This is a genomic window from Candidatus Pantoea deserta (genome assembly GCF_003813865.1).
GTDB lineage: Bacteria > Pseudomonadota > Gammaproteobacteria > Enterobacterales > Enterobacteriaceae > Pantoea > Pantoea deserta.
Map to the genome: position 1 here is coordinate 169,745 of NZ_RMVG01000003.1, position 223,189 is coordinate 392,933.

Sequence of the window (223,189 nt, forward strand, 5' to 3'; positions counted from 1 at the left end):
TAGTTGGCAGCGTAATCATTCGCCTTTCCTCAATGCAGCCCGTTGGGCGTATTCATCCATCCGTTTCTGATCGAGACGGTTTTCTATGCGTAGTGCGTTGTCTGCCGCGCGGCTTATCAGCGTCTGATATGCGTTAAGACGCTGCTGTTTGTCGCGCCAGCTGGCCAGCGCCTGCTCAAGACGCTGATTCCAGTGGTTAAGCTGAGCGCGGTGCTGCTCAATCGCTTTTTCCAGCGTCTGAATAAACTGGTGATAATTGGTCCAGCGCGTCGTGGCGATGCCGCCTGACATATCGCTGTTCAGCTTGTTGCGATACTCATCCTGATAGTCGAGCAGCATCGTGAGCTGCTCGTCGGCCTGACGCACGCCGCGGCGCATATCGCCGAGGTGAATCACGGCTTTTTCCAGATCCTGCTCGGCTAAATCGCGCAGGGTGTCAATGGCACTGGCGCTTTTCATCGATTACTCCTTTGCCGTTAGCCGAACAGCGCATGCAGATGCAGGCAGGCGTCGTCGTAGTGGCTGCGTTCAAAGATGCCCTGTTGCAGAAAGGCCTCCATCTGCGGATAGAGGCGAATGGCCTTATCCAGCATCGGATCGCTGCCTGCGGCATAGGCGCCGACGCTGACCAGGTCACGGTTGCGCTGGTAGCTGGACAGCAGCTGTTTAAACTGCCGCACTCGCGCGTAGTGGTCGTCATTGATCAGCGCGGTCATGGCGCGACTGATAGAGGCTTCAATATCGATCGCCGGATAGTGACCCGCTTCGGCCAGACGACGCGACAGCACGATATGGCCGTCGAGAATGGCGCGCGCTGAGTCGGCAATCGGATCCTGCTGATCGTCGCCCTCGGTCAGTACGGTATAGAAGGCGGTGATCGAACCGCCGCCGTGCGTGCCGTTACCGGCGCGCTCCACCAGCGCAGGCAGCTTTGCGAATACCGAAGGCGGGTAGCCTTTGGTGGCAGGCGGTTCGCCGATGGCCAGCGCGATTTCACGCTGCGCCATGGCATAGCGCGTCAGGGAGTCCATGATCAGCAGCACATGCTGGCCGCGATCGCGAAAGTCTTCGGCGATGCGCGTGGCGTAGGCCGCGCCCTGCATACGCAGCAGCGGCGAGACGTCCGCCGGGGCGGCAATCACCACCGAACGCGCGCGGCCTTCTGCGCCAAGAATGTTTTCAATAAAGTCTTTCACCTCACGGCCACGCTCGCCGATTAGCCCGACCACGATCACATCGGCCTGGGTATAGCGCGCCATCATGCCGAGCAGCACGCTCTTGCCGACGCCGGAACCGGCGAACAGACCCATACGCTGGCCGCGCCCAACGGTGAGCAGGGCGTTAATGGCGCGCACGCCGGTGTCCAGCACGTCAGTAATAGGGGTGCGCTGAAGCGGGTTGAACGGCGGGGTGATCAGCGGCGCGCGGTAGCCGGTGTCGGGCGAGGGCAGGCCGTCGAGCGGTTTGCCGCTGCCGTCGAGGACGCGGCCCAGCAGTTCAGGGCCGAGCAATAGCTGTTTACCGCTGTGGCCGCTGTCACGCGCATAGACGCGAGCGCCGGGCAGAATGCCGTCAACCTCTTCCAGCGGCATCAGAAAGAGTTTCTGGCCGTTAAAACCGACGACTTCGCTTTCGACTTCGGTCAGGGTTTTGCCGTCGTTGCGTTCAATCACGCAGGTAGCGCCAAGCGGCAGTTGCAGGCCGGTCGCCTCCAGCACCAGGCCGGTGGCGCGCGTCAGGCGACCGTAGCGGCGCACGGGCTGCACCTGGGCGATGCGGGTCTCAAAGGCGTCGAGCGCGCCCAGCCAGCGGGAGAGTCGGGAGGTCATTAGAATTCTCCCGGCGCGGCAAGGCGGCACAGTTCCTGCCAGCGCGTGGCGACGCTGGCGTCGAGATCGCCATCCTCAGCGCTTAGCTTACAGCCGCCAGGATGCAGCGTGCCGTCGGCCAGCAGACGCCAGCCGTGTAGATCCAGCGTCGGTCCCAGCGTCTGCTCAACGCGTTGCAGATCGTCAGGATGCACGCGCAGCTGCGGTTTGCCGCTGAACATCGGCTCCTGTTGCAGCAGCTGCTGGATTTGTCGCAGCAGGGCGCTGCCGTCTACCGTGGTCGCCTGGCCGATGACCTGGCGCGCGGCTTCCAGCGCCAGCTGCATCAGACGCGAGGCAATCACGCTGTCCAGCGCCTCCAGCGAGTGCTGGAATTCGGTCACCAGCTGCTGCATACGCGCCTGCAACGGGGCCTGCTGCTGCTGCGCATCGGCCAGCCCCTGCTGGAAACCTGCGTCATAGCCGGCTTTCTGACCTTCCGCGAAACCCTGCTGATGGCCTTCGCTAAAGCCCTGCGCCTGTGACTCTTTGCGCGCCTGCTGTTGCAGACGCTCAAACTGAAGCTGCTGCTCGTCTGTTTCCGATTCAAACTGCTCTGGTTCCGGCAGCGTTTCTGCTTCCGGTTCGTCGCTGCGGCCTAAATCCTCAGGCTGCCAGAGCTGCCACGGACGGGCGGAAAAGGCATCAGACATAGGTTTCCTCGCCGCCGCCAATTACCATCTCGCCCGATTCCGCCAGACGACGGACAATAAGCAGGATGGCTTTCTGTTCGTTTTCCACCGCCGACATACGCACCGGGCCGCGGTTGGCGAGGTCGTCGCGCAGAATGTCGGCCGCACGCGCTGACATATTCTTGAGGAACTTCTCGCGCAGCGGTTGCTCGGCACCTTTCAGCGCGACCAGCAGCTGCTCGGACTCCACTTCCTGCAACAGGCGCTGGATGCTGCGGTCGTCCACTTCCACCAGATTTTCGAACAGGAACATCTCGTCGATGATTTTCTGCGCCAGCTCGCCGTCGAAATCGCGTACCGCTTCGATAACCGCTTCTTCCTGCTGCGTTTTCATCAGGTTGATGATTTCGGCTGCGGTTCTCACGCCGCCCATCTTCGCGCGCTTGAGGTTGGTGCCGTCCAGCAGGTTGTTGAGCACTTCGGTCAGCTCCGCCAGCGCCGCTGGCTGTACGCCGCCAAAGGTCGCGATACGCAGCATGACATCGTGACGCAGACGCTCGTCGAACAGCGCCAGTATATCGGCCGCCTGGCCACGTTTGAGGTGCACCAGGATGGTGGCGATGATCTGCGGATGCTCGTCGCGGATAAGGTCGGCCGCCGCCTGCGGCTCCATAAAGTTGAGCGTTTCCATGCCGCTGGTGGTTTCGCGAGATTCGAGAATATCCTCCAGCAGGCTGGCGGCGCGCTCTTCGCCCAGCGCTTTGGTCAACACCGAACGCAGGTACTCGTTAGAGTTGAGGCTGAGCGCGGCAAACTGCTCGGCGTCGGTCTCGAACTCGCGCAGGATTTCGGTGAGCTGCTTGTGCGACACCTGGCGCATATTCGCCATCGCGCCGCTCAGATGCTGCACTTCACGCTGGTTGAGGTGCTTAAACACCTCGGCGGCGCGCTCTTCGCCGATGGTCATCATCAGGATGGCGCTTTTTTCAGTTCCGGTCAGACTCATAGTTCTTTACTCATCCATTCGCGGATAACCAGCGCGACGACGCGCGGATCGTTCTCAGACATATCGCGGATACGCTGGCTCATCACCTCGGCGCTCATGCGGTTGTTAGACTTGCGCTCCACGTCCAGCTCATCTTTGCTGAGCTGCACGCTGTAGGCTTCTTCCTCTTTCGCGGCGGCGGCGCGCTGTTCAGCGGCTTCCAGAGCGGCTTTTTCCGCTTCGCGTTTGCGCATCAGCTGCGGACGCACCATTTTGCGGTAGAGGATGAAGGCAACCAGCGCGATCAGCAGCCATTTACCGATCTCCATCATCTGATCAAAGAAGGACTGCTGCTGCCAGAAGGGCAGGTCGCCGCTGCTCGGATCGGTGACGGTGAACGCTGAGTTGACGACGTTGACGCTGTCGCCGCGCGGCTGCGAATAGCCCATCGCTTCGCGCGTCAGATCTTCCACCTGCTTCAGCTGCTGTTCGTTAAGCGCGATGGCCTTGCCTTTATCGTCGCTGCGATAGTTGACGACAACGGCGACAGAGAGGCGCTGCACGTCGCCAACGTTCATTTTGGTGTGGCGAATGGTACGGTCCAGCTCGTAGTTCACCGTGTCGTCGCGGCGCGAGTTAGTCGGCACGCTGCTGCTCGCGGTGCTGGTCGTGCTGCCGTTATTCGCGCTGTTCTGCTGGGCATTCTGTCCGTTTTGGGCGTTCTGTCCGTTTGGCGCGTTAACCTGCGCGGTGTTGGCCGGCGCAGGCTGATTTGACAGCGCGCCCGGTACGCCGCCCGGATAAGGGCTGCCGGTCTGATCGCTGGTGCTGGTCTGGCGCGAGCGCATCGCGGCATTGTTCGGGTTGCCGTTGGGCTGATACTTCTCGTCAGTCTGCTCGCTCTTGTCGAAGTTAATCTGCGCGGTGACCTGTGCATGCACGTTGCCCTGGCCCAGAATCGGGTTCAGGATCGCTTCAATGCGCTGCTGGTAGCGCGCTTCGACTTCGGCGGTGTATTTCAGCTGAGCGTCATTAAGATCGCGACCTTCGCTGTCGGAACGCGTCAGCAGACGACCGCTTTGATCGACCACGGTAACGTTGCCCGGCGGCAGGCCCGCCACGCTGCTGGAGACCATATGCACGATGGCCTGGATTTGCCCCTCGTCCAGCGCGCGGCCAGGTTGCAGGTTTAAGGTTACTGAGGCCGATGGGGATTTCTGCTCGCGAACAAACAGCGTCGGCTTCGGCATCGCCAGATGCACGCGCGCCGTTTTTACCGGCCCTAAGGTTTCGATAGTGCGCGCCAGCTCGCCTTCCAGCGCGCGCTGGTAGTTGACCTGTTCGCTGAACTGGCTGATGCCGAACTTCTCTTTATCAAGCAGCTCAAAACCTACCGAACCGCCTTTCGGCAGTCCCTGCTGCGCCAGGCGCAGGCGCAGTTCATGCACCTTCTCAGCGGGCACCATCAGCGCGCCGCCGTTGTCGGCAAAGCGGTAGGGGATATTCATCTGGGTGAGCTGAGTAACAATCGCGCCGCCGTCTTCATCAGAGAGATTGTTGTACAGCACACGGTAATCCGGCGCTTTTGCCCAGAGCACCAGCGCCATCACGACGGCGATAGCGGCAGCGGCGGCAATAATAAGAGGGATACGCGGATTAGCGCGCAGGCGAGCGATAAGGTCACTGAAGCCTTTTTTTGCTGAATCCTGTGTAGCGGCTGCACTCGCATTCATGACCGATTCCTGCCTGACATAATTGACCGGGTTGGTTGTGGTGACAAAACAGACTCCCTGACACTGCGTAAAAAAAAGAAACTCCACTCCAATGCATGGCATTATTTTCTTAAACGGAAAATTCGATGGGCGAAAAAGCCGGGTTTTTTGCAGTTATTTAGCGCCTTTGTCTCATTGACAATGTGTTAACTTTTTGAGCGTAGAAAATTGTTCTTTGACTCTCAATGAGGTAACGGCATGTCCATTCAGGCAATCGACGGCGTTTTACAGCAGCTCCAGCTGACGTCTCTACAGGCCAGTAACAGAAGCAGCGAGACGACCCAGCCGGTCGATTTCGCCGCCACCATGAAAGCAGCGCTGGATAAGATCAGCGACACGCAAAACACCGCGCGCGCGCAGGCGCAGGATTTTGAGATGGGCAAGCCGGGCATCGCCCTGAACGATGTGATGGTGGATATGCAGAAGTCGTCTATTTCAATGCAGATGGGGATTCAGGTCAGGAACAAGCTGGTATCGGCGTATACTGATATTATGAATATGCAGGTCTAGGTAAGCTAACTAACTAATAAATATAATATTAAAGGTTAGATCGCTTTAGTGTGGGGCATGGATGGGACAAACTCGTTCAGTTTTTCGTTGAGCAGGCTCCTCTGTGCTTCGTCGTTTTCCTTCATCCACGATCCGTATACCTGATATACCATCTGCGCGTTTGCATGCCCCATCTGACTGGCGATGAAGTTGGGATTTGCTCCGGCAGAGAGTGACCAGCATGCATAAGTATGCCTGGACTGGTACGGCTTGCGATAGGTTATTCCGGCGCGCTTTATCGCTGAGCGCCATGTCTGAGGTATAGACGCAACGGTATAATAGTCATCACTTGCTTTGTTAACGGCGGTAATTTTCGGGTTAAAAACGAAAGTAATTTCCTCCTTGCTGCTTTTCCCGTACTCCCGGGAAAGCATGATGATGGATGCAGGCGGCCTCATGCGCGTCAGTTCTAACTGGTCTTTCAGCACCCTGACCGCTGAATCAACCAGGAAAATAGTGCGCGTGCCGGATGCTGTCTTTGGTGGAGTAAAGTCATCCTGGTTAGTCAGGTTGCGCTTCACCGTAATCGTGCCTTTGATCAGGTCGATGTCCTCCCATCCCAGAGCACACAGTTCGCCGTGACGCATCCCGCTGTAGACAGCCAGCGACCAGAAATTTTTCAACTGGCGCGAATGACAGGCATCTATCAGACGCATGAATTCATCACGCGTTAGCGGGTCAGGCTGAGGCTTATCCTTCTTGAGCGGTGAAAGGGTAGAAACCACGTTGCGATCGGTATATCCGTTTTCGTGCGCAAACCTGAACAGTGAGTGCAGGTCAGACATACATGTATTGACGTAAGCCACTGACCGGCCCTTGCCGTGCATATTCTTGCCCCGGCCATAAACGTAGCTGCCTTTGAGAAGCTCCATGCGCATGCGCTGAATATCTTCCGTTCTGATGGCTCGTATCATCCTGTCTGCGCCAATAATGCCAATAGTGGTTGTCAGCCTCGTTTTGTATGAAGCCAGAGTATTGCGGCTTATCTCTGACTCCTTTATAACGAGCCAGCGCTCTGCCATCTCTCTAACGCTCAACTCTTCCTTTATTGCACAGAAGCGAGAAAGGTTGGCTGACTCCGGGAACGCCTTCTGATAGTCGAATGCTCCGGTCTTTATTTCGTAGACGATGTTAGCCCGCAACTCGCCGGCCGATTTCCTGTTTTTAGCAGTATCGGGAATGCCGAGCGACTCCCTCACTCGCACCCCCTGATACTGAAAGCTGATGCGCAAGAACCCTCCATGGTTCTCTACGCCTTTTGGGTATGCTGCCATTGTTTATCCTCTGGGTGAAAAGGGCGATCAGGTTATGCTTTTTTTCGCTCTCTGGCATCAGGCTGCTTCTTCAGCTGCGACTCGATCCACTTGTCTATAGCCTCGCGGTTATACATGCACTGGCTGTTCAGCCCCGGCTCTCCCTCTGGCGAGAAGAGCAGATATTCCCTTCCCTGCATCCACGCCTTTTCGCGCGCCCGCTTAATCGTGCCGGGGCGCATTCCTGTTACAGCCATTAGAACAGACTCCGTCACCCACTTATTGGGGGCCAGCTGAATTATGTTTTCCACATCTACTCCTTTGGCGGCCATAGCCAGGCCAGCACGATACAAATAAAAAGGGCCAGATTAGTGATAATCCAGCCCGTGTCGGCTTCTTTCTTGTGGCTGTCATGCGGCGCGCTCGTCTGCTGGCTCCCGGTCGGACAATAACTTCCTGCCGATCGCCATCAGCGTATCGCGTGAGACATACCCGGTAATTCCAAAATCAGAGGCGAACGGATTCCAGATGAGCAGCATCGATCCCTTGTTGTTGCCATTGACCGGCTTGCCGGTATCAGCCCTTATAAATGAGAGTCGTCCGTCGACAATGAAACGCGCCTCGGTGCATGACCTCCGCGCCAGGCTAAACCATCCGACCGAGGTGTCAGCGGGAACTAGCATCACGGTACCGATCCCCTTGCGGCATTCTTCTGTGGCTTTCTGCACCCAGGGTGTAATGGCGCTATAAGGCGAATTGCACCAGGCAAACCCGATTGGCAGCCGCCCGGCCCAGTCCTGCGCCAGCGCGTCATCGTGTTCGGTGAAGTAAACCGGCAGCAGGTGGTTATGCGCGCTGGCGGCCACATCGGCAATAAAGCGAAACTCCTGCTTCAGCGCCGCGAATATTTCCGGCGGCGTCTGCCAGCTGTCGCGGTGCTCAGGCGGGGTGGTGCTGCCGCCATAGTCATTAACGATATTCACTGACGAGTCTCCTTATCTACCTGCCGCACATAGAAGGACAGCCAGCGCTTTGCTGGAAAAGTGTTGGGCGACAGGGCGATGATTGATTTGGCGTGTTTGTCGAGAAGGGCGGTTATGATGCGGTCGTGTTCCGATCGCGGCTTACCCTCAGTCGCGGCCAGAATGTCGGTGCGGCATTTTCGCGCCACCGAGCGAAGGGCGTTTTCTGCTTCAGGGCTCATGTGAACTCCCAAATTTTGGCAATAAAAAACCGCCTCGGTGGGCGGTCATAATTTCGCGTAAATCCGTTGGGTTATGGTTTTTCATCTTCTTCCGTTAGGAAGTTGAAAAACCTTAGATTATCTAACCATATGGTAATTATTTCTCTTGACTCTTTAAAGCCCTTGTGGGATTCCAGAAATCCATCAGGCATGTTATGCGCTTCATTCATTTCCGAAGTTATTTCATAGCAAAGTTGGTCCAAGAAAAATATTTTAAAGCGCTCAAGGTCATCCGGCGCAATTTCATTATTAATATCTTTCAGGAGTTGCTTAGCTGAATCAATGGCATAAGTTGCATTTGCTGCTTGGAAAAAAGTCCAATCCATACCCTTGGTGTTTTTTACGCTCTCATTGGCCTTAATTGCTTCGGCTTTCAGAAGATCATGGAGGTGCCTTTCTTTTTCAAACCTGAATAATTCCTTTTGCTGCCTATATGTATCATTAGCACTTTTCCGACTCTGGAACGCTGCATATGCGGCTGCTCCCGCAGAAACAATCCCGCCAATGGCAGCGAAAAAGTCAACATAATCACCATGGTGCCAACTCAATCCTTAATCTCCTTCTGATAAACCGGATCGCTACCCTTCGGGAACTTCATCGACTCTTCCCGGTAAAATTTTAACCGCTCCTGAAAGTAGGCGCGTAACGGTTCCGGCTGCTGCATCTCTACCTCATACGCGATAACCGGCCTATTCATACGCTTTTTATAAGCAACGCCTTACGCCGCTAAATGACGTTCATGCAGTCGCGCTCTTCTTTGTAATGCGATCCAAATTATGTGACATAAGTATCTCATTAGAATGCTAACTTTGCTATTTGTGAAGCAAAAGCTCATCAAAATCTACATCTAGTATGTCTGAATACTCACTAACAATCTGCGTCATCCCATGATAATGATCAGCATAGGCTTCCATCGATATTAATAATAGCTCGAGGGATTTTTGGGGAGTTATTTCATTTTCTGGTAATCTGAGATGACTTTCATCTCTTGAAAAATAAATCGCGCTTTCACGGGAATTGCTTGCTACTCCAGATGTGAAGTCGTTGAAAATTTCGTGTAAGCGACTCTCACCAATTGCTTTTTTTAGTCTGTCTCCAATAAGAAGAACATCTGAAAAAGCAATAGCGTGTTTACTACGATGATCAAAAAGAGGATCTTTCGAGCGCTTTACTTCGGCAAGATTGATGTTGGGACTTACAATGCCACGAATAGTAACTTTTGCGATCTCTTCCATCGCAACTAGACTCATGAAATAGCTTGGAGAATAAAAATCATTTTTGTATAAAAGCAGCGATGATTTTATAGTCTTAAAAATATGCTGAGCAACAGATTCATATTCCTCTTGGCTGAGTAATCCTATAAAACCTTTGCTTTTTATATCTTGGCTTTTTATAAATGCTTTTAAGTGATCTTTATTTATTTCCATGCTCTTAAACTCGCTGAAGATAAGATGAGCCTGATAGATTACTTTAGCTATTGTTTACAAGCTAGATCATGTTGTCATTTTAAAGGGTTGGGCGCTCACGCATCTTCTTCATCCTCTTCAGTTGGCTCAGCTTCCGTGCCATCGTAGGCCGCTTTGACGATATTGGCCGCCGCGATGATGGCGTTGAACTGCTCAGGATTAACTGTCACACCGGGGAATTGGCGCGAAACTTCAAAGCTAATGGCAGCAACGAGTTTCATCTGGTCGATGCAGATAGAGGTTTTCATCACTCACCATCCTTACCGCCGGTGGCGCGTAGCTGCCCGGCTAACTCTTCTGCATCGAGCATCAAACGCTCCAAGGTAGTAGTGCTTTCCAGATTGCTGGCGGCGGCCAGTTGCTTACTGGCGAACATGATGACGCCTTCGGCGCGGAGGGAGTTGAGGCATGCGTCGGTGGCTGGGGTCTCTGGTATCGCGTCAGAGACAAGCTCAATCTTGCAATCGTACTGACTAACCTCAGACACTCGGTAGGTTCGGTTAGGCATCTTTGCAGCTACCTGAACCTCAAATTTCGTGTTGAAATCCATCCCACAATTGTTGGCAATGTCTTCAGGGCTGTCGTAAGGATTTTCAGGGTCTTCCGCATCCCAAAACATCAGGTTCGACTTCAGAGCCGCATTCTCCGCCGCCAGCGCATCCAGCTTTTGCTGTGCTGCCAGCAATGTCGTTGCCAAGTAGGTAACAACCTCTTCGTGATCTTTACCGATGGATGACGGCGGGAAGCCCTGCGCCATATGTTCAATATCGCTGTGATTCATCTTCATCTCCTGCGCCTTTGGCGGCGAAATTATTCCAGACAGCCCGGATACCAGCCGCGGCTTATGAGCCGGGCGCGCTTCTCAGCTGCGATGATGTTTTGTTGGCGCTTGTCATCGCCGCGTGCTGCGAATGAGCGGTGGCTGACGATCATGGTTTCGGGATGGGAACGGGTAATGCGCTGGGTGCGGATCAGCGTGTAGGTGTAGTCGATGCAACCATCGACCGGCACCGGCGCACTGGCTTCGATAACGACCGTTTTGCCGCGCAGGCACCCGCGCATCAGCCCGTTAAACTCGCCAAGCGTCATATGAAAAAAGGCGCTTAATTCGCGCCCTGTACGTGGTCCTTTTGATAGTTGCCAGGCAACCTTTTCTTTAAAGCCGCTATTGGGGTGGGTATTCCGGCGATATTGGGCGAGCTTACGCATTGCTGGCCCCTTTTTCGTCCAGCTCCGCTTTGCGCAGCAGGTAAACATCGGTGGCTTTTTCGAGAGTTTCAGCCTCGCTCGCCAGCATGCGTGCCGCGTATTTGTAGCAGCGGTCCAGACCGGCAACGTTTTCCGCTTCAGCAGCGGCGGTGGTGAAATCGGCAAGCAGCTCGTCCGGCGTGCGCGCTGGTGCACTGGTGTTCGTCGCCGGGTTAATTTCGCGCTCTGGCTGCTGCGTCTCAGGCTTGCTGTTGATCAGGTTGTTCAGGTCCGCGCGGCTGCGCGCGGGGGTAACGTCACGTTCCGCGCGCTGCGCTGGCTCAAACTCATCCGGGGTGTAAACGCCGAGAATGACGTCGGGGCAGTAGAGGCGCGCCCAGTATTTGACGGCCAGATAAGCCAACTGTTGCTTCGGTGCTGTTTTCCACAGCGGAGAGTTACGTGTGGTGACGTACTCCATAAATAGCGGTTCGCCCCAGGTGATTTCCGTCTCGCCGCGCAGCACTGCGCCGACGCGAACAAACAGACCGCGCTCGTTGGCTGCATTCGCTGCACCAGGCTTGAATTTCCCCCAGTCGCCGCCGTATTCGTATTTAAAGCGCCCCTGAACGGCTGTTGAGCTGGTGATAACCGCGTTAACAAGCTGCGCCTCATAACCCAGCGTTCCATTAACAAGGTGCGTTTTCTGCGCCACGGCGTAAGGATTCATGCCCCACTGTGCGGCCTGCAAGGCGATGGCGAGGCAGTCAGCAGGCTTGCCTGCCAGGTGAGCGGGAACGGTAGCTTTACCCAGCGCCATTACTTCAGCGAATGCCTGGAGTTTCTGTAAGCCAGTAGGGCTGAAAATGGCCGCTTTGGTATCGGCCTCGTTGACCGGCGCGTGCATAATTTTGTTGCTCATGCGTTATCCTTCCTTTTGGCCCAGTCCGGGCGCGTAATTTCTTCAATGCCGCCCCAGTTACCGGTCAGCATGCATTCGTGATAGGTGGTCAGGTCGCGGCGAAACAGGTTGTAGCCCACGGCAACATCGTCCTCTTGCAGCTGGAAGGTGCGCACCGGATACCGGCCACAGTCGATCGACTCGCTGACGGCGATGAAGACGAAAAGCGGGTACTCGCCAAAGTGCTTGCTGAAGCCCTCGCGGTAGTAGGCGTCCTGGACGTGGTAGCGGAACTCTTCGACGTGGCGGGCGAAGCGGGACATATCAGCCACTTTCTTCACGTCGACGATGACGGGCTGGCCGGAAAGAAACTTGTCTGGCCGGATCCGGCAAAGTTCACCGGTCTGCTCATCGTTCCAGTAGATTGATGCTTCCTGATGGCCTTCAGCCTCAAGCAGCCAGCGTGCGGCTGGATGGGCGAGGGCGCTGGCACGCATAAGCTTCAGCTTGCGACCTTCCTCGGCGTCCATGACCGTCATACCCAGCCCGGCGCAGTCCTTCAGAAAGGCTTTCTCGTTCGCCTTACCTTCATTGGTCCGGCGATTAAATTCAGGCGCAACGATGAAGCGGTGATCAAACTCTTCAGGCTCCAGCAGCAGGCAGTGCAGGGCGGTTCCCATATCCAGCGCGGCTTTCTTCTCCTCGTCCTCTGGCGCTTCTTTGCGCCACTGGAAGATAGCCGGGTTGATAGCAATGTCGTCCAGCTGGGATTTGCTGATGCCAGGGCCGCCGTGGTACGACTCGTTGCTGATGTCGTAATAGATGCCCGGCTCCATCACGCCACCTCATCAAAGCTGTTTTTGTTTTTCCAGATGGCGATCGCCATATCCCGCTTAGCCACCTTCACCAGCGCATCACGCAGGAAGTTTTCGGCGGCCTCGTACTGCTCGTCGTCTTCGTCGACCAGCTCGACAGCGGGGTAATCGAAATGCTTCGGCAGGAACGCGCACAGCGCGGTCATCAGCGGGTTAATCTTGTGCTGGTCCATCATCGCGTCGACTTCATTGCCGACGCGCTCTAAATCCGCATCAGAGAGGTTTTTCATGATCTCCTCGACTGCCTGCTTAGCACGCCATGAAAGTTTCACAGTTGCGCCCTCCGTAACAGCAGCATTGCCATAGCCCACTTAGCACTGTCGCCGAACAGATGGGCCTCTCGTGAAAGCTCCTGCGCTTTCAGAAAATAGCGATTCTTCATCATGGTTTTCCTGGCTGTTTCATGGTGTCAGTAAGCCAGCGGCAGATAGTGCGCAGGCGTTCGGTTAAGCGAGTTAATTGGGAAGGGTAAAGCTGAGCGGCATCCACGATGGTGCCGCCCGCGATCGCAAGATTCATCGTGGACATCCTTAAATGGGTTGGTTTGGTTAAAAAAATGGCCCCCGCATTCCTGCAGGAGCCAAAGGCGGAAAACTCTCGTACCGCATAGCGGCTCATTACGCGTCTGGTGCAAATGCACCGTCATGACCTGTCGTAACAGGCCATTGCGGTGTCACTCAAGGCCGCGCGCGGCGATCATTGCGTCGGCTACGCTGTATGCACGCCGAGCATGTCGCGCAGCGTCCCAAGTGGAATATGCCGGGTCGGGTAACGATGCCTGCATAGCCTTGGCTGCGAAGTAGTCGCGCAGCGTCATGCCCGCATCGAAGGTTTCGTTCCAGCTACCATCTTGCTTTTCATGTTGCTCACATGGAAAAGCGGCGCCTCCTGTATCTTTGCTCATCTCACTCTCCTGAATTTGGGCGTAAAAAAAGCCGCTTATGCGGCCTATTCTTCGGTGTATTCCCAGTTTTCGTTGTAACCATATTCTTTAGGATCAACGCATGGTCGGGTTAGCTTGAAGGCGAACTCGGTCCATTTGCGCTTTTCTTCCGCTGATTGATCTCCCCAGCTTGGCGCAATATCGCTTGTGTGAATGATGTCTCCCTTGATGTGATACTGTCCGCAATTAGAGCCGGTATCTTCATCTGCGTAGCGGATGTGAAATTCAAGATGAGGGAAACGCCTCGCCATTTCCTCAAAAATTGGGTCAGGGCTAGACCATGCAGTATCAAAGCGGATCAGCAGCTCAGCACCTGATTCAGCGTGGCGATTCAGGCGTTTTTTGAATGTTCGTTTTGCGTAAGCGGTAACGTGAGTCTTGCGATAACGATGGCCGCGTTTGACTCTTTCTTTTACCTCGGGAACAGGCATCTCAACGTCATATGCGTTCCACTTAGTTCCCCACTTCACGCGCGACCAATCGTACCAGGAATAAAATCCGTAACGTTTTTTGTTATCCACGCGAAGGTGAGCCTGATGAGTTACTTTTTTGATGTGGCTTGCTTTCGATCCGCGCTGGCGAAGCTTTTCGGTCGCTTCGGCCACCGTCAAAACATCGCCAAAATAGAAGTCAGCCATAGGTTTGCCAGCAATTGCTGAGGCCATCATCTCAACATCACTGCTCTCGTCGATATGCATGCTCTTTGGCATGCGAGTGATGTTATTGAAATCAATGCGGCCATATTTATTGGTGATGGCGCGAATGAATGCTAGGCGCTCTTTGTTGGTGCCGCCGATGACGGTCAATTCGTTAGTCACGTGATTTGGCATTTTTTCCTCACTTAATGATGTGCGTTGCGTCTTTGCGAACCTTGCGATGCCCGGCGCTGTAAATCGCTACGGCGGGCAGGCACATGGCGCCATCTTCATGCTTTTCGCGAAGGCTCGGCGCTGATACAGCGCGCGAAATGCGCTCGGCACTGACGTCAACGCGGGCTTTACCTTCTGCCGCTTCTGCACGGCGTTTTGCGATCAGTTCGCCACGCTTGAGGTAGCGACGGCTGACGCTGTTGGTAGCTGCAAACATATTTACCTCCGGTAATTGGCTTAGGTTGGGAAGACCCTCTATGGGTGACCTCCACGATCGCATTGTGGTGCTCTAAGCTTCACCGACTTCCCGCTCCTCATCGTGCGCACTCCGAGAAACTTTCAGTCAGTTCTTGCAACCGTCACCGCCATCTAGAATGGCCGACTACCGGTTAACACTGAGCTACTGCCCACCAAAGCCAACTGCTCTTTGGTCTCCCACAAGGGCGGGAGAAATTAACCCCATCAATGTTAAAGAGCGATCCAACGTCCTGTTGGGTACTGCTTCCTGCTGATGGGAATGATATTCACATATTGTGATTTAACTATCAATCACAATTTGTGTATAAAGAGGGTGTAACACGTTATGTGTATGATTTTGGTGTGAATTTATTTTTAGCAGTGATCTTGCGGCACAAAAAAGCCCGCTCAGTGGCGGGCGAAGTGTTTCATGGCAGGGTTAACCTGCAAATCTCGTACAGCTAACGCGCAGCATCCTGTATGCGTGTAGCCATTACAGGTTAGGGGTGTGCGAGGTCTAGCGATGTGGGAATGGTCCTACAAGTCATGAGGTTAGGATTGTTCTGTGCATCAGAAGTAGGCACAAAAAAGCCCGCTCAGTGGCGGGCTAGTAGTGCAGTGGCTCGACTTTAAGATAGATATAGGTAAGACTGCGGAGGCTTTATTCCCGCCCCTAGACTAGAAATCGGTTGTGGCGCCGAGAACCTCTCAACATGTCCGATTTTAATAGCGAATGCCTTATCTCTACCCTGGTAGTAAGAATCATAAAAAGTCTTCGATATGCCAGCATAACGCTTGGTTTTACTCCAAAGCGACTCAGGGTTATCACTTAATACGTCATCGATCTGAAATTGACCAACTACCTTGCCTACGGGCATGGTTGCATAGATAACAACAGTTGTGATTTTACTGTTTTTAAAAATACCCTTTCTGAATTCGAATTTTTTGCTGCCATCCAATATCTTTTCAGCAAATTCGGGTTTAATTGACAATAAAACTTTCATCTATTTTACCTAGCTCTAGTATTTTTGCGAATTGATCATTGCTCAATTCAAAGTGACTCCAGCGGAAGCCCTGAGTACCATTTAGACCAACCTGATCTATTAGGCTAGCACGATTTGGTCGCTTTGGTAAAGCTAAGTTGTAGGTAAATCTGACTACATAAGGGTATGTTCTTTCTTTATAGTATTTACGTAACTCTTCTTCAGAAAAAACACTAAATTTGGAGCAATATTTAATGAAAGATTCAACATCTGGAAAATCATCCATGTGCCTGACATTTTCAACAACACAAACAGAACTTGCGACGGCACGATAATAAGCGGGGCCTTTGCCATCACCTGTCCTGTATATGACGATTATGTCTCCACGCTTCATAGTCGCAACGCTTCTCATACCACATATGTAGATTTTATGAATGCTGTTCGCGTGTGATACGTCCTGAAGCATGTCGGGTGAGTCTGTTATCAACTTAGAGTCAGGGAAAAGTCGGGTATGAAATTCAGGGTAGATAGCTAGTAGAAACTTTCTCGCTTGTGCTGGGAGGACAAGAGGGTAATCGAGTAAAACGTCTCCGTTAACCTCTGTCATTGAACGTGCGTATACAAACTCCTTTCCATTTACAGTTTCTTTCTCTCCATGCTTGTAAAAACCATAAGCCTGGAAAAGCTTGATCAGGTGTTCATGCTTTTCGAAAACCGTAACGTAAATATCATCTGAATGAGATGCTATTGCGTGGTCAAAGGCTTTCTTTAGGAATCTCTGCCCCCTTAAAGTCCCTTTAGATTCAAATTTAAATGTGCCTATTTTTAAATGATTGCCTGGAGGAAGATTGGGAGAAATGTCTGAAGCATCATCGTTTTCTTTCAAATACATAAATCCTTCGATATTATGAGCCTCATCATACAAAACGTATGCAAACTCACCTGCATCAGATTTCTTATCTAACCATGCGGGAAATTCTTGGTAGTCGGCTTTTAACGAATCGAAAAATTTATCTTCATGTGAAAACTCGCTGAATCTTTGATGCTTTAAACTATCCATCCTTGACCTCCATCATATTATATTATCTATCGCAGTAGCCTTAATTTATTCTCAATAACTACGTCAATTATCTCGCAGTTATCGTTGCATCTCATGCAAACGTCTCTTCCGGCCACTGAGCCTTAACTACCTTGCCAATGATGCGGATGCTGTGGTCACAGTCCAAAATCCTGTAAGCAGGGTTCAGCGGTACAAGGTAACTAACGCCACCATCCAGCTCGTACTTCTTGAAGGTTGCTTCCGAGTCGCCATTCGCAGAAGCGACGCAGAAGTCTCCTGTCTCAACTGGTTCGGCCGGATCAATCAGAATCAGCATGCCTTCCGGGAAGCTCGGACGCACGCCTTGCGGCGCGGTCATAGAGTGACCTTTTACCTCAAGCCAGAAAGCTTTCTCACTTGCCTTCTTAGTAGTTGCCACCCATGCCTTTGCATCACTCGCGGTATAGCTGCCTACTTCTGAGAAGGGACCAGCCTGGACATAAGCGAATAGTGGGTATTCGTATTGTTTGAAAACAGAATCGGCCTCATCACCAAACATGATTTTGGCAGGTGATACCCCAAGAGCTGAACCTAGGACTACCGCGTCGTCAGCACTCACCTTACGTGTGCCTAACTCATAATTTCCCAAACGAGACGGAGCCGCCCAACCGCAAAGTTTGGCTAGCTGTACTTGGCTAAGTCCTTTTGCTTCACGCAGGGATTTGATCCTTTCCCCAATTAACTCATGCATTGTTTTCATCCAGTAAATTTACCACGGTTCGTGATTGCACTCTGTACACGAATTGAGGTTGACTGTTAATCACATTTTGTGTGTAATGGTTGTGCAATTTAATGTTATGGAGGCTGCAATGAACAACATTGCTCAGCAGCGAAAAAAAATCGGAGTTTCGCAAGCTGTCCTGGCTTCAGCCATTGGTTGGGGTCAATCCCGTATCGCCAACTATGAGCTGAACATCCGTACTCCGAGCCTAAATGACTGTCGAGCAATCATTGAAGGCTTAAAAAAACTGGGCTGCAAATGCTCGCTGGATGAAGTCTTCCCACCGTCCAAAGACAAAGCAGCTTAAGCAACACCGCTCTTTAACACTCTGAAATCCAGCCCCGCCCGTGTGGGGAAACCTCAAGTGACTTGCTCACCGCAATGTCACGCAACCAACTTACCAACAAGGGAATTATCCAAGATGGAACATGCAACTCAAAGCAAGAACGCGCGCCGCATTGAATCGGCATTGCTGAACAAGCTGGCGTCTATCAGCCAGAAAACATTCGCAGAAAAGCTGGGGATCGCTGAGTACCAGGTCAGCCGCATGAAGAAGAACTTTTTCCGCCAGATGAGCATGGCTATCGACATCCTGGAATACGGGATTGCTGATGACGATGCGACGCAGCTGGCTAAAGCGGTGGCGAAAGAAGTGGCCCTGATTTTGGGCAAAGAAAAGGCCCCGAACTGCGGGAACAGTTTCGAGGCCTGATGCGAAATGACTGGATCAATTCACAGGAGTAATTATGAGTAGTTTATCACTGCATTACAAGGCCAAGGATAAAAACGGCACCGAGACAACGGTCAAGAAAACGTTTCTGGTCCCACTGGCCGAGCTGTACATCGAACCGGGCTACAACGTCCGTGAAATCGACCAGGCGCACGTCGAAGAGTTTCGCGATGCGTTTATCGCCGGTGAGTTTGTCCCGCCTCTGGCCGTTCAGGTCACAGAGCAGGGCATCAAGGTTATCGACGGTCACCACCGCTATCATGGCGCGCTGCTGGCGACAGAAGCAGGCCACGAAGTTGCTCGTCTGGAATGCAAAGATTTCTCGGGTACCGAAGCTGATCGAATCGCCTTCATGGTTACCAGTAGCCAGGGTAAACCGCTTACCTCGTTGGAGCGCGCTGCTGCTTATCAACGCCTGGCTAATCAGGGTTGGTCTACCTCTGAAATAGCCAGCAAGGTGAAGCGCTCTGTTGGCGATGTTGATCATCACCTGCAACTGCTTGTCTGCGGCGATGAGCTGATAGCGATGGTGAAGGCTGGTGAGGTTGCTCCGACGACCGCGGTTGCTCTTTCTCGTGAGCACGGGCCTAAAGCTGACAGCGTAGCCCGTGAGCAGATGGAGAAGGTTAAGGCAGCAGGGAAAAAGAAACTGTCCCGAAGCGCAGCAATCCCTCAGTTCAGCGCGTCGAAAGCGCGGCGCCTGGTGGAGTTGCTGGTTGATGCTGTATTCGATCGCGATGGTGGCTTCGATAACCTGATTCTTTCGCACGGAACGGCTGAAGAGATAAAGCGGATCATCGCTGATTATCGCGCTGGCATACCGGCGGGTGGGGGCGGCGATGAATCTTGCGTATGACAATGTATCACCAATCAGGCCCGAACTCCGGGCCGTGGAGCGTCGCGTGGCAGATCTGGAGGACGGATACACGCGCATCGCCAATGAACTGCTTGAGGCCGTCATGCTGGCTGGAATGACACAGCATCAGCTTCTGGTTTTCATGGCCGTTATGCGCAAAACATACGGCTTCAACAAGAAAGTTGACTGGGTGAGCAACGAGCAGCTTTCCCAGCTTACAGGTATGTTGCCGCACAAATGCTCAGCAGCAAAAAGCGCTCTGGTGAAGCGAAATATTCTCACTCAGGAAGGTCGGCTGACGGGCATAAACAAGGAGCTAAATGAGTGGGAAAACGAGCCTTACCCGAAAAAGGTAAATTTACCCGAATCAGGTAAGAAATGTTTACCCGAATCAGGTAACAGGTCTTACCCGAATCGGGTAACCACAAAAGACAATATTACAAAAGACAAAAAAGACATTAAACATACGTCCGAGAATTCTGGCGAATCCTCTGACGAGCGTCTGAAAAGTCTTCCGGTTGTTCGGCCTGAAGCAGCAGTTCATTCACAGAAGGGTGACAAGTGGGGAACCGCCGACGACCTTCTGGCTGCTCAGTGGATTTTCAGCCGGGTTCAGGTGATCACCCCTACAGCACAGCAACCCAACTGGCCCGCCTGGGCAAATGACATTCGCCTGATGCGCGATTCGCTGAAAACCAGCCACAGGGAAATCTGCGAAGTATTCACCTGGGCGAACGGCAATCAGTTCTGGCAAACCAATATCCTCAGCCCGTCGAAGCTGCGTAAGCAGTGGGCGACCCTTAAAGCGCAGATGAGCCAGCCGGTTCGCAACGCGCCATCCAGTTCACAGCAGCAGGTTCCACACTGGAACGACCGCAGAGAGTGGGAGGAAAATTTCATATGAGAAACCTCGTAGCCGCAATAAACAACCGCGACAGCATCGCGCTGGCCCGCATGGCTGGTGACGGCCCGCAGCCGGTAGCCCGTGGCGTGAACGAAACCGTTGAGCGTCTGGTCGACATGCTGTTCATGAGCCTCAAGCAGGTGTTTCCGGCATCGGTCAGCACGGTGCTGAAAGACCCGCGGGACGAAGCCGCGGCAAAACGTCAGTGGATCGCCGCCTTCGCCGAAAACGACATCAGCACGAAGCAGCAGCTGTCGGCCGGCATGAAGCACGCTCGCGCCAGTGGTTCGCCGTTCTGGCCGTCGCCGGGCCAGTTTATCCAGTGGTGTAAGCAGGGAGAACTCCGCTCCGCTGGACTGCCGGACGAAGACGGCTTGTATGACATGGTGATGAAATATTCTTCACGCCGTGGGCTCATCGACAGCCCCGAAGCTTACCCGTGGGAAAGCAACGCCGCTTACTGGATGGTTACCGGCCTGTACAGCACCATGCGCGCCAACAACCTCACCGAGCCTGAGCTGCGCGCAAAATGCCGCGCCGAGCTTCGCAAAATGGCGTCGCGTATTGAGTCTGGCGAAGAAATTCCGCCACCGCGCGCGCAGCTGGAAAAACTCTACATGCCGACAGCCAGCGAAAAGGCCCTGGACAACGTCGCCCGGCTGAAAGCTCTCGTCAGGAAAGGGAGATGATCATGAGCGAAAGCATCAGAAGCAGCTTCGAGCGTTTTTATCACAGCGTTCACGGCGACAAGCACAGCGTGACCCGCTCGCACCTCGGCTATCGGGATGAGGTCGTAGATCGCGCCTTTTTCTGCTGGCTGGCCGGACGGGAAGGGGCAAGAGCATGACGCAGGTAACTCAGCTGATTATCCAACCTTCGCAGGATCAAACGCGCAACCTTGTGCTGGCAATCATCGATGTAGCCAAGAAGAAACCGGCATCGCAGGACACGCTGACGCATATCCGCACGCTGGCCACAGAAGCTGTTGACCTGATGGGCAGCCAGTCACCTGATGATGCGGCGCCAGCCAGGAGCAGCAAGCAAGTCACCATCTCAAAGCGGGACTACCGGCAGATCTGCAACGCCTACATCAACGCCGTGAACGCACAGCAGCAGCTCCTCATGGTTCATCAGGGTGACAATCCCTTTTCAGATGCAGCCGTAGGGCGCCTGGAAGATGCGTTTCACGTAATTATTCAGCAACTGAAGGAGGTTGTTGATGGAGATACCGAAGGGCGGCATACGGCTTCATAGGTCGAACTTCAACGCCATCGGGCAGCAAATCCTCCCCATGCTCGACTCTGGCGAAACCTACCGGCTGATCATCAAGCCATGGCGCGAGAAGCGCAGCCTAAACCAGAACGCCTTATCCCACATGTGGTACAGCGAAATCAGCGACTGGCTCATCCGACGCGGCAAAGATTTTGCCTCCCCTGAATGGGTGAAAGACGCGATGAAGCACACCTATCTCGGCTACGTAGAGCGAGAAATGGTCGATGTGGTGACAGGGGAATCAACAGTGATCCGCTCGCTACGGCATACCTCAGACCTCGATACCGGCGACATGCATTTCTACCTCACGCAGGTGGAAGGCTGGGCGCTTAATCTCGGCTGCAAACTGACGGTACCGGCTGACAGCGAATACATGAAACTGAAGGAAAAACAAAATGGGTAGACGAAGCACCTGGACACAGCAGGAACTTGAATACGTAGAGCGCGTGGCCGGAAAGGTCCCGGCGCCAGTGATCGCCAGGGCGATCAACAAACCGCTCAGCACGCTGAAAACCAAAGCTAACGTCATGGGTCTCGGGTTACATGTACCGAAGCGGATCCTCGAAAAGCACTGGCCGGAGTATCTGAGAAAGAACGGAGGCAGCCATGCGGCAAACCTGGTTCACCCATGACCCCGTAGATACAGACACCGCCAACGAACTCCTTTCACGCTATGCCGCCCGTAACATCCAGACCCAAAAGACACTCGCTACCGATCCACGCCTCTGGCTGGTCAGCGCGCTGCTGCCTGAGGGAAACCGCGAACCACGGAGAGACACGACCTATGAGCACAAATGCTGGGTGTAAGCGCTGCTGCAAATGCCTTACCGTTCTCACCAGTGAGGATAAACACCGGTTCGGGAACAACTGTGAAATCTGTGAAGGAGACGCCTGGTATTACGAGCACTTCGACTACGTCCCGTTCCACACCATCTGGCGATACGCCTGCTATCAGCTGCGCTGGCTGCGGTTCAGCATTGCCGCCGGACTAGGTGTATGCCTGCGCCCGCTGCTGCGCCGGCTGGATGCAAGACGACAACTTCAGAATGCACGGAGGGGGCGATGAGGAAGATCAGACGCCGCTGTAAAAACCCTGACTGTCGCGAATGGTTTAATCCTGCCTTTCAAAATCAGCAGTGGTGCAGCGCAGAGTGTGGGACGGTAATCGCGCTGGCCAAGAGGGAGAAAGACCGGCAGAAAGCGAAACAGGAAGCAGAACGACGACGAAGAGAAGAAACCCAGCAGGAAAAACGCCACACCAAAATCCGCAAGTTAGCCCTCAAGCCCGACAGTTACTTCAAGAAGCAAGCCCAGCAAGCCTTCAATCAGTTCATTCGCCTTCGAGACCATGACCAGCCCTGTATCAGCTGCGGCGAAACCAATCCGCCCGATTTGCATGGCGGCCAGTGGGACTGCGGCCACTTCAAAACGGTCGGCGGATTCCCTGAGCTGCGCTTCGAAGAGCGCAACGCTTATCGTCAGTGCAAATCATGCAACGCCGGATCGGCAAAGCATGGTGCGAAGGCGGCGACGGTGGCGCAGCAGTATGAAGCGAACCTGGTTGAGCGATACGGGCAGGCGCTGGTCGACTGGCTGAATGGGCCGCATGAGATGCCGCATTACCGGCGCGATGACTTTATCCGGATTCGTGATGAATACCGGGCTAAGTGCCGCAAACTAACAAAATTGATGGAGGCAGCATGAGCCTTGAAGCGACAGTGAAGTACCATTTTCCGAAGGGCCAGAACTTCAGCGGCACAGCGCCCCAAACATCGCCCGACGCGATGACCGGGACCGACTACGTAGCTGCCATGGGCATGACGCAAAGCCGTGCTCCGCTCGGTTATGCAGCCTTCATGGGGAAAGTGGGAGTAAGCGAGAACGACGCCCGACGCGCCGTATCCCTGTTAACTGAATTTGCACTACACACCTGCGACCGGGTTGCCGCCCTTCGCAAGCTTGAAACAGATGTTAAACCAGCTGTGATGCAAGTGCTCGCAACTTACGCCTATCTCGATTATTGCCGCAGCGCCGCCAGCTTAAAGCCGTGCGAGTGCTGCAACACTACCGGGTTTATCGATGCTGAAGTCGTGACAATGAAGTCGATGCTGTCGGGCGCCGGCCGACGCGAAGTGCGTGAGCAGGTCAGGGTGCGCTGCAAAACCTGCGCAGGCAAAGGCGTCGTGTCGTCGGCGTGCCGGGACTGTAACGGGCGAGGGCGCGCGGTAATGCGCAAAGAGTCAGAGCGGCAGGGCGTGCCGGTAATGGGCGACTGTAAGCAGTGCAGCGGAAGAGGGTTTGAACGCATTCCTTCAACCGCAGCTTATCGAGCGATCAGCAGCATCACTGATTCAATCAGCCTGGTTACGTGGGAGAAGAGCGGTAAGCAGTTTTATGAAACGCTGATTGGCAAGCTTGAGATGGAAGAGTCGTGGGCAAATGCGGCGCTAAACAAGGTGACTGCATAGCGCATTAGAAAATAGCTCGTTATTTTATCGCGGGCTGTTTACTTTTCCGGAACTCAGGGATATAGTTCCAAACAGTGAAAGCTACGTCTTGTTGTTGAGCGGCAACAAAACAGTCCGCTGTTTCTGAGTGGACACTAAAAGCCCTGCGGTTTAATGCCGTGGGGCTTTTTTTGCCTGAATTTGGGTCAGAAGCACAGCGGTTGTGCGTTCGGCTGTTAACTGATTGGTTGCAGGTTCGAATCCTGCCTTATCCGCCATACATTCTGGCCCCTTGGCTCAGCGGTAAGAGCGTCCAATACATAATTGGCAGGTCGCTGGTTCAAATCCAGCGGGGCCACCAGATTTTCCCCGGTCATGACTATGACTGTAATTACTGCTAAAGCGTCGGAGATAATATCTGGAGCTTTTAGGTTTAAAGATTCCATAAATAAAATTGATTAAGATTAGAGTTTTTCTCATTGCATCTTTATTTTTTTTCCTGGTTCGTTAACTTGTATAAGGGTTTAACTAACGAATAGGGCTGTTCAATGTTATCAACTTATGAAAGATGGGTTTCTTTCTTCGATTTCGCGTTTCAGCCAACTCATGCGGCTGCGCCTGATATACCTGTATCCGATATCCTGAGGAATCTGAAAAACCTAGTGGATGCAGGCAACGCTGTTAGGCTATACAATCAAGGCACGCGTGCAGTGCGAATTTCTGAGATGACTTACAAAGTTGGTGATTCAGAAGCAATCTTACTTATCCAGCTTTGTGACAAGAATGGGTCAGATCCAGTTTTTGGCGAACTCACGACAGGGCAACTTCGCGTTGAGCCCAAGCTTGCGGGAGAAGGAATTGCCGTTTCGAGCCATGTAATGATCTCAACCTCAATAGTTCAGCATACCGCAGATCATTTCAAAACCTTAGTTGAGACTGTTCCGGGCATAAGCAAATCAATCCTACAGCCTTTTCTCAATGCAATGCTTCGTGAAGCATTTACAGGTCAAGAGTTCAAAAATCCAGCAACAAAAGCAATGTGCCAACTTAAGCCAAAACTTGAAATTTTTTCTCATGGCTCGCAAACTTTGCTAGACACTCTAAAGGGTGCAAAATTGCATAATGTAAAACTGGTCAGCACTCGTAAGCAAGGCGGCATGGACAAAACAGCTTACACTGAACTAGCAGAACGGTCAGTGAGGTATAAGATTATAAAGCAACCACCACTGGCAGATAAAAAAAGGTTATTGGAAATTTTAAGAAAGAAAGGCCAACAGTCGGGCTTCAGCAAAGTATCTATCAGCTATTCGAAAGATGGTCGTCAAGCTAGCCTTGATTTAGATAGAAATGAGGATGCAGCAACCAAGCTCTTTACAAAAAGTGAAAAAATCATTCTCGGTTCCGGCATTAATCAGTGTGAGAGCACGATACACCAGGAGCTGGAGACGAAGATGAAAGGGCTATTATAATCGAGGTTTCGACATGAAACTTTTTTCACCATTAAATTATCTGCGTATCAGGCACAGCGAAAAGAAATGGTACGACTTTATTATACCGTCGCTAGGGGCTGTACTTGCTATGGCAATTTATTTTTTTTGCCACGACCAAATTCCTTTAGTGGGTAGTAGTGGTCTGATAGTACAAGTTAATGGGTTGCTGCAAGTCCTGATAGGATTTTATATTGCTGCTTTAGCCGCCGTTTCGACTTTCAGTAACTCGTCTATCGACGAGGTAATGGCTGGAGATCCTCCAACTATCGTAGAAAAGTTTCGTGCAACCAAAGTTAAAGTTGAGCTAACCCGAAGAAGATTTGTTTGCTATCTTTTTGGATATCTTGCGCTCATGAGTTTTATATTGTTTAGCGTTGGGCTAGTGGCAATTCTTTTGGGTAAAATGATTTCTGCATGGATCATTGGGCTAAGCTCTCTAGAGGTTCTTTGGTTGATAAAAACGGTATTTGTTGGTTTTTACTCTTTAATACTAATAAACCTAATTGCCACGACTTTATTGGGGTTATATTACCTTTCAGTTAGATTTCATCAGTCCTCGCTATGAAATTATGAAATGCAGAATATAAAGGCTCGCTTCGGCGGGCCTTTTCTGTTTTCGCCCCTGCCCATCACTGCACACTTCGGTTTAGCGACCTGTGGCAGAGTGCGATTTTTATCCATAAAAAAATCCGCATTCAGGCAGATTCTTCAACATTGACTACGCAACGGCAGGACGGTGCTTTTTTCTCTCGACAAGATTAAAGCTAATCGGGCTTGCTCAGTTCAGAAAGTAGACAATTCCTAATTGAGCCAGCTCCCTCACCGAGGGGGGCAAATGAGTATCGATATGAGCAAACTGGCTTCAGGCGCAGCGTATGGCGCGTCAGCCGGGACGATTGCCAACGGTCTTCTGACCCGGCTTAGTCCCGATGAGTGGAGCGCTGTAGGCGTCCTGGCCGGTATTCTGGTCGCCCTGCTAACGCTCGGCATCAACTGGTATTACAAACGCAAAGCCACACTGGCGCAGATTAAAGCGCTTCAGCGCTGGCCCACCGCACCCGGCCTCACCGAGGAATAGCCCATGGCAATGTCAAACTCACTGCGGAACAAGCTGATAGCTGCCGCAGGTGGCGGAGCCATGCTTATCGCTACGGTATTCCTCGGCGGCAAGGATGGTGTGGAAGGCCGCGTGTATGAACCATATAAAGATGTGGCTGGTGTCTGGACGGTCTGTGATGGCATTACCGGTGCTGGAGTGGTTCAGGGTAAGCATTACACAGACCGAGAGTGTGACTCGTTGTTATGGCAGCGTGTTCGCCAGGTTAAGGCGCAGGTTGACCCTCTGGTAAAAGTTCCTCTTGATGAGTATCAGCGCGCCGCACTCTACAGCTTCACCTATAACGTTGGCACAAGCGCGTTTTCTAAGTCGACGCTTCTGAAACGCCTGAATGCCGGTGATGTCGATGGCGCCTGTGAAGAATTGCGCCGATGGATATATGCAGGCGGGCAGAAGTGGCGCGGGTTAATGAACCGCCGGGATATGGAGCGGACAATGTGCCTGGCGGAGAGCGCTGATGATCTGGCTGGCAAATAACTGGCGTTCTCTAGTTGCCGTACTGCTGAGCATATGCCTTTGTCTGTTTGCCTTACTGGCTGACAGCTACAGGGATAAATACAAGGCAGCAAAGAGCCTGGCAGAAACCCAGCAGGAAACCATCAACGACATGCAGCGCCGGCAGCAAAGCGTTGCAGCTCTCGACGCGAAATACACAAAGGAGTTAGCCGATGCTCAGGCGACTATTGATCAGCTGCATGATGACGTTGCTTCTGGCAAGCGCCGGTTGCAGCTCAACGCAACCTGCACGAAGCAATCCACCTCCGGAACCGCCAGCATGGATGATGCAGCCAGCCCCGGACTTACTGACTCCGCTGAACGGGATTATTTCACCCTTAGAAGCCGAATCGAACTCGCTGGAAAGCAAATAGCTGGTTTGCAGCAGTACATCAGAGAGCAGTGTTTGAATTGATTATTGAAGCGGGCAAGGAAGTGCGCTAAATTTCCCAAAGATGAAGAGCTGCGCCTACCGGTGCGGCTTTTTTTATGCTCGAAACATCAAGCCCTGACAGGAAATTCCTGCCGGGGCTTTTTTATTACCACAACAAAGAGAACTACAAATGCTGACTATCAAGACGATCAACAAAGACAAAGACATTTCAGTTTTGCAGGCAACCGGTGATGTGAGCTTCGTTCGTGAATCACGAATGATTTTCTTCCGTGGCTGGTCAGGCGGCGATGATGAAATGATTCTGGATGAGGGAGAGATTGCTTACGTCTGCAATGAGAAAGGCGTGACAGTTGCCACCTTCCAGTAATCGTTACCAAAACCTACGTTACAAAGAGCACCATCAGCCTGACTTCGGTCGGGCTTTTTTATGTCCGCAATAAACTCATGCGCATTCGCGTGCGCTTATCCGAGAGCTTTCCGTAGTGTGAGTCTGAGGTAGGGCGGTGGATTTCATCGTTCCACTCTCGGGCTGCCTATACCTACGCGAACAGGCTCGCACCACAGAGAGATTTTACGATGAAAGAACTTAAGCTATTCGACCAACCAGTTCGAGTTAACGATGAAGGAATGATTTGCCTGACTGACATGTGGCAGATCGCAAAGTTGAGAGCTGAATCAGGTGACGATAAATTTCTGGGAGGCCGCGACATCAACAGCATCAGGCCATCTCAGTTTGCAAGGTTGGATTCAACCAAGCTGTTTATCAATGAGTTAGCTAAATGTGATTTGAACACACATTTGAAAACCGTGCGAGGTAAGCATGGCGGCACATTTGGCAGTCGTTATGTAGCATACGAATTCGCTGGTCACATTGACCCGGCTTTCAAAGTTGGCGTGTACACCGTAGTGGATAAATTCTTATCTGGTGAGATGGTAACCATGGCTAGCTATATGGCTGAAGCTAATATGGCGGATCACATTTATCACGAGGAGGCATCAGTAGTTAGCGATGCCGCGAGAACAATGCACTACTGGGGTGTTGGTGGAAGGAAGCGTCATCTGACGGTGAAGCGTCAGGAAGCATATGAAAAGCTTCAGGTGAAAATACCCGGATTGCCGCAGTGACCATCACAGGGCGCATTCAAGCAGTGCGCCCGATCATCATTGTTACGGCAAGAGAAAAGTGGGAATGCCAGCAATTTGGCCTGGCATTCCCTCAAGTGCATATTTAGATATTGACTATGAAATAATCGATGAAACGCCCTCCAGAGATAGTAATTTGATTCGTTTCTGCGAGGAACAGCATTGAATTGAAAGTTTCTTCACTATCATCATCTTCAGGAAACCAACATGGTTGAAATGATTGCTTTCCTTTCTCGTTCATAACTTTTTTGGCGTAAACCAAAACTTCGGTTGGGGACATTCTTAGATACTCCATGTTAAGGCCTGAATGGCCTATCGGTTGTGATTTTATGGAATGTTGCTTTTGGCCGGGTAAATCTTTTTTTCGATTAGTATCAAAGTGGAGCATACATGGGCAAACAAGACGTAAACCTTAATCGCCCATACCCTCCAGTCGAATTTATTGAAGAGTTCGCCCCATACATCAAACTCACCCCAGCATCCGGCGTACATGAGTGGGTCATAGAGCAAATCATCAGTGAAGATGGTGTGCTGCATAACCCGGATCACATGCACCTGCTTCAGGCAGACATTGCTTTCCTCTGGGCAGCTACAGCGTTCACGAAGCAGGGCCGTACCGTATTAGGCCAGGCAGAAGAAGTGATGATGCGTGCAGGAGGATGGCAAAAGGCCAGAATGGAGCAACAGCTCTATGAATGGTTCGGCCACAAACCTGACTACATCATCACGCTGGCCGGTGACTTCTGCTCACAGTGTAGTGACCTAGAATTCTGCGCGCTGGTCGAACACGAGCTTTATCACATTGCCCAGCAGACCGATGAATTCGGCGCGCCTAAGTTCACACGAGAAGGTGATCCGAAACTCTGCATGCGTGGACATGACGTGGAAGAGTTCACCGGAGTGGTTCGCCGCTATGGTGCAAGCGCCGATGTGCAAACCCTTATCGACGCCGCCAGCCGACCGGCTGAAGTGGCAAACATCGACATAGCCAGAGCATGCGGAACGTGCCTCATGAAACTGGCTTAATTTCTGACTGATTATGACGAGCAGGTAACCTATGGCGACACTCAATGGTGAGGTCAAAGCCTTCATCGTCCAGTCGCTTGCCTGCTTTGACACTCCATCAATGGTTGTAGAGTCCGTCAAGAAAGAATACGGACTCGCTATCTCGCGCCAGCAGGTCGAATCACACGACCCAACCAAAGCAAACGGCAAGGGGCTGGCTGAAAAGTGGAAAGAGCTTTTCAAAGTAACGCGCGAACGCTTCCAGACCGAAATATCTGACATACCGATCGCCAACAAGGCGTATCGGCTGCGTACGCTCGACCGCATGGCTGCTAACACTGAGAAGATGCGCAACTTTGCGCTGACCGCTCAGCTTATTGAACAGGCCGCGAAAGAGTGTGGCGACGCGTATACCAATAAGCAGAAGGTGGAGCACACCGGGAAAGATGGCGGCCCTATCGAGTCGGCCACACTGACCAAAGACGAATACAAAGCTGCCCGGCGGGAGATGTTGGAGGATGACGACTGCTGAGCAAAAGAATTATGCGCGCCGCTTAGAGTGTGAGGAGGACGGGCTTTACTTCTCCCGCTATTTCTTTAAGCAGCGTACCGGCGGCAAGATGATTGTCGCACCTCATCACAGGGTAATTCAGCAGACGCTGGACCGGGTGATTGACGGCGAGATCAAACGGCTGATCATCAACGTTCCGCCTGGCTACACCAAAACCGAACTGGCAACCATCAACATGATGGGCCGGGGGCTGGCACTGAATAGCCGCGCCCGCTTTATGCACCTGTCCTACTCGCACAACCTCGCGCTGCTGAACTCCTCTACCGCCCGCACAATGATCAAGTCGAAGGCTTATCAGACGATGTGGCCCATGGAGCTGCGCGACGATGCTGACAGCAAGGCGATGTGGTGGAACGAGCACGGCGGTGGCGTTTACGCGTCGTCAGCTGCGGGGCAGGTAACCGGCTTCCGTGCCGGGCATATGGAGCCAGGCTGGCAGGGTGCGCTGCTGATTGATGACCCGGTTAAACCTGACGATGCCTACAGCGAAACTGTTCGCGGCGGGGTAAACAACCGGTTTAACGAAACCATCAAATCACGTCTGGCCGTTGAAACAACGCCGATGATTGTGATTATGCAGCGTATCCACTATCACGACCTGAGCGGCTACCTGCTGCGCGGTGGCAGCGGGGAGATGTGGCATCATCTGAATCTGCCGGTCATCATCGACAACAGCCAGTCTTACGCTGAGCAGTACCCGGACAACACCCACGCCATACCGATTGAACACGGCCTGCCTGATGGCTGGCTGTGGCCGTTCAAGCACAACGAATCGCACCGCGTTTCTCTGTTCTCACACCGGCGCACTGCTGAAGCTCAGTACATGCAGAACCCCAAGCGTTTCAACGCTGAGGGCGCGCTGTGGGACGAGGAGATGATCAGCGCTGCGCATGAGATGCGTATCACCAAAGAGCTGACGCGCACTGTTGTTGCGGTCGACCCGCAGGCTACGAACAGTGAAGAGAGCGACGAGTCAGGCATTGTGGTTGCCAGCGTATACGGGAACGGCGATGAGAGGCTGTACAGCACTGACGCTGACTACAGCGGCAAATACTCCCCTAATGGTTGGGCAACTCGCGCAATACAGGCTTATCACGATCATAAGGCTGACGCGATCGTGATTGAAACCAACCAGGGCGGTGATATGGCTGAAGATACGCTGGTGAATGCCGGGTTTACCGGCAGAGTCATCCGTGTGCACGCCAGTAAGGGAAAATACGCCAGAGCTGAGCCTATATCAGCCCTCTATGCGCAGGGCCGCGTAGCGCATCGCGGCAGCCTCTACACGCTGGAAAATCAGCTGATGGAATATGTGCCGACCACTGCAAAGAAATCACCCGACAGGCTGGACGCAATGGTCTATGCCCTGACCGAATTAAGAGAGCCGCAGATCACTGGCATGTTGGTGCGTAAGCGCTGACGGAGGACAACGTGACACCAGATAAATTGAATGCGCTGTCCGTGGCAATTAACAGCCTGGCGGAGGGGCGCGCTCGTGCATTGTACGGGCAGTATGTTGGCAAATCGGGCAATACCAAGCGCCAGCGCATCTATCAGGAATTTGGATACCCAAATCACCTGACCTTTGACGACTTCTACAACGCCTATGAGCGCAACGCTATCGCCGGTGCCGCAATTAAACGCATGGCTGATGGCTGCTGGGAAGATTACCCGGAGGTGTTTGAGGGGGAAAAATCGAAAGATGCTGAGGCCGAGTCTGAGTGGGATAAAAACCTGAAGCGCCTGCTCAAGCGATGCTGGAAGCAAATCAAGGATGCCGATCGTCGTAACATGGTTGGCCGGTATTCAGCGCTGCTTATTCAGTTACGAGACAGTGGAAAATGGTGGGAGCCAGCCAATAAAACAGTAATCGGCAGAACGGCAGATAAGGCGCTGGTAAAGCTTATCCCGGTATGGGAATCGCAGCTTGATGTCAGCGAGTGGGATAACGACCCCGATAGCGAAAGCTTCGGGCAGCCGAAGATGTACAGCTTTACCGAACTTCCGGTTGAGGTCCAGCAGGGCGGCGCACCTGCACGACAGATCAGTATTCACCCTGACCGCGTGATCATCCTTGCCGAAGGTGCTGATGATGGTCTGCTGACCTCTGGCGTTCCTCTTCTGCGGCCAGGCTACAACAAGCTGCTGGATATTGAGAAAGTATCAGGCGGCAGCTCTGAGGGATTCCTGAAGAATGCCAGCCGTCAGCTTAACTTCGCCTTCAGCGAGAAAACTGATTTCCGCGCACTCGCAGCAGCCCTTGGCGTTGCTGATGGCGATTTGGCTGACGCGCTGAATGAGCAGGTAGTCCGTCTTAATCAGAGTACTGACGCCGCGACGTTCATGCAGGCTGGAACGGCTGAAGTTCTGTCAGTAGCCGCTGCCGATCCGGAACCTACTTGGCGCACTTCGCTCAGCGAATTCTGCGCAACGATACCGATGCCGGTGAAGATACTTATTGGGCAGGTAACGGGTGAGCGTGCATCCTCTGAGGATATGAAGGACTGGGCGCGAACCCGCATGTCTCGCCGGAACGGCTTCCTGTCTGACGTGATTGAAACGCTAGTGCGCCGCTTCTGGACTATCGGCCTTATCGCCCCGGCGGCCAATGAAGAAATTACCGTCTCATGGTCTGATCTGCTGGCTCCTTCTCAGGCGGACCGGATCGACAACATGGCGAAGATGGCCGAAGTAGCTCAGAAAACACAGCAAGCGTTTGGCCGTGCCGCTGTGAAAGAAAACGAAATTCGCGCAGTGGGCGAGCTGCAAACGCTCCATGAATATGAGCCGGAGCAACCGCCCGATCCGAATAAAAAACCATCCGGTAAGGATCCGCTAACAGATGACAAACCAACAGCCGATCCGAACCCCGGTAATTCCTCGCAATAAAGCAGACCCGACACAGTCAGCCCGTCCGGTTAACAGGATGTTCCGTGACATTGAAGACCGTTATTACGGTATCAAGGTTGCCATGAAGCAGTTATTCAATGAGCGGCTTACCGGACGCGAACGTGCATCCAACCATAAGTCGCATGCGGTGCATGGCAACGTCATCTATCAGGTGAACGCCGGGACGTATATCTATGACATGACGGCTATGCAACTGGCAGACCTGCTGCAGCATATGCAGATCATTCTGGATGATGCACTGCTTGAGGGGGGCAGCAAAAACCTTTGGGCGCTGAGCTACGTGGCTGATGAATATGAGCGCGGCACACATCAGGCATTCACAAACCTGTCTGTTCAGTCGCCAATATATGAGCAGCAAACCACATTGGCGCAGCTGCTGAGTAGCCCGGCTTATCAGAATCAGGTCGCGGCTGCTTATGTTTCCACTTACAGCGACTGGCGGCTGGAGTCGGACAGGGCGCGCGGCGATCTGGCAAACGTGATTTCTGACGCGGTAGGGAGAGGGATTAACCCGCGCGAGACAGCACGGATTATCAGTCAGCGGCTTGATGTCTCGATGGTCAGAGCCAAAAACATGGCGCAGACAGAGCAGGTGGGCGCGCTACGTGAGGCGCAATGGAATGAAACAGAATGGTCAAAAGAGCGGCTTGGTCTGAACACATCCCTGTTGCATCTTTCTGCACTAAAGCCAACCACACGGACCAGCCACGCTTTCTGGCACGGGAAGACGCGGACGGTTGATGAAGTTCGTGAATGGTATAGCGTGGACGGTAATAAGTTTCACTGCTATTGCAGCCAGATACCGGTCATCCTTGACGATGAAGGCGAGGTAGTCAACAAAGGGCTGATTGAAAGGCTGGATAAGGAAAGAAAACACTGGCAGCATTAATGCACTTTAATTCGTGTTTTATCTTGCTATGGATAGGATGATGAGATTTAAGAGCATGTGCTGTGGGCTATTACTCGGTGCGTTACCCTTCACTTCACAAGTTGTACATGCAGACGAAGCGAAGGTAATGCAAGCCAAATTTGCTATGGGTGAGGCTTTCAAGAAAATGGCCCTTCTAACGAATTCTTTTACTGAAAAAGGTAAGGCAAATTCTGATGTTGTGGGAATGCAAATGGCTCAGCAGATATCAGTAAGTTTGGACGATATGGTTTCACAGGGATTGCAGCACGATGGAACTTGCGAGCAAATTTTACAGTATTCAGATAGACGAACAGCAGAATTATTTAATCCAGATAAAGATCCGAGCATAACTAGTGCTGCTGCAAAAAGGTCAATCGAAAACGCTAAAACATCCATACACGATTATGTCGCAGCGCAATGTGAAAACTTGCAAGGTTGAACTGCAAATCTTCATTAAATTATAACCCGCCTCGGCGGGTTTTTTTACGTCATTAGTCTGTTAGTGAGGAAACGGCATGAAACGCAATCGCGTTAACGTGCTGTCCGTCGTCAACTCCGCGTCAAACATCACTACCGAAATCATCAACGGCAGGCCACACATTGTGGTCCGTGGCGTCACGCCTATCGTTGACGACATCGTAATGAACGGCAAGTTGTATACGGCAGCAGAAATCGCCAAGGGCTACAAAACCCTCGAACGCACACCAATGCCATTAGGGCATCCAAAAGTTGATGGCAAGCACGTCTCAGCTCGCGATGTCCAGGCGGTTAATGAATATCATGTAGGTGCATGGCTTCAGGATGTTGAACATAAGGACGGAAAAGTCTCTGGCGACATGTACGTTGATCGCCGCTATGCCGAGTCAACTGAGAAGGGCCAGCGGCTGGTCAATCGACTTGATGACATGGCAGCGCGTAAAAATGTTGAGCCAATCCACATTTCCACAGGGCTTCTTTACTCCGGCATCGCCGCTAATGGCGAGTCGAAGGGCAAGAAGTACCGCGAAATCGTCACCAACATGATGTTTGACCACGTAGCAAACCTGCTTGACGAGCCGGGCGCTGGCACACCAGATGAGGGCGTGGGCATCTTCGTCAACTCCGATGGCTCCGAGCAAGAACTGGAGGTGGTGAACTTGGCTGAAGCCGAGACGCCAGATCCAGTTTTACCGCAGGACCCCGCACTTAAAACCCTATTCAACCAGCTAAAGGCGTTCTTCAGCGCCAACAGCAATTCCGTCAAAGAGGAAGCAAACCCGATGAAAGAACTCATCACCAATGCGTTGAAAGCGAAAGGCATCGACGTTGAAGGTAAGTCCGATGCTGAGCTGATGGACGCTTACAACCAGATGGCAGTTGATGACGCTAAAGCGAAAGCCGAAGCCGAAGAAAAGGCCAAGAAAGAGAAAGAAGAGGCTGACAAGAAAGCCAAAGAGACGGCAACAAACAGCGAGCAGGCCCCGGCGTGGTTCAAGCCCTTTGCCGACAAACTGACCACCATTGAAAGCGGCCTTGCGGTTAACGCCGACAAAGAAAAGGGCGAAAAGCGCAATGCCGTGAAAGCCAAGTTTGGCCTGGACGATCTGGCCGTAAACGCCCTCGATGGTGCAGCACTGGATGGCCTGTATGCCCAGTGCCAGACCACTACCGGCCTGAATGGTTCTTTCCGTCAGGTCAACTCTAACCAGTCCCTCAGCGAAATGCCGGAGTAAAAAATGGCGAAAGATGGAAAGCATGTAATTCACGCTGGCGGCGTTTTCCCTAACCCGCTTCTCAACCGTGAAGGTGCAGCGGCTTCGGCTACTGCGCCGGGCACAATCGGGTTCTTTGATGCAGCCAAATTCACTGCTTCAGTAACAGGCGCTGAATCGGCAATCCTGTATGTAGCGAATATGGACTATCTCCGCTGCATGGGTGTGGATGACAACATTGCTGAAGGCGAAAACGTAGTGGCTATCCAGCCATTACCGGGTTTGTTCCTGAACGTCCGTGCCGCTGCCGGTACCTATCGAAAAGGCCAGCCCGTAGCCGTTGCCAATGGCCGTATCACCGTAGTTGCTGATGACGCCGCTGTATTTGCTTACGTCGAAGAAGATAAACCTGTCACTGCGGTGGCGGGCGATCTGATTCGCGTTGTGTTTAAGTAAGGAGCACCTGAATGTTTGTATTTTCCCGTTCCATTGGCGAGCGCACTGGCAACCTTGAGGTTAACCAGGCGCAGTTTGCCGAATTGCAGATGGCGCGCAATGAAGGCGCTCAGGCTGCCGCCGACTTCCTCGGTCGTGTCCGCGGTATCCGTGAAGATGCTAGTCGTCTGGATGCCGTAAACGCAGTGGATGACATCCGCCGCCTTTACCGTGCGTTTGATACCACCGTACTTGCGCAGTTCGAGCCCAACACGCAGTTCACTCTACTGAACGACCTGATGCCGCTGTCGCGCTCTGTGCGCATCGAACAGTCGCGCTACGACTATGCACGCACCGGCGGCCGTGGCTGGGCGCACACATCCATGAGCGGCCAGATTGGCGCGGCTCTCGATGCGAAGTCTTACACCTTCGACGGCACCATGGTCCCGATCCACGATTCAGGCTTTAAGTTCACCTGGCGTGACCCAATCTTCAATAGCCCGTCAGCGCTTCAGTCTCAGGCCGATGCGCAGCGCGGTTCTGTTGAAGACGTGCAGCGTCAGTACGTTGACTATATGTTCAACGGTTTCCGCGATTCAGAAGGCAACTACGTTAAGTTTGACGGCCTGACCTGGAAAGGCCTGAAGGCTGACGAGCGCGTTGCTCAGGTAACTCTGACCTTTAATTTCGCCACCAGCACCGATCCGGTAGCACTGCGCACCAATGCGATCGCCCTGCGTGATGTGGTCCGCGTGACCAATAGCCAGTACGCGCCTCAGACGTGGTACGTGTCTGCAGAAATTATGTCGAACCTCGAACGTTATTTCGACGTGAACGCCACCCGTACCGTGCTGGAAGAGCTGCTGAAGCTGTCCGGTATTGCTGCCATCAAAGAAGATGCTCAGTTGTCTGGCAACGAAATCCTGATCGTCCCGCTGACCGCAGGAGTGATCGCGCCGGTTGTTGGTCAGGCGATTGGCACCGTTGCAGACCCGCGCCAGTTCTACAACAGCGATTACGTGTGGCGCACCTGGGGTGCAATGGGCCTGATGGTTAAGCAGGACATCAACAACAAGTTCTCTCTCATCCACGCCTCTTAAGGAGCAACCAATGGCACTAGTGAAAATCCTGAGTTCTAACCTTTTCGCCGGTGCCGGTTTCCAGAAGCTGGAGGCCGGTAAGGTTTATGACGTTGACAAAGCGATCGCTGAAAAGTGGATTGCTGGCGGCAAGGCTGAGGCATCAAAAGAAAAGGGCGAAGCGCTTCAGTTCGAAGTGGCAACTCCTTCTACGCCAGTCTCTGCTGATACCTCTGCGCTGCAGACGCAGCTTAATGATGCGCTGGAGCAGCTGAAGCAGGCTCAGTCCGACGCCGACACCAAAGACAAAGAGCACGCCGACGCGCTGGAGCAGCTGAAGCAGGCTCACGCTGAAGAGCTGGTAACGGCAACCAAACGCGCTGAAGACGCTGAAGCGGCGCTGACTGAAGCAACCAAGAAGGCGAAATAACCATGGCAGCCCAAATCACGCTTGATGACGTAAAGCCCCTGATAGCTGAGCTGGGCTTCACGGTTCCTGATGCAGTGCTGCAGCTGCTGATTGAGCAAGTCAGTGCAGCGTCTTCCTGTATGGACGGGGCGGGCTACTCCGAAAGCCTGCAAAAGCTGTTGCTCATCTATGCAGCCGCGCGACTGGCCGCCCTGTCCGGTGCCCGAAAAATCGCCTCACAGTCTGCGCCATCTGGTGCGTCGCGGTCGTTTACCTATGATTCAGCGGGGACGGATTACCTGTACACCCAAATCCTCGACTGGGATAAAAACGGCTGCCTGTCCGGTTTGCCGCTTTCTGGGGCGAAGGTCGGACTGTTCATGGTCGTTGGAGGCAGCTGATGTCGTTTATTCCAGTGACACAACGACTGCCGAAGCCCTTCAACCGCGTCTGGCTGAAAACCTCATGCGGGCGACAGACCACCGGTTACGTGAAAAGCAGTGGTGAGTGGGTGATTAGCTGCCCGCGCATCGCTGCGGAGAAACCCGCTGTAATCAGCTGGAGGGAATAACCCATGTCAGAGTTAGCGCGCTGGTCTTACACCGGCAAAGCGACGTTCTGGAAGCTCCGGGCTGGTCAGAATGAGATGGGCGATCCGATGGGTTTCGCCGCGCCAGTAGTGATTGACTGCGGGTATCAGGGTGGGCTGAGTAAGCATCTGGGCAGTCTCGGAGCGGAGCGTGTCGTAAAAAACACGGTCTGGACCGAGTTTGCAGAGGCAGATACCGGCGATTACATCCTGATCGGCGTATCCACTGAAGCTGACCCGTTGAAGGCTGGCGCAGATGAGGTGATGCAGGCTGTACGGTTTGAAGACACTTTCGACCGCATCGCGGATGATTTCGCGATCGTTACAGGGGCATAGCATGGGCGTGAAGGTTAAAGGCATCCAGCAAGCTCAGCGGAACATGAATGCGCTGATCAATGATATTGAGGGAAGAAAGATTGTCAGAGCCCTCAAATCCGCAACGATAATTATTGGCAGCGAGGCGGCAATACTAACCCCGCGGGATACTTCAACCCTCATCAACTCGCAGTACACCGAATTGCTGCCGCAGGGCAGTAAAATCATCGGGAGAATTGGTTATACAGCCAGTTACGCAGCGGCCGTTCATAACGCCTCGGGCAAGTTGAAAGGCCAGCCAAGGGCTCATTTCGGCAGGACAGCAAATCATTCTGAGTTTGGACCCAAGCGTTCAGTTGAGTTCGGTGGGGGCACAGGTGTCGGTAATTACTGGGACCCTAACGCCGAGCCCCAGTTTTTGCTGAAGGGTGCCGTGAAAGCTAAGGATACCGTTGATGCTGTCATGAAGAAGGAGCTTAAACTGTGACACCTCCCATGCATACGCGGGTGCGCAATTACTTCGCCAATGCCGGGTTGGCTGACGGTTTCACAATTCATCAACTGGTCTGGTCGGACAGTGAGAACCTTGCTGAAGCGTTCATCGTCTTCCGCCCTAACGGCGGATCAGCAGTACGCAATGGCCTTGGCGCTGATTATTACGTGATGGTTGACGTGATCGGCGCAAAGGGCGGTAACGGAGCAGCTGATACCGCAGTACAGAACATCATTGACTACGTGCAACAGCATCCTATGGATGATGAGTGCGTTGGCTACCTCGAAAACCTCGGCGGCATTCCCGCTCCCGTTCTAACTACCGAAGGCCGCCTGGTCTATCGGCTCCAGTTTGTCGCCACATTCGGCGCTTAACTAAACGTCCAAGAGGATAGAAATATGGCAGATTGCCAGAACAGCAACGAACGTTTGTTCGGTGGCGCCGTTGTGCTTGAAGTAGCCGACGGTTGTAGTGATGTAGTGCCGCAGGAATCCGAATGGAAAGCTCTGGCGGCTGGCACCTCAAAGGGCTTCGACTTTAGCCCTAACACAGTAACCAGCGACGCCGATGATGGTGGCGGTTATGTCGAAAGCATCATCACTAACGCTGATTTCACTATCAGCTTTGAAGGTGAGGTGCGCAAGAAAGACAAGCTCGACCAGTACGGAATCGGGCGCTACATCAAGTACTTTGCCGGTGAGCTTTCCGCCCGTCGCCAGCCGGGTATCTGGGTGCGCATGGAATATGGCCCGGTGACGTTTCAAGGCTATATGGTCGTGACGGCTCTCAGCTCCGACGGCGGTACAAATGACATCGTGTCGCTGACCACTGAGTTCAAAGTGGGTGATGCCAGCACCATTCAGGTTATCGATACCGATGAGACCGTACCTGCTACCGGCGTGACCGTGACCCCGGCGACAGCAAGCCTGGCCGTTGGTGCTACTCGTCAGCTGACCGGCGCAGTTCAGCCGACCGACGCAACCGATCGCACCGGCACCTGGACCACTTCAGACGCATCGAAGGCGACCGTCAGCAGCACCGGCCTCGTTACTGCTGTAGCGGCGGGTACAGCGACAATCACGTTCAAATCCAACGACGGCAACTTCACCGGCACCTGTGCGGTTACTGTCACCGCTTCGTAACCATTCCAAAGGGCTGGTATCAGCCCTTGATAATGATTATGGAGAGTTTATGACCCCCTATAAAGAGATTGGCGAGTGCGTTATCTCGCTGGGTGATAGTGATTACTTCTTCCGTCCGTCATTCGCAAACATGATGCGTATTGGCGAACCAGCCGCGATCGTTCAGGCATTTTACGATCTGCACAATGATGAATATGCTTCGTTGATTCAGCGCTCACTAGCAGCTTACGGAGGCGTCCCGCAGTGGCTGATGAGTTACATTGCTCGGCCGCAGTTCAATAAGAATGTGGTCTACTCAGCCATGAATGTACTGTCAGCTTGCTGCGATGAAAACATCACTGATCTGGTCGGAGAGTTGCGCCCCGGCAAGTTTGGAAAGTGGCTGTTTGTGTACCGCAAAGGCGCAATGCCGGTAAGTGACATGGTTTTGATTGCGCAGTCTCTTATCCAGCACGGCATCATCGGGAAGGCAAAAGTAAGGCGGTTGCAAAAGCATGAAGGGACCAGCACTTCATCTGAGTTTAATGCTTTCGAGTACATCAGCGCTGCCCGAACCCACCTCGGAGTAAGCCGCGAGGAAGCGGAGCAGTTGACGATGACGGAGTTTCAGATGCTGCTGGCAGCGAAATTCCCGGAGCAGAAAGGCTTTACGAAAGAAGAGTACGACGCTGTAGCTGATGATTATCTTGCGCGGAAAGCACGCAAGATAGCCCAATCAGCTTAATCATCGCGTTTTTTCAATAAAGCTGATCCTTTTTACCTTTTTTAAAAGGGTCTTAACATCTTTTTCAGAATATCCTTCAATGTTAACTATTTCACCATCTTTAGTTTTAACTATAAATTTTTTCTTATCGTTTCTTTTTAGATAGGCTCTGATGGCGAGTGAAAGAGACGGGATGAAATATGGCGACTCAACAAGATCAATTACGATGTCGTAAAGCGCGGAGTCAAAAGCAACTCCTTTTTTATATTTCTCGGATAGACTTGCTTCAATATGATTTTCTTTCATTATCTCAATGAATTGAGAGATGTCTGTAATGGATACTGCAAATGTCAATTTGTCAGATTCTTTCATATGTTCCTCATTATAATTTTAGCAATTTATTAGGGATTTCTAGGTGCGAGGCAAAGATGGATAGACTTCTACTAGGAAATGACGAACGTGGTTTACCAGCCACTCGCAGCCGCCAACCTCTTGATGCCGATACCAAAGCCCAACTTTGTCAAAGGTTCCCTGATATTCCAGCGGGGAATGACTCCACTGAAGCATTGCGCGTGCAAATGCTAATGGGTGCAGTTCCGAAGTATCATCCGAGTATAGGTCACTGATCCATTCGTAGAAATCTTCATCTAACTTTCTCAGGGAATCTACAGACGAAGGTCTCTTACTTGGGCGAAATGAAAAATCACAATATCCAGCATAATAATTTTCATATGGTCCAAAATCACAGCCAAATGTCATAAAGAACCCATTGGGCCCATTAACTTCGCTAAGAAACTTTTTTAACCATGGATAGTTCTGGGCCTCCTGAATTTCATCAATACGTTCTGGCTCTAAAGTAAGATCAATACCGCCATTGTTAATTCTCCCATCGTCATGAATCTGTTTACGGTAGGGAAACCTCAAAAAATTGTCGTTAACCTTGTCTCTTTCCATGATGCACCCTCTGCTGTGTATGGCGGCAGATTATCCTGGCCTTACCATTTCGCCCATCCTGATAGATGATCAGTGCTTATGCTTTGCATTGTCTCACTCTTTGACCATGCTATGATTTCTGCCGTTAAAGAGGGAGAAAGTGTCCATGACAAAGAGGAAGCTATTCGCACTGCTGGCGGCAGTATTCGTAGCCGGCGCCATCATCCAGCAAGTGTTCTGGAAGATCGGTTTCTCTGTAGGATTGATAGTTATGGCTGCACTTTGTGCCTGGTGTAGCTGGAAAGCCAAAGATTAAAACGCATTTGAAATCGCGACCTGTTGCACCACCTTGCACCCATGCCATGCTAGGATTTATCCCACAACATGCTTTTGGGATAGGGATATGAAATTAGCTTTAGCTATGATGGGATTGCTAGTGTGCTCTGTGGCGCATGCTGATTTAGAGAGTGCTGCAAAAAATCTAAGCGACTGCGTAACTCAATATGCAGACAGCCAAGTCAAAACAACCAAATCAGCTGGTGTAATCACTGATGAAGCTTTTGATAAATGTAGCGCTGAACTCTCTGAGTACCATGACTCAATTGGCCCAGATAAAGCGCAATGGTCTGGTTTAAGTGCTCAACAGAAAGAAGCTATTACAAAAATTAGGGACCAGACAACTTCAAAGGTTCGCGAGAGTATATCTTCACGGATCGACACCTTCATTTCTGAATCGCGCAAGAGCTCTTAGCCCGCTCCGGCGGGTTTCTTGGCTATAGCCTTTGCAATACCGTAAATGATTGTAATAACGATGAAGCTCATTTCTTTTTTGACGATATCGACACTAGTGTCAGTCTATGAAAGGAGTGAGTGATGGTCAGCAAAGCAAAATTAGTCCTAGTCGCAGTGAGCATGATTTTTGGCATTCCGCTAACTATGTCTGGTCTGCAACTAAAGGAAGGAATGTTTCTAAAGCAGATGGTGAATTGCCAAGAGGATGCTTCTAACAGCGTCATGTCACTTTTAGATCGTGACATCAACACCATCAGAGGGGGAGAGTTTGAAAACATATCAAGTAATCTCAAAACCTGCACTAAAGACATCAACCCAAGAATTGGCGTTGTGACCTTCTTGCGCAATGAGCACGAAAGGAACGCCAAAGAGACCGCGGCTATCAAATAGTTGTATTGCTTCCCATTGCACTTCATCCCGGCTAGGATTTATCCCGCTGTTACTTATGGGGATAGGGATATGAAGAAACTGATTTTGGGTGCGGTTGTCGCAGTGCTACTGTCAGGATGTTCTCAGGTCAAGCCTGAGCAAGATCTAATGTCGGCAATCGATTTCAGTAAGGCTGACTACGGAACGCCTCCCCCTGATTACAAATTAAAAATTAAGGCGTGGCTGGAAAGTAACCTCAAAGATCCAGATTCCGCAAAAGTGAGTGAACCTACCGTTCTACGAAAAGAAGTCGCGTTTGAGAATAAGCAGCCAATATTTGGCTATACCACTTGTATGGGTGTAAACGCCAAAAATTCATATGGCGGTTATACCGGAATTAAAGGGTATTGGTTCTTCTTTCATCACGGCGAGATCGTCAGGGCTCAGCAAACGGATGTGTACCCCGGAATGATGATCTTTCGAGGACATAATGTGACCTGCTCATAATTCACCAAACAACATCAACCTCGCTCCGGCGAGGTTTTTTTATGCCTGGAGAAAGTGATGTCTGAAAAGGTTGGGGAAATTTATTACGAGGTGGGAGCGGATATTGCTCCACTTCTTTCAGGCGCAAAAGCCGCAGAGACAGCGCTATCGGATATGGCAGGCAATGCCAAAAACACAGGCAAGGCAGTGGATAGCTTGGGCCGCGAAGCGAAATCAACAGCTTCTAATCTCGACCAGATTACATCGCACGCCAAATCTATGGACAGCTCAATGCAGACGCTGAGTACGTCCGTAACAGCTGTAGCTGCTGCAATTGCTCAATCGAGTACGAATAGCACTGCTGCCAGCATGACGCTTACGCAAATGAATGCGGCTATGCAGACTCTGATTTCTTCTGTTAATTCTATGGCAACAGCCATCCAGTCTGCTGGTACCAGTACGAAGGGAGCTTCGAATGAGTTTTCTCGCGCTGAAACCATCATTGAAGGGCTCGGCAATCAGATCGCCATTCTAGATGAGGCGCAAGAGAACGGTGCGCGGAGCGCTGCCGTTCTGGCCGCTCAGTTACGTGCCGGATCATCAGCTACCGATGAAGAAAAAAAGAAAATAGGTGAGCTTACCGGTCAGTTGTTTGATATGCGAAATAGCACTGAGCAAGGTACCAAAAGTCATGGTGCCTGGCGTCAACAAATGCAACAGGCTGGTTATCAGGTTCAAGACTTCATTGTTCAGGTCCAAGGTGGGCAGTCAGCGCTTGTTGCTTTCAGCCAGCAGGGTTCGCAACTTGCGGGTGCGTTTGGTCCTAGCGGGGCAGTGGTTGGAGCCGTAATTGCTCTTAGCACAGTTGTTGCAGGTACACTGATCGCCTCACTTAATGGCGGCAAAAACGCTATGGATTCGCTGGCGGATGCCGCTGATGCCATGGATAAAGTGATCACCATTTCTCAAAATGGCGTGGCTGCCCTGTCCAACAAGTATGCAAACCTTGCGCGGGTAAATGCTGAAGTGGCCACCCTGATGCGCAATCAGGCACTGCTTGAATACAACCAGGCTATAGCCAAAATACCAAAAGCAATCAGCGATGCGTCAGCATCGTTTATATCCTTTGGTGACACTCTCAAAACATCGTTTGGTGGCGGCGGAGCCAGTATTCAGGGATTTAATGATGCAATGTCATCTCTGAATATCAAAACCAATGATGTTGATGAGGCCATGGAGCAAGCCTATGGTTCTGGTCAGGCTTTCTATGCAACGGCAAGCACTCTCAGCAATACGGTCGGCGTACTGGCTGATAAGCTTGGGTTAAGTCGACAGCAAGCTTTTGACTTGGCTAAGCAGTTGTCTGACATTAGTAAAAACCCTTCACCTGAAGCAATACAGTCTCTAGCCTTACGCCTGCAAAGCATGACCTCGTCAAGCAAAGATGGTCAGACGCAGATTACAGCCCTAGTCGGTAAGTTGGTAGATCTTGCCAGGGAGGCTGCTAACGCAAAGGTAAACGTAGACGGCCTTAAATCATCTACAGACAACCTTACTGACGGACAGAAAAGCCTAATCCGTCAGTCTGAGCGAAACCTTGCGCTTTCGAAGCTTCAGGGCGCGGCAAGGGCACGCCTGCAAGCACAATATGCAGCGGAGGATGCAGGGTTCTCCAAAGACGATCCGCATACCAAACGTATGCAGGACGACGCATCCGCTACTTATACCAATACAGAAGCGCAGAAAAAGCTTCAGGCAGCACAGAAAAAGAGCACCACGCAAACTGAAAGCGTTGCGCAGAAGCTTGCAAACCTGAAGCAACAATCTGAGCTTGCCGGTGAAAGCACCAAGGAGTTGAGTAGAGAACAGGCCATACTGACCGCGCAGCAGTCGCTGGGCAAAGGCGCTACGCAGGAACAAGTTGCACTGGCAGGCCAGTACGCTGCTCAGAAATGGGACGTTACCAACGCTCTCAAGGCGCAGGCAGCAGCCGAAAAACTTATGCCTGAATCGCGTGAAAACGCCAGCTATAAGCAGGATGTTGCTGATCTGAATACTGCCCTGAGCGCCAAAAAGATAACGCAGGGACAGTACAACGTAACTGCAGAAAAGTTAGAGCAGGAGCACCAGACAAAGCTCGCGCAAATTCGCGCTGAGCAGGCTGTGACACCACAGCAGCAGGCAGCTGGTTCAGTTGACCCGGTTCAGGCACTGGCGAACGAGAACGCCCAGAAGCTGGCCCTTATCCAGCAGTTCACTCAGCAGCGCATTCTGACTGAACAGCAGGGCCTTGAACTGATGAACGCGGCCAACACCCAGTACGAGCAGCAGCGTATCGCGGCACAATGGGAGATATATAAAAACCAGAGCGCCGCTAACAGCCTTCTGGCTGACGCAGTGGACTCTCTTCAGGGTGGTGCGGCTAATGCCATTACTGGCCTTCTAAATGGCACCCAAAGCCTGAGTGAGGCGTTTGCTAACATAGGCACAACCATTCTGGGCAGCGTCGTTAGTGGGCTCGTTGAGATGGGCCTTCAGTATGTGAAGAATATGCTGATGGGCCAGGCGGCGGCCGCGGCATCTTTGGCCGCTACAGCTGCTCAGGCAACAGCGGCTGCCTCAGCATGGGCGCCGGCAGCAATCAGTGCTTCAATCGCAACGATGGGCACAGCATCATCAGTCGGTACCGCTGCTTATTCGACAGCGCTACTGTCCTCAAAGGGCTTAGCTATCGCTGGCGCACGAGAGCACGGCGGCCCCGTTAACGCCAGCAGCATGTACCGTGTGGGCGAAGGCGGTAAGCCTGAAATCTTCAAAGCCAGCAATGGCAGCCAGTACATGATTCCAGGTGATAGCGGCAAGGTAATCAGCAACAGCGATCTGGGCGGTGAGGGCAGCGGTAGTTCATTCAACCCAACCATGAATCTGACCATAAACACCACCAACGGTGTTGATGAAGGGACTATAAAACAGCTTCGTCAGGCCTGGTCAGCTGACATGATGAGAATGATGAAAGATCAGCAGCGCCCCGGCGGCGTTCTTTGCAAATACAGGTAAACCCCATGCCAGAAACTTTTACCTGGAGCCCTCAAAAGGGCTTCACGGCTTCGCGCACGCCAAATGTGGCGGCTGTAAAGCTTGGCGACGGATACGAGCAGCGCCAGGCCAAAGGCATAAACCCGTTGATGGACAGCTACTCACTGACGTTTGTCGGCTATGACGATGCGAAGTGTTCCCGGACCAACGCCGCGAAAGCTGCTGAAGCATTTCTAAAAGCGCGCATGGCCGTCGAATCGTTCTACTGGACGCCGTCAGATACGGGCGTGCAGAAGCTCTTCGTTTGCCGATCATGGTCGCTACAGAAGACAGGAAGCATTTATCAGTTAACCGCAACATTTGAGCAGGTGCCGCGATGAGAGACATCCCTGCAGAACTCATAATCGAGAGCGTAGACGCCGGTGTCGGCGCGATGCTCGACCTGTTTGAAGTAGACCTTCAGTCGTTCGGCGGTGATGTGATCCGCTTTCATGCAGGCACCAACGGCTATTACGGGGATGTTATCTGGCAGGGGCGAGCTTATTCGGCATACCCGATCGCCGTCGAAGGGTTCGATACTAAGTCTGAAGGAACGTATTCGCGCCCGACGATGAAGGTAGCGAACATCTCAGGCCTGATCACTGGCATCAACCATGACTTTGATGACGCGCTCGGCGCAGTGGTAACGCGCCGTCAGGTTCTGGTGAAGCATCTCGACGCGGTAAACTTCCCGAACGGCAACGCAGATGCAGACAGCACGATGGAAGCTGTGTCGCGCTACGTTATTGAAGAGATGGCCGAGGAGACCTTCGAGACAGTCACGTATAACCTGGCGACACCTGTCGACTGCGACAACGCCATAATCCCAGCACGCACTATCCTGGCTGACGTCTGCCAGTGGGTTTACCGTGGCGATGGTTGCTTCTATGACGGGCCAGCGGTAGCCGACGAAAAGGATAATCCGACCTCGGATATTTCGAAAGACAAGTGCTCGAAGCATTTGAACGGCTGCGAGTTTCGCTATCCCAAACCTAAAGCCAAACCGTTCGGCGGCTTCCCTGGCTCTTCGAAGGTGTCCTGATGATCGAAGAAGAGTGCCTTGCTTACGCTGCGCTGTCGCGCAATGAAGTCTGCGGACTGATTATCAATGACCAGCAGCTGATACGATGCGATAACGCTCATCCGAAACCAGAGCAGCATTTCCGAATAAGCGATACTGACTGGACACAAGCAGAAGCGGCGGGAGAAATCACCGCCGTTTTTCATTCTCACCCTATGGCAAAGCTGGTTCTGTCCGGCGCTGACCGTCAGGCGCAGATCGCTTCCGGCGTTGAATGGTGGCTCGCCAGCGGCGGCAGGCTTCGCAAATTCAGGCCGGTCCCGCATCTTCTTGGCCGTCATTTTGAACACGGCATTATGGACTGCTACACCCTCTTTCGCGATGCGTATCACCTTTGCGGTCTCGATCTGCCTGATTTCGAAAGGACAAACGGATGGTGGGTCCGGGGTGAAAACCTCTATCTCAAAAACATGGCGGCCAACGGATTTTATGAGGTTTCACTGGCAGACGTTCAGCCGGGCGATGTGATCATCCGTCGCGCGTTTCCTGAGTCCGATCCCTGTCATGCCATGATTTGGCTTGGGGATAATACAGTGCTTCACCACGAAGTGGCAGGCCGCCTGAGCCGCCGCGAACAATTCCGCCAGGCATACGTAAAACTGACTCATTCCGTCTGGAGGCATGAACAATGCTCATCTTTAGATTTGCGGGGAATCTCCGACGACATTTCCGCCAGATCGCTTTAAACGTTGATACGCCAGCGCAGGGACTTCGTCTTTTGCTTGCTCAGTCTCCGGCTTTCAAGCGCGACTTTTACAGGACCAAAATCCGGGTACGCATTGCGGGTGAAGACGTCACCGAAGAAAGCAAAAACCTTCACATGAACCGGCATCTTAAGGATGGCTCCACTGTGCTGTTTGCGCCGGTTATCGAAGGGGCCGGTCTGGAAACAGGCGCAATTGTTGCCATAGTGGCAGTAACGCTGTCTGTTGCTTCCGTCGCCTATTCCCTCTACATGACGTCGAGCATGAAAAATAAATCCTCTGCCGACCAGAACACAGAATCCATCACGAACAACTCGTTTACCAGCGTCGACAACCGTATCGGTCAGGGCAGGCCCGTTCCGCTGCTCTTAGGTGAAATGGTCGTGGGTTCAAACGTAATTTCACTCGGCATCGACACGTCGAACAATCAGGACTGGGACATTTCCATCAGTTAAGGTGAAAACATGAGTTCAGGCGGCGGCAGCGGCAGCACTCCCAAACTTTTAGACGACAACCTCAAATCGAAGCAGTTTCTCCGCGCCCTTGACCTCATCTCTGAAGGGCCAATTTATGGTCCGGTGGATCAGCAGCATCTGTCATCTTTCATGGTGAACAAAACTCCCGTCACGGATGCGCAGGGCAACGTCACAATAAACGGTGTCAGTGTTGCTTGGCGTCCCGGTTCGGCCTCACAGGAACCGATTAGCGGGTTTTCCGCTATTGAGGCTACCACTATCGTTAACACGGACGTTACGCAAAGCACTCCACTTGTGCGCACCGTTAGCGATACAGACGTGACGCGGGTCAGAATGAATATTGGTGTTTCCGGGTTGCTCCAGCAGGACACGAAAGGGAACCAGAAAAATACATCCGTAGTGATGGTGATAGAAACCCGTACTGGTAACACCGCGTGGCAGACAGTAAAAACGGTCACGATCACCGGTAAAATATCTGGTGAATACCTTGAGGCGCACTTAATCGATGCGCCGCAGACAAAGCCTTTCGATATTCGTTTACGCCGTATCACAGAAGACAGCTCAAGCGATCTGCTGAGCAATGGAACTGTCTGGAACAGCTACACCGAAATTACGGATGACAACCTTTCATATCCCTATGCAGCTATTGCGGGCGCCGTGATTGACCGCGACCAGTATACCGATACGCCAACGCGTACCTACCATCTGCGCGGGTTGATTGTCGATGTGCCAGATAACTACGATCCGATTGCTCGCACATATAGCGGCATCTGGACGGGCGGATTTAAATCTGCCTGGACCAACAACCCCGCCTGGCTGTTTCGTGCGCTGGTGAAAAATACCCGTTACGGACTGGCTAAGCGCGCTGGTTACATTGACATTGATGATGGCAGCCTTTACGTGCTGTCTCAGTTTTGCGATCAGCTGGTTGATGATGGTTATGGCGGAAAGGAACCGCGCTTTACCCTGAATGCTTACATTACTGAGCAAAAGAGCGCCCGCGATATTCTGGATGATATTGCCGGGATGTTCCGGGGGATCGCTCTATGGGATGGCATGCGGTTTACCATCATGCTGGACAACCCACAGGACCCGGTGGCGGCGGTCACAAATGCTAACGTGGTCGACGGCCTATTCACATACAGCTCTATGAAGCGCTCCGATCGCTATAACGCAGTCGTGGTTTCCTGGACGGATCCTGATAACGGCTGGGAACAGGTAAAAGAATACGTCTCGGATGACGAGATGATCGACCGCTACGGCTACAACGAAACGACTCTGGAGGCGTTCGGGTGCACGTCTCGAGGTCAGGCTTTTCGCGCCGGAAAATGGCTGATTGAAAGTGCCAAGCGTGAGACTAAAAAAGTCACGTTCCGTATGGCGCGTGATGCAATCGGCTTCATGCCGGGCGATATTATCGAAGTGATGGACAACAACTACGCCGCAACGCGGCTTGGCGGGCGTATCATTTCGCATAGCGGCGCGAAAATCACGGTTGATGCAGACGTGTCAGAGCTTGTATCTGGCGGCGATACCATGTCGCTGATGGGCGCTGACGGGAAGTTTTCAAAATACACTATTTCCGGCGTGGTCGGCAGAGTGATAACCCTGCGCACCGCTCCAGCCTGGGTAAAAGATGGCACCATCTTCGTGATTTCAACGGGCAAGGTGGCAACTCGCATGTTCCGCGTAATGGGCGTCTCTGAGGATACGAACAATTCGGTCTATAGCATTTCAGCAACCCTGTATGATCCGAACAAACAGGCGATCGTAGATGATGGGGCAGTTTTCGATACCCCGAATGACACACTGAACGGGTATCGTGTCCCGAACATCGAAAACCTGCGCATCATTAACACCAACAGCGAAACCGTTCAGGTTACCGCAACGTGGGAAACAGCCACGACAACACGCAAGCTGATGTTTGAGTTGTATGTGTATAACCTCGATGGCGCGGTGGTGGCTCAGTACGAGACTGACCAGTTCCGGTATGAGTTTTACGGGCTGGATGCAGGGAATTACACCCTGGGCGTGCGCGGCCGCAACGAAAACGGGATGAAAGGGGCGGAGACGCAGGTTAGCCTGGTTATCGGCGCACCGTCGGCACCTACTTTTATTCAGTGGAACCCGGGTATCTTCTCGGCTGATATTGTTCCGGTAATGAGCGTCAGCGCGACAATTGATACGACCTTCGAATTCTGGTACACCGGTGAGGTGCCAGCCAGTTCAATCGGCGCGGTAGAGACAGAAGCGCAATTCCTCGGCAGAGCCTCACAGTGGACCCTGCATGGATTGAAGGCGGACCACACTTACTACATGTACGTCCGTACCAAGAATGCGTTTGGCGTGTCGGCTTTTGTTCAGGTATCAGGACAGGCTTCGTCAGATATACCGGGAATGATTGACTATATCGATGAGCAGATCCGTAAGTCTGAGGCGTTTGAGCGGCTTTCCTCTAATATCGACACTAACATTGATGGGCTACTCCAGAACGCATTAAACCTTGATGCTTCGATAGATCACCAATTTGAGGCCTACGGGCGTAACCGGGCGGACATCCTCACTGTTAAGCAAACTGTGGCTGATAATGACCACGCCTATGCTGAAAAATTCGAACAATTGCAGGCAACATCCGATCAGAACTCTGCGGCGGTACAGCAGGTATCAAGCGCTTACGCAGATCTGAGTGGGAAGCTTTCAGCTCAATGGGGTGTTAAAGTCCAGGTGGACAGCAACGGTAACAAATATGTCGCTGGCATGCAGTTGGGTGTTGAAGGAAATAATGGTTCTGTACAGTCATATGCGTTATTTAGCGCCGATAATTTCGGCATATACAACACCACCAACGGGACTTATCAACTCGCATTCACCGCTGTAAATGGTCAGGTATTTATCAGAGATGCTTTCATCAACTATGCGTCAATTACTCTGGCAAAAGTAGGTTCTTGGTACTCATCTAATTACGTGGCAGGGCAGACGAGAACGATAATGCGTTCAGACGGCTCTTTCGAACTCAACGGTCCAGTATCAGGTCAGGGAAGATTTTTATTGGATAACAAAGGGGCGGCCTGGTACAACGCGAGCGGTCAGTTGGTTTGTGTAATGGGGGCTCAAAGGTAATGGCAGGATTTCAGACATTCATCAACGGAACGTCTTACGATGCTGTTAACTCGATGTCTTACAATTTTATCGCGGATGTGGCTACTGTATCCGGATCGGGCAGTCAGACTTATAGCCTGCCCGGCTTTAACCTTAGCGCGGTAATAATTGGCGGGAGAACGTCGGCAGGTGCCAGCCAGATAAATTATGCTGTATCCGTCTCTGGTCAGACTGTGTCATGGAGCGGGGTAGACATTGCATCCAAGTTAATTGTGACGGCTACGGCAGCAACGACGTTGAATTACGCAGGCTTCGTGTATAACGATTATTCGGTTAACCCTCCTGTATTTAAACTGGCGCCAAACTTCACGCCTTTCAATCTGGTCCAGGTAATAGATTTAACGCCTGCGTTCGACCAGATAGTGCAAACTAACGTACCGGTCAGTATGTCCCTGGTTGCTTTTCACAGGAGTACGGCAGGATCAGGGTTTAACCATGTGTGGTGGACTGAAGTTAACCAGAATGGATATTGGGCGCTGAAATTTAGGCCTAATTTCGGCCTTGCGATGGGGCCAACGCGCATTTACGTGTTTGCAAAAATGATGGTAAACGCCCCGCCTGGTGGGTTCTTTATGTATAACAATGGCGTGATGGTGTGGCACAGCAACTGCCTTCCCCTTCAGATGCAGACGGGGTCCACAACCAACGCGGGACAGTCAGTAGCTATTACCTCAGGCGTATCGGTGGTTGTCGCATATCCGAGTGATCCGGCTTATCCGAACATTGGTACACGTCGTTATAACTGCTACAGCGCAGGCTTAAATTCTTCAGGTAACTGGGAGGCGTCCGGTGGAGACCTTTACGCCTCAGCTGAATACAGCAACCCAGCAAACTCAGGCGCCCCTCCTTCTTATTCATGCGGGCCACCCGGCTTTATTTATACAAATGCTTATGACAGCTATTACAGACAGGCGTTAGGGGTTTAACTTGTCGCAAGATGAGGTGTCGATAAACTGGGGCTTGTCTGTCCATGTATAAAAAGGATTTCCAGCGAGATAGCGTCCGTTTTCAACTTTAAATATAGCTACATTGTAAACCTCTTTATAAATGGTCGCTTTGTTGTAGCAAACGGGCGGAGAGTTAGAGACGCAGCCAGATGCCAGCAAAGATAACAAAGTGATAGTGATAATCTTTTTCATTTAAACTTCCTTCTTGCGTTATATGTGAACTCTAAAAGAATGACCAGTGGATTAATTGAGAGAGTAAAAAACATTGGTGAGTCTTAATAACTTGATTGAGCGTAATTGATAATCAATTACATGAAAGCCCAGCCTTAGCGCTGGGTTTTTTATTATCCGGAGAAAACCATGCCAGCAGGCACTATTACCCTAACAAATAATTCCGCCACCGTTACCGGCTCTGGAACGAGCTTTACATCCGAGCTAAAGGCGAATGACTTCATCGTCGCGGTAGTCGGCGGGGTAACTTACACGCTCGGAGTCAAGTCGGTTGATTCTGCAACCGGCGTAACGCTCATTACAGCTTATAGCGGACCAACTACTTCAGGTCTGGCATGGACTGCTGTGCCAAATGCTGCGCTAGTGGGAATTACTGCTCAAGTTGCGGCAGATGTTGCAAAAGCTATTCGAGGCTTAAACCTTGATAAAGCGAATTGGCAGCAGGTGTACAGTGCATCAGGAAATATAACCGTAACTTTGCCAGACGGAACTCAATATAGCGGGCCAGCCTGGAATAGCATCACCAACACACTCGGCACTAAATTAGATAAAAGCGGCGGTACGCTTACTGGGCCTCTTAACGGAACAACACTGGTCCTTAGCTCTTCTGGAACAATGAGCAGTATGGAACTGGTAAATGACACACCATTTATTGATTTCCATTACGGAAGCAATGCATCAGTAGATTACACGACGCGAATTATTGAATCCGCATCAGGTACACTGACTTTGCGAGCTTCAAGTAGCTCTTATGCAGGGCTGGCAGTTGGTGCGCTTGGGCTTAACGGGCAGTTGACGGCAAACGGAAACACACTGGCAGGCATCGGAGCATTATCATTCAATTCTGTAGCTAATCTCAGGACAACGCTTGGTAACATGGGTTTCTCACAAGGAGCTAATAACAGCTTCGACATCCCAGGTCCATCCAGAACGATGCGTATAATGTGTTCAACAGCAGTTGTCACGACTAATACGTCAGGAGAAACAACCGTCACCTATCCACAAGCGTTCTCTACTGCTCTTGTGGGGTTAGTAATTTGTGCCGGAGATAATGTCGGAAACCCATTTGCGATCATCAACTATTCATCATCCAGAACAAGTAGCTTTGATTTTCACTGCGCTAACGCTTCCAGTTCGGTTCGCGTCAATTACATAGCGATAGGATATTAAAATGAAATACAGTCCAACAACGCTGGGTTTTTACCCGTCTGACGCTGAATCGCTACAGGCGTATATCGATGCAGGCAATCTTCCAGACGATCTTGTTGACATTTCTGATGATGACTACAAGGAATGGTTTAACCCTCCAGAAGGGAAATACGGCGCATGGGTCGATGGAGCACCAGTCTTGCTGAATATTCCTGAGCCTGATTATATCGGGCAGGCTGAAGCAAAAAAGGCTCAACTGCTGTCAGATGCCACCAGTGCAACATACTCTCTTAATCTTAAGTTGATGATGGGCAGGACTTTAACGGAAGATGAGACAGCCACAGTAAATGCGTGGCTTGATTATGTTGATGTTTTAAACGATACCGATTTAAGCGATGCCCCAGATGTTCAATGGCCCACTAAGCCAGCATAAAAAAGCCCCGGCGACGGGGCAGAGGTAGACCGCGCCGATCTGAGCAGGCTACGGGGCCATTGGTTTATGGTAAGGGGGCGCATAAAGGAGCGACAGGGAGCAGAAAAGGAAAAGCCCGCCAGGAGCGGGCAATCATGAGGCATGTGTCGTTATGGCTAATTATGCTGCTGTGTGCGGGCAAATCATATGATGTTGCAGTACGTATTTTAAGCGCCCGATTCGAATATAGAATAACCTCACTGCTGTAGAGCCATTGACAGATGATAGCCTGCCGCCGCCGATCTGGACCCGTGTGAGACAGATTTGGGACACGCAAAGGTTCGCTGAGATTCATGGGGCATCTGTGGGACAAAAAATTGCCGCAATCTTTGCCATCTCTCTGCTACAGGGTTGGCAAGTCATTGCGGCAATGCTCTGTTGGCGCGGGCTTTCGATGTGATCTTCGCTCGATCTGTTTTTCCTACCACTGCATTATGAATATGCAGGTTTAAGCGGGTAAGTAGCTGAAAATAATAAAAATACTATACGGACACTTTAGCGAAACACGTATGTAGCACAAGATCGTTCATTTTCGTGTTGATAAGGGAAAGCTGATCCGTATTGTTCTCTGACATCCAGGCGCCATATACCCGGTACACCATCTGCGTATCTGAGTGACCCATTTGCGCGGCGACATAGTTCGGGTTTGCGCCTGCCGACAGCGCCCAGCATGGGAAGGTATGCCTGGACTGATATGCTTTTCGGTGACGAAGGCCGGCACGCCTTAATGCACTGTTTCATATATGACCAAGCGACTCTGTTAAATAGTAAGCGCCTGACCTGCCGTTTACTGAATCCAGACTGGCGTTAAAGACGAATATTTTCTGATCCTCGCTCCACTCACCGTACTCCCTGGTATGAAAGGCGAAAGAGGTCGGCGGATACATTCTTGTCAGTTCGCGCTGGTCACGGAGAACTTCAACCGCTGCATCTATCATGCATATGACCCTGTTGCCCGCCTCTGTCTTCGGGGGGGGAGCCTGCGGCGTCAGATTGCGTGACACGGTTATTGTCTTCGCTTCAAGGTCTATATCCTCCCAGGCCAGCACGCAGATTTCTCCGTGGCGTAATCCTGTCAGAATAGCCAGCGACCACATATTCGCGTTCTGCCGGTTAGCGCATCCTGCGATGAGGCGCGGAAATTCCTCTCGCGTCATCGGGTCCGGCCGCTTGTTGGATTTTTTAAGAGGCTTGATGCCCGTCATCGGGTTTGCCTCTATATATCCGTTCCCGTTCCCGTTCCTGTGCGCGAAGGCGAAGATGGCTTTCAGATCGGACATGCTGGAATTCACCGTTGCGGCCGTTCTTCCTTTCTTCTCTATATTCATCTTCCTGCCGGTGAAGTAACTTCCGTTCAGCAGCTCGATGCGCAGGTTAAGCAGATCCTTCTGCATGATGGACTTTATGTCCCGGCTGTTGCCAATGTTGTCGAGCGTAACGCGCACGCGCCGCTCTGTTGTCACATACGAGCTGTTTGCCCAGTCAGGCTTTTTGAGCTTCATCCATAAATCCGCCACGTCCCGTATAGCGACCGGCTTCGATGACTCCACCTCATTTTTGAACAGCGGCGATTCGGGAAACGGGCTACGGTAATCAAACCTCCCTGTCTTTATGCGGTACACGATGTTGCTGCGCAGCTCGCCAGCCATCTTCCTGTTCTTCGGGGTGTCGGGTACACCGAGCGCCTCCCACCGTCTTCGCCTCTCATACATGAACCAGATTCGAAGGTGGTTCTTGTTCGGGGCCACGCCTGTTGGGTATCCAGACATTTTCCATTCTCCTGTTGAAAGGGATCTGCATTTAAGCAGATTTGCGTCGCGGAATCGCCGCTGGCAGGCTGTCTATCCATTTCTCAACGAGCTTCCAGTCATAGAAACACTGGCTGTTGTCGAAGGGGACACCATCAGCTGAGACGTGCTTATATACCCTTCCTTCCATCCAGCATTCACTTCGCGCTGTCTTAATGGTATTGCTTTTCAGACCAGTAATGGCGACAACACTCAGATAAATGGCAACCCGTTTTACGGGAACATGCTTAGCACAGGGACAAGCATGCAGGCATCATTGTAACTTCAGGGATTGAAGGGATGGTGATAGGAAATAATGCTAGGAGATCCGATTTATTCCTTAAAGGTTCTGGCACCACGATGTCATATTGGGTGTTCACAGGGAATACCTTAAAGGATATGATCACTGGTTTTAGTGATTTAAGCTATTTTCCGCTGTCTCTCTACTAAGGGAATACTCATTGCGGATCTGCAACTGACTCATCTTATACTACACCGTCTGGCGCATTCGTAGAACGAGGAAAATTCAGGACTGCTGTAACTGTTTCGGCGGTCGCGGCAACGACTGGATCGTTTACAGTCACGATACCCTCAGGCGTGTTCGCAGAAGCTCTCAATGGGAACAGGCGACGCCAATTAATGTGAATGCTGGCTACCTGCTTTCCTACGCTCCTGGTGAGAGCACGGCGACCACTGCCAAGTTCTATATCAGAAACGCATCAGGATCAACTATTTCCGCATTTTCATTCCAGTTTGAATTGTCAGGTGAGTAACAATAAGGCCACTAAACGTGGCCTTCATTTTATTTCTTTATCAACTGCATCGTCCATCCTGGCGGATTTATTCTTATGTCCATTTTGCTACCGCTATCCATATCATTAAATTTCTCTATATCTTCTTTAAATCCAGACTCAGGCATTGGTGCTATACTAAAGCTGGGCAACAGAATAGCGATGGTAACTAAAGAAAACACTGAGACGATCAGCTTACTTTTACAATTTATTCTTGAAAATAGGAATAGAACGAAGCAGTAGAATGCGAAGTTAGTTACGAAAAAGTAACGCTGACCATTAATTGGTCCGAAGAATACAGGCCATTGAGGATCGGTGACGCTCATCATTGGCTTAGCCAGCGCAAATCCTATCATAAGAACTGGGAATATCAACGCCACCTTGAATCGCCATCCTGATTTAACGAAGAAATAAAGTGCGGGAACGATAAATGCGATAAATAAAGCAAGGCATACCCACTTTTCATATGGCATGAAAGCTATTAGTTCATTATTAAAGAAAGAGCCAGCAACAATTCTGTAAGCGACGATTTTAACCAAAATGCCAACAGAAGCCCCGAGCGGCGCAGATGACCTTGCTGTGTCTGGTGATAGTAATATTGCAGCCACCTGTATGACGCAACAAATCGCCATGACAGCATCAAAGGTATTAACTCCTTTGATTGCATTTGCAATTCCTCCGCGCTCACAAACTCTTTTCAGTAAAAGACATGGCGCTATAAATACAACGAATGGTCCACTTAGGGCGCTGATAACAAGCAATGCATAATCATGTGTCTTCCATGCAATACCATGACTGTCTTCTGACATTACCACCGCTACCAGATACATTGATAAATACCAGTGAATATTAGTAATATTTACAAATCCCTCTTCTTGGTTTGGCATCAGAATAAAATAAATAACCGCAGCGAGCCTGTATGACAGTGGCGCAAATTTCATTCTCGAAGACAATATGAAGCCAATAAAGAAGCACCTGATAAGTATGGCTATGACGTTAGCGCCAAGTGCTGCATTGGAAATCCCAAGAATCATCGAAATTCCATATGTCAGCCTTGATATAGTCTGGTAGTATCCATTTTGAGGAAGAAATAAAGAAGACAGGAATCCGTTATTATATATGCCCGCCATCCATATCTTACCGTCCTCTGCCCACGGCTGTGCATGCGTGACTATATCAGGGCGCCTGAGCACGAAAACAATAAATGAGAAAGCCATTACTCCTAATATAACTGCTGTGTTGAGAGGCTTTTTTTCATTCCACATGGTTCTGTTCATTCAATTTCCATTTTTTGATTATATATCTTGGTCTTTTTTTGGTTTCAACATAAATCCTGCCAATATACTCACCAAGCACACCTATCCCTATCAACTGAACCCCGCCAAGAAACAGAATTGATACCAGTATCGAAGGATAACCAGCGACGGGATTCCCCCAAATCAGCTTTTCTGCGATCATCCATACGCCGTAAAGGAAAGACAGCCCGGCAACGAAAAACCCCATGTATGTCCACATGCGAAGTGGGAGTGTAGAGAAAGAAGTAATGCCCTCTAATGCCAGATTCCATAACTTCCAGCCATTAAACTTTGTGGTGCCTGCGATGCGTTCCGCACGGGTGTATTCGACCACCTCCGTGCGTCCACCTACCCATGACAGAATGCCCTTCATGAAAAGGTTTCGCTCTTGAAGAAGCTTTATATTGTCAACGACTTCGCGTGACATCAGCCTGAAGTCACCCACGTTTTCTTCAATCCTTGGTTTACTGATCAGGTTATGCAGCTTGTAAAACCACTCGGCACTTTTGCGCTTAATATGGCTATCTGATGAACGGTCAGTGCGTTTTGCCAGGACAACATCAGCACCATCTTCCCATTTAGCAATAAGCTGCGGAATTACATCAATCGGGTCTTGCAGGTCAACGTCTATTGGTATAACCACATCGCCAGTTGATTCCTCAAGTCCGGCAAACAGGGCAGGCTCTTTGCCGAAATTACGGGTAAAACAAACGTGCCTGACCAGACTGTCATTTAACTCAATCTGCCTGAGAATTGACTCGGTTGCGTCAGTGCTTCCGTCATTGACGAAGACAATTTCTACATCATGTTCTGCAAAAGCGGGGCACCCACGGACCTCCTGATAAAAAAGAAGTATTGCTTCCTCTTCATTAAAAACAGGCACGACAAGAGATATTTTCATTTCCGATCCTTGAAGACAACAAACCTGGAATATAAGAAGCCGCAGACCAGGCTAATAGCTGAGAAAACGATAAGTGTTACAACGGGGTTAGCATGCGTCTTGTCTGCATACAAACCGACAGCAGAGGCCATGCCACCCATGAAGAAGAGGTAGAGCATATAGCGAATCGTGGTTATCTCGGCGCTGAAGGTCCATTTCGCGTTCGCAAAAAAAGAGAACGTAACCGCAAAGCAAAAGGCGACGAAGTTTGACAGGGACTGCGTCTGGCCTTGGGTGTAGAGGACTGTAAATACTATCCAGTGAATCAGCGTGTTTACGACGCCCACAGAGGCATACCGAGCAAAAGTCTTTACCATTATGATTGACCCTTTTAGCAGAAGGTGCGGATCTTGGCATCAGATTAGCCCTATGGCAAGAATTCGTAAGGATGTGTAAGGAATAAAAAAGCCCCGGCGATGGGGCAGAGATAGTCCGAGCCGATCTGAGCAGGCTGCGGGTGGGAGGCTAAAGCACAGCGAAAGTGCGCTACAGACATCAGTAGCACACATGCAGCACAAAAAAATACTGCAAAGCGCCTTGTATTCACCTGATTGATGAAGTGCGCCTTGCGGTATGCTTCTGAAAAACCACGAATCAACCTGAATACACGTACACCTGCAAAACTGCTAACTGAAATTATGAATATGCAGGGGTAGGTTATCTGACTGATAAGTATATAATTAAAGGTTAGACCGCTTTAGTGTGGGGCATGGATGGGACAAACTCGTTCAGTTTTACGTTGAGCAGGCTCCTCTGTGCTTCATTAGTTCCCTTCAGCCAGGACCCGTATACCTGATACACCATCTGCGCCTCTGAATGGCCCATTTGCGCCGCAACGTAGTTCGGATTTGCACCAGCCAACAACGCCCAGCATGCGAATGTATACCTAAACTGATATGCCTTACGGTGGCGAAGGCCTGCACGCTCAAAGGTATTGTTCCACATCTGACCGAGCGCCTCCCGCCGTCTTTTCTTCTCGTACATGAACCAGGTCCAGTTACTTTGGACCCGCCATGATGAGATCCGTGTATGCAAGCAAATCTGTATTTATAACGCGCATATTTTATTCGGGGGTTGAAACGGGATGCGGGTAAAACTTTTCCACCACTCTTTGCTTTTATCTTATACACGGCGTATCCATTACATACCTTTAGCGCAGCGTGTACACCCTAAACGATTGCACCTAAGTCAGAGTAGTTATGTGTATAGCTTTATCGCTAAATGCTATTAAAAATCGTCAGATTTTATTTTCTAAGGTTCATTCATTTTCAACAGTGAACAGAATTCAGTAAAAAGCTAACTCAGTGAGCAATTCCTCTTCTGTATAACTGCTTAAATCAAAAAAACGATGGCAAGGCAGGGGCAGTCCGCGCCGATCTAACCAGACTACATGGTGGCTAAAATTTGACGCCTGTGTGCTACTGCTGCCTGCCACCCCCATGAATCACAAAAAAATACTGTCCCAGATACCCTGTATTCTCCTGATAGGTGAAATAAGCCTTAGGGTATGCTTCTGATGGATCTTGATCCATTTACATCAACGTACCCTGCCATATTGCCAGAGAAACTGGAATGCAGGTGTAGAAACGAAGCCCTGACGACGCTAATCCCTGATGAAAAAAAACAGCCTCATTGCAGCCGTACTACTCCTCACCGCCTGTGCCACCAAACAGTATCCCCAGGCCCCCGCCGTTACGGACGAAGAAGCGGTGTCGTTAAACTGTCAGGCGCTTAAGCAAGAGATCGCCAAAACGCATGGTATCCAGCAGGAGATCAAGCAGACCAGCAGCTTCGACTACCGGACGGTAATGGGATTTGTCGGTGACTTCGGTATTGGCAATGGACTTGCCCGCCGTACCGCCAGCGAAAAAGCAAAATCGCGTCTTTCGCAGCTTGAAGCACTACGTGATGTTAAATGCGCGTCTGCCTTCACAGTAAAAACCTGACGAAGCGGCGAGACCAAAGTCGTTTGCAGTTAAAACTGGTTTTGCTTGTTATTTCTAATGTTATAACATAACATTTCGTGCTCTTGTTTAAAGGGAGAGTCACAATGTTAATGAAAAAAAGTGCGTTGCTGGCATTGTCTTTGCTGTTGAGTACCGGCTTTGCGCAGGCGCACGGCCATCATTCGCATGGTCCTGCCATGACGGCAAAGGAACAAAGCGCGTCCGAAGGCCTGTTTGCTGATAGTGATGTAAAGGACCGCGCGCTAACGGACTGGGATGGCGTCTGGGAGTCAGTCTATCCGCTGCTGCAACAGGGAAAGCTCGATCCGGTATTCAGCAAAAAAGCAGAGAAGGGTGGTCATCAGAGTGCGGAACAGATTAAAGAGTATTACCGCAAAGGCTACGCGACAGATGTTGAGCGACTGGGAATTGAAAATGGCGTGATTGAGTTTCATCGCGGCGATAGCGTGGCGGCCTGTGCTTATCATTATGTCGGGCACCAGATTCTGACTTACTCATCAGGGAAAAAGGGGGTACGCTACCTGTTTGAATGCCGTGATCCTGGCAGCAAAGCCCCTAAATATGTCCAGTTCAGCGATCATATTATCGCGCCGCGCAAATCGAGCCATTTTCATGTTTTCTTTGGCAATACTTCTCAGGAAGCCCTGCTGAAAGAGATGGATAACTGGCCAACCTATTATCCTTACCAGCTCACCGAAGATCAGGTCGTTGATGAGATGTTACATCATTAATAGCCTGTACCATCAGGCGAGCGGATATTATACGACGGCTACCGCTCGCCACTAAATATTTAGCCCGGTGACTCTGGTCTGATGAAGGTAATATTCGCGCGTACAGAATGACAGTATCAGCAGCGTATAAGCGGGTTTTGATTCCTGGAGCCGGACGTCGGTTTAATCGATTAAATAGATGCCGGCGACAATCGCGCTCACAGAAATGATATGTAATAGTTCTGTCATAATCCTGTCCTTTGTATCTGTGTTTTATTTAATTCAAGAAGCTATAAAGCAATTCGTCAAATCCTGACTGCCGATTAGTTTTGTAAATGTCTTTCTGGCCTTTCCATCTAAGACGGAACATGCCTTGTCCGATAAGCCAAACGCCAAGCCGGTAATGTTTTTACTTTTACGTCTTGTTCACGTTTCGACAATTTTACACGCAGTTTCAATAGTCGCGACGCTAAACTAATTAGACCCGATGGGGGTAAACGGAGGTGCTTATGTCAGAACGTCCTGATGATATTGATCCGATTCCAGATGATGGTCAGGTTCCTGGCGGCGTGGAAGATATTCCTGGGGGAGATGAGGATGAAATGCCTGAGGATGCCGAATTTCCAGAGGACGAGGACGAGGATGAAGACGAGGATGAAGGTCTGAATCCTTGACATCATGAAGCCGTCTGCGGACGGCTTTATTCATGTGCGCAATTTGTAAAAAACTGCCCGCGCAAGGCGGGCAAATATCATTAAGCAGAACTCTCGTTCACATTACGTAAAGGGTATGCGCATAGCGCAGGGTTATAGTCGCACCGGTATGACTTTATGTGAATGGAGAACAGCGCTGCGGGTCACAGGAAATTCTTATTACCTAAAAAAAACCCGCGCGAGGCGGGTGAAAGTCGTTACATGGTTTTATCCACATGCTGAATAAGACGCCGCCATGCGTAAGAGGTTCGAGCGAGCCGGTGAATAAAAACGGCAATGTGATTAGCTTCTCTCATCACGATAGCGTCGCCATTCCACCAGCGTGCCCGACAGCGTCAGCGTTTCTTCTGTAGAACGCAGCACAGGATAGTCTTCATTCAGCGGTACCAGTTCAAAATTATCCTGGCTGCGAACACGGTATTTGCGCACCACATACTCTCCATTGCCTCTTGCGGCGAGGACGACATCCCCCGGCTGCGGCACTACCTCTGGGTCGATCAGTAACAGGTCGTTACGCAGGCAGTGCGGCGCCAGCGCGTTGTCCCACAGCACAACGGCAAAGCTCGCGGCGGAACGAGCACGATCTGTCTGCACATAATCCCGTATTTCCACCTGGGGTGCTTCCGTTAACCAGCTGGCAAGCTGTTCTTTCGCCAGCACGGGCAGACCAGTTTGCATCTGCGTTTGCACAGTAAACACCGGTCCATCGCCGTCGACCAGCCAGGCGGGCGCACAGCCCAGTGCTTCCGCCAGACGCAGCAGATTTTCCCCGCGCGGCAGCGTCTCCTCTTTTTCCCACTGCGAAATCGCCACATGGGATACCGAAATTTTTTCTGCTACCGCTTTTTGCGTCAAATTCAAGGCTTTACGGCGGCGGCGAATACGCTCGCCCGTGGTTTCTTTTTGCATTGTCTTGACATCTCCAGTGAGCCAGACTTAAGTATACTTAAGCTGTTAATTTAAGCAATCTTAAGTTGCGGTGAGGGAGGCGCTTTACGTTTTACGCCTGACGCCAGTAGCTGTGACCCGTGAGGCTCAGAGGTGAGGCATGGAGAGTAGTTTAATTACCAGTGTTGGCGCGTTAGTTCTTGGAGGCGGGGCTGCCGCGCTTTTCTGGAAACCCCTTATTGCAGGCATTGCCTCAATTGTCACCAGCAACCGTGCCGGTGGCGAAATTATTACCAGCTATAAGGAGCAGGTTGTGTTGCTAAAAGAGAGCAACGCGTTGCTCAGACAGGAGAACGATGATTTGCGTATGCGCCATGACACGAATTTGCGGCGGATATCGACTCTGGAAACCGATCTGCGGCTGATTAAAAACGCACTCGGCATTCTGGTGGTGATGACCGACGCCGATCAGAACAGCAAGTTCCGCAATGAAATCGACAGACTGATTACCACCTTAGAGGATCGCAGCGATGGCAGAGATACACAGTGAAATAAAGCCGGTAAGCCATAAGCGCAAAGTGATGCTGGGCGTGCTGATGTTGGGCATGTCACTCCTGTGCATTCTGATGACCATCTTGTTCTTGTACGTCAGCAGCGCCGCCAACCGTCAGGTAGAAGATATTCGACGTGAATCGCGCGAAGCCGCCAGCCGACGTGAAGCCAAAGTCGATCAACTGTCGCAGCAGGTCACTGTGCTGCAACACAAACTGGATGCCCTACCGGATCGCACCGCTGAACAGACCGTCGATAAGGTGAAGCGGGTAGTGATACAGGATGAACCCCCGGTAAAGAAGTGAGAGGAAAAGCTTATGCGTATTTTCAATCTGATTGGGGAAGGCTTCCACGCCCTCCGATCGCTCATCACCACTAAGGAGTCTGCTATGACTGATACCAGCATGATTAATTCTACCGCTCAAACCGGTGACGCGGCGCTGCCGCAATTTGCGGTGCCGGACAGCAATGTGCCAACTAACCCCCAGTTGCAGCGTTTGTCGTCGCCTTCAACGGTTGCGCCTGCGACTTCTGAGGAGACGCCCGGTGAAACGCATGTGGCGCCGGATGCCACGGCACAGCACACGCCGGCACAGCCCGTATCAAATACCGACGCTGAGGCGCAGCCCGCCGTTCAGGCTACGGAGCAACAGCCCGCAACGGATACGCAGTCCGAGACGCCGATATCCGTGGCGGATGCCGCAGCCGGGCAGACCAGCGCGCAGGCGAGTAATGAGGGGGTTCAGCAGCCAGCGGCCGCAGCCGATAGCGGCAGCGATGCGCCTGCCGCCTCGAGCGCCCAGCCAGCGGCCGCAGCCGGTAGCGGCAGTGATGCGCCTGCCGTGTCGGAGGGCCAGCCAGCGGCCGCAGCCGGTAGCGGCAGCGATGCGCCTGCCGTGTCGGACGCCCAGCCAGCGGCCGCAGCCGATAGCGGCAGCGATGCGCCTGCCGTGTCGGACGCCCAGCCAGCGGCCGCAGCCGATAGCGGCAGCGGTGCGCCTGCCGCCTCGAGCGCCCAGCCGTCAGCGGCGGGGACTGAGCAAAGCGACTTCAGCGCTGGCGTAAAGGATTTCAGCGCGGCATTCGATTTCGTTCAGCAGGGAATAGAGCATCTCGGCACAGCGGCGAGGAATGAGCTGTTTGCGCTGGCGAGGAAGTATCTGTAATGCTTTATCCTGAGCGGCCATTAAACAGGGGACCCGCGTCCCCTGTTTTGTCAGAAAATCAGCGTGCTTCTGGCGCCGCCGCTGTCGGAAGGCAGCACAAAGCGAATTGTCATCGACAGGTTTTTGACTGGCTTATAAGGCTCATAGCGCCATTTGCCGACGGCGGCAATGACATAGGGTTCAAACAGACCTCGCGGTTCTGACCGCAGGATACGCATTTCACTGACTTTGCCTTCCGCATCCACGTCATAAGCAAATTTTACGTAGCCTTCGATATGTCGGGTTAAGGCGTAACAGGGATAAACCGGACGCGTCAGTTTTAGCGCTTTAGGCGTACTGGCGGAATCAGGGGACGCAGCGCAGCCAGTAAGCAGCAACAGAGCGAAAAGAAATAACAGCTTGTTCATTTTAACTTCCTGTTAAAACGGCGGGTAGAGCAAATGATAACGCTTATCGATGCTCACTGCGACTTCCGACTATTCTTAAGGCGGCTTCGTTATAATCCTCTATCTTTACTCATTCACGCGAGATATTTTCAGGTTAAAACCGCAAAAGGAGAAACAGCATGAGTGATTCAGCGGAAACGAAAAGCAAAACTGACTACCTGCGCGATGTGACCTCGCAGCTGAAAGAGATGCGCCATTACGCGCAGACCAACACGGAAACGCTCTCCAGCCACTGGCTGGCGTTTGATGCAGGTGAATATAAGGATAAGGAGTTCGCAGGTCGTATCGATGCGCTGCTTAACAAACAGGGCACGCTGCTCGACGACCTGGACGGCGCGATTCAGGATATGGAAATCGCCATCAATCACAGCGAGCAGGAAAAATAATCCTGCCCGATCCGGTGGCCGTTAATCGGCCACCAGCCACATCTCCGCCTCTTCGAACATCTCTTCGATAATACGCGCCAGCGTCGCCTTATCGTTTTTACTCATGTCGGTTTCGATAGCGTTACGCTCCATTGGCTTAACGCGTACCTCTATCTCAGGGAAGACGCGCTGTACGCGCTTTTCCAGCTCTCGCAAAATCATTTCGCGCGCGCCAGGGAGGCCGGCAACGTTACGCTTATCGTAAATCAATTCCACAAACATACTGGTATTCCATACAGGGAAAAAATTCGCTGGCACATCATACTGTAAATACAACCAGTGACAAGCCTCTGTGCGGGCACAACCGCTTTTTTTTCAGCAAAGGACGCAATTTTATCGCAGGTGGCAAAGCGAGAAGGTAAAAACAGGAGATATCTGAGGAACGCGGCAGGCAAAGGAAAAAATCAAACCTCTGGAGGTGGAAATCCAGCAACACCTCCAGAGGCGGTGCAAGCGCACCATTCGTTCAAGGACAATCACGACCGAAGTCGTAGGTTAAACTTATACAAGTTTTATTGGCTTGTACAATTTTATCCTCACTTATTTGACTGGTTGGAGGTGTTGTCACATTACTGGGGTTCAGAGTTCGTTCTTGATACAGAACTCTTCCCACGTCATGCCCAGCGATTCTGCGTGTGATTTAAGATAGTTTTCAATCGCTTCCGCAGCAACGGCCTTATCGGGTTCGGCAAGCTGGATAGAAAAAATCATGCCGTCGAGATTTTTCTGGCGCAGAAAAGCGGCATAGATGCGTTCGGCGTGCCATTCGCGCAGCTGGCGCAGCGACATGTTGGCGTATCGGGCGTCGCTTTCGGTTAATTCATCAAGCGCGGCTTTAAAATCGGCGTGGGCGGTGAAAAACATCTCGCGTGCCTGCGCGTAATAGGCTTCTGGCGTTTTCATAGGGTTTCCTGATTAATACGGTCGTGCAGCCTGTCAGTGTAACTTACCGGCCAGACCTTGTCAGGAATCCGTATCAGGGAGGTTGAAACGAAAAAAAAGCAGGCGACTGGTCCCCGGCGACGCGCAGACAGCTTGCGGAAAGCAGGCGAAAAATTATAACGTAGCCGCCATTAAAGCGATTTCAGGGATTAATGATGAAAAAGTGGATGCTGATGGCCACGCTGGCGCTGGCTGGCTGTGCGCAAATCGACAGTTATCAGGAGGCGGTGCAAACGCCTGCGCCTGCCAGCCTACAGGGCAACTGGCAAACGACAGGACCGCAAAGCGGGCTACGCAGCGATAACGCCCTGGGCAGCCTGATAATTAACGCCGACGGCAGTACCCTGGATTGCCGCCAGTGGATGCGCGTTATTGCCAAGCCTGGCAAGCTGACGCTGCTTAGCGGTGATTATGTCAACGTTAACCGACAGTCGCGCGTAATGCCGCTCAGCCTGGAAGGAGGCGAACTGCGCTATGACGGCCTGACGCTGCGTAAGGTCGAGCGCCCGACGGTCGAATGCCAGCAGGCGCTGGAAGAGGCGGCAAAGCAGCCGCAGGCGACCGTTATCCAGAATATCGAGCCGGAAATCCTCAAGTCCGCCATTACGCGGGCTAACGAAGAGAAGCAGTAACTGCGCACGGCCTTATTCCGCCTGGCGCGGCGGAATAAGGCATATTGATTACTCCGCCAGCACCCAGACGCTGACGCTACCGCCGTTACAGCGCACCACCACTGTGCCTTGCTCATCGGCGATCAGGGTTTCATCGCGATGACCTAAATAGTCGCGCCAGGCTTTGCCCGCAAAGCCTTCGCCCATCGCCACGCTTTTTTCGCCTTCGTCGCCGTTCGACATAATCACAATGCAGCCCGGCTGTTCAGCCGTCCCGCTGCGGCTAAACGCAACGCAGTTGGGATGATCGAAATAGTCGGTTTGCGCTCCCCAGCCGTAGATTTGACGGGCGCGGATCAGCGCCTCCAGTTCAGCGATAGCAGGCATTTCTACGCGATGGGTTTCTCCGTCGCCGCCCTCGTCTTCATAGCTGGCGCCGAAAAGATCGGGATAGAACACCGTCGGCACGCCCTGTTCGCGCAGCAGAATTAATGCATAGGCCAGCGGCTTAAACCAGGCTTCGACCGGGGCTTCCAGCGACTGAAGCGGCTGGGTGTCGTGGTTAGCGACGATAGTGACCGCATGCCAGGGATCGGCCTGCACCAGCGAACTGGCGAAGATCTGACTGAGATCGTAATCGCTCCCCTGCGTCGACGCCTGATGAAAATTCATATGCAACGGGGCGTCGAACAACAGGGTTTTGCCGTCGACCTGTTGAATATAATCCAGCAGCTTGTCTGTTTCGAACGACCAGTACTCGGCGACGATGAACATCGGCTCGTCGTTAACCTCCTGCACATGGTCGATCCACTCTTTGTAGAACCAGGCGGGGATGTGTTTTACCGCGTCCAGACGAAACCCGGTGCAGGGCAGCTGCTCTTTTATCCAGCGCGCCCAGTATTTAAGCTCTTCACGCACGGCATTGTTGCGAAAGTCGATATTCGCGCCCATCAGATAATCGAAATTGCCCAGTTCGTTATCGACCTGATCGTTCCAGCCGTCGGCGGTATAGTCATTGACGATTTTGAAAACGCCGTTCTCATCCGGGTTCTCAATATGATCGACGCCGCTGAAACATTTATAGTCCCAGACAAATCTGGAGTGCTGGCCCGCGCGCGCGGGAAAACTAAAGCGCGTCCAGGCTTCGCACTCAATCACGTCGTCGTCGATCTCATCGCGGTTATCGGGATTGACGCGGTTAACGCGCACGCGCTCCTTCTCATCCGCGCCCATTTTATGATTCACCACCACATCGAGCAGCACGCCGAGATTGTGGGCGCGCAGAGCATCTACCGCGGCCAGCAGCTGCTGTTTGTCGCCATATTTGGTGGCGACGCTGCCTTTCTGATCAAATTCGCCCAGGTCAAAAAGATCGTAACTGTCGTAACCCACCGAATAGCCGCCCGATTCGCCTTTATACGCAGGCGGTAGCCAGGCCATGGTGATGCCGATGTCGCTCAGCCAGGCCGCTTTTTCGGCCACTTCAGGCCAGAGTTTGCCGCCATCCGGGTAATACCAGTGGAAAAACTGCAATAAGGTCGGGTTGTGCATGTGCTGTGCTCCAGCGGGAAGGAAAAGCAAGTATGGAGCACGGAAAAAAAAAGACGCACCGGCAGAACAACTATTTTCTCTGCGCGGTGCGTTTCAACATCAGGAGAGCGGCTGGTTCTCTACAGGAACCATGATACTGCCCTGTTTGCCGTAGGCGCTGAGCACCGATTTCTGACGGGTATTCTGACTCACCAGCGTCGACAGCTCATTCATGCGCTCCTGGAGCAGGCGTTTGACTTCGCTTTCATTATCCAGAATATGGCGCAGCACCGGACGCAGCTGCTCCTGTGCCTGAACAGAAGGCGAGGCGGCTTCAGTGGTACGCGCCAGCCGTTGCACCGCGCTGACGTAATCCACTTCCTTTTTGATTAAATCATCCCATTCGCCCTCGGCCGCATGACGCAGCATCTGCTGGCTAAGATCGAGTAACTGCTGGTAAATGGCAATCAGTTGCGGTGCAAGTATCATTAAACGGCGTCCTGAATCAGAGGTTGAGGCTGAGCAACTTCTTTCCAGGCGTCAGCGATATTACGCAGCAGCGCTTCGACCTCAACGATGGCCTCCACGTCGTTACGTAAATTCGCCTGGAGAAGTCGCCGCACCATGTAGGCGTAAAGCGATAGCAGGTTAGTGGTGAGCTCATCGCCGCTCTCTTCAGAGAGACCCTGCCTGAGCCCGTTTTCGATAATGTTTATGGCTTTGGAAAGAGAAAGCCCTTTCCCTTCAATATTGCCGTCCTGCAAAAAAAGGCGGGCGCGAACCAGCGCGCTGAGCGCGCCTTCAAACAGCATATTGATTAACTGATGCTGGCTGGCACTCATGACGGCGCTTTCAACGCCGATTTTTGCATAGGCCTGGGTGCCATTTGCGGTGTACATGATCACTCCTTATTACGAGCTGCTTGAGCTGGAGCTGCTTGACGATTCAAACTGCTGCGTCAGGTAGCTGCTGGTCTGGTTAAGCGAACTCATTAATACGTCAAGCTGCGTGAACTGGGTTTTCAGGCGCGCAATGGTGTCGGTAATACGGTCGTTCACCTTGTTGTACTGATCGGTGAGATCGTTCAGCGTTTTGCTGACGCCGTCGGTCGCCGACTGCACGATACCGGTGCTGGAGAGCCAGCTGGTCAGGTTGCTGGCGACGGTAGTGGCGATACCGGTGGTTTTACCGTCGCCGATAATCATCTCTTTAACGCCCGCCATATCGGATGTCAGGCTGCTGCTCAGTTTGTCCGAGTCCAGCTCCAGCTCACCGGTGGTTGGATCCGAGGTAACGCCAATCTGCGCCAGCGTTTTAAAGGTCGAGGAGCTGGCGGCGTTGGTCAGCAGGCTCTTTAGCTGGCTCTGAATGGTACGCAGCGTGCTGTCGCCAAGCAGGGCGCCGTTGCTGGAGTCCTGCGAATCCGCGCCGACATCGACAGCGGTATATTTCGTCAGGCTGGAGAAGGTGTCCTGCAGCGTATTGTAAGCCGAGACCCAGCTGGTAATGGCGCTGTTGGCTTTTGAGGTGTCGGTAGCAATGGTCAGCGTCTGGTTGCCGGTGGTGGTGTCGCTCAGGTTAAGCGTTATGCCTTCCAGCGCGTCGCTGATGGTGTTGCTGCTGTTCTCAATGGCAATGTTATTGACCGTCAGCTTAGCGTTTTGCGCCGTGACGCTCTCGGTCATCGCATTGCTGCTGGCGCTGGCGTCATAGCCGACGATGCCCTGGAGCGTATCGTCACCTGTGACTTTAATGCTGCTGACGGCGTTGTCTGAACCGGTTTCGTTCGAGGTGATGGAGAGGCGGTAGCTGCCGTCCGATACCTTAATAATGCTGGCGGTGACGCCCGCGTCTGCGCCGTTGATGGCGTCGCGCATGCCGGTCAGCGAGGTCTGGTCGCTGGTCAGCGTAATGTCTTTGCTGGAGCCGTCCGCCAGCGCGATGCTCAGGGTGCGGCTGCTGGCGGAGCTGTCACCCAGCGCCGTGGTGTTGCTGCTCTGCACTGCCGAAGTCAGGGTCTGCGCCTGCGCCAGCTGCGATACGCTGATGGTGTACTTACCCGCCACGGTGCTGCCAGATGTCGTGGCGCTAAAGGCGCTGGAGCTGCTGGTGGCTGTAGTGGCGGTAAACAGGTCCGCATTATTGAGCGTGGTGTTGGCCGTCTGAAAGGTCGTCAGTGCGCTTTTCAGCGTCGCGTAGGCGCTCAGCTTGGCCGTATAAGAGGACTGCTGATTTGAAATCGGGGTCAGCGCGGCTTTTTCCGCCGTCTGCATACTGTCGAGAATACTGCTTAAGTCCAGGCCTGAACCGATACCCAGGGTAGAGATACTTGCCATGCTTGTTTCCTTATCATGTCGACACGGAGAGTGAATACCGGGGTTATCGGCGGCGAATAAGGAAAGTTTAAAGTTATTCATGACTGCGCGATAAAGCGAATAGCGCATATAGAGAAGGGTATTTCTACGGCTAGAAAGGCGGTGATTTTCCTCTAAAGAAGTGGCGGGCGAGGGCGATAAAGATAAGCGTGACAGGTTGAAGGAAAAAATTTTCACCTGGTACTAAAAAAATTCTAAAGGTTGTTTAAGGGCAGACGATAACAACTTTGACGGCGCTGAAGCCGGCGGGTTGAAGCCCACACCTTAACCGAAAGACTTGATTAACAGGAATATTTATCATGGCCCAAGTCATTAATACCAACAGCCTCTCGCTGATCACTCAGAACAACATCAACAAGAACCAGTCTGCTCTGTCTACCTCTATCGAGCGTCTGTCTTCTGGTCTTCGTATCAACAGCGCTAAAGATGACGCTGCTGGTCAGGCGATTGCCAACCGCTTTACTTCTAACATCAACGGCCTGACTCAGGCTGCGCGTAACGCTAACGACGGTATCTCTGCTGCGCAGACCACTGAAGGCGCGCTGTCTGAAATCAACAACAACCTGCAACGTATCCGTGAGCTGACCGTACAGTCTCAGAACGGCACCAACTCTGATTCCGACCTGTCTTCAATCCAGGACGAAATCAAATCCCGTCTGGACGAGATCGACCGCGTTTCTGGTCAGACTCAGTTCAACGGCGTGAACGTGCTGGCAAAAGACGGTTCAATGAAAATCCAGGTTGGCGCGAACGATGGCGAAACCATCTCTATCGACCTGAAAAAAATCGACTCTTCTACTCTGGGTCTGAAAGGTTTCTCTGTTTCTTCTAACGCCCTGAAACTGAGCGATTCCATTACTCAGGTTGGCGCGAGCGGCTCACTGAAAGACGTTGACCTGTCTTCTGTTGCTACCAGCCTGGGCGTATCTGCAAGCTCCCTGACTCTGCACAACGTGCAGGATTCAACCGGCGCTGCAACCTCTACCTATGTGGTTTCTTCTGGCAGCGACAACTACGCGGTCTCTATCGACGACAGCACCGGTGCAGTGCAGCTGAACACCACTGACGTAACCTACGACGACAGCGCAAACGGCGTCACCGGCGGTTCAATGACCGGTCAGTTCGTGAAAGTTGGCGCGGACAGCACTGGCGGAGCGGTTGGCTACGTTACCGTTCAGGGTAAAGATTACAAAACTGACGCGACGGCTATTGATAACGGCGGCGCAACCGGTACTCTGGCTGTTGCCAGCAACATCGGCGACATCGCCAGCACCTCGAACGCCAACGCGTTCACCGGCGCAGCGACTTCTGACCCACTGGCTCTGCTGGACAAAGCTATCTCTACCGTAGATACCTTCCGTTCAAGCCTGGGTGCGGTACAGAACCGTCTGGATTCTGCTATCACCAACCTGAACAACACCACGACTAACCTGTCTGAAGCACAGTCTCGTATTCAGGATGCTGACTACGCGACCGAAGTTTCAAACATGTCTAAAGCACAGATCATCCAGCAGGCTGGTAACTCCGTGTTGGCGAAAGCTAACCAGGTTCCGCAGCAGGTTCTGTCTCTGCTTCAGGGCTAATGGTTCTCTGATGAACCTCTTAAAACCCCGCTCCGGCGGGGTTTTTTTATATCTGAGATAACCCTCATGAGTGTCAGCTGTTGAAACCATAGAGCAACGGGAAAGTTTGATATTCTCTTGCGTAACTTTTTGGTTTTCACCGGTCAGGCAACAGTAGGGAGAGTTATGAAAGAGATTTCTGTACTCGAACCCGTTTTTTATAGCGAGTTCAGATGTACTGGCGGCGAGTGCCGCGAACACTGCTGTAAAGGCTGGAACATTGTTCTGGATAAGCCGACAGTCAATCATTACTTAAACAGCAGCGATGCTGAAATCAGAGCGATTGCTAAAACTAATATTATTAAAACAAAAAAAAGCTACGCTGACTGGGGAAAAATAAGCTTCTCGCAAAAAGATGATTGTGCTTTTATGGATGAGGCAAGATTATGCTCTATTCATAAAAAGTTGGGCGCCGCTGCACTAAGCCCAACTTGCGCTAACTACCCCCGAATGCAGAAAGCCACCAGATATGAAATTAAGCAGACTTTGACGCTGTCTTGTCCTGAGGCGGCGAAGAAATTGCTGTTGAATAGCAACGCCATGCTACTTCGCGAGAAAAAAGAGCTGCGCGCTCGCGAGTTAAACGCGCCCGAGCTGAATGAGGAAGGGCGATTGATTAATCTGATGTGTACCAATATTCTCTTCGGCTGCGGGTCCCATACGCAACAGGGATTGTATGGTATAGCCATGCTTTTTCTTTATCTTGAAAAACTGGAAAATAACGAAGAAAAGTATGCAAAAGCAGAAGAGTATTTTGCCTCTGTTCTACACTCTGTAGAAAATGGCGAAGTGCAGCAGTTAATCGATAAAATTAAGCCGGACTATCAGTTGCAGTGGCGTTTACTGCTTCGCTTGCTGAATTATCTCAGAAATAAAAAATCCGTGCGAGGCAAAGCCACGTTACAGCGCTACGTTGATAACCTGTATTCAATCCTGAGCGACATCGCCGATGATGGACGGGTTAATTTACCCATGCAGCGTCTTGATAATGCCTGGAAAGAGAAAGTTGCGCCCTGGTTAGCCGAACGCCCGCATATTATGCGTAATTACCTCCAGTACCGTATGTATAATGACGGCTTTCCGGCGATCAAAACCCATAGCAGACTGGCCAACCTCTATCTTCTTACCGCAGAATGGTTTTTGTTAAAGTCCCTGGTATCCTCTTGCGTTGCACAGGATGGCAATATCACTGAAGATGATGTGATCAACGTCATTTACAGCTTTCACACCCTGACCAAACACGATCGCCTTTCTGATAAAGCCTTTCTGAATGAGATCGACAAGACCAAGGTTAATGACGACATTTCGTTAATTTATTTACTGACTTAATCACACCAGTAGCTGTAGGTGAGCTGACGTACAGCTATTTTTTTGTCATTCAGCAGCACGTCCATGCTGTCCGCTTAATGTTACAGATCCTCGTCAGCCTGCCGATAACACCCTACACAACAGCATCTCTTTTTAGCCCGATTTTTCTTTTTCTGGAGTGTCTATGCGCTTCAATTATGACTTGTTACCTGGTGAGAAGCTGACCTTTGACGAGATTGCGCTGCGTTACGCGCAGCAGCATCCCGACGAAAAGGCGCTCACCGTACGCGGATTGCTGAGTCCCTCTACCAGCCACCGTACGCTGCGCATTCGTGCGGTCTTTGCCAGCGAAGAGAGCAACAGCCCGCTGGAGGATCTGCTGTTTATCTCCGACGACAATGAGCGCAAAAACTATCTGCGCCGCTTTGAGCACTATCTCAAGTCGCAACAGCCTTTTGCCTGTTTCCGCCGCAGCAGCGAGGAGCAGCGCGATAACCTCTGGCAGGTTATGGGCGAGAGCCGGGTCTATGCCATGCTCGATCCCCAGTCGACGACCGCGCAAAACCTGCTGACCAGTCGCGGCTATCAGCTGGTGATGATGCGTGAGGATGAGCACGACGCCTGGTGGCAGCTTTTCGATCCGCAGTCGCATCCCTGTTTTCCGCTTTCTCGCCGCATTCAGTTTATTGTGGTGCTCAGCATGCCGCAGCATAAAGTGCCCACGGCGGTCATGGCTGGCATGGAAGTCGGACGGCGCGTTAAAGCCAGTCTGTTTCAGCGCGCCAGCCAGGCAGAGTTTCTGACGGCGGTCAAGGCGCGCTATGGCGGCTGCGTCATGACCGGGACGCGTCTTACGGATCGCCACCGCTGGCCCTGGGTGGAAGCCTGCCATATCGATACGCGCGTCAACGAAGAGGGCATGCTGGCGGACAATAGCGTCGATAACGGCCTTTTCCTGCGCAGCGATCTGCACCGTTTGTTTCTCAATAAACTGATAAGTATCGATGGTGAATCCGGCCAGATTCGCTTTCATTCAGACCCGGAAACCCGGCAAAGCATAAGCCCTTATTATCAGGCGCTTGACGGGCAAGTCTGCGCGCTATGGGAGGCGGTGCCGCCCGCCACGCGGCAGCGGCTGCGCGCAACAGGCTAAACGACATTCAGAGAGCGGGACCATTCGCTCTCTGACATAACAAAAATGAAATAACCTCGCTTTTGCCCGCCTATTCAGCCAATCGATCCCCCTACAGAATTGGATAATCCTGCCGATAACTTTATTAACGCAGGGTAGTCAACGTGAACGATTTCTATACCGCCGAAGGCGTGATGGATAAACATTCGCTCTGGCAGCGCTACGTCCCGCTGGTGCGCCATGAAGCATTGCGTTTGCAGGTGCGTCTGCCTGCAAGCGTGGAGCTTGACGATCTGTTGCAGGCCGGAGGTATTGGCTTGCTGAATGCTGTAGAGCGTTACGACGCGCTACAGGGGACAGCATTCACCACCTACGCCGTGCAGCGCATCCGTGGCGCAATGCTGGATGAACTTCGCAGTCGCGACTGGGCGCCGCGTAGCGTGCGCCGCAACGCGCGCGAAGTGGCAGGCGCGATGCATCAGGTCGAACAGAGTATGGGTCGCGCAGCCACCGAGCAGGAAGTTGCCGATCGGCTGAATGTCTCGCTGGAAGAGTACCGGCAGATCTTGCTGGACACCAACAATAGCCAGCTTTTCTCTTACGACGAGTATCGGGAAGAACACGGCGACAGTGCGGAGCTGGTCACGGAAGGGCACGAAGAGGCTAATCCGCTGCATCAGTTGCTGGAAGGGAATCTGCGTGAACGCGTCATTGAAGCGATCGAAGCCTTACCCGAACGCGAAAAAATGGTGCTGACACTGTACTACCAGGAAGAACTGAATCTGAAAGAGATTGGCGCAGTACTTGACGTGGGTGAATCACGCGTCAGTCAGCTGCACAGTCAGGCGATAAAACGCCTGCGTGCCCGACTTACGGGAGCGCGCTGACGGCTTCAGTTCCTGGCGATCAAAAAATAATAAAACCGGGGACTCAGCAATGGGAGCCAAATCCAAAGCCAGACCTTTAAGCCGTTATCTTAAAGACTACAAACATAGCCAGAGTCACTGTTCTCATTGTGGCAAGGTACTTGACCGCATGGCGTTAGTCTTTCGCGGGCAGATCATCAATAAAGAGGCCATTGCGCGCATGGACCAGATGATTGATGAGCAGCTATGGCTGAAATTACAGCCAGAACTTACCGCGCTGTGCCGTTTTTGTAGTGATATTTTTTGCAATACGCATCCTAATTACTTCGACATTATGGCGTTCAAACAGTATCTGTTTGAGCAAACGGAAATGAGCCACAGCACGATCCGCGAATATGTGGTTCGGCTGCGTCGTCTGGACGATATGCTTAAGGCCAAAAATTTCCCGGCCGATCGTTTAAGCGGCAATAGCTGGCATGCATGCCTCGAGAACGACCTGCCTGACGCAGGAAACAATAATTACCGTATCGCCTTGCGCAAATACGATCAATTTTTAGGCTGGCAGCGCAGCTAGTCAATGACCCTTGCTGTTCTGAACGTCTCTGCTTCGGCAGAGACGTCTCAGAGTGAGATTCAGCGCGTCCGCTGAACAGGAAAGAGACACCGGAATAAGCTTTAGCTAGTGTGAAAGCTGCGCCAGATCCTGTTCGGTCAGCCCGGTCATTTGCATCACGATTTCACGGTCAAGACCGTTTTTTAACATGGTTCGGGCAACCTCGCATTTGGCTTCCTGCTTGCCCTGGCGTCGGCCTTGCTCTATGCCTTTTTCCATGCCTGTTTTCAGGCCTTTTCGCTCAAGCTGTTCTGCAATGGTCATAAGGATCTCCCCATGTCGCGGCACCTGCTGTGCCAGTTGCCGAACAAATGCGTCGGCGTCCGCTGTCTCACCTGCCTGAAGGATATAGTGTACCAGCGATACTATCTGTGATGAAGTGAGGTAATCCTTTAACAGCATGGGCACCAGCCGGTCCAGCATCTCCGCCAGATCGCGCTGGTGAATATGTTTTTGCAGCAGCGTCAAAGCGGCCATGCGGCGATGGTTCGCGATTTCATCGTCCGGAATGACGGTAACGTCTACCAGCGGAAACGCCTGGCCGTAGATTCTGGCCGCCAGCGCCGAATCGCTAAACTCATCCAGCCAGCAGGTAGACCAGGGGTAGGGGCTACGTTTGCCTGCATAAAACAGCACCGGCATCACCAGAGGCACCCTCTCATGACCCGCATCCAGATGGCGCTGCATCGCCGCAACCGCATAGCGCAGCAGGCGGAAAGCCATATGCTTATCGGGCGTGGACTGATGTTCAATCAACACATAGATATATCCCTCATCTCCGTGGATGGTCCTGAGGCTGTAAAGAATGTCGCTGACATAATGGCGCAGATCATCCTCAACAAAAGAACCTGACTCCAGTTTCAGCGTGTTGAGATCGCAAATGGCGCGCAGTTCTGGTGGAAGGTGGATGTCCATAAAGTCGCGGGCGACGTCCGGCTGAGAGAGAAATTGCCGAAAGGCGGCGTCGTGCGGCACAGGGGTATGCTTTTTCTTCTTCATCTTTCCTGACTCCGAAAAAAACCTGCCGCCACTCTACCCGCGGATAAAAAAAACACATTGATCCGGTCATCCATCGCAACCTTCTTTTTAAAAACGCGAAGGCAGATGATTCCGCGCGTAACTTCTGCAACACTGTAGACATCATTGTGACAGCCCCGGAGGCCGCGTTGTCTTTACATCTTATTCATCAGTTTCCTCGTCTTGAGCTACTCGGCGCGCCTACGCCGCTGGAACACCTGCCGCGCCTTTCTGACTACGTCGGCCGCGACATCTTTATCAAACGTGACGATGTCACGCCTGTCGCGCTGGGCGGAAACAAGCTGCGTAAACTGGAATTTCTGGCGGCTGATGCGCTACGAGAAGGGGCTGACGTACTGCTGACGGCGGGCGCTATCCAGTCTAACCACGTTCGTCAGACGGCGGCCGTCGCGGCTAAGCTTGGTCTGAAATGCGTGGCGCTGCTGGAAAACCCGATTGGCACCCGCGCGGAGAACTATCTCAGCAACGGCAACCGGCTGCTGCTGGATCTGCTTGAATGTGAAATCGTACCGGTAGAAGCATTAACGCATCCTGCGACGCAGCTGGCCGAGCAGGCGGAACGCCTCGAAGCGCAAGGTTTTCGTCCCTATATCGTGCCGGTTGGCGGATCGAACTGGCTGGGCGCGCTCGGCTATATCGAATGCGCGCAGGAGATTGCGCACCAGAGCGAAGGCGTGGTCGATTTCGCCGCCGTGGTGGTGGCCTCAGGCAGCGCGGGAACGCATGCCGGGCTGGCGGTCGGACTGGAGCAGCTGCTGCCGGAAACCGAACTGATCGGCGTGACCGTTTCGCGTAAAGCGGAGCAGCAGCTGCCGATAGTGGACAGCCTGCGTCAGCAGCTGATCAGCAAGCTGGAGGTGACCAGTAGCGCGCCCGTCACTCTGTGGGATGACTATTTTGCGCCTCGCTATGGCGAGCCGAATGAAGAGGGCATGGAGGCGGTAAAACTGCTGGCGAAGCTGGAGGGGATTCTGCTCGATCCCGTCTATACCGGCAAAGCAATGGCGGGTTTGCTGGACGGGATCGCCCAGAACCGTTTCCGCCGTGAAGGCCCCTTGCTGTTTGTGCATACCGGCGGCGCGCCGGCGTTATTTGCTTATCATCCTTCGGTCTGAGCAGGCTGAAAAAAAGCGTTTATACTTCGCGAGTTATTACCGCAAGACCGGGCGTCGCACCTGCGCTGCCTGATAACACACATCACATACTAATAAATGGGGTAAATATGATTTTTTCTCGTGTTAGTCGCCATCTGGCGATGGGCGTAATGGCGGTGGCGCTGGTGGCCGGCGTTAACCTCAAGACGCACGCAGCAGAAAACCTGCTGACGCAGGTTAAAGATAAAGGCGAGCTGCGTGTGGGTCTCGAAGGCACCTATCCGCCGTTTAGCTTTCAGGACGAGAGCGGCAAACTTACCGGTTTTGAAGTGGAATTTGCCCAGCAGCTGGCGCAGCACCTGGGCGTGAAAGCTAAACTGCAACCGACCAAGTGGGACGGGATGCTGGCGGCGCTGGATTCAAAGCGTATCGACGTGGTGATCAATCAGGTGACCATCTCTGAAGAGCGTAAGAAGAAGTACGACTTTTCAACCCCCTATACCATTTCCGGCGTACAGGCGCTGACGATGAAAGCCAAAGCGGGATCCATCACCAAACCTGAGGATCTGTCAGGCAAAAGGGTCGGCGTTGGTCTGGGATCCAACTATGAGCAGTGGCTGCGCGACAATGTGAAAGGCGTCGATATTCGCACCTATGACGACGACCCGACGAAGTATCAGGATCTGCGCTCTGGCCGTGTGGACGCGATCCTTGTCGATCGCCTGGCCGCGCTGGATCTGGTAAAAAAAACCGGCGACACCATGGCGGTAGCGGGCGCGCCGTTCTCGCGTCTGGAGTCAGGCGTGGCGCTGCGTAAAGGCAACACCGATCTGCTTAATGCCATCAATCAGGCCATTGCGGCAATGCAGAAAGACGGTTCGCTGACCAAACTGTCTGAAAAATGGTTTGGCGCGGATGTGACTAAGTAATGCAGGAAAGCCTCAAACTGGTGCTGGATTCAGCACCATTTTTACTTAAGGGCGCGCTCTTTACGCTGCAACTGAGCATCGGCGGCATGTTTTTCGGCCTGGTGCTCGGTTTTGTGCTGGCGCTGATGCGGCTGTCGCACTTCTGGCCGGTTAGCCTGCTGTCGCGCTTTTACGTCTCGGTGTTTCGCGGCACGCCGCTGATCGCCCAGCTGTTTATGATCTACTACGGTTTGCCGCAGTTCGGCATCGAGCTTGATCCCATTCCCTCCGCCATGATTGGTCTTTCCCTGAATACCGCCGCCTATGCGTCAGAGTCGCTGCGCGGCGCCATTTCCGCCATCGAACGTGGACAGTGGGAAGCGGCGGCAAGCATCGGTATGACCCGCTGGCAGACGCTGCGCCGGGTGATCCTGCCGCAGGCGGCGCGCACTGCGCTGCCGCCGCTCGGCAACAGCTTTATCAGCCTGGTAAAAGATACCTCGCTGGCGGCCACCATTCAGGTGCCGGAGCTGTTCCGCCAGGCTCAGCTGATTACTTCCCGTACGCTGGAGGTATTTACTATGTATCTGGCGGCGTCGCTGATCTACTGGGTGATGGCCACCGTGCTGTCGGCGTTGCAAAACCGGCTGGAAAAACACGTCAACCGTCAGGATGAGGAGGCGAAATGAGCGCCATTGAAATCAGCAAGCTGGTGAAGACCTTTAACGGTCAGACCGTGCTGCACGGCATCGATCTTGAGGTGGCGTCAGGCGAGGTGGTGGCGATTATCGGTCCCAGCGGATCGGGAAAAACCACTCTGCTGCGCTGTGTTAACCTGCTGGAAACGCCGGACAGCGGCACCATCAAGGTAGGGGAGATCGCCATTGACGCCAGGCTGGCGCACACAAAGCAGAAAGAGCAGGTGCGCAAACTGCGCCAGCAGGTGGGCTTTGTTTTCCAGAACTTCAATCTGTTTCCTCATCGCTCGGTGCTGGAGAATATTATTGAAGGGCCGGTAATCGTTAAAGGCGAAGCCAAAAGCGAAGCTGAAACGCGCGCGCGCGCGTTGCTGGAGAAGGTGGGGCTGAAGGGCAAAGAAAGCAGCTTTCCGCGTCGGCTCTCCGGCGGCCAGCAGCAGCGCGTCGCCATCGCACGCGCGCTGGCGATGCGTCCGCAGGTGATCCTGTTTGACGAACCAACCTCGGCGCTGGATCCGGAGCTGGTGGGCGAGGTGCTTAATACCATCCGCGCGCTGGCGCAGGAAAAACGCACCATGGTGATCGTTACCCATGAAATGAGCTTTGCCCGTGACGTTGCGGACCGGGCGATCTTTATGGATCAGGGGCGCATTGTCGAACAGGGCGCGGCAAAAGCGTTGTTCAGCAATCCACAGCAGGCGCGCACCCGTCAGTTTCTTGATAAATTCCTCAACCAGTAATCCATACGCCTCTGCGGAGGCGTATTTACCTTTCCTGACACTCTCTTCCAGGCATTATCCGAAACCCTTCTGCCGATATATTCGTAATGTTTTGATTTTTATGGCTAAATTTTCACTCTTTTGCGGTCAATGCTGCGGTTGCGCTTTTTTGGGATTTCGCCTGGTTATTGCCATGCCTGAAATATAAATAATTCTTTACAAATTCATTACGTCAGGTCATCGCTATGCATACCTCTCGCCAACAGGAAATTTTGTGGATCAACACGCTAAAAGGCGGCTGTATATTGCTGGTGGTTTTGCATCACACCATCATCACCACCTTTGCGCCTTCGTTACACTATCTGAGCGCCGGCCTGCTGCCCGGCGAAATATGGGTGGCCTTTAACAAATACCTTTCGCCTTTACGCATGCCGGCCTTCTTTTTCGTCTCAGGTTTACTGGCATCCAGTTCCGTGATTAAAAAGAGCTGGCGCGAGGTCTTCACCAAAAAGTTCAGCAATATTCTCTATCTCTATCTGCTGTGGGGCGTCATTCAGTGGCTGAGTATTCACTATATTGCCACCCATCTGGGCGAACGCCTGTCCATGACCAAGAATGCCGCTTACGCCGATTCGCCGCTGGAGTTCGTTAAGCTGCTTCTGCTGTCGATGACCAGCCTGTGGTATCTCTACGCGCTGGCGGGTTTCTTTCTGGTGACCAAACTGTTTCATCGGCAGAAAATGGCGCTGGTGATACTGGCGATCCTCGCCAGCTATGCGGCCCAGCTGAGTCTGATCCCCGGCTGGGGACCGGCAAGCGTGGCGCAAAACTATCTCTACTTTCTGCTCGGCGTGTTTTTTAGTCAGTCGTTGATCGCGGTCAGCAGGCTGGAGCCACGGCATCTGCTCCTGCTGGCGGGGATCGCCGCGCTGGGCGTGGCCCATCATCTGGCGGGCAGCTATAAGAACCCTTTCTATAGCCTGCTGACGATTGTGTCTGGCATTGTGCTGTGCCGCTTTCTGAACGAGCGTTTCAATATGGGCTGGCTGAACTGGATAGGGCGCAACACCCTGCAAATATACGTGCTGCACCGTATTTTTATCGAACTGCTGGGATTGAGCGCGCTTGCCCTGGCGCTGCGCTACGGCTGGTTCGGCAACGCGGTATTCAGCTGGAGCTGGGCGCTGTTAATGCCCCTGTGCGGCGTCGCTATTTGCGTCACCGTCTCGTTGCTGGCATGGTCGCTGCTCAACCGCGGGCCAGGACGGCTGCTGTTTATCTATCCGCGCCTGTTGCGCAAACCCGTTCCCGCCTCTCTGACAACAGAGCGTTAATCTGTGCTCAGCCGTGTCTGGTCCTTTAACAAGGGCGGGGCACGGCGGTATAAAAGCGTTTGATTCCGGAATAAGACCACGCTGCTGTTGGCATTACGCTTTATTATTCGTCGCATTCCCTACCACATCTTTCTGGTATTTCTTAATCCATTTGGTGCAAAGATTTTCGTTATTTCTCTGGTATAGCCATCTGTGGTTTTTACACGCTGGCTTTACTCCTATTTGCAGGTCAGGCTTAGCCTTATCTTAAATTGTTATTTCTGCTGCTTAGTGATTAAAGCCAAACTAAAAAGCTTTTATGGTGTCTGAGTGTCAGGAAAAGTCAGAGCGAGTAACGTCCTGTCAATTCAGGTCCAGCCTGAAACTTTTAAGACTTTCGCTAGAGTCAGCCGCAAAGGAATCGAGAATAATCGCCAAATAATCCTAAAAGTTGTACGTCAATTCTCTTCCTTCCGTTTTGCATTTCTGACCTACACAGCAGGAGTCAAATCATGAGCAACGCTAAGTCAGATGAAATAGTGTGGGTTAATACCCTTAAGGGTGCCTGCATATTGCTGGTCGTGCTGTATCATACGGTGCTCCCTGGATTTGAGGGCACGCTAAAATATCTTACAGCAGGCTGGATACCCGCTGAAATATGGGTTCAGTTCAACACGGTATTATCACCGCTGCGTATGCCCGCCTTTTTCTTTGTGTCAGGTTTGCTGGCGACCAATGGCGTGCTTAATCGCCCCTGGAAGCAGGTGTTTACCAGCCGCATCACTAATTTGTTTTATCTCTATATTCTGTGGGGGTTTATTCAGTGGTGGTCCATTGTCGGCATCTCAACGGAAATTACGGGCCAGCGTATCTCGCAAAATCTTAATGCCGCCTATGCGGGTTCGCTTTTCGAGTTTTTAAAGCTGACGTTTATGGCGATGAGTACCTCATGGTATCTTTATGGGCTGGGGTTATATTTCCTTTGCGCTAAAATATTTCGCCAGTATAAAGTGGCCCTGCTGGCGGCGGCAGTATTGCTCAACTACCTTGCCGTGGAAAAAATTATACCTTTCTGGGGACCGCAAAGCGTCGCGCAATATTTCCTCTTCTTCCTGCTGGGCGTGTTCTGGAGTCCGGTAATGCTGCGCCTGAGCGAATGGCGTCGTGAAAATATTCTCCCCTGGGCTATTCTCGCCGCGCTGGCGGGGATACACGTTATTTTCGGTCTGGATAAGAGCCTGTTTATGTGCGTGATTGCGGTACTGGTCAGCGTGGCGGCCTGCCGCTGGCTAAATCAGCACTTCAGCATGCGCTATATCAACTGGATTGGGCGTAATACGCTGCAAATCTACGTTATCCACCGCATTTTTATTGAATTTTTCGGTATGTCCGCCATCCTGTTCGCACAGCGCCATCATCTGTTTGAGCATGCGTGGTTCTCATTTCTCTGGGCCAGCCTCTATCCGGTGGCCATTGTCGGCATCTGTTCGCTCTGCTCGGTGGCCGTCTGGTCGCTGACCAATCGCGGTCTGGGACAATCGCTGTTTATTTTCCCGACGCTGATTGGTTTAAAGCGCGGTCGTTCCGCCGCCTGAAAAAAAGCCCCGCGCTTGCGGGGCTGACAGAGAAGAGGCGGGCCGCAGCTCCGCCTTTTTCGTTAGCTCTTGACCCGACTGGCGAAGCTTTTGCGCAGCTTCTGTAACTTCGGCGGGATCACCGCCAGGCAATACCCGTTGCGCTGGCCTGCGCCGTCCCAGTAATCCTGATGGTACGCCTCAGCCGGGTACCACTCTTTCAGCGGCTCAATGGTGGTGACCACCGGATCCTGATGATCCTGCTGCGCACGGGCGATGGCCGCCACGGCTTCCGCTTCCTGCTCTGGCGTCGCCGGGAAAATAGCCGAACGGTACTGTGTCCCAATGTCATTGCCCTGGCGGTTAAGCTGGGTAGGATCGTGGGTGGCGAAGCTGATGTCCAGCAGGTCGCCATAGCTGACTTTTTCGGGATCGAAACCCACGCGAATCGCTTCTGCATGACCGGTTGCGCCGCTGCATACCTGCTCATAGGTCGGATTAGGTCGCGCGCCGCCGGTATAGCCGCTTTCAACCGACTCCACGCCGATCACATCTTTAAAAACCGCTTCGGTACACCAGAAACAGCCGCCTGCGATCACTGCGTATTCGATTGCCATAATGCTTAACTCCTGTCGAGGTCGAGAAAGAGAGAGTAAGGACGGCGGCGGGGCTTTTCAACCCGCCGCTGGCGAGAAGCGCTTGCAGAGGGCTAAATTAGCATCTCAGGTTTAAACTGGCCGCTGCGATCCAGCACGCGGTCGCTCATAATGGTAAAGCGTCCTTCGCCGGTATAGTGCAGCGTAGGCGGAAACTCAGGTTCGTCCGCGACGTGCGCCTTAACGATTTCGAAAATAAACAGATTGTAGTTATCGACCATTGAATCGTCATAGAGCTGACATTCAAAGCTGGCGAAGCACTCGGCGATAAGCGGCGCGTTGACCACGCTGGCAGGCTCGGCGGTAAGATCGAAGGCATCGAACTTATTCAGCCTGTCGCCGTGGCTATTGCCGATAGCCACCACTTTATCGATGAGATCGGCGGAAGGGACGTTGAGTACGCACTGTCCGCTGTCGCGGATCAGCGCATGGCTGTGGTTCATACTGGAAATCATGCAGCCCACCAGCGACGGCGAAAATTCCAGCACCGTATGCCAGCCAAGCGTCATGATGTCGCTGTGCGCTTCGAACTGCGAGCTGAGCAGCAGCACCGGACCTGGCTCAAGATATTTACGCGCCTTGCTGACGGGAAAGGCGGTTTTGTGCAGACGTTGGCTCATGACATCTCCTTGTTGCGGGGCGATGTCTTTAAGTGTAGAAGCTACAGGTCAATCACCAGCGCTTTACTGCGGCTGCGCGAGCAGCAGAGTGCAATTTGTTGACGAGGCGCCGATTTTTCACTCTCTGACTGCACGGTGTCGCGATGATCGGCCTCCCCGGAAAGCACGGGCGTCAGGCAGGCACCGCACAGACCCATTTCGCACGACAGCGGCACGTCGACGCCGTTATCCAGCAGTACGCGGGCAATGGTTTTATCGGCGGGCACCGGCCAGCTCATGCCTGAAGACGCCAGCGTGACCACAAAGCTCTCATCCTCTGCCTGCGAAGAGGGTGACGCGACGGGGGCAAAGGCTTCGCTGTGCATCTGCTCTGCGCGCCAGCCCAGCGACGCTGCCTGTTGCTGCATATGCGTCATAAAACCGTGCGGACCGCAAAGATAGAGGCGGGCGTCGGTTTCTGGCGCGCGCATTGCTTCAGGCCGATGCTGGCGCGGGCTGCTGCCTTCGGCGCTGCACAGGATCTCCGTATAGCCGTGCTGAAAAGGGCGCAGCAGACGACGCGCAAAGGCGGCGTCCTGACGTTGCCTGACGTAATAATGGAGCGAAAAGGGCGTGCCCTCTGCCTCAAGCTGTTCCGCCATGGCCAGCAGGGGCGTCAGGCCGATACCGGCGGCGACCAGCACCACGCGCTTTGCCGCCGACAGCGGAAACAGATTGCGCGGCGCGGAGATGGTGAGCGACTGGCCGAGACGCAGCTGCTGATGAATATAGCGTGAGCCGCCGCGCGAGTCGGCCGCCAGCGCGACGCAAATCAGATAGCGATCCTGACGCGCGGGCGAGCCGGTAAGAGAGTACTGCCGCACCATCCCATTGCCCAGCCGCACATCAATATGCGCGCCGGCTTCCCAGCGCGGCAGCGGTTGACCATCGTCGCGAACCAGACTGAGCGCTATCGCGTTGCGGCCCTGACGCGACAGCCCGTCAATAATGACTGAAAAAGTGGTCATTTTGTCTCCTCGCTATACCAGGAAAAACTCGCCATAGCCTTGCTTCTTCAGGCCGCGACGATAGGCGATAGAGCTGCGGTCGGCAGGAATATGCGCCTCCAGCGTCAGGTCGAGCGGCAGACGTTCGGGCATCTGCGTTTCTACCATCAGCCGATCCTCTTCAAACACGCGATGGTTAAAAGCCTCTACCTCCTCCACCGGAATATGCAGATCGAAGTTGCGCGCAACAGGAGCGAACATCCGCGTTTTACGCGCCGAGACCGGCGAGGCGGCATTCATGATAACGAGGCGCGCCGTGTCGGGAAAATGCACCGTCAGCGTGGCGGTAAAGGGCAGATGCATCTCGAAATGACGCAGCCACTGAAAACCCTCCGGCGCCTGCTGCCCTGAGCCTGCCGCGTAATTCGACACAGAACTCCAGTAGTCCACCGCAAAGCCATAGTCGGTTTCCACGGGATTATAGGGCGGCACCGTCTGATTGCTGGCGTCGGCAAAGGTGTCCGTGTGCACCCAGGCAAAGTGCGCGACGTCAAGAAACCCTTCTACCTGACGCCCGGCAAAGCCAGCCACGTCAAAAGGAGGACAGTTAATCTGCTGGAAACCGGCATCCTCCCAGTGGGGCATCTCTGGCAGCGGCGCGGGATTTTCCTCGTCCGGCGCCAGACAAACCCAGACCAGACCAAAGCGTACTTCAACCGGGAAGGAGAGCAGGTTGAGTTTGGCGGGAACCGGCTGGTCAGGGCTGGAGGGAATGCGGTTGCAGCGGCCATCTGCGCCAAAGCGCAGCCCGTGATAAGGACAGATAATGCCGTGCTCATCGTGGAAGCCGAGCGTCAGCGGCACGCCGCGGTGTGGACAGACGTCTTTTGCCGCGACAATCTGCTCACCTATGCGATAGATCACCAGCTGCTCGTCCAGCAGCACCGCTTTCATCGGCGCCGGGCCGACGTCGCACAGGCGCGCGACCGGATGCCAGCAGCGCGCCAGCCGCAGCCAGTCGTCAGGTTCAAATGTACAGTGGGCCGGAGGCAGGGGAGTTTTCATAGCGGTTACCTTTTCCAGGGCAAAGCAGAATAACGCTATTGTGGACAGAGCAGGGCGCGGCGATCCATCATCGTTTTTTCAGCGACGTGTTGCATAAAAGGGTACAGGTAAACCATGCTTCCTTTTTCACGCTTTTCTCACTACTTTCTTGAGGTCGCGCGCAGCGGCAGCTTACGCAAGGCCGCGGAACAGCTGCACGTTTCCGCTTCGGCAATTAACCGGCAAATCCTGCAGGCGGAAGAGGAGCTGGGGATGCGGCTGTTTGAACGGCTGCCGGACGGGATGCGCCTTACCAGCGCCGGCGAACTGCTGCTGGATGACGTGCGGCGCTGGCAGCGCGAATATCAACGCACCCGTCAGCGGTTTGATGAGATTCAGGGGTTGCGGCGCGGCCACGTTAGCCTTGGCCTGATTCAGGCGTTAAACGAAGGAGCCATCGCCGATGCGCTGTCGCAAATCGCGCAGACCCATCCCTGGCTGCGGCTCGATCTGAGCGTGCACGACAGCGCGCAGATCAGCGAACAGGTCAGGCTGGCGGAGCTGGACGCCGGGCTGGTGCTGGATCCGCAGGGCCAGGCCGGCCTCAGCGTGATGGCTTTCGCCGAGCTGCCGATTGGCGTGGCGCTGCCCGCCGGGCATGCGCTCGGCGCGAGTCAGTCGCTTTCGACGGGACAGCTGAGCGCGGAACGTCATATTATTCCAGGCGCGCCGCTGGTGGTGCATGAGCGCGTTGAAATGCTTTATCGCCGCCACAGCCTGCAACCGGAAAACGTTATTACCTGTAATGACATTCGCCTGATTAAGTCTCTGATCAAGCAGGGCAGCGGTATCAGCATATTGAGTCTGCTGGATGTCATGGATGAAGTCGATCGCGGCACGCTCTGCTTTGTGCCGCTGCGCGACAGCCATGTGAGGCCGTTAACGCTGGCGCTATGCTGCGCGCCTGCCCGGCAGTTATCACGGGCGGCCCAGCAGGTAATACAGCATCTGACTCAGGTTATTGAAGCCCTGGCGGCGTCGCGCTAAGCGCCATAATTTGTCTTAAAATCAACACAGAGCGCATATTGGCAGCAACTTGTGTAAAGTAACGTAAAGCGCCAGAGGAGCAGGTTTAGCGAATGTCTTAATTACGCTATAAGTCCTCTACCACGCCAACCTGCTTAGGGTTTCACCTTACACGATGATGACTCTGCGACCGCTGCTGACGCTTGTGTTAGCTTCTGCCTTTTTGCTTGGCGGCTGTTCCCGCCATTCCAGTGATACCTCCGCACAGAATGATACGCAGTTCGGTGAAGAGAGCCTGGGCGATCAACCCGATCTGATCCCGGTCGTCGCGGCCCTTCACGATCAGATGCATACCTGGCACGGCACGCAGTATCAGTGGGGCGGCACCGAGCTTTCCGGCGTCGACTGTTCTGGATTCGTCTGGCGAACCCTGAAAGATCGCTTTAACCTGCCGATGGATCGCGTGACCACCACCGAACTGCTGAAAATGGGCAAACGCATTGCGCCACGCGATTTGCAGCCGGGCGATCTGGTGTTTTTCCGTATTGGCGGCGGGATGCACGTTGGCTTCTATGATACTGACCGCCACTTTTTCCACGCGTCGGTCAGCCAGGGGGTAGTGCGTTCCGCGCTTGATAACCCTTACTGGCAAAGAGTCTTCTACCAGGCGCGTCGCCTGCCGAAAGAGTACAACGCGCAAATTACGCTGAATAAAAGCAGCGGCATGACGCTGGCGCGTAAATCGTAAAAAAGCCCGCCTGTGCGGGCCGGGTACTTAATGGCGGATGGCGCAGCCGCACTGGCCCATTTCGCCCAACACCGCTTTGCCATGATGCGAATGGCGCAGCTGCAATGCGCCGTGCCGCCATGCTCCATCTCTCTCAGTGCGATTCAGCAGCAGGCGGTTTAACGCTTCCGTTATCTGTAAGGCGACAGGCTGCGCCCAGCTGGTCAGATGCCAGGTCGAGGCCGCGGCTTCCTCGCTGTCGCCGAAGCCTACCACAGCAAGATGCGCGCCCTGACCAAAATCGCGTACCGCCTGTAGCGCGCCGAATGCCAGCAAATCACTATCGCAGAACAGCGCCTGAATGCGCTCCGAGGCGCGGGCGCGTTTCAGGTAGGCCATTGTCGCCTGATACCCGCTTTCGCGATCGCGACGGCTCCCGGCAATAAGGGTCTGGTCCAGATGCTTATCCGCCGCCGCCAGAGCGCTGCTAAAGCCGTCGATGCGCGCAGAATCGGCGCAGCCCGCCTGTTGCAAATAGCCGAAACGCCGGTGTCCCTCCGCCAGCAGCAGTTGAGCCACCTCCGCGCCGGCGCGGAAACCGTCCAGCTGAAGCGCCGCCAGCGTAACAAGCGGCTTCTGTCCAACAGCCGCGCGACAGGCCGCACTGAGGGGGCCGGAAAGATGAAGCGCCGCGCTCAGCAGTGGCGCTAACTGCTTCGCGCGATTCTCTGTCGAGGTATCGACCAGCAGCGCGGCGCAGCCCCGTTGATTAAGCTGCCGGTTCACTTCATTCAGCAGCGCCGCAGTGTGAGGATGGCTAAAATCATCGCTCAGTACGCCGACGGTTTTACAGGTGTTGTTATACATTTAAGAGACCCTGTCAGAGTGAGTAGAGGTCTCTTTACCATAAAGGAAGCGAGACTCTTTTCACACTGTCTCAGCGCTTGCCAGCTGCAATTCCCGTCTGCCCTGCGTGCGAGTGGCCAGCACTGACTGCTGGGCGAACAGACTTGCCTGCTCAACGGCGGCATTCAGCGGCATAGCGCGCAGCAGCCCGGCGGTAAGTTCGGCGGTAAACAGATCGCCGGTCCCTTTTGGCGGGTTATCGTAGCGGGGATGTTCGGTGATAAAGGTGTTATCGGCGGTGACGCAAAACACCTGCATACTATGGCGCGCGTCGTCGCGCGTCGCGCTGGTGACAACCACCCATTGAGTCTGCGCGCTCAGCAGCGAGCGTGCGGCATCCACAATCTCCGCGTCGCTCTCCAGCCGGGCATTGCACAGGCAGCCAAGCTCAAAACGATTTGGCGTCAGCCCGGTAGCCAGCGGCGCGAGCTGTTCGCGATAGTGCGTCGCCAGTTCGGGATCGACATAAAAGCCGCTGTCGTCATCGCCCAGCACCGGATCGATAATGACCGACATCAGCGGATTTTTTTCGCGCATCAGCCGCAGCCAGCGCGCCAGCGCGGCCGCCTTATCGGTGGATTTTAAATAGCCGAGCACGGCGGCACGCGCCGCAACGTCGAGATTGCGTTCCGCCAGCGCGGTCAGATAGCCCTCAAACCAGGGCTGTGGAATTTCGCCGCCATAGCAGCTGGCGTAGTGGGGGGTATTGCTCAGCAGTACGGTAGGCACGGCCACTACCCTTAACCCGTGACGGCGCAGCGCCGGTACGGCAATGCTGTTCCCCACGCTGCCGTAAACTACCTGAGACTGAATGGAAATAACGTCAATGATTTCGCCGTCCGGCGTATCAGATACCTGAAACATCCTGCGCTCCTGTTGGCCCTTTATGGTCCCAGTATACAGCTCAGCCAAAAGAGATGCGGCAGCACTCCTGTTAGCGACTTTTGCCATTAAATTTATCAAATGGGTCTGCCGCTTCCCTTAACCTCTTTAGCCCTTGCCGCGCAAGGCGTTATGAAGAGGTAAGCGCAGCGGCATTGGCAGAATATTCTGCTGCTCAGCTGCGAAAAAACCCGCAGCGACTGGCAAAAGCGCCAGTGCCGTCTACACTTAATCGCGACGATGTTTTCAGTCAGGTTGATATGTCTGTGGCGGTTTTAAAATTTTGTGGTGTTTTACCCGACTTACCATGCTGGTATCCGCAAGTTCTACTCTGCACGTTAACCCGCTCAACCGTTCCGGTTGACGCCTCCACCGACATTCACCCCGACAAAAACATCCTGTTATGGCGCGTTGACGAGCCAGGCCTCTGACCTGACAAGCCGCGAATCGCACGCGCTCGAATTAACTACAGGAGAAGACAAGTGACCCAAGCGGCGAATGAACATGCCTCGCTTCCTGCGCTAAGCGGCGGTCTTTATGCCTTCTTTTTTGACGTAGACGGCACCCTTGCCGCTATTCAGCCGCAGCCCGACGCGGTTTTCATTCCTGAAAACGTGCGTCAGCAGCTGCAACAACTCGCCTCGCTTTGCCACGGCGCACTGGCGCTGGTTTCCGGTCGTCCGATCGCCCAGCTGGATGCGCTGGCCGCACCGCTGGCGGCGCCCGCAGCGGGTGTACACGGCGCCGAGCGCCGCGATGCGCAGGGCGAGCTACACCGTATTAGCCTGGAGCCTGAGGTCGCCGACGCGTTGCAGCAGCAGCTGCAACAGGCGATGGAGAAATGGCCGGGTACGCTGCTGGAGGCCAAAGGGATGGCCTTCGCGCTGCACTACCGTCAGGCGATGCAGCATGAACAGGATGTGCTTGAGCTGGCCGAACAGGTCGTGAAACGCTTTCCGGCGCTGGCGCTTCAGCCGGGAAAATGCGTGGTGGAGATTAAACCGCAGGGAATAGATAAAGGCGAAGCCGTACGCGCTTTTATGCGGGAAGCGCCCTTTACCGGACGCATTCCGGTATTTGTCGGAGACGATCTTACGGACGAAAAAGGATTTCTCGCGGCCAACGCCATGCAGGGTATTTCCGTAAAGGTCGGACAAGGTTCCAGTCAGGCGCGCTACCGGCTGCCAGATGTCGATGCCGTCTATGCATGGCTGGAACGATTACTATTACAAATAAAGCAAGACAACGTCGGTAAGGAGTAAAGGTTATGAGTCGTTTAGTGGTCGTATCTAACCGAATCGCCATTCCTGATGGGAAAAAAGCCAGCGCAGGCGGCCTCGCCGTAGGTATTCTTGACGCGCTTAAAACCACCGGAGGGCTGTGGTTTGGCTGGAACGGGGAAATCAGTGAATTTTCCGGAGAAGAGGAAGACGAACTCGAGCAGGTAGAGCATGACGGCATCTCTTACGCCGCGCTGCCGCTGAGTCAGAACGATTATGATCTCTATTATTGCCAGTTCTCCAATACCGTTATCTGGCCTGCTTTCCATTACCGTCTCGATCTGGTGCAGTTTCAGCGCGAAGCCTGGGAAGGGTACTGCCGCGTCAATGAGATGCTGGCGAAACGCCTGAAGCCGCTGATTAAGCCAGACGACACCTTGTGGATCCACGATTATCATCTGCTGCCGTTTGCGGCCGCGCTGCGCAAAGCGGGCATTAATAACCGCATCGGTTTCTTTCTGCATATCCCATTTCCTACGCCGGAAATTTTCAACGCGCTGCCGCCGCATAAAGAGCTGCTGGAAATGCTGTGCGAGTACGATTTGCTGGGCTTCCAGACGGAATCGGATCGGGTTGCCTTCCTCGACAGTCTGAGTCAGCTGACGCAGCTGCAAAATAAAGGCGATAAAAAACATCGCGCCTTTGGCAATACCTTTATGACCGAGGTCTATCCGATCGGTATCGAGCCGGACAGCATTAAAGAGATGGCGGAAGGTCCGCTGCCGCCAAAAATGGCGGCGATGAAGCGTGAGCTGGGGGATGCGAAAAACATTATCGCCTGCGAACGTCTCGATTATTCAAAAGGCTTGCCAGAACGTTTTCTGGCGTACGAAGCGCTGCTGGAAAACTTCCCGGAGCATCGCGGCAAAATTCGCTATTCGCAGATTGCCCCGACGTCTCGCGGCGATGTACAGGCCTATCAGGATATTCGACATCAGCTGGAGACCGAGGCAGGGCGCATTAACGGCAAATACGGCACGCTGGGCTGGACGCCGCTCTATTATCTTAACCAGCATTTCGACCGCCGGCTGTTAATGAAAATCTTCCGTCTGACTGACGTGGGTCTGGTAACGCCGCTGCGTGACGGTATGAACCTGGTGGCGAAAGAGTATATCGCCGCGCAGGACCCGGACGATCCGGGCGTGCTGGTGCTGTCGCGCTTTGCCGGCGCGGCCAACGAGCTGACATCCGCGCTGATCGTTAACCCTTACGATCGTGACGAAGTGGCGGCCGCGCTGAATAAGGCGCTTACCATGCCGCGCACGGAGCGTATTTCACGCTACAACGACATGATGGCGACACTGCGTAAGAATGACATCACTCACTGGCGTGAAAGTTTCCTGAAAGACTTGTGGGCAATCTCGCCGCGTAGCGACGATCATGGCACCGTAAATAAGGTAGCCACCTTTCCTAAACTCGCCTGATCCTTGCGGCGGTCGCTAATGCTGGCCGCCGCGCTGTTTTTTATCCCACCATTATCTTAACAGCGGCGCTAACGCTTTTTGCCGGCAGCCCGTCTCTGTTTCTCTCCGCGCCTGCGGATTTAACCGCCACTTTCAAATTAAAATGCCTTTTTTTCACGCAAAGGCCTAAAGTCCGGCAGCAAACTGCCGATAGTTCTGACTTGCAAAAGTGTCAAATCCCCCATTCATTCATTTTTCTAATGTAACTGCCGGTTACATCTCTTGCCTTCAGCTTTACGACCACTTTTAAACGTTAACGTTTCGTTGCGGAAACGGGAGAGATTCCCACCCCTTCGCTTTACGCTCTCCTTACTCACTACAAGAAACATTTGCCCTAAGTAATTAATTTACAAAAGATTAAATTGACCTCTTTTTAGTGCTTTATGCTGATTCTTGCTGTGGCGGCAGAGGGTTATAAGGTGTTAAGGGCAATGTTAAAGATATTAGATCGACCAGCAAGGGGAGGAGATGACACATCATATCTACAGAGGGAATAAGCCCCTTTTTAGGACGAAATATTAATGAAATAAAGCAAATCTGAACAAAAAATAGACAAAATAAAAGCGATGCTGAAGGATTCTGGAAAAAATTTGCCTTAAAAGTGTGACGCAGATCACACTTTATCTAAAATTTCACATCTGTGTCGTTGTATGTCGAAATCAGACGGGATAGATTTGCGTTGTTTTAGGAATAGTCTTAAAAAAGTTCATAAGACGTCACGGAAGATCGCGATAATTTAAAAAAAGAATGGCCCTGGGGTTTTGACTGGCACGGCAAATATGCTCTTGAGAGCATGAGGCTGACTTCAGAGTACGTTTGGTTTTTAGCTGTAAATTTTTGCCATCTTTAGTTTTACCAACCAGCAACCCGAAGCGCAGAGGGTTTTTTCTGCAAAGCAATTACGTCGCGTCTGTCAGGATGGAAAAAATGGGTACATCTGATTTACTAAAACATATTTATGATATCAATCTGTCGTATTTACTGCTTGCGCAGCGATTAATTAACCAGGAAAAAGCTTCTGCAATGTTTCGCCTCGGAATTGACGAAGAGATGGCTGATGCATTGTCGCAATTAACTTTACCTGAAATGGTAAAGCTGGCGGAAACCAATCAGTTGGTTTGTCAGTTTCGCTTTAACGACCATGCTATTATTAATCGCCTGACGCAGGAATCTCGTGTGGATGATTTACAACAGATCCACACTGGAATTTTATTATCCAGCCGTTTGCTGCGTACTGTCTCTAAAGAAGAGACGCCGGCGAAAAAGAGGGCGATGTAAATGTCCGAAAAAAGTATTGTCCAGGAAGCGCGCGATATTCAGCTCGCGATGGAATTAATTTCTCTCGGCGCACGTTTACAAATGCTGGAAAGCGAAACTCAGCTTAGCCGTGGTCGTTTAATTAAGCTGTATAAAGAACTGCGCGGCAGCCCGCCGCCGAAAGGAATGCTGCCGTTTTCTACCGACTGGTTTATGACGTGGGAGCAAAACATTCACGCTTCCATGTTCTGCAACGCCTGGCAGTTCATGCTGAAAACCGGCATGGCGACCGGCGTTGACGCGGTCATCAAAGCTTACCGTCTCTATCTTGAGCAGTGTCCGCAGTCGGACGAAGGTCCGCTGCTGGCGCTGACGCGCGCCTGGACGCTGGTGCGCTTCGTTGAAAGCGGCATGCTGGAACTGGCCGATTGCAAATGCTGTAACGGCAGCTTCATCAACCACGCGCATCAGCCGGTTGGCAGCTTCGTCTGTAGCCTGTGCCAGCCGCCGTCACGCGCGGTAAAAAGACGTAAACTTTCTGCCGATTCTGCCGATACCTTTCCACAACTGCTGGATGAACAGGTTAAACACGCCGTTTAAGTTTGTTCGCATCGTGGAAAGCATCCAGCAGCGGGTAACCCCCGCTGCTTTTTTTTTGCCCACGATTTGAATAACGCCTGCGGCTCTCTGGCTTAACTTCCACCCACACGTTACGGACGTAAGGATGTTTTTGTGCTGATCATATTGGGTTATATCGTCGTTGTCGCATCCGTGTTGGGCGGATATATGATGGTGGGCGGTCATCTTGGCGCGCTTTATCAACCTTCTGAGCTGTTAATTATCGGCGGCGCCGCTGTTGGCGCTTTTTTGGTCGGCAACAACGGTAAGTCGATTAAAAAGACCCTGAAGGCGCTGCCGAAACTGATGCGCGGCTCAAAATATAACAAAGCCCTCTATATGGATTTGATGGCGCTGCTTTATCGCCTGATGGCCAAGTCACGCCAGCAGGGCATGTTATCGCTGGAGCGCGACATCGAAGATCCGACACAGAGTGAAATCTTCGCTAATTATCCGCGTATTCTCGCCGATAAACAGCTGGTGGATTTTATTACCGATTATCTGCGCCTGATGGTCAGCGGCAACATGAACGCCTTTGAGATTGAGGCGCTGATGGACGAAGAGATCGAGACCTACGAACACGAGTGTGAAGTGCCAGCGCAAAGTTTATCTGCTATCGGCGATGGCCTGCCGGCTTTCGGCATCGTGGCGGCGGTTATGGGCGTCGTGCATGCCCTGGCGTCCGCCGACCGACCTGCGGCGGAACTGGGCGCGCTGGTGGCGCACGCCATGGTGGGAACCTTTCTCGGCATTTTGCTGGCGTACGGCTTTATCTCGCCGCTGGCATCGGTGCTGCGTCAGAAGTGCTCTGAAACCACCAAGATGATGCAGTGCATCAAGGTCACGCTGCTCTCAAGCCTGAACGGCTATGCGCCGCAGATTGCGGTGGAGTTTGGACGTAAGACACTCTACTCAACCGAGCGCCCCTCGTTCAGCGAACTGGAAGAGCACGTACGTAACGCGAAGAATCCGGCTAAACAGACTTCGGACGAAAATGCATGAAGAACGGCAACCGCCCCATAGTCGTGGTCAAAAAGCGCAAGCATAAAGGCCACGAAGGCAGCCACGGCTCCTGGAAAATCGCCTATGCCGACTTTATGACGGCGATGATGGCCTTCTTTATGGTGATGTGGCTGATCTCTATCTCCAGTCCGCAGGAGCTGGTGCAGATCGCCGAATATTTTAAAACGCCGCTAAAAGTGGCGCTGACCGGCGGCAAGCGCAGCAGCGACAGCGACAGCCCTATCCCCGGCGGCGGGGACGACGCGACGCGTATTCAGGGCGAAGTGAAAAAAGTCGTCAATATGGACGAACAGAAGCGCAAGCTGGATGACATTCGCCTGAATCGCCTGCGCGAAAAGCTGGATCAACTGATTGAGGCCGACCCGCGTCTTAAGGCGCTGCGTCCGCATCTGATTATCAACATGGTGGAAGAGGGGCTGCGTATTCAGATTATCGACAGCCAGAACCGACCCATGTTTAAAACCGGTAGCGCCGACGTCGAGCCGTATATGCGGGATATTCTGCGCGCTATCGCGCCGGTGTTAAACGATCTTCCCAACCGCATTAGCCTGGCGGGCCATACGGATGACTTTCAGTACGCCAGCGGCGATCGCGGCTACAGCAACTGGGAGTTGTCCGCCGATCGCGCCAACGCCTCGCGTCGCGAGCTGGTAATGGGCGGACTCGACGGCGGCAAAGTACTGCGCGTGGTGGGCATGGCCGACACCATGAAGCTGAAAAACCGCGGCGGCAACGATGCCGTTAACCGCCGCATCAGTCTGCTGGTATTGAACCACGATACCGAAGCAGCAATTGAAAAAGAGAACGCCGAGAGCGACGCCGTCCAGGTGAGCGATCCGGCGGCCATTGAAAAGATTACCGCGCCGCCTGTGCCTCAAAGCAGCAGCCCGGTAAACACAGCAGCCCCCTCACAGCCGAGGTGATCCCGTGAGCATGGACATCAGCGATTTTTACCAGACGTTTTTCGATGAGGCCGATGAGCTGTTAGCCGATATGGAGCAGCATCTGCTGGGACTCGATCCCCTGGAGCCTGACCCTGAGCAGCTAAACGCCATCTTCCGCGCCGCCCACTCAATAAAAGGCGGAGCCGGAACCTTTGGCTTTACGGTGTTGCAGGAAACTACCCACATTCTGGAAAACATTCTGGATGGTGCTCGTCGCGGCGAGATGCAGCTCAGCACCGACATCATCAACCTGTTTTTGGAAACCAAAGATATTATGCAGGAACAGCTCGATGCCTATAAAACCGCGCAAGAGCCTAACGCGGAAAGCTTTAACTATATCTGCGAAGCCCTGCGTCAGCTGGCGCTAGAGGCCAAAGGCCTGCCGGTCGCCGCGCCGGCGGCTGCGCCTGTGGCTGAGACCGCGCCGGTGAGCAGCGGTCTGCGCGTTCAGCTGGTCGGCCTGAAAGAAAAAGAGGTCGATCTGCTCCAGGAAGAGCTGGGCAATCTTGGCAGCCTGAGCAATGTCGTGAAGGGCAGCGACTCCCTTGAAGCGAGTATTGAGGGCGTCAGCAAAGATGACATCGTGGCGGTGCTCTGCTTTGTGATTGAAGAGTCGCAGATTCGCTTCCCTGGCGCGGAGACGACCGTCGCCGAGCCGGCGGCGGCAACCGCGCCCGTGGTGGTGGAGGCCGCGCCAGCGCAGAGCGCCAGCGTCAGCGAGCTGCCGGTGGCGAAGCGCGAAGCCAAACGCGCCGCCGCGCCGTCGAAAAGCAGCGAATCCAGCAGCATCCGCGTGGCGGTAGAGAAAGTCGATCAGCTGATCAACCTGGTGGGCGAGCTGGTGATCACGCAGTCTATGCTGGCGCAGCGCTCAGGCGAACTGGACCCGGTCGCGCACGGCGACCTGCTGAACAGCATGGGGCAGCTGGAGCGCAACGCGCGCGATCTGCAAGAGTCTGTGATGTCGATTCGTATGATGCCGATGGAGTACGTGTTCAGCCGCTTCCCGCGTCTGGTTCGCGATCTGGCGAGCAAGCTGGGTAAAGAGGTGGAGCTGACGCTGCTCGGCAGTTCGACGGAACTCGACAAGAGCCTGATCGAACGCATTATCGATCCGTTAACGCACCTGGTGCGCAACAGCCTTGACCACGGCATTGAGTCGCCGGAGAAACGCCTGGCCGCGGGCAAAGTGGCGACCGGCAACCTGACGCTGTCGGCGGAACATCAGGGCGGCAATATCTGCATCGAGGTGTCTGACGACGGCGCGGGCCTGAACCGCGAGCGTATTCTGGCCAAAGCGCTGTCCTCAGGTCTGCCGGTCAGCGAAAACATGAGCGACGAAGAGGTCGGGATGCTGATCTTCGCGCCGGGCTTCTCTACCGCTGAGCAGGTCACCGACGTGTCGGGCCGCGGCGTGGGCATGGACGTGGTGAAACGGAACATTCAGGAAATGGGCGGTCATGTGGAGATTGCCTCGAAGCAAGGCAAAGGCACCACTATCCGTATCCTGCTGCCGCTGACGCTGGCGATCCTCGACGGCATGTCGGTGCGCGTGGCGGATGAGGTCTTTATCCTGCCGCTCAACGCCGTGATGGAATCTCTGCAACCGCGCAGCGAAGAGCTGAAGCCGCTGGCGGGCGGGGAGTGCGTACTGGAAGTTCGTGGCGAGTATCTGCCGCTGGTTGAGCTGTGGAATGTGTTCGACGTGCAGGGCGCGAAAACCGAGGCGACTCAGGGCATCGTGGTGATCCTGCAAAGCGCGGGCAAGCGATACGCTCTGCTGGTCGATCAGCTGATTGGACAGCATCAGGTCGTGGTGAAGAACCTGGAGAGCAACTATCGCAAAGTGCCTGGCATCTCCGCCGCCACCATTCTCGGCGACGGCAGCGTTGCGCTAATCGTGGACGTATCGGCGCTGCAATCGCTCAACCGTGAAAAACGTGTGGCCGGCGCGGCCGCCTGACTGACAACAAAAGGGTAGAAACATGACTGGAATGGCAACCGTGACCAAAATCGCCGGCGAAACCGTCGGCCAGGAGTTCCTGGTATTTACGCTGGGTGACGAAGAGTACGGTATCGATATTCTGAAAGTGCAGGAGATTCGCGGCTACGATCAGGTCACGCGCATCGCCAACACGCCGGATTTTATCAAGGGCGTCACCAACCTGCGCGGCGTGATCGTGCCGATTATCGATCTGCGCGTGAAATTTTCCCAGCCGGACGTTGAATACAACGACAATACCGTGGTGATCGTGCTGAATCTGGAACACCGCGTGGTGGGCATCGTGGTAGACGGCGTTTCTGACGTGCTGTCGCTGACGCAGGACCAGATCCGCCCGGCGCCGGAGTTCGCTGTCACTATGTCCACCGAATACCTCACCGGTCTTGGCGCGCTCGGCGACCGTATGCTGATTCTGGTCGACATTGAAAAGCTGCTGAGCAGCGAAGAGATGGCGCTGATGGACTCGCTGCGCAGCGCGTAAGCAAAGACGGCGCTGATGGAATCGCTGCAAAGCGCCTGAGCGTTGTTAACGGGCCGGTATGGCACCGGCCCGTTATTATTTCCTTTTAAAATCAAAAAGAAAGATCAACTTTTTCCTCTGCCGCGCGCTAAATTAATCCCGCTTCGCGCCGATAATAACCCTGCTTTATCTCCTACTTTCCCAGGGCTTTCTATGTTAACTAAAATTCGCGTAGTCACCAGTTTACTGCTGGTTTTACTGTTGTTTGGCCTGTTCCAGGCTTTCTCAGGAGCGGTGTTTTTCTCGGCATTAAGCGATGATAAAACCAGCTTCAACGTCTCTCAGCTCGCCGGTAAGAATCTTCAGGCGCTGAACGACGCCTATATGAGTCTTAACCAGAGTCGCGTGGTGCTGACGCGTATTCAGCTGCGCATCGCCAACAGCAAGGTGGATGGCAAAGCGCCGGATATTGCCTCGCTGTTTACCGACAGTCAAAAGTTCCAGCAAACGGCGGCGGCCAACTTTGAGCTGTTTAAAAAAATACCGGATACGCCTGGACAAAACGCGGCGCTGAACAATCAGCTGATGGACGCCTATGGCGCCTATGCTACCGCGCTGGTGCAAATGCAGACGGCGCTGGAGACCAACAATCTCTCTGAAGCCGGCAAGGTGCCGGTGGCGCCGAATCAGAGCGCCTTCCTGAAGATCTATACCGACTGGCGCATTAATCAGGCGCAACTCACTGAAAAGGGCGTAGAGAAAAATGCCAGCGCCTACACGCGTATGCTGTGGATTCTGGGCGCCATCATGGCGCTGGTGGTGGTGACGATCGCGCTGTGCTGGGTCGGACTGCGTCGCATTCTGATCAATCCGCTGAACACGAATATTGCGCACATTCAGCAGATTGCGCAGGGGGATCTGACCCAGACGATTCAGGTGCAGGGCCGCAACGAAATGAGCCAGCTGGCAGCCAGTCTGCATAATATGCAACAGGCGCTGGTGCGCACCGTCAGCGACGTGCGCGACGGCTCCGACGCCATCTTTACCGGCGCCAGCGAGATTTCGGCGGGCAACAACGATCTCTCCGCACGCACCGAAGAGCAGGCCGCCTCGCTGGAGCAGACCGCCGCCAGCATGGAGCAGCTTACCGCTACCGTGAAGCAGAACGCCGAAAACGCCCGTCAGGCGTCGCAGCTGGCGCTGAGCGCGTCGGAAACCGCGCAGAAGGGCGGCAATGTGGTGGATGGCGTGGTGAAAACCATGAGCGACATCGCAGGCAGCTCGAAGAAGATCGCCGACATCATCAGCGTGATCGACGGTATCGCCTTCCAGACCAATATCCTGGCGCTTAACGCCGCGGTGGAAGCGGCGCGCGCCGGCGAGCAGGGACGCGGTTTTGCCGTGGTCGCGGGCGAAGTGCGCAGTCTGGCGCAGCGCAGCGCTCAGGCGGCGAAAGAGATCAAGGCGCTTATAGAAGACTCGGTGAATCGTGTTAATACCGGCTCGCAGCTGGTTGGCACCGCCGGAGAGACCATGAGCGACATCGTTAACGCGGTCACGCGCGTCACCGACATCATGGGTGAAATCGCCTCGGCGTCCGACGAGCAGAGCCGCGGTATCGATCAGGTCGGTCAGGCTGTGACCGAAATGGATCGCGTGACGCAGCAGAACGCCTCGCTGGTGGAAGAGTCCGCCGCCGCCGCGGCGTCGCTGGAGTCACAGGCGAGTCGCCTGAGCCAGTCGGTCGCCGTGTTCAGGGTCCCGCGCGCCGCCGCCGCTGTCGGCACGCGTCACGTTCAGATTGCCGCTCCGGCCTTAAGCCAGACCGCTGCCGCTCCGCGTAAGGCGCTGACCGCGCCCGCCGGCGACGCCAACTGGGAAACCTTTTAATCGACTTCGTCAGCGCCGTGCGCTGAGCCGCTGACTCAACCTGTTTGTCGTTGTTTAATGCCAGGCGTTAGGCCTGGCATTTCCTCCCTGGCTGACGCCGTTCAGCCTGAACGCCTGCTTTCAATACCTACATAACTGTAAAAACAGTTAAATATGCTCAGTTCCGCCAGGGTCGCGCCGATAGAGAGGCTGCACGTTCTTAAATGACTTTTGGGGAGAATATATATTGAAACGCATCAAAGTGGTGACCAGCCTGATCGCCGTGCTGGCTATCTTTAGCCTGCTACAGCTCATGTCGGGCGGACTGTTCTGGTCTGCGCTACACAAGGACAAAGACGCCTTTGCGCTGGCGCAGACGTCGAACCGGAACGTCACGGCAATGACCGATGCCTGGATTGCCCTGAACCAGACGCGTATTACGCTCAATCGCGCCATGCTGCGCCTGCAAAGCAGCACGGCGGCCGATATCAACGGCGGTCAGCTTGATGAGCTGGTCAGACAAACTGAAAAGCAGCTGGCGCAGGCCGAGCGGCAGTTCAAAATCTATTACGATCTGCCTGGCACGCCAGGGCTGGAGATCCCGCTGCGCGACCGACTGGAAGCGCAGTACACCCGCTATCATGAAGGTCTGGTCGGCATGCTGGATCGCCTGAAGGCGCGCGATCTGGAGGGGATGTTCCGCTTTAATATTGAACAGTCGCAAAACAGTATGCAGGCCGCCTATAGCGAATGGCGGGAAAAACAGACCGCGCTTGCTGAACAGGGCGTCGCGCAGAATCAGCGCGCCTTTACGCAGATGATGTGGCTGCTGGCGGCGATTGCGCTGCTGGTTACGGCGGTGGTGGTGGCCTGCTGGTATGGCCTGCGCCAGGTTTTGATCCAGCCGCTGCATCAGCTGCTGGCGCATATTCGCGCCATTGCCGCCGGCGATCTGACTCAGCCGATTAACGCGGAAGGGCGCAATGAAATGAGCCAGCTGGCGAACGGCCTTCAGGAGATGCAGCAGGCGCTGGTGCGCACCGTCAGCGACGTGCGCGACGGTTCCGACGCCATCCTGAGCGGCGCCGGCGAGATCGCGGCCGGTAATAACGATCTCTCCGCACGCACCGAAGAGCAGGCCGCCTCGCTGGAGCAGACCGCCGCCAGCATGGAGCAGCTTACCGCCACCGTGAAGCAGAACGCGGAAAACGCCCGTCAGGCGTCGCAGCTGGCGCTGAACGCGTCGGAAACCGCGCGCAAAGGCGGCGTCGTCGTTGACGGCGTGGTGAAAACCATGAGCGACATCGCAGGCAGTTCGAAGAAAATCGCCGACATCACCAGCGTGATTGACGGCATCGCCTTCCAGACCAATATCCTGGCGCTCAACGCGGCGGTGGAGGCGGCGCGCGCCGGCGAGCAGGGTCGCGGCTTTGCCGTGGTCGCGGGCGAAGTGCGCAGTCTGGCGCAGCGCAGCGCCCAGGCGGCGAAAGAGATCAAGGCGCTGATTGAAGACTCAGTGAATCGGGTCGATGCCGGTTCGCAGCTGGTGGGCAGCGCGGGTGAGACCATGAGCGACATCGTCGGCGCGGTCACGCGCGTCACCGACATCATGGGTGAAATCGCCTCGGCGTCCGACGAGCAGAGCCGCGGCATCGACCAGGTAGGTCTGGCCGTTACCGAGATGGATCGCGTGACGCAGCAGAATGCCGCGCTGGTGGAGGAGTCCGCTTCCGCGGCCGCGTCGCTGGAGAGCCAGGCGAGCCGACTGAGCCAGTCGGTGGCGGTGTTTAACATCCCGCGCAGCGCGCAGGCGCTGCCATCGCCGGTGCGTGCCGTACCGGCCACGGCGGTTAAAAAAGCCCAGGCTCTCCCCGCCGACGGCGCCAACTGGGAAACCTTCTGATCCTGACCCATACGCCCGCAGGGAAGCGGGCGGCTAAGACTTTTATCCTCCGCGGCAACGCATCCTGATCGCGCCTGCCTGTTTTTATGCGCCGCTGGTCCAACCCCTTGCTGCCGACATAAAGATCCCTCCACAAAGGCCGATAACTGGTGCGATCCGCCAACCAATGAGGTGTTTATGTTTAATCGAGTACGCGTTGTCTCCGGTCTGTTAAGTGTGCTGGTGCTGTTTGTCCTGCTACAGCTGATTTCCGGAGGCGCTTTTTTTACCACGGTGAAAGCCGATAAAGAGAATTTTGCTTATAACCAGCGTCTCGCGACGCTGCAACAGGCGATGGGCACCTCATGGGTTTCACTGGTTCAGGCGCGCAATACGCTGAACCGGGCCGGGGTCCGCTATCTGCTGGATAGCCAGCAGGCTGGTTCCGGCGCCACCGTGTCAGAGCTGGTGGCGCTGGCCAACGAGGAGCTGAAGGTCGCAGACCAGGGCTTTGCTGACTTCAACGCCAATTTGTCCGAGAAGGGTAAAACCGCCCAGAACGTGCTGACCCTCCAGGCAAACTACAAAGCCTACCGCGACGCGCTGGCGGAGCTGATTGGTTTTCTCGGCGCCGGCAATTTCAAAGGATTTGTCGATCAGCCGACGCAAGGTTTTCAGGACAAGTTTGAAAAGGATTACACCGCGTGGCTGAACTACAACCTGGTGCTGGCAAAGCAGGGTATTGACGCCAATAACAACGCCTATGAACGCGCGATTATGATGGCGCTCGGCCTGGTGATTATCACGCTGCTGCTGAGCCTGCTGGTGTGGACGCTGATGCGCCGCGCGCTGATTAGCCCGTTGAAGCAGAGCATTGAGCAGATCCGTCATATCGCGCGCGGCGATCTGACTCAGCCAGTGACCTTTACCGTACGCAACGAGCTGGGCGAACTGCTGGAAGCGCTGCAACACATGCAGCAGGAGCTGGTGCGCACCGTCTCTACCGTGCGTGACGGCGCAGACGCGATTTATACCGGCGCCAGCGAAATCGCCGTGGGCAACAACGATCTCTCCTCCCGTACCGAAGAGCAGGCCGCCTCGCTGGAGCAGACCGCCGCCAGCATGGAGCAGCTTACCGCTACCGTGAAGCAGAACGCCGAAAACGCCCGTCAGGCGTCGCAGCTGGCGCTGAACGCCTCTGAAACCGCGCAGCAGGGCGGCAAAGTGGTGGATGGCGTGGTGAAAACCATGAGCGAGATTGCAGGCAGCTCGAAGAAAATCGCCGACATCACCAGCGTGATTGACGGCATCGCCTTCCAGACCAATATCCTGGCGCTTAACGCGGCGGTGGAGGCGGCGCGCGCCGGCGAGCAGGGTCGCGGCTTTGCCGTGGTCGCGGGCGAAGTGCGCAGTCTGGCGCAGCGCAGCGCTCAGGCGGCGAAAGAGATCAAGGCGCTGATTGAAGATTCCGTAGCGCGCGTCGATACCGGTTCCGTACTGGTAGAGAGCGCCGGTGAAACCATGCATGACATTGTGAGTGCGGTCACGCGCGTCACCGACATCATGGGTGAAATCGCTTCGGCGTCCGACGAGCAGAGCCGCGGCATCGACCAGGTAGGTCTGGCCGTTACCGAGATGGATCGCGTCACGCAGCAGAACGCCGCGCTGGTGGAAGAGTCCGCTTCAGCGGCCGCATCGCTGGAAGATCAGGCCAGCCGACTGAAACAGGCAGTTTCTGTGTTCAATATCGGTAAAGAATTTGTCGCCCAGGCCGTTAACAGAACTACAGCAGCGAAAAATCCGCGTCTGGATGCTCCGGTAGCCGCTTCGCGCGCGCCGGTCGTCCGCAGTGACGAAAACTGGGAAACCTTTTAATCGCCTGGATGGCCGGTCGGCGGCAGCGCCGACCGGCATAGCAGCAAAATTTAATCAGTGAAGTACGGTGCCAGGTGACCTGAAATGAAGAAATCGACGTTACTGGATCAAAACGAAGCGACAACGCTGCTCTCCCAGATGGTGCAGCGTCTGCCGCTCTCGGATACACATTTTCGTCGTATCAGCCAGCTGATCTATCAGCGCGCAGGCATTGTGCTGGCCGATCATAAACGTGAGATGGTTTACAACCGCCTGGTGCGTCGCCTGCGCACGCTGAATATTGATGATTTTGGCCGCTATCTGGCGCTGCTGGAGAACGACGCCAACAGCGCAGAGTGGCAGGCCTTTATTAACGCGCTCACCACCAACCTGACGGCCTTTTTTCGCGAGGCGCACCATTTTCCCGTGCTGGCGGACCATGCGCGCAAGCGCAACGGCAGCTTTAACGTCTGGTGCGCGGCGGCCTCGACCGGCGAGGAGCCTTACTCCATCGCCATGACGCTGGCGGAAACGCTGGGTAGCGGACCGGGAAAATTTCAGGTGCACGCCAGCGACATCGATACCCAGGTGCTGGAAAAAGCGGTCTCCGGCGTCTATCGCCAGGAGGAGCTGCGCACCCTGTCACAGCAGCAGCTTCAGCGCTTTTTCCTGCGCGGCACGGGGCCGCATGCCGGCATGGTGCGCGTGCGGCCGGAACTGGCGAACAGCGTCAGCTTCGCCCAGCTTAACCTGCTGGCTAACGAGTGGTCGCTGCCAGGTCCGTTCGATGCAATTTTTTGTCGCAACGTGATGATCTATTTCGATAAAGAGACGCAGGAGAAGATTCTGCGTCGGTTTGTTCCCCTGCTGAAGCCGGGCGGTCTGCTGTTTGCCGGTCACTCAGAGAACTTTAGTCAGATCAGCAAAGAGTTCTGGCTGCGCGGGCAAACCGTCTATGGACTGACGAAGGAAAGACGATGAGCAAAATCACCGTGATGTGCGTGGATGACTCCGCGCTGATGCGACAGCTGATGACCGAAATCATCAACAGCCATCCCGACATGGAGATGGTGGCCACCGCGCCCGATCCGCTGGTCGCTCGCGACTTGATTAAGCAGTACAACCCGCAGGTGTTGACGCTGGACGTTGAGATGCCGCGCATGGATGGTCTCGACTTCCTTGAGAAGCTGATGCGTCTGCGTCCGATGCCGGTAGTGATGGTCTCGTCGCTGACCGGCAAAGGCTCAGAGATTACCCTGCGCGCGCTGGAGCTGGGCGCGGTGGATTTTGTCACCAAACCGCAGCTCGGCATTCGCGAGGGGATGCTGGCCTATAGCCAGATGATCGCCGACAAGATCCGCGCGGCGGCGCGTGCACGACTGCATGCCCGTCCGTCAATGCCTGCGCCGGTCACGCTCAAAGCGGGTCCGCTGCTCAGTAGTGAAAAACTGATTGCGATTGGCTCCTCCACGGGCGGAACCGAAGCGATCCGCCATGTGCTTCAGCCGCTGCCGCCGACCAGTCCGGCGCTGATGATTACTCAGCATATGCCGCCGGGCTTTACCAAATCCTTTGCCGAGCGTCTCAACAAGCTCTGCCAGATTACGGTGAAAGAGGCGGAAGACGGCGAACGCATTTTGCCTGGACACGCCTATATCGCGCCGGGCGCTATGCATATGGAGCTGGGGCGTAGCGGCGCGAACTATGTGGTGAAACTGAATGACGGCCCCCCGGTGAACCGACATAAGCCGTCGGTGGATGTGCTGTTCAAATCGGTGGCGACCAATGCCGGACGCAACGCCGTTGGCGTCATCCTTACCGGAATGGGCAACGACGGCGCGGCGGGCATGCTGGAAATGCACCGCGCCGGCGCCTGGACGATTGCGCAGAACGAAGCGTCCTGCGTGGTCTTTGGAATGCCCCGCGAAGCTATCGCCAGCGGCGGCGTGAGCGAAATTCTGGATTTAGGCAACATCAGCCAGCACATGCTGGCAAAAATTAGCGCCGGACAGGCACTGCGTATTTAACAGGCCCGTCCTGCCGGGCGAGATAACACAGGAGTAATTATGGTTGATAAAAACATGCGCTTTTTGGTGGTGGACGACTTCAACACGATGCGCCGCATCGTGCGTAACCTGCTGAAAGAGCTGGGCTTCAATAACGTCGAAGAAGCAGAAGACGGCGTGGATGCCCTCGGCAAGCTGAAGGCAGGCGGTTTCGACTTCGTCATTTCTGACTGGAACATGCCGAACATGGATGGGTTGCAGCTGCTGCAAACCATTCGCGCCGACGCCGCGCTGGGCAAGCTGCCCGTGCTGATGGTCACGGCAGAGGCGAAGAAAGAGAACATTATCGCGGCCGCGCAGGCCGGCGCCAGCGGTTACGTGGTGAAGCCATTCACCGCCGCGACGCTGGAAGAAAAATTAGGCAAGATCTTCGAAAAACTGGGCATGTAAGGAGATGTGATGAGCGACCTTCCGAAACCAACTGAGGATGCCTCGGCACACGATATCATTGCTCGCATTGGCTCGCTGACGCGCATGCTGCGCGACAGTCTGCGCGAGCTGGGGCTGGACAAAGCCATTGCCGATGCGGCTGAAGCCATTCCCGATGCCCGCGACCGTCTGGACTATGTAGTGCAGATGACGGCGCAGGCTGCTGACCGTGCGCTGAACTGCGTCGAAGCGGCGCAGCCGCATCAGGATAAAATGGAAGCCGGGGCAACCCAGCTGAAAGGACGTTGGGACCAATGGTTTGAAAACCCGATTGAGCTGGCCGATGCGCGAGAGTTGGTGACGGATACGCGCGAATTCCTCACCGCCGTGCCAGAGCATACGTCCTTTACCAACAAACAGCTGCTTGAAATCATGATGGCGCAGGATTTCCAGGACCTCACCGGTCAGGTTATCAAGCGCATGATGGATGTGATTCAGGAGATTGAGCGTCAGCTGCTGATGGTACTGCTGGAAAATATGCCGGAAGTCAGCGCCGAGAAGCGTCAGGAGGGCACCAGCCTGCTGAATGGTCCGCAAATCCACGCCGATGCGCCAGGCGTGGTGGCGAACCAGGATCAGGTTGATGACCTGCTGGATAGCCTGGGTTTCTGACATCGGTTTTAGCCTCAGATCGGGCGGCGCTACGCCGCCCGATCGTTATTCGTTTGCCTTATGGCGAAATTACCCCGCTTTTTCTCCGCTTAATCGCCGCTTTAACCGCGACGTACTTTGGCATCCTGTGCTCAGAATTCCCATCCACTGAGGTTTGTCGTGGCTGAAGAGAGCGACGAGGACAAAACAGAATCGCCCACCGCCCACCGGCTGGAAAAAGCACGGGAAGAGGGGCAGATTCCGCGATCGCGCGAGCTGACATCGGTGCTGATGCTGCTGGCGGGGCTGATGATCCTGTGGCTGGGCGGCACGCTGATGGCGCGTCAGCTCGCGGCGATGGTCGCCTCCGGGCTGCGCTTCGACCACAGTATGGTCAGCGACAGCAAGCTGATTATCGGTCATATCAGCAGTCTGATCGGCCAGGCCGTAATGGCGCTGCTGCCCCTCATGGGCGGCCTGGTGCTGGTGGCGATCGCCGCGCCGATGCTGCTGGGCGGCCTGGTGATCAGCGGCAAATCCATCAAGATGGATTTTAAAAAGCTTAACCCGCTGCCGGGGTTTTCGCGCATGTTCGCCGCGCAGGCCTGGACCGAGCTGTTCAAAGGGGTGCTGAAAGCGGTGCTGGTGGGCTGCGTAGGCGGCTGGTACATCTGGTCGCACTGGCCGGAGATGCTGCGCCTGATTAGCCAGTCGCCCAGCAATGCGCTGATGCACGGGCTGGAGATGATTGCCGCCTGCTGCGCGCTGGTTATTCTGGGGCTGATCCCGATGGTGGGGTACGACGTCTTCTGGCAGCTTTACAGCCACTTTAAAAAGCTGCGCATGTCACGTCAGGAAATCCGCGACGAATTTAAGCAGCAGGAAGGCGACCCGCACGTCAAAGGGCGTATTCGTCAGGCGATGCGCGCCGCCGCGCGCCGCCGCATGATGGCCGATGTGCCGAAGGCGGACGTGATTGTGACCAACCCGACGCACTACTCGGTGGCCTTGCAGTACAACGAGAAAAAGATGAGCGCGCCGAAGGTGGTCGCTAAGGGCGCGGGCGAGGTGGCGTTGAAAATCCGTGAAGTGGCCGCCGAACATCGTATTCCGCTGCTGGAGGCGCCGCCGCTGGCGCGCGCGCTCTATCGACATACTGAAATCGGTCAGCAGATCCCCGGCGCGCTCTATGCGGCGGTGGCGGAAGTGCTGGCCTGGGTCTGGCAGCTGCGTCGCTGGAAGCGCGAAGGCGGCCTGATACCCAACAAACCCAAAAACCTGCCGGTTCCGGCAGAGATGGACTTTGCAGGAGAGAAGCAAAACGATGGCTAACCTGGCCGCAAAACTGCGTTTACCGAACAACCTGAAAGACACGCAATGGCAGGTGCTTGCCGGTCCCGTGTTAATCATGATGATCCTGTCGATGATGGTGCTGCCGCTGCCCGCCTTCATTCTCGATCTGCTGTTCACCTTTAATATCGCGCTCTCCATTATGGTGCTGTTGGTCGCGATGTTCACCCAGCGCACGCTGGAGTTCGCCGCCTTTCCCACCATTCTGCTGTTCTCTACGCTGCTGCGTCTGGCGCTAAACGTCGCCTCGACGCGTATTATCCTGATGGAAGGCCACACCGGCGCAGGCGCGGCCGGACGCGTCGTCGAAGCCTTCGGTCACTTCCTGGTAGGCGGCAACTTCGCTATCGGTATCGTGGTGTTCGTTATCCTGGTGGTGATCAACTTTATGGTGATTACCAAAGGCGCCGGGCGTATCGCGGAAGTGGGCGCGCGCTTTGTGCTGGACGGGATGCCCGGTAAGCAGATGGCGATCGACGCCGATCTCAACGCCGGTTTGATCGGCGAAGAAGAGGCGAAAAAACGGCGTACCGAAGTCACCCAGGAAGCTGACTTTTACGGCTCGATGGACGGCGCCAGTAAGTTCGTGCGCGGCGACGCCATCGCCGGAATCATCATTATGGTGATCAATATCATCGGCGGGCTGCTGGTAGGCGTGGTGCAGCACGGCATGGATATTGGTCACGCAGGCGAGACCTATACGCTGCTGACCATCGGTGACGGCCTGGTGGCGCAGATCCCGGCGCTGGTGATCTCCACCGCAGCGGGCGTGATCGTTACGCGCGTCGGCACCGATCAGGATGTCGGCGAGCAGATGGTCGGGCAGCTGTTCAAAAACCCGCGCGTCATGCTGCTCAGCGCCGGCGTGCTGGGGCTGCTGGGGCTGGTGCCAGGGATGCCGAACTTTGTGTTCCTGCTGTTTACCGGCGCGCTGCTGGGCCTGGCCTGGTGGATGCGCGGTCGCGAAATGGAGGCGAAGAAAAAGCCGGAAACCGCCAGCAGTAGCCTGGTGAAACCTTCAGAGACGCCGGCCAACACCGAAGCCTCCTGGACTGATGTACAGCTTGAAGACTCGCTGGGCATGGAAGTGGGCTATCGCCTGATCCCGATGGTCGATAATACGCAAAACGGCGAGCTGCTGGGGCGTATCCGCAGCATCCGTAAAAAGGTGGCGCAGGATGTCGGCTTTCTGCCGCCGGTGGTGCATATTCGCGACAATATGGAGCTGCCGCCTGCGCGCTACCGCATTCTGATGAAGGGCGTAGAGATTGGCAGCGGCGACGCCTATCCGGGGCGCTGGATGGCGATTAACCCCGGAACGGCGGCGGGCACGCTGCCGGGCGAGGCGACCGTGGATCCGGCGTTCGGGCTGGCGGCGATCTGGATCGACAGCGCGCTGAAAGAGCAGGCGCAGATTCAGGGCTTTACCGTGGTCGAAGCGAGCACCGTGGTCGCTACCCACCTTAATCATCTAATCGGCCAGTACGCCAGCGAGCTGTTTGGCCGTCAGGAGGCGCAGCAGCTGCTCGACCGCGTCAGCCAGGAGATGCCGAAGCTTACGGAAGACCTGGTGCCGGGGGTAATCTCTCTGACCACGCTGCACAAGGTGCTGCAAAATCTGCTGACCGAGCGCGTCTCTATCCGCGATATGCGCACGATTATTGAAACCCTGGCGGAGCACGCGCCAGTGCAGAGCGACCCTCAGGAGCTGACCAGCGCGGTGCGCGTGGCGTTAGGCCGCGCGATTACGCAGCAGTGGTTCCCTGGCAACAGCGAAGTGCAGGTGATTGGACTCGATGCCACGCTGGAGCGTCTGCTGTTGCAGGCGTTGCAGGGCGGCGGCGGGCTGGAGCCTGGCCTGGCCGATCGGCTTCTGGAGCAGGCGCAGGCCGCGCTTCAGCGACAGGAGATGCTGGGCGCGCCGCCGGTGCTGCTGGTTAATCATCCGCTGCGCGCGCTGCTGGCGCGCTTCCTGCGCCGTAACCTGCCGCAGCTGGTGGTGCTTTCTAATATGGAGCTGACCGATAACCGGCAGATCCGTATGACCGCCACCATTGGAGGCAAATAGTGCGCGGCGGGCTGGTGGCGCTGCTGATGCTGGCGTCGCTGCCGCTCTGGGCCGCGTCGGGCGCGTGGCACGCCAGCGTCAGCGGTCCGGCGCTCAGCCAGCGCGGCAGCTGGGTCAAATCAAAACCGCTGGCGCCGCCGCCGGGCGTTTCCGGCGCGGTGCAGGCGATCAACTGGCGCTATCAGCTGACCGCGCCTGCGCCAGCAGGATTACAGGTGAAGCTGTGCGGCACGCAGCGCTGTGCGACGCTGGAAGGCGGCAGCGGCATAACGCGCGAACTGGCTCATCTTGATGCGGGCGAAACGCTGCATATGGTCTTTGGCGTAGCAGGTCAGGGCGCGCTGCCGCCGGGCTTGCGGGTGCTGAGCAGCGAAGTGATGGTGAATTATCAGAATTAAAAAACCCCGCTGCGGCGGGGTTTTTTGGCAGAAAAGAGGCAGAAGCGGATAGCCTGGCGCGAGGGCAGCGTCGCCTGTAGCTTCTCTGCGCGCGCCGTCTCGTTGCGTCGCTAAACGGGCCGACGCGCCGTGTCAGGCCGATCCCTGCCAGCGGCGTATCAGGCCCTTCGGCCGTTTGTTACATGCGCTCTACCGTTTTAATGCCCAGAGTATCGAGACCCTGCTTCAGCGTTTTCGCGGTCAGCGCGGCCAGCTGGAGGCGGCTCTGGCGCGTGGCGTCATCGTCTGCGCTGAGGATCGGGCAGTGCTCATAGAAGCCTGAGAACAGCCCCGCCAGGTCGTAGAGATAGGCGCACATTACATGCGGCGTGCCGTCGCGCGCCACCTGAGTAATGGTCTCTTCAAACTGCAACAGGCGCGTGGCCAGCTGCGCTTCGCGATCTTCTGTAATCACCAGCGGCGCGTCAAGAGTGTCAGCGTCGACACCGGCCTTACGGAATACAGAGAGCACGCGCGTATAGGCATACTGCATATAAGGCGCGGTATTGCCCTCGAACGCCAGCATATTATCCCAGTCGAAAATATAATCAGTGGTGCGGCTTTTCGACAGATCGGCATATTTCACCGCGCCGATGCCGACCACTTCCGCCAGCTGCTGTAGCTCGGCTTCGCTCATCTCCGGGTTCTTTTCACGCACCAGCGTCAGCGCGCGATCGTGCGCCTCTTCCAGCAGATCGGTCAGCTTGATGGTGCCGCCGCTGCGGGTTTTAAAGGGACGGCCATCTTTGCCCAGCATCATGCCGAACGCATGGTGCTCCAGCGGCACGGATTCAGGTACGTAGCCCGCTTTGCGCACGATGGTCCACGCCTGTTGCAGATGCTGGTGCTGACGGGAATCGATGTAGTAGAGCACGCGGTCAGCGTGCAGCGTCTCGTAGCGATATTTGGCGCAGGCGATGTCGGTGGTGGTGTAGAGGTAGCCGCCATCTTTCTTCTGAATGATGACGCCCATCGGCTCGCCTTCTTTGTTCTGGAACTCATCCAGAAAGACCACGGTCGCGCCTTCGCTGGTCACCGCCAGCCCTTTCTCACGCAGATCGGCGACGATGCCGGGCAGCATATCGTTATAGAGGCTTTCCCCCATCACGTCTTTGCGCGTCAGGGTGACGTTCAGGCGGTCATAAACCTTCTGGTTCTGGCTCATGGTGATATCAACCAGCTTCTTCCACATCGTGCGGCAATATTCGTCGCCGCCCTGAAGCTTCACGACGTAGGCGCGCGCGCGTTCGGCGAAGGCTTCATCTTCGTCGTAGGTGCGTTTCGCTTCGCGATAAAAGGCTTCGAGGTCGGCCAGCGCGATCGCTTCGTGATGCTCGTTCTGCTGCTTTTCCAGATAGGCGATCAGCATGCCAAACTGCGTGCCCCAGTCGCCAACGTGGTTGGCGCGGATCACCTTGTGGCCGAGAAACTCCAGCGTACGCACGGCGGCATCGCCGATAATGGTGGAGCGAACGTGGCCTACGTGCATCTCTTTCGCCACGTTGGGCGCGGAGTAGTCAACAACGATGGTCTGCGGCTCAACGGCGGCCACGCCCAGACGCGGCTGCGACAGCGCCTGTTTCGCCTGGGCGGCCAGCCAGTCGCGGTCGAGGAAAATATTGATAAAGCCCGGTCCGGCAATCTCAACTTTGCTGGCGATGCCATGCAGATCAAGATGCGTCAGCACGCTTTCAGCCAGCTGTCGTGGTGCCTGACCCAGCTTTTTAGCGACGGCCATGATGCCATTCGCCTGATAATCCCCAAACTGAACTTTAGCCGACTGACGAACCTGGGGTTCACAGTCTGCCGCCGCACCAGCTAAAATCATCGCCTGACTGACTTTTTCGGAAAGAAGAGCCTGAATATTCACCGCGTTACCTTCATGTGCTAAAAGACCCGTCTGCCATACAGCGAGCCATTGCCGTCATTCTGCCAGTGCGCCCGCAGGTCGCGCAGAATGGAAAAAAGAAGAGGGGAAGTATACGTGAAATGTCTCGTTGCGTCAGCAGTCACCGCGCAGTAGAGAGCGGGGAAACGGCGTCAGGCCGGTTTCCCTGAAGAGAAATTAACGACGACGTAGATGGCGGCGAGGATTTTTGACACTTTTGTCTTCTCGCACCTTCCAGTGGCGGGAAATTGCAAATCCCATCAGTGCGATCAGGACTGCGACAACAATTAACATAGACATAGAGCCATTCCTTGTAGAGGTATTGAGTCAAATTTATAAGAAAGGGGGTGTGGCTGCAATGATTTGGCGGGCAAATAAGAGTTATCTTATTGTACTAATGAAGTTGACTTTTATCAGTAATTTAAGTCGCATCTGTTTAGTATCTGCTGGACCTGAAGAGGAGATAAATCCGAATTAAAAGCGCAAAATTAACGGTTTTTGCGCAAAATAACGGCCAAATCGGATGATTCTTATCATTTTACCGCGCCTAAAGCAGAGCGGGCGGCACTATTCATTGATTAAAAACCTTAAACTACCAGAGGGGTTTCATGGCATCTGACACGATATTTCCACCTGAATTAGCGGATCTGGAGTCAGATCTTGTGCGCTTTGGCGCATCGCTGCAACAATTCGCCGATCGCCTCGGATTAAACTTAGCGGCGCTTGAGGCCGATCATATCGCCGTGCGCTGCCACCAGAACAGCACGGCTGAACGCTGGCAACAGGGACTGGCAAAGATCGGCACGCAGTTTTCCCGGTCGATAATCAACGGCCGGCCCATCTGTCTCTTCAGACTGCGTCAGCCTTTACCGCTCAACGGCTGGCTGCTGGACGTGGTCGAACTGCCCTGGCCTGGCGAGAAGCGCTACCGGCATGAAGGTTTTGAACATGTCGAAATTGTCTTGCGTGGCGATCATGAAACGCTGGGGATGCGCGCAATGGCGCTGCTGAGCGATGAAGCGTTGACGCAGCCGGGCATTTCGTTCAAAACCAGCGCGCCGCTGGGAGAAAATGAGCGGCTGCCGAATCCCACGCTCGCCGTCACCGACGGGCAAACGACGATCAAGTTTCACCCGTGGCGGCTGGAGGAGATTGTCGCCAGCGAGGCGGGTTAAGCGCGCGCGGCTACCGCGGCATGCAGCCGCGTTAACGCCTGTTCCAGCGTGGCGTGCGTGCAGCCAAAGTTAAAGCGAACAAAGCGGTCGTCGCCGAAATCGCGCCCCGGCGAAAAGCCCAGCCCCTGCTTTTCAAAATAGAGCGCCGGACTGGCCACATCCAGTCCGCTACAGTCTATCCAGCCCAGGTAGGTGGCTTCAGGCAGCGCCATCGATAAGCCCGGCAGCGCATTAACCGCCGCATACAAGCGGTCGCGGCTGGTGCGCAGATAGGCGAGCTGCGCCTCAAGCCACGCATCGCCGTCGCGCCAGGCGGCTTCGGCAGCCACCAGCGCCAGAATATCCACGTCGGGCACAATGCCCTGCCGCGTCTGCCTGAAACGCGCCCGCAGCGCCGCGTCAGGAATAATCGCCAGCGACGCGCCCAGGCCAGCGATATTAAAACTTTTCGACGGAGAAATTAGCGTGATGCTGCGCTGCGCGGCATCTTCGCTCAGGCTGGCGAAAGGGATGTGCCGTGCGCCAGGCTCCAGCAGCAGATCGCAGTGGATCTCATCGGAACAGACGATCAGATTGTGCCGCTGAGCAAAGGCCAGCTGCGCCTCCAGCTCGTCGCGTCGATATACGGTGCCGCCGGGATTTTGCGGATTGCATAACAGCAGCAGTTTCTCTTTGCCGTTGAGCGGCGGCTCGGCCTGGCTGAGGTCGATCAGCCAGCGTCCCGCCTCTAACCTTAGCGGCAGATAGATTTGCTCGCGCGCAGCCAGCTTCGCCGCGCCGCGAAAAGGGGGATAGATCGGCGAGGGAGAGAGGGAGCGTTCATCAGGTTGAGTAAAGGCGCGCATCGCCAGATTGAGTCCGCTGACCACGCCAGGCAGCACCACAATCCACTCAGGCTCTACTTTCCACTGGTAGCGCTGTTCAAAGCGATCGATCGCCGCGTCAATCAAACCGGTCGGCCGGGAGCCGTAACCAAAAACGCCATGTTCGACGCGGGTTTTTAGAGCGTTGATGATGCAGTCGGGAGAGCGAAAATCAGTGTCCGCTATCCAGAGAGGCAGGACGTCTGGGTCACTATATTTGTTCCATTTGAGACTATCGCTGTGACGCCGGTCTATACGTTGGTCAAAATTGAATGCCATGTTCTGTTTTCCACGTAAACTGATTTTCATTGTCAGACTAACTGATAGCCCTGTGTCGAGCCAGACGTCATGTAAAGGAGGAATCAATGACCCTACTGGAAATTTGCTGCTACGGCGTAGACTGCGCTATGACGGCGCAGCAGGCCGGCGCCGATCGCGTTGAGCTGTGCGCCGCACCGCGCGAGGGCGGCCTCACGCCTTCCATTGGTTCCCTGGAAGCGGCGCGACGTGAAATATCCATTCCGGTTCATCCTATCGTGCGGCCACGCGGCGGCGACTTTTGCTACACCGCGCGTGAATTTGAAATCATGAAATCTGACGTGGCGAGAATACGGGAGCTGGGATTTCCAGGGCTGGTTATTGGCATGCTGGATGAAGACGCGCATATCGACCGCGCCCGTATGCGCCAGATTATGGCGCTGTGTGACGGGTTGCAGGTAACGTTTCATCGCGCCTTCGATCTCTGCCACAGCCCGAACCGCGCGCTGGAAGAGCTAACGGCGCTGGGGGTGGCGCGTATCCTGACCTCTGGTCAGCAGCAGAGCGCTGAAAACGGAATTGCATTATTAAAGGAACTTAATGAACAGAGTGAGGGTCCAATCATTATGGCCGGTGCTGGCGTGCGTCTCAGCAATCTGCAAAAGTTCCTGGACAGCGGACTTTGCGAGGTTCACAGCTCTGCCAGCCGCCTTGTCGCTTCACCGATGCGCTACCGTAAAGTCGGTGTGTCCATGTGTTCCGACGCCGAAATGGATGAGTTCAGCCGTTACTGCGTGGATAGCGATGTTGTCGAGGCCATGAAGAGCGTGATGCAGCTAAATACCGTCAGGGTAGCCTGAATCACCCGAGATTTTGCCGCGCAGCACGCCTTATGACGTGATGTTTGCAAGTACCAAACCCCAGTCACTTGCTGGGGTTCTTTTTATCTGCATATTAATAAATTTTTACTGAAAAAACGGGTTGTCCAGCAGGGCGGCCAGCGCCTGGCAGCGACCAAAGACTCCCCCTGATAATTAATAACAGCGGTAAAAAGCTGTAAACGCTCTGAACGGCCTGCCGCCCGCGCCGGGTCCGGACAATTTACCCGTTCCGCTTACGTCAGCCGCATTCTGCCGGGCTATTTTTTCGCCGATTTTACGCCAGGCCGCGCCAGATTCGGCCAATACGGTTACACTCAGGTTATTGAGATCTCTGGGAGTTACACCATGAAACGCTCTCTGATTGCAGCGCTTGTTCTGGGTTCGCTTTTCGCCTCGCCCGCACTGTGGGCCGCCGCCTGTGGACCCCACAGCCAAGCCGTCGCCAGCAGCAACAGCTGGATAATGCTTGGCGGCAGCGCTAAAGGCGCCGTGCGTCAGGTGATCGCAGGCGAGTTTGGCAAGGATGTCGACTCGCAGAAACGGGTGCTCGGTCAGTTCGATCCCTGCGGGATTCTGCTGGTGGCCGACGTGACCTTTGATAAAAAAGAGCACAACGTCGTGCTGAGCATGGAGCAGCATATCGCGCGCGTCCAGGGCGGCTGGGTAGGGGAATACGCCTGGCTGGTGAAGGTGTTGAAAGAGGGGCAGGAACAGGTCATCGATAACCGGCAGGGCACCATTAGCTGGTTGATCGGCCAGCATGGCAATATCGTTACCGCTTCCGATAAATTTACCAGCATGGGCAAAAGCGGCTTTACCGATACGACCTACCGCTACGATGCGCAGCTGCGGCTGAGGAAAAGCGTCTCGCGCGGCACCGATACGCTGACCAATGGCGAGAGCAGCTGGCAATGGAATCCACAGGGACAGGTGGTAAGCGCCGTCACGGCGCGCAGCAAAGATCGCTATACCTACGATAAAAATTTCCGCGAATGGCAGCTGCACGGCACGGCAACCACGCCGGTCAGCACGGTGCGTTCGGTGGATGAGTGTCAGCTGTGGGATGACGTCGGCAACTGCACCCTGAGTTATCTGCACGAGACCGAAGTGTTTGAAAAGGGCACGATCGAACGTCATCTCAGCGCGGCTTATAAATATCAGTACTGGGACCGACCCGCGGAAGCGGAATAGGCGTTTTCCTGCTAAAAATTTGTTAGGGTAGCGGTTCGACCTCAGGGAGATGACTATGACTGCGACCTTGCTGTTTTCCTTTCTGTTCGCTATCACGATTTTGACGTTAACGCCGGGATTTGATACCGCGCTGGTGCTGCGCACGACCGCCGCGCAGGGCTGGCGACGCGCCACCGCCACCGCCTTTGGCGTAACTCTGGGCTGTCTGGTGTGGGGCGTGGCGGTCGGCTTTGGGCTGGGCGCGCTGCTGCTGGCGTCAGAAATAGCCTATAACCTGCTGAAATGGATGGGGGCGGCGTATCTGCTCTGTCTGGGTATCCGGCTACTGCTAAACCCTCGCGCCCAGGCGCAGAATGAGGCGGCAGGCGAAACGGGGCAGCAGAGCTACCTGAGCTGTTTTAGCCGCGGGCTGCTCGGCAATATGCTCAATCCCAAAGTCGGCGTGTTCTACGTGACCTTTCTGCCGCAGTTTATTCCCGCTGGCGCATCCGTGCCGCTGTGGTGCAGCCTGATGGCGCTGACGCATATGGCGATCGGACTGGTGTGGAATGCGGCGCTGATTGGCGGCAGCCACTTCTTTGCGGCCCATCTGCGCCGTCCGGCGGTGCTTAAGGTGATGGACCGCCTGACGGGCATGGTGTTCATTGGCTTTGCGGCGAAACTGGCGCTGTCTCGCCGCTAAGCATCAGGGTTTTGTGGCGACCAGCACCGCGCGCAGCGGTGCGGGATAGCCTTCCACCGTTTTCGTGGGATCCTGCGGATCGAGAAACTCGGCCAGCGATTCGCTGGTCATCCAGTCGGTACGACGCTGCTCCTCCGTCGAGGTCACGGCATAGTCAACGATCTTCACATCGACGAAACCGCACTTCTCCAGCCAGTTTTTGAGCGCCAGCGCGGAAGGAATAAAGTAAACGTTACGCATCTGCGCGTAGCGTTCGCCCGGCACCAGCACATCCCGCTCATCGCCCTCGATAACCAGCGTTTCCAGCACCAGTTCGCCGCCGCTGACCAGCTGATTCTTCAGCTGCAAAAGATGATCGAGCGGTGAACGGCGATGATAAAGCACGCCCATGGAAAACACGGTGTCGAACGCCTGTAGCGCCGGCAGCTGTTCAATGCCAAGCGGCAGCAGATGCGCGCGGCGATCGTCGCCCAGCAGCTTGCGCACCGCCTCGAACTGGCAGAGGAACAGCTGCATCGGGTCGATGCCGACCACCAGCTGCGCGCCGGCGCCGACCATACGCCACATGTGATAGCCGCTGCCGCAGCCGACGTCCAGCACCGTCCGGCCCGCCAGCGACGAGATGTGCGGCGCAACGCGCTGCCACTTCCAGTCGGAGCGCCACTCGGTGTCGATCTCCGTGCCGTAAAGGGCGTAAGGCCCTTTGCGCCACGGCATCAGATTGCGCAGCAATTTTTCAATGCCCTGACGCTGACGCTCGCTGAGGTCGTCGCGCTGGGCGCTGACGCTGTGCAGCAGATCGAGATGCTGCGGCTGCAACAGCGGCAGGTGCTCAACCGACTTCTCCCAGTTGCGAAACAGGCCATGCAGATTCTCTTTCTGCCAGGCGGCGATCTGTGCGGGCAGCACCTCCAGCCAGCTGGCGAGCGGTCCGGTGGCGATTTGCTGATAAAAACGGCCAAACTCAATCATTTCAACGCCACCAGCGAACCAAAGTTAAAACACTGGAACCAGAGTTCCGCGTGAGCAAAGCCCGCCTGTTTCAGCCGCGCCTTATGCGTCTCCACGCTGTCGGTCAGCATCACGTTCTCCAGCATGCTGCGCTTCTGACTAATCTCCAGCTCGCTGTAGCCGTTGGCGCGTTTGAAATCATGGTGCATGTTAAACAGCAGCTCGCCGACCTCGGCGTCTTCAAAGCTGAATTTCTCGGACAAGACCAGCGCGCCGCCGGGCTTCAGGCCCTGCCAGATTTTCTCCAGCAGCTGCAAACGCGCAGGAGGCTCAAGGAACTGCAAGGTAAAGTTAAGCACCACCAGCGACGCGTTTTCGATGGCGATGTCGCGGATGTCGGCCTCCAGCACGTTCACCGGCGTATCGGCGCGAAAGGCGTCAATATGGCGGCGGCAGCGCTCTACCATCGCGGGCGAATTATCCACGGCGATAATGGTGCAGCCGGGCACCCTGATATTGCGGCGAACCGAGAGCGTGGCGGCCCCAAGCGAGCAGCCCAGATCGTAAACCTGGCTGTCGGGCGTAACGAAACGCTCGGCCAGCATGCCGATCATTGAGATGATGTTAGAGTAGCCGGGCACGGAGCGCTGAATCATATCGGGGAAGACTTCAGCCACGCGCTCGTCAAAGGTCCAGTCGCCCAGCTTATCGATGGGCGCGGAAAATAGCGTATCGCGGTCAGACATAGTAAATCCGGAAAGACATCGGAAAGGGCGCTATTCTGGCAGAAAGTGCGGCGGGCTGCATCCTTTACGCCCGCAGCCGCTTAGTGCAGCGTCAGCACCAGTTCCCAGGGAAGATAGATAAGATTAAATACCGCCATGCCGCACAGCGCAAACAGGGTCAGCATCATGCCGTACTTGCGACCGGCCAGCGCGCTGCGGCGCAGCCCCTGCGCATGGACAATACGGCCGACAAAAAACAGCAGGCCGGTGAGATGCACCATCCAGAGGTCCGCGCCGTTCATCTCCATGACCACCAGCAGCAACAGCGCCAGGGGAATCGTCTCGACGGCGTTGCCGTGAATGCGTATCGCGACGCGCAGATCGTGAAAACCGCCGTCGCCGAACGCCACCCGATAGTGGCGGCGATAACGCACCACGTCCAGCGCGAACTTCATAATTAAAAAGACACCCAGTACCACATATAACGCGCTTACCATGCTTATCCTCGTTAATCAGAACAGCGATTCCTGCTGCGGCCAGGCCGGTCCAGCGCCGATACCGGCGTCAATGGCCTGTAGCTGCGGCCATAAGCGTCGCACCAGCGGAAATACCTGCCCCATATCCGGCGTATGGATAAACAGCAGCGGATCGCTTTCTGCCTGCCATTGTGCCAGCTTTTCGCGCCAGACCTGGAAAAATCGCTCGCTCTCATCCACATCGTCGCTGCCGACAAAGCGCACCATCGGCCGCGAGCCGGTGCGTAAAGCGTGCGGCGGCACGCGCGGCTTTTGCTGGCGCGCATGGCGCGCGGCGGGGCTTTGCGAGGTAGAGGCGTGGACCGGACGGCTGTCCAGCACCACCCGATTGACGCCGCGCTGTTGCAGGCCCTGGTTAAGGACGCGCTCCGCTTCGCCCTTGGCGAAGAACGCGGCGTGACGCACTTCAACGCCATAGCTGAAGCGGTGCGGCAGGGCATCAAGGAAGCGCCAGAGATCCGGCAGCTGCGCCGGCGAAAACGCGGCGGGCAGCTGCAACCAGTACTGACCAATGCGGTCGGCAAGCGGATCGAACAGGCGCAGGAAGTCGCTCAGCAGGTCGTCGGCGTGTTGCAGCTGAGCCTGGTGGCTGATGGTCTGCGGAAACTTAAAGCAGAAGCGAAAGTCGTCATGCGTCATATCGCGCCAGCGCTGAACGGTGTCGGGCGCAGGCAGAGCATACAGCGTCGTGTTGCCCTCTACGCAGTGGAACAGCCGGGCATAATCGGCCAGGCTTTCAATACCCCAGCGTTTCCAGTGTGGATGCTGCCACTGCGGCAGCCCGATACGAAGCGTCACGACTTCTCCTTTGTTACTGATTTTGCTCTACAGCGTAGCCTGTTTACGTCCGGGACGAAAAACCGGCGACGAAATACGTGGTTTGGCGCAGCTCTACTTATCCTGCCTGCCTTTTTCCATTATAATGGCCGCCTTTTTTGCGGCAGCATCTTAAAAGGTTACGCGGCCTGATGCTGCCAGGCAGCAGCGGCGAAGTTAAAAGGATACGTTATGCGTACAGAATATTGCGGACAGCTCAATCTGTCTCATGTAGGTCAGCAAGTCACTCTTTGCGGCTGGGTCAACCGCCGTCGCGATCTGGGAAGCCTGATTTTTATCGACATGCGCGATCGTGAAGGCATCGTGCAGGTATTCTTCGATCCCGATCGTCAGGAGGCTTTTCAGCTGGCATCTGAGCTGCGCAATGAATTCTGCATCCAGATCACCGGCACCGTTCGCGCTCGCGACGAGAAAAACAAAAACGCCGACATGGCCACGGGCGAAGTGGAAGTGTTTGCCGAGGCGCTGACGATCATTAACCGCGCCGAGCCGCTGCCGCTCGACTCCAATCAGGTCAACAGCGAAGAAGCGCGTCTGAAATATCGTTATCTGGATCTGCGTCGCCCGGAGATGGCCCAGCGCCTGAAAACCCGCGCCAGAATCTCCAGCTTCGTGCGCCGCTTTATGGACGACGAAGGCTTTCTCGACATCGAAACCCCGATGCTGACCAAAGCCACGCCGGAAGGGGCGCGTGACTATCTGGTGCCGAGCCGCGTGCATAAAGGCAAATTTTATGCGCTGCCGCAGTCTCCGCAGCTGTTTAAACAGCTGCTGATGATGTCTGGCTTCGATCGCTACTACCAGATCGTGAAGTGCTTCCGCGACGAAGATTTGCGCGCCGATCGCCAGCCGGAATTTACCCAGATCGATATTGAAACCTCGTTTTTGACCGCGCCGCAGGTGCGTGAAATCAACGAGCGCATGATCCGCAAGCTGTGGCTCGAAGTAAAAGGCGTTGATCTGGGCGAGTTCCCCCAGATGACCTTTGCGGAAGCGATGCGTCGCTACGGTTCCGACAAACCGGACCTGCGCAACCCGATGGAGCTGGTGGACGTCGCGGATCTGCTGAAAAACGTCGAGTTTCAGGTTTTCGCCGGTCCGGCTAACGACGTCAAAGGTCGCGTTGCCGCGCTGCGCGTGCCGGGCGGGGCGCAGCTGAGCCGTAAACAGATCGATGAATACGGCAAATTTGTGGAAATTTATGGGGCGAAAGGGCTGGCGTGGATGAAGGTCAACGCGCGCGCTGACGGCCTTGAAGGCGTGCAAAGTCCGGTGGCGAAGTTCCTTAACGCGGAGATCGTGGAAGCGATCCTGAGCCGTACCGGCGCCGCTGACGGCGATCTGATCTTCTTCGGCGCTGACCGCGCTAAAGTGGTGGCCGACGCGCTGGGCGCGCTGCGCCTGAAAGTGGGCCGCGATTTGCAGATCGCCGACGAGAAAGCCTGGGCGCCGCTGTGGGTCATCGACTTCCCGATGTTCGAAGAGGACGACGAGGGCGGCCTGGCGGCGATGCACCATCCGTTCACCTCGCCGAAAGAGATGACAGCGGAAGAGCTGGCGGCCGATCCGCTCAGCGCGGTCGCCAACGCCTACGATATGGTGATTAACGGTTATGAAGTGGGCGGCGGTTCCGTTCGTATCCATAATGGTAAGATGCAGCAGGCGGTGTTCAGCATTCTGGGCATTGAAGAGCACGAGCAGCGCGAGAAGTTCGGCTTCCTGCTTGATGCGCTGAAATACGGCACGCCGCCGCACGCGGGCCTGGCCTTTGGCCTGGATCGTCTGACGATGCTGCTGACCGGTACCGAAAACATCCGTGATGTTATCGCGTTCCCGAAAACTACCGCGGCGGCCTGTCTGATGACCGAAGCGCCAAGCGAAGCCAACCCGGCGGCGCTGGCGGACCTGGGCATTCAGCTCGCCCCGAAAAAAGAAAAGTCAGAGAATAAGTAATGGGCTATAAACATCCGGTATCGGTTCTGGTGGTGATTTTCGCGCAGGATACGGGCCGGGTGTTAATGCTGCAACGGCGTGATGACAGCAGCTTCTGGCAATCTGTGACCGGCAGTCTGGAGGCGGGCGAAACGCCGCTTCAGGCCGCTCAGCGCGAAGTGCTGGAAGAGCTGGCTATCGACGTAGCCGGGGAAAAGCTGGCGCTGGACGACTGTCATAAAGAGATCGAATTCGAAATCTTTCCGCACTATCGCCATCGCTACGCGCCAGGGGTAACGCACAACCGGGAACACTGGTTCCGGCTGGCGCTGCCCAGCGAGCGCCAGCCGGCGCTCAGCGAACATCTCGCCGCGCGCTGGCTCGATCCCGCCGCTGCCGCAGCCCTTACCAAGTCCTGGAGCAATCGCCAGGCGATTGAAGAATTTATTTAGCTGCCCGCCGCGTCTCTTCCGGCGGCAGACTGGATCGTAAAAATCGGTGCAATCTTGCAGAGCGCACCACAGACTTAAACAGTCAGGCGTTATCGGCGCCGCGAGGTTGTTTACCGCCAGCGCACAGCAACCGGAGCGTACTTTTGTACGTGAGGATAGCGAGCGCTGCCGGGGAACAAGATCGCAAGCAGGATAGCCTGTGCGATGCCTAAACTGGAGAAAAGATCTAATGGCTGGTCATAGTAAATGGGCGAACACCAAGCACCGCAAAGCGGCTCAGGATGCAAAGCGCGGTAAAATTTTCACCAAAATCATTCGTGAGCTGGTTACCGCGGCCAAACTCGGCGGCGGCGACGCCGGTTCTAACCCGCGTTTGCGCGCCGCAATGGACAAAGCCCTGTCCAACAACATGACGCGCGACACCATGAACCGCGCGATTGCGCGCGGCGTGGGCGGTGAAGATGATTCCAACATGGAAACCATCATCTATGAAGGCTACGGTCCGGGCGGCTCCGCCGTGATGGTCGAGTGCCTGAGCGACAACCGTAACCGTACCGTGGGCGAAGTGCGTCACGCCTTTACCAAAACCGGCGGCAACCTCGGCACCGACGGCTCGGTCTCCTACCTGTTCAGCAAAAAGGGCGTCATCTCTTTCGCGCCGGGTCAGGACGAAGACAGCGTGATGGAAGCCGCGCTTGAAGCCGGCGCAGAAGACGTCGTCAGCTACGATGACGGCGCGATTGATGTTTTTACCGCATGGGAAGAGCTGGGCGCGGTGCGCGATGCGCTGGAAGCCGCAGGGCTAAAAGCGGACAGCGCAGAAGTGTCGATGATTCCGTCAACTAAAGCGGAACTGGATGCTGAGACGGCGCCGAAGCTGCTGCGTCTGATCGACATGCTGGAAGACTGCGATGACGTGCAGGAAGTCTACCATAACGGCGAGATTTCTGATGAGGTGGCGGAAACGCTGTAATGGCGTCTCTGCGTAACGCTCACGCCGGAGGCGCGGCATGGCGATAATTCTGGGGATCGACCCTGGCTCGCGCATCACCGGCTACGGCGTGATTCGCCAGACCGGCCGCCAGCTCACCTATCTGGGCAGCGGCTGTATTCGCACCAATACCACCGAGCTGCCGGCGCGCCTGAAGCTGATTTATGCGGGCGTCAGCGAGATCATCACGCAGTTCTCGCCGGACTATTTCGCCATTGAGCAGGTATTTATGGCGAAAAATGCCGACTCGGCGCTGAAGCTTGGGCAGGCGCGCGGCGCGGCGATTGTCGCCGCGGTGAATCTCGATCTGCCGGTATTTGAATACGCCGCGCGTCAGGTTAAGCAAACGGTCACCGGCACCGGCGGCGCGGAGAAGAGTCAGGTGCAGCATATGGTGCGTACCTTACTGAAACTGCCCGCCAATCCGCAGGCGGACGCCGCCGATGCGCTGGCTATCGCCATTACGCACTGCCACGTCAGTCAGAATGCGGCGCGCGTCAGCGACAGCAAACTTCTGCTGACGCGCGGGCGGCTGCGGTCGGGATAAGCGGGCCGCATCAGGTTCTGTTTCAGGCTGGATATTCATCCAGCCTTTTTTATGTTATAAATCCCGCCACATAGATTAATGAAGAGAGCGTTCAGGTGATAGGTCGTTTACGGGGCAATATTCTGGAAAAGCAGCCGCCGCTGGTGCTGATTGAGGCGCACGGCGTGGGTTATGAAGTGCATATGCCGATGACCTGTTTTTATGAGCTGCCTGAACTCAACCATGAAGCGGTGATCTTTACCCACTTTGTGGTGCGTGAAGACGCGCAGCTGCTGTTTGGCTTCAATAACAAGCAGGAGCGCGCGCTGTTTCGCGAGCTGATTAAAACCAACGGCGTGGGACCCAAACTGGCGCTGGCTATCCTCTCCGGCATGTCGGCGCAGCAGTTTGTGACGGCGGTGGAAAAAGAGGAGATCAATGCCCTGGTTAAACTGCCCGGCGTCGGCAAGAAAACCGCTGAGCGTCTGGTGGTGGAGATGAAGGACCGCTTTAAAGGGCTGCATGGCGATCTCTTCTCCGGCGAATCCGCCTTTACGCTCACCGCGCCGGATGCCGAGCCGGAAGGCAACGACGCCGAAGCGGAAGCGGTTGCGGCGCTGGTAGCGCTGGGTTATAAACCGCAGGAGGCCAGCCGCATGATCAGTAAGGTTGGCAAGCCTGACGCGGACTGCGAAACCCTGATCCGTGAAGCACTGCGCGCCGCTATTTGAGGTAAGTCATGATTGAAGCCGACCGTCTGGTCTCTGCCGCCAGCTATAACGAAGAAGAGAATCTCGACCGCGCGATTCGTCCTAAGCTGCTCTCGGAGTACGTCGGGCAGCCGCAGGTGCGCGAACAGATGGAAATTTTCATCAAGGCGGCAAAACTGCGCGGCGACGCGCTGGATCACCTGCTGATTTTTGGTCCGCCAGGGCTGGGAAAAACCACGCTGGCGAATATCGTCGCCAATGAAATGGGCGTTAATCTGCGCACCACATCCGGCCCTGTGCTGGAGAAAGCGGGCGATCTGGCCGCGATGCTGACCAACCTTGAGCCGCACGACGTGCTGTTTATCGATGAGATCCATCGTCTGTCGCCGGTGGTTGAAGAGGTGCTCTATCCGGCGATGGAGGATTATCAGCTGGATATTATGATTGGCGAGGGTCCGGCCGCGCGCTCGATCAAGCTCGATCTGCCGCCGTTTACCCTGATCGGCGCCACGACGCGCGCCGGTTCGCTGACCTCGCCGCTGCGCGATCGTTTTGGCATTGTGCAGCGCCTCGAATTTTATAATGTGTCCGATCTTCAGCATATCGTCAGCCGCAGCGCCGCCTGTCTTGGCCTGCCGCTGAGCGATGAAGGCGCGCTGGAAGTGGCGCAGCGTTCGCGTGGAACGCCGCGTATCGCCAACCGCCTGCTGCGTCGCGTGCGTGACTTCGCCGAGGTGCGGGCTAACGGCGAGATGAGCGGAGACGTCGCGGCCAGCGCGCTGGATATGCTTAACGTCGACAGCGAAGGCTTTGACTATATGGACCGCAAGCTGCTGCTGGCGATCATCGACAAGTTCACCGGCGGGCCGGTGGGGCTGGATAATCTGGCGGCGGCGATTGGCGAAGAGCGGGAAACCATTGAAGATGTGATCGAGCCTTTCCTGATCCAGCAGGGCTTTATTCAGCGCACGCCGCGCGGCCGAATGGCCACGCAGCATGCTTATCGCCATTTCGGCATGGCGCGCGACGATTAATCAGACCGCGGGCCTGCGCGCCATGCTGAGGATAAACAGCAGCGCGGCGCACAGCACCACTGAGGGACCGGCAGGCGTATCGTAGAAGGCGGAGAAGGTGAGTCCTCCCGACACCGCCAGAATGCCGATAATCACCGCCAGACCCGCCATCTGCTCCGGCGAACGCGAAAAGCGGCGCGCCGTCGCAGCAGGAATAATCAGCAGCGACGTAATAATCAGCGCGCCGACAAATTTCATCGCCACGCCAATTGTCAGCGCCGTAACCAGCATTAAGATCAGTCGGGTACGCTGAATATTTACCCCATCAACCTGCGCCAGCTCCGGGCTGATAGTCATCGACAGCAGCGAGCGCCACTGCCACGCCATCACCGCCAGCACCACGACGACTCCGGCGCCCATCATCCACAAATCGTCTGGCGTAACCGCCAGCAGATCGCCAAACAGGTAAGCCATCAGATCAACGCGCACGTTCGACATCAGGCTCACCACCACCAGACCCAGCGACAGCGCGCTGTGCGCCATAATGCCCAGCAGGGTATCAATCGCCAGATGCGGACGGCGCTCCAGAAACACCAGTCCCAGCGCCAGGCAGACGGTCACCAGAATCACTGCGTAATAGGGATTAACGTTCAGCAGCAGGCCAAAGGCGACGCCGAGCAGCGACGCGTGCGCCAGGGTATCGCCGAAATAGGACATTTTGCGCCAGACCACGAACGAACCCAGCGGACCGGCCGCCAGCGCCAGCATCACGCCGCCCAGCCAGCCAGGTAATAACAACTCAATCATGATGGACCCTGTCCTCTGCGCAAAACGATACGTCCCTGAAGATCGTGACGATGATTGTGGTGATGGCGATAGATGGCCAACTGCTGCGCGCCGCGCGGACCAAACATAGCGGTAAATTCGGGATGCTGCGAGACCGCCTCCGGCGTACCGGAGCAGCAGATATGATGGTTCAGGCACAGCACCTCGTCGGTTTTCGCCATCACCAGATGCAGATCGTGGGAGACCATCAGTACGCCGCAGTTCAGCTCATGGCGCAGCTGGTCAATCAAATCGTAAAGTGCAACCTGACCGTTTACGTCGACGCCCTGCGTGGGCTCGTCCAGCACCAGCAGTTGAGGCTGATTAAGCAGGGCGCGCGCCAGCAGCACGCGCTGCGTTTCCCCGCCTGACAGCTTTTGCAGCGGCGCTTTAAGCAGATGACCGGCCTGCACGCGCTTCAGTGCCGGCAGCACATCGGCGCGCTTTGCGCCGCGCGTCAGCAGCATAAAGCGTTCGACGCTTACCGGCAGCGTCGGATCAATATGCAGTTTTTGCGGGACGTAGCCGATGCGCAGTCCCGCGTCGCGCCGCACCTGACCGGCGGTCGGTTCCAGCAGTCCCAGCACCACGCGCACCAGCGTGGATTTACCGGCTCCGTTCGGGCCAAGCAGCGTAAGTATGCGTCCCGGCATCAGTTTCAGGCTGATGTCTGAGAGCACAGGTCGCCGTGCAAATTGCACGGAGATGTTTTCAAGCGTGACGAGTGATGACATGTTATTTACAGGTTGCACAGAATTTCGAATGTTATAATATCACATCCCATCCCCAGGTCACGATGGAATGACGCATTATGTTACACATTAAAAAGAGTCACTTTTTTACCCTTACTGCGCTGGCTTTCGCCACCTCGCTCTCGCTTCCGGCTCAGGCAGATGTCGTCGCCTCCGTTAAGCCTCTTGGCTTTATCGCTGCGGCCATCGCCGACGGCGTCACGCCGGTCGATGTGTTGCTGCCGGATGGCGCGTCCGAGCATGATTATGCGCTGCGTCCGTCTGACATAAAACGCATTAAAAACGCGGACTTAGTGGTATGGGTCGGCCCGGAGATGGAAGCTTTTATGACTAAGCCCGCCGCCGAATTGCCCGCCGGCAAAAATCTCGAAATCGCCGTGATGCCGGAGGTTAAACCTTTACTGGTGAAAGGCGCAGAGGATGACGATCATCCCGATGACGCCGCCTCACAGGAAAGCGCAGAAGCGCATGACGAAGAGGCTCATCACCATCATCATGGCGAATTTAATATGCACCTGTGGTTGTCGCCACAGATATCTAAACTAGCGGCGGTTGCAATCCACGGAAAATTATTGGAACTTATGCCCGAAAGCAAAGCCAAACTTGACGCTAATCTGCAACGGTTCGAGCGCGAACTGGCGGATACCGACAAGCACATTAGCGCGCAGCTTGCGCCGGTCAGCAACAAAGGGTATTTCGTTTTTCATGACGCTTACACGTACTTTGAAAAACACTACGGACTCTCGCCCAGCGGGCATTTTACCGTTAATCCTGAGATTCAGCCGGGCGCACAGCGTCTACATCAAATACGAACACAGTTGGTTGAGCAAAAGGCCGTTTGCGTCTTTGCTGAGCCACAATTCAGGCCAGCCGTCATCGATGCGGTTGCCCGCGGAACACAGGTGCGCAAAGGCACGCTGGATCCGCTGGGAACAAATATCAGCCTTAGTCAGGACAGCTATGTGAAATTTCTTTCACAGCTGTCAGGCCAGTATGCGAGCTGCCTGAATGGAGCATGAGGAATAGGTAAAAGTGCAGCAGATAGCCCGCTCTGTCGCCCTCGCATTTAATAATTTGCCGCGTCCCCACCGCGTTATGCTGGGAACATTAACCGTTGTTACTCTGGCCGTCGCTGTATGGCGGCCTTACGTCTACCATCCCGCCGATGAGGCGATGCCCATCGTAAAAAGTATCGAACTGGATAAAAATCAGCTGCGAACGCTGTTGCCTGAAGCCAGTGAGCCTATTGACCAGACCACATCTGAACCCGAAGAAGAACTGCCCGCGGACGACATCGATCAGGATGTGCCGGACGTGGCGGGGACGCATGAATATACCGTCTCTTCCGGCGATACGCTGAGCAGCGCGCTGAATCAGTACGGTATTGAAATGGGCGATATCAACGCGCTGGTGAGCAGCGATAAAGCGCTGCGCAACCTTCAGGTCGGTCAACAGCTGAGCTGGACCCTGACGGATGAAGGCAGCCTGCAATCGCTGACCTGGGAAATAAACCGCCGTGAGACTCGCACCTATCAGCGCGGCAACAACGGCGCCTTTACCATGCAGTCTGAGATGCAAAAGGGCGAGTGGCAAAACAGCGTGCTGAAGGGCGAAGTGCGCGGCAGTTTTGCCGCCAGCGCCCAGCGCGCCGGTCTGACCGGGAGCGAAGCCAGCGCGGTCATCAAAGCGCTTCAGTGGCAGATGGATTTTCGTAAACTGCGCGCCGGTGATGAATTTAGCGTGCTGATGTCGCGCGAAATGCTCGACGGCAAGAGCGCCCAGAGCCAGCTGCTGGGCGTGCGTTTGCGTTCAGGCGGGAAAGATTATTACGCTTTCCGCGCCGAAGACGGAAAGTTCTACGACCGCAACGGTTCCGGGCTGGCGCGCGGCTTTATGCGTTTCCCCACCGTGAAGCAGTATCGCGTCTCTTCCAACTTTAACCCACGCCGACTGAACCCGGTAACGGGCCGCATTGCGCCGCACAAAGGCGTCGACTTTGCGCTGCCGGTCGGTACGCCGGTGCTGGCCGTGGGCGACGGCGAAGTCGTCGTGGCGAAAAACGGCGGCGCGGCGGGCAACTACGTGGCGGTTCGCCACGGTCGCCAGTACATGACGCGCTATATGCACCTGAAAAAAGTGCTGGTCAAGCCGGGCCAGAAAGTGAAGCGCGGCGATCGTATCGCGCTGTCAGGCAACACCGGACGGTCTACCGGTCCACATCTGCACTTTGAAATCTGGATCAATAACCAGGCGGTGAATCCGCTGACGGCGAAACTGCCGCGCATGGAAGGCCTCACCGGTAAAGAGCGCAGCGATTATCTGGCGCAGGTGAAAACCAGCCTGCCGCAGCTGAGCTTGCAGTAACCCCTGCGCGCTTTAACGCCTGAAAACCGACGCCCGGCGCGTCGGTTTTTTTTCATCGCTGCGTCGGGGATTGCAAATTTACCTGTCGCCACTATCATTAGCGCGTCATTGATTGAGGCGAGTGCATGGAAAACCCGAAAAAAAAGAATATTGAATTCATTCCTGTTTTTGAACGTTCTTTCCTGAAACCCAAATACTGGGGCAGCTGGCTGGCCGTCGGCGCGCTGGCCGGTATGGCGATGCTGCCGGCAAAGGTGCGCGATCCGCTGCTTGGCAGTCTGGGAAAGATGGCGGGAAAGCTGGCTAAAAGCGCCCGCCGCCGTGCCTTGATCAATCTTTACTACTGTTTACCTGAGCTGAGCGAAGCCGAGCGCAGTGATATTGTCGATCGGATGTTCGCGACCGCGCCGCAGGCGATGGCCATGATGGCCGAGCTGGGTATGCGCGATCCGGCGCGTATTCGCCAGCGTGTCGAGTGGCACGGCCGTGACATCATTGACCAGATGCAGGCGGAAAAGCAGAACGTGATTTTCCTTGTGCCGCACGGCTGGGCGGTCGACATTCCCGCGATGTTGCTGGCCTCGGAAGGGCAGATGATGGCGGCGATGTTCCATAATCAGAGCGATCCGCTGCTCGATTACGTCTGGAACACCGTTCGACGCCGTTTTGGCGGGCGTATGCATGCGCGCAATGACGGCATCAAACCCTTTATCAGTTCCGTGCGCCAGGGCTACTGGGGCTATTATCTACCCGATCAGGATCACGGCGCCGAACACAGCGAGTTTGTAGACTTCTTTGCCACCTATAAGGCCACGCTGCCGGCGGTGGGGCGTCTGATGAAGGTGTGTCGCGCGCGCGTCGTGCCGCTGTTCCCGGTGTACAACAGCGAGACGCATAAGCTGGAGATATATGTCCGTCCGCCAATGGACGATCTGCTGGAAGCCGATGACGTCACCCTGGCGCGGCGTATGAACGAAGAGGTCGAAATCTTTGTTCGCCCGCATCCAGAGCAGTACACCTGGATCCTGAAACTGCTGAAAACGCGCAAAGAGGGCGACATCGAACCCTATAAGCGCAAAGAGCTTTACCCGCGTAAATAGCAGCGACACCGCGATAACGGACGGCTGCTGATTCTGATCTGCGGGGAGCATGGGACCAGGAGCGCAACGGGGGAAAAACGCCGGAAGCGTTTTTAACAACGCGGCGCGTCGGCCTGTGGGCAGACGCGCCTCAGGATGAGGTGCGTAACTACGAGCCGGGCGCATATATGCCTCACGCGCCTTTGCGATCGGACCATGCTACCCGCATCAGCACCGCAACAAGGCCCGCGCCTTTTCTATGACAGCGCCGTGATCTGCGCGCGCCGCTTGCGTTCCCGCAGAAACAGCGTGACCAGCACAAACCACAGTACGCCGCTGATAAAGTTAATCAGGCTAAACCAGGGCGTCCCACCGCTAAAATAGCCGCTTTTCGCCACTTCGATGCCTGCTGCCAGCGTCAGGATGCTGATCATGCCCAGCATAGCCGCGACGCTGCCTTTACCCGCTTCGCTGGCATAGAGCGTCAGGCGATAGAGTCCGGCATTGACCATACCCGCGCCAAAGGCATACAGGCTGAGTCCGGCAGTCAGCAGCAGATAGCTGTGGCTGTTGAGCAGGTTAGCCAGCAGCGCCACACCCAGACCGATCAGGATCGGCCAGGCGGCAAACGTTACCGGCTGTTCAATCGGCACGCGTCCCGCCAGCTTACCCAGCGTGATATTTCCGGCAATCATCGCCAGAAAAACCGGCAGCTGTAGCAGCGCATAATGCATGCGCGACAGCTGCTCTTCATGCATCAGGATCACCGGGGACAGCGCCACCCAGGTCAAAATGGGGATGAACACCAGGCCAATGGCGAACGATCCAAGCATAACCATTCTGTCGCGCATCAGCTGTCGATAGGTGCGCGCCAGCTGCGGCAGCGCCACTGAATGGCTGCGGTCGCCCGCCGTTTCCGGCATCACGCGCCACAGAACGACAAAGGCGAGGGCGCTGAGCAGTGCGAACAGCCAAAACATGCTGCGCCAGCTGGCAATGGTCAGCCAGGCGGCGCCTGCCAGCGGACCGGCCAGCGGCGCCAGCAGCGCGACATTCGCCATCAGTGCCATGACGCGAACCGCCAGCGCTTCGTCGAATGCCTCCTGTACGGCAGCGTAGCTAACCGCGCCGATAAAGCAGAGGCTAATGCCCTGAATAAAGCGCAGCGCGACAAATTCTCTGATGGAGCCGACCCATGTGGTGAGCAGGCAGGCAAGGATAAAAAACAAGATGCCGCCCAGCATAACCGGACGACGACCATATTTATCGGAGAGGGGGCCGAGCAGCCACTGCAACACCACGCCGCCGAGCAGATAGGCGGTGAGCGAGGTGGAAACCCATTCCGGGCCTACGCCGAACTCCTGGGTCACCAGCAGCATACCCGGCTGGATCATGTCGTGGGCAATATAGGTGGCAAATTCAAACAGCACCAGCGCCAGCGGAAACAGCAGCAAACGCGCCGTCAGCTTGCTGACCGGTTGATAGTGAGGCATCCAGACTCCTTCAGAAAAAAGAAACGCGACCGTCGGGCAGTCGCGTTATTTACAGCTAAACAGCAAGTGGGGCGTGGCGTTAGTCTACGCGCAGCACCCGGCTGGTATTGGTGGTGCCGGTCGCGCCCATCACATCGCCCTGGGTAACAATGACCAGATCGCCGGAGACGAGGAAGCCCTTGTCACGCAGCAGGTTGATGGCATCGTGCGCGGCAACCACGCCGTCGTTATCGCTGTTGAAAAATACCGGCGTAACGCCGCGATAGAGCGCGGTCAGGTTCAGCGTGCGCTCATGACGCGACATGGCGAAAATCGGCAGACCTGAAGTGATACGCGACGTCATCAGCGGCGTACGGCCTGATTCGGTCATGGTAATAATAGCGGTAACGCCCTGTAAGTGGTTGGCCGCATACATCGCCGACATGGCGATAGCTTCTTCAATATTGTCGAAGGTCACTTCCAGACGGTGTTTGGACACGTTAACGCTGGGGATCTTCTCTGCGCCCAGACACACTTTCGCCATAGCGGAAACGGTTTCGGCCGGATACTGGCCGGCGGCGGTTTCCGCTGACAGCATAACGGCGTCGGTGCCGTCGAGCACGGCATTAGCCACGTCCATGACTTCGGCGCGCGTCGGCATCGGATTGGTGATCATCGACTCCATCATCTGCGTGGCGGTGATGATGGTGCGGTTAAGCTGACGTGCTCGGCGGATCAGCGCCTTCTGAATGCCCACCAGCTCCGGATCGCCGATTTCGACGCCCAGGTCGCCGCGCGCAACCATCACAACGTCAGACGCCAGAATGATGTCGTCCATCGCTTCCTGCGTCGCAACGGCTTCAGCGCGTTCGACTTTCGCTACCAGCTGCGCTTCGCAGCCCGCTTCGCGCGCCAGACGACGCGCATAATTCATATCTTCGCCGCTGCGTGGAAAAGAGACCGCCAGATAGTCCACGCCGATCTTCGCGGCGGTAACAATGTCGGCCTTATCTTTTTCGGTCAGGGCTTCTGCCGACAGGCCGCCGCCTAGTTTGTTGATGCCTTTATTGTTAGAGAGCGGGCCGCCGACGGTCACTTCGGTAAAGACTTTTGTCTCCTGAACTTCCAGCACTTTCAGCTGCACACGCCCATCGTCCAGCAGCAGAATATCGCCGGGCACCACATCTTCCGGCAGGCCTTTATAGTCGATACCCACTTTCTCTTTATCGCCTTCGCCTTTGCTCAGGCTGGCGTCAAGCAGAAAGCGATCGCCCACATTGAGGAAAACCTTACCCTCTTTAAAGGTTGAGACACGAATTTTCGGCCCCTGGAGGTCGCCCAGAATAGCGACGTGACGGCCCAGCTTCGCCGCGATTTCGCGAACTTTATTCGCGCGCAGCTGATGATCTTCCGGCGTGCCGTGTGAGAAGTTGAGTCGAACAACGTTTGCCCCTGCGGCAATGATTTTTTCCAGATTATTATCGCGGTCGGTAGCCGGGCCGAGGGTTGTAACGATTTTGGTTCTTCTGAGACGTCTTGACATGAAGGACTCCGTTGACAAATTTGCGTATCCCCTAAAGTGGACAGGGCGTGGTTATTATTCTAACTGAAGGACAGCCTGTGATACGACTCACATTGTGAATGTGATGTTAATTTTTTTGCTGCGCTGCATTTTCCGTGGTGACGACTTTATCAAAACGCGACTCCTTTAAAGCCTCTTTGACTCGCTTAAGATTTTCACGAATTGCGCCGCCGCGTTCGAGAATAAACCCGGTCGCCAGCACATCGATAACGGTTAATTGCGTCAGGCGGGAAACCATCGGCAGATAGATATCGGTATCTTCCGGAACATCAAGCGTTAAGGCCAGCGTGGCAACCTCAGCCAGCGGCGAAGCAGGAGACGTGACGGCTATCACGGTGGAACCGTTTACACCGGCCAGGCGAGCCAGTTCTACCATATTTTTCGTACGTCCAGTATGTGAAATTAAAACAAAGACGTCGTCCGGATGACTATTTATACAACTCATGCGCTGGATCACAATATCTTCGGACCAGACCACGGGCAGACTGAAACGCAAAAACTTATTAAACGCGTCATGCGCCACCACAGCGGAGGCGCCAAGGCCAAAAAACGCCAGCTTGCGCGCCCGTGCAAGGGCAATAACCGCCTGACGCACGGCCGCAAGGTCGAGCTGGTTGCGCACCTGTTGCAGACCGGCCAGGGCGGAGTCGAAGATTTTATGGCTATAGCTTGCGGTGTCGTCATCTTCCCTGACGTCGCGGCTGACCCAGCCAGGGCCTTTCGCCAGACTCTGCGCCAGCTGAAGTTTGAAGTCAGGAAAGCCGCGCGCGCCAAGTCGGCGGCAAAAACGATTGACAGTAGGTTCGCTGACCTCAGCGGCGCGCGCCAGCCGGGCGATACTGGAATGAATCGCCTCCTGCGGGGCTGCCAGGATCTGCGCGGCCACTTTGCGTTCGGATTTGCTCAGCGCCGCGATCTGCGCCTCTATTTTTTCCAGCATATTCATAACCTGATGACCGTTATCGCTTTTATCGATGCCAGCTATGGGTGGCACAGAGGACATAAAAGCGTGAATATACCCTGTAAGCCATGACCGCGCGCAAGTGCGGATAAATCGGCATGAGAATTTTTTGTCATAATTTGAACCGGACTGGATTTTGTCTGAGGGCCGCCGCAAGGCTCGCTCAGGCAAAAGCGCACGCAATAACGTATCGGCACGCCTTATTCCGCACAGCGCGAACTCTGCGGATCAGCACAGAGTCAGGTTTACCTGACCTCCTGAAAAAAGTACATTGTGCTGAAAGAAAATTACAACATGGACCCGGTGGATGAGGATGCAAACTCCAGCGGGATCATCCTGCAACGAGGAGAGGAAAATGGCGGTAACACAAACAGCCCAGGCATGCGATCTGGTGATTTTCGGTGCCAAAGGCGATCTTGCACGCCGGAAACTGTTGCCTTCACTGTATCAGCTGGAAAAAGCGGGACAGATCCACGAGGAAACGCGCATCATCGGCGTGGGACGCGCCGACTGGGACAAAGCCGCTTACACCAAAGTCGTTCGTGAAGCGCTGGAAACCTTTATGAAGGAGAAGATTGACGAAGCGCTGTGGGACAAACTCAGCAGCCGTCTCGACTTCTGCAACCTCGACGTCAATGATACATCTCATTTCCCGAAACTGGGCAAAATGCTCGATCAGGCGAAACGCACTACCATTAACTACTTCGCGATGCCGCCAAGTACTTTTGGCGCAATCTGTAAAGGCCTGGGCGCAGCGAAGCTGAATGCCAAACCGGCGCGCGTGGTAATGGAAAAGCCGCTCGGCACTTCGCTGGAGACGTCCCGAGAGATCAACGATGCGGTCGGCGAATTTTTTGAAGAGAGCCAGGTGTTCCGTATCGACCATTATCTCGGCAAAGAGACGGTACTGAATCTGCTGGCGCTGCGTTTCGCCAACTCTATTTTCGTCAACAACTGGGACAATCGCACCATTGACCACGTGCAGATCACCGTGGCCGAAGAGGTGGGTATCGAAGGCCGCTGGGGCTACTTCGATCAGGCGGGTCAGATGCGCGATATGATTCAGAATCACCTGTTGCAGATCCTGACCATGATTGCCATGTCGCCGCCGTCCGATCTCAGCGCCGACGCGATCCGCGATGAAAAAGTCAAAGTGCTGCGCTCGCTGCGCCGCATCGATCAAACCAACGTGCGTGATAAAACGGTGCGTGGGCAGTACACCGCCGGCTTCGTGCAGGGCAAAAAAGTGCCAGGCTATCTGGAAGAAGAGGGCGCGAATAAATCCAGCTCGACGGAAACCTTCGTGGCCATTCGCGTTGACATCGATAACTGGCGCTGGGCGGGGGTGCCGTTCTACCTGCGCACCGGCAAACGTCTGCCGACCAAGTGTTCGGAAGTCGTGGTTTACTTTAAAAACCCAGAGATGAACCTGTTCAAGGACTCCTACTCCGAGCTGCCGCAGAATAAACTGACGATCCGTCTGCAACCCGACGAAGGCGTGGATATTGAAATCCTGAACAAGGTGCCAGGCCTGGATCACAAGCATAAGCTGCAAACCACCAAGCTGGATCTGAGCTATTCCGAAACCTTTAATCAGTCGCACCTGGCCGATGCCTACGAGCGTCTGCTGCTGGAGACGATGCGCGGCATTCAGGCGCTGTTTGTGCGCCGCGACGAGGTGGAAGCCGCCTGGACCTATGTCGACTCCATTATCGACGCCTGGGCCGCTGACGGCGATTCGTCGAAGCCGTATCAGGCGGGCACCTGGGGACCGGTAGCCTCTGTGGCGATGATTACGCGCGATGGCCGTTCCTGGAACGAGTTCGAATAATGCTGAAAAAAAGCCCGCCGCGCGCGGGCTTTTTTGTGTCCGCAGCCAGCAAAATGAACCGCAGTTTCAAAAATGTCGCAGGGCTGATAGACGATCCTGAAGTCAATCCTGTATGGTAGTGACGCATTGATGGCGCGCCGTGCGGCAGTCGCCGGTATGGATAAGCAAGGGGAACTGATGAAGAACTGGAAGACAAGTGCTGAAAAGATTCTGACCACTGGACCTGTGGTGCCGGTGATCGTGGTGAACAAGCTGGAGCATGCGGTGCCGATGGCGAAAGCGCTGGTGGCCGGCGGCGTGCGCGTGCTGGAAGTGACGCTGCGCACCCCCGTCGCGATGGACGCGCTGCGTCTGATGATCAAAGAGGTGCCTGACGCTATCGTCGGCGCCGGTACGGTGATCAACACTCAGCAGCTTCAGGAAGTCACCGAGGCGGGCGCGCAGTTTGTGATCAGCCCCGGCATTACCGAGCCGCTGCTGAAAGCGGCGGTAGAAGGTCCGGTCCCTTTGATTCCCGGTATCAGCACGGTGTCTGAGTTGATGACCGGAATGGATTATGGTCTGCGCGAGTTTAAATTCTTTCCGGCTGAAGCGAACGGCGGGGTGAAGGCGCTACAGGCGATTGGCGGTCCCTTCCCGCAGGTGCGCTTCTGCCCGACCGGCGGAATTTCGCCCCCTAACTATCGCGACTACCTGGCGCTGAAGAGCGTGCTCTGTATCGGCGGCTCCTGGCTGGTGCCGAATGATGCGCTGGAATCAGGCGACTGGGACCGCATTACGCGCCTGGCGCGCGAGGCGGTTGAAGGCGCGAAATAGCCGAAAGCGGTGAGCAGGGCGCTCACCGCCTTACTGTTTACCCTTCGACGCTCACCGCCGCCGCGCTGGCAATGGCGCGCGCTACGGCCTCATCCACGCTGTCGCCGCTCGCCAGCGCCACGCCCAGGCGACGCGAACCGGCAATCTCCGGCTTACCGAACAGGCGCAGCTGAAGGCCCGCGCCCAGCGCCGCTTCCACGTTAACAAACCGCACATTCTGGCTGTGAAGCTGCGGCAGGATTACCGCCGACGCCGACGGGCCGTACTGACGAATGCCGCCTACCGGCAGGCCGAGGAAAGCGCGAACGTGCAGGGCGAACTCAGAGAGATCCTGAGAGATCAGCGTCACCATGCCGGTGTCATGCGGACGCGGCGAGACTTCACTGAAAATAACCTCATCGCCGCATACAAACAGCTCAACGCCGAACAGGCCGTAGCCGCCAAGCGCTTTCACTACGTCACCGGCAATCGCCTGCGCGCGCTGAAGCGCCAGCTCGCTCATCTGCTGGGGTTGCCAGGATTCGCGATAGTCGCCATCTTCCTGACGGTGGCCGATGGGCGCGCAGAAGTGCAGCCCGTCAACCGCGCTGACGGTCAGCAGCGTAATTTCAAAGTCGAAATTAACCACGCCCTCAACAATGACGCGGCCGGCCCCGGCGCGTCCGCCTTGCTGCGCATACGCCCAGGCGCTGTCGAGCTGGCTGGCGTCGCGGATAAAGCTCTGGCCTTTGCCCGACGAACTCATCACAGGTTTAACGATACAGGGGAAGCCGGTTTCCGCCACCGCCGCCTCAAAACTGTCTTTACTGTCGGCGAAACGATAGCTGGAGGTCGGCAGCGCAAGTTCTTCTGCGGCCAGACGACGAATACCTTCACGATTCATGGTGAGACGCGCGGCGCGCGCGGTAGGCACCACGCGCTGCCCCTGCTTCTCCAGCTCAACCAGCGTCTCGGTGGCGATCGCTTCAATTTCCGGCACGACGTAGTCGGGTTTTTCCTGAGCAATCAGCGCGGCCAGCGCCTCGCCGTCGAGCATGTTAATCACGTGGCTGCGGTGCGCCACATGCATTGCGGGCGCGTCCGCGTAGCGATCGACCGCAATGACTTCCACGCCCAGTCGCTGGCACTCCAGCGCTACTTCTTTACCCAGCTCGCCTGAGCCTAACAGCATGACACGCGTCGCAGCCGGACGCAGCGCAGTTCCAAGAGTCGTCATAATTTCACCTGTGAGTCAAAATGCGCGCGCAGTATAAACGAAAACGTTTGCGTTCTCATCTTTTCACGCTTTGCTCCACTTTTCTCTGGTTGACGTTTACTGACGTCCGTTAGGGCAGAGTAGAGAGCTTATCGATGCGGAACGAGGTAGAACATGAACAATCTGTTGCAACAGCTTCAGTCAATGTTGACAAAGAAGCGTTCCGGCGGCGGCGAAGGGTTAACCGATATGCTGGCGCCCGGCGCGCTGGGCGGTCTGGCAGGCATGCTGATCGCCAGTAAAAAGTCGCGCAAGCTGTTAACCGAATATGGCGGCAAGGCGTTGATTATCGGCGGCGGCGCGGCGGCTGGCGCAGTGCTGTGGAACAAATATAAACAGCGCGTGCGCGAGACGCATCAGAATGACGCCGGTTTCGGCGAATTGCAGACGCCTGTCGATCAGCGCGCCGAACGACTGGTGACGGCGCTGGTGTTTGCGGCCAAGAGCGATGGGCATATTGACGATCGCGAACGCGCCGCCATTGAGCGCAGCATCCACGAGTCGGGCTACGGCCAGCAGGCCGAAACCCTTATTCAGCAGGCGATCAATCGTCCTCTCGATCCCGGCTGGCTGGCCGCCGACGTCAAAAATGAGGATGAAGCGCTGGAACTCTATTTTCTCAGCTGCGCCGCCATCGACGTCGATCATTTTATGGAGCGCAGCTATCTCACCGCGCTGGGAGATGCGCTGAAAATTCCGCAGGATGTGCGCGACGGCATCGAAAGCGATCTGCGCGAGAAAAAAGCGCAGCTTGCTGCTGAATAAGGCGCGCCGGCCGCTTCGCGCGGCCGCAATAACAAGGTGTTACGCACAAAAATTTGGCTTCCCTGCGACCTGATGCCACCCTTACAGGATATTAACAACAGGGAGACACCGCATGCAGGCCCCCATCGCAAAGAAAATACCTCATGAAATGACTCTCCACGGCGACACGCGCGTGGACAATTACTACTGGCTGCGCGACGACAAACGTGAAAACGAAGACGTGCTGGACTATCTGCGCGCTGAGAATAATTACGGTAAGCAGATCATGGCGACCCAGCAGCCGTTGCAAAACCGTATCTTAAAAGAGATCGTCGATCGCCTGCCGCCGCAGGACCATTCCGTACCCTATGTTCACAACGGCTATCGCTATCAGAGCCGATATGAAAGCGGCAACGAGTACGCCGCCTACTACCGACAGCCCGCCGACCATGCGGTGTCCGATGAGTGGACGCTGCTGCTCGACGCCAACCAGCGCGCTTCGCACAGCGAGTTCTACACGATGGGATCGCTTAACATCAGCCCTGACAATAAGGTTATGGCGCTGGCGGAAGACTTTCTGTCCCGGCGGCAGTACGGCATCCGTTTTCGCTGTCTGGAAAAGGGGAGCTGGTATCCGGAGGTGCTGAATAATGCCTCCTCCAGCTTCGCCTGGGCGAACGACTCGCGCACGCTCTATTACGTGCGTAAGCATGAGCAAACGCTGCTGCCGTATCAGGTCTGGCGTCACGAGCTGGGCACGCCGCAGAGCGACGACCAGCTGGTCTACGAAGAAAAGGATGACACCTATCATCTCAGCGTGCATAAGACCACCTCGGATCACTTTATCCTGATCGCGCTGTTCAGCACCAATACCAGCGAGATCCGGCTGATCGATGCTGGTTTTCCCGACGCTACGCCGCAGGTTTTTTTGCCACGGCGTAAGGATCACGAATACAGCCTCGATCACTATCAGCATCAGTTTTATATTCGTTCTAACCGCGAAGGTAAAAACTTCGGACTCTACCGTACGCGCTGGCTGGACGAGTCGCGCTGGGAGACGCTGATTAAGCCGCGCGACCATGTGGTGATGGAAGATTTCCAGCTGTTTCGCGACTGGCTGGTGGTGGAAGAGCGCCAGCGCGGCCTGACCAGCCTGCGCCAGATCCACTGGAAAACCGGCGAAGATACCGGCATTGCGTTTGACGATCCTACCTATGTCACCTGGCTGGCGTTTAATCCTTCGCCGGAAACCAGCAAGCTGCGCTACGGCTATGGCTCCATGACGACCCCCACCACGCTGTTTGAGCTGGATATGGACACCGGCGAACGACGCATTCTCAAGCAGAGCGCGGTAGGTCATTTTGATCCCGATGACTATAAGAGCGAGCATCACTGGATCACCGTGCGCGACGGCACCGAAGTGCCGGTGTCGCTGGTCTATAACCGCAAATACTATCAGCCCGGCAAAAACCCGATGCTGGTTTATGGCTACGGGGCTTATGGCAGCAATATGGAGGCGGACTTCAGCGTCAGCCGACTGAGCCTGCTCGATCGCGGCTTTGTCTATGCGCTGGTCAACGTGCGCGGCGGCGGCGAGCTGGGGCAGCGCTGGTATGACGGAGGGCGCCTGTTCAACAAGATGAACAGCTTTACCGACTTTATCGACGTCACTCAGGCGCTGGTGAAAAAGGGATTCGGCCAGCCTGACCGTCTGTACGCGATGGGCGGCAGCGCGGGCGGCCTGCTGATGGGAGCGGTAATCAATATGGCTCCCGAACTCTATCATGGCGTGGTGGCGCAGGTGCCCTTTGTCGATGTGGTCACCACGATGCTGGACGAGACCATTCCGCTGACCACCGGCGAGTATGACGAGTGGGGCAACCCCAACGACGCGGACTATTACGGCTATATGCGTCAGTACAGTCCATACGATAACGTCGAGGCGAAAGCCTATCCGCATATGCTGGTCACTACGGGGCTGCACGACTCTCAGGTCCAGTACTGGGAGCCGGCAAAATGGGTGGCGAAACTGCGCGCGCTCAAAACCGACAAACACCTGCTGATGTTGTGCACAGATATGGATTCCGGCCACGGCGGTAAATCAGGGCGTTATAAATCCTATGAGGGGATCGCGCTGGAGCTGACGTTCCTTATCGCGCTGGCGCAGGGCAGCCTGCCGCCGCAGCGCGATTACTGATCGTCGCTGAGATATTTGCGCAGCGCCTGCCGCAACGGCGGGCGCAGATCGCGCACGTTCTCCAGCACCCAGCGCAGGTAGCGCGGATCTTTGCGCGCGATGGCGGCGACGGACTGGCCGCGATACTTGCCAAACGGCAGCACATCGCCGGCCACGCTGGCGGGCTGACAATGCTGCGCCATCTGCACAGCGTCCCAGCCGGAGGTTTCCATGATGCGGATCAGCAGCGCTGCGGTAACGTAGCAGTCATAAAGCGCGCGGTGGGCGTGCAGATCGGCCGGCGGCGTGACCTCCAGCTTCAGGCTATGGCGTAGGGCCTGGTTGCTGTATTTAATGCCCGGCCAGAGCTTGCGCGACAGCATCATGGTGCAGATCCAGTCGCCATGCATTTCAGGCAGCATACGCCGATCAAAGCTGGCGTTATGGGCGACATAGTAAGCGCTGCCGTGGTAGCGGCCAATCGCCTCTTCAATCGTCGGTTTGCCCGCTACCATCGCTTCGGTAATACGGTGTACGGCCATGGCCTGGCGGCTGATAGGACGGTCCGGCAGGATCAGGTCGCTCATTGGATTCACGATCTGGCCGTCGATAACATCGACCGACGCCACTTCCACCACGCCGCCCTGTAGCCCGCAGGTTTCGGTATCAATTACGCGTAACATGATTTACTTCTGTTTAGGTTCGTAAGGCAGGCGAGAAAAGTTCAGCGAAGCCTGGCGGTAGTGCATCAGGCGCTGGCGAAACCAGTCGCGCAGCGCGGCGGGCTGTTCCTGTTCCACCATTTCAGCCACCACCGGCATATTGTAGCGCTCTTTGAACGCCACGCCCGCAGCGGCCAGTTCAACGTTGACTTTATCTTTCTCTTCCTGGGAAAGCAGAGCGAGGTTTTGACTCATGAGGATCTCCTGAACACAGGGGGCAAAAATAATGCTTATCCCTGTCTGAATCAAGGGCAAAGGATAGCATTGCTGGTCCTCGACACCTGAAAAGCCTCGGCGTATCCTTGCGCCACGTTTGCCGCAGTTGGCCTGGCTAAAAGGAGGATCCAGTGCAGAAAAAAAACGTTTTATCAGGCGCTGCCGCGCTGTTTGGCGCGTCGCTATGGCTGATCAGCCAGCCGGCGCTGGCGCACGCTCACCTTAAGGCGTCTGAACCTGCCGCTAACGCCCACGTTGCCGCCTCGCCCCAGGCGCTGACGTTGACCTTTACGGAAGATGTCGAACCGGCTTTTAGCGGCGTCACGCTTCTTGATGCCCATCAGCAGAGCATCGGCAGCGAAAAAGCGCAGCTGGACGCCAGTCAGCACAATCGGCTGATCCTTCCACTGAAGGCGCCGCTGACGCCAGGGAACTATCAGGTCGACTGGCATGTGCTTTCGGTTGATGGCCATAAAACCCAGGGCAGCTACCGCTTTAGCCTGAAGTAAATTGTGACTTCGTTATGGCTCCTGCTGCGTGCGCTGCACTTTGCCGCCGTAATGCTGCTGGCGGGCAGCGCATTCTATACCGCGCTGCTCGCGCCGCCGCGCTATCGCGATACGCTGGCGCGGCGTTTGCGCGCTCTGATGGCAGGCTGCGCCTGGCTGGCGCTGCTCAGCGCGCTGTTGATGCTGGCCACGCAGCTGGTGTTAATGAGTGGAGACTGGCGCAATCTGGCTGATCGCGACATCTGGCTGGCGGTACTGAGCACCCGCGCTGGCGCTGTGTGGCTGTGGGAAACGGGATTCGCCGCCATGACGCTGCTGGCGAGCCTGCTGCGCGGCCATCGTCGACAGCAGGCGTGGCTGTTCGGCGCGCTGTTGCAGTCAGGCTGCATGGCGCTGACCGGCCATGCAGCCATGCATGAGGGAACGGCAGGTACGCTGCAGCAGCTTAATCACGCCCTGCATCTGACGGCAGCGGCCTTTTGGGCGGGCGGGCTGTGGCCGGTGCTGGTTCTGATGCGTGAGGCGCGACAGATCGATCGTCGCAGCGATGCGATTCGCGCCATGATGCGCTTTTCGCGCTATGGACATCTGGCCGTTGCGCTGACGCTGTTGACCGGTATCATCAATACGCTGTTTATCGTCGGCTGGCCTGACCGGTGGCACGCCAGTCTTTACCTTGGGCTGTTACTGGTAAAGGTCGCGCTGGCTGGCATGATGGCAGGCATTGCCCTGCTTAACCGCTACCTGCTGGTGCCGCGTTTTCGCCTGGCAGGACAGGGCGCGCAACACTATTTTATCCGCATGACGCAGCTTGAACTGCTGCTGGCGTGCGTGGTGGTTGGCCTGGTCAGCGTCTTCGCAACGCTGTCGCCGGCCTGAGTCTGACCCGTTTTGACTGAGTAAAAAGGTAGGCTATTTTGCTAAAGAAAGTAATCCCCGCAGTGCTGTTGTTCACTGTTTGCGGCCAGGCGCTGGCGGCGCAGATTATTACCGTAAGCCGTTTCGAAATCGGCAAAGCGGCATGGCCCTTTAGCCGTGAAGAGGTGATGCTGACCTGCGAAAAAGATGGTTCGCTGTTCGCTATTAATCCCAGCACGCTGATGCAGTATCCGCTTAACGATAAAGCCGAAGCGCGCGTACAGTCAGGGCAGGTAAAAGCGCAGCCGATTGCTGTGATTCAGGCGGAAGATAAAGCGCATCCGGGGCAGATGATGAGTTTGCAGCCGATTATTGAGCGCACTCAGGCGCTGTGCGACAAATAATTCCTCAGGGCGCGATTCGTTTTCGCGCCTTTTTCTCCCTGATTCTGCCGTCAGGATCACAATCTGATCCTGTCACTTCCTCCGGCCTGGCCGTTCGCTGGCATTTCCACAGACGTGGTCTAACATTAAGTTGCAAGGCGTTATCGCCTGCATTAATGCCAACTTTTAGCGCACGGCTCTCAAAGAGCCATTTCCCTGGACCGAATACAGGAATCGTGTTCGGTCTTTTTTTGTCACCTTTCCGGCCTGAATGGGCTTAATATTTTTTGCGTTAACTGCCAGGCGGCCGTAGCAGTTCTGGTCCCGTCATCTCAGTTAACCTTACGCTCGCTGATTTTCCCCGCAACAAAAACAGAGCGGCAATTTTGCTAGCGATCGCATTGCGTCCGGTGCGATCTATTGATCGCTGGCGATCGAAGCAATAAACCAGGCCGCTATGCAAATTGAATTGCCGCTAAATCAGAAAGCGTTAAAATATCATTTTGGTCAAAGAGCGGGCGAGAGCCTGATGTTATGCACTGTTTAAAACAGTGTAATAAATATTTATCGGCAAAGGCAGAGAAAAGTTCAACAAATTATTTTTGCTGGGACTGACAGGAACCTGGCACTATGATCGTTTTTTGATTTGACCATTCAATAGCAAAAAGGATAGCTATTCATGAAAAGAAATTTACTCAAATTCGTGTCGATGGCCACGCTGGTCATTAGCTGTAGCGCGCAGGCAGACTGGGCTGCACAAGTTGAAGACGATATTTTTTCCGGCGGTAAACAGGCCATGTTACTCGGCACTATTGCTGATGCCAATGGCGTAACCTTTGACTGCACCCATGATACGCTGAGCATGGCCTATATAGAAAAAGGCTCCTTAAGCTCAGAGAGTTCGGTGCCGGTGACGATGATAGTTAAAGTTGACAATAACGCTCCCGTCAGGTTTGAAGGCGCCTTTTCCAAACGGAATGAAGAGTACCTTCAGGCCAGCACCTCTGTGGGCGATATCAAAAAAGTGCTCTCTCAGTTGAAACAGGCTAAATCAAAAATGTTAGTGGGATTGAGTTTCGATGCGGTTAATAAAAAAATGAGCTTTACTGCCGACGTTGAGGGATCTACCAAGGCGGTTAATGAATTTGCCAAAGCCTGTGAGCTGAATATTTAACAGTTTAGTCACTTATGACCGCCTGCGGGCGGTTTTGACTAAGGTAAAATTCCGCCTTCATTAAATCACTTTTCCTTCGTTATTGCTGATAGTTACGCCAGCCTGAAACCGAACTAAGTAAGAGCAAGGTGTTACCGGAAAGACTATAATTCAGTTTTTTTTCTGAAGTTAATGCTCTTTTTTATCGAGGGGACCTTTCTGATAAATCCAGAGTTCCCCTGACAGGTTACCTCTGGCGTTTTTCGCTGAAGCTGACGTAATATAATCGTCAGGAAACGTACTTTCTTTAAAGCGTACAGAGCTAACACGCGCTGAAGTTAAACATTAAAAATAAAATTTAATTAATCATGTTATTGTGATAGTTAAAATATTAATGGGATGTTATCATGAAAAGCAATAAGCACGTAGAAAAATTCACATCCAGCCATTTGCAAGCCAATGAATCCGTTGTCAGCTGGGCTGAAGGATATATTGGCAATGTCATGGGCAGCGGCAAGGACAGACAGTATAACGGCGTTCTTATCGTAACTGATGTCAGAGTGGCTTTTTACCGAAAAGGATTTTTGGGTGAGGTGCTGGAGAATATTCCTCTAAAGGCAATCACCGCGATTGAAAGAAAATCAATGTTAGGCCATCGATCTGTCAGGATCCATACCAGCCACGACGCGCTTGAATTTAAAACTTTTAGTAAAGAGGGCGAGACAGCGCTGATTAATGCTATCGAAGCGGGTCGGGGTTTACAAAAAAGCTCCAGCGAAGGCGAGAAAGTCGTAGCCGTAGAAAAAAACGATCCTTTCGAGCAGCTGAAAAAATTATCAGAGCTAAAGGAAGCAGGTATACTCAGTGAAGAAGAGTTCATGGTAAAAAAACAAGAAATAATGCAAAAGATTTAAGGCTACGGTCATGGCCAAATCGTTGCAAGGATCGCTGTAAATCTGTTGTGTGAGTTGAGGTGTAGTCCTGACTTTGCTTCAGGCGTAATGAACTCAGGATAATATGTTGCTGTGCGATTTTTATACTGGATGGCGCAGCCTGCATGATTTTGCCGATTATTGTGATAAATACAGCTTCAGTAGCGGCGCGCCGCTAGAATGTAGACCCAGCAGGGTAAGCGCTGGCAGTTAATTGTGGGCAGCCTGAGCACGCTGACATTTTGCCTGTTCAGGTTTGCCTCTCCCGGCGTTCTGACGAAACTGAAGCCTGACCTGGCCAGTCAGCCCCGGCGCGATTCCGTCCTTGAGTCTCTTGCAGTATTAGTCTGTTATGCTGCGTGCAAACGCTGCCGTCCGCTGTACTAACCATTCCGGCCCGTATCTGCTTCTGAGATTCTTAATCGCTTTACCGCTGTAAGATCTTTTATTAGGTTGATAATTTTCTCGCTGAGCATGCGGCGCTTGCTAAGCGATTCGGCAAAATCCGGGCGAACAAGCGAAGCGGGAAAAATAACCCGGCATTAGCGCTGCAAAAAATCTTTTTATTTACCTTATAAACACTATGGCTTATTAGCGCGTCAGCAAGCTGCGCCAGAGAAAATGCAATATTATTTTCACTTTGCTAACTGGTTAATATAACTGGCGAGCCAGTCGATTCTGCCGCTTATATTCCTGTGGAAAAGTTACGGGCGCGCTTTTCTTTTTTCTGAATCTCTTCCAGGCTTGTCTGGCTTATTCTTGTAAAAGCCAGGAGGTAATTATGTTTCACCATTCTTCAAAACTTCAATATCCCGTTCGCGTCGATAAACCCGATCCGGAATTTGCCATGCTGTTGCAACAGGCGATTGGCGGCGTTGAAGGGGAAATCCGCGTGGCGATGCAGTACTTCTTCCAAGCGATGGGCGCGCGTGGCGATGCGCGTATTCGCGATCTGCTAATCTCGACGGCGACCGAAGAGCTGGCGCATATCGAAATGCTGGCGCATGCGGTCGCGCTTAATCTGGAAGGCGCACCGCTGTCATACCAGGAGGCCTCTGCCAAAGATCCGGTCGTCAATGCCGTGCTGGGCGGTATGAATCCGCGCCATATTCTGTCATCTGGACTGGCGGCGCTGCCGGTTAATGCCAACGGCGTTCCCTTTGATATGAGCCATATCTACGCTTCTGGTAACGTCGCCGCCGATATGCTCTCTAACGTGGCCGCCGAGGCTACCGGCCGCGTGCTGGCCACGCGCCTCTACAATCTGACCGAAGATACCGGCATGAAGGATTTTCTGTCGTTCCTGATTGCGCGCGACACCATGCATCAACAGCAGTGGCTGGCGGTGATTGAAGATCAGGGCGGATTAAGCGCTTCCCTGCCGATCCCGAACAGCTTCCCGCAGAGCGAAGAGGCTCACGAACATGCTTATTACGCGCTAAATACCTCGCTGGACAAACCCTTGCCGAAAGGACGCTGGTGTGAAGGTCCGTCCTTTGACGGCAACGGTCAGTTCACCGCCAAAGAGAAACCTGAGTTACTGGGCGAAGAACCTCAGCTGGGCTACGCCCGCCCAGGTTCAGGCGCGCAGAGCGAGCAGCAGCTCACCGGCACCGTGCCGCCCGCGCTAAAACCCTAATCGCAATCTTGTCCAGGAGAGGACCTGTGCCACTGATTAACGTCAGCGCGATATATCCAGTAGCGAACCCAGTGCAAATAGCGGTGTGATATTGGCATGACAGGGATGTCTTCACATGCTGGCGACGGCGTCCGCCAATGCGTGCATAGAGATAAACAGTGCGGTGAACAGCAAGCAATCTCAGTAAGACCAGGCTAAACCAGAGCCGTGAAAATTTTTTTTTACTCGGTCGCTCCGGGGAGTGAAGCGGAAGGTTCACAGAAGGATAAATGAAAAACCCCAGCGAGTGCCGGGGTCAACTGAATCACTTATTTAGTATCAAGGACCTGTTGTAGCCAGACCAGTTCATCATCGAAGCCGGACTCGCGTAACAGCTGAAAATAGGATTGCTGAATCTCTGTTGATACAGACGCCAACAGCATGCCCAGCATACCTTTGGTTTTGCAAATTTCTAATGCTGCGTTTTCGAGAGAATCAAGATTAAAACCTACATTATCAAGCGTTTCAGTGACCATTATTATTCTCCTGACGGAGGTAATCAGCCATCCCTCCTTTGCTGTGTGTATCTGCTCCACATCGTGGACGGGCTGAGTACACACATTAACGCAGTTTTGTCAGGGGTAAATATCCTGATATCTAACCAGTAATCGCCCGCTTATGGCGCTTTTTAGCGCAAAAGTTACGAAAAATCTGAGAAGAAAAATCGCAGCGCTGCGGCGGCGGTTTTTCAGCCTACGAACAAGACGTGCACGAGACGCGCCAGCGATTCAAGCAGCAGCAGACTGCCAATAAAAATAATCACCAGCATGCTAATAAACTGTTTCCGGCTATTCATCACGCCTCCCTGAAGATGTGACCGGCTATACTTTAACCCGCAATGAGTAAACCTGTTGTTAACAAGCGGGATAATAATGAACTACCAGTATCTCAACGGTGAAAACTGGCAAAACATATGGATTGTAGGCGATCTGCACGGCTGCCGCAGTCAACTTGATGCGTTACTGCTGGAAAATGCCTTTGATAAACAAAATGATTTATTAATCTCCGTTGGCGATTTGATCGATCGCGGGCCGGACAGCGTCGGCTGCCTGCAACTGCTGGAAGAACCCTGGTTCCGCTGCGTGCGGGGTAATCACGAAGAGATGGCGCTGCAAGCGTTACACCGTCACGATCCGCTGCTCTGGATGATGAACGGCGGCGACTGGTTTTACAAACTTAACGGCGCGCGGCTGATTGCGGCGCGCCACGCTTTGAGACGATTAGCGGGTCTGCCGCATATTCTGCATCTTCAGCTGGCGGATCGCATTGTCGTGGTCGCTCACGCTGACTATCCGGCAGAACGCTATGCATGGGAGCAGCCGGTCGACTGGCATCAGGTAGTATGGAACCGCGATCGCATTACCCGGTTGCAGCCGGGCATGGCGGCGAATATCGTCGGCGCAGATGATTTCTACTTTGGCCATACGCCCCTGCAACAGCCGCTCAACACGGGTAATCTGCACTATATCGACACCGGCGCGGTGTTTGGCAACCGGCTGACGCTAGTGCAGTTGCAGTAAGGGCTAGCGGAACAGGCGGCCGTCGCGCACCAGCTCGCGCGGATAGCTGTTTTTAATGCGGCTACCGACGCGCTTCGCCAGCCCGATCGGCTGCTGTTGACAGGTGACGATCATCTCATCACGCTGCGGCGGACTCTCAGGAAAAATATCCCGTCCGCGATACCATTCTATCGCCTCGTCAGCGGTCAGCTCGAACGATCGGCTGGCATCGGGTCGCGCCAGCGCGATGACCGCTTCATGCTGCCAGCGGTAGCCTTTAGCAAAGGTTTCTGCCAGCTTTAGCCCAATACGCGAAAAGCGCACGCTGTTAAGCAGCGGCGTCAAATCCGCCGGAAACAGCCAGATCTCTTTATCGCGCTGCCAGAGCGTCAGCGCATCGTCCCAGTAGAGGCAGACTGACGCCGCCGCGCGCGCAATTTCGTCGGCCTGCTTTTTATTCAGCGGGGTAAACGGCAGTTTTCCCAGCCTGTAGCCAGGCTGAGGCAGCGGCGGCACCGATGCGGTTTTACGCAGCCGCGCGACAAAGAATCCTTCGCTGTCGAACAGCTGAGGAAATACATGTAAAAACCCCTCAGGCGTCAGCGCCTGCGCGGCGTCGGCAAAGAGACCGCTGAGCGGAACGATCTCCACCGCCTGCGGATATCGCGCCAGCAGCCAGGCCACAATTTGCTGATTCTCCAGGGTATTAAGCGTACAGGTGGAATAGATCAGCGTGCCGCCCGGCTTCAGCGCGTGAAACGCGCTGTCGATCAGATCGCGCTGGGTTGCGGCTATCGCTTCAGTGCTGCTCAGCGTCCAGTTTTTCAGCGCGTCAGGATCCTTACGGATTACCCCTTCGCCAGAGCAAGGGGCATCGAGCAGCACGGCGTCGAACCGCTCAGGCAGGGCAGGTCCGAAAACGCGCGCGTCAAAATGGGTCAGGGCGACATTGCTTACGCCGCAGCGGCTGACATTCGCATGCAGCACTTTAACGCGGCTGGCGGAAAATTCATTGGCGAGGATTGCGCCCTGATTATGCATGCGCGCCGCCATCTGCGTGGTTTTAGAACCGGGAGCCGCCGCCATATCCATAATCAGTCGGGCGTCCGGCGCGGCGTCGAACAGCGCGCTGACCGGCAGCATGGAACTGGCTTCCTGAATATAAAACAGACCGCTCAGATGCTCTGCTACGCTACCCAGCGGCAGGCTCTCATCGTCACGTTCAATCCAGAAACCTTCTGCACACCATGGCACAGGCGTCAGTCGCCAGCCATAGTCAGCCGTCTGGGCAAGAAAATCCGCCACGCTGATTTTAAGGGTGTTGACGCGAACAGAGCGGCGCAGCGGCTGCTGGCTAATAGCGATAAAGCGTTGCAGTTCGGCGTCATCGGGCAGAGCCGCACGCATCAGGTCAAGGAAATCAGAAGGGAAAAGGTCGGCCACGGGCAGGTTCCAGTTGTAACGTTGAGGTCAAAAACAGGGGCGGCAGTGTAGCATGAAAACCGAGGCGGGCAGAGCAGGCGCTGACGCGGACAGATATCATCGATCGCCAGCGGGCGAAAGCCGATCTTTACGCCAGCGCGCCCCGCGCCATTCTCCGCGCGGGACGCTTTGCTTTTCAGGCGTCTGACTCAGGCGCCTGTGGCGATATTACCTCACTACTGCTGCGGGTCAGGAATGGCCGTTCCCCAGCTGCGCCAGTTCTTCGGCGCTTCATCCTGCAACAGGAAGTGCTTATCGGCGCCCGCCTGCGGAGCCAGCGGCACGGTCGGCGGCGTGGCAAACTGAATGCCGCCGCGGATAAACTGCTGGAAGGTGCCGGTTTTCACCACGCCGCCGATCAGTCCAAAGTCAAGGTTATAGCCTGACGCCAGCCAGAACACCGAGTTATTGCGTACCAGATGCTGATATTTTTTGCTGATGCGCAGCGCAATCTGCACGCGATCGGCCATATTGCCCAGCGAAGTGCCGGTCACGGTACCCACCTCGACGCCGCGGAACAACACCGGCGTACCGACAGAGAGCGAACCCGCTTCGGCGGCATCGACGTAAATATTCAAGCCGTTCAGGTAGCGTGAATCGGTAATGGTGCTCTCCTGTAGCTCAAAGTTACGCGCCGGACGGCCTTTGCCCGGATCGACATTGACGTAGGGTTGCAGAATCGTCTCCAGATGGTTGACGCCAGCCGCGGAGATCTCAGGGGATACCACCGAGAAGTGGCTGCCGCTGCGCGCGAAATCCTGCACATATTCGGGATAGAGTACGGCTTTCGCCACCACCTGGTTGTTATCCTGGCTCAGCGACAGGGATTCAACCTGGCCGATGTTAATGCCCAGATAGCGGATAGGCATTCCCTCTGCGAGTTTGCTGGCGTCATAGGTATGCAGCGTAATCTGACTGCCCACCGCGCGTGCTGCGGTCTCTGAGGGGTACAGCGTGCGCTTGCTGCCTTTCGCGTTTGCCGCGCCGCTCATATTATCGAAGCTGATCGCGCCGCGCAGCGCGCGATTCAGCGGCGAAGCCTGCACGGTGAGACCGCTGCCGTTAAGCTGCACGCGCGCGCCGCCCTCTGCCCAGAACACGCTTTCGCTGGTCAACAGCTTGCGGTACTCCGGTTTGATATGCACGGCAATATCAAAGGCGCTGGCGCGCGGCGTGACGTCGACGATTTCGCCAACCTCATACTTACGATAAAGCACCACTGAACCGGCCTGTACGTCAGGCAAACTGTTTGCCGTCAGCGTCAGGGTGGTAGAAGGGCGATCGCCGGTAATGCCTTCTTCGGCTTTTTCCGCGTCGGCAAACAGCGGGTAGGCGGATTTCACCTCGCCTTTATCGCCCGGCTCCAGGCGGATGCCGCCATCAACCCATTCGCGCGCGCTGGCGCCCAGCACCTTCATACCGTCCAGGCCGAACTTCACGTCGAGTCGGCTGTTGACGATAAACTTGCTGTCGCCATGCACCAGATGGCGATAGGCCGGCTCGATGGCCGCGACAAACACAATGCCTTTCGCATTCAGCTCGCGCGAAATCACCTGACCGATCTTCAGGCCGTGCAGCATAACCGGCTGACCGGCATCTATACCGTAACTTTCCGGCGCGCTGAGCTTCACCGTCAGCACATCGGGTTTCTGCAACAGCGATTCGCTGGCGGGCAACACGGTGAAATGGTTCTGCGGCTCGCCTTCGCCCGGCACCAGCTCCAGCGTATTGCCGGTCAGCAGGCTGCTGAGGTTAGTGTCGGTCAGGCTGACCTTCGGGCTGCGCATTTCAATACGCGTGCCGCTGCGCATCAGGTTAACCACCGACGGATCGAGCGTTAGTTCGCCTGTGACCTTGCCGCCGTTTTGCAGGTTGAGCTGGGTCAGCGTACCTACCTCCAGTCCCTGATACATCAGCGGCGTGTGGTTGGCTTTCAGGTTGTCGCCGCTCGGCAGATCGAGGCTGACCATGACCCCGCGCTGGCTGCGCGCCAGATCGGGATAAAGCCTGTAGTGCTGATCGGTTTTCGCCGGCTGCGCCTCTTCTGGCGAGTCGAACGCAATGGCGCCGTTGACCAGCGCGGCCAGACTCTCCAGCTGCACTTTTGCGCCGCTCAGGCTGACGTCGGCATTAAGCCCGGAAACGTTCCAGAAGCGGCTGTTGGTTTTTACCAGATTATTGAAGCGACGCTCGATCAGCACATCAATGGTCACGCCTTCCTTATTGCCGTTAATGCTGTAGTCATACACGCGGCCGACCGGGATTTTGCGGTAGTAAACCAGCGAGCCGGTGTTAAGCGACCCCAAATCCGGCGCGTGCAGATGGATCAGCAGTTCCCCGGTATTCACGCGATACTTGGGCTGGGTATCCTGCGCGATAAAATTCTCGCGCGGCTTGCCGCTGCCCGGCATCATGCCGATATAGTTGCCGCCCACCAGCGCATCCAGCCCGGAAACGCCTGCCAGAGAGGCTTTCGGCGTCACCAGCCAGAACTGGGTATTTTCACGCAGCGCCTCTTTCATATCGCTTTTAATGCTGGCCTTGATCTGAATCGTGCGGTAGTCGTCGCTGAGATTAATGCCCTGCACGGTGCCCACTTCTACGCCCTGATAGCGGATGGGGGTGCGCCCCGGCACGATACCGTCCGCCGACTGGAAGTTAATGGTAATCACCGTGCCGCGCTCTTGATAGTTAGTCCACAACAGCCAGCCGGCGATCAGCATCGCAATGATCGGCAGAAGCCAGAAGGGCGAAATCTTACGTTTGCTGCGCAGCGTCGCGTTAGTCGGTGTAGTCGGCGTTTTGTGCATGTGCATCCCAAAGCAGTCGGCTGTCGAGCCATTCAACGGACATAATGGTCAGGATCACCGCCGCGCCAAAGTAAAAGGCGGCAGGTCCCATAGTAAAAGCCAGCAGCTGATCGCGATTGACCAGCGACATGGTTAATGAAATCACAAACAGATCCAGCATTGACCAACGGCCAACCCAGGTCACTACCCGCAGCAGGCGAACACGGGTTTTCAGTCCCTGCTCGCAGCGGAAGTGAATGCTTAACAGCAGCGTCAGCATCACCAGCACCTTAGTAAAAGGCACCAGAATACTGGCGATAAATACCACGGCCGCCACCGGAATATTGCCTGACCCCAGCCCAAGAATACCGGAAAAAATCGTATCTTCGCGGCGCGAGCCGTTGAGATAAACCACCGAAATCGGCAGCAGGTTAGCGGGGATCAGCAGCACAACGGAGGCAATCAGCGCCGCCCAGGACTTTTGCAGGCTGTGGCGACGGCGGAAGCGAAGCGGAGTATGGCAGCGCGGGCAGCGGCCGCGCGCGTCCGGTTCGCCAGTATTGTGGCAGTTCAGGCACACCTGGAGCTTTGCGTGGGCGAAAGCATACTGCTTCTGCGGATAAAAATGCTCCCACAGCTGCTCTACATTCAGGTGGATCAGCGTCAGCAGGCTCAGCACCGTAAGCGTCAGATAGGCGGCCAGCCCGTAGCCGACCTCCAGCGAGGCGTAATCCTGCACCTTAATCGAGGCCACCGCGATGCCCACCAGATAGATGTCGAGCATGACCCACTCTTTTACTTTTTCCAGCATCAGCAGGACCGGCCGCAGGTTCATGCCCAGCCGATGTCCAATGCTCAGGTAGCCGATACCGGCGATCAGCGCGGCGGGCGCGCCAATGGTGCAGAAGGCCACCATAGAGGCCGTCAGCACATGACCCTGTTCCGCCATCTGCATCACGCCGCCCAGCAGGCTGGCGTTAATGCGCATGCCGAGCAGGCGAATATCCACCAGCGGCAGCGTCAGCGCAAAGGGCAACAGCACCAGCATGGCGGCGGCCATTATCGTCAGTCGCGTCATGGACCAGTCGCGACCGCTAATAATCTGCGCGTGGCAGCGCGGACAGTAGGCAGATTGATGCGATTTCACATCCGGTAAGGAAAAAAGGGTATCGCATTGCGGACAACGCTGATAACGTGCGTTGGGCAACGGCTGGCTTATAGCGTGAATTTTCATAGGGTGATGCACATTTGCCCGGATATTTATTGCTAAGACCGGATGCGTTTGTGGGGCAACAAAACGTTTTCACGTTTCGGACATTCCTGCATACGGCCCACGTTTCGATCCACAAAAATCTAAGGTTATAGCAACTAACGCTATGATTCACCTTGTGGCAGTGGATATTTAGTGCTTATTTTAACGAGCGGTTAATTACAGCCGCTCTGTTGTTAATGGTAATGGTTAAACAATGAACAAAACTGCCTTCTATGCCGATTTGAATCGCGACATGCGCGCTTTGCTTGCGGGCGAAACTTCCTTTCTTGCCGCAATGGGTAATTTCAGCGCGCTGCTGTTTGAACGCCTCGATGGGGTTAACTGGGCGGGTTTCTACCTGCTGACCGAAGCGGACACCCTAGTGCTTGGGCCGTTTCAGGGCAAAATCGCCTGCGTGCGCATTCCGGTAGGTAAAGGCGTATGCGGTACGGCCGTCGCGGAAAATAAAGTGCAGCGCGTGGATGATGTGCATGCCTTTCCCGGCCATATCGCCTGCGATGCGGCCAGCAACGCCGAGATCGTGATTCCTCTGAAAGTAAACGGCAAGGTAGTGGGTGTTCTGGACATCGACAGCACGGTGTTCAATCGCTTCGATAGCGAGGACGAAACAGGGCTGGTTGCATTGACTGAGGGGCTTTGCGACGTGCTGGCGGACAGCGACATCGAAAAATTTTTGCAGCTGACGCACAGCTAATCGACTGGATCGCATGGCATTTGGCGATGTTGTCATTATAATGTCGCCTGTTCATGCCTGCTCTGGTCGGCAAACCCGTTGTAATCAGGAAATTTCATGGAAAATCAACCTAAGTTGAATAGCAGTAAAGAAGTGATCGCCTTTCTGGCGGAACGTTTTCCAAACTGCTTTAGCGCCGAAGGTGAAGCGCGTCCGCTCAAAATCGGCATCTTTCAGGATCTGGTGGAGCGCGTTCAGGGCGAAATGAGTCTGAGCAAGACCCAGCTGCGTTCGGCGCTGCGTCTCTATACCTCCAGCTGGCGTTATCTCTACGGCATCAAAGCCGGTGCGACTCGCGTCGATCTCGACGGCAACGCCTGCGGCGTGCTGGACGAACAGCATGTGCAGCACGCGCGTCAGCAGCTGGAAGAGGCGAAAGCGCGCGTTCAGGCGCAGCGCGAACAGCAGAAAGCCGCGAAGCGCGAAGCCGGCGAAGAGGGCGCAGAACCGCGTCGTCCGCGTCGCCCTGCCGCTCGCAAGCCTGCTGATGGCGATGCGCCGCGTAAAGCGCGCCCTCAGGCTCCGCGTGCCGCCGCGCAGGAGCGTAAACCGGCTCCGCGTCCCGCTGCGCAGGCAAAACCCATCACCGATACCTCAACTTTGCAACCAGGCCAGAATATTAAAGTCAAAGCAGGCAAAAGTGCGATGGACGCCACCGTTCTTGAAGTGTCTAAAGACGGCGTTCGGGTACAGCTCGCTTCCGGCATGGCAATGATTGTGCGCGCAGAACACTTACAGTTCTGAAACGGAGGCTGATCCCGGCATGAACACCCTGTTAAAAATCGGTATGATTACGGGCCTGCTACTGGCAGGCCCTTCATTCGGCGCAGAGAATATTACCCGCGCCAGTCAGATCCCCCAGCTTCATGAAGATCCGCAGGATGCTACCGTTAGCGAGCGCGTGACTTCTCGCTTTACCCGCTCTCACTATCGTCAGTTCGACCTTGACCAGGCGTTTTCCGCGAAGATCTTCGACCGCTATCTCAACATGCTGGATTACAGCCACAACGTGCTGCTGGCCTCTGATGTAGCGCAGTTCGCCGACAAGAAAACCACGCTTGGCGATGAGCTGCGCAGCGGTAAGCTCGACGTGTTTTACGATCTCTATAATCTGGCGCAAAAACGCCGTTTTGAGCGTTATCAGTACGCGCTCGACGTGCTGAACCGCCCGATGAACTTTACCGGCAACGACACCATCGACATCGATCGCGCCAAAGCGCCCTGGCCGAAAGACCAGGCGGAGCTGAACGCGCTGTGGGATGCCAAAGTAAAGTATGACCAGCTCAGCCTGAAGCTGGCTGGCAAAGACGAAAAAGAAATTCGCGACGTGCTGACCAAGCGCTACAATTTCGCCATTCGTCGTCTGGCGCAGAGCAACAGCGAAGATGTGTTCCAGCTGGCGATGAACTCCTTTGCGCACGAAATCGATCCGCACACTAACTACCTGTCGCCGCGCAACACCGAACAGTTCAATACCGAAATGAGCCTGTCGCTGGAAGGCATCGGTGCCGTGCTGCAAATGGACGATGACTATACGGTCATTAACTCTATGGTTGCAGGCGGCCCGGCGGCGAAGAGCAAGTCCATCAGCGTCGGCGATCGTATCGTTGGCGTGGCTCAGCCAGGCAAGCCGATGGAAGATGTCATCGGCTGGCGTCTCGACGACGTCGTGGCAAAGATCAAAGGACCGAAAGGCAGCAAGGTTCGTCTGGAAATCTTACCCGCAGGCAAAGGCACCAAAACCCGCACTGTGACCCTGACGCGTGAAAAAATCCGTCTGGAAGATCGCGCGGTGAAAATGAGCGTGCACAACGTCGGGAAACAGAAAGTCGGCGTGCTGGACATTCCGGGCTTCTACGTAGGCCTGACCGACGACGTGAAAGTACAGCTGCAAAAATTGCAGAAGCAGAACGTTGACAGCGTGGTGATAGACCTGCGCACCAACGGCGGCGGCGCGCTGACTGAAGCCGTCTCGCTTTCCGGCTTGTTTATCCCCAGCGGTCCGGTGGTGCAGGTACGCGACAACAATGGCCGCGTGCGTGAAGACAGCGACAACGATGGCGTTGTTTACTACAAAGGCCCGCTGGTGGTGCTGGTGGATCGCTTTAGCGCCTCGGCGTCGGAAATCTTCGCGGCGGCCATGCAGGATTACGGTCGTGCGCTGATTGTCGGCGAGCCGACCTTTGGCAAGGGCACGGTTCAGCAGTACCGCTCGCTGAACCGCATCTACGACCAGATGCTGCGTCCGGAGTGGCCTGCGCTGGGTTCCGTGCAGTACACCATCCAGAAATTCTACCGTATCAACGGCGGCAGCACGCAGCGTAAAGGCGTTACGCCGGATCTGCTGATGCCGACCGGCGTGGAAGCGGCGGAAACCGGCGAGAAGTTCGAAGATAATGCGCTGCCGTGGGACAGCATTAATGCCGCAACCTACAGCAAGACAGGCGACATCAAGCCGGTAGTGGCGCAGCTGACCAAACAGCATGAAGCCCGTATCGCCGAGGATCGCGAGTTCCAGTACATCATGAAGGACATCGCGCGCTTTAACGCGATGAAAGACAAGCGCAACATCGTGTCGCTCAATCTGGCCCAGCGCGAGAAAGAGAACCGCGAAGAGGATGCGCTGCGTCTGGAACGCATCAATGCGCGCTATCAGGCCGAAGGCAAAAAGCCGCTGAAGAGCCTGGACGAGCTGCCGAAGGATTACAAAGAACCGGATCCGTACCTCGATGAGACGGTGAGAATCGCCAACGATCTGGCTCAGCTGGATAAGTCGTAAGCGATCTCATCAGCCTGCCGCGCCGAACGCGCCAGGGTTCAAAAAGCACCGCGCGGCGGTGCTTTTTTTTACCTGTGATTCGGCGGCTGGCGGCAAACCCGCTCCGGCGAAATCGCCCTGGGCTGCGAAAGCGTGACTAAATGTAAAGTTATGTCTTTTTAGGCACTTAAAGATTAAGGTCGCTTGAAATGCGACGTAATGACCCTAGGATAGGGATCCGCGCAGTCAGCGCTTGAACAACTGAGGATAATTAACTTTTATGATGCGTATTGCTCTTTTCCTGTTGACCAACTTAGCTGTGATGTTGGTTTTCGGGCTGATTCTCAGCCTGACAGGGATCCGGTCAAGCAGTGTTCAGGGCCTGATGATTATGGCAGGTCTGTTTGGCTTTGGCGGTGCGTTTGTTTCACTGCTGATGTCGAAGTGGATGGCACTGCGTTCGGTCGGCGGTGAGGTGATTGAACAACCCCGTAATGAAACGGAACGCTGGCTGATGCAGACCGTGGGTCAGCAGGCGCAGCAGGCGGGTATCGCCATGCCGCAGGTCGCCATCTACCATGCGCCCGACATCAACGCCTTTGCCACCGGCGCGCGCCGCGATGCTTCGCTGGTCGCCGTCTCCACGGGGCTTTTGCAAAACATGAGTCGCGATGAAGCCGAAGCCGTGTTAGCCCACGAAATCGCGCATATCGCCAATGGCGACATGGTAACCATGACGCTGATTCAGGGTATTGTGAACACCTTTGTTATCTTTATCTCGCGCATTATCGCTCAGGTTGCCTCTGGCTTCCTGTCGGGCAACCGCGATGGCGAAGAGAACAGCAACGGCAACCCGCTGGTCTACTTTGCGGTGGCAACGGTGCTGGAGCTGGTGTTTGGTATTCTGGCCAGTATCATCACCATGTGGTTTTCACGCCATCGTGAGTTTCACGCCGACGCCGGATCGGCAAAACTGGTGGGCCGCGAAAAGATGATCGCCGCGTTGCAGCGTCTGAAAACCAGCTATGAACCGCAGGAGCCGAGCAGCATGATGGCGTTCTGCATCAACGGCAAAAGCAAGTCGCTGAGCGAACTCTTTATGTCGCATCCGCCGCTGGATAAGCGTATCGAAGCGCTGCGCAGCGGCCAGTACCTGAAGTAACGACCCGTCAGATAAAAAGGCGACTCTCCGGAGTCGCCTTTTTTATTACTGCACAATGGCGCGCTTCTGCGACAGGCGCGACAGGCTGAACAGCGCGGCAATGCTGGAGAACAGGCCCGCCAGAATCAGCGAGGCGTGCGTGCCGCTCTGATCGAACATATTAAACATCAGGGCGACCAGCGCCGCGCCGCTGCTCTGGCCCAGCAGGCGCGCCGTACCCAGCATCCCGCTGGCGCCGCCGCTGCGATTGCGCGGCGCGGAGGAGATAATGGTGTGATTATTGGGTGACTGAAACAGGCCGAATCCGGCGCCGCACAGCGCCATGCGCCAGATAATATCCCAGTCCTGCGGCTGAGCAGGCAGCAGCGCCAGCAAAAAGAGCCCAGCGGCAAACAGCGCCAGTCCCAGCCCGCCGAGCAGACCGGCGTGGATATGCTCAATCAGCCGTCCCGCAATCGGAGCCAGCACCATGGTCGCCAGCGGCCAGGGCGTCAGCAGCAAACCGGTGGCGACTTCGTCCCGGCCCAGTACGTTTTGCAGGAAAAAGGGCAGGGAAACCATCGCCAGCATCTGCGCGCAGAACGAGCAAACCGAGGTGCAGATAGACAGGCTGAACAGGGGAATGCGCAGCAAATCCACAGGCAGCAGCGGCACCGCCATACGCTGCTGGCGACGAACAAAAAACCAGCCGGCGACAATTAACACCGCCGTTTCGCCCATGACCAGCGTCAGAGGCTGGCCCTGAGAGAAACCGGTTAGCGTATAGATCAGCAGCCCGAAAAACAGCGCATTCATCAGCGCGCTTGGCACATCGAATTTCTGCGCTTTCGATTTCTGCGTGTTATCCGGCAGGAAGCGCAGCGCCAGCCACAGCGCGATTATTCCCAGCGGCACGTTGATCAGAAACAGCCATTTCCAGCTGGCAATCGACAGAATAGCCGCGGCTACCGTGGGGCCCGCCGCGCTGGATACCGCGACCACCAGAGAGTTAATCGCCATGCCGCGCCCCAGATGCCGCTGCGGATAGATGATGCGAATCAGCGCCGTATTGACGCTCATCAGCGCTGCGCCGCCAAAGCCCTGAAGCACGCGCGCCAGCGTCAGCATCGAGAGCGAAGAGGAGAGGGCGCAAAACACGGAGGTAAGAATAAACAGCCCCAGCCCGACCTGATAGACGCGTCGATAGCCGAGCATATCGCCGAGAAAAGAGAGCGACAGCAGCGAGGCGACAATAGCAATCTGGTAAGCATTGACAATCCAGACGGACTGCGCGGGGCTGGCCTGAAGTTCACGGGCAATGGTGGGCAGCGCCACGTTAGCAATAGCGCCATCCAGCACCGCCATCATAATTCCCAGCGCGATAGTGAAAATTGCGCCGTAACGCTGTGGGACGGGAATACCATCCTGATATTGGGTCGGGGACATAAGACGACTGGTAAAGAGGGTGAATATCACCATGCTAATGAATTTGCTGCTAAAACGCACCGTTTTTACTGCAAAAATGTTTTTTAACCTCTCACGCCAGCGACAGGCAATGGTGCAGTACGCAGGGAAGCGCTATATTGGCTGTCTGTTCCGATTTTATTAAAACGTTTTTAAAAAAAGGGTGCGTGATGGCCGCCAGTGAAAATGACAAACAACCCGATGCCGTTTCTTCCGTTATGAAGGTATTCGGCATTCTCCAGGCGCTTGGCGAAGAGCGCGATCACGGTATTACCGAACTGGCGCAGCGCGTCATGATGTCAAAAAGCACCGTCTATCGCTTTCTGCAAACCATGAAGGCGCTGGGATACGTTACCCAGGAAGGCGAGAGCGAAAAGTATTCCCTGACGCTGAAACTGTTTGAGCTGGGAGCAAAGGCGTTGCAGAACGTCGATCTTATTCGCAGCGCCGATGTGCAGATGCGCGAACTCTCCCGGCTGACCAAAGAGACGATTCACCTTGGCGCGCTGGAAGAGGACAGCATTGTTTACATCCATAAAATCGATTCGCTCTACAATCTGCGCATGTATTCGCGTATCGGACGCCGCAATCCGCTGCACACCACGGCCATCGGCAAGGTGCTGCTGGCGTGGCGCGACCGCGCAGAGGTCAGGGATATTCTGAAGGATGTGGAGTTTAAGCGCAGCACCGCGAATACCATCGTGTCCAGCGAGGCGCTGATTGAGGTGCTGGATCAGGTGAAACTACAGGGCTTCGGCGAAGATAACGAAGAGCAGGAAGAGGGGTTACGCTGCATTGCCGTGCCTGTTTTTGATCGTTTCGGCGTCGTTATCGCGGGGCTGAGTATCTCTTTTCCGACCATTCGTTTTTCCGAAGAGGCGAAAAGCGACTATGTCGCCATGCTGCATCGCGCAGCGCGCACGCTCTCCGCAGAGATGGGCTATCACCACTACGCCTTTTAATAAAAAAAGCGGGCGCAGCCCGCTTGTCTTTAGTTATCGATCACCTCGCCGCTCTTCTTGAGCAGGGGACAATCCGTCACGCCAATCACACCGCTATCGGTATGCAGATACTGCGCGGTAATCACCCCGCGCGCGGTCAGGTAGCTACATTGCAGACCCAGACCCGCGGCATTTTTACTGCTGCCAGTCAGTACGCCGTAGCCGGTAAACAGCATAGCGACCCAGATAACGGCGAGCAGAACGATCGCCCGGATAAACAGTTTCATTTTGTCTCCATGTGATACATAACGCAGCTATCCAAAGTTTGCTGCCGCCCATAATATTAACAGCTTGCCTTGCTTTGTCTGCTGAATCGATCAGAGATTGCCTAAAGCGAAGCATTCAGGGAAATCTGCATTCAGGTTAACAGCCTGGTCAGCGACTCAGGCAACAGGTAGAATCGAGGCGTTATCTTTTCGATTTTGAGGCAGTTATGAACGAGTTAGCCGCAACCTCTGGTCCGCTGTTCAGTTATGGCGTACTGGCTATTACTATTATTGTGGCGTTTATTGTCTGGTTTTTTGTTAACCGGGCCAGCGTGCGCGCCAGCGAACAGATTGAGCTGTTGAACCTGCTGCTGGAAGAGCAGAAAAAACAGAATGCGCTGCTGCGTAAACTGGTCGAGAGCCAGAGCGCGACGCAGGAGACGCAGCAACCCGAAGAGGCGCGTGATTTTATTCGCCTGATACCGGAACGTTAATAGCCTGACCCAGCAAGGAGGCGATATGGCCTGGAAAAACCCCTGGTACGACGCCAGTAAGGCGCATCATACACCTGAAGGCTTCTGCAATCTGGAACCCGATCCGCGCCAGCCGGGCGATCTCGATCGCTGGCGTAAAGAGCGTAAAGCCCAGGGGCTGCCGTTTCCGCCTCAGAATGGCTATGAGGCTTTTAAGGCAAACTGGTTTCAGTCGGCCGATCTCTCCGGCGACGACGACCGGGTGTGGTGGCTGGGGCATGCGGCGATGCTGCTGCGCCTGAATCAACGCTACCTGCTGATCGATCCGGCGCTTTCTCTGCGCGCCTCGCCGCTGCCTTTTGCCGGACCCAAACGTAAAACGCCCGCTCCGCTGCGCATCTCTCAGCTACCGCGGCTCGACTACGTACTGATCTCCCATAACCACTATGACCACCTCGATCTGACCACGGTAAAACGTATTATCCAAAGGTTTCCCGAAGTGACCTTTCTGGTGCCGTTAGGGCTGGAAACCTGGTTCAGGCGACGCGGCGCTCGGCACGTTTATCCCCTTGACTGGTGGCAGTCTCAGCGGGAAAACGATCTGACGCTCACTGCCGTACCGGCTCGCCACTGGAGTATGCGCACCCTGAAGGATCGTAATCGCTCATTGTGGTGCGGCTGGGTGATACGCAGCGAGGCCGTCAATTTCTGGTTTTCCGGCGACAGCGGTTTCTCTGAAAACCTGGCGGAAATCCCACGGCGGCTTGGTCCGTTTAACCTGGCAGCGTTGCCCACAGGCGCCTATGCACCAAAATGGTTCATGCAAAGTAGTCATATGGACCCCGATCACGCCGTATCATTATGGCGGCTTATGGGACAACCTCTGACCATTCCTGTTCACTGGGGCGTCTTTGAACTGGCGGATGAATCGCTTGATGAGCCGCCGGTTGAATTAAGTCGCGCCATTGCGCGTAGTGGCGAAGACAATGGCCGTTTCGCTCCCTGGAAAATTGGCGAAGGGCGCAGTTTGCGCAATATAGACCAGGAAAAATCCTAAAGCTTCAGCATAATCTCTGAAGCATGATTGCAGTTTCAACAGCACATTTATTCTGGATCAAAGAAGAAAAGGTAATAAAGGATAAGTGTCGCTCTGCTTTTAATTGGGGCAACCTCTGAATCTATTTTCCAGATTGTGGTGCAAAAGAGATTTTTATCCGTACCAGAGAAAATGATGGAAAGGCGTCAACAGGAGAAAAATGCTGGCGCCGTTTTTAGTTTTAGAGTTTCGCTTAAAAAAATTTATGCCATATTAATGCAATAATTTATCTTTAAATTAAGCTGTTATCTGGAGTAAGGTTGGACGAAGAAGCGGCTATCCGCTATAGTAAGATCTATCAGCGGTAAGTTGATGGATAATGCTTTTGGGTCTATGGCTGGTTATCTTATGAACCAGAAAGAACAAAGCATGTCGCTGTTTCGCAAATTTTGTGCAGCACATCGATCGTCGATTAAAAATGCCTTGCCATTAATTTGCGGATATGTGATAACAATTCGTGGGTCAAACGAGGTACAGTTCTGTTTATGTATGGCATCTTCAGTAAAGAAGTTACGAGTAAAAACGTTGACGTTGAATACCGCTTCCTTGCCGAACCTTAATTAGTGCCTCATTCAGTAACGTCTCTGGTTTCTCTGTAGGTCTGCCTCCGGGCAAAATAAACACTCTAAGGAATTTGCAAAATGGCAAAGATTAAAGGTCAGGTTAAGTGGTTCAACGAGTCTAAAGGTTTTGGTTTTATTACTCCTGCTGACGGTAGCAAAGACGTGTTCGTACACTTCTCTGCTATTCAGGGCAACGGTTTCAAAACCCTGGCCGAAGGCCAAAGCGTTGAGTTCGAAATTCAGGACGGCCAGAAAGGCCCGGCTGCTGTCAACGTAACCGCTATCTGATTTCGTGCCAGCTCGGTGCCATGCACCACTGAAAACGAATCCTGTAAAGCCCCGGTCTGCGACCGGGGCTTTTCTTTGCGCTTTCGATAAGGCAGTGAACGGAGTACACTGCGGCGCGTCTTGTTAATGGAGTTTGTATGTCGCTGACCTGTCCCCTGTGCCATCTGCCTTTGCAGCCTGAAAACCGCAGCTGGCGCTGTGAAAACCGCCATCAGTTCGATCAGGCGAAAGAGGGCTATATCAATCTGCTGCCCGTTCAGCATAAAGGCTCGCGCGAGCCAGGCGACAGCGCAGAGATGATGCAGGCGCGACGTGAGTTTTTGCAGGCAGGTTATTACCAGCCGCTGCGGGACGGCGTGGTGGCGCTGCTGCGCGACCGGTTGCCGAATGCGGGCGCGCTGCTGGATATTGGCTGTGGCGAAGGCTATTACACCTCGGCGCTTAGCGCGGCGAGCGCGCAGGTCTACGGGCTTGATATCGCGAAAAATGCCATTCGCCTGGCGGCTAAACGCTACCCTGACGTGCAGTTTTGCGTGGCGTCCAGCCAGCGCCTGCCGTTTGCCGACGCCTCGCTGGATGCGGTGGTGCGTATTTACGCCCCCTGTAACGAAGCGGAGTTAACGCGCGTCATTAAGCCTGGCGGTGTGCTGCTGACCGTGACGCCGGGCGCGCACCATCTGCAACAGTTTAAAGCGCTTATCTACCGCGAAGTGCAGCTCCATGCGCCAGAGGAGAAGCATTATGACGGCTTTAGCGAAGAGACCCAGCAGTCGCTGCGTTACGCCATGTCTTTGAGCGGCGAGTCGGCCGCAACGCTGCTACAGATGACGCCCTTCGCCTGGCGCGCCAGGCCCTCGGTATGGGGTGAACTACAGGCGTCAAAAGTGTTTGAATGTGACGCCGATTTTCGTCTGACCCTGTGGCGACGCCGCTAGCGCGCCTCCACCAGCGTGGTATAAATGCGCTCCAGATCGTCGAGCTGCTGCACGGCGATCAGCAGGCGACGCTGCTCAAGCTGCATAACCAGAATGCCGTCTTCCGAGAGATTCATGCTCTGAATACGCTCATAGGCGACCCAGACTCCCGCATAGAACAGCCCTTTATCCTTCATCAGCAGGGTTGGGCGGCGCAGCCAGAACAGCCAGAAGGCAAGAAAACAGAGCACCATCAGCAGCGTTGTAGTCAGCTGCTCGCCCTGATGCGTCACGTTATTCCAGAGTAAAATCCCCAGCAGGCCGATAAATATCAGACTGTCGATTTTGTGTCTGCGTCGAAGCGCCACGCGCAGGCGCGTCGGACCTTTGCGGCGCGGCAGGATCGCCTCGTCATAGAGCGCAAACAGCAGCAGTGCGGCAATGCAGAGCGCGATGAGTCCGTCCGTTAGTGTCATCACCATCTCCTCAGACGTTGCGGCGGGAAGGGAGAGAGCCGGGCGCGAACCGCCCGGCGAGATAACTACAGACCAAGCACGCCGATCCAGTAGCCGAAAATGCCAATCACGAAAAAGCCCACGATGATCCACAGCGCGTTGACCTTGCGGCGCAGCAGCCACATACAGGCAAAGGTCAGCAGCAGCGGCACAATGCCCGGCATTAGCTGATCGAGAATCGTCTGTACCGTGGTTACCGTGGTTTTTCCCGTCTGGTCGGTAATACGCGACACCACCAGCGGAATATTGACGTGCGTCCACTTGTTAACCAGCGCGCCCATAACAAACAGACCCAGAATCGATGCTCCCTCGGTCAGTTTTTGCAGGAAGCCGCCGCCCATATCGCTAACGATATCAATGCCTTTTCGATAGCCGTAGGCCACGCCGTAATAGCGCGTCAGCAGGCGCGCAAGGTTGAACAGGATAAAGAACAACAGCGGTCCCAGCAGGCTGCCGCTCATGGCGATGCCTGCGCCGAGCGCGGCGAATACCGGACGCACCGTTCCCCAGAAAATGGGGTCGCCAACGCCCGCCAGCGGCCCCATCAGACCAACTTTGATGCCGTTGATCGCGCCGTCATCAATCTCCGCGCCGTTGGCGCGCTGTTCTTCCATGGCCATCGTCACGCCCAGCACCGGCGCGGCGACGTAAGGATGGGTGTTAAAGAACTCAAGATGGCGTTTGATGGCCTGCTTCCGCGCTTCGTTGTTTTCGGGATAGAGGCGGCGGATCACCGGCACCATGGAAAAGCAGAAACCCAGCGCCTGCATACGTTCGAAGTTCCAGGAACCCTGGAACAGGTTCGACCGCAGAAACACGGCGCGCACGTCGCCAGAGGTCAGTTTCTTATGCATTGTCGTTGTATCAACCATGTTAGTCACCTGTTCCTTAGTCAAGTTCGTTGTCGAGATCGTTGTTGGCCGGGCCCGCCGCAGGCGCGCCTGCAACGCGGTTATATTTCGGCGCAAGCTGGATATAGAGCACCGCCATTACGATGCCAATGACACCCAGCGCCACCAGGTTAAAGCTGGTAAAGGCGGCCGTGACGAAACCCAGGTAGAAGAACGGCATCAGATAGCCTGCGCGCATCATATTGATGACCATTGCGTAACCGACCACTACAATCATGCCGCCAGCGATATTCAGACCGTTGGTAACCACTTCCGGAATTGAGCTGAGCAGGGTGTGAACGGCGCTGGTGCCCACCGAAATCGCCACAATCAGCGCCGGGATAGCGATACGCATCGCCTGCAATACCAGCGCCGAAACGTGGATCCATGAGATAGCGGTCAGATTGCCTTTCTCTGCGGCCTTGTCGGCGGCATGCTGGAAAGCCACGGTGATAGTACGCACGATAATCGTCAGCACCTGGCCCGCGGCCGCCAGCGGAATGGCCAGCGCGATACCTGCGCCGACGCTCTGACCGCCCGCGATAACCAGAATGGTTGAGATAATCGAGGCGAGGGCCGCATCGGGGGCGACGGCTGCGCCGATATTCATCCAGCCCAGCGCGATCATCTCCAGCGTACCGCCGATGATAATGCCGGTTTTCATATCGCCGAGCACGGCGCCGATCAGGGTACAGGCGACCAGCGGTCGGTGAAACTGAAACTCATCCAGAATCGAACCCATACCCGCAATACAGGCCACGATAAATATCAGGATGATTTGTAGCGAGGTTATTTCCATCATATCCCTTCTCCTCAGCAGGATAGCGTTAACTGGCCCGCAGGCGCAGCTGGCGGCGGTTTACGCGTTGACCTTCGCAATCAGGTCCATCATTTTCAGTTTTGGATCGTTGGAAACCTTACGGACTTCCAGCTCAATATTGCGTTCGTTAAGCTTGCGGAACGCGGCAATATCTTTTTCATCGACCGACACGGCATTGTTCACCTGGGTTTTTCCCTGACGAAATGCCATACCGCCGATATTGACTGACTTAATCTCTACGCCTTGTTCGACAATGCGCAGTACGTCGGTGGGATTGGTGAACAGCAGCATGACGCGGTCGCGACCGTATTTGGGGTTATTCCAGACGCGCACCATTTTATCGACGTCAACCACATGAGCCGTGACGCCAGGCGGCGCGACCTGGGTCAGCAGGGTTTTGCGCACCTGATCTTTGGCCACCTCGTCGCTGACGACGATAATACGCGTGACGTTGGTCTCTTTCGTCCAGCGCGTCGCCACCTGGCCGTGGATCAATCGGTCGTCAATGCGCGCCAGACCGATCTTCATATGTTCGCCCGGCGCCAGCGGCTGGGCCTGCGTCGGCGCTGCCTTCGCTACCGGCGCGGCGACTGGCGCGTCCAGCTGCGTTTTTTGCGCTTTCACGCCTTCGCGTCCGGTTTCGACGGCGATACCCACCAGTTCGGCAAACGCGGGATCGTCGTCGCGCGCCATCAGGGTTTCCACCAGCATGGGAATGTTAACCCCGGCGATAACATCGTAATTTTCTTTATCCAGCACCACGCGGCTGGCGGCGTTGAAAGGGCTGCCTCCCCAGGTGTCCACCAAAAACAGCACGCCTTTCGACGTATCCAGCTTTTCCAGCTGAGCCTGATATTTTTCAATGAGCGTTTCTGCATTTTCGCCGGGCACGAAATCAATCCATCCTACGTTTTCCTGCTCGCCTAACAGCATCTCTGCGGTTTTAAGCAGTTGCTCGGCTGCCCAGCCGTGTGTACCAATTACTATCGCAATGGTCACTTGCTACCTCCGTTCGCTAATGAGATTCGTCTGGAGTCGACGAACCGTTATGAGTTATCGCTACGGTTATCCCCTGACAAGCGTAGTTAAATCATCTTAATAACAGGTCATTGTTGGACGTCCTGCATGAACCGGTAAGTCGCGATTTATTTTAGTGCGCGAAAAAATAAATTATGTGACGGTTGTCAGCTATCGGACGGTCGCTCTGCGGCGACAAGGTTTTTTAATACGCCCTGGAGCCTGAATCATTTGTAAATGAAAGAAAATTTTTTGACGTATTTTTTCCGCCTGATACATTAGCGATCTGTTTATTACTCAGGAGTAACGGGTTTCAGCCCACCTTTATGGATCGTCACCGACGTCGCTTAACCACTTTGATGCGCGCCTGCGCGCCTTCTCTCACGCCTGAACGCGTATCTGTAGTTCACCCGATTGCCTTTCTGTCACGTCCGCAGACGCTGGCACGATATCGTTCAATCTGTCTCTCATTCTGGAGTCAATGATGGAATTTCTCTTCGACCCCTCAATCTGGGCCGGTTTATTAACGCTTGTTGTGCTGGAAATTGTCCTCGGCATCGATAACCTGGTGTTTATCGCCATCCTGGCCGACAAGTTGCCGCCGAAGCAGCGTGATAAAGCGCGCCTGATCGGCCTGTCGCTGGCGCTGGTAATGCGTCTGGGTCTGCTGTCGCTGATTTCATGGATGGTCACGCTCACGCGTCCGTTATTTAGCGTAGGCGACTTTAGCTTTTCAGGCCGTGATTTGATTTTACTGCTTGGCGGACTTTTCCTGCTGTTCAAGGCAACCATGGAACTGCATGAGAGGCTGGAAAACCGGCCGCATGAGCAGTCGGGCAATCGCAGCTATGCCAGTTTCTGGGCGGTGGTGACGCAGATTGTGGTGCTGGACGCGGTGTTTTCGCTTGATGCGGTGATTACGGCGGTGGGTATGGTTAACCATCTGCCGGTGATGATGACGGCGGTGGTGATTGCGATGGGCGTGATGCTGCTGGCCTCGAAGCCGTTGACCAATTTTGTTAACGCGCACCCGACCGTTGTGGTGCTGTGCCTCAGCTTCCTGCTGATGATCGGTCTGTCGCTGGTGGCGGAAGGCTTCGGTTTCCATATCCCGAAAGGCTATCTCTATGCGGCAATCGGCTTCTCTATTCTGATCGAGCTGTTTAACCAGATTGCGCGGCGCAACTTTATGCGTCATCAGGCGCATCGTCCGATGCGCGAGCGTACCGCCGAGGCTATTTTGCGCCTGATGGGCGGACGTCAGCGTGCGGCGCAGCCAGCCACTAGCGAAGAGTCGCCGCTGGCAGTTGCGATGCCGCAGGAAGCCTTTAAGGATGAAGAGCGCTATATGATCAATGGCGTGCTGACCCTGGCGTCGCGCTCTATTCGCAGCATTATGACGCCGCGCGGCGAAATCTCCTGGGTCGATGCGGAGCGTCCGCTGGATGAAATCCGTATTCAGCTGCTGGATACCCCGCACAGCCTTTTCCCGGTGTGTCGCGGCGAGCTGGATGAGATTATCGGCGTGGTGCGCGCTAAAGAGTTGCTGGTGGCGATTGAGCACGGCATGGATGTGGCGACCTTTGCCGCCAGCTCGCCGGCCATTGTGATCCCGGAAACGCTGGACCCGATTAATCTGCTTGGCGTGTTGCGTCGCGCTAAAGGCAGCTTTGTTATCGTCAGCAACGAGTTCGGCGTGGTGCAGGGATTAATTACGCCGCTGGACGTGCTGGAAGCCATTGCCGGCGAGTTCCCGGATGAGGATGAAACGCCGGATATTATCGCCGACGGCGACGGCTGGATTGTAAAAGGAGGCACTGATCTGCATTCGCTCCAGCAGCTGTTTGACGTCAACGATCTGGTGGATCCCCAGGAGGACCACGCCTCGCTGGCCGGCTTGCTGATTGGTCAAAAAGGGCAGCTGCCGCTGCCGGGCGAGGTGATTGATCTGCCGCCGCTGCACTTTACCATTTTGCAGGCGACCGATTACCGGGTCGACCTGGTGCGCGTCACCAGGGATAAGCCGCACGAAGATGAGGAAGAGGGGCAGTAATCCAGAACGGCGCTCAGGCGCCGTTTTATTTTGCAGAGGATAACACCAGCGCGGTTGCCGCGCTGCGTGTCTGCCTGATCTGGGCAGAAGCGTATCTTATTCAGCAGCGCGCCCCTGTCGGGTCGGCGCGCTGCGCAAGCGGACCCGGTGCGGCTGACCTCGGTCCGTTAATTCAGGTTCAGACATTTTCCGTCAGCTGCGCCTGATGCTGCGACAGCCAGGCGGGAAAATCTTCAATCGGCATAGGGCGCGCATAGAAATAGCCCTGAAGCAGATCCACGCCGCGCTCGCGCAGATAGGCGGCCTGCTCAGCGGTTTCGACGCCTTCAGCCACCAGACTGATATTCAGGCGCTGCGCCAGCGAAATCACCATATCCGTGACCGTGGAATTGATGGCGTCGGTGCCGATCGCCGCCGTGAAAATCTTGTCAATCTTCAGAACGTCAGGCTGCAAATCTTTCAGATAGGAGAGTGAGCTGTGGCCGGTGCCAAAGTCGTCAATCGCCAGCTGTACGCCGATGCTGTGCAGCTGTGAAATAACATTCTGATCCACCACCGGCAGGGCGTCGCGCTCCGTCAGTTCCACCACCAGCTTCGGCAGCGGATTGGCAGGCCACCATAGCTGTTGCAGATCGTCGACGATGGCGCGATTGCGAAAGTGGCTGGCCGCGACGTTGATGGCGATATGAAACGACGCGCAGCGCGGCAAATGAGGCAGCTGCGCCACCGCTTTATCAATCACGAAACGCGTGAGCGGCGCGATAAGATTTTGCCGTTCCGCCAGCGGGATAAAGACATCGGGCGGGATCCAGCCCTGACGCGCATTATGCCAGCGCAGCAGCAGTTCGATACCGTCGCAGTCGCCGCTTTTGGCATTGATCAGCGGCTGGCAATAGACCATAAACTCATTGGCGGTGATGCCATAGCTGATCTGCCAGCTCAGACTCATGCGGTTTGCGGTAGCCAGCCAGACGATATAGCCAATCAGCAGGCTCAGCAGCAACGCCAGCGGCAGCTGCGCCGGCAGCGTGGCCAGCGCCAGACGCGAGGGCGAAGGGCCGTAAAGCGTGATGGTATAGGGATAGCGCAGCGAAGCCTGATCGTAGCTGACCTCATCTTCAGAGGGGAGGGTCAGCTCAATAAGCGGATTGCCATACTCCAGGCTCTCCCCGCCAACGTTAAAAATAGCGCGCTCTACCCAGGGAAGCTGAGGCTCAAGCAGATAGGTGCTCATCAGCTCAATATTGATCACCTGCAAAATGCCAGAGCGGTTGTCCAGGGATTTCGGCGTCCACAACAGCAAAATCGGCGAACCCTTCAGCAGATAATTGTCGGTCGCCAGCATCATGCGCTGATTATTAATCGCCAGTTCAGGGTAGGTCTGACTAAAAGGGATCGCGCGGGGACCGTAAATGCTCGAACAGTAAATAGTATCCTTGTCCACCAGCAGCACGGCGCGAACGGTTTGCAGCGCGGAGATTTTCTCAATCAGCGGAAAGCGCACGTCCTGGCAGGGCACCCCGACCAGGCCGAGCGTATTGTTCGCTGAGACGTCGAGCGGCGAAAACATGCGGTCAAAGCGCTGGATAGCTTTATCGGCAAAATCCAGGGATTGTTGTTCAATACGCGACTTCTCTTCAATAAAACGAAAAGCCAGCGTCAGCATCAAAACCACAGCGGCGATCACCAGGGCGATAAGCAGTCGCTTACGGCGAAACTGTCCAACATATTGCTGGGCCAAAAGCATCAGTAACCACCTTCCAGATACTAAAGTGAAGCCAGGATAACAGGGGTGTTATCGGCACGTCGCCTGTAATTTTTAGCGGTGCTTCATAAAAAAGCGGCACTGAAAAAACGACGCGACCTGAAAGGTCGCGTCAACTCACTCTAGCGTGATTCCGGGCGTTGAGGTAGGGCCGAAACCGCTTTCACCTTTATCGCCTGATAAAAAAGGGGCCGGAATATCAGTCACACTGAACTTTAATCGCCAGGCCGCCGCGTGAAGTCTCACGGTATTTGGCATTCATGTCTTTACCGGTTTCATACATCGTCTCGATGACCTTATCGAGCGAGACGCGCGGTTCGCTGGTGCGGCGCAGCGCCATACGAGCCGCATTAATCGCTTTCACTGAGGCGATGGCATTTCGCTCAATGCACGGCACCTGTACCTGACCGGCAACCGGATCGCAGGTCAGGCCGAGGTTATGTTCCATGCCAATTTCCGCGGCGACGCAAACCTGCTCCGGACTGCCGCCGAGCAGTTCGGCCAGTCCGGCGGCCGCCATTGAGCAGGCCACGCCGACTTCGCCCTGACAGCCGACTTCTGCGCCGGAAATCGATGCGTTCATTTTATAGAGGATGCCAATCGCGCCCGAAGCGAGGAAATAGCGGGTGAAAATATCCGGCGTCACGGTTTCGATAAAGTGATCGTAATAGGCGAGCACCGCCGGCACGATGCCGCAGGCGCCGTTGGTCGGCGCGGTAACGACGCGGCCGCCTGCGGCGTTCTCTTCGTTGACCGCCAGCGCGAACATATTGACCCAGTCGATCACGTTCATCGGATCGTTAGAGTGTTTAGACGATGAGGTCAGCAGACGACGCAGCGATGCGGCGCGGCGCGGCACCCGCAGCGGGCCAGGCAGCACGCCTTCCGTATTAAGACCGCGATCGATGCAGGCCTGCATGGTTTGCCAGACGTCGGTAAAATAGTCGCGGATGGCTTCACGCGAGTGCAGCGCCAGCTCGTTTTTCATCACCAGGCCGGAAAGCGAGAGACCGGTTTCGCGGCAGTGGGCCAGCAGCTCTTTCGCCGAGTGGAAAGGCCAGGGCACGCTCACCTCATTCAGCGCGGACTGACCAAAGTGCTCTTCGTCAACGATAAACCCGCCGCCGACAGAGTAATAGGTTTTGCTCAGTATCAGCAGGTCGCCGGCAAAAGCGAGCAGGCGCATGCCGTTTTCATGCAGCGACAGATTCTCGCTGCGAAACACCATGCCGCCTTCGCGGGGAAAGTCAACTTCGTGCGCGCCGTTCGCCAGCAGTAGCCGTTCGCGCTGCTCGACATCCTGGATAAAAGCGGGAATGCTGTCGATGTCTACGGTGGCCGGGGAGGCGCCAGACAGCCCCATAATAATGGCGATGTCGGTATGGTGGCCCTTGCCGGTCAGCGACAGCGAGCCGTAGACATCCACCGCGATACGCGTCACGTCCTGAAGTTTTCCCTGTTCAATCAGCAGGTCGACAAACTCTTTCCCTGCTTTCATCGGTCCCACGGTATGGGAACTCGACGGGCCGATGCCCACTTTGAACATGTCAAAAACGCTAATCACAGGCGACACTCCTCACAAAAAAATTTTTTATTTCTGCCGGGGCAGTTTATGGCGCTAATAGTAATCGCCGGTCAGGGGAAATGAGCGCCTTTTCGCATGAAATAAACTAATCATTCAGGCGAGAAATAGTTATCTTAAGCTGCAGGACGCGAAGGGTATTTTCGGTCTACGATTCGTAGAAAAACGGGCGCTGGTACGCGATTTGCTGACTAAGGGAACGAATAATACCGGCCGTCATGCCCCAGACCAGATATTCCTGATAAATAGAAAGCCATACCGGATGGCGCTGACCGGCGCGATGGATCTCCAGCGAGGCATAGCGATTCAGCCGCAGCGCCTCTTCCAGCGGCATTTCAAACGCGCTTTCCACTTCGTCAGGGTTAATCTGAAGCTTTATATCAGGAGAGATAATGCCGACGACCGGCGTCACGCGAAAACCGGTGCTGCTGGTAACGGGCGCGAGCTGGCCGATCACCTTTACCTCGTCAGGCGCGATGCCCACCTCTTCATGCGCTTCCCGCAGCGCGGTCGCAACCAGAGAGGCATCGCTGGCATCCTGCATCCCGCCGGGAAAAGCCACCTGACCGGCGTGCTTTCGCAGTTCGCGCGAACGGCGCGTCAGCAGCAGTCCTGGGGTCTCCCTTGCCACAACCGGCACCAGCACGGCGGCCTGACGCCCTGCGGGAGGCAGCGAGGAGCGCTCCGGCTGTTGCAGGATAAAACGGGTGATAAACGCCTCAAGCGAGAGCGGATTCATCTGACGTCTCCTGAGAGCGCAGGCAATATACGGCTGACCTTATGCAGGGTTTCCTGATATTCGGCGTCCAGCTCGCTGTCCGCCACGACGCCGCCGCCTGCGGCGCAAAAGAGCTGCTGCTGTTCGGCAATCAGGGTGCGAATGGTAATGCTGGTGTCCATGCGTCCGCACAGGCTGAGATAGCCGATACTGCCGCACCAGGCATTTCGGCGATGCGGCTCCAGCTCCTCGATGATCTCCATCGCCCGAATTTTGGGCGCGCCGGTAATGGAACCGCCAGGGAAGCAGGCGCGCAGCAGGTCGCTGGCATGGAGCGATGCCGGCAGACGGGCGCGTATGGTGCTGACCAGATGATGTACCGCCGGGAACGGCTCGACGCGGAACAGCTCCGGCACGCTGACCGAACCCGGCGCGGCCACGCGGCCAATATCGTTGCGCAGTAAATCCACAATCATCAGATTTTCGGCGCGATCTTTCTCTGACTGCGCCAGCGCCAGGGCTTCGCGTCGATCCAGCCCGGCATCGGCGGAGCGGGGTCGGGTGCCTTTAATGGGGCGGGTTTCAATCTCATCGCCCCTGAGCGACAGGAAGCGCTCTGGCGACAGGCTGAGGATGGCGCTGCGCGGCAGGCGTAAAAAGGCGCTGAAGGGGGCGCGGTTGGCGCGGTTGAGACGGCAGAAGGCCTGCCACTCATCGCCCTGATACGTCGCCTGAAAGCGTTGCGCCAGGTTGACCTGATAGCAGTCGCCAGCCTGGATATACTCCTGCACCGCCTGAAAGCGCGCAGCATAGTCGCTATAGTTGAGGTTAGATCGCCAGCCGCTGGTGAGCGAAAAAGGCTCGCTGTCGCGCGTCGGCCACTGCATTAACCAGTTCAGCCGCGCCTGCGCGTCGCCCAGCGAAACCAGCGTCAGGCGCTGCAAATGATGATCGGCAATCAACGCCCAGTCGTAAATGCCGACCGCCATATCTGGCGTCGCAAGGTCGCTGATGGCCTGCTGCGGCAGGGTTTCGAAGCGGCGGCCAAGATCGTAGCCGAACAGGCCGAGCGCGCCGCCCTGAAAGGGCAGATCTTCACGATAAGCGGGGCGAATCCCCAGCGCGTCGCACTGCTGCTGCAACAGCCGCAGCGGATCCTCAGCGGCAAGCGTGACGCTTTTATCCGCCTCGATAGCAGTTACATCGCCCTGGGTGGTCAGGGTGACGCGCGGATCGGCGGTGAGAATATCGAAGCGATTATCCGCATGGTCGGCGTTGCCGGAGGTGAGCAGCATTGCCCACGGCAAGTGAGAAAGCGGGGCGAAACGCGCGATCAGCGCATCCTGCGTATAGGGTAAGCTAAGCGTTGAGACCATTATCCGGCAAAAATAGGACATCAAAGGGCATTAGCCTGGCATATTTTTTCCCGGCTGGCACCTGTTTGTTCCGCATGGAATAATGTCTGCTTCGCAATCAGGAGGGATTTATGTTTACAGGTTTACCGGCACTTTCTCATGAACAGCAGCAGCAGGCGGTTGAGCGCATTCAGGAGCTGATGGCTGGCGGCATGTCCAGCGGACAGGCGATTGCGCAGGTTGCGCAGGAGATTCGCCAGACGCATCAGGGCGAGCAGATCCGGGCGCGCTTCGAAGATGACGAGGACGAAGCCTGACGCCCGGCGCGGCGCTTACAGCGCTGCGATGATTTTGATTTCGACTTTGTACTTCGGATTCATCAGCCCGGCCTGAACGGTACAGCGCACCGGCGCATTGCCGGGCGACACCCACGCATCCCATGCGCGGTTCATCGCGGCGAAATCCGCTTTTTCGACCAGAAAAATGGTTGCGTCAAGAATCTTACTCTTATCTGAACCGACGCGCGCCAGCAGGGCATCAATGACGGCCAGCGCGTTGGCGGTTTGCGCCTCGGCGTCGGCGTCGAGATTTTCCGGCACGCTGGTGTAATAAACGGTGTCGTTGTGAATAACGGCTTCAGACATGCGATGCTCAGGGTCGATACGGGTAATGGACATGGTTTCTCCTTACTATTCCAGCCGATAGCCTGGCATAAGCCGGGGCGTACTGTCATCTGTTGTGGAGCGGCCGACGGAATACTGACATAATTACAGTGTTTTTGCCGAAACGGGTGAGGAAGTGTGGCGGACGATTTTGCATTAGATGGCGCGCTGGCGCAGGCGATTGCGGGCTTTAAGCCGCGCGAGGCGCAGCGCGAAATGGCGCAGGCGGTGGAAGAGGCCGTTAAGGTCAGCGGTGAGCTGGTGGTAGAAGCGGGAACCGGCACGGGGAAAACCTACGCCTATCTTGCCCCGGCGCTGCGCGCCAAAAAGAAAGTGATTGTGTCAACCGGCTCGAAAGCGCTTCAGGATCAGCTGTACGGCCGCGATCTGCCTACCATTGCGAAGGCGCTCAACTTCACCGGCAAAACGGCCTTACTGAAGGGGCGCTCTAACTACCTTTGCCTTGAGCGACTTGAGCAGCAGTCCATGGCGGGCGGCGATCTTAACGCTCAGGCGCTGGGTGATTTAGTCACCCTGCGCGGCTGGTCGTCGCAAACCGTTGACGGCGACATCAGCAGCTGCGGCGGCGTGACGGAAGACAGCCCCATCTGGCCGCTGGTGACCAGCACCAACGACAACTGTCTGGGCAGCGACTGTCCTCTCTATAAAGATTGCTTTGTGGTTAAGGCGCGTAAGCGCGCCATGGACGCTGATGTCGTAGTGGTTAACCACCATCTGTTTCTCGCCGATCTGGTGGTGAAAGAGAGCGGCTTTGCCGAGCTTATCCCGGAAGCGGACGTAATGATTTTCGATGAGGCGCACCAGATCCCCGACATCGCCAGCCAGTATTTTGGCCAGCAGCTCTCCAGCCGTCAGCTGCTCGATCTGGCGAAAGACATCACCATCGCCTACCGCACTGAGGTGCGGGACGTTCAGCAGCTGCAAAAATCCGCCGACCGTCTGGCGCAGTGCACGCAGGATTTTCGTCTGACGCTGGGCGATCCGGGCTATCGCGGCAATCTGCGCGAACTTTTTACCGACAACAACGTGCAGCGTATGTTTACGCTGCTTGATGATGCCCTTGAGCTTTGCTACGACGTTATCAAACTGTCGCTGGGGCGTTCGGCGCTGCTGGACGCGGCTTTTGAGCGCGCGGCGCTCTATCGCTCGCGACTCAAGCGGCTGCGCGCCATCAGCGAACCCGGCTACAGCTACTGGTATGAGTGCTCGTCACGCCACTTTACGCTGGCCCTGACGCCGCTCTCCGTCTCTGAGCGATTCCGTGAGGTGATGGACGCGCGCAAAGCGGCGTGGATCTTTACCTCTGCCACGCTGGCCGTTAATGAAGAGATGCACCACTTTGCCGATCGGCTTGGCGTCAGCAAGGCAAAGACGCTGATCCTGAACAGCCCGTTTGACTACGCGCGTCAGGCGCTGCTCTGCGTGCCGCGTAACCTGCCGGAGCCGAACCGTCCCGGCGGCGCGCGTCAGCTGGCGCGCATGATGAAACCGCTTATCGACGCCAATAAAGGGCGCTGCTTCTTTCTCTGCACCTCACATCTGATGATGCGCGAGCTGGCGGCGGAATTTCGCGCCAGCATGACGCTGCCGGTGCTGGTGCAGGGGGAAACCAGCAAGGGTCAGCTGTTAAAACAGTTTATCGAGGCAGGCAACGCCTTGCTGGTCGCCACCAGCAGTTTCTGGGAGGGCGTGGACGTGCGCGGCGACGCGCTCTCGCTGGTGATTATCGACAAACTGCCTTTTACCTCGCCGGAAGATCCCTTGCTGAAGGCGCGTATGGAGGATTGTCGTCTGCGCGGCGGCGATCCCTTCAGCGAGGTTCAGCTGCCGGATGCGGTGATTACCCTGAAGCAGGGCGTTGGACGCCTTATCCGCGATACAGACGATCGCGGCGTGCTGGTGATCTGCGATCAGCGGCTGGTGTCGCGTCCCTATGGCGCGCTGTTTCTGAACAGTCTGCCGCCGACGCCGCGCACCCGCGATCTGGCCCATGCCATCGCCTTCACTCAGCAAGCGAAACAGTAATTTTCCTTTGGCTGTGCTAACATGCGCGCCGTTTTAAATGACCAGAGGTGGTTATGTCTTCCCGAATCCTGGCGCTGGACACTGCGACAGAAGCCTGTTCAGCCGCGCTGCTCAATCAGCAGCAGATTGATGCCCGTTTTGAAATCGCGCCGCGCGACCATACGCAGCGTATTTTACCGCTGGTTGAAGCTTTGTTGCAGGCGCAGCAGCTAGAACTAACGGCGCTTGACGCGCTGGCGTTTGGTCGCGGTCCCGGCAGCTTTACCGGCGTACGTATTGGTATTGGTATCGCGCAAGGCCTGGCGCTGGGCGCGATGCTGCCGATGATTGGCGTCTCGACGCTGGCGACGCTGGCGCAGGGCGCTTACCGTTCGCAGGGCGCGACGCGCGTGCTGGCGGCGATTGACGCCCGCATGGGCGAAGTTTACTGGGCCGAATATCAGCGTGACGAGCAGGGCGTCTGGCAGGGCGAAGCCAGCGAAAGCGTACTGTCGCCAGAGGCGGCGCTGGCCCGGATGCAGGCGCTGGAAGGCGAATGGTTTACCGCCGGAACCGGCTGGCAGGCCTGGCCGCAGCTTCAGCAGGGCCATACTCTGACGCTGCGCGCGAGCGGCGTTGAACTGCCGGCGGCTGAAGATATGCTGCCGCTGGCGCAGCAGGCGTGGCAGCGCGGCGACACCGTTCAGCCAGAACACGCCGAGCCAACCTATTTACGCAATGAAGTCGCGTGGAAAAAATTACCCGGACGTTGAGCCTGTCGCAACTTATTGCCGCGGCCTGAGTCTAACAAACATCTTTTAGGAGAATACCTATGTCTGTATGTCACAAAAGGGTGTCCGGTGTTTTGTTAGCCTGCGCGCTGCTGCTTAGCGGCTGTGCGACCGTACCGGATGCGATTAAAGGAAGCACGGCGCTGCCGCAGCAGGATCTGGTGCGCGTGATGAACGATCCCGCGCTCTATGTGGGGCAGGAGTCTCGCTTCGGCGGTAAAGTCGTTAAGGTTACTAACCTGAACGGCAAAACCCGCCTTGAGATCGCCACACAGCCACTTGATGACAGCGCGCGTCCGCGGCTGGGCGCAGCCTCGGTGGGCCGCATCTATGCGGACATCAATAACTTTGTTGATCCGGTCGATGTGAATAACCAGTACGTCACCGTGCTGGGGACCATCAAGGGAACGGAAAAAGGCGTTATCGGCGCGGCGAATTACAACTTTGTCGTTATTGATGTACGCGGCTACCAGCGCTGGCATCTGACGCAGCAGGTCAACACGCCGCCTCAGCCGATAGATCCCTGGATCTACTATGGCCCGACGCGTCATCATCCGGGCTACTGGGGACCGAACCCCTACTGGGGCGCCTATAGCGGGCCGGCTCAGGTGGAAACTATCCTGACGGAATAAAGTATTACGCTTTTTCAGGCCCGGCCGCGCCTGCCGCGACCGGGCTTTTTATTGCCGCAAATAAGCGGAATGAAATTTAGTGATGCGCTTCGCAACCTCGCTAAGCTGAATCGGCGAAACTGGTACAATGAGTTAAAATATTGTTACAAAAGTGGGCGGGGTGAAGCAAGAATGGAACAACAACGTGGAAACCGAGGTGAATCCTTGAACAGGGTGTGGCTGAAACGCTATCCGGAAGATGTGCCCGCCGAGATTAATGCCGATCGCTATACCTCCCTGGTCGATCTTTTTGAGCAGGCCGCTCAGCGCTATGCCGATCAAACGGCATTTATTAACATGGAACAGCCCATGACCTACCGCCAGCTTGAGCAAAAAAGCCGCGCTTTTGCCGCCTGGCTTCAGTCCGGGCTGGGCCTGAAAAAAGGCGATCGCGTGGCGATTATGATGCCCAATTTGCTGCAATATCCGGTTGCGCTGTTTGGCGTGCTGCGCGCGGGCATGATCGTGGTTAACGTGAATCCGCTCTATACGCCGCGCGAACTCAAGCATCAGCTTAACGACAGCGGCGCCAGCGCCATCGTCATCGTCTCTAATTTCGCGCATACGCTGGAAAAAGTCGTGGCGGAAACCGCGGTCAGGCACGTCATCCTGACGCGTCTCGGCGACCAGCTAAAGCCTGTAAAGGCGACGCTGGTCAATTTTGTGGTGAAGTACATTAAAAAGATGGTGCCTAAGTATCATCTTCCGGGAGCGGTGACGTTCAGACAGGCGCTGAGTCAGGGCGCGCAGATGACCTATCAGCGCCCGGATATGACCAATGACGACCTCGCTTTCCTGCAATATACCGGCGGCACCACGGGCGTCGCCAAAGGGGCGATGCTGACCCACCGCAATATGCAGGCGAACCTGGAGCAGACCAAAGCGACCTACGGCAAACTGCTGCGCGATGGCAAAGAGTTTGTAGTGACCGCACTGCCGCTTTATCACGTTTTCGCCCTCACGGTAAATTGCCTGCTGTTTTTTGAACTGGGCGGACAAAACCTGCTGATTACCAATCCGCGCGACATTCCCGGCTTCGTTAAGACCCTGGCGAAATACCCGTTTACCGCCATTACCGGCGTCAATACCCTGTTTAACGCGCTGCTTAACGACGCGCACTTCAACCAGCTGGATTTTTCTACGCTGCGCCTTTCGGCAGGGGGCGGCATGGCGGTGCAAAAAGCGGTTGCAGAGCGCTGGGAAAAACTAACCGGTCATTATCTGCTGGAAGGGTACGGTCTTACTGAGTGTTCGCCGCTGGTGTCGGTGAATCCCTATGATATAACCGAGCATACCGGCAGCATTGGCTTACCCGTTCCCTCGACCGATGTGCGCGTTATTGACGACCAGGGTAAGGATGCGGCGCCAGGGGAGCCAGGCGAACTCTGGATCCGCGGTCCTCAGGTGATGGCAGGCTACTGGCAGCGCCCCGACGCCACCGATGAGGTGCTGAAAAATGGCTGGCTCCTCAGCGGCGATATTGTTACCGTTGACCCGCAAGGTTTTATCCGCATCGTCGATCGCAAAAAAGATATGATCATCGTTTCAGGCTTTAACGTCTATCCCAACGAGATCGAAGATGTTCTGATGCAGCATCCCAAAGTCCGCGAGGCGGCAGCGATTGGGGTGCCCAGCGATTTATCGGGCGAAGCAGTGAAAGTCTGCATCGTGAAAAAGGACGCCAGCCTGACAAAAGAGGAGCTGCTCGACCACTGTCGACGCCAGCTCACAGGCTATAAGGTTCCGAAGATTATCGAATTTCGCGACGAGCTGCCTAAAAGCAACGTAGGCAAGATTTTGCGGCGCGAACTGCGTGACGAGGCCGGCTCCAGCACCCGCTGAGATCTGGCAAGGATTCTGGTTGAACGCCGGCACAGACCGGCGTTTTTATTGACGATGATATGGAGCGCCGCGCGTTGTGTGCTGCGGTGAAAACGAGACGTGAATTATTCCCTGATCGACCAAAATGACCAACTGGCCACGCTGTGCCAGCAGGCTCGCCAGCATGCGGCTGTGGCGCTGGATACCGAATTTGTCCGCACCCGCACCTACTATCCGCAGCTGGGGCTGATTCAGCTGTTCGATGGCGAACAGCTGGTGCTGATCGATCCGCTGAATATCAGCGACTGGACGCCCTTTATCGAGCTGCTGCGCGATACGCAGGTGAAAAAATTCCTGCATGCGGGCGGGGAAGATCTGGAAGTCTTTCTGCATCGCTTTGGGGTGCTGCCGCAGCCGATGATTGATACCCAGATTCTGGCGGCTTTTAGCGGCCAGCCGCTCTCCTGGGGATTTGCGGCCATGGTGGCGCATTTTACCCAGACCACGCTGGATAAGAGCGAAGCGCGCACCGACTGGCTGGCGCGTCCGCTGACGCAGCGTCAGTGCGACTATGCCGCCGCTGACGTTCACTATCTGCTGCCGATTGCCCATCAGTTGATGACCATGACCGAAGAGGCGGGCAATATGGCGGCGGCGCTTAGCGAGTGCGACCAGCTGTGCCAGCGTCGCCTTGACGTGCTACAGCCGCAGGATGCCTGGCGCGATATTACCAATGCCTGGCAGCTACGCCCGCGTCAGCTGGCGGCGTTGCAGCGGCTGGCCGCATGGCGTCTCAACGTGGCGCGTGAAAAAGATATGGCCGTCAACTTTGTGGTGCGCGAAGAGAACCTGTGGAAGGTGGCGCGCTTTATGCCGGGTTCAATGGGAGAGCTGGATCATCTGGGGCTGTCGGGCCATGAGATCCGCTTCCACGGCAAAACCCTGCTGGCGCTGGTGGCTGAGGCGCAGGCGCTGCCGGAAGAGACGCTGCCGTTGCCGCTGGGAAATCTGGTCGATCATCCGCACTACAAGACCGTGTTTAAGGCGATCAAAGCCCTGGTGCAGGAGGTAAGCCAGGAGACCGGTTTCAGTCAGGAACTGCTGGCATCGCGTCGCCAGATCAATCAGGTATTAAGCCAGCACTGGGGGCTGAAACCGCAAACGCGCGTGCCGGAATTGCTGGCAGGCTGGCGCGGCGATCTGTTTAAAACCCGCATCGACGCCATTCTGGCTCAGCTCTGAGCAAAAATATTCCCCTGCCGCTCAGCAGGGGAACATCAGGAAACAGAGACGATCATTTGGCCGCTTCTTCTGTTTCCGGTAGCGTAACGTTCAGCTCCAGAATGGAAATATCATCACCTTTCTGGTCCAGCTGAACGGTAACCATATCTGGATCGATCTTCACATATTTGCAAATCACTTCCAGGATGTCGCGCTTGAGCTGCGGAAGATAGTGGGGCTCACTGTCGCCCCTCCTGCGTTCTGCCACGATAATCTGTAGCCTTTCCTTGGCTATGTTGGCAGTGTTCTTCTTCCGGGATAAAAAGAAATCGAGTAATGCCATGGTTTATCCCCCGAACAGGCGTTTCAGGAAACCCTTCTTCTCTTCTTCAATAAAGCGGAAGGGACGTTCTTCGCCGAGTAACCGATCAACGGTATCAGCATAGGCTTTGCCGGCATCGGAATTCGTGTCGAGGATCACTGGCTCGCCCTGGTTAGAGGCGCGCAGTACCGACTGGTCTTCCGGGATCACGCCCACCAGCGGAATACGCAGGATCTCAAGCACATCTTCCATGCTCAGCATATCGCCACGGTTCACGCGGCCAGGGTTGTAACGGGTTAACAGCAGATGCTCTTTGACCGGCTCCTGACTGTTTTCGGCGCGACGCGACTTAGAGGCGATAATGCCGAGGATGCGGTCAGAGTCGCGCACCGAAGAGACTTCCGGGTTCGTGGTGATGATCGCTTCATCAGCAAAATAGAGCGCCATCAGCGCGCCGGTTTCGATGCCTGCCGGCGAGTCGCACACGATAAAATCGAAATCCATTGCGGCCAGGTCGTTTAACACTTTTTCCACGCCTTCACGCGTCAGCGCATCTTTATCGCGCGTCTGGGAAGCGGGCAGAATATGCAGCATCTCGGTGCGCTTGTCTTTAATCAACGCCTGATTCAGCGTGGCGTCGCCCTGAATTACGTTAACGAAGTCATAAACGACGCGGCGTTCACAACCCATAATCAGATCCAGATTACGCAGGCCAATATCGAAATCGATAACGACCGTTTTTTTGCCTTTTTGCGCTAGACCGGTGGCGATGGCCGCGCTTGACGTGGTCTTGCCAACGCCCCCTTTACCGGATGTAACTACAATAATGCGTGCCATAAATATTGATTTCCTTAACAGAAGAAAAGGGGCCTAATTAAGTGTCTGGATGGTCAGCGCGCCCTCTGTGAGACACAGACGGGCGGCTTTGCCAAAAAATTCCGCCGGGATTTGATCCATGATCCAGTACTCACCAGCGATAGAGACCAGCTCTGCTGCCAGGCTGGTACAGAAAATCTGGCTGTTGCGATCGCCACCCGCGCCTGCCAGCGCGCGTCCTCGCATCATGCCGTAAATATGAATGTTGCCGTCGGCGACCAGCTCAGCGCCCGCGCTGACGCTGTTAGTCACAATCAGGTCGGCATTGCGCGCATAAATTTGCTGACCGGAGCGCACCGGCGTATTGATGATACGCGTTTTGCTGGCGAGCGGCTCGACGGGAGCGGCAGGCTGTACCTCCGGCGCAGGCGCGTCGCTGCGCTTTTTACTCTCTTTACCCTCTGCCAGCACCGGCAAACCGGCGCGCGCGATCATGCGCTTCAGCGCCTCATCTTTACAGCCGCTGACCCCGACGATGCGTAAACCGGTCGCGGCGACAGCCTGCTGTAGCTGTTTCCAGTTGACGTTGCCGTTAAGCGCCGCCACGTTAAGCACCACCGGCGCGTTTTTTAAAAAGTCCGGTGCCTGATCGATTTTGTCCTGAAGCGCCTTGCGGATCACCTCAGGTTCGGGATGGTGCAGATGAACAACAGACAGGGTAAAACTGCTACCTTTGAATTCGATTGGCGTTTGCGACATCTGTCCCACTCAGTCCTGTTTTCTCTCCCGGCGAACAAACGTCGATAAAATCATCATTTGAGCTGATCCGGTGAATATTCGAAGTTCTGCAAGCATGTTATAGTTACTGTTATTTCCAGGCAAGCCACCATCCAGGTTTATTCGAGTAAAAAATATGTTTTGTGTGATCTACCGAAGCCCGACCCGTGACCAGACTTATCTCTATGTTGAAAAAAAGGACGATTTTTCTCGCGTGCCAGAGGAGCTGCTGCGCGGCTTCGGCAAGCCCCAGCTGGCGATGGTGCTCCGGCTGGACCAGAGGGAGAAACTGGCTAACGCCGACATCAATAAAGTTAAACAAGCGCTTAACGATCAAGGCTATTATTTGCAGATCCCGCCGCCGGTGGAAAATTTGCTGAAAGTTCACCTTGAGTCGGCGAAAAAAGATTAATTCAGATTCATCTGTAAATATAATCAGTGTTCTCGCTTTCTCTGCATATTTATATATAACGATTTGCAGCAAATTAATGGCGCGATGATCGCGCCTTTTACTGTTTATTATTCTTCATTAGCGTCAGGCTGGTGATATTTTCACCGCTTCGGCAGCATATATTCATGCTTTTTTGACAATTTACGCACACTAATCTTTGCCAAAGCATCTTATTATTGCCCTCACGGCGGGCGCAGGATCCGCCGAACCGCAAACATCAACGTGCCGGCGTCGCCGGCATCTCATCAAACAGAGCAGGGGATTAGCATGTATCAGCATCGTAACTGGCAGGGCGCCTTGTTGGATTTTCCGGTGAACAAGGTAGTCTGCGTCGGCAGCAACTATGCGAAACACATAAAGGAGATGGGCAGCGCGACGCCAACTGAACCGGTGATCTTTATCAAGCCGGAAAGCGCGATTTGCGATCTGCGCCAGCCGCTCTCCATTCCTGCCGCGTTTGGCGAGGTGCATCATGAGGTGGAGCTGGCGGTGCTGATTGGCGCAACGCTTAAGCAGGCGGGCGAAGATCATGTGGCGAAGGCGATTGCCGGATATGGCGTGGCGCTGGATTTAACCCTGCGCGATCTTCAGGCCGGGTTCAAAAAAGCCGGTCAGCCGTGGGAAAAATCTAAAGCGTTCGACAATTCGTGTCCGCTCTCAGGCTTTATCCCCTCGGCGGAGTTTCCGGGCGATCCGCAGGACACCGAGCTGAAGCTGGTGGTCAACGGCGAGGTGCGCCAGCACGGCCGGACTTCCGATATGATCCATAAAATTCTGCCGCTTATCGCCCATATGAGTCAGTATTTTACCCTGCGCGCGGGCGACGTGGTGCTGACCGGCACGCCGGAAGGGGTTGGGCCAATGCGCTCCGGCGATAAGCTGGAAGTGTCGCTGGCCGGGCATGGCATCAGCACGCGCGTGCTGTAAAACTTGCAACGCCGCGCCTGACCCGATATAAGGTGCGGTTTTGAATTAATCCGGACGCAGCCATCATGAGTGACCTTCCTTTCTGGCAGACTAAACGCCTTGAACAAATGAACGATGAGGAGTGGGAGTCCCTGTGCGATGGTTGCGGCCAGTGCTGCCTGAACAAGCTACAGGACGCCGACACGGATGAAATCTATTTCACAAACGTCGCCTGTAACCAGCTCAATATCAAAAGCTGCCAGTGCCGCAACTACGAGCGCCGATTCGAACTGGAAGAAGACTGCATCAAGCTGACGCGTGAAAACCTGACCCGGTTTGACTGGCTGCCGCGCACCTGCGCCTATCGTTTACTGGGCGAGGGCAAAGGGCTGCCGGCGTGGCATCCGCTGGTGAGCGGTTCAAAATCGGCGATGCACGCGCAGCGAATCTCCGTGCGCTATATCGCGGTGCGGGAAAGCGAAGTCCGCGACTGGGAAGACCATATCATCGATCGTCCCGACCGTAACGGATAGTAAAACAGGCTGCTCAGGCAGCCTGTTTGTTATCAGCGGGAAAAGAGGTCGCGGCGTTTCGGTTTGAACGGCTGGGCGATCAGCACCGCGAGCGCCACAATCAGATAAGCCGCGAAAACCACGATCATCCACTGAGGCATACTCAGGCTAAGAAACATCCAGCTACGCTCTGCGCAGTCGCCGCCTGCGACGAAAACGGCAGGCAGCCACTTATCCAGCGGCAGCCACGTCGGAAAACGCGCGGCGAAATCGCAGGTGGTAAAAGGGTTGGGATGAAGCTGGATCATGGTGTGTTCCCACGACAGACGCAGCCCTTCCACGGCGCTGTAAATCCAGAGCAGCAGCGCGGCCCAGCGCAGAGGCGTATTGGGCGCAATCGCGCCTGCAATGCCCGCTCCCATGACGCCAAACAGCGCGCAGCGCTCATAAATACACATCACGCACGGCTGAAGTCCCATCACGTGCTGGAACCATAACGCGGTCAGCTCCAGCGCCAGTGCCGTCAGCGCCAGCAGCAGCCAGGCGCCGCGACCGCGTGACAATTGATTAAGATATCGCAACATTCTGCTTTCCCTGTAAACGTCAATGCCACGCAGTGTAAACCAAAAGCGCGGCGGTGCCAGCCTGGTACCGGTGAAAATCAGGGGCAAATCCGACTTAACCTGATCCAGGGCAGATATTTAAAGATGAGGCGCCGCCAGCCAGCCCCACTGCATCAGGGTATCCGTCACGGGCACCAGCAGCCAGCGAATGCACAAGAAGCCTACCAGCGACATCACCAGGGTAAAGGGCAGCGCCATCCATACCATACGCCCATAGGAGAGGCGAATCAGCGGGGCCAGCGCCGAGGTCAGCAAAAACAGAAAGGCCGCCTGGCCGTTTGGCGTGGCGACCGAAGGCAAATTCGTGCCGGTATTGGTCGCGACGGCCAGTAGCTCATACTGCTGCAAATCAATCGCGCCCTGGCTAAACGCCTGTTTCGCCTCATTGATAAACACCGACCCGACAAACACATTGTCAGAGATGGAAGAGAGCAAGCCGTTGAACAGGTAATACCAGCTAAGCTGGGCATGCGGCTCCGCCTGCAACACAAAAGCGATCAGCGGGCTGAACAGCTGCTGTTCGACAATGACCGCGACAATGGCGAAAAACACCGTCAGCAGCGCGGTAAACGGCAGCGCTTCGGTAAAGGCCTGGCCAATCGTATGCTCATCCGTCACGCCGCACAGGGCGGTGGCGAGGATGATCACCGACAGCCCTATAAGCCCGACTTCCGCCAGATGCAGCGCCAGCGCGACGATCAGCCAGACGCCGATTATCGCCTGTATCCACAGTTTTAATCTGTCCTGCGTCGTTCGCTGCGCGGCTGTTTCGCGATCGTTTTGCAGTAAAATCGCGCGCACCTCATCCGGTAAAGTGACACCGTAACCGAAAAGACGCAGGCGCTCCACCAGCAGGCTGGTGAGTATGCCGCACAGCAGTACGGGCAGGGTCACCGGCGCCATTCTGAGAAAGAAGCTAGTGAAATCCCAGCCTGCCGCGTGAGCGATAATCAGGTTTTGCGGCTCGCCCACCATAGTCATCACGCCGCCCAGCGCCGTGCCGACGCCTGCCTGCATCATCAGGCTGCGCAGGAATGCGCGAAACTGCTCCAGCGTGGCGCGCTGATGATGTTCTTCGGCGGCGTAGCCGGCGTCCGAGGCGACGCGATGGTAAATCTGATAAAAGCCCGTCGCGACGCTGATCACCACGGCCACCACGGTTAACGCGTCAAGAAAGGCAGAGAGAAATGCGGCCGCAAGGCAAAAGGTCAGGCTGAGCAGGATTTTCGAACGCAGCGACAGCAGCAGGCGGGTAAAGACAAACAGCAGCAGCTGTTTCATAAAAAAGATGCCGGCGACCATAAAGATCAGCAACAGCAGCACTTGCAGGTTGCCCGCCAGCTCCTGCTTCACCTGCTCGGCGCTGGCCATGCCGATGGCGACCGCCTCCAGCGTCAGCAAGCCGGCGGGCAGCAGCGGATGACATTTGAGCGCCATCCCCAGCGTAAAAATAAACTCGCCGACCAGCAGCCATCCGGCAAGAAAGGGGCTGACAAAGAAAAACAGCAGCGGATTAATTACAAGACACGCCAGCAGCAGCGTTTTATACCAGTCAGGCGACTGCCCAAGAAAGTTGCGGTATAGCGCCTGGCCGAAAGTTATCTCCATGGCGAAAAGCCCTGTCAGTTAGAAAGAGTGAGCGAAAGGGTAATCAGCGGAACCCTGAGGCGCAATATCACCTTGCGGGTTTGCGCGCGGCTGCTGATTTTTGCGTCAGCGCGCGCTTTTAATCGTTGCACAGTCTATAACAGGGTCAGGGCGTCTGGTATGATGAGTGCCATTTCGACAAAGAAAGCAACGAGAAAACATCGCTATGGTCATTAAGGCGCAGAGCCCTGCGGGATTTGCTGAAGAGTATATTATTGAAAGCATCTGGAATAGCCGCTTTCCTCCTGGGTCAATCCTTCCTGCCGAACGTGAGCTTTCTGAACTTATCGGCGTAACGCGCACAACGCTGCGCGAAGTGCTACAGCGTCTGGCGCGAGACGGATGGCTGACTATTCAGCACGGTAAACCGACCCGCGTAAATGATTTCTGGGAAACCTCGGGGCTGAATATTCTTGAGACGCTGGCGCGGCTGGATCACGACAGCGTACCGGTGCTGATTGATAATCTGCTGTCGGTGCGTACCAATATCGCGTCAATCTTTATCAGCCGCGCGCTGCGCCATCATCCGGATAAGGCGCGCGCCGTGCTGGAGAGCGTGGCCGGTAGCGACGATCAGGCCGATGCCTATACCGAACTTGACTACCGCGTGTTCCGCGGTCTTGCCTTTGCCTCTGGCAATCCGATTTACGGACTGATCCTGAACGGCCTGAAAGGGCTGTATACCCGCGTTGGCCGTTACTATTTCTCCAATCCAGAGGCGCGTGAGCTGGCGCGCAATTTCTATGCGCGGCTGGAAGCGCTGTGTGACAAAGAGCCGTCGCAGGATGAAATCGTCGATACGGTGCGCGACTATGGCCGCCGGAGCGGCGAAATCTGGCACAGCATGCAGAAGAGTATGCCTGAGGATCTGGGCAGCAAACGTTAATAATAAAAAACCGGACAGCGTCCGGTTTTTTTTTCGCCTGCGCCTTTAAAGGCTGTTGCCGCGCGTCGGGCAGCGATCCAGCAGCTCAACGCTGCCGTCCTCGTTCTGCTGCTCCAGATTGACGTCAAAGCCCCACAGCCGATGCACATGCTTCAGGACCTCACGCCGACTTTTATCAAGCGGAGTGCGGCTCTGGGGCACATATCGCAGCGTCAGCGAGCGGTCGCCGCGCAGATCGACGTTATAGACCTGAATATTCGGCTCCAGATTGCTCAGGTTGTACTGCGCTGAGAGCTGCTGGCGGATCGCGCGATAGCCTGCTTCATCGTGAATGGCCGCAATCTCCAGATAGTTGTTGCGATCGTCGTCCAGCACGGTAAACAGACGGAAATCACGCATCACCTTCGGCGACAGGAACTGGCTGATAAAGCTCTCGTCCTTAAATTCGCGCATGGCGAAATGCAGCGTCTCCAGCCAGTCGGAACCGGCGATGTCCGGGAACCAGTAACGATCCTCTTCAGTAGGCGACTGGCAGATGCGCTTAATGTCCTGGAACATGGCAAAGCCCAGCGCATAAGGGTTAATGCCGTTATACCAGGGGCTGTTGTAGGGAGGCTGGAACACCACATTAGTGTGGCTGTGCAGAAACTCGATCATAAAGCGTTCCGACACTTTGCCCTCATCATAAAGATGATTGAGGATAGTGTAGTGCCAGAAGGTCGCCCAGCCCTCGTTCATTACCTGCGTCTGTTTCTGCGGATAAAAATACTGGCTGACTTTACGCACGATGCGCAGGATCTCACGCTGCCACGGCTCCAGCAGCGGCGCGTTTTTTTCCATAAAGTAGAGCAGATTTTCCTGCGGCTCCGACGGATAGCGCGCCGCCTCGACGTGTACCGCCTCTTTCTCACGGCGTGGCAAGGTGCGCCACAGGGTATTTACCTGACTTTGCAGATACTCTTCGCGGCTTTTCTGCCGGGCTTTTTCCTCTTGCAGCGAAATCTTTTGCGGACGTTTATAGCGGTCGACGCCGTAGTTCATCAGCGCATGGCAGGAGTCGAGCAGACGTTCCACCTCTTCCACGCCGAAACGCTCCTCACAGTCGGAGATATATTTTTTCGCGAAAAGCAGGTAATCGACGATAGAGCTGGCGTCGGTCCAGCTGCGGAACAGATAGTTATTTTTAAAAAACGAGTTATGACCGTAACAGGCGTGCGCCATCACCAGCGCCTGCATAGTCATGGTGTTCTCTTCCATCAGATAGGCGATACAGGGATTGGAATTGATCACAATCTCATACGCCAGGCCTTGCTGCCCGTGCTTATAGCGCTGCTCGGTTTCGATGAACTTTTTGCCGAATGACCAGTGGGCGTAATTAATGGGCATCCCTACGCTGGAGTAGGCGTCCATCATCTGCTCAGAGGTGATCACTTCAATCTGATGAGGATAGGTGTCGAGTCGGTAGAGTTTGGCTACGCGGTCAATTTCCGCAAGATAGACATCGAGCAAATCAAATGTCCAGTCCGGTCCATCGCTGAGTCGTTTGCTGTCCTTAATCGGATCGTCAAAGATTGTCGTCATAGCGCACCTCTGTTTTGCAAACAGGCTTGCCCGATGCGAGCAGCCGGTTCAGGTAATTTCAAGGCTCATCCCTAAGAAAGAGAACCCCAAAAACGGAGTGAACACTTCAATGATAGTCCACTGTCGCTTATCCGAGGGCGGAACTCAAACGAATTATTCGGCACAAAATCATCTGAAAATAACAGGAAAGGCATTTAACAGGCTGATGTGTGATACAGGCCATAAAAATCAGCACAAAGTGCTGTTTATAAGCGGATTATATGGCGTTGGCTTATTCTCCTGAAATAAGTAAATAATGCCGCCTGCGCTATGATTAACTGCTGAGAAAGGGAAAAAAGACGCATAAGTTACTGATTTTTTCTCTGACATAAGATTTTAGTGTTCGGAAAAGTGAAAAACATGTGAAATAAGTTAACTGGGTAAGGGCATTTATCGGCAGTCGCAAATGCGCGGGTATTGCCCTTTTAAGTAGTGGATTATGCTGATGGATTGCCGGTGGGGGCGATATGCACGTAGTGATTCTGGGTAGTGGTGTAGTTGGCGTGGCAAGCGCCTGGTATCTGGCGCGCGCGGGTCATCAGGTAACGGTGCTGGATCGGCAGCCCGATGCGGCGCTGGAGACCAGCGCGGGCAATGCGGGACAGATCTCGCCGGGCTATGCGGCGCCCTGGGCGGCGCCGGGCGTGCCGCTTAAAGCAGTCAAATGGATGTTCCAGCGTCATGCGCCGCTGGCCATTCGCCTCGACGGCAGCAGCTTCCAGCTGGAGTGGATGTGGAACATGCTGCGCAACTGCGACATGCAGCATTATCAGCAGAACAAAAGCCGTATGGTACGCATCGCGGAGTACAGCCGCGACTGCCTGAAGGCGCTGCGTGAAGAGACCGGGATTGCCTATGAAGGACGTCAGGGCGGAACGCTACAGCTGTTTCGCACGCAGCAGCAGTTCGACAGCGCCAGCAAGGACATCGAGGTGCTGCGCGAGGCGGGGGTGCCTTACGAACTGCTTCAGGCCAGCGAGCTGGCGCGCGTCGAACCGGCGCTGGCGGCAACCCAGCATAAGCTGACGGGCGGTTTGCGTCTGCCTAATGATGAAACCGGCGACTGCCAGATGTTTACGCAAAAGCTGGCAAAAATGGCGCAGCAGGCCGGGGTGGTGTTTCGTTTCAACACCCCAGTGGATCAGCTACTGCGCGAAGGCAATCGCATTTATGGCGTGAAGTGCGGTAACGAGGTGATCAAAGGCGACAGCTACGTGGTGGCTTTCGGCTCCTACTCGACCGGGCTGCTGAAGCATATTCTCGACATCCCGGTGTATCCGCTGAAAGGTTACTCCCTGACCATTCCGGTAAAAAATCCAGAGGCTGCGCCGGTGTCGACCATTCTGGATGAGACCTACAAAGTGGCGGTGACCCGTTTCGATAACCGTATTCGGGTTGGCGGCATGGCGGAAATTGTTGGTTTTAACAACAAACTGTTGCCTGCGCGTCGGGAAACGCTGGAGATGGTGGTGCGGGATCTCTATCCTGAAGGCGGTTATATCGACCAGGCCAGCTTCTGGAGCGGTCTGCGCCCCATGACGCCGGATGGAACGCCGATTGTCGGGCCAACTCCGCTCAGTAATCTCTATTTGAATACCGGACACGGCACCCTGGGCTGGACGATGGCCTGCGGTTCCGGTCAGCTGCTGGCCGATGTGATTAGCGGCAAAACCCCGGCTATCGCTGCCGACGATCTGTCGGTGTTCCGCTACCTGCCGGGCTTTATGCCGTCAGCTTCACCATTACGCAACGCGAACGCCACGCGTTAACATTCACGGAGAGGAAGTATGTCACGTCCCGTATTCGCCACTATTGATCAACAGGCGCTGAAGCATAATCTGGCGATCGTACGCCACGCGGCGCCCGGCACGCACGTCTGGTCGGTGGTAAAGGCCAACGCCTATGGCCACGGCCTGGCGCGCGTCTGGGAAAGTCTGGCGCAGACCGACGGCTTTGCCTTGTTGAATATGGAAGAGGCGATACTGCTGCGCGACAGCGGCTGGCGCAAACCGATCCTGTTGCTGGAAGGTTTTTTTCATGCCAGTGACCTGCAACTGATCGATCGCTATCGCCTGACGACCAGCATCCACAGCAACTGGCAGATTAACGCGCTGGCGGAGGCGCAGCTTTCCGCGCCTGTCGATGTCTATCTGAAGGTCAACAGCGGCATGAACCGGCTCGGCTTCCGGCCGGAGCAGGTCCGCGGCGCCTTTCAGAAGCTGCGCGCCTTGCCCAACACTGGCGATATTACGCTGATGGCGCACTTTGCCGATGCGGAAAATCCCGACGGGTTGATCGAACCGCTTCAGCGCATTGAACAGGCAGCAGAAGGGCTGAACCTTCCCCGATCGCTGTCGAATTCCGCCTGTACCCTGTGGCATCCGGAGGCCCACTACGACTGGATACGTCCGGGTATTGTGCTCTACGGCGCGTCGCCCAGCGGCGACTGGCAGGATATCGCCAGTACCGGTCTGAAGCCGGTAATGACGCTGAGCAGTGAAATCATCGGCGTTCAGCAGCTGAGTCCGGGGGATGGCGTCGGCTACGGCTATCGCTATCGCGCGCAGCAGGCGCAGCGTATCGGCGTGGTGGCCTGTGGCTACGCTGACGGCTATCCGCGCCATGCGCCCAGCGGCACGCCAGTCGCCGTTGATGGCCATCTGACTCAGGTGGTTGGCGCCATCTCCATGGATATGATCACCGTGGATTTGACGCCCTGCCCGGAGGCAGGGATCGGATCGAGAGTAGAGCTGTGGGGCGAGCAGGTGAAAATCGATCAGGTGGCGAAAGCCGCAGGCACGGTGGGCTATGAGCTAATGTGCGCGCTTGCCCCTCGCGTGCCGGTGAAGGTTATTTAAGCGCGGTCAGAGAGCCGTGCATTTTCCTGCTGCAACGCCAGGCGATCAGCGCCAGCGCTGCCCCTGCCAGCATCATCAGCGCCAGCGCGCTCTTTTCCGCAACGGGCAGCATCACGATTAACAGGCTGCCCGCCGCGCCGCCCGCCATCTGAATAAAGCCCTGAAGCGCCGCCGCGACGCCAGCCTGCTGTTGATAAGGCTCCAGCGCATAGCTGGTGGCCGGACCGACGGTGAAGGCCAGACCCGCCACCGAAACCGCGACCGGCAGCATATAGAGCGCCCAGTGCGCCTGTGCGCCGCCCGGCAGTAAATACATGCCTCCCAGCAGCAGCAGCGCGCCCGCCAGCATGGTGACAAAGCCCATCGCCAGACAGAAGGGACGTCCTGCTTTACGGATAGCTTTATTGACGAAGGCGCTGACCAGCATGATCCAGAAGCCATTCGCGCCAAAGGCGAAAGAGAACTGAATCGGCGTCAGGCCACCTTCCGTCATCAGCACATGCGGAGCCAGCGAAACATAGGTCAGCACCATGCCTAGCGCGCCCGCATTGGCAAAAGTAAAGGCAAGAAAGCGTGGCTGGCGCAGAATAGCGCCATACTGCGCCAGCGGCAGACCTTTTACGCGCAGCGTATTGGCGGGGCGGGTTTCCGGCAGCCACAGCAGCGTCATCAGGCCGATCGCGACGCCGTAAGCGCACAAAAACCAGAAGGGCGCGCGCCAGTCAAAGGCGCTGGCAAGCAGACCGCCCAGCAGGGGCGCCAGCGCAGGGACGATGTTTAGCGCGCCGTTAAGAAAGCCGTACGCGCGCGCCGCCTCGTCGCCGTCCAGCCGATCGCGAACCCCGCTAAAGGCCACCACGGCGCTACAGCAGACAGCGCAGCCCTGAATCAGCCGCGCCGACAGGAACATCGGCCAGTTAGTGGCGCTGGCCGCCACCGCGCTGCCAAGGATATAGAGCAGCAGACCGGCAAGGGCCACAGGCTTGCGCCCATAGTTATCCACCAGCGGGCCGGTAACCAGCTGTCCTAACCCCATAACCAGCAAAAAGATCGGAATAGTGGTCTGAATCAGGCTGACCGGCGTATTCAGGCCCAGCGCGATGTCAGGCAGAGTTGGGAGATAGAGATCGATGCCCAGCGGTGCCAGCAGCACCAGGCTTAACAGCATCAGGGTAAATTTTTGCATAAAGACCAGAGGTAAACCACGTGTAAAAACAAGCGGGAAGGGTAATGAGTCAGAGGTAAAAAGAAAAGGAAAAAAATGTGATGCCCGCCGTTAAGCGGGCATTCAGGGCAGGTTAGTAGGCGCCGTCGCGACGCAGTACCACACCGGCAGTTTTAAACAGAATGGCGATATCGGTCCACAGCGCCCAGTTTTTCACATACCAGGAGTCGAAGTAGACGCGGGTATCATAGTCAATATCATTTCGGCCGCTCACCTGCCACAGGCCGGTCATACCCGGTTTCGCCATCAGATAGTAGTCAACGTCGCCGGCGTAGCGCTCCAGCTCGGCTTCAATAACCGGACGCGGACCCACCAGACTCATTTCGCCGCGAATAACGTTCCACAGCTGCGGTAGCTCATCCAGGCTGGTTTTTCGCAGGAAACCGCCGATTTTGGTAATGCGCGGATCTTTTTTGAGCTTGAAGTCTTTATCCCATTCGGCGCGCGCCTCTGCGCTGGTCGCCAGCAGCTGCTCAAGCACCTCTTTGGAGTTGGTTACCATCGAGCGGAACTTCAGGCACTTAAACTTTTCGCCGTTCTGGCCAACGCGCTCGTGGCCGTAGATAGCGTTGCCGCCATCGCGCTTCACCATATAGCAGAGCAGACCAAAAACCGGCGCGAGGAACAGCAGCAGCAGCGAGGCCACCACCACGTCGAAGCAGCGCTTCAGGAAGCGGGATGAACGCTTGGCCAGGCTGTTGCTGACGCGCAGGATCATCACCTCATGGCTAAAGATAAAGGACATGTCGGTGCCGTACAGCGGCACGCCGCGCAGAGTAGGAATAACCGAGACCGAGCGGCAGTTCATTTTCGACAGGAACTTCAGCCAGGTGTCGCGCACCGCCTGTTGCTCAAATTCGGTGGCGACAATGAACTGGACGTTATCGCGGTCAATGGTCTGCCAGTTAATATCCTGCTGGTTAATTACTGGCACGCCATTCACGTTCGTCAGGGTGGACTCATCGTCGGTATTGATAAAGGCCTGCACGTTGTAGCCCAGAATCTCTTCGCTCTGCAGGGCGGCATAGGCTTCCATGGCGTTCTTGCCTGACCCGATGATGATCGTCTCTTTTTGCCACTGCCCGGCGCGGTTGATGGCGCGTTTGACCCCGGCGCGCATCAGCGGCAGCAGCAGCAGCGCATAGCTCCAGCTAAAAAACCAGACCATGCGCGAGAAGTCCCACTTGGAAAAGGCGATCAGCGCCAGATCCAGCAGCGAAAACACAAACAAGGTTTTGATAACTTCTTTCAACTCAAACCAAAAGGGTTTGCGGTAGGTGTAGTGACGCATGCGCATCCAAAAATAAGCGGTGCACAAAACAGAAAGCGCAAACTGCGCGATAAAACGGTATTCGATTTGATGTGGCGGAATAAACGCATCCAGATCGCCCCAGATCCCCTGGATAGTGGCCGCGGATAAAAATAGCGCCAGATTAAGAGCGATCAAATCGGAAAAGCTTAATGCCAGTTTTGCAAGGATATTTTTACGCGTACCGCTCCACGAGCGGCTCGCATCATTCATCACCAGTGTACTTGCCATAACACCTGCTCTCTTCTTTCTTCAGTAAAAGATGGCCTGACCAGAATCAAGTACGCGCTCAGGAGTGGACAACCAGAACACTTAAATAAAAAAGTATTCAGTTTTTACAGTCATTAGAGCCATACAGGCTGCGGAGAGGAGATAATAAATTTACGTGACAGGAATCACGAAAATCCGCAGCAACGATTATGAGTATGCAGTAGATATTTGACGGAGTTAATACGGAATAAATCTGAAAAACATTTTTTTGCCTAAAGTTTTACCCGAATAACTTATTGAAATTAAGGCATAAAACACAAGGCGAGCTGGAAATAACCAAATGGTTGAGGATGATTTTTAGGAATTACCGCCAGGAATGATCGCTGGCGGAGAGAGAAGCGATCAGGCAGGTTTTTTTAATACCCACTGGTCTTGCTGCTTATCGTAGTGCGCAATTTGTAAATCTACCGGTTCGCCGTCAATCCAGGCGGGAACGCTGGTGTCATGATCCCAGCCGTCAAGCTGATAACTCAGGCCGGGATTAGTCTGGCAGGGAATACTAACGGTCTGTAGATTATCGCTGTCGAGTTCGGCATCAATAATCTCATAGCGACCTATTTTAACTACGTGCCCCATAATATGCTCCCGTTCGCTGGGTTAAATAATGAGCATAGCTGTTTCCGCCAGAATTTCGAGCCATATTAAGTCGGATTATTCTCGCTCTTCAGCGACGCGCACCCCGATTTTCACAATACGGTTATCTTCTTTTTCCGCCACCGTCCAGGTGAGATGGTTCCAGTCGACGTGGTCGCCCACGACGGGGGTGCCGCCGAGCATACTCATCACCAGCTGGCCCAGCGACTGCTGGTCGTTGGTTTCTTCATCCAGCTCCAGCCCATAAATTTGCGCCACGTCGCGCAGGCGCGCTTCAGCATCAAGAATAAAGTCGCCGAAGAAACGCTGATCGAGCGAAACGGGGGGCGACTGGCTAAACATTTTGCCCAGCGCAGGCAGATCGCGTTCGCGGCCAATTACGCAGATGACGTCGCCTTCTTTCAGACGCGTGTTGCTGTTAGGGTGCATGAGCGCATTATCGCGAAACAGCGCCGCAATACGGGTTTCGCGCGGCATTTGCAGGTCGCGCAGCGCTGCGCCGACGCACCATTTATCGGCGCTGAGCTGGTAGACAAACTGTTCCCAGGGATTTTCCGGATGGATATCCAGCCCGACGCGGCTGATGGGCGAGGCCGTGGGCGGCACCACCACTCTGGCTTTCTTCGCTGCATAGCCCAGCGAAGTCCCCTGCAACATCAGCGACACCAGCACCACGAAGAAGGCGATATTAAAGTAGAGCGAGGCGTTCTCCAGCCCGGCCATCATGGGAAAGACCGCCAGAATGATCGGCACCGCGCCGCGCAGGCCGACCCAGCTGATAAAGATGCGCTCGCGTCCGGTAAAGCCGCGAAACGGCAGCAGACCGACCAGAATCGACAGCGGCCTCGCTACCAGAATCAACCACAGCGACAGGATCATGGCTGGCACGGCGATATGCCACAGGTCAGACGGCGTAACCAGCAGGCCCAGCACGATAAACATGCCGATCTGACTCAGCCACGCCATGCCGTCGAAGGTTTGCAAAATGCCGTGACGGTTGCGAATCGGGCTATTGCCAAGCAAAAAGCCGCACAGATAGACCGCCAGGATACCGCTACCTTCCAGCATGGTGGTCAGGGCAAAAACCAGAATGCCGCCGCTGAGCGCCAGCAGCGGGTAGAGCCCGGTGGCGAGACTGATGCGATTAATTAACTGCTGCAACGCCCAGCCGCCGCCCAGGCCCAGCACGATGCCCAGACCAAACTGCTGCACCAGATGCACAAGGAACATCCAGTCCAGACCGGTTTCGCCTTTCTGAATCATCTCAATAAGCGTGATGGTCAGAAATACCGCCATCGGATCGTTACTGCCCGACTCAATCTCCAGCGTCGAGCTGACGCGTTCGTTAAGGCCTTTATCCCCCAACAGCGAAAAAACGGCGGCGGCATCGGTTGAGCCGATAATGGCGCCAATCAGAAAGCCCTGCATTAAATCGAGCCGGAACAGCCAGGCGGCGGCCACGCCGGTCAGTCCGGCGGTAATCATCACGCCGACCGTGGCCAGCGACAGCGCCGGACCGAGCGCCACCTTAAAAGAGCTGGCTTTGGTGCGCATCCCGCCGTCGAGCAAAATCACCGCCAGCGCCAGGTTGGAGATGAGGTAAGCGGCGGGGTAGTTATCAAAGGCGATTCCGCCAATGCCGTCGACGCCGGTCAGCATGCCCAGAGCCAGGAAGATCACCAGAATAGGGATGCCCAGACGCGACGAGAAAGAACTGAGTAAGATGCTCGACGCAACCAGCACAGAACCGATGATAAAAAGGCTATAGACGATGTTGTGGTTCAATGTGGTCTCCTGCGGTTACGACGTTCATAAGAAGGCTGGCGCGTGGAATTACCGGGCATCTGCGAAAAGATAATGCATAATCAGTAAGTTGTCAGTGCGATAGCTTTATTTTTGCCAATAGATTTTTCTGTTTAAGCACAGGCTTAATGTGCAAAAAAAAGGCGTTGTTCGTCAAGGGGATTAAGGGCGGGTATTTTGGCAGGTATTCAGACGATTAAAAAAAAAGCCGGTCAGCGACCGGCTTAGCGTCAGGCTTCCGCTGCCTGTTTGTGAAACAGCTCGCGGAATACAGGATAAATATCTTCGGGCTCGCGGATATGCTGAATAGCAAAATTATCAAACATCGCTTGCAGATGCTCATATTCTCGCCACAGCGTCTGATGCGCGCGCCGGGTGATTTCGATGTAACTGTAGTAACGCACCACCGGCAGAATGTTTTTCGCCAGTATTTCGTGACACAGCGGGGAGTCGTCCGCCCAGTTATCGCCGTCAGACGCCTGCGCGGCATAGATATTCCACTGCGCGGGGTCGTAACGCTCTTTAACCACCTCATCCATCAGCTTCAGGGCGCTGGAGACAATGGTGCCGCCGGTTTCCTGCGAGTAGAAAAACTCCTGCTCATCCACTTCTTTAGCCTGCGTATGGTGGCGAATATAGACGACATCCACGTTTTTATACGTCCGGCTCAGGAACAGGTAGAGCAGAATATAAAAACGCTTCGCCATATCTTTGGTCGCCTGGTCCATTGAGCCAGAAACGTCCATCAGGCAGAACATTACGGCCTGGCTGGATGGCTCAGGACGTTTTTCAAAGTTCTTGTAGCGCAGGTCAAAGGTGTCGATAAAGGGCACGCGCTCGATACGGGCGCGCAGTTCGGCGATCTCCTTGCGCAGGCGCTCTTCTTCCAGCAGCTGCGCCGGTTCCGCTTTCTCAATCACGGCCAGCGCCTCTTCCAGCTCGTGCATCATGCGCCGCTTGCCCGCCGTCATCGCAGTGCGTCGCGCCAGAGAATTTTGCAGCGAACGCACCACGCTGATGTTGGCCGGAACGCCGTTAGAGGTGTAGCCGGCGCGGTGGGTTTTGTATTCATTAAGCTGCCGATGCTGATTTTTACGCAGATTTGGCAGCGCTAAATCCTCGAACAGCAGGTCGAGATACTCGTCTTTGGAAATCTGAAAAACGAACTCGTCCTGACCTTCGCCATCCTGGCTGGCATTGCCCTGACCGCCGCCGCCGCCGCCCTGAGGACGCTCGATGCGGTCGTTCTGCACAAAATGGTCGTTACCGGGATGAACGCGATGGCGACTACCGCCACGTCCCTGATGAAAAATCGGTTCGTTTATATCGTCTACCGGAATCGATACAGATTCGCCGCTTTCGACGTCGGTCACCGAACGCTTATTGATGGCCTCGGAGATCGACTGTTTGATTTGCGACTTGTAGCGACGCAAAAAGCGTTGTCGGTTGACTGCGCTTTTGTTTTTGCCGTTCAGCCGCCGATCGATGAAATAGGCCATAACTTTCCCCCAAACGTTGTAAGCAGGTCGGGCTGTTGCCCGACCTTACAGGTGTTAATGCCTGCGCATCAACGTGCTTACGTGGCGTGATTATGACGACTTGCGCACGCGCAGATACCATTCGCACAGCAGGCGAACCTGCTTGCGGGTATAGCCTTTTTCCATCATGCGGTCGACAAAATCATCGTGTTTCTTCTGTTCATCCGTGGAGGTTTTGGTGTTGAACGAGATAACCGGCAGCAGCTCCTCGGTATTTGAGAACATTTTTTTCTCAATCACGGTGCGCAGTTTCTCGTAGCTGGTCCAGTTGGGGTTGCGACCATTATTTTGCGCGCGGGCGCGCAGCACAAAGTTCACAATCTCATTACGGAAATCTTTCGGGTTGCTGATCCCGGCGGGTTTCTCGATTTTTTCCAGTTCCGCATTCAGCGATTCGCGGTCGAACAGCTGGCCGGTATCCGGATCGCGATACTCCTGATCCTGAATCCAGAAATCGGCATAGGTCACATAGCGGTCAAAGATGTTCTGACCATATTCAGAGTAAGACTCCAGATAGGCGGTCTGAATTTCTTTACCAATAAACTCCGCATATTTCGGAATCAGATAGCCTTTCAGATGCTCCAGGTATTTCTCTGCCTGATCCTGCGGGAACTGTTCACGCTCGATTTGCTGCTCCAGCACATAAAAAAGGTGAACCGGGTTGGCCGCCACTTCGGCATGGTCGAAGTTGAAAACGCGCGACAGGATCTTAAACGCGAAGCGGGTTGAAAGGCCATTCATACCCTCATCCACCCCGGCATAGTCGTGATACTCCTGCCAGGATTTCGCTTTGGGATCGGTGTCCTTCAGGCTTTCGCCGTCATACACGCGCATTTTCGAATAGATGCTGGAGTTCTCCGGCTCTTTCAGGCGCGACAGAATAGAGAAGCGGGCCAGGGTTTCCAGCGTGCCGGGCGCGCAGGGCGCGGTAGCCAGCTCACTGTGGTTAAGCAGCTTCTCGTAGATTTTGATCTCTTCGGAGACGCGCAGGCAGTAAGGCACCTTGACGATATAAACACGGTCGAGGAACGCCTCGTTGTTTTTGTTGTTACGGAACGTCACCCACTCTGATTCGTTGGAGTGCGCCAGGATAATGCCGTTGAACGGCAGGGCGGAGATGCCCTCCGTACCGTTATAGTTGCCCTCCTGCGTCGCGGTCAGCAGGGGGTGCAGCACCTTAATCGGCGCTTTGAACATCTCTACGAACTCCATGATGCCCTGGTTCGCGCGGCACAGCGCGCCGGAGTAGCCGTAGGCGTCAGGATCGTTCTGCGCATGGTTCTCCAGCTTGCGAATATCCACTTTACCGACCAGCGCAGAGATGTCCTGGTTGTTTTCGTCGCCTGGCTCGGTCTTGGCGATGGCCAGCTGTTCCAGAATGGAAGGCCAGACTTTAACGACTTTAAAGCGGGTAATATCGCCGCCGAAGTCGTGCAGACGTTTGGCCGCCCACGGAGACATAATGGTGCCCAGATAGCGACGCGGCACGTTGTACTCTTTTTCAAGAATATTGGCGTCTTCCTGAGGGTTAAACAGGCAGAGCGGATGGTCGTTGACCGGGCTGCGTTCGCCATCGGCGCTCAGCACATAAATAGGAACACGCTGCATCAGCGATTTCAGACGCTCCGCCAGCGATGATTTACCGCCCCCAACCGGGCCGAGCAGGTACAGAATCTGTTTTTTCTCTTCCAGACCCTGAGCAGCATGCTTCAGGTAAGAGACAATTTGTTCGATGGCTTCTTCCATGCCATAGAACTCTTCAAAGGCCGGATAGCGGCCAATCACACGGTTGGAGAATATTCTGGAAAGGCGTGGCTCCTGGGCAGTGTCGACCATGACTGGCTCACCGATAGCCATCAACAGTCGTTCTGCGGCGTTGGCGTATGCACTACGATCTTGCTTACAGATAGCGAGAAATTCCTGTAGCGTGAACTCTTCGTCCTTGGCAGCTTCATAACGCTGACGATAATGATCGAATATATTCATAGCGATGCCCGTCCTTTCGTTTTTAGCACAGGTAAAGGAGCGTAATTAAAAGCGCTTGCAGCTCCCGGAAGATATTCTCTTTTGAGTACAGCAACCCTTATGCCAACCTGATGTATTGTTATCGGGATACACACTTCTTATGGTCACTCTGCTCGTACTAACACTCACGGCTTACTTTTAACTGTAGAAGGCATTCCAGGAAATTTCCTCCGCATAATTTTACTATTTGGCGATATATCAATAACAAAGTCAGATTGTTGCAAAGCCAGCCCGGCAATGTTGAGGAAGAAAAGGGTGAATAATCCGGCAGATGTGCCGTCCTCAGCCGCTCCGTTAAAGAGCACCTCAGATAAAGGTTAAACTGGCGAGCGAAAATCGTTAAACTTCTGGCTGATTCTTATATTTATGGAAGAAATTAATTGTGAACCAATTCAAACTTAAAGCGGTTGCTGCGATTATCCCTTGTCTTTTTTTTGTAAACAGCGCCGCGGCTGAATCCTTCTCGCTTGGCGCATCAGTGATTTATGCTCAGTCACCTTACCGGGGTGGTCAGGACCGTTATTTACCGGTTCCCATCGTGAATTACGAGGGCGAGAATTTCTGGTTTCGCAGTTTGCAGGGCGGTTACTACCTCTGGAAGGATCCTCAGAATCAGCTCTCCTTAACGCTGCTGGGTTCGCCGCAGCAGTACGATCCGGGTGAAAACGACCTGGGGGATATGAAAGGCCTCGACAAGCGTCGCATGACGCTAATGGGCGGCGCAACCTATAGCCATATGGCGGAGTGGGGCATTCTGCGCACCACGCTGCTGGGCGATGTGCTGAACAACAGCAATGGCATTATCTGGGATCTGACCTATCTCTATCGCTTCCAGTTTGGCGACTTTAGCCTGACGCCAGGCGTGGGCGCAATGTGGAACAGCGCGAACCAGAACCGTTACTACTACGGCGTCTCCAGCCATGAATCCGCGCGTACCGGTATCGATCGTTATCAGCCGGATGACAGCTGGTCTCCCTACGTCGAGCTGAGCGCCAGCTATCAGATTGCCCCGCAGTGGAACGCCAGCCTGGTGGGCCGCTATACCCGCTTCGATAGTGAAATCAAAGACAGTCCGATGATCGATAAGAGCGGCCAGACAACGCTCTGGACAGGGATTAGCTATACCTTCTGAGTCGCGCTATAACGGGGCAAAAATGTAACCCTGGCACCAGAATGGTGCCCTGAATTGATGCAGGAGCCTTGCATGGACAACAGAATCACTTTTGATGGCCGCACGTTACTACCCGCAATCGGTCAGGGCACCTGGTATATGGGTGAGGACGCCCTCTGTCGTCGTGAAGAAGTCGCGGCGCTACAGGCGGGACTGGATTGCGGTCTGACCCTGATCGATACGGCCGAAATGTACGCCGAGGGAGGCGCGGAAGAGGTAGTTGGCGAAGCGCTACGCGGACGCCGTGACGACGCTTTTCTCGTCTCCAAAGTCTACCCCTGGAATGCGGGCGAGGTGGACGCTGTCGAAGCCTGCGAGCGCAGTCTGCGCCGCCTTGACACCGATCGCCTCGATCTCTACCTGCTGCACTGGCGCGGCAACGTGCCGCTGGAAGAGACCATTCGCGCGATGCAGACGCTTCAGCAGCAGGGAAAAATTTTGCGCTGGGGCGTCTCTAATTTTGACGTTGACGATTTGCAGGAGCTACTGAGCGAGCCAGGCGGTGAAGAGTGCGCCACGAATCAGGTGCTCTATCATCTGGCCTCGCGCGGCATTGAGTTCGATCTCCTGCCGGAATGCCAGCTTCGCCACATGCCGGTAATGGCGTATTGCCCGCTGGCGCAGGCGGGCAGGTTGCGTCAGGCGCTGTTTTCCGACACCACGCTGGTGGAAATTGCACAACAGAAGGGCATTAGCGTAGCGCAGCTGCTGCTCGCCTGGGTGATACGCAAAGAGGGCGTGATAGCTATTCCCAAGGCCAGTTCGCTAACGCACGTAAAAGAGAATGCCGCCGCGCTTCACATCAGTCTGAGCGACGAAGAGCTGGCGCGAATCAATAATGCCTTCCCGCCGCCGCAGAGCAAAATGCCGCTGGATGTGGTCTAAACGCCGGGCAAGGCTCTCTGAGCGTCATGGTGGCGGGAGAGGCGGACCGGCGGCGAAATCGTATGCGCTCCCGGCCTGTCATCCCTTAACGCGATGCGTAACAAGCCAGCACGGAAGATAATACAAAAGCGCGCGTGGCGACCCTCTCACTGCCGCCACGCGCGCTTTTCGGTTTTATTGCATCTGTCCAGACAATCAGCCCGCGTGATTATATCTTCTGCCGCAGGCGGAACGTGGTCGCCAGCCGCGCTGGTTTTTCGCCTGCGCTGTTCATTGGCTTGCTAATGCGCGCCGTCTCCACGCACACCATAGTCTTATAACCATCGTTAGGCATATCGGCCATACTGCATGACAGCTCCACGCCTGGATTCCATGTCACCACATCGCTGTGATGATGGTGATAGACCTCAATAATGCGCTGCCCCTGCTTATCATGAATCAGCGAACAATCCTCCGGTCGGGTGAAAATACGGTCAACGCGGCCCGGATAGGTCTGTTTGCCGCTGGAGGCGTGTTCGCTGTTGTTATCGACTTTATCGATAAAATGTTCGCCCAGCCCGCTGACCTCTACGCCGGCAATATCGGCCACCTGGAAGTAACTGTGCAGGGCGCCCGTTGCGTTAAAGTCGCCGTGCGCTTCCAGCTCGATTTCACAGTGCTTACCGAGACGGAAACGGGCAAAAAGGGTAAAGTCATGCGGCCACAGTTTCTTTGTCTGCTCGCTGCTTTCCAGCACGAAGGTGAGCATCACGTTCTCTTCGTTTTCATCGTGCGCGGACAGCGTCCAGGGTTGATTACGTGCGAAACCGTGCGCCGGTTGGCCTTCTGGACCGAACCACGGCCAGCAGATCGGCACGCCGCCGCGAATGGCTTTTCCCGTCGCGAAAAGTGACTTCTCACTGAGCCAGATAACCGGCTTTTCTCCGCTCGGCTGCCAGGCGATAAGATGCGCGCCCTGAAGCGTGACCGCAGCGCGCACCTGAGGATGGCTGACCACAATCACCGGCAGGTCGCCCAGCATGCGCTGCGACAGATAGGGAGAGATCTGCTCTGCCACGGGCAGGGAAAAGATTTTATCTTGCATAACCGAATCCTTCCTGTTGCTACGAAAAAAAAGGGCGACCGAAGTCGCCCTTGTCGCCTGTCTTAACGCTGTGCTTATTTAGCAACCAGCGCGATCAGGTCAAGAACTTTGTTTGAGTAACCGGTTTCGTTATCGTACCAGGAAACCAGTTTCACAAAGTTGTCGTTCAGCGCGATACCTGCTTTCGCATCGAATACGGAAGTCAGCACTTCGCCGTTGAAATCGGTAGAAACCACGTCGTCTTCAACGTAGCCCAGTACGTCTTTCATTTCGCCTTCGGCAGCGGCTTTGATTGCTTCACAAATTTCTTTGTAAGACGCAGCTTTTTCCAGACGAACGGTCAGGTCAACAACAGACACGTTCGGGGTCGGAACGCGGAACGCCATACCGGTCAGTTTACCGTTCAGCTCCGGCAGGACTTTGCCCACGGCTTTCGCTGCGCCAGTTGATGACGGGATGATGTTCTGAGATGCGCCGCGGCCGCCGCGCCAGTCTTTGTGAGACGGGCCGTCAACGGTTTTCTGGGTAGCAGTGGTAGCGTGAACGGTGGTCATCAGACCTTCAACGATACCGAATTTGTCGTTAATAACTTTTGCCAGCGGAGCCAGGCAGTTGGTGGTGCAGGATGCGTTAGAAACGATGTCCTGGCCAGCATATTTGTCGAAGTTAGCGCCGCGAACGAACATCGGGGTATCGTCTTTAGACGGACCGGTCAGCACGACTTTTTTCGCGCCGGCGGTGATGTGTTTACGTGCAGTTTCGTCAGTCAGGAAGATACCGGTAGCTTCAGCAACGACGTCAACACCTACTTCGTCCCACTTCAGGTTAGCCGGGTCTTTTTCAGAGGTAACGCGGATTTTTTTGCCGTTGACGATCAACGCGCCGTCCTGCACTTCAACGGTGCCGTTGAAGCGGCCGTGCGTTGAATCGTACTTCAGCATGTAAGCCATGTAGTCCGCGTCTAACAGGTCGTTGATGGCAACGATTTCGATGTCAGAACGCTGCTGAGCAGCACGGAAAACGATACGGCCGATACGACCAAAACCGTTGATACCTACTTTGATAGTCATATATTCCACCAGCTATTTGTTAGTGAATAAAAGGTTGGCTGTAAAATTACAAAAACCTTACCAGGCGTCAAGCGGAATCGTGTCAATAGTTGCGACAGGTCAATCCGTTCGACAGGAATAATTTGTTGCGCAACCGCTTGCGCAACAAGCGTGTTGAGATGATGCCAGAACCCGATCGCTGAATATAAAGGGATACCGCCAGCAAAAGGTGATCGGTATCACAAATCTGCGCTGTGAGAGGAAAGTCAGACAACTAAGCACGAAAATAATGCCGTCAATGTTATTCGTTTGTTAGAATATTAGTCGATTTTTTCAGAATGACACTCTCCGGGACCACTCAAATGGCTAAAGAAACCGCATCCGAAGCAAAAATTGCGCAATTGTCTGAAATGCAGCGTTATGTGACTCAGCATCATGGCACTGAACCGCCGTTCAGCGGCGCGCTTTTGCACAATAAGCAGGAGGGGATCTATCACTGTCTGGTCTGCAACGCGCCGCTGTTTCTCTCTGAAACCAAATATGATTCAGGCTGCGGCTGGCCGAGCTTTTATCAGCCGGTAAACGACGACGCGATCCGCTATCTGGAAGATGATTCGCACGGTATGCATCGTATTGAGATCCGCTGCAACAGCTGTGACGCGCATCTGGGACATGTGTTCCCCGATGGTCCGCAGCCTACCGGCGAGCGTTACTGCGTCAACTCAGTGTCGCTGAGCTTTATCGATGAGCAGGGCGATGAAACCCAGGGGTAACGCATGAAAGAGCAGCTTGAAGCCATGGTCGATGCCATGACCCCTGAGGTTTATCAGCGCCTCGCCGCGGCGGTAGAAACAGGTAAGTGGCCGGATGGCGTGGCGCTTAGCCAGGCGCAGCGCGAGAACTGCATGCAGCTGGTGATGCTGTATCAGGCGCGCCACAATGAAGCGCCTCAGCATATGACGATCGGCAAAGGTGGCGAAATGGTGACAAAATCGAAGAGAGAGCTGAAGGAAGAGTTCGGCATCGATTCCGAGATTACGCGCATCAATCTCCACTAAGTAAGAGGCCGACGTTACGTCGGCCTCTTTGTTTGTCTAGATCAGCACGGCGCCCTGCGCCTTCATTTGTGCGAAGGCAATGTCGCTGTCTTCCGGGTTAAGGTTAACCCCACGGCATCCCTCTTTGACCACCGTGACCTGATAACCCAGCTCCAGCGCGTCCAGCACGCTGTATTTAACGCAGTAGTCTGTGGCAAGCCCCAGCATCACCAGATGCGTAATGCCTCTGGCCTGAAGCCAGCTGTCCAGCTCGGTCTTGCGGCGATGGCCGTTGTCAAAAAAGGCGCTATAGCTGTCGACATCGGCATCCTGACCCTTATGGAATATCGCGTCAATCAGGCTGCGGTCCAGGTCAGGATGAAGTTCGGCGCCGACCGAACCCTGAATGCCATGATCTGGCCACCAGATCTGCGCCAGGCCGTTCAGTTCGCCCAGGGTATAGACAGGTTCGCCCGAAACTGAGGCAAAACTGCCGTGGTTGGCTGGATGCCAGTCCTGTAAGGCCAGCACGCATTCGCCGCGCGCGCGAAACTCTCTCGCGTAACGGTTGGCGACCGGAACGGTCATATCGCCTTCGTGGACAGCCATAGGCCCGCCCGGACAAAAGTCGTTCTGGATGTCTATGATAATGAGGGCCTGTTTCATAACAGGTTTCTCCGCTATTAGTCTTCGGTAAGTTCACCACGTAAATTTTGTTGCATTCTGGCACGGATCTCTTCGCAGGAAAGATCCTGGCTCAGCAAAAAGTGAAGCTTGGTCAGGGCCGCTTCTACCGTTAAATCAAAGCCGCTGATTACCCCTGCATGTTCCAGCGCGTTGCCCGTGGCGTAGCCGCCCATGTTCACCTTGCCAGAGATACACTGGGTCAGATTGACCACTACAATGCCGCGATCGCTGGCCTGCTGTAGCTCCGCAAGGAACTCAGCGTTTTGCGGCGCGTTACCGACACCGTATGAGCGCAAAATCAGCGCCTTCACCGGCTGACGCAGGAAGTTGCGCACCACGTCCGCTGAAATGCCCGGATAAATGGTGACCACGCCGATCGGCTGCGGCGTAATGGTGTGCACCTGCAACGGACCTTTGCTCTGCGGGGCAGGTGGCGTATTCAGACGACGAATATGAATACCCGCCTCCAGCAGCGCCGAGAGGTTAGGCGAGGCAAAGGCGTTAAAGCCATCCGCGTGCGCCTTGGTCGTCCGGTTGCCGCGATAGAGCTGGTTATTAAAAAACAGCGTTACCTCATTGACCGGATAGTTAGCCGCAACGTAAAGCGCGTTCAACAGGTTTTGCTGCCCATCCGAACGCAATTCAGCCAGCGGGATCTGCGAACCCGTAACGATGACCGGCTTCGCCAGGTTTTCCAGCATAAACGACAGCGCCGAAGCGGTGAACGCCATGGTATCGGTTCCATGCAGGATAACAAAACCATCGTAACGATCATAATTCTGCTGAATATCTTCTGCGATAGACTGCCAGTCTTCGGGAGTCATATCGGAAGAATCGATCAGCGGATCGTACTCGTGAATGGTGAAATCAGGCATTTCAGGCCGGTGAAATTCAGGCATGTTCGCCAGCTGCTGCTGGAGATGACCTGAAACGGGGATGTAGCCTTGTGCTGAACGCTGCATACCAATAGTGCCGCCGGTATAGGCCACATAAATATTTTTCTTTTGCATCAGAAACTCAGACTTGCCGTAAAACGCGCAGTATAAGGGGAAAGCAGGGGAAAAGCAGCCCGGTCTGTGACCGGGCTGCGAGCTTTATCGCACTTCGCCGCAGTTCAGGCAGAAGGCGTAACGATTTTGCGGATCGTTCAGGTTATTGAGCAGGCCCGGCTGCTGTTTCATAGCGCTCATCACATCCAGCATGGGCGCGGGCAGCCAGACTTTCAGCGCCGAAGGCAGCACCGCCTGGGCAGAGGCGCTGACCTGGCTGAGCAGCATATCAAACATGCCAGGCTGATCCTGATACCAGCTTAGCTGAGGCTGCGCGACTTTCGCCAGCTCGCCTGCTTTTTTCACCGCGTCGTCAAAATCGCCGAGCGCGTCTACCAGACCATTCGCTTTCGCATCGCTGCCGGTCCAGACATGGCCTTGCGCGATCGCGTCAATCTGCTCAGGCGTCTTGTGGCGCGAGGCGGCAACCAGGCCCACAAAGTTGCGGTAGCCGTTCTCAATCGTCAGCTGCATCATCTGCTGGACCTCATTCGGCAGCGCTTTCGTCGAGGCGACGTCAGCCAGCGGTGAGGTTGCAACGCCGTCGGTGTGTACGCCGATGCTTTCCAGACTGTTTTCCAGCGTATTAATCACGCCAAAAATGCCAATGGAGCCGGTAAGGGTGCTTGGGCTGGCGACGATGTAATCCGCAGGCGTTGAGATCCAGTAGCCGCCGGACGCGGCCATTCCGCCCATGGATACCACCACCGGCTTACCTGCCGCATGCGCGGCGGCCAGCTCTTCGCGGATCGCTTCAGAGGCGGTTACGCTGCCGCCAGGACTGTTCACGCGCAGAATAATGGCTTTAATCTTCGGATCGAGGCGGGCATCGCGGATCTGCGCAGCGGTTGTATCCCCGCCGACGGTGCCGGGCGTCTCTTCGCCGTCCATGATCGCGCCGCTTGCCATAATCACGGCAATATTGCCGTCTTGCTGGGTCGGCTGCTTAACGTTGTAGTCATAGATGCTGACGCTGTGGTAGTCGTTACTGGCTTTATCCCAGCCGAAGGTTTTGACCAGCTCCTGATCGGCTGCCGCGCGCGTGTCCAGCACGTCGACCAGTTTGTTGTTCAGCGCATATTTTGCCGTATCGCCATCGACAGCCTGTAAACCGGCGATAATCGCGGCCGCGCCGGGGAACAGCTGGTCCGGCGTGATCTGACGGTTGCCCGCCACGGTGGTGAGATAGTTCTGCCATAGCTGCCCAACCCAGCGGCTGTCGGCGTCGCGCGCTGCCTGCGACATATCGTCACGCAGGAAGGGTTCGACCGCCGATTTATAGGTGCCTACGCGGAAAACGTGGGAATTGACCTTCAGCTTATCCAGCAGGGTTTTATAGTACAGACCGTTAGTGGCAAAGCCGTGCAGATCCACCGTGCCCTGCGGCGACAGGTAAATCTTGCTGGCGTAGCTGGCCAGGTAGTATTGCGCCTGACTGTAGCTGTCGCCCAGAGCAAAAATGGGCTTGCCGCTGTCGCGGAACTCGCGCAGGGCTTTACCGACATATTGCAGCGATGGCTGATCGCCACCGGCGAAGTCGCGCAGATCCAGCACCATGCCGGTGATATTTTTATCGCTTTTCGCCTGGCGGATCGCGTCGACCACATCAAACAGCGAGTTTTCCTGTAGGCGATCGCTGCTGGCGCCCAGCAGCTGACGGCCCAGCTTGCTCAGCTTATTGCTGACCGAGGGTTTATCCACCAGTACGCCGGTGAGGTCGACCTTGAGCGCGCCTTGCTGCACCGGCGCTGAACTGCTGCCAGAGCCGTTGATCTGCAACCAGATACCGACGCCGACCAGAATTAAAAAGATCAGAAACAGATTAAGGATAAACTCCCTGATAAAATTCAGCACTCGCCATGTCCACCGGAACAGACCGGCAATAATTCGCCACAATGTGCGCATCAGACTCTCCATATTCGCTAGCGGAAAGCGGTCGCCGTGCGGGCTACGCCTTCCATGACGTCCTCATCCTAAAGAGCGGCGCGGAAAATGTCAGCAGGAAATCGCGGCGGACTGTTACAAAAGATCAGGCTGTGCCAGGATTAGCCAACGCGTTATGACATCAGGAGAAAATCATGGATGCACTGGAATTACTGGTTAATCGTCGCTCAGCCTCGCGCCTGACTGAGCCCGCGCCGACAGGAGAGAGTTTGCAGAATATTATCCGTGCGGGAATGCGCGCGCCGGATCACGGCACGCTTCAGCCATGGCGTTTTGTGATTGTGGAAAATGAGGGGCGCGATCGGCTGAGCGCGCTGCTGGAGCAGGCGGCGCGCGAGGCGCAGCTGGATGAGAAAGCCATTGATAAAGCCAGCCGCTCGCCGTTCCGCGCGCCCATGATTATTACCGCGATCGCGCACTGTGAAGAGCATCCAAAGGTGCCGCGCTGGGAACAGGTGGTTTCGGCTGGCTGTGCGGTGATGGCGATGCAGATGGCGGCAGCGGCGCAGGGCTTTAATGGTATCTGGCGCAGCGGACCCTGGACAGAGAATCAACGGGTGCGCAGCGCGTTCAACTGCCGTGAACAGGACGCGATTGTCGGCTTTCTCTACCTGGGCACGCCGCAGTTAAAATCCAGCACCACTGTCATTCATCCTGATACCTCGCCTTTTGTCAGCTATTTCTGACAGACACCGCCCTGTTTTTACCTCAACTTAGCGGGTTGCGCGAATCTTGTGCGGCCGATTCAGACGTAACCCGCCAGTGCTTACCTCCGTTACCGGAAAAGACTAAGATAGCGCTGCGCCTCAGCCACCTGTTCCTCATACCCTGAAGTAAAGGATGTTTCTGAACCATGCGTTTGTTTATTGCGGAAAAACCCAGCCTTGGTCGCGCGATTGCCGATGTCTTGCCGAAACCTCATCGCCGGGGCGAAGGCTTTATCGCCTGCGGCGACGATCAGGTCGTTACCTGGTGCGTTGGACATCTGCTGGAGCAGGCGCAGCCGGACAGCTATGACAGCCGCTACGCGCGCTGGTCCCTGGCGGATCTGCCGATTATTCCGCAAAAATGGCAATTGCAGCCGCGCCCGTCCGTCGCGAAACAGCTTAAGGTCATTGATAAGCTGCTGAAGCAGGCCAGCGAGGTGGTGCACGCAGGCGATCCGGATCGTGAAGGTCAGCTGCTGGTGGATGAAGTGCTGGACTATTTACAGCTGCCCCCGGAAAAACGCAGCCGGGTTCAGCGCTGCCTGATTAACGATCTCAATCCGCAGGCCGTGGAGCGGGCGGTAAGTCGTCTGCGCGAAAACCGCGAGTTTATTCCACTGTGCGTGTCGGCGCTGGCGCGCGCGCGCGCCGACTGGCTCTACGGTATCAATATGACGCGCGCCTGGACGCTGCTGGGCCGTAACGCAGGCTATGATGGTGTTCTCTCCGTGGGACGCGTGCAGACGCCGGTGCTGGGGCTGGTGGTCCGCCGCGATGAAGAGATTGAAAACTTTATCCCTAAAGATTATTTCGAGGTTAAAGCGCATATCGTTACGCCGGATCAGCAGCGCTTCGTCGCCAGCTGGGTGCCGAGCGATGCCTGCGAACCCTGGCAGGACGAGGAGGGGCGCTTGCTGCATCGCGCGCTGGCGGATCATGTTGTGGCGCGCATCGCAGGACAGCCCGCCATCGTCACCAGCTACAACGATAAACGGGAAGGCGAGGGCGCGCCGCTGCCGTTTTCACTCTCCAGTCTGCAAATTGAGGCGGCGAAACGCTATGGGCTGAGCGCGCAGACGGTGCTGGACACTTGTCAGAAGCTGTATGAAACCCATAAGCTGATTACCTATCCGCGCTCTGACTGCCGCTATCTGCCGGAAGAGCACTTTGCGGGGCGGCACGCCGTGCTGAAGGCTATTCAGGCACATGCCGGGGAGATGACGCCGCCTGAGGATTTTAGCGCCGATCGCCGCAATCGCTGCTGGGATGATAAAAAGGTCGATGCGCACCACGCCATTATCCCCACCGCGCGCGCCAGCGCGGTGCGGCTGACCGAAAACGAGCAGAACGTTTACGCGCTGATCGCGCGCCAGTATCTGATGCAGTTTTGTCCCGACGCGATTTTCCGCAAATGCGTTATTGAACTGGATATTGCCGGCGGCAAATTTGTCGCTAAAGCGCGTTTTCTGGCTGAAGCGGGCTGGCGCGCGCTGTTAGGCAGCAAGGAGCGTGACGAGGAAAATGACGGCACGCCGCTGCCGGTGGTGGCGAAAGAGGATGAGCTGCTGTGCGAGCGCGGCGAGGTGCTGGCGAAGCAGACGCAGCCGCCTCGTCCCTTTACCGACGCCACGCTACTGTCGGCGATGACGGGGATTGCCCGTTTTGTGCAGGATAAAGAATTAAAGAAAGTGCTGCGTGCGACCGATGGTTTAGGGACCGAAGCCACGCGCGCCGGGATTATCGAACTGCTGTTTCGCCGGTCGTTTCTGGTGAAAAAAGGGCGTTATATTAACGCGACGGAAGCCGGACGCGCGCTAATTCATTCTCTGCCGGAGATGGCGGCGCGGCCTGATATGACGGCGCAGTGGGAGTCGACGCTGACGCGCATCAGCGAAAAGGCGTGCCGCTACGAGGAGTTTATGCAGCCGCTGGTGAGCACGCTGACGGGGCTTATTCATCAGGCGCGCCAGCAGCCCAGCGCGATGGCTTTTCGTGGTCTGCCTGCCTCCGGGCAGAAAAAACGTTTTGCGCGGAAAGCGAAACCCAAAGTGAAGGAGAGCGAATAATGCGTTATTTCCCCGGCCTGTGTTTAATAGCAGCGCTGATAAGCGGTGCGGCGGCCGCCAGTCCATCGCACTCCCGTCAGCAGGAGTACAACGCTGGCGGCAACGCGGATGTGGTGGTCGACATGCCGCCCGAAGTGTGGACCCAGGGACAGAACCGCGCGCCTGATTGCCAGCAGTGCTGCATCTTTGATAACCGTGTCTACAGCGAAGGGGCGGTGGTGAAGTCCGAAGGGGTGCTGTTGCAGTGCGCGCGCGATGAAAAGGTGCTTGGGACCAATCCGCTAATCTGGAAAATTGTGCAATAACGGGCGTGGCGCAAGGCCACGCCTCAGCTCTAGAACTGGAAGGTTGACCAGACGGGCGCATGGTCTGAGGGTTTTTCCATGCTGCGGATGTCATAGTCAATGCCAGAATCTACGCAGTGAGCGGCCAGCGGCTGGCTGGCCAGCAGCAGATCGATGCGTAGGCCACGGTTGTCATCGAAGCCTCTTGAGCGGTAGTCAAACCAGGAGAAGCGGTCGCTAATCTCCGGGTTTTTCTCGCGGAAGGTATCCACCAGACCCCAGTTCAACAGGCGCGCCATCCACTCGCGCTCCTCCGGCAGGAAAGAGCATTTGCCGGCGCGCAGCCAGCGCTTGCGGCTCTCTTCGCCAATGCCGATATCGAGATCGGTGCTGCTGATATTCATATCTCCCATAATCAGCACGGGCTTATCCGCCGGCAGGCTCTGCTCCAGATAGGTCTGCAAATCACGGTAGAACTTCTCTTTCGCGGGGAATTTTATGGGGTGGTCGCGACTTTCTCCCTGCGGGAAATAACCGTTAATCACCGTGATGTCGCCTACCGGACTAGGGATTTCCGCCATGATCAGGCGGCGTTGCGCATCCTCGTCATCGCCAGGGAAACCGCGACGCACCGAGACGGGTTGCACTTTGGTCAGCAGCGCCACGCCATAATGGCCTTTCTGCCCATGATAGAAGACGTTATAGCCAAGCTTTGCGACATCTTCGAGCGGAAACATGTCGTCGTGGACTTTGGTTTCCTGAAGGCCAATCACGTCAGGCTGATGCTGTTCAACCAGCGCTTCAAGCTGATGAGGGCGGGCGCGCAACCCATTGATGTTGAATGAAACAAATTTCATGGCGTGAACCCGTGTTCTGCAAATGTTGCGCCGGATGGTAGCGAGTTTTGATGGAAATGTCATGAGGATGCGTGCTGCGCGTTGTCTCGCTGCGCTCGACCCGAACCTTCGGTCGACGCTTCTCATCCTTCTCCCCGGTGCTATGGGAAAATCATGGGCATGAGTTTAATCAGGGAGAGTATGCAAGGATGGTGGTGGGAGAAGGATGATTCGGCGCGTTGCGCCTCACCCTCCGGGCCGCGCTTGCGCGCGTTGTCTCGCTGCGCTCGACCCGAACCTTCGGTCGAAGCTTCTCATCCTTCTCCCCGGTGCTATGGGAAAATCAGGAGCATGAGTTTAATCAGGGAGAGTATGCAAGGATGGTGGTGGGAGAAGGATGATTCGGCGCGTTGCGCCTCACCCTCCGGGCCGCGCTTGCGCGCGTTGTCTCGCTGCGCTCGACCCGAACCTTCGGTCGACGCTTCTCATCCTTCTCCCCGGTGTTATGGGAAAATCATGGGCATGAGTTTAATCAGAGAGAGTATGCAAGGATGGTGGTGGGAGAAGGATGATTCGGCGCGTTGCGCCTCACCCTCCGGGCCGCGCTTGCGCGCGTTGTCTCGCTGCGCTCAACCCGAACCTTCGGTCGACGCTTCTCATCCTTCTCCCCGGTGTTATTGGAAAATCAGGAGCATGAGTTTAATCAGAGAGAGTATGCAAGGATGGTGGTGGGAGAAGGATTCGAACCTTCGAAGTCTGTGACGGCAGATTTACAGTCTGCTCCCTTTGGCCGCTCGGGAATCCCACCTGGGATATGCTGGTAATGACCGATCAGGCGAACATGTGATTCAGATGGTGGTGGGAGAAGGATTCGAACCTTCGAAGTCTGTGACGGCAGATTTACAGTCTGCTCCCTTTGGCCGCTCGGGAATCCCACCACTGGCCTGAATCATTGTGCCTTAAAGCGGGGCGCATCATATCAAATGCGTCTCTGCTGTAAAGCGCCTAAAAGAAAAATGTGAACCGTTTGCCCACTTTTTACCCGTGGCGCTGAATTTGCCGTCAATTCAGCGCCGTAACCGTTTAAAGAATAATCGTGCGGTTGCCGTAAACAAATACGCGCTGTCCCAGCACCTTGTAGAGGGCACGGCTCAGCACATTTTTTTCGACGTCACGTCCCGCTCGCATCATCTCTTCAGCGGTATAGCTGTGATCGACGTTAATCACGTCCTGCATGATGATAGGACCTTCATCCAGGTTGTCATTTACGTAGTGCGCGGTCGCGCCAATGATCTTCACGCCGCGCTCGTAAGCCTGGTGATAAGGGCGCGCGCCGATAAAGGCTGGCAGGAAGGAGTGGTGAATGTTGATGATCTGATTCGGATAGCGCTGCACGAATGCCGGCGTCAGCACGCGCATGTATTTTGCCAGCACCACGTAGTCAGGCTGGTAGCGATCGATCTCATCCGCCATGCGGTTGTCATGTTCTTCACGCGACAGGCCTTCATGACTGACCAGAACGAAAGGAATATCGAAACGCTCAACCAGCGAACGCAGCGTGTCATGGTTGCCGATTACCGCGGCAATTTCCATATCCAGCCCGCCAAAGGCGCTTTTCATCAGCAAATCGCCGAGGCAGTGCGCTTCTTTAGTAACCAGAATCACCACGCGACGACGGCCTGCGCTGTTTAGTTCGCGCGAAGAGCCTGCGGGCAGCGCGCTGTCCAGATCGGCCAGCAGGGTATTATCGTTGAAAATACCTTCAAGTTCCGTGCGCATAAAAAAGCGTCCGGTACGATGATCAACAAATTCATTGTTTTGCACGATGTTCAGCTCGTGCTTGTAACAGATATTCGTAATTTTAGCGATTAGACCTTTCGCATCAGGGCAAATGGTACGTAAAACTTTTCGTTGCATGGTTTGCGCTTGCATCTCGATCAGAGTCCTGTCAAAGCGATTAAATAAAACTGTTGAGGCGTATGCTGTTCAGCCACAACATTTCTTGTATTTTTTTTCGGAGCCACAAGGACAGCGATCGTTGCGCCCGACCTGGGGCGTCGTTCCGTCAACATAGTACCAGCGTTGATCCTCGCGAATAAAGCGCGAGCGCTCATAGATGGCGCTTATGCTGGATTTTTCGCGGTAACGCGCAAAAAAAGTGACGAAAGCTTCATTATCATGGCTTCCATGATTACAACAGGTTACATTCAGGCTAAGCCATTCGGTATGGGCGAAACTTTCAGATAATCGCTGCGCCATATCGGGTATACGCTGGTCGGGATGCCAGCTGGCGATAAGCCAGTTTACGTTCTGCATTGCATAAGCGGTGTAGCGCGAGCGCATTAATTGCTCAGCTGATTCAGGCAGCTGCTCGCCGGTCAGAAAGGGAGCGCAACATAGGCTATACTGCTTCCCGCTACAGCAAGGACAGGTTTCGGACACAATGACTCCTGTGAGCGATAAAAATAGGGATAACGCCATATGGTAGCCGAGCTGGCGCAGTGAATCTATGCCATATACTGGCAGCAGAGGGTAAATGAGACAGGTAAAAATAGGACTGGCGCTAGGCTCAGGCGCAGCCAAAGGATGGGCGCATATTGGCGTTATTAACGCGCTGACGCGGGCGGGGATTGAAATTGACGTTGTGGCGGGCTGTTCAGTCGGCGCGCTGGTAGGCGCGGCCTATGTAAATAACAGTCTGCCGCAGATGGAAAAATGGGTCAGCGCATTCCGCTACTGGGATGTGATTCGTTTAATGGACCTCTCCTGGCAGCGCGGGGGACTACTGCGTGGCGAACGCGTCTTCAGCCATATCCGCGAGATTATCGCGCATGATACCCTGGAGAGCTGCGCCAGACCCTTTGGGGTGGTCGCGACCAATTTAAGTACCGGTCGTGAGTTGTGGCTGACCGAGGGCGATCTGCATCAGGCTGTGCGCGCGTCTTGTAGTATGCCAGGCTTATTGCCGCCTGTCGGCTACAATGGTTATTGGCTGGTAGACGGTGCGGTAGTCAATCCTGTTCCCGTTTCGCTCACGCGCGCGCTGGGAGCAGACATCGTGATTGCAGTCGATCTTCAGCATGACGCTCACCTGATGCAGCAGGATCTTCTGTCCGTCACGCCGCAAAACGGTGACGAAGCCGTTTCGGCCGCGGCGCTTAGCTGGGCTGAAAAAATTCGACAGCGAGTGGCGGGACTTAAAAACCGCCGCGCGACGCAAACGCCGGGTGCGATGGAAATTATGACCACATCCATCCAGGTGCTGGAAAATCGCCTTAAGCGCAACCGTATGGCAGGCGATCCGCCCGATGTGCTGATACAGCCGTTGTGTCCGCAGATTTCGACACTGGATTTTCATCGTGCTACAGAAGCTATCGAGGCAGGCAAGGCCGCCGTTGAGAAAAAAATGGATGAACTATTACCGCTGGTGCGTAACAGATAATCAGGTTGTTCATTCACAGATGTTACTTCGGCTAATTCTGAAAGGCGCAACTGCGTTTTATGAACCACTATTGATTGATCTGGTACGCAGGGGGAAAGAATGGAGAAACCACTAATCGGCAAAAAGATACTCATTGTCGAAGATGAGGTCGTTTTCCGTTCTATGGTAAACAACTTCTTGCTGGCGCTCGGCGCCAGCACCTATGAAGCCGGCGACGGCATCGAGGGAATCGGGCATCTG

243 protein-coding genes, 4 tRNA genes and 3 other RNA genes (2 of these 250 cut by a window edge) are annotated in these 223,189 nt (G+C 55.1%); 144 read left to right on the forward strand and 106 right to left on the reverse strand.

What is annotated here, in order from left to right; translation table 11 throughout:
• The 6 genes in view from BBB56_RS05900 to fliF are tightly spaced (at most 17 nt apart) and all read right to left on the reverse strand, a layout consistent with a single transcriptional unit that may run on beyond the window.
• On the reverse strand, positions 1–19 hold the start of the coding sequence (locus tag BBB56_RS05900) for a flagellar hook-length control protein FliK (RefSeq protein WP_123799744.1). It extends 1,232 nt beyond the left edge of the window; 19 of the gene's 1,251 nt are visible here — the first part of the coding sequence; the start codon lies at positions 17–19; its stop codon lies off the left edge, out of view.
• The gene (gene fliJ, locus BBB56_RS05905; RefSeq protein WP_123799746.1) at positions 16–459 is read right to left on the reverse strand and encodes a flagellar export protein FliJ; all 444 of its coding nucleotides are present in this window, start codon (positions 457–459) and stop codon (positions 16–18) included. The genes BBB56_RS05900 and fliJ overlap by 4 nt, the downstream gene beginning before the upstream one ends.
• A gap of 17 nt (positions 460–476) precedes the next feature.
• Positions 477–1,829 (reverse strand): flagellar protein export ATPase FliI, encoded by a 1,353-nt coding sequence (fliI, locus tag BBB56_RS05910; protein WP_123799748.1) that lies wholly within the window; start codon positions 1,827–1,829, stop codon positions 477–479.
• Positions 1,829–2,521, reverse strand: a complete 693-nt coding sequence (gene fliH, locus BBB56_RS05915) for a flagellar assembly protein FliH (RefSeq protein ID WP_123799750.1) — start codon at positions 2,519–2,521, stop codon at positions 1,829–1,831. Before fliH ends, fliI begins: the two co-directional genes overlap by 1 nt.
• A complete protein-coding gene (fliG, locus tag BBB56_RS05920) occupies positions 2,514–3,506 on the reverse strand; it encodes a flagellar motor switch protein FliG (protein ID WP_120453587.1) in 993 nt (330 codons plus the stop codon). Before fliG ends, fliH begins: the two co-directional genes overlap by 8 nt.
• Positions 3,503–5,218 carry a flagellar basal-body MS-ring/collar protein FliF gene (fliF, locus tag BBB56_RS05925; RefSeq protein ID WP_123799752.1) on the reverse strand — a complete coding sequence of 572 codons (1,716 nt, stop codon included), beginning with the start codon at positions 5,216–5,218 and terminating at the stop codon, positions 3,503–3,505. Before fliF ends, fliG begins: the two co-directional genes overlap by 4 nt.
• A 237-nt stretch (positions 5,219–5,455) precedes the next feature.
• Between fliF and fliE the strand changes: the two genes are divergently transcribed.
• Positions 5,456–5,767 (forward strand): flagellar hook-basal body complex protein FliE, encoded by a 312-nt coding sequence (fliE, locus tag BBB56_RS05930; protein WP_123799754.1) that lies wholly within the window; start codon positions 5,456–5,458, stop codon positions 5,765–5,767.
• A 35-nt stretch (positions 5,768–5,802) separates the two neighbouring features.
• On the opposite strand, the gene BBB56_RS05935 is transcribed toward fliE, so the two are convergent.
• The 20 genes from BBB56_RS05935 to BBB56_RS06030 form a co-directional block, all read right to left on the reverse strand.
• Positions 5,803–7,080, reverse strand: a complete 1,278-nt coding sequence (locus BBB56_RS05935) for a site-specific integrase (protein WP_123799757.1) — start codon at positions 7,078–7,080, stop codon at positions 5,803–5,805.
• Positions 7,081–7,112: 32 nt separating this feature from the next.
• On the reverse strand, positions 7,113–7,370 hold the full coding sequence (locus tag BBB56_RS05940; RefSeq protein WP_123799759.1) for an excisionase family protein: 258 nt from the start codon (positions 7,368–7,370) through the stop codon (positions 7,113–7,115).
• Between the two features lie 99 nt (positions 7,371–7,469).
• Positions 7,470–8,042: a phage N-6-adenine-methyltransferase gene (locus BBB56_RS05945; protein ID WP_370661850.1), complete on the reverse strand. Its 573-nt coding sequence runs from the start codon at positions 8,040–8,042 to the stop codon at positions 7,470–7,472.
• On the reverse strand, positions 8,039–8,263 hold the full coding sequence (locus BBB56_RS05950) for a hypothetical protein (protein ID WP_123799761.1): 225 nt from the start codon (positions 8,261–8,263) through the stop codon (positions 8,039–8,041). The genes BBB56_RS05945 and BBB56_RS05950 overlap by 4 nt, the downstream gene beginning before the upstream one ends.
• A 71-nt stretch (positions 8,264–8,334) precedes the next feature.
• Positions 8,335–8,850 (reverse strand): hypothetical protein, encoded by a 516-nt coding sequence (locus BBB56_RS05955; RefSeq protein WP_123799763.1) that lies wholly within the window; start codon positions 8,848–8,850, stop codon positions 8,335–8,337.
• Positions 8,847–8,999 (reverse strand): DNA polymerase III subunit theta, encoded by a 153-nt coding sequence (locus tag BBB56_RS05960; protein WP_370661851.1) that lies wholly within the window; start codon positions 8,997–8,999, stop codon positions 8,847–8,849. The genes BBB56_RS05955 and BBB56_RS05960 overlap by 4 nt, the downstream gene beginning before the upstream one ends.
• Positions 9,000–9,114: 115 nt before the next feature.
• Complete coding sequence (locus BBB56_RS05965; RefSeq protein ID WP_123799765.1) at positions 9,115–9,729, reverse strand: AbiV family abortive infection protein; 615 nt, start codon at positions 9,727–9,729, stop codon at positions 9,115–9,117.
• 95 nt (positions 9,730–9,824) lie between these two features.
• The gene (locus BBB56_RS05970; RefSeq protein WP_123799767.1) at positions 9,825–10,016 is read right to left on the reverse strand and encodes a hypothetical protein; all 192 of its coding nucleotides are present in this window, start codon (positions 10,014–10,016) and stop codon (positions 9,825–9,827) included.
• Positions 10,016–10,549 (reverse strand): hypothetical protein, encoded by a 534-nt coding sequence (locus BBB56_RS05975; protein ID WP_123799769.1) that lies wholly within the window; start codon positions 10,547–10,549, stop codon positions 10,016–10,018. The genes BBB56_RS05970 and BBB56_RS05975 overlap by 1 nt, the downstream gene beginning before the upstream one ends.
• 29 nt (positions 10,550–10,578) lie before the next feature.
• Positions 10,579–10,977, reverse strand: coding sequence for a hypothetical protein (locus BBB56_RS05980; protein ID WP_123799771.1), 399 nt, complete (start codon positions 10,975–10,977; stop codon positions 10,579–10,581).
• On the reverse strand, positions 10,970–11,878 hold the full coding sequence (locus tag BBB56_RS05985; RefSeq protein ID WP_123799773.1) for a RecT family recombinase: 909 nt from the start codon (positions 11,876–11,878) through the stop codon (positions 10,970–10,972). The genes BBB56_RS05980 and BBB56_RS05985 overlap by 8 nt, the downstream gene beginning before the upstream one ends.
• Positions 11,875–12,693 carry a PD-(D/E)XK nuclease-like domain-containing protein gene (locus BBB56_RS05990; RefSeq protein ID WP_123799775.1) on the reverse strand — a complete coding sequence of 273 codons (819 nt, stop codon included), beginning with the start codon at positions 12,691–12,693 and terminating at the stop codon, positions 11,875–11,877. Before BBB56_RS05990 ends, BBB56_RS05985 begins: the two co-directional genes overlap by 4 nt.
• Positions 12,693–12,962 (reverse strand): hypothetical protein, encoded by a 270-nt coding sequence (locus BBB56_RS05995; protein WP_123799777.1) that lies wholly within the window; start codon positions 12,960–12,962, stop codon positions 12,693–12,695. Before BBB56_RS05995 ends, BBB56_RS05990 begins: the two co-directional genes overlap by 1 nt.
• A 151-nt stretch (positions 12,963–13,113) precedes the next feature.
• Positions 13,114–13,251 (reverse strand): protease FtsH-inhibitory lysogeny factor CIII, encoded by a 138-nt coding sequence (locus BBB56_RS23480; protein ID WP_158673931.1) that lies wholly within the window; start codon positions 13,249–13,251, stop codon positions 13,114–13,116.
• Between the two features lie 154 nt (positions 13,252–13,405).
• A complete protein-coding gene (locus BBB56_RS06005; protein ID WP_123799781.1) occupies positions 13,406–13,636 on the reverse strand; it encodes a hypothetical protein in 231 nt (76 codons plus the stop codon).
• A gap of 44 nt (positions 13,637–13,680) precedes the next feature.
• A complete protein-coding gene (locus BBB56_RS06010; RefSeq protein WP_123799783.1) occupies positions 13,681–14,505 on the reverse strand; it encodes a DUF1281 family ferredoxin-like fold protein in 825 nt (274 codons plus the stop codon).
• Positions 14,506–14,512: 7 nt separating this feature from the next.
• On the reverse strand, positions 14,513–14,761 hold the full coding sequence (locus tag BBB56_RS06015) for a transcriptional antitermination N peptide (protein WP_123799785.1): 249 nt from the start codon (positions 14,759–14,761) through the stop codon (positions 14,513–14,515).
• Positions 14,762–15,410: 649 nt separating this feature from the next.
• Positions 15,411–15,785, reverse strand: coding sequence for an ASCH domain-containing protein (locus tag BBB56_RS06020; RefSeq protein WP_123799787.1), 375 nt, complete (start codon positions 15,783–15,785; stop codon positions 15,411–15,413).
• Positions 15,763–16,824, reverse strand: coding sequence for an N-acetyltransferase (locus BBB56_RS06025; RefSeq protein WP_123799789.1), 1,062 nt, complete (start codon positions 16,822–16,824; stop codon positions 15,763–15,765). Before BBB56_RS06025 ends, BBB56_RS06020 begins: the two co-directional genes overlap by 23 nt.
• A 91-nt stretch (positions 16,825–16,915) precedes the next feature.
• Entirely contained in the window at positions 16,916–17,563 is a 648-nt protein-coding gene (locus BBB56_RS06030) for a LexA family protein (protein WP_123799791.1), read from the reverse strand.
• Between the two features lie 109 nt (positions 17,564–17,672).
• Here BBB56_RS06030 and BBB56_RS06035 point away from each other — a divergent pair, with 109 nt between their 5' ends.
• The 20 genes from BBB56_RS06035 to BBB56_RS06130 all read left to right on the forward strand — a co-directional run bounded on the left by BBB56_RS06035 (position 17,673) and on the right by BBB56_RS06130 (position 28,414).
• Positions 17,673–17,891 carry a helix-turn-helix transcriptional regulator gene (locus tag BBB56_RS06035; protein WP_081138937.1) on the forward strand — a complete coding sequence of 73 codons (219 nt, stop codon included), beginning with the start codon at positions 17,673–17,675 and terminating at the stop codon, positions 17,889–17,891.
• Positions 17,892–18,005: 114 nt separating this feature from the next.
• Entirely contained in the window at positions 18,006–18,296 is a 291-nt protein-coding gene (locus BBB56_RS06040; protein ID WP_123799793.1) for a CII family transcriptional regulator, read from the forward strand.
• A gap of 34 nt (positions 18,297–18,330) precedes the next feature.
• The gene (locus BBB56_RS06045; RefSeq protein ID WP_123799795.1) at positions 18,331–19,170 is read left to right on the forward strand and encodes a ParB/RepB/Spo0J family partition protein; all 840 of its coding nucleotides are present in this window, start codon (positions 18,331–18,333) and stop codon (positions 19,168–19,170) included.
• Positions 19,154–20,074: a replication protein gene (locus tag BBB56_RS06050; RefSeq protein ID WP_123799797.1), complete on the forward strand. Its 921-nt coding sequence runs from the start codon at positions 19,154–19,156 to the stop codon at positions 20,072–20,074. The genes BBB56_RS06045 and BBB56_RS06050 overlap by 17 nt, the downstream gene beginning before the upstream one ends.
• Positions 20,071–20,763: a replication protein P gene (locus BBB56_RS06055; protein ID WP_123799799.1), complete on the forward strand. Its 693-nt coding sequence runs from the start codon at positions 20,071–20,073 to the stop codon at positions 20,761–20,763. The genes BBB56_RS06050 and BBB56_RS06055 overlap by 4 nt, the downstream gene beginning before the upstream one ends.
• A gap of 2 nt (positions 20,764–20,765) precedes the next feature.
• On the forward strand, positions 20,766–20,921 hold the full coding sequence (locus BBB56_RS23485) for a hypothetical protein (protein ID WP_158673932.1): 156 nt from the start codon (positions 20,766–20,768) through the stop codon (positions 20,919–20,921).
• Positions 20,918–21,328 carry a hypothetical protein gene (locus BBB56_RS06060; RefSeq protein ID WP_123799801.1) on the forward strand — a complete coding sequence of 137 codons (411 nt, stop codon included), beginning with the start codon at positions 20,918–20,920 and terminating at the stop codon, positions 21,326–21,328. The genes BBB56_RS23485 and BBB56_RS06060 overlap by 4 nt, the downstream gene beginning before the upstream one ends.
• Positions 21,294–21,749, forward strand: coding sequence for a YbcN family protein (locus BBB56_RS06065; protein ID WP_123799803.1), 456 nt, complete (start codon positions 21,294–21,296; stop codon positions 21,747–21,749). The genes BBB56_RS06060 and BBB56_RS06065 overlap by 35 nt, the downstream gene beginning before the upstream one ends.
• The gene (locus BBB56_RS06070) at positions 21,742–21,978 is read left to right on the forward strand and encodes a hypothetical protein (protein ID WP_123799805.1); all 237 of its coding nucleotides are present in this window, start codon (positions 21,742–21,744) and stop codon (positions 21,976–21,978) included. Before BBB56_RS06065 ends, BBB56_RS06070 begins: the two co-directional genes overlap by 8 nt.
• A gap of 430 nt (positions 21,979–22,408) precedes the next feature.
• Positions 22,409–23,050, forward strand: coding sequence for a recombination protein NinG (locus BBB56_RS06080; protein ID WP_123799809.1), 642 nt, complete (start codon positions 22,409–22,411; stop codon positions 23,048–23,050).
• Positions 23,047–23,814, forward strand: a complete 768-nt coding sequence (locus tag BBB56_RS06085) for an antitermination protein Q (protein ID WP_123799811.1) — start codon at positions 23,047–23,049, stop codon at positions 23,812–23,814. Before BBB56_RS06080 ends, BBB56_RS06085 begins: the two co-directional genes overlap by 4 nt.
• Positions 23,815–23,996: 182 nt before the next feature.
• Positions 23,997–24,071, forward strand: a tRNA-Asn gene (locus BBB56_RS06090).
• Positions 24,072–24,079: 8 nt separating this feature from the next.
• Positions 24,080–24,154 (forward strand) — tRNA-Met (locus tag BBB56_RS06095).
• A gap of 187 nt (positions 24,155–24,341) precedes the next feature.
• Positions 24,342–25,262: a hypothetical protein gene (locus BBB56_RS06100; RefSeq protein ID WP_233592991.1), complete on the forward strand. Its 921-nt coding sequence runs from the start codon at positions 24,342–24,344 to the stop codon at positions 25,260–25,262.
• A gap of 13 nt (positions 25,263–25,275) precedes the next feature.
• Complete coding sequence (locus BBB56_RS06105) at positions 25,276–25,848, forward strand: hypothetical protein (RefSeq protein ID WP_123799813.1); 573 nt, start codon at positions 25,276–25,278, stop codon at positions 25,846–25,848.
• 270 nt (positions 25,849–26,118) lie between these two features.
• Positions 26,119–26,361, forward strand: a complete 243-nt coding sequence (locus tag BBB56_RS06110) for a phage holin (RefSeq protein ID WP_033756035.1) — start codon at positions 26,119–26,121, stop codon at positions 26,359–26,361.
• A gap of 3 nt (positions 26,362–26,364) precedes the next feature.
• On the forward strand, positions 26,365–26,877 hold the full coding sequence (locus tag BBB56_RS06115) for a lysozyme (RefSeq protein ID WP_123799815.1): 513 nt from the start codon (positions 26,365–26,367) through the stop codon (positions 26,875–26,877).
• Entirely contained in the window at positions 26,858–27,310 is a 453-nt protein-coding gene (locus BBB56_RS06120; protein WP_123799817.1) for a lysis protein, read from the forward strand. The genes BBB56_RS06115 and BBB56_RS06120 overlap by 20 nt, the downstream gene beginning before the upstream one ends.
• Positions 27,311–27,458: 148 nt before the next feature.
• Complete coding sequence (locus BBB56_RS06125; RefSeq protein ID WP_123799819.1) at positions 27,459–27,656, forward strand: hypothetical protein; 198 nt, start codon at positions 27,459–27,461, stop codon at positions 27,654–27,656.
• Between the two features lie 209 nt (positions 27,657–27,865).
• The gene (locus BBB56_RS06130; protein ID WP_123799821.1) at positions 27,866–28,414 is read left to right on the forward strand and encodes a KilA-N domain-containing protein; all 549 of its coding nucleotides are present in this window, start codon (positions 27,866–27,868) and stop codon (positions 28,412–28,414) included.
• Between the two features lie 103 nt (positions 28,415–28,517).
• On the opposite strand, the gene BBB56_RS06135 is transcribed toward BBB56_RS06130, so the two are convergent.
• Positions 28,518–28,712, reverse strand: a complete 195-nt coding sequence (locus BBB56_RS06135; RefSeq protein ID WP_123799823.1) for a hypothetical protein — start codon at positions 28,710–28,712, stop codon at positions 28,518–28,520.
• Between the two features lie 110 nt (positions 28,713–28,822).
• Between BBB56_RS06135 and BBB56_RS06140 the strand changes: the two genes are divergently transcribed.
• From BBB56_RS06140 to BBB56_RS06220, 16 genes are all read left to right on the forward strand, one after another.
• Entirely contained in the window at positions 28,823–29,458 is a 636-nt protein-coding gene (locus BBB56_RS06140) for a putative metallopeptidase (RefSeq protein ID WP_123799825.1), read from the forward strand.
• Between the two features lie 31 nt (positions 29,459–29,489).
• Positions 29,490–29,969, forward strand: coding sequence for a DUF2280 domain-containing protein (locus BBB56_RS06145; RefSeq protein WP_123799827.1), 480 nt, complete (start codon positions 29,490–29,492; stop codon positions 29,967–29,969).
• On the forward strand, positions 29,956–31,428 hold the full coding sequence (locus BBB56_RS06150) for a phage terminase large subunit family protein (protein ID WP_123799829.1): 1,473 nt from the start codon (positions 29,956–29,958) through the stop codon (positions 31,426–31,428). The genes BBB56_RS06145 and BBB56_RS06150 overlap by 14 nt, the downstream gene beginning before the upstream one ends.
• Positions 31,429–31,439: 11 nt before the next feature.
• A complete protein-coding gene (locus BBB56_RS06155) occupies positions 31,440–32,897 on the forward strand; it encodes an anti-CBASS protein Acb1 family protein (RefSeq protein WP_199756202.1) in 1,458 nt (485 codons plus the stop codon).
• Positions 32,851–33,807, forward strand: coding sequence for a phage minor head protein (locus BBB56_RS06160; RefSeq protein ID WP_233592992.1), 957 nt, complete (start codon positions 32,851–32,853; stop codon positions 33,805–33,807). Before BBB56_RS06155 ends, BBB56_RS06160 begins: the two co-directional genes overlap by 47 nt.
• Before the next feature lie 127 nt (positions 33,808–33,934).
• Positions 33,935–34,267 (forward strand): hypothetical protein, encoded by a 333-nt coding sequence (locus tag BBB56_RS06165; RefSeq protein WP_123799831.1) that lies wholly within the window; start codon positions 33,935–33,937, stop codon positions 34,265–34,267.
• A gap of 76 nt (positions 34,268–34,343) precedes the next feature.
• Positions 34,344–35,540 (forward strand): DUF2213 domain-containing protein, encoded by a 1,197-nt coding sequence (locus BBB56_RS06170; RefSeq protein WP_123799837.1) that lies wholly within the window; start codon positions 34,344–34,346, stop codon positions 35,538–35,540.
• A 3-nt stretch (positions 35,541–35,543) separates the two neighbouring features.
• Positions 35,544–35,975, forward strand: a complete 432-nt coding sequence (locus tag BBB56_RS06175; RefSeq protein ID WP_123799839.1) for a hypothetical protein — start codon at positions 35,544–35,546, stop codon at positions 35,973–35,975.
• Positions 35,976–35,986: 11 nt separating this feature from the next.
• The gene (locus tag BBB56_RS06180; RefSeq protein ID WP_123799842.1) at positions 35,987–37,054 is read left to right on the forward strand and encodes a major capsid protein; all 1,068 of its coding nucleotides are present in this window, start codon (positions 35,987–35,989) and stop codon (positions 37,052–37,054) included.
• 10 nt (positions 37,055–37,064) lie between these two features.
• Positions 37,065–37,463, forward strand: a complete 399-nt coding sequence (locus BBB56_RS06185; RefSeq protein WP_123799844.1) for a hypothetical protein — start codon at positions 37,065–37,067, stop codon at positions 37,461–37,463.
• A 2-nt stretch (positions 37,464–37,465) separates the two neighbouring features.
• On the forward strand, positions 37,466–37,843 hold the full coding sequence (locus BBB56_RS06190; RefSeq protein ID WP_123799846.1) for a DUF7370 family protein: 378 nt from the start codon (positions 37,466–37,468) through the stop codon (positions 37,841–37,843).
• A gap of 173 nt (positions 37,844–38,016) precedes the next feature.
• Positions 38,017–38,367, forward strand: a complete 351-nt coding sequence (locus BBB56_RS06200; RefSeq protein ID WP_123799850.1) for a hypothetical protein — start codon at positions 38,017–38,019, stop codon at positions 38,365–38,367.
• 1 nt (position 38,368) lies between these two features.
• A complete protein-coding gene (locus BBB56_RS06205) occupies positions 38,369–38,833 on the forward strand; it encodes an HK97 gp10 family phage protein (RefSeq protein ID WP_123799852.1) in 465 nt (154 codons plus the stop codon).
• Complete coding sequence (locus tag BBB56_RS06210; protein ID WP_123799854.1) at positions 38,830–39,213, forward strand: phage tail termination protein; 384 nt, start codon at positions 38,830–38,832, stop codon at positions 39,211–39,213. Before BBB56_RS06205 ends, BBB56_RS06210 begins: the two co-directional genes overlap by 4 nt.
• Before the next feature lie 24 nt (positions 39,214–39,237).
• Positions 39,238–39,981 (forward strand): Ig-like domain-containing protein, encoded by a 744-nt coding sequence (locus BBB56_RS06215; protein ID WP_123799856.1) that lies wholly within the window; start codon positions 39,238–39,240, stop codon positions 39,979–39,981.
• 49 nt (positions 39,982–40,030) lie between these two features.
• Positions 40,031–40,705 carry a DUF6246 family protein gene (locus tag BBB56_RS06220; RefSeq protein WP_123799859.1) on the forward strand — a complete coding sequence of 225 codons (675 nt, stop codon included), beginning with the start codon at positions 40,031–40,033 and terminating at the stop codon, positions 40,703–40,705.
• Here the strand turns inward: BBB56_RS06220 and BBB56_RS06225 are convergent, their stop codons facing one another.
• Both BBB56_RS06225 and BBB56_RS06230 read right to left on the reverse strand, forming a co-directional pair.
• Positions 40,706–41,056, reverse strand: coding sequence for a hypothetical protein (locus tag BBB56_RS06225; RefSeq protein WP_123799861.1), 351 nt, complete (start codon positions 41,054–41,056; stop codon positions 40,706–40,708).
• Positions 41,057–41,095: 39 nt separating this feature from the next.
• Positions 41,096–41,638: a hypothetical protein gene (locus tag BBB56_RS06230; RefSeq protein ID WP_123799863.1), complete on the reverse strand. Its 543-nt coding sequence runs from the start codon at positions 41,636–41,638 to the stop codon at positions 41,096–41,098.
• 382 nt (positions 41,639–42,020) lie between these two features.
• On the opposite strand from BBB56_RS06230, the gene BBB56_RS06235 reads away from it, so the two are divergent.
• The 10 genes from BBB56_RS06235 (at position 42,021) to BBB56_RS06280 (ending at position 52,685) form a co-directional block, all read left to right on the forward strand.
• A complete protein-coding gene (locus tag BBB56_RS06235; protein WP_123799865.1) occupies positions 42,021–42,368 on the forward strand; it encodes a hypothetical protein in 348 nt (115 codons plus the stop codon).
• A 122-nt stretch (positions 42,369–42,490) separates the two neighbouring features.
• The gene (locus BBB56_RS06240) at positions 42,491–42,799 is read left to right on the forward strand and encodes a hypothetical protein (RefSeq protein ID WP_123799866.1); all 309 of its coding nucleotides are present in this window, start codon (positions 42,491–42,493) and stop codon (positions 42,797–42,799) included.
• A gap of 69 nt (positions 42,800–42,868) precedes the next feature.
• On the forward strand, positions 42,869–43,285 hold the full coding sequence (locus BBB56_RS06245) for a lipoprotein (protein WP_123799868.1): 417 nt from the start codon (positions 42,869–42,871) through the stop codon (positions 43,283–43,285).
• Positions 43,286–43,342: 57 nt separating this feature from the next.
• Positions 43,343–46,321 carry a phage tail length tape measure family protein gene (locus tag BBB56_RS06250; protein WP_199756203.1) on the forward strand — a complete coding sequence of 993 codons (2,979 nt, stop codon included), beginning with the start codon at positions 43,343–43,345 and terminating at the stop codon, positions 46,319–46,321.
• A 5-nt stretch (positions 46,322–46,326) separates the two neighbouring features.
• Positions 46,327–46,680, forward strand: coding sequence for a phage tail protein (locus BBB56_RS06255; RefSeq protein ID WP_123799873.1), 354 nt, complete (start codon positions 46,327–46,329; stop codon positions 46,678–46,680).
• Complete coding sequence (locus tag BBB56_RS06260; RefSeq protein ID WP_123799875.1) at positions 46,677–47,381, forward strand: phage minor tail protein L; 705 nt, start codon at positions 46,677–46,679, stop codon at positions 47,379–47,381. Before BBB56_RS06255 ends, BBB56_RS06260 begins: the two co-directional genes overlap by 4 nt.
• Positions 47,381–48,106: a C40 family peptidase gene (locus tag BBB56_RS06265; RefSeq protein WP_123799878.1), complete on the forward strand. Its 726-nt coding sequence runs from the start codon at positions 47,381–47,383 to the stop codon at positions 48,104–48,106. Before BBB56_RS06260 ends, BBB56_RS06265 begins: the two co-directional genes overlap by 1 nt.
• Positions 48,049–48,579: a tail assembly protein gene (locus BBB56_RS06270; RefSeq protein WP_123799880.1), complete on the forward strand. Its 531-nt coding sequence runs from the start codon at positions 48,049–48,051 to the stop codon at positions 48,577–48,579. Before BBB56_RS06265 ends, BBB56_RS06270 begins: the two co-directional genes overlap by 58 nt.
• A 9-nt stretch (positions 48,580–48,588) precedes the next feature.
• Positions 48,589–51,720: a TipJ family phage tail tip protein gene (locus BBB56_RS06275; protein ID WP_123799882.1), complete on the forward strand. Its 3,132-nt coding sequence runs from the start codon at positions 48,589–48,591 to the stop codon at positions 51,718–51,720.
• Entirely contained in the window at positions 51,720–52,685 is a 966-nt protein-coding gene (locus BBB56_RS06280; RefSeq protein ID WP_123799884.1) for a hypothetical protein, read from the forward strand. The genes BBB56_RS06275 and BBB56_RS06280 overlap by 1 nt, the downstream gene beginning before the upstream one ends.
• Here BBB56_RS06280 and cor read toward each other — a convergent pair.
• A complete protein-coding gene (gene cor / locus BBB56_RS06285) occupies positions 52,674–52,898 on the reverse strand; it encodes a phage exclusion lipoprotein Cor (RefSeq protein WP_123799886.1) in 225 nt (74 codons plus the stop codon). The genes BBB56_RS06280 and cor overlap by 12 nt on opposite strands.
• 168 nt (positions 52,899–53,066) lie before the next feature.
• Here cor and BBB56_RS23705 point away from each other — a divergent pair, with 168 nt between their 5' ends.
• Positions 53,067–54,107: a gp53-like domain-containing protein gene (locus BBB56_RS23705; protein ID WP_233592993.1), complete on the forward strand. Its 1,041-nt coding sequence runs from the start codon at positions 53,067–53,069 to the stop codon at positions 54,105–54,107.
• Between the two features lies 1 nt (position 54,108).
• Positions 54,109–54,519 carry a tail fiber assembly protein gene (locus BBB56_RS06295; protein WP_123799888.1) on the forward strand — a complete coding sequence of 137 codons (411 nt, stop codon included), beginning with the start codon at positions 54,109–54,111 and terminating at the stop codon, positions 54,517–54,519.
• Positions 54,520–55,295: 776 nt separating this feature from the next.
• Here BBB56_RS06295 and BBB56_RS06300 read toward each other — a convergent pair.
• The 6 genes from BBB56_RS06300 to BBB56_RS06325 form a co-directional block, all read right to left on the reverse strand.
• On the reverse strand, positions 55,296–56,327 hold the full coding sequence (locus tag BBB56_RS06300) for a tyrosine-type recombinase/integrase (protein ID WP_233592994.1): 1,032 nt from the start codon (positions 56,325–56,327) through the stop codon (positions 55,296–55,298).
• A gap of 31 nt (positions 56,328–56,358) precedes the next feature.
• A complete protein-coding gene (gene xisR, locus BBB56_RS23710; RefSeq protein WP_123800349.1) occupies positions 56,359–56,616 on the reverse strand; it encodes an excisionase family protein in 258 nt (85 codons plus the stop codon).
• A gap of 531 nt (positions 56,617–57,147) precedes the next feature.
• Positions 57,148–58,413: a glucosyl transferase gene (locus tag BBB56_RS06310; protein ID WP_233592996.1), complete on the reverse strand. Its 1,266-nt coding sequence runs from the start codon at positions 58,411–58,413 to the stop codon at positions 57,148–57,150.
• Positions 58,391–59,332 carry a glycosyltransferase family 2 protein gene (locus tag BBB56_RS06315; protein ID WP_123799890.1) on the reverse strand — a complete coding sequence of 314 codons (942 nt, stop codon included), beginning with the start codon at positions 59,330–59,332 and terminating at the stop codon, positions 58,391–58,393. The genes BBB56_RS06310 and BBB56_RS06315 overlap by 23 nt, the downstream gene beginning before the upstream one ends.
• Positions 59,329–59,688, reverse strand: coding sequence for a GtrA family protein (locus BBB56_RS06320; protein ID WP_123799892.1), 360 nt, complete (start codon positions 59,686–59,688; stop codon positions 59,329–59,331). Before BBB56_RS06320 ends, BBB56_RS06315 begins: the two co-directional genes overlap by 4 nt.
• A gap of 370 nt (positions 59,689–60,058) precedes the next feature.
• The gene (locus BBB56_RS06325; RefSeq protein ID WP_123799894.1) at positions 60,059–60,355 is read right to left on the reverse strand and encodes a site-specific integrase; all 297 of its coding nucleotides are present in this window, start codon (positions 60,353–60,355) and stop codon (positions 60,059–60,061) included.
• Positions 60,356–60,984: 629 nt separating this feature from the next.
• Between BBB56_RS06325 and BBB56_RS06330 the strand changes: the two genes are divergently transcribed.
• The 3 genes from BBB56_RS06330 to BBB56_RS23615 all read left to right on the forward strand — a co-directional run bounded on the left by BBB56_RS06330 (position 60,985) and on the right by BBB56_RS23615 (position 62,722).
• On the forward strand, positions 60,985–61,317 hold the full coding sequence (locus BBB56_RS06330) for a hypothetical protein (RefSeq protein ID WP_123799896.1): 333 nt from the start codon (positions 60,985–60,987) through the stop codon (positions 61,315–61,317).
• 104 nt (positions 61,318–61,421) lie between these two features.
• Positions 61,422–62,069, forward strand: a complete 648-nt coding sequence (gene zinT / locus BBB56_RS06335) for a metal-binding protein ZinT (protein ID WP_123800351.1) — start codon at positions 61,422–61,424, stop codon at positions 62,067–62,069.
• A gap of 488 nt (positions 62,070–62,557) precedes the next feature.
• Positions 62,558–62,722 (forward strand): hypothetical protein, encoded by a 165-nt coding sequence (locus tag BBB56_RS23615; protein ID WP_199756204.1) that lies wholly within the window; start codon positions 62,558–62,560, stop codon positions 62,720–62,722.
• A gap of 321 nt (positions 62,723–63,043) precedes the next feature.
• On the opposite strand, the gene BBB56_RS06340 is transcribed toward BBB56_RS23615, so the two are convergent.
• The gene (locus BBB56_RS06340; RefSeq protein ID WP_123799898.1) at positions 63,044–63,670 is read right to left on the reverse strand and encodes a helix-turn-helix domain-containing protein; all 627 of its coding nucleotides are present in this window, start codon (positions 63,668–63,670) and stop codon (positions 63,044–63,046) included.
• Between the two features lie 139 nt (positions 63,671–63,809).
• Between BBB56_RS06340 and BBB56_RS06345 the strand changes: the two genes are divergently transcribed.
• From BBB56_RS06345 to BBB56_RS06355, 3 genes are all read left to right on the forward strand, one after another.
• The gene (locus BBB56_RS06345) at positions 63,810–64,199 is read left to right on the forward strand and encodes a hypothetical protein (protein ID WP_123799900.1); all 390 of its coding nucleotides are present in this window, start codon (positions 63,810–63,812) and stop codon (positions 64,197–64,199) included.
• Positions 64,180–64,506, forward strand: a complete 327-nt coding sequence (locus BBB56_RS06350) for a hypothetical protein (RefSeq protein WP_123799902.1) — start codon at positions 64,180–64,182, stop codon at positions 64,504–64,506. The genes BBB56_RS06345 and BBB56_RS06350 overlap by 20 nt, the downstream gene beginning before the upstream one ends.
• Positions 64,507–64,590: 84 nt before the next feature.
• On the forward strand, positions 64,591–65,367 hold the full coding sequence (locus tag BBB56_RS06355; RefSeq protein ID WP_123799904.1) for a hypothetical protein: 777 nt from the start codon (positions 64,591–64,593) through the stop codon (positions 65,365–65,367).
• Positions 65,368–65,417: 50 nt separating this feature from the next.
• On the opposite strand, the gene BBB56_RS06360 is transcribed toward BBB56_RS06355, so the two are convergent.
• Entirely contained in the window at positions 65,418–65,774 is a 357-nt protein-coding gene (locus tag BBB56_RS06360) for a TonB family protein (protein ID WP_123799906.1), read from the reverse strand.
• Between the two features lie 158 nt (positions 65,775–65,932).
• Here BBB56_RS06360 and BBB56_RS06365 point away from each other — a divergent pair, with 158 nt between their 5' ends.
• Complete coding sequence (locus BBB56_RS06365; RefSeq protein WP_123799908.1) at positions 65,933–66,199, forward strand: hypothetical protein; 267 nt, start codon at positions 65,933–65,935, stop codon at positions 66,197–66,199.
• Positions 66,200–66,220: 21 nt separating this feature from the next.
• Here BBB56_RS06365 and BBB56_RS06370 read toward each other — a convergent pair whose 3' ends face one another.
• Together BBB56_RS06370 and BBB56_RS06375 are read right to left on the reverse strand one after the other, a co-directional pair.
• Positions 66,221–66,460: a DinI-like family protein gene (locus tag BBB56_RS06370; protein ID WP_123799910.1), complete on the reverse strand. Its 240-nt coding sequence runs from the start codon at positions 66,458–66,460 to the stop codon at positions 66,221–66,223.
• A gap of 357 nt (positions 66,461–66,817) precedes the next feature.
• Complete coding sequence (locus BBB56_RS06375) at positions 66,818–67,141, reverse strand: DUF6388 family protein (RefSeq protein WP_123799912.1); 324 nt, start codon at positions 67,139–67,141, stop codon at positions 66,818–66,820.
• A gap of 194 nt (positions 67,142–67,335) precedes the next feature.
• Here BBB56_RS06375 and yedD point away from each other — a divergent pair, with 194 nt between their 5' ends.
• Positions 67,336–67,812: a lipoprotein YedD gene (yedD, locus tag BBB56_RS06380; RefSeq protein WP_123800352.1), complete on the forward strand. Its 477-nt coding sequence runs from the start codon at positions 67,336–67,338 to the stop codon at positions 67,810–67,812.
• Between the two features lie 48 nt (positions 67,813–67,860).
• Here the strand turns inward: yedD and amyA are convergent, their stop codons facing one another.
• The 4 genes from amyA to fliD form a co-directional block, all read right to left on the reverse strand.
• Positions 67,861–69,342 carry an alpha-amylase gene (gene amyA, locus BBB56_RS06385; RefSeq protein WP_123799914.1) on the reverse strand — a complete coding sequence of 494 codons (1,482 nt, stop codon included), beginning with the start codon at positions 69,340–69,342 and terminating at the stop codon, positions 67,861–67,863.
• 99 nt (positions 69,343–69,441) lie between these two features.
• A complete protein-coding gene (gene fliT / locus BBB56_RS06390) occupies positions 69,442–69,810 on the reverse strand; it encodes a flagella biosynthesis regulatory protein FliT (protein WP_123799916.1) in 369 nt (122 codons plus the stop codon).
• Positions 69,810–70,220: a flagellar export chaperone FliS gene (fliS, locus tag BBB56_RS06395; protein ID WP_123799918.1), complete on the reverse strand. Its 411-nt coding sequence runs from the start codon at positions 70,218–70,220 to the stop codon at positions 69,810–69,812. The genes fliT and fliS overlap by 1 nt, the downstream gene beginning before the upstream one ends.
• Positions 70,221–70,232: 12 nt before the next feature.
• Positions 70,233–71,657 (reverse strand): flagellar filament capping protein FliD, encoded by a 1,425-nt coding sequence (gene fliD / locus BBB56_RS06400; protein WP_123799920.1) that lies wholly within the window; start codon positions 71,655–71,657, stop codon positions 70,233–70,235.
• Positions 71,658–71,995: 338 nt separating this feature from the next.
• Here fliD and BBB56_RS06405 point away from each other — a divergent pair, with 338 nt between their 5' ends.
• The 5 genes from BBB56_RS06405 to fliZ all read left to right on the forward strand — a co-directional run bounded on the left by BBB56_RS06405 (position 71,996) and on the right by fliZ (position 77,198).
• Positions 71,996–73,279: a FliC/FljB family flagellin gene (locus BBB56_RS06405; RefSeq protein WP_123799922.1), complete on the forward strand. Its 1,284-nt coding sequence runs from the start codon at positions 71,996–71,998 to the stop codon at positions 73,277–73,279.
• A 165-nt stretch (positions 73,280–73,444) separates the two neighbouring features.
• A complete protein-coding gene (fliB, locus tag BBB56_RS06410; RefSeq protein WP_123799924.1) occupies positions 73,445–74,647 on the forward strand; it encodes a flagellin lysine-N-methylase in 1,203 nt (400 codons plus the stop codon).
• A 163-nt stretch (positions 74,648–74,810) separates the two neighbouring features.
• Complete coding sequence (locus BBB56_RS06415) at positions 74,811–75,779, forward strand: HNH endonuclease signature motif containing protein (RefSeq protein ID WP_123799926.1); 969 nt, start codon at positions 74,811–74,813, stop codon at positions 75,777–75,779.
• Positions 75,780–75,922: 143 nt separating this feature from the next.
• The gene (locus tag BBB56_RS06420; protein WP_123799928.1) at positions 75,923–76,645 is read left to right on the forward strand and encodes an RNA polymerase sigma factor FliA; all 723 of its coding nucleotides are present in this window, start codon (positions 75,923–75,925) and stop codon (positions 76,643–76,645) included.
• Positions 76,646–76,694: 49 nt separating this feature from the next.
• On the forward strand, positions 76,695–77,198 hold the full coding sequence (gene fliZ, locus BBB56_RS06425; RefSeq protein WP_033749773.1) for a flagella biosynthesis regulatory protein FliZ: 504 nt from the start codon (positions 76,695–76,697) through the stop codon (positions 77,196–77,198).
• A gap of 105 nt (positions 77,199–77,303) precedes the next feature.
• Here the strand turns inward: fliZ and BBB56_RS06430 are convergent, their stop codons facing one another.
• Positions 77,304–78,236, reverse strand: coding sequence for an Rpn family recombination-promoting nuclease/putative transposase (locus BBB56_RS06430; protein WP_123799930.1), 933 nt, complete (start codon positions 78,234–78,236; stop codon positions 77,304–77,306).
• 167 nt (positions 78,237–78,403) lie between these two features.
• Between BBB56_RS06430 and BBB56_RS06435 the strand changes: the two genes are divergently transcribed.
• From BBB56_RS06435 to BBB56_RS06460, 6 genes are all read left to right on the forward strand, one after another.
• Positions 78,404–79,390, forward strand: coding sequence for a D-cysteine desulfhydrase (locus BBB56_RS06435; protein WP_123799932.1), 987 nt, complete (start codon positions 78,404–78,406; stop codon positions 79,388–79,390).
• A gap of 107 nt (positions 79,391–79,497) precedes the next feature.
• Positions 79,498–80,298, forward strand: coding sequence for a cystine ABC transporter substrate-binding protein (tcyJ, locus tag BBB56_RS06440; protein WP_123799934.1), 801 nt, complete (start codon positions 79,498–79,500; stop codon positions 80,296–80,298).
• Positions 80,298–80,966 carry a cystine ABC transporter permease gene (gene tcyL, locus BBB56_RS06445; RefSeq protein WP_123799936.1) on the forward strand — a complete coding sequence of 223 codons (669 nt, stop codon included), beginning with the start codon at positions 80,298–80,300 and terminating at the stop codon, positions 80,964–80,966. Before tcyJ ends, tcyL begins: the two co-directional genes overlap by 1 nt.
• Positions 80,963–81,715, forward strand: a complete 753-nt coding sequence (gene tcyN / locus BBB56_RS06450; RefSeq protein ID WP_123799938.1) for an L-cystine ABC transporter ATP-binding protein TcyN — start codon at positions 80,963–80,965, stop codon at positions 81,713–81,715. The genes tcyL and tcyN overlap by 4 nt, the downstream gene beginning before the upstream one ends.
• A gap of 224 nt (positions 81,716–81,939) precedes the next feature.
• Positions 81,940–83,028, forward strand: a complete 1,089-nt coding sequence (locus tag BBB56_RS06455) for an acyltransferase family protein (protein ID WP_123799940.1) — start codon at positions 81,940–81,942, stop codon at positions 83,026–83,028.
• A 491-nt stretch (positions 83,029–83,519) separates the two neighbouring features.
• Positions 83,520–84,602 (forward strand): acyltransferase family protein, encoded by a 1,083-nt coding sequence (locus tag BBB56_RS06460; protein ID WP_123799942.1) that lies wholly within the window; start codon positions 83,520–83,522, stop codon positions 84,600–84,602.
• 62 nt (positions 84,603–84,664) lie between these two features.
• Here BBB56_RS06460 and msrA read toward each other — a convergent pair whose 3' ends face one another.
• The 4 genes from msrA to hpxD all read right to left on the reverse strand — a co-directional run bounded on the left by msrA (position 84,665) and on the right by hpxD (position 87,908).
• Entirely contained in the window at positions 84,665–85,198 is a 534-nt protein-coding gene (gene msrA / locus BBB56_RS06465) for a peptide-methionine (S)-S-oxide reductase MsrA (protein ID WP_123799944.1), read from the reverse strand.
• 92 nt (positions 85,199–85,290) lie between these two features.
• On the reverse strand, positions 85,291–85,857 hold the full coding sequence (locus BBB56_RS06470) for a flavin reductase family protein (RefSeq protein WP_199756205.1): 567 nt from the start codon (positions 85,855–85,857) through the stop codon (positions 85,291–85,293).
• Positions 85,858–85,898: 41 nt separating this feature from the next.
• Positions 85,899–86,864 carry a PDR/VanB family oxidoreductase gene (locus BBB56_RS06475; RefSeq protein WP_123799946.1) on the reverse strand — a complete coding sequence of 322 codons (966 nt, stop codon included), beginning with the start codon at positions 86,862–86,864 and terminating at the stop codon, positions 85,899–85,901.
• Between the two features lie 12 nt (positions 86,865–86,876).
• Complete coding sequence (gene hpxD, locus BBB56_RS06480) at positions 86,877–87,908, reverse strand: molybdenum cofactor-independent xanthine hydroxylase subunit HpxD (RefSeq protein WP_123799948.1); 1,032 nt, start codon at positions 87,906–87,908, stop codon at positions 86,877–86,879.
• Between the two features lie 114 nt (positions 87,909–88,022).
• Between hpxD and BBB56_RS06485 the strand changes: the two genes are divergently transcribed.
• Together BBB56_RS06485 and BBB56_RS06490 are read left to right on the forward strand one after the other, a co-directional pair.
• Positions 88,023–88,934 carry a LysR family transcriptional regulator gene (locus tag BBB56_RS06485; RefSeq protein ID WP_123799951.1) on the forward strand — a complete coding sequence of 304 codons (912 nt, stop codon included), beginning with the start codon at positions 88,023–88,025 and terminating at the stop codon, positions 88,932–88,934.
• A gap of 163 nt (positions 88,935–89,097) precedes the next feature.
• Positions 89,098–89,661, forward strand: coding sequence for an NlpC/P60 family protein (locus BBB56_RS06490; protein WP_370661852.1), 564 nt, complete (start codon positions 89,098–89,100; stop codon positions 89,659–89,661).
• Positions 89,662–89,688: 27 nt separating this feature from the next.
• On the opposite strand, the gene BBB56_RS06495 is transcribed toward BBB56_RS06490, so the two are convergent.
• Both BBB56_RS06495 and pdxK read right to left on the reverse strand, forming a co-directional pair.
• Complete coding sequence (locus BBB56_RS06495) at positions 89,689–90,507, reverse strand: substrate-binding domain-containing protein (protein ID WP_123799953.1); 819 nt, start codon at positions 90,505–90,507, stop codon at positions 89,689–89,691.
• Between the two features lie 60 nt (positions 90,508–90,567).
• Positions 90,568–91,410, reverse strand: a complete 843-nt coding sequence (gene pdxK, locus BBB56_RS06500; protein WP_123799955.1) for a pyridoxine/pyridoxal/pyridoxamine kinase — start codon at positions 91,408–91,410, stop codon at positions 90,568–90,570.
• Between the two features lie 500 nt (positions 91,411–91,910).
• Between pdxK and otsB the strand changes: the two genes are divergently transcribed.
• The 18 genes from otsB to flhE all read left to right on the forward strand — a co-directional run bounded on the left by otsB (position 91,911) and on the right by flhE (position 112,982).
• Entirely contained in the window at positions 91,911–92,690 is a 780-nt protein-coding gene (gene otsB, locus BBB56_RS06505) for a trehalose-phosphatase (RefSeq protein ID WP_123799957.1), read from the forward strand.
• 5 nt (positions 92,691–92,695) lie between these two features.
• A complete protein-coding gene (otsA, locus tag BBB56_RS06510; RefSeq protein WP_123799959.1) occupies positions 92,696–94,132 on the forward strand; it encodes an alpha,alpha-trehalose-phosphate synthase in 1,437 nt (478 codons plus the stop codon).
• Positions 94,133–95,098: 966 nt separating this feature from the next.
• Positions 95,099–95,449, forward strand: coding sequence for a flagellar transcriptional regulator FlhD (gene flhD, locus BBB56_RS06515; protein WP_123799960.1), 351 nt, complete (start codon positions 95,099–95,101; stop codon positions 95,447–95,449).
• Positions 95,450–96,028, forward strand: a complete 579-nt coding sequence (flhC, locus tag BBB56_RS06520; RefSeq protein WP_123799962.1) for a flagellar transcriptional regulator FlhC — start codon at positions 95,450–95,452, stop codon at positions 96,026–96,028.
• Between the two features lie 132 nt (positions 96,029–96,160).
• Entirely contained in the window at positions 96,161–97,048 is an 888-nt protein-coding gene (gene motA, locus BBB56_RS06525; RefSeq protein ID WP_123799964.1) for a flagellar motor stator protein MotA, read from the forward strand.
• Complete coding sequence (gene motB / locus BBB56_RS06530; RefSeq protein ID WP_123799966.1) at positions 97,045–97,992, forward strand: flagellar motor protein MotB; 948 nt, start codon at positions 97,045–97,047, stop codon at positions 97,990–97,992. Before motA ends, motB begins: the two co-directional genes overlap by 4 nt.
• Positions 97,993–98,002: 10 nt before the next feature.
• The gene (gene cheA, locus BBB56_RS06535) at positions 98,003–99,976 is read left to right on the forward strand and encodes a chemotaxis protein CheA (protein WP_199756217.1); all 1,974 of its coding nucleotides are present in this window, start codon (positions 98,003–98,005) and stop codon (positions 99,974–99,976) included.
• A gap of 22 nt (positions 99,977–99,998) precedes the next feature.
• Positions 99,999–100,496 (forward strand): chemotaxis protein CheW, encoded by a 498-nt coding sequence (gene cheW, locus BBB56_RS06540; RefSeq protein ID WP_123799970.1) that lies wholly within the window; start codon positions 99,999–100,001, stop codon positions 100,494–100,496.
• Positions 100,497–100,688: 192 nt separating this feature from the next.
• Positions 100,689–102,365, forward strand: a complete 1,677-nt coding sequence (locus BBB56_RS06545) for a methyl-accepting chemotaxis protein (protein WP_123799972.1) — start codon at positions 100,689–100,691, stop codon at positions 102,363–102,365.
• A 223-nt stretch (positions 102,366–102,588) separates the two neighbouring features.
• Complete coding sequence (locus BBB56_RS06550) at positions 102,589–104,247, forward strand: methyl-accepting chemotaxis protein (protein WP_123799974.1); 1,659 nt, start codon at positions 102,589–102,591, stop codon at positions 104,245–104,247.
• Between the two features lie 177 nt (positions 104,248–104,424).
• Positions 104,425–106,101, forward strand: coding sequence for a methyl-accepting chemotaxis protein (locus tag BBB56_RS06555; RefSeq protein ID WP_123799976.1), 1,677 nt, complete (start codon positions 104,425–104,427; stop codon positions 106,099–106,101).
• 84 nt (positions 106,102–106,185) lie between these two features.
• A complete protein-coding gene (gene cheR, locus BBB56_RS06560; protein WP_123799978.1) occupies positions 106,186–107,061 on the forward strand; it encodes a protein-glutamate O-methyltransferase CheR in 876 nt (291 codons plus the stop codon).
• Positions 107,058–108,107, forward strand: coding sequence for a protein-glutamate methylesterase/protein-glutamine glutaminase (locus BBB56_RS06565; protein WP_123799980.1), 1,050 nt, complete (start codon positions 107,058–107,060; stop codon positions 108,105–108,107). The genes cheR and BBB56_RS06565 overlap by 4 nt, the downstream gene beginning before the upstream one ends.
• A gap of 39 nt (positions 108,108–108,146) precedes the next feature.
• Positions 108,147–108,536: a chemotaxis response regulator CheY gene (cheY, locus tag BBB56_RS06570; RefSeq protein ID WP_123799982.1), complete on the forward strand. Its 390-nt coding sequence runs from the start codon at positions 108,147–108,149 to the stop codon at positions 108,534–108,536.
• A gap of 9 nt (positions 108,537–108,545) precedes the next feature.
• Positions 108,546–109,187 carry a protein phosphatase CheZ gene (cheZ, locus tag BBB56_RS06575; RefSeq protein ID WP_123799984.1) on the forward strand — a complete coding sequence of 214 codons (642 nt, stop codon included), beginning with the start codon at positions 108,546–108,548 and terminating at the stop codon, positions 109,185–109,187.
• A gap of 159 nt (positions 109,188–109,346) precedes the next feature.
• The gene (gene flhB / locus BBB56_RS06580) at positions 109,347–110,498 is read left to right on the forward strand and encodes a flagellar biosynthesis protein FlhB (RefSeq protein ID WP_123799986.1); all 1,152 of its coding nucleotides are present in this window, start codon (positions 109,347–109,349) and stop codon (positions 110,496–110,498) included.
• Positions 110,491–112,584, forward strand: a complete 2,094-nt coding sequence (flhA, locus tag BBB56_RS06585; RefSeq protein WP_123799988.1) for a flagellar biosynthesis protein FlhA — start codon at positions 110,491–110,493, stop codon at positions 112,582–112,584. The genes flhB and flhA overlap by 8 nt, the downstream gene beginning before the upstream one ends.
• Before the next feature lie 26 nt (positions 112,585–112,610).
• Positions 112,611–112,982 (forward strand): flagellar protein FlhE, encoded by a 372-nt coding sequence (flhE, locus tag BBB56_RS06590; protein ID WP_123800355.1) that lies wholly within the window; start codon positions 112,611–112,613, stop codon positions 112,980–112,982.
• Between the two features lie 178 nt (positions 112,983–113,160).
• On the opposite strand, the gene argS is transcribed toward flhE, so the two are convergent.
• Both argS and BBB56_RS23915 read right to left on the reverse strand, forming a co-directional pair.
• Positions 113,161–114,891 (reverse strand): arginine--tRNA ligase, encoded by a 1,731-nt coding sequence (argS, locus tag BBB56_RS06595; protein ID WP_123799990.1) that lies wholly within the window; start codon positions 114,889–114,891, stop codon positions 113,161–113,163.
• Positions 114,892–115,086: 195 nt separating this feature from the next.
• Positions 115,087–115,209 (reverse strand): hypothetical protein, encoded by a 123-nt coding sequence (locus tag BBB56_RS23915; protein WP_009089698.1) that lies wholly within the window; start codon positions 115,207–115,209, stop codon positions 115,087–115,089.
• 308 nt (positions 115,210–115,517) lie between these two features.
• Here BBB56_RS23915 and BBB56_RS06600 point away from each other — a divergent pair, with 308 nt between their 5' ends.
• The gene (locus tag BBB56_RS06600) at positions 115,518–116,084 is read left to right on the forward strand and encodes a VOC family protein (protein ID WP_123799992.1); all 567 of its coding nucleotides are present in this window, start codon (positions 115,518–115,520) and stop codon (positions 116,082–116,084) included.
• Here BBB56_RS06600 and BBB56_RS06605 read toward each other — a convergent pair.
• Positions 116,081–117,226: a MalY/PatB family protein gene (locus BBB56_RS06605; RefSeq protein ID WP_123799994.1), complete on the reverse strand. Its 1,146-nt coding sequence runs from the start codon at positions 117,224–117,226 to the stop codon at positions 116,081–116,083. The two genes, BBB56_RS06600 and BBB56_RS06605, sit on opposite strands and share 4 nt — an antisense overlap.
• A gap of 86 nt (positions 117,227–117,312) precedes the next feature.
• Here BBB56_RS06605 and cutC point away from each other — a divergent pair, with 86 nt between their 5' ends.
• The 3 genes from cutC to BBB56_RS06620 all read left to right on the forward strand — a co-directional run bounded on the left by cutC (position 117,313) and on the right by BBB56_RS06620 (position 119,959).
• The gene (gene cutC / locus BBB56_RS06610) at positions 117,313–118,065 is read left to right on the forward strand and encodes a copper homeostasis protein CutC (RefSeq protein WP_123799996.1); all 753 of its coding nucleotides are present in this window, start codon (positions 117,313–117,315) and stop codon (positions 118,063–118,065) included.
• Between the two features lie 366 nt (positions 118,066–118,431).
• The gene (locus BBB56_RS06615; protein WP_123799998.1) at positions 118,432–119,277 is read left to right on the forward strand and encodes a hypothetical protein; all 846 of its coding nucleotides are present in this window, start codon (positions 118,432–118,434) and stop codon (positions 119,275–119,277) included.
• Positions 119,278–119,332: 55 nt separating this feature from the next.
• A complete protein-coding gene (locus BBB56_RS06620) occupies positions 119,333–119,959 on the forward strand; it encodes a LysE family translocator (RefSeq protein WP_123800000.1) in 627 nt (208 codons plus the stop codon).
• 3 nt (positions 119,960–119,962) lie between these two features.
• Here BBB56_RS06620 and cmoB read toward each other — a convergent pair whose 3' ends face one another.
• From cmoB to BBB56_RS06640, 4 genes are all read right to left on the reverse strand, one after another.
• Entirely contained in the window at positions 119,963–120,931 is a 969-nt protein-coding gene (gene cmoB / locus BBB56_RS06625; RefSeq protein WP_123800002.1) for a tRNA 5-methoxyuridine(34)/uridine 5-oxyacetic acid(34) synthase CmoB, read from the reverse strand.
• The gene (cmoA, locus tag BBB56_RS06630; protein ID WP_123800004.1) at positions 120,928–121,656 is read right to left on the reverse strand and encodes a carboxy-S-adenosyl-L-methionine synthase CmoA; all 729 of its coding nucleotides are present in this window, start codon (positions 121,654–121,656) and stop codon (positions 120,928–120,930) included. Before cmoA ends, cmoB begins: the two co-directional genes overlap by 4 nt.
• Before the next feature lie 80 nt (positions 121,657–121,736).
• A complete protein-coding gene (locus tag BBB56_RS06635) occupies positions 121,737–122,132 on the reverse strand; it encodes an MAPEG family protein (RefSeq protein WP_123800006.1) in 396 nt (131 codons plus the stop codon).
• A gap of 15 nt (positions 122,133–122,147) precedes the next feature.
• Entirely contained in the window at positions 122,148–122,969 is an 822-nt protein-coding gene (locus BBB56_RS06640; RefSeq protein WP_123800008.1) for a DUF72 domain-containing protein, read from the reverse strand.
• 210 nt (positions 122,970–123,179) lie between these two features.
• Here BBB56_RS06640 and aspS point away from each other — a divergent pair, with 210 nt between their 5' ends.
• From aspS to ruvB, 6 genes are all read left to right on the forward strand, one after another.
• Positions 123,180–124,961 carry an aspartate--tRNA ligase gene (gene aspS, locus BBB56_RS06645; RefSeq protein WP_123800010.1) on the forward strand — a complete coding sequence of 594 codons (1,782 nt, stop codon included), beginning with the start codon at positions 123,180–123,182 and terminating at the stop codon, positions 124,959–124,961.
• Positions 124,961–125,392: a dihydroneopterin triphosphate diphosphatase gene (gene nudB, locus BBB56_RS06650; RefSeq protein ID WP_123800012.1), complete on the forward strand. Its 432-nt coding sequence runs from the start codon at positions 124,961–124,963 to the stop codon at positions 125,390–125,392. Before aspS ends, nudB begins: the two co-directional genes overlap by 1 nt.
• 229 nt (positions 125,393–125,621) lie before the next feature.
• Positions 125,622–126,365, forward strand: a complete 744-nt coding sequence (locus tag BBB56_RS06655) for a YebC/PmpR family DNA-binding transcriptional regulator (protein ID WP_123800014.1) — start codon at positions 125,622–125,624, stop codon at positions 126,363–126,365.
• Between the two features lie 37 nt (positions 126,366–126,402).
• Positions 126,403–126,930: a crossover junction endodeoxyribonuclease RuvC gene (ruvC, locus tag BBB56_RS06660; RefSeq protein WP_123800016.1), complete on the forward strand. Its 528-nt coding sequence runs from the start codon at positions 126,403–126,405 to the stop codon at positions 126,928–126,930.
• Positions 126,931–127,025: 95 nt separating this feature from the next.
• A complete protein-coding gene (gene ruvA / locus BBB56_RS06665; RefSeq protein ID WP_123800018.1) occupies positions 127,026–127,640 on the forward strand; it encodes a Holliday junction branch migration protein RuvA in 615 nt (204 codons plus the stop codon).
• Positions 127,641–127,648: 8 nt separating this feature from the next.
• The gene (gene ruvB, locus BBB56_RS06670; RefSeq protein ID WP_123800020.1) at positions 127,649–128,653 is read left to right on the forward strand and encodes a Holliday junction branch migration DNA helicase RuvB; all 1,005 of its coding nucleotides are present in this window, start codon (positions 127,649–127,651) and stop codon (positions 128,651–128,653) included.
• On the opposite strand, the gene znuB is transcribed toward ruvB, so the two are convergent.
• Together znuB and znuC are read right to left on the reverse strand one after the other, a co-directional pair.
• Positions 128,654–129,439: a zinc ABC transporter permease subunit ZnuB gene (gene znuB / locus BBB56_RS06675; RefSeq protein WP_123800022.1), complete on the reverse strand. Its 786-nt coding sequence runs from the start codon at positions 129,437–129,439 to the stop codon at positions 128,654–128,656.
• Positions 129,436–130,191: a zinc ABC transporter ATP-binding protein ZnuC gene (gene znuC / locus BBB56_RS06680; protein ID WP_123800024.1), complete on the reverse strand. Its 756-nt coding sequence runs from the start codon at positions 130,189–130,191 to the stop codon at positions 129,436–129,438. The genes znuB and znuC overlap by 4 nt, the downstream gene beginning before the upstream one ends.
• A 77-nt stretch (positions 130,192–130,268) precedes the next feature.
• Between znuC and znuA the strand changes: the two genes are divergently transcribed.
• From znuA to lpxM, 3 genes are all read left to right on the forward strand, one after another.
• The gene (gene znuA, locus BBB56_RS06685) at positions 130,269–131,228 is read left to right on the forward strand and encodes a zinc ABC transporter substrate-binding protein ZnuA (RefSeq protein WP_123800027.1); all 960 of its coding nucleotides are present in this window, start codon (positions 130,269–130,271) and stop codon (positions 131,226–131,228) included.
• Positions 131,229–131,241: 13 nt separating this feature from the next.
• Positions 131,242–132,573: a murein DD-endopeptidase MepM gene (mepM, locus tag BBB56_RS06690; protein ID WP_123800029.1), complete on the forward strand. Its 1,332-nt coding sequence runs from the start codon at positions 131,242–131,244 to the stop codon at positions 132,571–132,573.
• 125 nt (positions 132,574–132,698) lie between these two features.
• Complete coding sequence (lpxM, locus tag BBB56_RS06695; protein ID WP_123800031.1) at positions 132,699–133,673, forward strand: lauroyl-Kdo(2)-lipid IV(A) myristoyltransferase; 975 nt, start codon at positions 132,699–132,701, stop codon at positions 133,671–133,673.
• A 236-nt stretch (positions 133,674–133,909) separates the two neighbouring features.
• Here the strand turns inward: lpxM and BBB56_RS06700 are convergent, their stop codons facing one another.
• The 3 genes from BBB56_RS06700 to BBB56_RS06710 form a co-directional block, all read right to left on the reverse strand.
• Positions 133,910–135,145: an MFS transporter gene (locus BBB56_RS06700; RefSeq protein ID WP_123800033.1), complete on the reverse strand. Its 1,236-nt coding sequence runs from the start codon at positions 135,143–135,145 to the stop codon at positions 133,910–133,912.
• A gap of 79 nt (positions 135,146–135,224) precedes the next feature.
• Entirely contained in the window at positions 135,225–136,667 is a 1,443-nt protein-coding gene (gene pyk, locus BBB56_RS06705; protein WP_123800035.1) for a pyruvate kinase, read from the reverse strand.
• 106 nt (positions 136,668–136,773) lie between these two features.
• A complete protein-coding gene (locus BBB56_RS06710) occupies positions 136,774–137,652 on the reverse strand; it encodes a MurR/RpiR family transcriptional regulator (RefSeq protein ID WP_199756218.1) in 879 nt (292 codons plus the stop codon).
• A gap of 370 nt (positions 137,653–138,022) precedes the next feature.
• Here BBB56_RS06710 and zwf point away from each other — a divergent pair, with 370 nt between their 5' ends.
• A complete protein-coding gene (gene zwf / locus BBB56_RS06715; protein ID WP_123800039.1) occupies positions 138,023–139,498 on the forward strand; it encodes a glucose-6-phosphate dehydrogenase in 1,476 nt (491 codons plus the stop codon).
• Positions 139,499–139,675: 177 nt separating this feature from the next.
• Positions 139,676–140,314, forward strand: a complete 639-nt coding sequence (locus BBB56_RS06720) for a bifunctional 4-hydroxy-2-oxoglutarate aldolase/2-dehydro-3-deoxy-phosphogluconate aldolase (RefSeq protein WP_123800041.1) — start codon at positions 139,676–139,678, stop codon at positions 140,312–140,314.
• 37 nt (positions 140,315–140,351) lie between these two features.
• On the opposite strand, the gene purT is transcribed toward BBB56_RS06720, so the two are convergent.
• On the reverse strand, positions 140,352–141,530 hold the full coding sequence (purT, locus tag BBB56_RS06725; protein ID WP_123800042.1) for a formate-dependent phosphoribosylglycinamide formyltransferase: 1,179 nt from the start codon (positions 141,528–141,530) through the stop codon (positions 140,352–140,354).
• 153 nt (positions 141,531–141,683) lie between these two features.
• Here purT and BBB56_RS06730 point away from each other — a divergent pair, with 153 nt between their 5' ends.
• Positions 141,684–142,334: a tellurite resistance TerB family protein gene (locus tag BBB56_RS06730; RefSeq protein ID WP_123800044.1), complete on the forward strand. Its 651-nt coding sequence runs from the start codon at positions 141,684–141,686 to the stop codon at positions 142,332–142,334.
• Between the two features lie 112 nt (positions 142,335–142,446).
• Positions 142,447–144,510, forward strand: coding sequence for a prolyl oligopeptidase family serine peptidase (locus BBB56_RS06735; protein ID WP_123800046.1), 2,064 nt, complete (start codon positions 142,447–142,449; stop codon positions 144,508–144,510).
• Here the strand turns inward: BBB56_RS06735 and exoX are convergent.
• A complete protein-coding gene (gene exoX, locus BBB56_RS06740) occupies positions 144,504–145,172 on the reverse strand; it encodes an exodeoxyribonuclease X (RefSeq protein WP_123800048.1) in 669 nt (222 codons plus the stop codon). The genes BBB56_RS06735 and exoX overlap by 7 nt on opposite strands.
• Positions 145,173–145,175: 3 nt before the next feature.
• Positions 145,176–145,406: a DNA polymerase III subunit theta gene (locus BBB56_RS06745; protein WP_123800050.1), complete on the reverse strand. Its 231-nt coding sequence runs from the start codon at positions 145,404–145,406 to the stop codon at positions 145,176–145,178.
• 152 nt (positions 145,407–145,558) lie between these two features.
• Between BBB56_RS06745 and copC the strand changes: the two genes are divergently transcribed.
• From copC to BBB56_RS06775, 6 genes are all read left to right on the forward strand, one after another.
• Positions 145,559–145,936, forward strand: coding sequence for a copper homeostasis periplasmic binding protein CopC (gene copC / locus BBB56_RS06750; RefSeq protein WP_123800052.1), 378 nt, complete (start codon positions 145,559–145,561; stop codon positions 145,934–145,936).
• A gap of 3 nt (positions 145,937–145,939) precedes the next feature.
• Positions 145,940–146,815, forward strand: coding sequence for a copper homeostasis membrane protein CopD (gene copD / locus BBB56_RS06755; RefSeq protein ID WP_148085439.1), 876 nt, complete (start codon positions 145,940–145,942; stop codon positions 146,813–146,815).
• A gap of 35 nt (positions 146,816–146,850) precedes the next feature.
• On the forward strand, positions 146,851–147,198 hold the full coding sequence (locus BBB56_RS06760; protein ID WP_123800054.1) for a YebY family protein: 348 nt from the start codon (positions 146,851–146,853) through the stop codon (positions 147,196–147,198).
• Between the two features lie 658 nt (positions 147,199–147,856).
• Positions 147,857–148,351 carry a hypothetical protein gene (locus tag BBB56_RS06765; protein WP_123800055.1) on the forward strand — a complete coding sequence of 165 codons (495 nt, stop codon included), beginning with the start codon at positions 147,857–147,859 and terminating at the stop codon, positions 148,349–148,351.
• Between the two features lie 386 nt (positions 148,352–148,737).
• On the forward strand, positions 148,738–149,244 hold the full coding sequence (locus BBB56_RS06770; RefSeq protein ID WP_123800057.1) for a PH domain-containing protein: 507 nt from the start codon (positions 148,738–148,740) through the stop codon (positions 149,242–149,244).
• 799 nt (positions 149,245–150,043) lie between these two features.
• Complete coding sequence (locus BBB56_RS06775) at positions 150,044–150,901, forward strand: manganese catalase family protein (protein ID WP_123800060.1); 858 nt, start codon at positions 150,044–150,046, stop codon at positions 150,899–150,901.
• A gap of 308 nt (positions 150,902–151,209) precedes the next feature.
• Here BBB56_RS06775 and BBB56_RS06780 read toward each other — a convergent pair whose 3' ends face one another.
• Positions 151,210–151,416: a hypothetical protein gene (locus BBB56_RS06780; protein WP_123800062.1), complete on the reverse strand. Its 207-nt coding sequence runs from the start codon at positions 151,414–151,416 to the stop codon at positions 151,210–151,212.
• 396 nt (positions 151,417–151,812) lie between these two features.
• On the opposite strand from BBB56_RS06780, the gene BBB56_RS06785 reads away from it, so the two are divergent.
• A complete protein-coding gene (locus BBB56_RS06785) occupies positions 151,813–152,460 on the forward strand; it encodes a metallophosphoesterase (RefSeq protein WP_123800064.1) in 648 nt (215 codons plus the stop codon).
• A gap of 3 nt (positions 152,461–152,463) precedes the next feature.
• On the opposite strand, the gene rsmF is transcribed toward BBB56_RS06785, so the two are convergent.
• The 3 genes from rsmF to yebS all read right to left on the reverse strand — a co-directional run bounded on the left by rsmF (position 152,464) and on the right by yebS (position 157,944).
• Entirely contained in the window at positions 152,464–153,888 is a 1,425-nt protein-coding gene (gene rsmF, locus BBB56_RS06790; RefSeq protein ID WP_123800066.1) for a 16S rRNA (cytosine(1407)-C(5))-methyltransferase RsmF, read from the reverse strand.
• A 209-nt stretch (positions 153,889–154,097) separates the two neighbouring features.
• On the reverse strand, positions 154,098–156,731 hold the full coding sequence (locus BBB56_RS06795; protein ID WP_158673933.1) for a PqiB family protein: 2,634 nt from the start codon (positions 156,729–156,731) through the stop codon (positions 154,098–154,100).
• Positions 156,703–157,944 (reverse strand): membrane integrity lipid transport subunit YebS, encoded by a 1,242-nt coding sequence (yebS, locus tag BBB56_RS06800; protein ID WP_123800070.1) that lies wholly within the window; start codon positions 157,942–157,944, stop codon positions 156,703–156,705. Before yebS ends, BBB56_RS06795 begins: the two co-directional genes overlap by 29 nt.
• Before the next feature lie 232 nt (positions 157,945–158,176).
• Here yebS and msrC point away from each other — a divergent pair, with 232 nt between their 5' ends.
• From msrC to htpX, 4 genes are all read left to right on the forward strand, one after another.
• On the forward strand, positions 158,177–158,677 hold the full coding sequence (msrC, locus tag BBB56_RS06805) for a free L-methionine (R)-S-oxide reductase MsrC (protein WP_123800072.1): 501 nt from the start codon (positions 158,177–158,179) through the stop codon (positions 158,675–158,677).
• A 96-nt stretch (positions 158,678–158,773) separates the two neighbouring features.
• Positions 158,774–159,460, forward strand: a complete 687-nt coding sequence (gene proQ / locus BBB56_RS06810) for an RNA chaperone ProQ (protein ID WP_123800074.1) — start codon at positions 158,774–158,776, stop codon at positions 159,458–159,460.
• Between the two features lie 19 nt (positions 159,461–159,479).
• Positions 159,480–161,495 (forward strand): carboxy terminal-processing peptidase, encoded by a 2,016-nt coding sequence (gene prc, locus BBB56_RS06815; protein WP_123800076.1) that lies wholly within the window; start codon positions 159,480–159,482, stop codon positions 161,493–161,495.
• Positions 161,496–161,754: 259 nt separating this feature from the next.
• On the forward strand, positions 161,755–162,636 hold the full coding sequence (htpX, locus tag BBB56_RS06820) for a protease HtpX (protein WP_123800079.1): 882 nt from the start codon (positions 161,755–161,757) through the stop codon (positions 162,634–162,636).
• Positions 162,637–162,681: 45 nt separating this feature from the next.
• Here htpX and BBB56_RS06825 read toward each other — a convergent pair whose 3' ends face one another.
• Complete coding sequence (locus BBB56_RS06825; protein WP_123800081.1) at positions 162,682–164,061, reverse strand: MFS transporter; 1,380 nt, start codon at positions 164,059–164,061, stop codon at positions 162,682–162,684.
• Between the two features lie 188 nt (positions 164,062–164,249).
• Here BBB56_RS06825 and kdgR point away from each other — a divergent pair, with 188 nt between their 5' ends.
• Positions 164,250–165,041, forward strand: a complete 792-nt coding sequence (kdgR, locus tag BBB56_RS06830) for a DNA-binding transcriptional regulator KdgR (protein WP_123800083.1) — start codon at positions 164,250–164,252, stop codon at positions 165,039–165,041.
• 29 nt (positions 165,042–165,070) lie between these two features.
• Here kdgR and BBB56_RS06835 read toward each other — a convergent pair whose 3' ends face one another.
• Positions 165,071–165,307 (reverse strand): YobH family protein, encoded by a 237-nt coding sequence (locus BBB56_RS06835; protein WP_123800085.1) that lies wholly within the window; start codon positions 165,305–165,307, stop codon positions 165,071–165,073.
• A gap of 206 nt (positions 165,308–165,513) precedes the next feature.
• On the opposite strand from BBB56_RS06835, the gene BBB56_RS06840 reads away from it, so the two are divergent.
• From BBB56_RS06840 to rlmA, 5 genes are all read left to right on the forward strand, one after another.
• Positions 165,514–165,780 (forward strand): YebO family protein, encoded by a 267-nt coding sequence (locus BBB56_RS06840; protein ID WP_123800087.1) that lies wholly within the window; start codon positions 165,514–165,516, stop codon positions 165,778–165,780.
• Between the two features lie 25 nt (positions 165,781–165,805).
• Positions 165,806–166,816: an MBL fold metallo-hydrolase gene (locus BBB56_RS06845; RefSeq protein ID WP_123800089.1), complete on the forward strand. Its 1,011-nt coding sequence runs from the start codon at positions 165,806–165,808 to the stop codon at positions 166,814–166,816.
• A 524-nt stretch (positions 166,817–167,340) separates the two neighbouring features.
• Positions 167,341–167,415 carry a DUF2627 domain-containing protein gene (locus BBB56_RS23715; protein ID WP_370661853.1) on the forward strand — a complete coding sequence of 25 codons (75 nt, stop codon included), beginning with the start codon at positions 167,341–167,343 and terminating at the stop codon, positions 167,413–167,415.
• An 81-nt stretch (positions 167,416–167,496) separates the two neighbouring features.
• Positions 167,497–167,706, forward strand: coding sequence for a transcription antiterminator/RNA stability regulator CspE (gene cspE, locus BBB56_RS06855; RefSeq protein ID WP_003852684.1), 210 nt, complete (start codon positions 167,497–167,499; stop codon positions 167,704–167,706).
• Between the two features lie 137 nt (positions 167,707–167,843).
• On the forward strand, positions 167,844–168,641 hold the full coding sequence (gene rlmA / locus BBB56_RS06860) for a 23S rRNA (guanine(745)-N(1))-methyltransferase (protein WP_123800091.1): 798 nt from the start codon (positions 167,844–167,846) through the stop codon (positions 168,639–168,641).
• On the opposite strand, the gene BBB56_RS06865 is transcribed toward rlmA, so the two are convergent.
• The 4 genes from BBB56_RS06865 to manX all read right to left on the reverse strand — a co-directional run bounded on the left by BBB56_RS06865 (position 168,638) and on the right by manX (position 171,844).
• Positions 168,638–169,096, reverse strand: coding sequence for a DUF986 family protein (locus BBB56_RS06865; protein ID WP_123800093.1), 459 nt, complete (start codon positions 169,094–169,096; stop codon positions 168,638–168,640). The genes rlmA and BBB56_RS06865 overlap by 4 nt on opposite strands.
• A 65-nt stretch (positions 169,097–169,161) precedes the next feature.
• Positions 169,162–170,007, reverse strand: coding sequence for a PTS mannose transporter subunit IID (locus BBB56_RS06870; RefSeq protein WP_123800094.1), 846 nt, complete (start codon positions 170,005–170,007; stop codon positions 169,162–169,164).
• Positions 170,008–170,023: 16 nt separating this feature from the next.
• Positions 170,024–170,824: a PTS mannose/fructose/sorbose transporter subunit IIC gene (locus BBB56_RS06875; protein WP_123800357.1), complete on the reverse strand. Its 801-nt coding sequence runs from the start codon at positions 170,822–170,824 to the stop codon at positions 170,024–170,026.
• A gap of 60 nt (positions 170,825–170,884) precedes the next feature.
• The gene (manX, locus tag BBB56_RS06880; RefSeq protein WP_123800096.1) at positions 170,885–171,844 is read right to left on the reverse strand and encodes a PTS mannose transporter subunit IIAB; all 960 of its coding nucleotides are present in this window, start codon (positions 171,842–171,844) and stop codon (positions 170,885–170,887) included.
• Positions 171,845–172,346: 502 nt separating this feature from the next.
• Here manX and BBB56_RS06885 point away from each other — a divergent pair.
• A complete protein-coding gene (locus BBB56_RS06885) occupies positions 172,347–173,915 on the forward strand; it encodes a TerC family protein (RefSeq protein ID WP_123800358.1) in 1,569 nt (522 codons plus the stop codon).
• A gap of 178 nt (positions 173,916–174,093) precedes the next feature.
• Here the strand turns inward: BBB56_RS06885 and pdeD are convergent, their stop codons facing one another.
• The 4 genes from pdeD to pabB all read right to left on the reverse strand — a co-directional run bounded on the left by pdeD (position 174,094) and on the right by pabB (position 179,359).
• Positions 174,094–175,662: a cyclic di-3',5'-guanosine monophosphate phosphodiesterase PdeD gene (gene pdeD / locus BBB56_RS06890; RefSeq protein ID WP_123800098.1), complete on the reverse strand. Its 1,569-nt coding sequence runs from the start codon at positions 175,660–175,662 to the stop codon at positions 174,094–174,096.
• Between the two features lie 217 nt (positions 175,663–175,879).
• Entirely contained in the window at positions 175,880–177,244 is a 1,365-nt protein-coding gene (locus tag BBB56_RS06895; protein WP_123800100.1) for an L-serine ammonia-lyase, read from the reverse strand.
• Positions 177,245–177,410: 166 nt separating this feature from the next.
• Entirely contained in the window at positions 177,411–178,001 is a 591-nt protein-coding gene (locus BBB56_RS06900) for a CoA pyrophosphatase (protein ID WP_123800102.1), read from the reverse strand.
• The gene (gene pabB / locus BBB56_RS06905; protein WP_123800359.1) at positions 177,998–179,359 is read right to left on the reverse strand and encodes an aminodeoxychorismate synthase component 1; all 1,362 of its coding nucleotides are present in this window, start codon (positions 179,357–179,359) and stop codon (positions 177,998–178,000) included. Before pabB ends, BBB56_RS06900 begins: the two co-directional genes overlap by 4 nt.
• A 107-nt stretch (positions 179,360–179,466) precedes the next feature.
• Between pabB and BBB56_RS06910 the strand changes: the two genes are divergently transcribed.
• Complete coding sequence (locus BBB56_RS06910; protein WP_123800104.1) at positions 179,467–179,652, forward strand: YoaH family protein; 186 nt, start codon at positions 179,467–179,469, stop codon at positions 179,650–179,652.
• Between the two features lie 15 nt (positions 179,653–179,667).
• Here BBB56_RS06910 and BBB56_RS06915 read toward each other — a convergent pair whose 3' ends face one another.
• Positions 179,668–180,012, reverse strand: coding sequence for a RidA family protein (locus tag BBB56_RS06915; protein WP_123800106.1), 345 nt, complete (start codon positions 180,010–180,012; stop codon positions 179,668–179,670).
• 123 nt (positions 180,013–180,135) lie between these two features.
• Here BBB56_RS06915 and yoaA point away from each other — a divergent pair, with 123 nt between their 5' ends.
• The 5 genes from yoaA (at position 180,136) to rnd (ending at position 186,547) form a co-directional block, all read left to right on the forward strand.
• Positions 180,136–182,043, forward strand: a complete 1,908-nt coding sequence (yoaA, locus tag BBB56_RS06920; protein WP_123800108.1) for a DNA repair helicase YoaA — start codon at positions 180,136–180,138, stop codon at positions 182,041–182,043.
• A gap of 53 nt (positions 182,044–182,096) precedes the next feature.
• A complete protein-coding gene (gene tsaB, locus BBB56_RS06925; RefSeq protein ID WP_123800110.1) occupies positions 182,097–182,795 on the forward strand; it encodes a tRNA (adenosine(37)-N6)-threonylcarbamoyltransferase complex dimerization subunit type 1 TsaB in 699 nt (232 codons plus the stop codon).
• Between the two features lie 59 nt (positions 182,796–182,854).
• On the forward strand, positions 182,855–183,445 hold the full coding sequence (locus BBB56_RS06930; protein ID WP_123800112.1) for a Slp family lipoprotein: 591 nt from the start codon (positions 182,855–182,857) through the stop codon (positions 183,443–183,445).
• A gap of 204 nt (positions 183,446–183,649) precedes the next feature.
• Positions 183,650–185,326 (forward strand): long-chain-fatty-acid--CoA ligase FadD, encoded by a 1,677-nt coding sequence (gene fadD, locus BBB56_RS06935; protein ID WP_123800114.1) that lies wholly within the window; start codon positions 183,650–183,652, stop codon positions 185,324–185,326.
• Positions 185,327–185,425: 99 nt separating this feature from the next.
• Positions 185,426–186,547 (forward strand): ribonuclease D, encoded by a 1,122-nt coding sequence (gene rnd / locus BBB56_RS06940; protein WP_123800116.1) that lies wholly within the window; start codon positions 185,426–185,428, stop codon positions 186,545–186,547.
• A gap of 52 nt (positions 186,548–186,599) precedes the next feature.
• Here rnd and minE read toward each other — a convergent pair whose 3' ends face one another.
• The 3 genes from minE to minC are packed head-to-tail and all read right to left on the reverse strand — an operon-like array spanning position 186,600 to position 188,423.
• The gene (gene minE / locus BBB56_RS06945; protein ID WP_033746630.1) at positions 186,600–186,869 is read right to left on the reverse strand and encodes a cell division topological specificity factor MinE; all 270 of its coding nucleotides are present in this window, start codon (positions 186,867–186,869) and stop codon (positions 186,600–186,602) included.
• A 3-nt stretch (positions 186,870–186,872) separates the two neighbouring features.
• Positions 186,873–187,685, reverse strand: a complete 813-nt coding sequence (gene minD / locus BBB56_RS06950; protein WP_033746633.1) for a septum site-determining protein MinD — start codon at positions 187,683–187,685, stop codon at positions 186,873–186,875.
• Positions 187,686–187,718: 33 nt separating this feature from the next.
• The gene (gene minC / locus BBB56_RS06955) at positions 187,719–188,423 is read right to left on the reverse strand and encodes a septum site-determining protein MinC (RefSeq protein ID WP_123800118.1); all 705 of its coding nucleotides are present in this window, start codon (positions 188,421–188,423) and stop codon (positions 187,719–187,721) included.
• Positions 188,424–188,577: 154 nt separating this feature from the next.
• Here minC and BBB56_RS06960 point away from each other — a divergent pair, with 154 nt between their 5' ends.
• The 3 genes from BBB56_RS06960 to ycgN all read left to right on the forward strand — a co-directional run bounded on the left by BBB56_RS06960 (position 188,578) and on the right by ycgN (position 190,331).
• Positions 188,578–188,853, forward strand: a complete 276-nt coding sequence (locus BBB56_RS06960) for a YcgL domain-containing protein (protein WP_123800120.1) — start codon at positions 188,578–188,580, stop codon at positions 188,851–188,853.
• Between the two features lie 306 nt (positions 188,854–189,159).
• On the forward strand, positions 189,160–189,819 hold the full coding sequence (locus BBB56_RS06965) for a fumarylacetoacetate hydrolase family protein (protein WP_123800122.1): 660 nt from the start codon (positions 189,160–189,162) through the stop codon (positions 189,817–189,819).
• A 65-nt stretch (positions 189,820–189,884) separates the two neighbouring features.
• The gene (gene ycgN / locus BBB56_RS06970; RefSeq protein ID WP_123800124.1) at positions 189,885–190,331 is read left to right on the forward strand and encodes a cysteine cluster protein YcgN; all 447 of its coding nucleotides are present in this window, start codon (positions 189,885–189,887) and stop codon (positions 190,329–190,331) included.
• 32 nt (positions 190,332–190,363) lie between these two features.
• Here ycgN and dsbB read toward each other — a convergent pair whose 3' ends face one another.
• Together dsbB and nhaB are read right to left on the reverse strand one after the other, a co-directional pair.
• Positions 190,364–190,894 (reverse strand): disulfide bond formation protein DsbB, encoded by a 531-nt coding sequence (gene dsbB / locus BBB56_RS06975; RefSeq protein WP_123800126.1) that lies wholly within the window; start codon positions 190,892–190,894, stop codon positions 190,364–190,366.
• Between the two features lie 117 nt (positions 190,895–191,011).
• The gene (gene nhaB / locus BBB56_RS06980) at positions 191,012–192,541 is read right to left on the reverse strand and encodes a sodium/proton antiporter NhaB (RefSeq protein WP_123800128.1); all 1,530 of its coding nucleotides are present in this window, start codon (positions 192,539–192,541) and stop codon (positions 191,012–191,014) included.
• Between the two features lie 205 nt (positions 192,542–192,746).
• Between nhaB and fadR the strand changes: the two genes are divergently transcribed.
• Entirely contained in the window at positions 192,747–193,466 is a 720-nt protein-coding gene (gene fadR, locus BBB56_RS06985; protein WP_123800360.1) for a fatty acid metabolism transcriptional regulator FadR, read from the forward strand.
• A 45-nt stretch (positions 193,467–193,511) separates the two neighbouring features.
• Here fadR and BBB56_RS06990 read toward each other — a convergent pair whose 3' ends face one another.
• Entirely contained in the window at positions 193,512–195,047 is a 1,536-nt protein-coding gene (locus BBB56_RS06990) for a SpoVR family protein (protein ID WP_123800130.1), read from the reverse strand.
• Between the two features lie 506 nt (positions 195,048–195,553).
• Here BBB56_RS06990 and BBB56_RS06995 point away from each other — a divergent pair.
• Entirely contained in the window at positions 195,554–196,855 is a 1,302-nt protein-coding gene (locus BBB56_RS06995) for a D-amino acid dehydrogenase (protein WP_123800132.1), read from the forward strand.
• An 18-nt stretch (positions 196,856–196,873) separates the two neighbouring features.
• Complete coding sequence (dadX, locus tag BBB56_RS07000; RefSeq protein ID WP_123800134.1) at positions 196,874–197,944, forward strand: catabolic alanine racemase DadX; 1,071 nt, start codon at positions 196,874–196,876, stop codon at positions 197,942–197,944.
• Here the strand turns inward: dadX and BBB56_RS07005 are convergent.
• The 6 genes from BBB56_RS07005 to yeaG all read right to left on the reverse strand — a co-directional run bounded on the left by BBB56_RS07005 (position 197,937) and on the right by yeaG (position 206,669).
• Positions 197,937–199,130: a multidrug effflux MFS transporter gene (locus tag BBB56_RS07005; RefSeq protein ID WP_123800136.1), complete on the reverse strand. Its 1,194-nt coding sequence runs from the start codon at positions 199,128–199,130 to the stop codon at positions 197,937–197,939. The two genes, dadX and BBB56_RS07005, sit on opposite strands and share 8 nt — an antisense overlap.
• Before the next feature lie 112 nt (positions 199,131–199,242).
• Positions 199,243–200,709 (reverse strand): undecaprenyl-phosphate galactose phosphotransferase WbaP, encoded by a 1,467-nt coding sequence (gene wbaP, locus BBB56_RS07010; protein ID WP_123800138.1) that lies wholly within the window; start codon positions 200,707–200,709, stop codon positions 199,243–199,245.
• A gap of 381 nt (positions 200,710–201,090) precedes the next feature.
• Entirely contained in the window at positions 201,091–201,324 is a 234-nt protein-coding gene (locus tag BBB56_RS07015; RefSeq protein WP_123800140.1) for a DUF1480 family protein, read from the reverse strand.
• A gap of 75 nt (positions 201,325–201,399) precedes the next feature.
• Complete coding sequence (locus tag BBB56_RS07020; RefSeq protein WP_123800142.1) at positions 201,400–203,127, reverse strand: potassium/proton antiporter; 1,728 nt, start codon at positions 203,125–203,127, stop codon at positions 201,400–201,402.
• Between the two features lie 248 nt (positions 203,128–203,375).
• A complete protein-coding gene (locus BBB56_RS07025; RefSeq protein ID WP_123800144.1) occupies positions 203,376–204,644 on the reverse strand; it encodes a YeaH/YhbH family protein in 1,269 nt (422 codons plus the stop codon).
• A 90-nt stretch (positions 204,645–204,734) separates the two neighbouring features.
• A complete protein-coding gene (gene yeaG, locus BBB56_RS07030) occupies positions 204,735–206,669 on the reverse strand; it encodes a protein kinase YeaG (RefSeq protein WP_123800146.1) in 1,935 nt (644 codons plus the stop codon).
• Between the two features lie 421 nt (positions 206,670–207,090).
• On the opposite strand from yeaG, the gene BBB56_RS07035 reads away from it, so the two are divergent.
• Both BBB56_RS07035 and BBB56_RS07040 read left to right on the forward strand, forming a co-directional pair.
• Positions 207,091–207,840, forward strand: coding sequence for a MipA/OmpV family protein (locus BBB56_RS07035; RefSeq protein WP_123800148.1), 750 nt, complete (start codon positions 207,091–207,093; stop codon positions 207,838–207,840).
• Positions 207,841–207,912: 72 nt separating this feature from the next.
• Entirely contained in the window at positions 207,913–208,764 is an 852-nt protein-coding gene (locus BBB56_RS07040; protein ID WP_123800151.1) for an aldo/keto reductase, read from the forward strand.
• A gap of 208 nt (positions 208,765–208,972) precedes the next feature.
• On the opposite strand, the gene BBB56_RS07045 is transcribed toward BBB56_RS07040, so the two are convergent.
• Together BBB56_RS07045 and gapA are read right to left on the reverse strand one after the other, a co-directional pair.
• A complete protein-coding gene (locus BBB56_RS07045) occupies positions 208,973–209,848 on the reverse strand; it encodes a D-hexose-6-phosphate mutarotase (protein ID WP_123800153.1) in 876 nt (291 codons plus the stop codon).
• Between the two features lie 74 nt (positions 209,849–209,922).
• Complete coding sequence (gene gapA / locus BBB56_RS07050; RefSeq protein WP_120453972.1) at positions 209,923–210,918, reverse strand: glyceraldehyde-3-phosphate dehydrogenase; 996 nt, start codon at positions 210,916–210,918, stop codon at positions 209,923–209,925.
• Between the two features lie 341 nt (positions 210,919–211,259).
• On the opposite strand from gapA, the gene msrB reads away from it, so the two are divergent.
• Both msrB and BBB56_RS07060 read left to right on the forward strand, forming a co-directional pair.
• Entirely contained in the window at positions 211,260–211,670 is a 411-nt protein-coding gene (gene msrB, locus BBB56_RS07055) for a peptide-methionine (R)-S-oxide reductase MsrB (RefSeq protein WP_123800155.1), read from the forward strand.
• Between the two features lie 3 nt (positions 211,671–211,673).
• Positions 211,674–211,955 carry a YeaC family protein gene (locus tag BBB56_RS07060; protein ID WP_123800157.1) on the forward strand — a complete coding sequence of 94 codons (282 nt, stop codon included), beginning with the start codon at positions 211,674–211,676 and terminating at the stop codon, positions 211,953–211,955.
• A gap of 36 nt (positions 211,956–211,991) precedes the next feature.
• Here the strand turns inward: BBB56_RS07060 and pncA are convergent, their stop codons facing one another.
• The 3 genes from pncA to sppA all read right to left on the reverse strand — a co-directional run bounded on the left by pncA (position 211,992) and on the right by sppA (position 215,575).
• Positions 211,992–212,600: a bifunctional nicotinamidase/pyrazinamidase gene (pncA, locus tag BBB56_RS07065; protein WP_123800159.1), complete on the reverse strand. Its 609-nt coding sequence runs from the start codon at positions 212,598–212,600 to the stop codon at positions 211,992–211,994.
• Positions 212,601–212,617: 17 nt separating this feature from the next.
• A complete protein-coding gene (gene ansA, locus BBB56_RS07070; RefSeq protein WP_123800161.1) occupies positions 212,618–213,631 on the reverse strand; it encodes an asparaginase in 1,014 nt (337 codons plus the stop codon).
• Positions 213,632–213,715: 84 nt separating this feature from the next.
• Positions 213,716–215,575, reverse strand: coding sequence for a signal peptide peptidase SppA (sppA, locus tag BBB56_RS07075; protein ID WP_123800163.1), 1,860 nt, complete (start codon positions 215,573–215,575; stop codon positions 213,716–213,718).
• A gap of 173 nt (positions 215,576–215,748) precedes the next feature.
• Here sppA and BBB56_RS07080 point away from each other — a divergent pair, with 173 nt between their 5' ends.
• The 3 genes from BBB56_RS07080 to BBB56_RS07090 all read left to right on the forward strand — a co-directional run bounded on the left by BBB56_RS07080 (position 215,749) and on the right by BBB56_RS07090 (position 218,692).
• Positions 215,749–216,300 carry an NAD(P)H nitroreductase gene (locus tag BBB56_RS07080; RefSeq protein ID WP_123800165.1) on the forward strand — a complete coding sequence of 184 codons (552 nt, stop codon included), beginning with the start codon at positions 215,749–215,751 and terminating at the stop codon, positions 216,298–216,300.
• Positions 216,301–216,467: 167 nt separating this feature from the next.
• Complete coding sequence (locus BBB56_RS07085) at positions 216,468–218,387, forward strand: DNA topoisomerase III (protein WP_123800167.1); 1,920 nt, start codon at positions 216,468–216,470, stop codon at positions 218,385–218,387.
• Positions 218,387–218,692 carry a YnjH family protein gene (locus BBB56_RS07090; protein ID WP_123800169.1) on the forward strand — a complete coding sequence of 102 codons (306 nt, stop codon included), beginning with the start codon at positions 218,387–218,389 and terminating at the stop codon, positions 218,690–218,692. The genes BBB56_RS07085 and BBB56_RS07090 overlap by 1 nt, the downstream gene beginning before the upstream one ends.
• 29 nt (positions 218,693–218,721) lie before the next feature.
• On the opposite strand, the gene xthA is transcribed toward BBB56_RS07090, so the two are convergent.
• The 8 genes from xthA to BBB56_RS07130 form a co-directional block, all read right to left on the reverse strand.
• Positions 218,722–219,528, reverse strand: coding sequence for an exodeoxyribonuclease III (gene xthA / locus BBB56_RS07095; protein ID WP_123800171.1), 807 nt, complete (start codon positions 219,526–219,528; stop codon positions 218,722–218,724).
• A 189-nt stretch (positions 219,529–219,717) separates the two neighbouring features.
• A non-coding RNA gene (locus tag BBB56_RS07100) (RtT sRNA) lies at positions 219,718–219,846 on the reverse strand.
• A gap of 42 nt (positions 219,847–219,888) precedes the next feature.
• A non-coding RNA gene (locus BBB56_RS07105) (RtT sRNA) lies at positions 219,889–220,017 on the reverse strand.
• Positions 220,018–220,059: 42 nt separating this feature from the next.
• A non-coding RNA gene (locus tag BBB56_RS07110) (RtT sRNA) lies at positions 220,060–220,188 on the reverse strand.
• A 42-nt stretch (positions 220,189–220,230) separates the two neighbouring features.
• A tRNA-Tyr gene (locus tag BBB56_RS07115) sits at positions 220,231–220,315 on the reverse strand.
• A gap of 45 nt (positions 220,316–220,360) precedes the next feature.
• Positions 220,361–220,445 (reverse strand) — tRNA-Tyr (locus tag BBB56_RS07120).
• A gap of 145 nt (positions 220,446–220,590) precedes the next feature.
• Positions 220,591–221,439, reverse strand: coding sequence for a formyltetrahydrofolate deformylase (gene purU / locus BBB56_RS07125; RefSeq protein WP_123800173.1), 849 nt, complete (start codon positions 221,437–221,439; stop codon positions 220,591–220,593).
• A 54-nt stretch (positions 221,440–221,493) separates the two neighbouring features.
• The gene (locus tag BBB56_RS07130; protein ID WP_123800175.1) at positions 221,494–221,949 is read right to left on the reverse strand and encodes a YchJ family protein; all 456 of its coding nucleotides are present in this window, start codon (positions 221,947–221,949) and stop codon (positions 221,494–221,496) included.
• Between the two features lie 94 nt (positions 221,950–222,043).
• Here BBB56_RS07130 and rssA point away from each other — a divergent pair, with 94 nt between their 5' ends.
• Positions 222,044–222,949: a patatin-like phospholipase RssA gene (rssA, locus tag BBB56_RS07135; RefSeq protein ID WP_123800177.1), complete on the forward strand. Its 906-nt coding sequence runs from the start codon at positions 222,044–222,046 to the stop codon at positions 222,947–222,949.
• Between the two features lie 99 nt (positions 222,950–223,048).
• Positions 223,049–223,189, forward strand: the 5' portion of a protein-coding gene (rssB, locus tag BBB56_RS07140; RefSeq protein ID WP_123800179.1) for a two-component system response regulator RssB. The gene runs 876 nt beyond the window's last position; 141 of the gene's 1,017 nt are visible here — the first part of the coding sequence; it begins with the start codon at positions 223,049–223,051; the stop codon falls past the right edge of the window.

What these genes read in the sequence shown, in the direction of transcription:
- fliJ (WP_123799746.1), bottom strand. Translation starts at nt 459, where the DNA reads ATGAAAAGCGCCAGTGCCATTGACACCCTGCGCGATTTAGCCGAGCAG.
- fliI (WP_123799748.1), bottom strand. Translation starts at nt 1,829, where the DNA reads ATGACCTCCCGACTCTCCCGCTGGCTGGGCGCGCTCGACGCCTTTGAG.
- fliH (WP_123799750.1), bottom strand. Translation starts at nt 2,521, where the DNA reads ATGTCTGATGCCTTTTCCGCCCGTCCGTGGCAGCTCTGGCAGCCTGAG.
- fliG (WP_120453587.1), bottom strand. Translation starts at nt 3,506, where the DNA reads ATGAGTCTGACCGGAACTGAAAAAAGCGCCATCCTGATGATGACCATC.
- fliF (WP_123799752.1), bottom strand. Translation starts at nt 5,218, where the DNA reads ATGAATGCGAGTGCAGCCGCTACACAGGATTCAGCAAAAAAAGGCTTC.
- fliE (WP_123799754.1), top strand. Translation starts at nt 5,456, where the DNA reads ATGTCCATTCAGGCAATCGACGGCGTTTTACAGCAGCTCCAGCTGACG.
- BBB56_RS05935 (WP_123799757.1), bottom strand. Translation starts at nt 7,080, where the DNA reads ATGGCAGCATACCCAAAAGGCGTAGAGAACCATGGAGGGTTCTTGCGC.
- BBB56_RS05950 (WP_123799761.1), bottom strand. Translation starts at nt 8,263, where the DNA reads ATGAGCCCTGAAGCAGAAAACGCCCTTCGCTCGGTGGCGCGAAAATGC.
- BBB56_RS05960 (WP_370661851.1), bottom strand. Translation starts at nt 8,999, where the DNA reads ATGAATAGGCCGGTTATCGCGTATGAGGTAGAGATGCAGCAGCCGGAA.
- BBB56_RS05965 (WP_123799765.1), bottom strand. Translation starts at nt 9,729, where the DNA reads ATGGAAATAAATAAAGATCACTTAAAAGCATTTATAAAAAGCCAAGAT.
- BBB56_RS05970 (WP_123799767.1), bottom strand. Translation starts at nt 10,016, where the DNA reads ATGAAAACCTCTATCTGCATCGACCAGATGAAACTCGTTGCTGCCATT.
- BBB56_RS05975 (WP_123799769.1), bottom strand. Translation starts at nt 10,549, where the DNA reads ATGAATCACAGCGATATTGAACATATGGCGCAGGGCTTCCCGCCGTCA.
- BBB56_RS05980 (WP_123799771.1), bottom strand. Translation starts at nt 10,977, where the DNA reads ATGCGTAAGCTCGCCCAATATCGCCGGAATACCCACCCCAATAGCGGC.
- BBB56_RS05985 (WP_123799773.1), bottom strand. Translation starts at nt 11,878, where the DNA reads ATGAGCAACAAAATTATGCACGCGCCGGTCAACGAGGCCGATACCAAA.
- BBB56_RS05990 (WP_123799775.1), bottom strand. Translation starts at nt 12,693, where the DNA reads ATGGAGCCGGGCATCTATTACGACATCAGCAACGAGTCGTACCACGGC.
- BBB56_RS05995 (WP_123799777.1), bottom strand. Translation starts at nt 12,962, where the DNA reads ATGAAAAACCTCTCTGATGCGGATTTAGAGCGCGTCGGCAATGAAGTC.
- BBB56_RS23480 (WP_158673931.1), bottom strand. Translation starts at nt 13,251, where the DNA reads ATGAATCTTGCGATCGCGGGCGGCACCATCGTGGATGCCGCTCAGCTT.
- BBB56_RS06005 (WP_123799781.1), bottom strand. Translation starts at nt 13,636, where the DNA reads ATGAGCAAAGATACAGGAGGCGCCGCTTTTCCATGTGAGCAACATGAA.
- BBB56_RS06010 (WP_123799783.1), bottom strand. Translation starts at nt 14,505, where the DNA reads ATGCCAAATCACGTGACTAACGAATTGACCGTCATCGGCGGCACCAAC.
- BBB56_RS06015 (WP_123799785.1), bottom strand. Translation starts at nt 14,761, where the DNA reads ATGTTTGCAGCTACCAACAGCGTCAGCCGTCGCTACCTCAAGCGTGGC.
- BBB56_RS06020 (WP_123799787.1), bottom strand. Translation starts at nt 15,785, where the DNA reads ATGAAAGTTTTATTGTCAATTAAACCCGAATTTGCTGAAAAGATATTG.
- BBB56_RS06025 (WP_123799789.1), bottom strand. Translation starts at nt 16,824, where the DNA reads ATGGATAGTTTAAAGCATCAAAGATTCAGCGAGTTTTCACATGAAGAT.
- BBB56_RS06030 (WP_123799791.1), bottom strand. Translation starts at nt 17,563, where the DNA reads ATGAAAACAATGCATGAGTTAATTGGGGAAAGGATCAAATCCCTGCGT.
- BBB56_RS06035 (WP_081138937.1), top strand. Translation starts at nt 17,673, where the DNA reads ATGAACAACATTGCTCAGCAGCGAAAAAAAATCGGAGTTTCGCAAGCT.
- BBB56_RS06040 (WP_123799793.1), top strand. Translation starts at nt 18,006, where the DNA reads ATGGAACATGCAACTCAAAGCAAGAACGCGCGCCGCATTGAATCGGCA.
- BBB56_RS06045 (WP_123799795.1), top strand. Translation starts at nt 18,331, where the DNA reads ATGAGTAGTTTATCACTGCATTACAAGGCCAAGGATAAAAACGGCACC.
- BBB56_RS06050 (WP_123799797.1), top strand. Translation starts at nt 19,154, where the DNA reads ATGAATCTTGCGTATGACAATGTATCACCAATCAGGCCCGAACTCCGG.
- BBB56_RS06055 (WP_123799799.1), top strand. Translation starts at nt 20,071, where the DNA reads ATGAGAAACCTCGTAGCCGCAATAAACAACCGCGACAGCATCGCGCTG.
- BBB56_RS23485 (WP_158673932.1), top strand. Translation starts at nt 20,766, where the DNA reads ATGAGCGAAAGCATCAGAAGCAGCTTCGAGCGTTTTTATCACAGCGTT.
- BBB56_RS06060 (WP_123799801.1), top strand. Translation starts at nt 20,918, where the DNA reads ATGACGCAGGTAACTCAGCTGATTATCCAACCTTCGCAGGATCAAACG.
- BBB56_RS06065 (WP_123799803.1), top strand. Translation starts at nt 21,294, where the DNA reads ATGGAGATACCGAAGGGCGGCATACGGCTTCATAGGTCGAACTTCAAC.
- BBB56_RS06070 (WP_123799805.1), top strand. Translation starts at nt 21,742, where the DNA reads ATGGGTAGACGAAGCACCTGGACACAGCAGGAACTTGAATACGTAGAG.
- BBB56_RS06080 (WP_123799809.1), top strand. Translation starts at nt 22,409, where the DNA reads ATGAGGAAGATCAGACGCCGCTGTAAAAACCCTGACTGTCGCGAATGG.
- BBB56_RS06085 (WP_123799811.1), top strand. Translation starts at nt 23,047, where the DNA reads ATGAGCCTTGAAGCGACAGTGAAGTACCATTTTCCGAAGGGCCAGAAC.
- BBB56_RS06100 (WP_233592991.1), top strand. Translation starts at nt 24,342, where the DNA reads ATGTTATCAACTTATGAAAGATGGGTTTCTTTCTTCGATTTCGCGTTT.
- BBB56_RS06105 (WP_123799813.1), top strand. Translation starts at nt 25,276, where the DNA reads ATGAAACTTTTTTCACCATTAAATTATCTGCGTATCAGGCACAGCGAA.
- BBB56_RS06110 (WP_033756035.1), top strand. Translation starts at nt 26,119, where the DNA reads ATGAGTATCGATATGAGCAAACTGGCTTCAGGCGCAGCGTATGGCGCG.
- BBB56_RS06115 (WP_123799815.1), top strand. Translation starts at nt 26,365, where the DNA reads ATGGCAATGTCAAACTCACTGCGGAACAAGCTGATAGCTGCCGCAGGT.
- BBB56_RS06120 (WP_123799817.1), top strand. Translation starts at nt 26,858, where the DNA reads ATGATCTGGCTGGCAAATAACTGGCGTTCTCTAGTTGCCGTACTGCTG.
- BBB56_RS06125 (WP_123799819.1), top strand. Translation starts at nt 27,459, where the DNA reads ATGCTGACTATCAAGACGATCAACAAAGACAAAGACATTTCAGTTTTG.
- BBB56_RS06130 (WP_123799821.1), top strand. Translation starts at nt 27,866, where the DNA reads ATGAAAGAACTTAAGCTATTCGACCAACCAGTTCGAGTTAACGATGAA.
- BBB56_RS06135 (WP_123799823.1), bottom strand. Translation starts at nt 28,712, where the DNA reads ATGTCCCCAACCGAAGTTTTGGTTTACGCCAAAAAAGTTATGAACGAG.
- BBB56_RS06140 (WP_123799825.1), top strand. Translation starts at nt 28,823, where the DNA reads ATGGGCAAACAAGACGTAAACCTTAATCGCCCATACCCTCCAGTCGAA.
- BBB56_RS06145 (WP_123799827.1), top strand. Translation starts at nt 29,490, where the DNA reads ATGGCGACACTCAATGGTGAGGTCAAAGCCTTCATCGTCCAGTCGCTT.
- BBB56_RS06150 (WP_123799829.1), top strand. Translation starts at nt 29,956, where the DNA reads ATGACGACTGCTGAGCAAAAGAATTATGCGCGCCGCTTAGAGTGTGAG.
- BBB56_RS06160 (WP_233592992.1), top strand. Translation starts at nt 32,851, where the DNA reads ATGACAAACCAACAGCCGATCCGAACCCCGGTAATTCCTCGCAATAAA.
- BBB56_RS06165 (WP_123799831.1), top strand. Translation starts at nt 33,935, where the DNA reads ATGCAAGCCAAATTTGCTATGGGTGAGGCTTTCAAGAAAATGGCCCTT.
- BBB56_RS06170 (WP_123799837.1), top strand. Translation starts at nt 34,344, where the DNA reads ATGAAACGCAATCGCGTTAACGTGCTGTCCGTCGTCAACTCCGCGTCA.
- BBB56_RS06175 (WP_123799839.1), top strand. Translation starts at nt 35,544, where the DNA reads ATGGCGAAAGATGGAAAGCATGTAATTCACGCTGGCGGCGTTTTCCCT.
- BBB56_RS06180 (WP_123799842.1), top strand. Translation starts at nt 35,987, where the DNA reads ATGTTTGTATTTTCCCGTTCCATTGGCGAGCGCACTGGCAACCTTGAG.
- BBB56_RS06185 (WP_123799844.1), top strand. Translation starts at nt 37,065, where the DNA reads ATGGCACTAGTGAAAATCCTGAGTTCTAACCTTTTCGCCGGTGCCGGT.
- BBB56_RS06190 (WP_123799846.1), top strand. Translation starts at nt 37,466, where the DNA reads ATGGCAGCCCAAATCACGCTTGATGACGTAAAGCCCCTGATAGCTGAG.
- BBB56_RS06200 (WP_123799850.1), top strand. Translation starts at nt 38,017, where the DNA reads ATGTCAGAGTTAGCGCGCTGGTCTTACACCGGCAAAGCGACGTTCTGG.
- BBB56_RS06205 (WP_123799852.1), top strand. Translation starts at nt 38,369, where the DNA reads ATGGGCGTGAAGGTTAAAGGCATCCAGCAAGCTCAGCGGAACATGAAT.
- BBB56_RS06215 (WP_123799856.1), top strand. Translation starts at nt 39,238, where the DNA reads ATGGCAGATTGCCAGAACAGCAACGAACGTTTGTTCGGTGGCGCCGTT.
- BBB56_RS06220 (WP_123799859.1), top strand. Translation starts at nt 40,031, where the DNA reads ATGACCCCCTATAAAGAGATTGGCGAGTGCGTTATCTCGCTGGGTGAT.
- BBB56_RS06225 (WP_123799861.1), bottom strand. Translation starts at nt 41,056, where the DNA reads ATGAAAGAATCTGACAAATTGACATTTGCAGTATCCATTACAGACATC.
- BBB56_RS06230 (WP_123799863.1), bottom strand. Translation starts at nt 41,638, where the DNA reads ATGGAAAGAGACAAGGTTAACGACAATTTTTTGAGGTTTCCCTACCGT.
- BBB56_RS06235 (WP_123799865.1), top strand. Translation starts at nt 42,021, where the DNA reads ATGAAATTAGCTTTAGCTATGATGGGATTGCTAGTGTGCTCTGTGGCG.
- BBB56_RS06240 (WP_123799866.1), top strand. Translation starts at nt 42,491, where the DNA reads ATGGTCAGCAAAGCAAAATTAGTCCTAGTCGCAGTGAGCATGATTTTT.
- BBB56_RS06245 (WP_123799868.1), top strand. Translation starts at nt 42,869, where the DNA reads ATGAAGAAACTGATTTTGGGTGCGGTTGTCGCAGTGCTACTGTCAGGA.
- BBB56_RS06250 (WP_199756203.1), top strand. Translation starts at nt 43,343, where the DNA reads ATGTCTGAAAAGGTTGGGGAAATTTATTACGAGGTGGGAGCGGATATT.
- BBB56_RS06255 (WP_123799873.1), top strand. Translation starts at nt 46,327, where the DNA reads ATGCCAGAAACTTTTACCTGGAGCCCTCAAAAGGGCTTCACGGCTTCG.
- BBB56_RS06260 (WP_123799875.1), top strand. Translation starts at nt 46,677, where the DNA reads ATGAGAGACATCCCTGCAGAACTCATAATCGAGAGCGTAGACGCCGGT.
- BBB56_RS06265 (WP_123799878.1), top strand. Translation starts at nt 47,381, where the DNA reads ATGATCGAAGAAGAGTGCCTTGCTTACGCTGCGCTGTCGCGCAATGAA.
- BBB56_RS06270 (WP_123799880.1), top strand. Translation starts at nt 48,049, where the DNA reads ATGCTCATCTTTAGATTTGCGGGGAATCTCCGACGACATTTCCGCCAG.
- BBB56_RS06275 (WP_123799882.1), top strand. Translation starts at nt 48,589, where the DNA reads ATGAGTTCAGGCGGCGGCAGCGGCAGCACTCCCAAACTTTTAGACGAC.
- BBB56_RS06280 (WP_123799884.1), top strand. Translation starts at nt 51,720, where the DNA reads ATGGCAGGATTTCAGACATTCATCAACGGAACGTCTTACGATGCTGTT.
- cor (WP_123799886.1), bottom strand. Translation starts at nt 52,898, where the DNA reads ATGAAAAAGATTATCACTATCACTTTGTTATCTTTGCTGGCATCTGGC.
- BBB56_RS23705 (WP_233592993.1), top strand. Translation starts at nt 53,067, where the DNA reads ATGCCAGCAGGCACTATTACCCTAACAAATAATTCCGCCACCGTTACC.
- BBB56_RS06295 (WP_123799888.1), top strand. Translation starts at nt 54,109, where the DNA reads ATGAAATACAGTCCAACAACGCTGGGTTTTTACCCGTCTGACGCTGAA.
- BBB56_RS06300 (WP_233592994.1), bottom strand. Translation starts at nt 56,327, where the DNA reads ATGTCTGGATACCCAACAGGCGTGGCCCCGAACAAGAACCACCTTCGA.
- BBB56_RS06310 (WP_233592996.1), bottom strand. Translation starts at nt 58,413, where the DNA reads ATGAACAGAACCATGTGGAATGAAAAAAAGCCTCTCAACACAGCAGTT.
- BBB56_RS06315 (WP_123799890.1), bottom strand. Translation starts at nt 59,332, where the DNA reads ATGAAAATATCTCTTGTCGTGCCTGTTTTTAATGAAGAGGAAGCAATA.
- BBB56_RS06320 (WP_123799892.1), bottom strand. Translation starts at nt 59,688, where the DNA reads ATGGTAAAGACTTTTGCTCGGTATGCCTCTGTGGGCGTCGTAAACACG.
- BBB56_RS06325 (WP_123799894.1), bottom strand. Translation starts at nt 60,355, where the DNA reads ATGTACGAGAAGAAAAGACGGCGGGAGGCGCTCGGTCAGATGTGGAAC.
- BBB56_RS06330 (WP_123799896.1), top strand. Translation starts at nt 60,985, where the DNA reads ATGAAAAAAAACAGCCTCATTGCAGCCGTACTACTCCTCACCGCCTGT.
- zinT (WP_123800351.1), top strand. Translation starts at nt 61,422, where the DNA reads ATGTTAATGAAAAAAAGTGCGTTGCTGGCATTGTCTTTGCTGTTGAGT.
- BBB56_RS23615 (WP_199756204.1), top strand. Translation starts at nt 62,558, where the DNA reads ATGTCAGAACGTCCTGATGATATTGATCCGATTCCAGATGATGGTCAG.
- BBB56_RS06340 (WP_123799898.1), bottom strand. Translation starts at nt 63,670, where the DNA reads ATGCAAAAAGAAACCACGGGCGAGCGTATTCGCCGCCGCCGTAAAGCC.
- BBB56_RS06345 (WP_123799900.1), top strand. Translation starts at nt 63,810, where the DNA reads ATGGAGAGTAGTTTAATTACCAGTGTTGGCGCGTTAGTTCTTGGAGGC.
- BBB56_RS06350 (WP_123799902.1), top strand. Translation starts at nt 64,180, where the DNA reads ATGGCAGAGATACACAGTGAAATAAAGCCGGTAAGCCATAAGCGCAAA.
- BBB56_RS06355 (WP_123799904.1), top strand. Translation starts at nt 64,591, where the DNA reads ATGACTGATACCAGCATGATTAATTCTACCGCTCAAACCGGTGACGCG.
- BBB56_RS06360 (WP_123799906.1), bottom strand. Translation starts at nt 65,774, where the DNA reads ATGAACAAGCTGTTATTTCTTTTCGCTCTGTTGCTGCTTACTGGCTGC.
- BBB56_RS06365 (WP_123799908.1), top strand. Translation starts at nt 65,933, where the DNA reads ATGAGTGATTCAGCGGAAACGAAAAGCAAAACTGACTACCTGCGCGAT.
- BBB56_RS06370 (WP_123799910.1), bottom strand. Translation starts at nt 66,460, where the DNA reads ATGTTTGTGGAATTGATTTACGATAAGCGTAACGTTGCCGGCCTCCCT.
- BBB56_RS06375 (WP_123799912.1), bottom strand. Translation starts at nt 67,141, where the DNA reads ATGAAAACGCCAGAAGCCTATTACGCGCAGGCACGCGAGATGTTTTTC.
- yedD (WP_123800352.1), top strand. Translation starts at nt 67,336, where the DNA reads ATGAAAAAGTGGATGCTGATGGCCACGCTGGCGCTGGCTGGCTGTGCG.
- amyA (WP_123799914.1), bottom strand. Translation starts at nt 69,342, where the DNA reads ATGCACAACCCGACCTTATTGCAGTTTTTCCACTGGTATTACCCGGAT.
- fliT (WP_123799916.1), bottom strand. Translation starts at nt 69,810, where the DNA reads ATGATACTTGCACCGCAACTGATTGCCATTTACCAGCAGTTACTCGAT.
- fliS (WP_123799918.1), bottom strand. Translation starts at nt 70,220, where the DNA reads ATGTACACCGCAAATGGCACCCAGGCCTATGCAAAAATCGGCGTTGAA.
- fliD (WP_123799920.1), bottom strand. Translation starts at nt 71,657, where the DNA reads ATGGCAAGTATCTCTACCCTGGGTATCGGTTCAGGCCTGGACTTAAGC.
- BBB56_RS06405 (WP_123799922.1), top strand. Translation starts at nt 71,996, where the DNA reads ATGGCCCAAGTCATTAATACCAACAGCCTCTCGCTGATCACTCAGAAC.
- fliB (WP_123799924.1), top strand. Translation starts at nt 73,445, where the DNA reads ATGAAAGAGATTTCTGTACTCGAACCCGTTTTTTATAGCGAGTTCAGA.
- BBB56_RS06415 (WP_123799926.1), top strand. Translation starts at nt 74,811, where the DNA reads ATGCGCTTCAATTATGACTTGTTACCTGGTGAGAAGCTGACCTTTGAC.
- fliZ (WP_033749773.1), top strand. Translation starts at nt 76,695, where the DNA reads ATGGGAGCCAAATCCAAAGCCAGACCTTTAAGCCGTTATCTTAAAGAC.
- BBB56_RS06430 (WP_123799930.1), bottom strand. Translation starts at nt 78,236, where the DNA reads ATGAAGAAGAAAAAGCATACCCCTGTGCCGCACGACGCCGCCTTTCGG.
- tcyJ (WP_123799934.1), top strand. Translation starts at nt 79,498, where the DNA reads ATGATTTTTTCTCGTGTTAGTCGCCATCTGGCGATGGGCGTAATGGCG.
- tcyL (WP_123799936.1), top strand. Translation starts at nt 80,298, where the DNA reads ATGCAGGAAAGCCTCAAACTGGTGCTGGATTCAGCACCATTTTTACTT.
- tcyN (WP_123799938.1), top strand. Translation starts at nt 80,963, where the DNA reads ATGAGCGCCATTGAAATCAGCAAGCTGGTGAAGACCTTTAACGGTCAG.
- BBB56_RS06455 (WP_123799940.1), top strand. Translation starts at nt 81,940, where the DNA reads ATGCATACCTCTCGCCAACAGGAAATTTTGTGGATCAACACGCTAAAA.
- BBB56_RS06460 (WP_123799942.1), top strand. Translation starts at nt 83,520, where the DNA reads ATGAGCAACGCTAAGTCAGATGAAATAGTGTGGGTTAATACCCTTAAG.
- msrA (WP_123799944.1), bottom strand. Translation starts at nt 85,198, where the DNA reads ATGGCAATCGAATACGCAGTGATCGCAGGCGGCTGTTTCTGGTGTACC.
- BBB56_RS06470 (WP_199756205.1), bottom strand. Translation starts at nt 85,857, where the DNA reads ATGAGCCAACGTCTGCACAAAACCGCCTTTCCCGTCAGCAAGGCGCGT.
- BBB56_RS06475 (WP_123799946.1), bottom strand. Translation starts at nt 86,864, where the DNA reads ATGACCACTTTTTCAGTCATTATTGACGGGCTGTCGCGTCAGGGCCGC.
- hpxD (WP_123799948.1), bottom strand. Translation starts at nt 87,908, where the DNA reads ATGAAAACTCCCCTGCCTCCGGCCCACTGTACATTTGAACCTGACGAC.
- BBB56_RS06485 (WP_123799951.1), top strand. Translation starts at nt 88,023, where the DNA reads ATGCTTCCTTTTTCACGCTTTTCTCACTACTTTCTTGAGGTCGCGCGC.
- BBB56_RS06495 (WP_123799953.1), bottom strand. Translation starts at nt 90,507, where the DNA reads ATGTATAACAACACCTGTAAAACCGTCGGCGTACTGAGCGATGATTTT.
- pdxK (WP_123799955.1), bottom strand. Translation starts at nt 91,410, where the DNA reads ATGTTTCAGGTATCTGATACGCCGGACGGCGAAATCATTGACGTTATT.
- otsA (WP_123799959.1), top strand. Translation starts at nt 92,696, where the DNA reads ATGAGTCGTTTAGTGGTCGTATCTAACCGAATCGCCATTCCTGATGGG.
- flhD (WP_123799960.1), top strand. Translation starts at nt 95,099, where the DNA reads ATGGGTACATCTGATTTACTAAAACATATTTATGATATCAATCTGTCG.
- flhC (WP_123799962.1), top strand. Translation starts at nt 95,450, where the DNA reads ATGTCCGAAAAAAGTATTGTCCAGGAAGCGCGCGATATTCAGCTCGCG.
- motB (WP_123799966.1), top strand. Translation starts at nt 97,045, where the DNA reads ATGAAGAACGGCAACCGCCCCATAGTCGTGGTCAAAAAGCGCAAGCAT.
- cheA (WP_199756217.1), top strand. Translation starts at nt 98,003, where the DNA reads ATGGACATCAGCGATTTTTACCAGACGTTTTTCGATGAGGCCGATGAG.
- cheW (WP_123799970.1), top strand. Translation starts at nt 99,999, where the DNA reads ATGACTGGAATGGCAACCGTGACCAAAATCGCCGGCGAAACCGTCGGC.
- BBB56_RS06545 (WP_123799972.1), top strand. Translation starts at nt 100,689, where the DNA reads ATGTTAACTAAAATTCGCGTAGTCACCAGTTTACTGCTGGTTTTACTG.
- BBB56_RS06555 (WP_123799976.1), top strand. Translation starts at nt 104,425, where the DNA reads ATGTTTAATCGAGTACGCGTTGTCTCCGGTCTGTTAAGTGTGCTGGTG.
- cheR (WP_123799978.1), top strand. Translation starts at nt 106,186, where the DNA reads ATGAAGAAATCGACGTTACTGGATCAAAACGAAGCGACAACGCTGCTC.
- BBB56_RS06565 (WP_123799980.1), top strand. Translation starts at nt 107,058, where the DNA reads ATGAGCAAAATCACCGTGATGTGCGTGGATGACTCCGCGCTGATGCGA.
- cheY (WP_123799982.1), top strand. Translation starts at nt 108,147, where the DNA reads ATGGTTGATAAAAACATGCGCTTTTTGGTGGTGGACGACTTCAACACG.
- cheZ (WP_123799984.1), top strand. Translation starts at nt 108,546, where the DNA reads ATGAGCGACCTTCCGAAACCAACTGAGGATGCCTCGGCACACGATATC.
- flhA (WP_123799988.1), top strand. Translation starts at nt 110,491, where the DNA reads ATGGCTAACCTGGCCGCAAAACTGCGTTTACCGAACAACCTGAAAGAC.
- flhE (WP_123800355.1), top strand. Translation starts at nt 112,611, where the DNA reads ATGCTGGCGTCGCTGCCGCTCTGGGCCGCGTCGGGCGCGTGGCACGCC.
- BBB56_RS23915 (WP_009089698.1), bottom strand. Translation starts at nt 115,209, where the DNA reads ATGTCTATGTTAATTGTTGTCGCAGTCCTGATCGCACTGATGGGATTT.
- BBB56_RS06600 (WP_123799992.1), top strand. Translation starts at nt 115,518, where the DNA reads ATGGCATCTGACACGATATTTCCACCTGAATTAGCGGATCTGGAGTCA.
- BBB56_RS06605 (WP_123799994.1), bottom strand. Translation starts at nt 117,226, where the DNA reads ATGGCATTCAATTTTGACCAACGTATAGACCGGCGTCACAGCGATAGT.
- cutC (WP_123799996.1), top strand. Translation starts at nt 117,313, where the DNA reads ATGACCCTACTGGAAATTTGCTGCTACGGCGTAGACTGCGCTATGACG.
- BBB56_RS06615 (WP_123799998.1), top strand. Translation starts at nt 118,432, where the DNA reads ATGAAACGCTCTCTGATTGCAGCGCTTGTTCTGGGTTCGCTTTTCGCC.
- BBB56_RS06620 (WP_123800000.1), top strand. Translation starts at nt 119,333, where the DNA reads ATGACTGCGACCTTGCTGTTTTCCTTTCTGTTCGCTATCACGATTTTG.
- cmoB (WP_123800002.1), bottom strand. Translation starts at nt 120,931, where the DNA reads ATGATTGAGTTTGGCCGTTTTTATCAGCAAATCGCCACCGGACCGCTC.
- cmoA (WP_123800004.1), bottom strand. Translation starts at nt 121,656, where the DNA reads ATGTCTGACCGCGATACGCTATTTTCCGCGCCCATCGATAAGCTGGGC.
- BBB56_RS06635 (WP_123800006.1), bottom strand. Translation starts at nt 122,132, where the DNA reads ATGGTAAGCGCGTTATATGTGGTACTGGGTGTCTTTTTAATTATGAAG.
- aspS (WP_123800010.1), top strand. Translation starts at nt 123,180, where the DNA reads ATGCGTACAGAATATTGCGGACAGCTCAATCTGTCTCATGTAGGTCAG.
- nudB (WP_123800012.1), top strand. Translation starts at nt 124,961, where the DNA reads ATGGGCTATAAACATCCGGTATCGGTTCTGGTGGTGATTTTCGCGCAG.
- BBB56_RS06655 (WP_123800014.1), top strand. Translation starts at nt 125,622, where the DNA reads ATGGCTGGTCATAGTAAATGGGCGAACACCAAGCACCGCAAAGCGGCT.
- ruvC (WP_123800016.1), top strand. Translation starts at nt 126,403, where the DNA reads ATGGCGATAATTCTGGGGATCGACCCTGGCTCGCGCATCACCGGCTAC.
- ruvB (WP_123800020.1), top strand. Translation starts at nt 127,649, where the DNA reads ATGATTGAAGCCGACCGTCTGGTCTCTGCCGCCAGCTATAACGAAGAA.
- znuB (WP_123800022.1), bottom strand. Translation starts at nt 129,439, where the DNA reads ATGATTGAGTTGTTATTACCTGGCTGGCTGGGCGGCGTGATGCTGGCG.
- znuC (WP_123800024.1), bottom strand. Translation starts at nt 130,191, where the DNA reads ATGTCATCACTCGTCACGCTTGAAAACATCTCCGTGCAATTTGCACGG.
- znuA (WP_123800027.1), top strand. Translation starts at nt 130,269, where the DNA reads ATGTTACACATTAAAAAGAGTCACTTTTTTACCCTTACTGCGCTGGCT.
- lpxM (WP_123800031.1), top strand. Translation starts at nt 132,699, where the DNA reads ATGGAAAACCCGAAAAAAAAGAATATTGAATTCATTCCTGTTTTTGAA.
- BBB56_RS06700 (WP_123800033.1), bottom strand. Translation starts at nt 135,145, where the DNA reads ATGCCTCACTATCAACCGGTCAGCAAGCTGACGGCGCGTTTGCTGCTG.
- pyk (WP_123800035.1), bottom strand. Translation starts at nt 136,667, where the DNA reads ATGTCAAGACGTCTCAGAAGAACCAAAATCGTTACAACCCTCGGCCCG.
- BBB56_RS06710 (WP_199756218.1), bottom strand. Translation starts at nt 137,652, where the DNA reads ATGAATATGCTGGAAAAAATAGAGGCGCAGATCGCGGCGCTGAGCAAA.
- zwf (WP_123800039.1), top strand. Translation starts at nt 138,023, where the DNA reads ATGGCGGTAACACAAACAGCCCAGGCATGCGATCTGGTGATTTTCGGT.
- BBB56_RS06720 (WP_123800041.1), top strand. Translation starts at nt 139,676, where the DNA reads ATGAAGAACTGGAAGACAAGTGCTGAAAAGATTCTGACCACTGGACCT.
- purT (WP_123800042.1), bottom strand. Translation starts at nt 141,530, where the DNA reads ATGACGACTCTTGGAACTGCGCTGCGTCCGGCTGCGACGCGTGTCATG.
- BBB56_RS06730 (WP_123800044.1), top strand. Translation starts at nt 141,684, where the DNA reads ATGAACAATCTGTTGCAACAGCTTCAGTCAATGTTGACAAAGAAGCGT.
- BBB56_RS06735 (WP_123800046.1), top strand. Translation starts at nt 142,447, where the DNA reads ATGCAGGCCCCCATCGCAAAGAAAATACCTCATGAAATGACTCTCCAC.
- exoX (WP_123800048.1), bottom strand. Translation starts at nt 145,172, where the DNA reads ATGTTACGCGTAATTGATACCGAAACCTGCGGGCTACAGGGCGGCGTG.
- BBB56_RS06745 (WP_123800050.1), bottom strand. Translation starts at nt 145,406, where the DNA reads ATGAGTCAAAACCTCGCTCTGCTTTCCCAGGAAGAGAAAGATAAAGTC.
- BBB56_RS06765 (WP_123800055.1), top strand. Translation starts at nt 147,857, where the DNA reads ATGAAAAGAAATTTACTCAAATTCGTGTCGATGGCCACGCTGGTCATT.
- BBB56_RS06770 (WP_123800057.1), top strand. Translation starts at nt 148,738, where the DNA reads ATGAAAAGCAATAAGCACGTAGAAAAATTCACATCCAGCCATTTGCAA.
- BBB56_RS06775 (WP_123800060.1), top strand. Translation starts at nt 150,044, where the DNA reads ATGTTTCACCATTCTTCAAAACTTCAATATCCCGTTCGCGTCGATAAA.
- BBB56_RS06780 (WP_123800062.1), bottom strand. Translation starts at nt 151,416, where the DNA reads ATGGTCACTGAAACGCTTGATAATGTAGGTTTTAATCTTGATTCTCTC.
- BBB56_RS06785 (WP_123800064.1), top strand. Translation starts at nt 151,813, where the DNA reads ATGAACTACCAGTATCTCAACGGTGAAAACTGGCAAAACATATGGATT.
- BBB56_RS06795 (WP_158673933.1), bottom strand. Translation starts at nt 156,731, where the DNA reads ATGCACAAAACGCCGACTACACCGACTAACGCGACGCTGCGCAGCAAA.
- yebS (WP_123800070.1), bottom strand. Translation starts at nt 157,944, where the DNA reads ATGAAAATTCACGCTATAAGCCAGCCGTTGCCCAACGCACGTTATCAG.
- msrC (WP_123800072.1), top strand. Translation starts at nt 158,177, where the DNA reads ATGAACAAAACTGCCTTCTATGCCGATTTGAATCGCGACATGCGCGCT.
- proQ (WP_123800074.1), top strand. Translation starts at nt 158,774, where the DNA reads ATGGAAAATCAACCTAAGTTGAATAGCAGTAAAGAAGTGATCGCCTTT.
- prc (WP_123800076.1), top strand. Translation starts at nt 159,480, where the DNA reads ATGAACACCCTGTTAAAAATCGGTATGATTACGGGCCTGCTACTGGCA.
- htpX (WP_123800079.1), top strand. Translation starts at nt 161,755, where the DNA reads ATGATGCGTATTGCTCTTTTCCTGTTGACCAACTTAGCTGTGATGTTG.
- BBB56_RS06825 (WP_123800081.1), bottom strand. Translation starts at nt 164,061, where the DNA reads ATGTCCCCGACCCAATATCAGGATGGTATTCCCGTCCCACAGCGTTAC.
- kdgR (WP_123800083.1), top strand. Translation starts at nt 164,250, where the DNA reads ATGGCCGCCAGTGAAAATGACAAACAACCCGATGCCGTTTCTTCCGTT.
- BBB56_RS06835 (WP_123800085.1), bottom strand. Translation starts at nt 165,307, where the DNA reads ATGAAACTGTTTATCCGGGCGATCGTTCTGCTCGCCGTTATCTGGGTC.
- BBB56_RS06840 (WP_123800087.1), top strand. Translation starts at nt 165,514, where the DNA reads ATGAACGAGTTAGCCGCAACCTCTGGTCCGCTGTTCAGTTATGGCGTA.
- BBB56_RS06845 (WP_123800089.1), top strand. Translation starts at nt 165,806, where the DNA reads ATGGCCTGGAAAAACCCCTGGTACGACGCCAGTAAGGCGCATCATACA.
- cspE (WP_003852684.1), top strand. Translation starts at nt 167,497, where the DNA reads ATGGCAAAGATTAAAGGTCAGGTTAAGTGGTTCAACGAGTCTAAAGGT.
- rlmA (WP_123800091.1), top strand. Translation starts at nt 167,844, where the DNA reads ATGTCGCTGACCTGTCCCCTGTGCCATCTGCCTTTGCAGCCTGAAAAC.
- BBB56_RS06865 (WP_123800093.1), bottom strand. Translation starts at nt 169,096, where the DNA reads ATGACACTAACGGACGGACTCATCGCGCTCTGCATTGCCGCACTGCTG.
- BBB56_RS06870 (WP_123800094.1), bottom strand. Translation starts at nt 170,007, where the DNA reads ATGGTTGATACAACGACAATGCATAAGAAACTGACCTCTGGCGACGTG.
- BBB56_RS06875 (WP_123800357.1), bottom strand. Translation starts at nt 170,824, where the DNA reads ATGGAAATAACCTCGCTACAAATCATCCTGATATTTATCGTGGCCTGT.
- BBB56_RS06885 (WP_123800358.1), top strand. Translation starts at nt 172,347, where the DNA reads ATGGAATTTCTCTTCGACCCCTCAATCTGGGCCGGTTTATTAACGCTT.
- pdeD (WP_123800098.1), bottom strand. Translation starts at nt 175,662, where the DNA reads ATGCTTTTGGCCCAGCAATATGTTGGACAGTTTCGCCGTAAGCGACTG.
- BBB56_RS06900 (WP_123800102.1), bottom strand. Translation starts at nt 178,001, where the DNA reads ATGAATCCGCTCTCGCTTGAGGCGTTTATCACCCGTTTTATCCTGCAA.
- BBB56_RS06910 (WP_123800104.1), top strand. Translation starts at nt 179,467, where the DNA reads ATGTTTACAGGTTTACCGGCACTTTCTCATGAACAGCAGCAGCAGGCG.
- BBB56_RS06915 (WP_123800106.1), bottom strand. Translation starts at nt 180,012, where the DNA reads ATGTCCATTACCCGTATCGACCCTGAGCATCGCATGTCTGAAGCCGTT.
- tsaB (WP_123800110.1), top strand. Translation starts at nt 182,097, where the DNA reads ATGTCTTCCCGAATCCTGGCGCTGGACACTGCGACAGAAGCCTGTTCA.
- BBB56_RS06930 (WP_123800112.1), top strand. Translation starts at nt 182,855, where the DNA reads ATGTCTGTATGTCACAAAAGGGTGTCCGGTGTTTTGTTAGCCTGCGCG.
- minE (WP_033746630.1), bottom strand. Translation starts at nt 186,869, where the DNA reads ATGGCATTACTCGATTTCTTTTTATCCCGGAAGAAGAACACTGCCAAC.
- minD (WP_033746633.1), bottom strand. Translation starts at nt 187,685, where the DNA reads ATGGCACGCATTATTGTAGTTACATCCGGTAAAGGGGGCGTTGGCAAG.
- minC (WP_123800118.1), bottom strand. Translation starts at nt 188,423, where the DNA reads ATGTCGCAAACGCCAATCGAATTCAAAGGTAGCAGTTTTACCCTGTCT.
- BBB56_RS06960 (WP_123800120.1), top strand. Translation starts at nt 188,578, where the DNA reads ATGTTTTGTGTGATCTACCGAAGCCCGACCCGTGACCAGACTTATCTC.
- BBB56_RS06965 (WP_123800122.1), top strand. Translation starts at nt 189,160, where the DNA reads ATGTATCAGCATCGTAACTGGCAGGGCGCCTTGTTGGATTTTCCGGTG.
- ycgN (WP_123800124.1), top strand. Translation starts at nt 189,885, where the DNA reads ATGAGTGACCTTCCTTTCTGGCAGACTAAACGCCTTGAACAAATGAAC.
- dsbB (WP_123800126.1), bottom strand. Translation starts at nt 190,894, where the DNA reads ATGTTGCGATATCTTAATCAATTGTCACGCGGTCGCGGCGCCTGGCTG.
- nhaB (WP_123800128.1), bottom strand. Translation starts at nt 192,541, where the DNA reads ATGGAGATAACTTTCGGCCAGGCGCTATACCGCAACTTTCTTGGGCAG.
- fadR (WP_123800360.1), top strand. Translation starts at nt 192,747, where the DNA reads ATGGTCATTAAGGCGCAGAGCCCTGCGGGATTTGCTGAAGAGTATATT.
- BBB56_RS06990 (WP_123800130.1), bottom strand. Translation starts at nt 195,047, where the DNA reads ATGACGACAATCTTTGACGATCCGATTAAGGACAGCAAACGACTCAGC.
- BBB56_RS06995 (WP_123800132.1), top strand. Translation starts at nt 195,554, where the DNA reads ATGCACGTAGTGATTCTGGGTAGTGGTGTAGTTGGCGTGGCAAGCGCC.
- dadX (WP_123800134.1), top strand. Translation starts at nt 196,874, where the DNA reads ATGTCACGTCCCGTATTCGCCACTATTGATCAACAGGCGCTGAAGCAT.
- BBB56_RS07005 (WP_123800136.1), bottom strand. Translation starts at nt 199,130, where the DNA reads ATGCAAAAATTTACCCTGATGCTGTTAAGCCTGGTGCTGCTGGCACCG.
- wbaP (WP_123800138.1), bottom strand. Translation starts at nt 200,709, where the DNA reads ATGGCAAGTACACTGGTGATGAATGATGCGAGCCGCTCGTGGAGCGGT.
- BBB56_RS07015 (WP_123800140.1), bottom strand. Translation starts at nt 201,324, where the DNA reads ATGGGGCACGTAGTTAAAATAGGTCGCTATGAGATTATTGATGCCGAA.
- BBB56_RS07025 (WP_123800144.1), bottom strand. Translation starts at nt 204,644, where the DNA reads ATGGCCTATTTCATCGATCGGCGGCTGAACGGCAAAAACAAAAGCGCA.
- yeaG (WP_123800146.1), bottom strand. Translation starts at nt 206,669, where the DNA reads ATGAATATATTCGATCATTATCGTCAGCGTTATGAAGCTGCCAAGGAC.
- BBB56_RS07040 (WP_123800151.1), top strand. Translation starts at nt 207,913, where the DNA reads ATGGACAACAGAATCACTTTTGATGGCCGCACGTTACTACCCGCAATC.
- BBB56_RS07045 (WP_123800153.1), bottom strand. Translation starts at nt 209,848, where the DNA reads ATGCAAGATAAAATCTTTTCCCTGCCCGTGGCAGAGCAGATCTCTCCC.
- gapA (WP_120453972.1), bottom strand. Translation starts at nt 210,918, where the DNA reads ATGACTATCAAAGTAGGTATCAACGGTTTTGGTCGTATCGGCCGTATC.
- msrB (WP_123800155.1), top strand. Translation starts at nt 211,260, where the DNA reads ATGGCTAAAGAAACCGCATCCGAAGCAAAAATTGCGCAATTGTCTGAA.
- BBB56_RS07060 (WP_123800157.1), top strand. Translation starts at nt 211,674, where the DNA reads ATGAAAGAGCAGCTTGAAGCCATGGTCGATGCCATGACCCCTGAGGTT.
- pncA (WP_123800159.1), bottom strand. Translation starts at nt 212,600, where the DNA reads ATGAAACAGGCCCTCATTATCATAGACATCCAGAACGACTTTTGTCCG.
- ansA (WP_123800161.1), bottom strand. Translation starts at nt 213,631, where the DNA reads ATGCAAAAGAAAAATATTTATGTGGCCTATACCGGCGGCACTATTGGT.
- sppA (WP_123800163.1), bottom strand. Translation starts at nt 215,575, where the DNA reads ATGCGCACATTGTGGCGAATTATTGCCGGTCTGTTCCGGTGGACATGG.
- BBB56_RS07080 (WP_123800165.1), top strand. Translation starts at nt 215,749, where the DNA reads ATGGATGCACTGGAATTACTGGTTAATCGTCGCTCAGCCTCGCGCCTG.
- BBB56_RS07085 (WP_123800167.1), top strand. Translation starts at nt 216,468, where the DNA reads ATGCGTTTGTTTATTGCGGAAAAACCCAGCCTTGGTCGCGCGATTGCC.
- BBB56_RS07090 (WP_123800169.1), top strand. Translation starts at nt 218,387, where the DNA reads ATGCGTTATTTCCCCGGCCTGTGTTTAATAGCAGCGCTGATAAGCGGT.
- xthA (WP_123800171.1), bottom strand. Translation starts at nt 219,528, where the DNA reads ATGAAATTTGTTTCATTCAACATCAATGGGTTGCGCGCCCGCCCTCAT.
- purU (WP_123800173.1), bottom strand. Translation starts at nt 221,439, where the DNA reads ATGCAAGCGCAAACCATGCAACGAAAAGTTTTACGTACCATTTGCCCT.
- rssA (WP_123800177.1), top strand. Translation starts at nt 222,044, where the DNA reads ATGAGACAGGTAAAAATAGGACTGGCGCTAGGCTCAGGCGCAGCCAAA.